The sequence below is a fragment of the Comamonas sp. wu1-DMT genome (genome assembly GCF_040187805.1).
Taxonomy (GTDB): Bacteria; Pseudomonadota; Gammaproteobacteria; order Burkholderiales; family Burkholderiaceae_C; genus Comamonas; species Comamonas thiooxydans.
Map to the genome: position 1 here is coordinate 1 of NZ_JBANEM010000007.1, position 225,061 is coordinate 225,061.

At 60.2% G+C, this 225,061-nt stretch carries 209 protein-coding genes, 2 tRNA genes and 8 pseudogenes (1 of these 219 cut by a window edge); 102 read left to right on the forward strand and 117 right to left on the reverse strand.

Annotated elements, in window-relative coordinates:
• The 4 genes from V8Z78_RS11545 to V8Z78_RS11560 form a co-directional block, all read left to right on the forward strand.
• Nucleotides 1–3,703 (forward strand): DUF5801 repeats-in-toxin domain-containing protein (locus V8Z78_RS11545; protein WP_349731399.1); only part of this gene is annotated, 3,703 nt, incomplete at its 5' end.
• A gap of 94 nt (nt 3,704–3,797) precedes the next feature.
• Nucleotides 3,798–4,712 carry a calcium-binding protein gene (locus V8Z78_RS11550; protein ID WP_349731400.1) on the forward strand — a complete coding sequence of 305 codons (915 nt, stop codon included), beginning with the start codon at nt 3,798–3,800 and terminating at the stop codon, nt 4,710–4,712.
• A gap of 277 nt (nt 4,713–4,989) precedes the next feature.
• Nucleotides 4,990–5,673, forward strand: coding sequence for a transglutaminase-like cysteine peptidase (locus V8Z78_RS11555; RefSeq protein WP_057092622.1), 684 nt, complete (start codon nt 4,990–4,992; stop codon nt 5,671–5,673).
• Between the two features lie 65 nt (nt 5,674–5,738).
• Nucleotides 5,739–7,715: a bifunctional diguanylate cyclase/phosphodiesterase gene (locus V8Z78_RS11560; protein ID WP_034361216.1), complete on the forward strand. Its 1,977-nt coding sequence runs from the start codon at nt 5,739–5,741 to the stop codon at nt 7,713–7,715.
• A gap of 67 nt (nt 7,716–7,782) precedes the next feature.
• Here the strand turns inward: V8Z78_RS11560 and V8Z78_RS11565 are convergent, their stop codons facing one another.
• Nucleotides 7,783–8,772 (reverse strand): bile acid:sodium symporter family protein, encoded by a 990-nt coding sequence (locus V8Z78_RS11565; protein ID WP_179626477.1) that lies wholly within the window; start codon nt 8,770–8,772, stop codon nt 7,783–7,785.
• 119 nt (nt 8,773–8,891) lie between these two features.
• On the opposite strand from V8Z78_RS11565, the gene V8Z78_RS11570 reads away from it, so the two are divergent.
• The gene (locus V8Z78_RS11570; RefSeq protein ID WP_046460800.1) at nt 8,892–9,824 is read left to right on the forward strand and encodes a LysR family transcriptional regulator; all 933 of its coding nucleotides are present in this window, start codon (nt 8,892–8,894) and stop codon (nt 9,822–9,824) included.
• Nucleotides 9,825–9,828: 4 nt separating this feature from the next.
• On the opposite strand, the gene V8Z78_RS11575 is transcribed toward V8Z78_RS11570, so the two are convergent.
• Entirely contained in the window at nt 9,829–10,143 is a 315-nt protein-coding gene (locus tag V8Z78_RS11575) for a hypothetical protein (RefSeq protein ID WP_003061444.1), read from the reverse strand.
• A gap of 949 nt (nt 10,144–11,092) precedes the next feature.
• Here V8Z78_RS11575 and V8Z78_RS11580 point away from each other — a divergent pair.
• Nucleotides 11,093–12,662: pseudogene (locus V8Z78_RS11580) on the forward strand (sensor domain-containing diguanylate cyclase).
• A 687-nt stretch (nt 12,663–13,349) separates the two neighbouring features.
• On the opposite strand, the gene infA reads toward V8Z78_RS11580, so the two are convergent.
• From infA to prfB, 8 genes are all read right to left on the reverse strand, one after another.
• Nucleotides 13,350–13,613, reverse strand: coding sequence for a translation initiation factor IF-1 (gene infA, locus V8Z78_RS11585; RefSeq protein WP_003061434.1), 264 nt, complete (start codon nt 13,611–13,613; stop codon nt 13,350–13,352).
• A gap of 23 nt (nt 13,614–13,636) precedes the next feature.
• Nucleotides 13,637–13,855, reverse strand: coding sequence for a hypothetical protein (locus V8Z78_RS11590; protein ID WP_003053604.1), 219 nt, complete (start codon nt 13,853–13,855; stop codon nt 13,637–13,639).
• A 316-nt stretch (nt 13,856–14,171) separates the two neighbouring features.
• Nucleotides 14,172–14,247, reverse strand: a tRNA-Thr gene (locus V8Z78_RS11595).
• A gap of 13 nt (nt 14,248–14,260) precedes the next feature.
• Complete coding sequence (locus V8Z78_RS11600) at nt 14,261–15,283, reverse strand: class 1 fructose-bisphosphatase (RefSeq protein WP_003061245.1); 1,023 nt, start codon at nt 15,281–15,283, stop codon at nt 14,261–14,263.
• A 58-nt stretch (nt 15,284–15,341) separates the two neighbouring features.
• Nucleotides 15,342–15,854: a hypothetical protein gene (locus tag V8Z78_RS11605; RefSeq protein WP_349731401.1), complete on the reverse strand. Its 513-nt coding sequence runs from the start codon at nt 15,852–15,854 to the stop codon at nt 15,342–15,344.
• Between the two features lie 58 nt (nt 15,855–15,912).
• Nucleotides 15,913–16,299 carry a hypothetical protein gene (locus V8Z78_RS11610; protein WP_349731402.1) on the reverse strand — a complete coding sequence of 129 codons (387 nt, stop codon included), beginning with the start codon at nt 16,297–16,299 and terminating at the stop codon, nt 15,913–15,915.
• A 38-nt stretch (nt 16,300–16,337) separates the two neighbouring features.
• Nucleotides 16,338–19,040 (reverse strand): aminopeptidase N, encoded by a 2,703-nt coding sequence (pepN, locus tag V8Z78_RS11615; RefSeq protein ID WP_046460806.1) that lies wholly within the window; start codon nt 19,038–19,040, stop codon nt 16,338–16,340.
• Between the two features lie 18 nt (nt 19,041–19,058).
• Nucleotides 19,059–20,163 (reverse strand): peptide chain release factor 2 gene (gene prfB, locus V8Z78_RS11620; protein ID WP_100086375.1). Its coding sequence is split into 2 segments (ribosomal slippage): nt 19,059–20,081 and nt 20,083–20,163, totalling 1,104 coding nucleotides; the frame shifts between segments, so codons are not numbered across the junction.
• Nucleotides 20,164–20,458: 295 nt separating this feature from the next.
• On the opposite strand from prfB, the gene V8Z78_RS11625 reads away from it, so the two are divergent.
• Entirely contained in the window at nt 20,459–22,237 is a 1,779-nt protein-coding gene (locus V8Z78_RS11625; RefSeq protein WP_046460807.1) for a methyl-accepting chemotaxis protein, read from the forward strand.
• A 258-nt stretch (nt 22,238–22,495) separates the two neighbouring features.
• On the opposite strand, the gene V8Z78_RS11630 is transcribed toward V8Z78_RS11625, so the two are convergent.
• The 7 genes from V8Z78_RS11630 to V8Z78_RS11660 form a co-directional block, all read right to left on the reverse strand.
• On the reverse strand, nt 22,496–23,770 hold the full coding sequence (locus V8Z78_RS11630; RefSeq protein ID WP_034358531.1) for an acyl-CoA dehydrogenase family protein: 1,275 nt from the start codon (nt 23,768–23,770) through the stop codon (nt 22,496–22,498).
• Between the two features lie 52 nt (nt 23,771–23,822).
• Nucleotides 23,823–24,908: a phosphotransferase gene (locus tag V8Z78_RS11635; RefSeq protein ID WP_349731403.1), complete on the reverse strand. Its 1,086-nt coding sequence runs from the start codon at nt 24,906–24,908 to the stop codon at nt 23,823–23,825.
• A 279-nt stretch (nt 24,909–25,187) separates the two neighbouring features.
• On the reverse strand, nt 25,188–25,907 hold the full coding sequence (locus V8Z78_RS11640; RefSeq protein ID WP_034349335.1) for a Crp/Fnr family transcriptional regulator: 720 nt from the start codon (nt 25,905–25,907) through the stop codon (nt 25,188–25,190).
• A gap of 327 nt (nt 25,908–26,234) precedes the next feature.
• Complete coding sequence (thiE, locus tag V8Z78_RS11645; RefSeq protein ID WP_046460809.1) at nt 26,235–27,176, reverse strand: thiamine phosphate synthase; 942 nt, start codon at nt 27,174–27,176, stop codon at nt 26,235–26,237.
• 10 nt (nt 27,177–27,186) lie between these two features.
• The gene (locus tag V8Z78_RS11650) at nt 27,187–27,990 is read right to left on the reverse strand and encodes a thiazole synthase (RefSeq protein ID WP_003061258.1); all 804 of its coding nucleotides are present in this window, start codon (nt 27,988–27,990) and stop codon (nt 27,187–27,189) included.
• 158 nt (nt 27,991–28,148) lie between these two features.
• Nucleotides 28,149–28,346, reverse strand: coding sequence for a sulfur carrier protein ThiS (thiS, locus tag V8Z78_RS11655; protein ID WP_003061260.1), 198 nt, complete (start codon nt 28,344–28,346; stop codon nt 28,149–28,151).
• Nucleotides 28,347–28,451: 105 nt separating this feature from the next.
• A complete protein-coding gene (locus V8Z78_RS11660; RefSeq protein ID WP_080944408.1) occupies nt 28,452–29,546 on the reverse strand; it encodes an FAD-dependent oxidoreductase in 1,095 nt (364 codons plus the stop codon).
• Between the two features lie 290 nt (nt 29,547–29,836).
• On the opposite strand from V8Z78_RS11660, the gene thiD reads away from it, so the two are divergent.
• Nucleotides 29,837–30,709 (forward strand): bifunctional hydroxymethylpyrimidine kinase/phosphomethylpyrimidine kinase, encoded by an 873-nt coding sequence (gene thiD / locus V8Z78_RS11665; RefSeq protein ID WP_349731404.1) that lies wholly within the window; start codon nt 29,837–29,839, stop codon nt 30,707–30,709.
• A 67-nt stretch (nt 30,710–30,776) separates the two neighbouring features.
• On the opposite strand, the gene V8Z78_RS11670 is transcribed toward thiD, so the two are convergent.
• A complete protein-coding gene (locus V8Z78_RS11670; RefSeq protein WP_167003067.1) occupies nt 30,777–31,250 on the reverse strand; it encodes an SH3 domain-containing protein in 474 nt (157 codons plus the stop codon).
• A 124-nt stretch (nt 31,251–31,374) separates the two neighbouring features.
• On the opposite strand from V8Z78_RS11670, the gene V8Z78_RS11675 reads away from it, so the two are divergent.
• Nucleotides 31,375–32,142 carry an ankyrin repeat domain-containing protein gene (locus tag V8Z78_RS11675; protein ID WP_349731405.1) on the forward strand — a complete coding sequence of 256 codons (768 nt, stop codon included), beginning with the start codon at nt 31,375–31,377 and terminating at the stop codon, nt 32,140–32,142.
• A gap of 65 nt (nt 32,143–32,207) precedes the next feature.
• Here the strand turns inward: V8Z78_RS11675 and V8Z78_RS11680 are convergent, their stop codons facing one another.
• Nucleotides 32,208–33,500 (reverse strand): purine-cytosine permease family protein, encoded by a 1,293-nt coding sequence (locus V8Z78_RS11680; RefSeq protein WP_349731406.1) that lies wholly within the window; start codon nt 33,498–33,500, stop codon nt 32,208–32,210.
• Nucleotides 33,501–33,903: 403 nt separating this feature from the next.
• Here V8Z78_RS11680 and V8Z78_RS11685 point away from each other — a divergent pair, with 403 nt between their 5' ends.
• Genes V8Z78_RS11685 through V8Z78_RS11695 form a run of 3 tightly spaced genes read left to right on the forward strand, consistent with a single transcriptional unit; the run spans nt 33,904 to nt 36,287 of the window.
• Nucleotides 33,904–34,800, forward strand: coding sequence for a hypothetical protein (locus V8Z78_RS11685; RefSeq protein WP_256630863.1), 897 nt, complete (start codon nt 33,904–33,906; stop codon nt 34,798–34,800).
• Between the two features lie 39 nt (nt 34,801–34,839).
• Nucleotides 34,840–35,427 (forward strand): sigma-70 family RNA polymerase sigma factor, encoded by a 588-nt coding sequence (locus V8Z78_RS11690; protein ID WP_003061273.1) that lies wholly within the window; start codon nt 34,840–34,842, stop codon nt 35,425–35,427.
• Nucleotides 35,424–36,287, forward strand: a complete 864-nt coding sequence (locus V8Z78_RS11695) for a hypothetical protein (protein WP_349731407.1) — start codon at nt 35,424–35,426, stop codon at nt 36,285–36,287. Before V8Z78_RS11690 ends, V8Z78_RS11695 begins: the two co-directional genes overlap by 4 nt.
• A gap of 76 nt (nt 36,288–36,363) precedes the next feature.
• Here the strand turns inward: V8Z78_RS11695 and V8Z78_RS11700 are convergent, their stop codons facing one another.
• The 5 genes from V8Z78_RS11700 to V8Z78_RS11720 all read right to left on the reverse strand — a co-directional run bounded on the left by V8Z78_RS11700 (nt 36,364) and on the right by V8Z78_RS11720 (nt 40,241).
• Complete coding sequence (locus tag V8Z78_RS11700; RefSeq protein WP_034358635.1) at nt 36,364–37,149, reverse strand: peptidylprolyl isomerase; 786 nt, start codon at nt 37,147–37,149, stop codon at nt 36,364–36,366.
• Between the two features lie 93 nt (nt 37,150–37,242).
• Nucleotides 37,243–37,509: a BolA family protein gene (locus V8Z78_RS11705; RefSeq protein WP_003061279.1), complete on the reverse strand. Its 267-nt coding sequence runs from the start codon at nt 37,507–37,509 to the stop codon at nt 37,243–37,245.
• Nucleotides 37,506–38,075, reverse strand: a complete 570-nt coding sequence (locus V8Z78_RS11710) for a septation protein A (protein WP_349731408.1) — start codon at nt 38,073–38,075, stop codon at nt 37,506–37,508. Before V8Z78_RS11710 ends, V8Z78_RS11705 begins: the two co-directional genes overlap by 4 nt.
• Nucleotides 38,076–38,292: 217 nt before the next feature.
• On the reverse strand, nt 38,293–38,709 hold the full coding sequence (msrB, locus tag V8Z78_RS11715; RefSeq protein ID WP_003061283.1) for a peptide-methionine (R)-S-oxide reductase MsrB: 417 nt from the start codon (nt 38,707–38,709) through the stop codon (nt 38,293–38,295).
• Complete coding sequence (locus V8Z78_RS11720) at nt 38,706–40,241, reverse strand: protein adenylyltransferase SelO (RefSeq protein WP_003061285.1); 1,536 nt, start codon at nt 40,239–40,241, stop codon at nt 38,706–38,708. Before V8Z78_RS11720 ends, msrB begins: the two co-directional genes overlap by 4 nt.
• Nucleotides 40,242–40,445: 204 nt before the next feature.
• Between V8Z78_RS11720 and V8Z78_RS11725 the strand changes: the two genes are divergently transcribed.
• From V8Z78_RS11725 to V8Z78_RS11780, 12 genes are all read left to right on the forward strand, one after another.
• Nucleotides 40,446–42,089: a 3-(methylthio)propionyl-CoA ligase gene (locus V8Z78_RS11725; protein ID WP_046460814.1), complete on the forward strand. Its 1,644-nt coding sequence runs from the start codon at nt 40,446–40,448 to the stop codon at nt 42,087–42,089.
• A gap of 89 nt (nt 42,090–42,178) precedes the next feature.
• On the forward strand, nt 42,179–42,427 hold the full coding sequence (locus V8Z78_RS11730; RefSeq protein ID WP_123975007.1) for a hypothetical protein: 249 nt from the start codon (nt 42,179–42,181) through the stop codon (nt 42,425–42,427).
• Entirely contained in the window at nt 42,424–43,446 is a 1,023-nt protein-coding gene (locus V8Z78_RS11735; RefSeq protein ID WP_349731409.1) for a DUF4123 domain-containing protein, read from the forward strand. The genes V8Z78_RS11730 and V8Z78_RS11735 overlap by 4 nt, the downstream gene beginning before the upstream one ends.
• A gap of 186 nt (nt 43,447–43,632) precedes the next feature.
• Nucleotides 43,633–44,868, forward strand: a complete 1,236-nt coding sequence (locus V8Z78_RS11740) for a branched-chain amino acid ABC transporter substrate-binding protein (protein WP_012838919.1) — start codon at nt 43,633–43,635, stop codon at nt 44,866–44,868.
• A gap of 230 nt (nt 44,869–45,098) precedes the next feature.
• Nucleotides 45,099–46,334, forward strand: a complete 1,236-nt coding sequence (locus V8Z78_RS11745; RefSeq protein ID WP_012838917.1) for a branched-chain amino acid ABC transporter substrate-binding protein — start codon at nt 45,099–45,101, stop codon at nt 46,332–46,334.
• 103 nt (nt 46,335–46,437) lie between these two features.
• A complete protein-coding gene (locus tag V8Z78_RS11750) occupies nt 46,438–47,391 on the forward strand; it encodes a branched-chain amino acid ABC transporter permease (RefSeq protein ID WP_349731410.1) in 954 nt (317 codons plus the stop codon).
• 3 nt (nt 47,392–47,394) lie between these two features.
• The gene (locus V8Z78_RS11755; RefSeq protein WP_279085882.1) at nt 47,395–48,735 is read left to right on the forward strand and encodes a branched-chain amino acid ABC transporter permease; all 1,341 of its coding nucleotides are present in this window, start codon (nt 47,395–47,397) and stop codon (nt 48,733–48,735) included.
• A gap of 3 nt (nt 48,736–48,738) precedes the next feature.
• Nucleotides 48,739–49,557, forward strand: a complete 819-nt coding sequence (locus tag V8Z78_RS11760; RefSeq protein ID WP_046460817.1) for an ABC transporter ATP-binding protein — start codon at nt 48,739–48,741, stop codon at nt 49,555–49,557.
• 1 nt (nt 49,558) lies between these two features.
• Nucleotides 49,559–50,254, forward strand: a complete 696-nt coding sequence (locus V8Z78_RS11765; RefSeq protein WP_003069489.1) for an ABC transporter ATP-binding protein — start codon at nt 49,559–49,561, stop codon at nt 50,252–50,254.
• 242 nt (nt 50,255–50,496) lie between these two features.
• Nucleotides 50,497–52,596 carry a 3-hydroxyacyl-CoA dehydrogenase NAD-binding domain-containing protein gene (locus V8Z78_RS11770; RefSeq protein WP_179626426.1) on the forward strand — a complete coding sequence of 700 codons (2,100 nt, stop codon included), beginning with the start codon at nt 50,497–50,499 and terminating at the stop codon, nt 52,594–52,596.
• A 45-nt stretch (nt 52,597–52,641) separates the two neighbouring features.
• Entirely contained in the window at nt 52,642–53,817 is a 1,176-nt protein-coding gene (locus V8Z78_RS11775) for an acetyl-CoA C-acyltransferase (protein WP_003069486.1), read from the forward strand.
• Between the two features lie 138 nt (nt 53,818–53,955).
• A complete protein-coding gene (locus tag V8Z78_RS11780) occupies nt 53,956–55,815 on the forward strand; it encodes an acyl-CoA dehydrogenase (RefSeq protein WP_349731411.1) in 1,860 nt (619 codons plus the stop codon).
• 60 nt (nt 55,816–55,875) lie between these two features.
• Here V8Z78_RS11780 and V8Z78_RS11785 read toward each other — a convergent pair.
• Nucleotides 55,876–56,930, reverse strand: a pseudogene (locus V8Z78_RS11785) (patatin-like phospholipase family protein).
• Between the two features lie 254 nt (nt 56,931–57,184).
• Between V8Z78_RS11785 and V8Z78_RS11790 the strand changes: the two are divergent.
• The 5 genes from V8Z78_RS11790 (at nt 57,185) to V8Z78_RS11810 (ending at nt 61,706) form a co-directional block, all read left to right on the forward strand.
• Nucleotides 57,185–58,450 (forward strand): MFS transporter, encoded by a 1,266-nt coding sequence (locus V8Z78_RS11790; RefSeq protein ID WP_349731412.1) that lies wholly within the window; start codon nt 57,185–57,187, stop codon nt 58,448–58,450.
• Between the two features lie 176 nt (nt 58,451–58,626).
• Nucleotides 58,627–59,136: a BON domain-containing protein gene (locus V8Z78_RS11795; RefSeq protein ID WP_003077826.1), complete on the forward strand. Its 510-nt coding sequence runs from the start codon at nt 58,627–58,629 to the stop codon at nt 59,134–59,136.
• Between the two features lie 84 nt (nt 59,137–59,220).
• Nucleotides 59,221–60,444, forward strand: coding sequence for a PLP-dependent transferase (locus V8Z78_RS11800; protein ID WP_349731413.1), 1,224 nt, complete (start codon nt 59,221–59,223; stop codon nt 60,442–60,444).
• A 223-nt stretch (nt 60,445–60,667) separates the two neighbouring features.
• Nucleotides 60,668–61,465 (forward strand): DUF2189 domain-containing protein, encoded by a 798-nt coding sequence (locus V8Z78_RS11805; protein WP_003069476.1) that lies wholly within the window; start codon nt 60,668–60,670, stop codon nt 61,463–61,465.
• A gap of 70 nt (nt 61,466–61,535) precedes the next feature.
• Nucleotides 61,536–61,706 (forward strand): hypothetical protein, encoded by a 171-nt coding sequence (locus V8Z78_RS11810; RefSeq protein WP_349731414.1) that lies wholly within the window; start codon nt 61,536–61,538, stop codon nt 61,704–61,706.
• A 17-nt stretch (nt 61,707–61,723) separates the two neighbouring features.
• On the opposite strand, the gene V8Z78_RS11815 is transcribed toward V8Z78_RS11810, so the two are convergent.
• Nucleotides 61,724–62,455 carry an arylesterase gene (locus V8Z78_RS11815; protein ID WP_046460821.1) on the reverse strand — a complete coding sequence of 244 codons (732 nt, stop codon included), beginning with the start codon at nt 62,453–62,455 and terminating at the stop codon, nt 61,724–61,726.
• On the opposite strand from V8Z78_RS11815, the gene V8Z78_RS11820 reads away from it, so the two are divergent.
• A complete protein-coding gene (locus V8Z78_RS11820; protein ID WP_003069470.1) occupies nt 62,454–63,134 on the forward strand; it encodes an ABC transporter ATP-binding protein in 681 nt (226 codons plus the stop codon). The genes V8Z78_RS11815 and V8Z78_RS11820 overlap by 2 nt on opposite strands.
• Before the next feature lie 100 nt (nt 63,135–63,234).
• Here V8Z78_RS11820 and sstT read toward each other — a convergent pair whose 3' ends face one another.
• Nucleotides 63,235–64,467 (reverse strand): serine/threonine transporter SstT, encoded by a 1,233-nt coding sequence (sstT, locus tag V8Z78_RS11825; RefSeq protein WP_003069469.1) that lies wholly within the window; start codon nt 64,465–64,467, stop codon nt 63,235–63,237.
• 305 nt (nt 64,468–64,772) lie between these two features.
• Here sstT and rlmB point away from each other — a divergent pair, with 305 nt between their 5' ends.
• Entirely contained in the window at nt 64,773–65,543 is a 771-nt protein-coding gene (rlmB, locus tag V8Z78_RS11830; RefSeq protein WP_057092598.1) for a 23S rRNA (guanosine(2251)-2'-O)-methyltransferase RlmB, read from the forward strand.
• A 79-nt stretch (nt 65,544–65,622) separates the two neighbouring features.
• On the opposite strand, the gene V8Z78_RS11835 is transcribed toward rlmB, so the two are convergent.
• A complete protein-coding gene (locus tag V8Z78_RS11835; RefSeq protein ID WP_349731415.1) occupies nt 65,623–67,563 on the reverse strand; it encodes a hybrid sensor histidine kinase/response regulator in 1,941 nt (646 codons plus the stop codon).
• A 91-nt stretch (nt 67,564–67,654) separates the two neighbouring features.
• Between V8Z78_RS11835 and V8Z78_RS11840 the strand changes: the two genes are divergently transcribed.
• Nucleotides 67,655–68,428, forward strand: a complete 774-nt coding sequence (locus V8Z78_RS11840; protein WP_012838903.1) for an SIR2 family NAD-dependent protein deacylase — start codon at nt 67,655–67,657, stop codon at nt 68,426–68,428.
• 89 nt (nt 68,429–68,517) lie between these two features.
• Here V8Z78_RS11840 and V8Z78_RS11845 read toward each other — a convergent pair whose 3' ends face one another.
• From V8Z78_RS11845 to V8Z78_RS11875, 7 genes are all read right to left on the reverse strand, one after another.
• Nucleotides 68,518–69,117, reverse strand: coding sequence for a chromate transporter (locus V8Z78_RS11845; protein ID WP_012838902.1), 600 nt, complete (start codon nt 69,115–69,117; stop codon nt 68,518–68,520).
• Complete coding sequence (locus V8Z78_RS11850; protein WP_003062711.1) at nt 69,114–69,701, reverse strand: chromate transporter; 588 nt, start codon at nt 69,699–69,701, stop codon at nt 69,114–69,116. The genes V8Z78_RS11845 and V8Z78_RS11850 overlap by 4 nt, the downstream gene beginning before the upstream one ends.
• Nucleotides 69,702–69,859: 158 nt before the next feature.
• Nucleotides 69,860–70,507 (reverse strand): GntR family transcriptional regulator, encoded by a 648-nt coding sequence (locus V8Z78_RS11855; protein WP_003062712.1) that lies wholly within the window; start codon nt 70,505–70,507, stop codon nt 69,860–69,862.
• 142 nt (nt 70,508–70,649) lie between these two features.
• Complete coding sequence (locus V8Z78_RS11860; RefSeq protein WP_349731416.1) at nt 70,650–71,396, reverse strand: aspartate/glutamate racemase family protein; 747 nt, start codon at nt 71,394–71,396, stop codon at nt 70,650–70,652.
• A gap of 20 nt (nt 71,397–71,416) precedes the next feature.
• Nucleotides 71,417–72,850 carry a dihydropyrimidinase gene (hydA, locus tag V8Z78_RS11865; protein WP_003062715.1) on the reverse strand — a complete coding sequence of 478 codons (1,434 nt, stop codon included), beginning with the start codon at nt 72,848–72,850 and terminating at the stop codon, nt 71,417–71,419.
• An 8-nt stretch (nt 72,851–72,858) separates the two neighbouring features.
• Nucleotides 72,859–74,085 carry a serine hydrolase domain-containing protein gene (locus V8Z78_RS11870; RefSeq protein ID WP_502878840.1) on the reverse strand — a complete coding sequence of 409 codons (1,227 nt, stop codon included), beginning with the start codon at nt 74,083–74,085 and terminating at the stop codon, nt 72,859–72,861.
• A gap of 29 nt (nt 74,086–74,114) precedes the next feature.
• On the reverse strand, nt 74,115–75,422 hold the full coding sequence (locus V8Z78_RS11875) for an MFS transporter (protein ID WP_003062719.1): 1,308 nt from the start codon (nt 75,420–75,422) through the stop codon (nt 74,115–74,117).
• 280 nt (nt 75,423–75,702) lie between these two features.
• Here V8Z78_RS11875 and V8Z78_RS11880 point away from each other — a divergent pair, with 280 nt between their 5' ends.
• The gene (locus V8Z78_RS11880) at nt 75,703–76,434 is read left to right on the forward strand and encodes a maleate cis-trans isomerase family protein (RefSeq protein ID WP_003062722.1); all 732 of its coding nucleotides are present in this window, start codon (nt 75,703–75,705) and stop codon (nt 76,432–76,434) included.
• A gap of 49 nt (nt 76,435–76,483) precedes the next feature.
• A complete protein-coding gene (locus V8Z78_RS11885) occupies nt 76,484–77,332 on the forward strand; it encodes a fumarylacetoacetate hydrolase family protein (RefSeq protein ID WP_003062724.1) in 849 nt (282 codons plus the stop codon).
• Between the two features lie 27 nt (nt 77,333–77,359).
• Here the strand turns inward: V8Z78_RS11885 and V8Z78_RS11890 are convergent, their stop codons facing one another.
• Complete coding sequence (locus V8Z78_RS11890; RefSeq protein WP_349731418.1) at nt 77,360–77,947, reverse strand: GAF domain-containing protein; 588 nt, start codon at nt 77,945–77,947, stop codon at nt 77,360–77,362.
• Nucleotides 77,948–78,034: 87 nt separating this feature from the next.
• Nucleotides 78,035–78,331: a helix-turn-helix transcriptional regulator gene (locus V8Z78_RS11895; RefSeq protein ID WP_003062729.1), complete on the reverse strand. Its 297-nt coding sequence runs from the start codon at nt 78,329–78,331 to the stop codon at nt 78,035–78,037.
• 168 nt (nt 78,332–78,499) lie between these two features.
• On the opposite strand from V8Z78_RS11895, the gene cls reads away from it, so the two are divergent.
• Together cls and V8Z78_RS11905 are read left to right on the forward strand one after the other, a co-directional pair.
• Nucleotides 78,500–79,939 (forward strand): cardiolipin synthase, encoded by a 1,440-nt coding sequence (gene cls, locus V8Z78_RS11900; protein ID WP_003062731.1) that lies wholly within the window; start codon nt 78,500–78,502, stop codon nt 79,937–79,939.
• Complete coding sequence (locus tag V8Z78_RS11905) at nt 79,939–80,790, forward strand: NAD-dependent protein deacetylase (protein ID WP_051517679.1); 852 nt, start codon at nt 79,939–79,941, stop codon at nt 80,788–80,790. Before cls ends, V8Z78_RS11905 begins: the two co-directional genes overlap by 1 nt.
• Nucleotides 80,791–81,241: 451 nt before the next feature.
• Here V8Z78_RS11905 and V8Z78_RS11910 read toward each other — a convergent pair whose 3' ends face one another.
• From V8Z78_RS11910 to V8Z78_RS11920, 3 genes are read right to left on the reverse strand one after another with little or no spacing between them, the layout of a single operon-like run.
• Nucleotides 81,242–81,658, reverse strand: a complete 417-nt coding sequence (locus tag V8Z78_RS11910; protein WP_039050580.1) for a PaaI family thioesterase — start codon at nt 81,656–81,658, stop codon at nt 81,242–81,244.
• A gap of 46 nt (nt 81,659–81,704) precedes the next feature.
• Complete coding sequence (locus tag V8Z78_RS11915) at nt 81,705–82,838, reverse strand: thiolase family protein (protein ID WP_349731419.1); 1,134 nt, start codon at nt 82,836–82,838, stop codon at nt 81,705–81,707.
• Nucleotides 82,839–82,859: 21 nt separating this feature from the next.
• The gene (locus V8Z78_RS11920) at nt 82,860–83,660 is read right to left on the reverse strand and encodes an SDR family NAD(P)-dependent oxidoreductase (RefSeq protein WP_179626413.1); all 801 of its coding nucleotides are present in this window, start codon (nt 83,658–83,660) and stop codon (nt 82,860–82,862) included.
• 116 nt (nt 83,661–83,776) lie between these two features.
• Here V8Z78_RS11920 and V8Z78_RS11925 point away from each other — a divergent pair, with 116 nt between their 5' ends.
• Nucleotides 83,777–84,721, forward strand: a complete 945-nt coding sequence (locus V8Z78_RS11925; RefSeq protein ID WP_003062738.1) for a GlxA family transcriptional regulator — start codon at nt 83,777–83,779, stop codon at nt 84,719–84,721.
• Between the two features lie 425 nt (nt 84,722–85,146).
• Here the strand turns inward: V8Z78_RS11925 and V8Z78_RS11930 are convergent, their stop codons facing one another.
• Both V8Z78_RS11930 and V8Z78_RS11935 read right to left on the reverse strand, forming a co-directional pair.
• The gene (locus tag V8Z78_RS11930) at nt 85,147–86,880 is read right to left on the reverse strand and encodes a methyl-accepting chemotaxis protein (protein ID WP_343483898.1); all 1,734 of its coding nucleotides are present in this window, start codon (nt 86,878–86,880) and stop codon (nt 85,147–85,149) included.
• A 413-nt stretch (nt 86,881–87,293) separates the two neighbouring features.
• Entirely contained in the window at nt 87,294–88,250 is a 957-nt protein-coding gene (locus V8Z78_RS11935) for an AEC family transporter (RefSeq protein WP_349731420.1), read from the reverse strand.
• 642 nt (nt 88,251–88,892) lie between these two features.
• Here V8Z78_RS11935 and sbcB point away from each other — a divergent pair.
• Nucleotides 88,893–90,332: an exodeoxyribonuclease I gene (sbcB, locus tag V8Z78_RS11940; RefSeq protein WP_349731421.1), complete on the forward strand. Its 1,440-nt coding sequence runs from the start codon at nt 88,893–88,895 to the stop codon at nt 90,330–90,332.
• 24 nt (nt 90,333–90,356) lie between these two features.
• Here the strand turns inward: sbcB and V8Z78_RS11945 are convergent, their stop codons facing one another.
• Nucleotides 90,357–91,244, reverse strand: coding sequence for a LysR family transcriptional regulator (locus V8Z78_RS11945; RefSeq protein ID WP_057092590.1), 888 nt, complete (start codon nt 91,242–91,244; stop codon nt 90,357–90,359).
• A gap of 197 nt (nt 91,245–91,441) precedes the next feature.
• On the opposite strand from V8Z78_RS11945, the gene V8Z78_RS11950 reads away from it, so the two are divergent.
• Both V8Z78_RS11950 and V8Z78_RS11955 read left to right on the forward strand, forming a co-directional pair.
• Nucleotides 91,442–91,867 (forward strand): VOC family protein, encoded by a 426-nt coding sequence (locus V8Z78_RS11950; protein WP_057092589.1) that lies wholly within the window; start codon nt 91,442–91,444, stop codon nt 91,865–91,867.
• Between the two features lie 82 nt (nt 91,868–91,949).
• The gene (locus V8Z78_RS11955) at nt 91,950–92,873 is read left to right on the forward strand and encodes an amino acid ABC transporter substrate-binding protein (protein WP_280008450.1); all 924 of its coding nucleotides are present in this window, start codon (nt 91,950–91,952) and stop codon (nt 92,871–92,873) included.
• A gap of 37 nt (nt 92,874–92,910) precedes the next feature.
• On the opposite strand, the gene V8Z78_RS11960 is transcribed toward V8Z78_RS11955, so the two are convergent.
• Nucleotides 92,911–93,531: an HD domain-containing protein gene (locus V8Z78_RS11960; protein ID WP_003062747.1), complete on the reverse strand. Its 621-nt coding sequence runs from the start codon at nt 93,529–93,531 to the stop codon at nt 92,911–92,913.
• A gap of 15 nt (nt 93,532–93,546) precedes the next feature.
• Entirely contained in the window at nt 93,547–94,776 is a 1,230-nt protein-coding gene (locus tag V8Z78_RS11965) for a spore maturation protein (RefSeq protein ID WP_003062748.1), read from the reverse strand.
• Nucleotides 94,777–94,910: 134 nt separating this feature from the next.
• On the opposite strand from V8Z78_RS11965, the gene V8Z78_RS11970 reads away from it, so the two are divergent.
• Nucleotides 94,911–95,336, forward strand: a complete 426-nt coding sequence (locus V8Z78_RS11970) for a virulence factor MviN (RefSeq protein WP_349731422.1) — start codon at nt 94,911–94,913, stop codon at nt 95,334–95,336.
• A 7-nt stretch (nt 95,337–95,343) separates the two neighbouring features.
• On the opposite strand, the gene V8Z78_RS11975 is transcribed toward V8Z78_RS11970, so the two are convergent.
• Entirely contained in the window at nt 95,344–96,486 is a 1,143-nt protein-coding gene (locus tag V8Z78_RS11975) for a PQQ-dependent sugar dehydrogenase (protein WP_349731423.1), read from the reverse strand.
• A gap of 187 nt (nt 96,487–96,673) precedes the next feature.
• Between V8Z78_RS11975 and V8Z78_RS11980 the strand changes: the two are divergent.
• Both V8Z78_RS11980 and V8Z78_RS11985 read left to right on the forward strand, forming a co-directional pair.
• Nucleotides 96,674–97,379: pseudogene (locus V8Z78_RS11980) on the forward strand (YebC/PmpR family DNA-binding transcriptional regulator).
• A 126-nt stretch (nt 97,380–97,505) separates the two neighbouring features.
• A complete protein-coding gene (locus tag V8Z78_RS11985; protein WP_349731424.1) occupies nt 97,506–99,380 on the forward strand; it encodes a hypothetical protein in 1,875 nt (624 codons plus the stop codon).
• Nucleotides 99,381–99,398: 18 nt separating this feature from the next.
• Here V8Z78_RS11985 and V8Z78_RS11990 read toward each other — a convergent pair.
• From V8Z78_RS11990 to V8Z78_RS12025, 8 genes and pseudogenes are all read right to left on the reverse strand, one after another.
• A pseudogene (locus V8Z78_RS11990) lies at nt 99,399–100,067 on the reverse strand (Rossmann-fold NAD(P)-binding domain-containing protein); the annotation flags it as partial.
• Between the two features lie 85 nt (nt 100,068–100,152).
• The gene (locus V8Z78_RS11995) at nt 100,153–101,328 is read right to left on the reverse strand and encodes a TolC family protein (RefSeq protein WP_349731425.1); all 1,176 of its coding nucleotides are present in this window, start codon (nt 101,326–101,328) and stop codon (nt 100,153–100,155) included.
• Nucleotides 101,329–101,444: 116 nt separating this feature from the next.
• Nucleotides 101,445–103,517 carry a peptidase domain-containing ABC transporter gene (locus tag V8Z78_RS12000; protein WP_349731426.1) on the reverse strand — a complete coding sequence of 691 codons (2,073 nt, stop codon included), beginning with the start codon at nt 103,515–103,517 and terminating at the stop codon, nt 101,445–101,447.
• Between the two features lie 123 nt (nt 103,518–103,640).
• Nucleotides 103,641–103,943: a hypothetical protein gene (locus tag V8Z78_RS12005; protein ID WP_349731427.1), complete on the reverse strand. Its 303-nt coding sequence runs from the start codon at nt 103,941–103,943 to the stop codon at nt 103,641–103,643.
• A 265-nt stretch (nt 103,944–104,208) separates the two neighbouring features.
• Nucleotides 104,209–105,336 carry a JmjC domain-containing protein gene (locus V8Z78_RS12010; protein ID WP_349731428.1) on the reverse strand — a complete coding sequence of 376 codons (1,128 nt, stop codon included), beginning with the start codon at nt 105,334–105,336 and terminating at the stop codon, nt 104,209–104,211.
• Nucleotides 105,337–106,095, reverse strand: a complete 759-nt coding sequence (locus tag V8Z78_RS12015; RefSeq protein WP_349731429.1) for a beta-barrel domain-containing protein — start codon at nt 106,093–106,095, stop codon at nt 105,337–105,339.
• Nucleotides 106,096–106,105: 10 nt separating this feature from the next.
• Entirely contained in the window at nt 106,106–106,597 is a 492-nt protein-coding gene (locus V8Z78_RS12020) for an HlyD family secretion protein (protein WP_349731430.1), read from the reverse strand.
• Between the two features lie 813 nt (nt 106,598–107,410).
• Complete coding sequence (locus V8Z78_RS12025) at nt 107,411–107,740, reverse strand: helix-turn-helix domain-containing protein (RefSeq protein WP_349731431.1); 330 nt, start codon at nt 107,738–107,740, stop codon at nt 107,411–107,413.
• 399 nt (nt 107,741–108,139) lie between these two features.
• Between V8Z78_RS12025 and V8Z78_RS12030 the strand changes: the two genes are divergently transcribed.
• Nucleotides 108,140–108,574: an SEL1-like repeat protein gene (locus V8Z78_RS12030; RefSeq protein ID WP_349731499.1), complete on the forward strand. Its 435-nt coding sequence runs from the start codon at nt 108,140–108,142 to the stop codon at nt 108,572–108,574.
• Nucleotides 108,575–108,793: 219 nt separating this feature from the next.
• On the opposite strand, the gene V8Z78_RS12035 is transcribed toward V8Z78_RS12030, so the two are convergent.
• Both V8Z78_RS12035 and V8Z78_RS12040 read right to left on the reverse strand, forming a co-directional pair.
• Complete coding sequence (locus tag V8Z78_RS12035; protein WP_349731432.1) at nt 108,794–109,894, reverse strand: catalase family peroxidase; 1,101 nt, start codon at nt 109,892–109,894, stop codon at nt 108,794–108,796.
• Nucleotides 109,827–110,216: a COG4315 family predicted lipoprotein gene (locus tag V8Z78_RS12040; protein ID WP_003062763.1), complete on the reverse strand. Its 390-nt coding sequence runs from the start codon at nt 110,214–110,216 to the stop codon at nt 109,827–109,829. Before V8Z78_RS12040 ends, V8Z78_RS12035 begins: the two co-directional genes overlap by 68 nt.
• A 265-nt stretch (nt 110,217–110,481) precedes the next feature.
• On the opposite strand from V8Z78_RS12040, the gene V8Z78_RS12045 reads away from it, so the two are divergent.
• Entirely contained in the window at nt 110,482–110,931 is a 450-nt protein-coding gene (locus V8Z78_RS12045) for a MerR family transcriptional regulator (protein ID WP_279085783.1), read from the forward strand.
• Here V8Z78_RS12045 and V8Z78_RS12050 read toward each other — a convergent pair.
• Entirely contained in the window at nt 110,916–111,602 is a 687-nt protein-coding gene (locus V8Z78_RS12050; protein WP_349731433.1) for a type 1 glutamine amidotransferase domain-containing protein, read from the reverse strand. The genes V8Z78_RS12045 and V8Z78_RS12050 overlap by 16 nt on opposite strands.
• A gap of 293 nt (nt 111,603–111,895) precedes the next feature.
• Between V8Z78_RS12050 and V8Z78_RS12055 the strand changes: the two genes are divergently transcribed.
• Together V8Z78_RS12055 and V8Z78_RS12060 are read left to right on the forward strand one after the other, a co-directional pair.
• A complete protein-coding gene (locus V8Z78_RS12055) occupies nt 111,896–112,696 on the forward strand; it encodes a MetQ/NlpA family ABC transporter substrate-binding protein (RefSeq protein ID WP_279085777.1) in 801 nt (266 codons plus the stop codon).
• Nucleotides 112,697–112,700: 4 nt separating this feature from the next.
• Complete coding sequence (locus tag V8Z78_RS12060; protein ID WP_349731434.1) at nt 112,701–113,798, forward strand: DUF6817 domain-containing protein; 1,098 nt, start codon at nt 112,701–112,703, stop codon at nt 113,796–113,798.
• 120 nt (nt 113,799–113,918) lie between these two features.
• On the opposite strand, the gene upp is transcribed toward V8Z78_RS12060, so the two are convergent.
• The 5 genes from upp to V8Z78_RS12085 form a co-directional block, all read right to left on the reverse strand.
• Nucleotides 113,919–114,551: a uracil phosphoribosyltransferase gene (gene upp, locus V8Z78_RS12065; RefSeq protein ID WP_003062768.1), complete on the reverse strand. Its 633-nt coding sequence runs from the start codon at nt 114,549–114,551 to the stop codon at nt 113,919–113,921.
• A gap of 112 nt (nt 114,552–114,663) precedes the next feature.
• Nucleotides 114,664–115,596: a threo-3-hydroxy-L-aspartate ammonia-lyase gene (locus tag V8Z78_RS12070; protein ID WP_349731435.1), complete on the reverse strand. Its 933-nt coding sequence runs from the start codon at nt 115,594–115,596 to the stop codon at nt 114,664–114,666.
• 224 nt (nt 115,597–115,820) lie between these two features.
• Nucleotides 115,821–116,717, reverse strand: a complete 897-nt coding sequence (locus V8Z78_RS12075; protein WP_046460842.1) for an enoyl-CoA hydratase-related protein — start codon at nt 116,715–116,717, stop codon at nt 115,821–115,823.
• 173 nt (nt 116,718–116,890) lie between these two features.
• The gene (locus tag V8Z78_RS12080; protein ID WP_003062771.1) at nt 116,891–118,465 is read right to left on the reverse strand and encodes a methyl-accepting chemotaxis protein; all 1,575 of its coding nucleotides are present in this window, start codon (nt 118,463–118,465) and stop codon (nt 116,891–116,893) included.
• A gap of 259 nt (nt 118,466–118,724) precedes the next feature.
• Nucleotides 118,725–120,260, reverse strand: coding sequence for a helicase HerA-like C-terminal domain-containing protein (locus V8Z78_RS12085; RefSeq protein WP_046460843.1), 1,536 nt, complete (start codon nt 120,258–120,260; stop codon nt 118,725–118,727).
• 80 nt (nt 120,261–120,340) lie between these two features.
• Here V8Z78_RS12085 and V8Z78_RS12090 point away from each other — a divergent pair, with 80 nt between their 5' ends.
• The 7 genes from V8Z78_RS12090 (at nt 120,341) to rng (ending at nt 127,029) form a co-directional block, all read left to right on the forward strand.
• Nucleotides 120,341–121,060, forward strand: coding sequence for a YebC/PmpR family DNA-binding transcriptional regulator (locus V8Z78_RS12090; protein WP_003053891.1), 720 nt, complete (start codon nt 120,341–120,343; stop codon nt 121,058–121,060).
• Nucleotides 121,057–122,349: a phosphoribosylamine--glycine ligase gene (gene purD, locus V8Z78_RS12095; protein WP_046460844.1), complete on the forward strand. Its 1,293-nt coding sequence runs from the start codon at nt 121,057–121,059 to the stop codon at nt 122,347–122,349. Before V8Z78_RS12090 ends, purD begins: the two co-directional genes overlap by 4 nt.
• Entirely contained in the window at nt 122,349–123,302 is a 954-nt protein-coding gene (gene hemF, locus V8Z78_RS12100) for an oxygen-dependent coproporphyrinogen oxidase (protein WP_148748022.1), read from the forward strand. Before purD ends, hemF begins: the two co-directional genes overlap by 1 nt.
• A 229-nt stretch (nt 123,303–123,531) precedes the next feature.
• Nucleotides 123,532–124,209 (forward strand): ribosome silencing factor, encoded by a 678-nt coding sequence (rsfS, locus tag V8Z78_RS12105; RefSeq protein WP_003062774.1) that lies wholly within the window; start codon nt 123,532–123,534, stop codon nt 124,207–124,209.
• On the forward strand, nt 124,210–124,677 hold the full coding sequence (gene rlmH / locus V8Z78_RS12110) for a 23S rRNA (pseudouridine(1915)-N(3))-methyltransferase RlmH (protein WP_003053899.1): 468 nt from the start codon (nt 124,210–124,212) through the stop codon (nt 124,675–124,677). It begins immediately after the preceding gene.
• A gap of 110 nt (nt 124,678–124,787) precedes the next feature.
• The gene (locus V8Z78_RS12115; protein ID WP_003062775.1) at nt 124,788–125,402 is read left to right on the forward strand and encodes a Maf family protein; all 615 of its coding nucleotides are present in this window, start codon (nt 124,788–124,790) and stop codon (nt 125,400–125,402) included.
• A gap of 139 nt (nt 125,403–125,541) precedes the next feature.
• A complete protein-coding gene (rng, locus tag V8Z78_RS12120) occupies nt 125,542–127,029 on the forward strand; it encodes a ribonuclease G (protein ID WP_003062776.1) in 1,488 nt (495 codons plus the stop codon).
• Between the two features lie 331 nt (nt 127,030–127,360).
• Here rng and V8Z78_RS12125 read toward each other — a convergent pair whose 3' ends face one another.
• Entirely contained in the window at nt 127,361–129,151 is a 1,791-nt protein-coding gene (locus tag V8Z78_RS12125) for an acyl-CoA dehydrogenase (protein WP_046460847.1), read from the reverse strand.
• A 485-nt stretch (nt 129,152–129,636) separates the two neighbouring features.
• Between V8Z78_RS12125 and V8Z78_RS12130 the strand changes: the two genes are divergently transcribed.
• From V8Z78_RS12130 to V8Z78_RS12140, 3 genes are all read left to right on the forward strand, one after another.
• Nucleotides 129,637–130,617: a quinone oxidoreductase family protein gene (locus V8Z78_RS12130; protein ID WP_003062779.1), complete on the forward strand. Its 981-nt coding sequence runs from the start codon at nt 129,637–129,639 to the stop codon at nt 130,615–130,617.
• Between the two features lie 92 nt (nt 130,618–130,709).
• A complete protein-coding gene (locus V8Z78_RS12135; protein ID WP_349731436.1) occupies nt 130,710–131,366 on the forward strand; it encodes a DsbA family protein in 657 nt (218 codons plus the stop codon).
• On the forward strand, nt 131,335–131,685 hold the full coding sequence (locus V8Z78_RS12140) for a Rieske (2Fe-2S) protein (RefSeq protein ID WP_050788931.1): 351 nt from the start codon (nt 131,335–131,337) through the stop codon (nt 131,683–131,685). The genes V8Z78_RS12135 and V8Z78_RS12140 overlap by 32 nt, the downstream gene beginning before the upstream one ends.
• A 127-nt stretch (nt 131,686–131,812) precedes the next feature.
• Here V8Z78_RS12140 and V8Z78_RS12145 read toward each other — a convergent pair whose 3' ends face one another.
• The 4 genes and pseudogenes from V8Z78_RS12145 to V8Z78_RS12160 all read right to left on the reverse strand — a co-directional run bounded on the left by V8Z78_RS12145 (nt 131,813) and on the right by V8Z78_RS12160 (nt 135,846).
• Nucleotides 131,813–132,910, reverse strand: coding sequence for a porin (locus V8Z78_RS12145; protein ID WP_349731437.1), 1,098 nt, complete (start codon nt 132,908–132,910; stop codon nt 131,813–131,815).
• 253 nt (nt 132,911–133,163) lie between these two features.
• Nucleotides 133,164–134,216, reverse strand: coding sequence for a Bug family tripartite tricarboxylate transporter substrate binding protein (locus V8Z78_RS12150; protein WP_349731438.1), 1,053 nt, complete (start codon nt 134,214–134,216; stop codon nt 133,164–133,166).
• A 99-nt stretch (nt 134,217–134,315) separates the two neighbouring features.
• Nucleotides 134,316–134,919: pseudogene (locus tag V8Z78_RS12155) on the reverse strand (RBBP9/YdeN family alpha/beta hydrolase).
• 15 nt (nt 134,920–134,934) lie between these two features.
• Nucleotides 134,935–135,846: a TauD/TfdA dioxygenase family protein gene (locus V8Z78_RS12160; RefSeq protein WP_349731439.1), complete on the reverse strand. Its 912-nt coding sequence runs from the start codon at nt 135,844–135,846 to the stop codon at nt 134,935–134,937.
• Nucleotides 135,847–135,956: 110 nt separating this feature from the next.
• Here V8Z78_RS12160 and V8Z78_RS12165 point away from each other — a divergent pair, with 110 nt between their 5' ends.
• Nucleotides 135,957–136,979 carry an AraC family transcriptional regulator gene (locus V8Z78_RS12165; RefSeq protein WP_349731440.1) on the forward strand — a complete coding sequence of 341 codons (1,023 nt, stop codon included), beginning with the start codon at nt 135,957–135,959 and terminating at the stop codon, nt 136,977–136,979.
• A gap of 77 nt (nt 136,980–137,056) precedes the next feature.
• Here V8Z78_RS12165 and V8Z78_RS12170 read toward each other — a convergent pair whose 3' ends face one another.
• Complete coding sequence (locus tag V8Z78_RS12170; protein ID WP_349731441.1) at nt 137,057–138,055, reverse strand: Bug family tripartite tricarboxylate transporter substrate binding protein; 999 nt, start codon at nt 138,053–138,055, stop codon at nt 137,057–137,059.
• 769 nt (nt 138,056–138,824) lie between these two features.
• On the opposite strand from V8Z78_RS12170, the gene V8Z78_RS12175 reads away from it, so the two are divergent.
• The gene (locus V8Z78_RS12175) at nt 138,825–139,895 is read left to right on the forward strand and encodes a beta-keto acid cleavage family enzyme (protein ID WP_012838850.1); all 1,071 of its coding nucleotides are present in this window, start codon (nt 138,825–138,827) and stop codon (nt 139,893–139,895) included.
• A 133-nt stretch (nt 139,896–140,028) separates the two neighbouring features.
• Here V8Z78_RS12175 and V8Z78_RS12180 read toward each other — a convergent pair whose 3' ends face one another.
• Entirely contained in the window at nt 140,029–140,967 is a 939-nt protein-coding gene (locus V8Z78_RS12180; protein WP_003062796.1) for an MBL fold metallo-hydrolase, read from the reverse strand.
• Nucleotides 140,968–141,063: 96 nt separating this feature from the next.
• Here V8Z78_RS12180 and V8Z78_RS12185 point away from each other — a divergent pair, with 96 nt between their 5' ends.
• Together V8Z78_RS12185 and V8Z78_RS12190 are read left to right on the forward strand one after the other, a co-directional pair.
• Nucleotides 141,064–141,657 carry an NUDIX domain-containing protein gene (locus tag V8Z78_RS12185; RefSeq protein WP_046460158.1) on the forward strand — a complete coding sequence of 198 codons (594 nt, stop codon included), beginning with the start codon at nt 141,064–141,066 and terminating at the stop codon, nt 141,655–141,657.
• A gap of 233 nt (nt 141,658–141,890) precedes the next feature.
• Nucleotides 141,891–142,200: pseudogene (locus tag V8Z78_RS12190) on the forward strand (ArsR/SmtB family transcription factor).
• A 61-nt stretch (nt 142,201–142,261) separates the two neighbouring features.
• Here V8Z78_RS12190 and V8Z78_RS12195 read toward each other — a convergent pair.
• A complete protein-coding gene (locus V8Z78_RS12195; RefSeq protein ID WP_046460159.1) occupies nt 142,262–142,675 on the reverse strand; it encodes a DsrE family protein in 414 nt (137 codons plus the stop codon).
• 159 nt (nt 142,676–142,834) lie between these two features.
• Between V8Z78_RS12195 and V8Z78_RS12200 the strand changes: the two genes are divergently transcribed.
• The 11 genes from V8Z78_RS12200 (at nt 142,835) to V8Z78_RS12250 (ending at nt 152,770) form a co-directional block, all read left to right on the forward strand.
• Complete coding sequence (locus tag V8Z78_RS12200) at nt 142,835–143,827, forward strand: MBL fold metallo-hydrolase (protein ID WP_087863735.1); 993 nt, start codon at nt 142,835–142,837, stop codon at nt 143,825–143,827.
• A complete protein-coding gene (locus V8Z78_RS12205; protein ID WP_349731442.1) occupies nt 143,827–144,318 on the forward strand; it encodes a thioredoxin domain-containing protein in 492 nt (163 codons plus the stop codon). The genes V8Z78_RS12200 and V8Z78_RS12205 overlap by 1 nt, the downstream gene beginning before the upstream one ends.
• 126 nt (nt 144,319–144,444) lie before the next feature.
• Nucleotides 144,445–144,765: a c-type cytochrome gene (locus V8Z78_RS12210; protein WP_012838844.1), complete on the forward strand. Its 321-nt coding sequence runs from the start codon at nt 144,445–144,447 to the stop codon at nt 144,763–144,765.
• A gap of 55 nt (nt 144,766–144,820) precedes the next feature.
• Nucleotides 144,821–146,173, forward strand: a complete 1,353-nt coding sequence (soxC, locus tag V8Z78_RS12215; protein ID WP_179626394.1) for a sulfite dehydrogenase — start codon at nt 144,821–144,823, stop codon at nt 146,171–146,173.
• Nucleotides 146,157–147,227 (forward strand): c-type cytochrome, encoded by a 1,071-nt coding sequence (locus tag V8Z78_RS12220; RefSeq protein ID WP_349731443.1) that lies wholly within the window; start codon nt 146,157–146,159, stop codon nt 147,225–147,227. The genes soxC and V8Z78_RS12220 overlap by 17 nt, the downstream gene beginning before the upstream one ends.
• A 47-nt stretch (nt 147,228–147,274) precedes the next feature.
• Nucleotides 147,275–147,730 carry a thiosulfate oxidation carrier protein SoxY gene (gene soxY / locus V8Z78_RS12225; protein WP_034361536.1) on the forward strand — a complete coding sequence of 152 codons (456 nt, stop codon included), beginning with the start codon at nt 147,275–147,277 and terminating at the stop codon, nt 147,728–147,730.
• Between the two features lie 32 nt (nt 147,731–147,762).
• Nucleotides 147,763–148,074 (forward strand): thiosulfate oxidation carrier complex protein SoxZ, encoded by a 312-nt coding sequence (gene soxZ / locus V8Z78_RS12230; protein WP_003053938.1) that lies wholly within the window; start codon nt 147,763–147,765, stop codon nt 148,072–148,074.
• A gap of 77 nt (nt 148,075–148,151) precedes the next feature.
• Nucleotides 148,152–148,961 carry a sulfur oxidation c-type cytochrome SoxA gene (gene soxA, locus V8Z78_RS12235; RefSeq protein WP_046460163.1) on the forward strand — a complete coding sequence of 270 codons (810 nt, stop codon included), beginning with the start codon at nt 148,152–148,154 and terminating at the stop codon, nt 148,959–148,961.
• A gap of 9 nt (nt 148,962–148,970) precedes the next feature.
• Nucleotides 148,971–149,624, forward strand: coding sequence for a sulfur oxidation c-type cytochrome SoxX (gene soxX, locus V8Z78_RS12240; protein ID WP_003062816.1), 654 nt, complete (start codon nt 148,971–148,973; stop codon nt 149,622–149,624).
• Nucleotides 149,625–149,830: 206 nt separating this feature from the next.
• Nucleotides 149,831–151,564 (forward strand): thiosulfohydrolase SoxB, encoded by a 1,734-nt coding sequence (gene soxB / locus V8Z78_RS12245; RefSeq protein ID WP_179626391.1) that lies wholly within the window; start codon nt 149,831–149,833, stop codon nt 151,562–151,564.
• A 96-nt stretch (nt 151,565–151,660) separates the two neighbouring features.
• Nucleotides 151,661–152,770 carry a YeeE/YedE family protein gene (locus V8Z78_RS12250; RefSeq protein ID WP_349731444.1) on the forward strand — a complete coding sequence of 370 codons (1,110 nt, stop codon included), beginning with the start codon at nt 151,661–151,663 and terminating at the stop codon, nt 152,768–152,770.
• A 116-nt stretch (nt 152,771–152,886) separates the two neighbouring features.
• On the opposite strand, the gene V8Z78_RS12255 is transcribed toward V8Z78_RS12250, so the two are convergent.
• The 5 genes from V8Z78_RS12255 to lptF are packed head-to-tail and all read right to left on the reverse strand — an operon-like array spanning nt 152,887 to nt 157,735.
• Nucleotides 152,887–154,053, reverse strand: a complete 1,167-nt coding sequence (locus V8Z78_RS12255; protein WP_349731445.1) for a pyridoxal phosphate-dependent aminotransferase — start codon at nt 154,051–154,053, stop codon at nt 152,887–152,889.
• 40 nt (nt 154,054–154,093) lie between these two features.
• Nucleotides 154,094–155,035, reverse strand: coding sequence for a CysB family HTH-type transcriptional regulator (locus V8Z78_RS12260; protein ID WP_349731446.1), 942 nt, complete (start codon nt 155,033–155,035; stop codon nt 154,094–154,096).
• A 58-nt stretch (nt 155,036–155,093) separates the two neighbouring features.
• Nucleotides 155,094–155,522 carry a sirohydrochlorin chelatase gene (locus tag V8Z78_RS12265; protein WP_046460166.1) on the reverse strand — a complete coding sequence of 143 codons (429 nt, stop codon included), beginning with the start codon at nt 155,520–155,522 and terminating at the stop codon, nt 155,094–155,096.
• A 3-nt stretch (nt 155,523–155,525) separates the two neighbouring features.
• Nucleotides 155,526–156,629, reverse strand: coding sequence for an LPS export ABC transporter permease LptG (gene lptG / locus V8Z78_RS12270; RefSeq protein ID WP_046460167.1), 1,104 nt, complete (start codon nt 156,627–156,629; stop codon nt 155,526–155,528).
• Nucleotides 156,626–157,735, reverse strand: a complete 1,110-nt coding sequence (gene lptF, locus V8Z78_RS12275) for an LPS export ABC transporter permease LptF (protein WP_012838835.1) — start codon at nt 157,733–157,735, stop codon at nt 156,626–156,628. Before lptF ends, lptG begins: the two co-directional genes overlap by 4 nt.
• Before the next feature lie 23 nt (nt 157,736–157,758).
• Between lptF and V8Z78_RS12280 the strand changes: the two genes are divergently transcribed.
• From V8Z78_RS12280 to V8Z78_RS12290, 3 genes are read left to right on the forward strand one after another with little or no spacing between them, the layout of a single operon-like run.
• Nucleotides 157,759–159,318, forward strand: a complete 1,560-nt coding sequence (locus tag V8Z78_RS12280) for a leucyl aminopeptidase (protein ID WP_349731447.1) — start codon at nt 157,759–157,761, stop codon at nt 159,316–159,318.
• A 52-nt stretch (nt 159,319–159,370) separates the two neighbouring features.
• Nucleotides 159,371–159,802, forward strand: coding sequence for a DNA polymerase III subunit chi (locus V8Z78_RS12285; RefSeq protein WP_034361514.1), 432 nt, complete (start codon nt 159,371–159,373; stop codon nt 159,800–159,802).
• A gap of 3 nt (nt 159,803–159,805) precedes the next feature.
• Nucleotides 159,806–160,612, forward strand: coding sequence for a hypothetical protein (locus V8Z78_RS12290; protein ID WP_046460169.1), 807 nt, complete (start codon nt 159,806–159,808; stop codon nt 160,610–160,612).
• A gap of 29 nt (nt 160,613–160,641) precedes the next feature.
• Here the strand turns inward: V8Z78_RS12290 and V8Z78_RS12295 are convergent, their stop codons facing one another.
• Complete coding sequence (locus V8Z78_RS12295; protein WP_349731448.1) at nt 160,642–161,661, reverse strand: D-2-hydroxyacid dehydrogenase family protein; 1,020 nt, start codon at nt 161,659–161,661, stop codon at nt 160,642–160,644.
• Between the two features lie 628 nt (nt 161,662–162,289).
• Here V8Z78_RS12295 and V8Z78_RS12300 point away from each other — a divergent pair.
• From V8Z78_RS12300 to V8Z78_RS12315, 4 genes are all read left to right on the forward strand, one after another.
• Complete coding sequence (locus V8Z78_RS12300; RefSeq protein ID WP_349731449.1) at nt 162,290–162,685, forward strand: PAS domain-containing protein; 396 nt, start codon at nt 162,290–162,292, stop codon at nt 162,683–162,685.
• Nucleotides 162,657–163,766: a GGDEF domain-containing protein gene (locus V8Z78_RS12305; RefSeq protein ID WP_349731450.1), complete on the forward strand. Its 1,110-nt coding sequence runs from the start codon at nt 162,657–162,659 to the stop codon at nt 163,764–163,766. Before V8Z78_RS12300 ends, V8Z78_RS12305 begins: the two co-directional genes overlap by 29 nt.
• Before the next feature lie 159 nt (nt 163,767–163,925).
• Nucleotides 163,926–164,366: a hypothetical protein gene (locus V8Z78_RS12310; RefSeq protein WP_349731451.1), complete on the forward strand. Its 441-nt coding sequence runs from the start codon at nt 163,926–163,928 to the stop codon at nt 164,364–164,366.
• A gap of 67 nt (nt 164,367–164,433) precedes the next feature.
• On the forward strand, nt 164,434–165,093 hold the full coding sequence (locus V8Z78_RS12315; RefSeq protein WP_349731452.1) for a GGDEF domain-containing protein: 660 nt from the start codon (nt 164,434–164,436) through the stop codon (nt 165,091–165,093).
• Between the two features lie 14 nt (nt 165,094–165,107).
• Here the strand turns inward: V8Z78_RS12315 and V8Z78_RS12320 are convergent, their stop codons facing one another.
• Nucleotides 165,108–165,887, reverse strand: a complete 780-nt coding sequence (locus tag V8Z78_RS12320) for a YoaK family protein (RefSeq protein WP_012838828.1) — start codon at nt 165,885–165,887, stop codon at nt 165,108–165,110.
• Between the two features lie 150 nt (nt 165,888–166,037).
• Nucleotides 166,038–167,255 carry a GGDEF domain-containing protein gene (locus V8Z78_RS12325; RefSeq protein WP_349731453.1) on the reverse strand — a complete coding sequence of 406 codons (1,218 nt, stop codon included), beginning with the start codon at nt 167,253–167,255 and terminating at the stop codon, nt 166,038–166,040.
• Between the two features lie 320 nt (nt 167,256–167,575).
• Here V8Z78_RS12325 and V8Z78_RS12330 point away from each other — a divergent pair, with 320 nt between their 5' ends.
• Nucleotides 167,576–167,821: a putative hemolysin gene (locus tag V8Z78_RS12330; protein ID WP_034377602.1), complete on the forward strand. Its 246-nt coding sequence runs from the start codon at nt 167,576–167,578 to the stop codon at nt 167,819–167,821.
• A gap of 573 nt (nt 167,822–168,394) precedes the next feature.
• On the forward strand, nt 168,395–168,775 hold the full coding sequence (locus tag V8Z78_RS12335; protein WP_034361542.1) for a cupin domain-containing protein: 381 nt from the start codon (nt 168,395–168,397) through the stop codon (nt 168,773–168,775).
• Between the two features lie 340 nt (nt 168,776–169,115).
• Here V8Z78_RS12335 and V8Z78_RS12340 read toward each other — a convergent pair whose 3' ends face one another.
• The 12 genes from V8Z78_RS12340 to V8Z78_RS12390 form a co-directional block, all read right to left on the reverse strand.
• Nucleotides 169,116–169,310: a hypothetical protein gene (locus tag V8Z78_RS12340; RefSeq protein WP_003053971.1), complete on the reverse strand. Its 195-nt coding sequence runs from the start codon at nt 169,308–169,310 to the stop codon at nt 169,116–169,118.
• Nucleotides 169,311–170,336: 1,026 nt separating this feature from the next.
• Nucleotides 170,337–170,684: a PRC-barrel domain-containing protein gene (locus V8Z78_RS12345; RefSeq protein WP_003062855.1), complete on the reverse strand. Its 348-nt coding sequence runs from the start codon at nt 170,682–170,684 to the stop codon at nt 170,337–170,339.
• Nucleotides 170,685–170,752: 68 nt separating this feature from the next.
• Complete coding sequence (locus tag V8Z78_RS12350; RefSeq protein ID WP_349731454.1) at nt 170,753–171,190, reverse strand: hypothetical protein; 438 nt, start codon at nt 171,188–171,190, stop codon at nt 170,753–170,755.
• A gap of 281 nt (nt 171,191–171,471) precedes the next feature.
• Complete coding sequence (locus tag V8Z78_RS12355) at nt 171,472–172,332, reverse strand: hypothetical protein (RefSeq protein WP_349731455.1); 861 nt, start codon at nt 172,330–172,332, stop codon at nt 171,472–171,474.
• A 358-nt stretch (nt 172,333–172,690) separates the two neighbouring features.
• On the reverse strand, nt 172,691–173,452 hold the full coding sequence (locus V8Z78_RS12360) for a porin family protein (RefSeq protein WP_179626384.1): 762 nt from the start codon (nt 173,450–173,452) through the stop codon (nt 172,691–172,693).
• Between the two features lie 9 nt (nt 173,453–173,461).
• Complete coding sequence (locus tag V8Z78_RS12365; protein WP_349731456.1) at nt 173,462–174,940, reverse strand: metal-dependent hydrolase family protein; 1,479 nt, start codon at nt 174,938–174,940, stop codon at nt 173,462–173,464.
• Nucleotides 174,941–175,135: 195 nt separating this feature from the next.
• Nucleotides 175,136–175,582 (reverse strand): universal stress protein, encoded by a 447-nt coding sequence (locus V8Z78_RS12370; protein WP_003062865.1) that lies wholly within the window; start codon nt 175,580–175,582, stop codon nt 175,136–175,138.
• A 165-nt stretch (nt 175,583–175,747) separates the two neighbouring features.
• A complete protein-coding gene (locus tag V8Z78_RS12375) occupies nt 175,748–176,098 on the reverse strand; it encodes a hypothetical protein (protein ID WP_349731457.1) in 351 nt (116 codons plus the stop codon).
• A 79-nt stretch (nt 176,099–176,177) separates the two neighbouring features.
• Nucleotides 176,178–176,354, reverse strand: a complete 177-nt coding sequence (locus V8Z78_RS27130) for a Rha family transcriptional regulator (protein WP_080944364.1) — start codon at nt 176,352–176,354, stop codon at nt 176,178–176,180.
• 39 nt (nt 176,355–176,393) lie between these two features.
• A complete protein-coding gene (locus tag V8Z78_RS12380) occupies nt 176,394–177,035 on the reverse strand; it encodes an FABP family protein (RefSeq protein ID WP_003062870.1) in 642 nt (213 codons plus the stop codon).
• An 84-nt stretch (nt 177,036–177,119) separates the two neighbouring features.
• Complete coding sequence (locus V8Z78_RS12385) at nt 177,120–177,524, reverse strand: hypothetical protein (RefSeq protein WP_003062872.1); 405 nt, start codon at nt 177,522–177,524, stop codon at nt 177,120–177,122.
• 95 nt (nt 177,525–177,619) lie between these two features.
• Entirely contained in the window at nt 177,620–177,928 is a 309-nt protein-coding gene (locus V8Z78_RS12390; RefSeq protein ID WP_003053988.1) for a hypothetical protein, read from the reverse strand.
• 771 nt (nt 177,929–178,699) lie between these two features.
• Here V8Z78_RS12390 and V8Z78_RS12395 point away from each other — a divergent pair.
• Nucleotides 178,700–179,026: a hypothetical protein gene (locus V8Z78_RS12395; RefSeq protein ID WP_003075735.1), complete on the forward strand. Its 327-nt coding sequence runs from the start codon at nt 178,700–178,702 to the stop codon at nt 179,024–179,026.
• Nucleotides 179,027–179,331: 305 nt separating this feature from the next.
• Here the strand turns inward: V8Z78_RS12395 and V8Z78_RS12400 are convergent, their stop codons facing one another.
• The 4 genes from V8Z78_RS12400 to lexA form a co-directional block, all read right to left on the reverse strand.
• Nucleotides 179,332–179,793: a universal stress protein gene (locus V8Z78_RS12400; RefSeq protein ID WP_003062875.1), complete on the reverse strand. Its 462-nt coding sequence runs from the start codon at nt 179,791–179,793 to the stop codon at nt 179,332–179,334.
• A 143-nt stretch (nt 179,794–179,936) separates the two neighbouring features.
• On the reverse strand, nt 179,937–180,182 hold the full coding sequence (locus V8Z78_RS12405) for a hypothetical protein (RefSeq protein ID WP_003062877.1): 246 nt from the start codon (nt 180,180–180,182) through the stop codon (nt 179,937–179,939).
• Nucleotides 180,183–180,599: 417 nt separating this feature from the next.
• The gene (locus V8Z78_RS12410; RefSeq protein ID WP_349731458.1) at nt 180,600–181,022 is read right to left on the reverse strand and encodes a hypothetical protein; all 423 of its coding nucleotides are present in this window, start codon (nt 181,020–181,022) and stop codon (nt 180,600–180,602) included.
• Nucleotides 181,023–181,191: 169 nt separating this feature from the next.
• A complete protein-coding gene (gene lexA, locus V8Z78_RS12415; protein WP_003062881.1) occupies nt 181,192–181,863 on the reverse strand; it encodes a transcriptional repressor LexA in 672 nt (223 codons plus the stop codon).
• Nucleotides 181,864–181,945: 82 nt separating this feature from the next.
• On the opposite strand from lexA, the gene V8Z78_RS12420 reads away from it, so the two are divergent.
• Nucleotides 181,946–182,926 (forward strand): asparaginase, encoded by a 981-nt coding sequence (locus tag V8Z78_RS12420; protein ID WP_349731459.1) that lies wholly within the window; start codon nt 181,946–181,948, stop codon nt 182,924–182,926.
• Nucleotides 182,927–183,201: 275 nt separating this feature from the next.
• Here V8Z78_RS12420 and adk read toward each other — a convergent pair whose 3' ends face one another.
• The 6 genes from adk to V8Z78_RS12450 all read right to left on the reverse strand — a co-directional run bounded on the left by adk (nt 183,202) and on the right by V8Z78_RS12450 (nt 188,932).
• On the reverse strand, nt 183,202–183,858 hold the full coding sequence (gene adk / locus V8Z78_RS12425; protein ID WP_003062884.1) for an adenylate kinase: 657 nt from the start codon (nt 183,856–183,858) through the stop codon (nt 183,202–183,204).
• 390 nt (nt 183,859–184,248) lie between these two features.
• Nucleotides 184,249–185,025 carry a 3-deoxy-manno-octulosonate cytidylyltransferase gene (kdsB, locus tag V8Z78_RS12430; RefSeq protein WP_349731460.1) on the reverse strand — a complete coding sequence of 259 codons (777 nt, stop codon included), beginning with the start codon at nt 185,023–185,025 and terminating at the stop codon, nt 184,249–184,251.
• A gap of 3 nt (nt 185,026–185,028) precedes the next feature.
• On the reverse strand, nt 185,029–185,220 hold the full coding sequence (locus tag V8Z78_RS12435) for a Trm112 family protein (RefSeq protein ID WP_003054006.1): 192 nt from the start codon (nt 185,218–185,220) through the stop codon (nt 185,029–185,031).
• A gap of 95 nt (nt 185,221–185,315) precedes the next feature.
• Nucleotides 185,316–186,359 carry a tetraacyldisaccharide 4'-kinase gene (lpxK, locus tag V8Z78_RS12440; protein ID WP_057092556.1) on the reverse strand — a complete coding sequence of 348 codons (1,044 nt, stop codon included), beginning with the start codon at nt 186,357–186,359 and terminating at the stop codon, nt 185,316–185,318.
• A 95-nt stretch (nt 186,360–186,454) separates the two neighbouring features.
• Nucleotides 186,455–187,864, reverse strand: a complete 1,410-nt coding sequence (locus tag V8Z78_RS12445) for a GntP family permease (RefSeq protein ID WP_349731461.1) — start codon at nt 187,862–187,864, stop codon at nt 186,455–186,457.
• A gap of 165 nt (nt 187,865–188,029) precedes the next feature.
• Entirely contained in the window at nt 188,030–188,932 is a 903-nt protein-coding gene (locus V8Z78_RS12450) for a LysR family transcriptional regulator (protein ID WP_003062896.1), read from the reverse strand.
• Nucleotides 188,933–189,076: 144 nt separating this feature from the next.
• Here V8Z78_RS12450 and V8Z78_RS12455 point away from each other — a divergent pair, with 144 nt between their 5' ends.
• Both V8Z78_RS12455 and dkgB read left to right on the forward strand, forming a co-directional pair.
• Complete coding sequence (locus tag V8Z78_RS12455) at nt 189,077–189,211, forward strand: hypothetical protein (RefSeq protein ID WP_349731462.1); 135 nt, start codon at nt 189,077–189,079, stop codon at nt 189,209–189,211.
• Between the two features lie 147 nt (nt 189,212–189,358).
• On the forward strand, nt 189,359–190,165 hold the full coding sequence (dkgB, locus tag V8Z78_RS12460) for a 2,5-didehydrogluconate reductase DkgB (protein ID WP_349731463.1): 807 nt from the start codon (nt 189,359–189,361) through the stop codon (nt 190,163–190,165).
• A 21-nt stretch (nt 190,166–190,186) separates the two neighbouring features.
• On the opposite strand, the gene V8Z78_RS12465 is transcribed toward dkgB, so the two are convergent.
• Together V8Z78_RS12465 and V8Z78_RS12470 are read right to left on the reverse strand one after the other, a co-directional pair.
• On the reverse strand, nt 190,187–191,029 hold the full coding sequence (locus tag V8Z78_RS12465; protein WP_349731464.1) for a CHAD domain-containing protein: 843 nt from the start codon (nt 191,027–191,029) through the stop codon (nt 190,187–190,189).
• A 205-nt stretch (nt 191,030–191,234) separates the two neighbouring features.
• Nucleotides 191,235–191,768 (reverse strand): hypothetical protein, encoded by a 534-nt coding sequence (locus V8Z78_RS12470; protein WP_349731465.1) that lies wholly within the window; start codon nt 191,766–191,768, stop codon nt 191,235–191,237.
• 69 nt (nt 191,769–191,837) lie between these two features.
• Between V8Z78_RS12470 and V8Z78_RS12475 the strand changes: the two genes are divergently transcribed.
• Nucleotides 191,838–192,287 (forward strand): SRPBCC family protein, encoded by a 450-nt coding sequence (locus V8Z78_RS12475; RefSeq protein ID WP_003062911.1) that lies wholly within the window; start codon nt 191,838–191,840, stop codon nt 192,285–192,287.
• 150 nt (nt 192,288–192,437) lie between these two features.
• Here the strand turns inward: V8Z78_RS12475 and V8Z78_RS12480 are convergent.
• A tRNA-Val gene (locus tag V8Z78_RS12480) sits at nt 192,438–192,514 on the reverse strand.
• Nucleotides 192,515–192,690: 176 nt separating this feature from the next.
• On the opposite strand from V8Z78_RS12480, the gene V8Z78_RS12485 reads away from it, so the two are divergent.
• Nucleotides 192,691–193,611 carry a Dyp-type peroxidase gene (locus V8Z78_RS12485; protein ID WP_349731466.1) on the forward strand — a complete coding sequence of 307 codons (921 nt, stop codon included), beginning with the start codon at nt 192,691–192,693 and terminating at the stop codon, nt 193,609–193,611.
• 75 nt (nt 193,612–193,686) lie between these two features.
• On the opposite strand, the gene V8Z78_RS12490 is transcribed toward V8Z78_RS12485, so the two are convergent.
• Nucleotides 193,687–194,118 (reverse strand): ExbD/TolR family protein, encoded by a 432-nt coding sequence (locus tag V8Z78_RS12490; RefSeq protein WP_349731467.1) that lies wholly within the window; start codon nt 194,116–194,118, stop codon nt 193,687–193,689.
• A 19-nt stretch (nt 194,119–194,137) separates the two neighbouring features.
• A complete protein-coding gene (locus V8Z78_RS12495) occupies nt 194,138–194,770 on the reverse strand; it encodes a MotA/TolQ/ExbB proton channel family protein (RefSeq protein WP_003062918.1) in 633 nt (210 codons plus the stop codon).
• Nucleotides 194,771–195,220: 450 nt separating this feature from the next.
• Here V8Z78_RS12495 and xseA (V8Z78_RS27135) point away from each other — a divergent pair, with 450 nt between their 5' ends.
• The 4 genes and pseudogenes from xseA (V8Z78_RS27135) (at nt 195,221) to V8Z78_RS12510 (ending at nt 198,508) form a co-directional block, all read left to right on the forward strand.
• A complete protein-coding gene (gene xseA, locus V8Z78_RS27135) occupies nt 195,221–195,877 on the forward strand; it encodes an exodeoxyribonuclease VII large subunit (protein WP_502878841.1) in 657 nt (218 codons plus the stop codon).
• A 17-nt stretch (nt 195,878–195,894) separates the two neighbouring features.
• Nucleotides 195,895–196,557, forward strand: coding sequence for an exodeoxyribonuclease VII large subunit (gene xseA / locus V8Z78_RS27140; RefSeq protein ID WP_502878843.1), 663 nt, complete (start codon nt 195,895–195,897; stop codon nt 196,555–196,557).
• Between the two features lie 316 nt (nt 196,558–196,873).
• A pseudogene (locus V8Z78_RS12505) lies at nt 196,874–197,462 on the forward strand (superoxide dismutase).
• A 185-nt stretch (nt 197,463–197,647) separates the two neighbouring features.
• Nucleotides 197,648–198,508, forward strand: a complete 861-nt coding sequence (locus tag V8Z78_RS12510) for a DODA-type extradiol aromatic ring-opening family dioxygenase (protein WP_349731468.1) — start codon at nt 197,648–197,650, stop codon at nt 198,506–198,508.
• Between the two features lie 13 nt (nt 198,509–198,521).
• Here the strand turns inward: V8Z78_RS12510 and V8Z78_RS12515 are convergent, their stop codons facing one another.
• From V8Z78_RS12515 to V8Z78_RS12530, 4 genes are all read right to left on the reverse strand, one after another.
• Nucleotides 198,522–199,091, reverse strand: a complete 570-nt coding sequence (locus V8Z78_RS12515) for an SMI1/KNR4 family protein (protein WP_349731469.1) — start codon at nt 199,089–199,091, stop codon at nt 198,522–198,524.
• Between the two features lie 650 nt (nt 199,092–199,741).
• Entirely contained in the window at nt 199,742–203,119 is a 3,378-nt protein-coding gene (locus V8Z78_RS12520; protein ID WP_349731470.1) for an EAL domain-containing protein, read from the reverse strand.
• A gap of 1,130 nt (nt 203,120–204,249) precedes the next feature.
• A complete protein-coding gene (locus tag V8Z78_RS12525) occupies nt 204,250–204,543 on the reverse strand; it encodes an H-NS histone family protein (protein WP_003067427.1) in 294 nt (97 codons plus the stop codon).
• Nucleotides 204,544–204,906: 363 nt separating this feature from the next.
• The gene (locus V8Z78_RS12530; protein WP_349731471.1) at nt 204,907–205,245 is read right to left on the reverse strand and encodes a hypothetical protein; all 339 of its coding nucleotides are present in this window, start codon (nt 205,243–205,245) and stop codon (nt 204,907–204,909) included.
• A 204-nt stretch (nt 205,246–205,449) separates the two neighbouring features.
• On the opposite strand from V8Z78_RS12530, the gene V8Z78_RS12535 reads away from it, so the two are divergent.
• Both V8Z78_RS12535 and V8Z78_RS12540 read left to right on the forward strand, forming a co-directional pair.
• Complete coding sequence (locus V8Z78_RS12535) at nt 205,450–207,681, forward strand: NADP-dependent isocitrate dehydrogenase (RefSeq protein ID WP_003067431.1); 2,232 nt, start codon at nt 205,450–205,452, stop codon at nt 207,679–207,681.
• Between the two features lie 190 nt (nt 207,682–207,871).
• The gene (locus V8Z78_RS12540; protein WP_046460190.1) at nt 207,872–208,162 is read left to right on the forward strand and encodes a CPCC family cysteine-rich protein; all 291 of its coding nucleotides are present in this window, start codon (nt 207,872–207,874) and stop codon (nt 208,160–208,162) included.
• Here V8Z78_RS12540 and V8Z78_RS12545 read toward each other — a convergent pair.
• The 3 genes from V8Z78_RS12545 to V8Z78_RS12555 all read right to left on the reverse strand — a co-directional run bounded on the left by V8Z78_RS12545 (nt 208,142) and on the right by V8Z78_RS12555 (nt 209,696).
• Entirely contained in the window at nt 208,142–208,702 is a 561-nt protein-coding gene (locus V8Z78_RS12545; RefSeq protein ID WP_349731472.1) for a hypothetical protein, read from the reverse strand. The two genes, V8Z78_RS12540 and V8Z78_RS12545, sit on opposite strands and share 21 nt — an antisense overlap.
• 24 nt (nt 208,703–208,726) lie before the next feature.
• Complete coding sequence (locus V8Z78_RS12550) at nt 208,727–209,227, reverse strand: DUF192 domain-containing protein (protein ID WP_046460192.1); 501 nt, start codon at nt 209,225–209,227, stop codon at nt 208,727–208,729.
• Nucleotides 209,228–209,441: 214 nt separating this feature from the next.
• Nucleotides 209,442–209,696, reverse strand: a complete 255-nt coding sequence (locus tag V8Z78_RS12555; protein WP_502878842.1) for a hypothetical protein — start codon at nt 209,694–209,696, stop codon at nt 209,442–209,444.
• A gap of 165 nt (nt 209,697–209,861) precedes the next feature.
• Between V8Z78_RS12555 and icd the strand changes: the two genes are divergently transcribed.
• Both icd and V8Z78_RS12565 read left to right on the forward strand, forming a co-directional pair.
• A complete protein-coding gene (gene icd / locus V8Z78_RS12560; protein ID WP_003067439.1) occupies nt 209,862–211,124 on the forward strand; it encodes an NADP-dependent isocitrate dehydrogenase in 1,263 nt (420 codons plus the stop codon).
• Nucleotides 211,125–211,328: 204 nt separating this feature from the next.
• Complete coding sequence (locus tag V8Z78_RS12565; RefSeq protein ID WP_349731473.1) at nt 211,329–213,716, forward strand: membrane-bound PQQ-dependent dehydrogenase, glucose/quinate/shikimate family; 2,388 nt, start codon at nt 211,329–211,331, stop codon at nt 213,714–213,716.
• 181 nt (nt 213,717–213,897) lie between these two features.
• Here the strand turns inward: V8Z78_RS12565 and V8Z78_RS12570 are convergent, their stop codons facing one another.
• Nucleotides 213,898–214,668 carry a DsbA family protein gene (locus V8Z78_RS12570; RefSeq protein WP_046460194.1) on the reverse strand — a complete coding sequence of 257 codons (771 nt, stop codon included), beginning with the start codon at nt 214,666–214,668 and terminating at the stop codon, nt 213,898–213,900.
• A gap of 144 nt (nt 214,669–214,812) precedes the next feature.
• On the opposite strand from V8Z78_RS12570, the gene V8Z78_RS12575 reads away from it, so the two are divergent.
• The 3 genes from V8Z78_RS12575 (at nt 214,813) to mnmH (ending at nt 218,403) form a co-directional block, all read left to right on the forward strand.
• Complete coding sequence (locus V8Z78_RS12575) at nt 214,813–215,355, forward strand: retropepsin-like aspartic protease family protein (protein ID WP_046460195.1); 543 nt, start codon at nt 214,813–214,815, stop codon at nt 215,353–215,355.
• Nucleotides 215,356–215,608: 253 nt separating this feature from the next.
• Entirely contained in the window at nt 215,609–216,964 is a 1,356-nt protein-coding gene (locus V8Z78_RS12580; RefSeq protein WP_046460196.1) for an alanine/glycine:cation symporter family protein, read from the forward strand.
• A gap of 383 nt (nt 216,965–217,347) precedes the next feature.
• Nucleotides 217,348–218,403, forward strand: coding sequence for a tRNA 2-selenouridine(34) synthase MnmH (gene mnmH / locus V8Z78_RS12585; RefSeq protein WP_349731474.1), 1,056 nt, complete (start codon nt 217,348–217,350; stop codon nt 218,401–218,403).
• A 52-nt stretch (nt 218,404–218,455) separates the two neighbouring features.
• Here the strand turns inward: mnmH and V8Z78_RS12590 are convergent, their stop codons facing one another.
• On the reverse strand, nt 218,456–218,965 hold the full coding sequence (locus tag V8Z78_RS12590; RefSeq protein ID WP_012838791.1) for a GNAT family N-acetyltransferase: 510 nt from the start codon (nt 218,963–218,965) through the stop codon (nt 218,456–218,458).
• A gap of 9 nt (nt 218,966–218,974) precedes the next feature.
• The gene (locus V8Z78_RS12595) at nt 218,975–219,592 is read right to left on the reverse strand and encodes a LysE family translocator (protein ID WP_003067454.1); all 618 of its coding nucleotides are present in this window, start codon (nt 219,590–219,592) and stop codon (nt 218,975–218,977) included.
• 134 nt (nt 219,593–219,726) lie between these two features.
• Between V8Z78_RS12595 and V8Z78_RS12600 the strand changes: the two are divergent.
• Together V8Z78_RS12600 and V8Z78_RS12605 are read left to right on the forward strand one after the other, a co-directional pair.
• Nucleotides 219,727–221,215, forward strand: a pseudogene (locus tag V8Z78_RS12600) (aminotransferase-like domain-containing protein).
• A gap of 101 nt (nt 221,216–221,316) precedes the next feature.
• Nucleotides 221,317–222,108, forward strand: a complete 792-nt coding sequence (locus V8Z78_RS12605) for a hypothetical protein (protein WP_349731475.1) — start codon at nt 221,317–221,319, stop codon at nt 222,106–222,108.
• A gap of 7 nt (nt 222,109–222,115) precedes the next feature.
• Here V8Z78_RS12605 and V8Z78_RS12610 read toward each other — a convergent pair whose 3' ends face one another.
• Both V8Z78_RS12610 and V8Z78_RS12615 read right to left on the reverse strand, forming a co-directional pair.
• A complete protein-coding gene (locus tag V8Z78_RS12610) occupies nt 222,116–222,451 on the reverse strand; it encodes a cupin domain-containing protein (protein ID WP_029158280.1) in 336 nt (111 codons plus the stop codon).
• Between the two features lie 169 nt (nt 222,452–222,620).
• Nucleotides 222,621–223,067 carry a hypothetical protein gene (locus V8Z78_RS12615; protein ID WP_349731476.1) on the reverse strand — a complete coding sequence of 149 codons (447 nt, stop codon included), beginning with the start codon at nt 223,065–223,067 and terminating at the stop codon, nt 222,621–222,623.
• Nucleotides 223,068–223,538: 471 nt separating this feature from the next.
• On the opposite strand from V8Z78_RS12615, the gene V8Z78_RS12625 reads away from it, so the two are divergent.
• Both V8Z78_RS12625 and V8Z78_RS12630 read left to right on the forward strand, forming a co-directional pair.
• Entirely contained in the window at nt 223,539–224,525 is a 987-nt protein-coding gene (locus V8Z78_RS12625; protein WP_280009471.1) for a Bug family tripartite tricarboxylate transporter substrate binding protein, read from the forward strand.
• A gap of 1 nt (nt 224,526) precedes the next feature.
• On the forward strand, nt 224,527–225,061 hold the start of the coding sequence (locus V8Z78_RS12630; RefSeq protein ID WP_349731477.1) for a CaiB/BaiF CoA transferase family protein. It continues 788 nt past the right edge of the window; only the first 535 of its 1,323 coding nucleotides appear in the window; it begins with the start codon at nt 224,527–224,529; the stop codon falls past the right edge of the window.

A 225,061-nucleotide genomic window follows, 5' to 3' on the forward strand; every position in this document is an offset into this window, starting at 1 on the left:
CATCACGCTGGGCAAGGCCGTCGACGCCGCCACCACCATCACCTTCAAGCTGGGTGGTGACATCGAATCCGACGACATCGGCACGCCCGTGGTCACCATCGGTGGCACCACGGTCACCCTGGTGAACAACGGCGACGGCACCTACAGCTTCCAGGTCCCGGCCGGCACCACCGGCGGCATCGTGGTCACCGTTCCGACCACCGACGACGCCGTCTTCGAAGGCAGCGAGAAGCTGACCCTCGAAGCCACGCTGAGCGGCAAGACCGCCAGCGGCGTGGATCTGCCCGCCGGCATCACCGACACCGGCAACGCCGCCATCGTCGACAGCCAAGGTCCGGGCGCTGACGTGCCCAAGCTGGATGTCAAGGATGCGGGCGATGTCATCGAAGGCAACGCAGCGAACTTCAACGTCAGCCTGGACAAGGCAGTTGATGCCGAAACCACGCTGACCTTCAAGCTCGGCGGCGAGATCACCGCGGCTGACCATGGTGTTCCCACTGTCAGCATCGGCGGCCAGTCCGTCACCGTCACTGCCAACGCCGACGGCACCTACAGCTTCAAGGTGCCCGCGGGCACCACCGGCGGCATCGTGGTCACGGTTCCGACCACGCCCGACGGCATTTACGAAGGCCGTGAGAGCATGACCTTGACGGCGACGCTGACCGGTGCCACCGCCAGCGGCACCGCGCTGCCCTCGGGCATCACCGATAGCGGCAACGCCGCAATCGTCGACATCAACAAGCCGCCTGTCGTTGGAGGTGGAAACACGGCCGTCTCCGAAGAAGGCCTGGCTGGTGGCATCAAAGACAGCAACGGCACATCGGATACGACCGATTCGCCCCAGGCGAACGGCCAACTGTCGATCACCGACGACAACAACACCACCTACAGCATTACGCTGGTTGCGCCCGCCAATGGCGCCCTGACGTCCCACGGCACGCCCATAGTCTGGACGCTGTCCGACAATGGACACACGCTGACGGGCCGCGCGGGCGGCACGGACGCCATCGTCATCAAGATCGACGATAACGGCGCCTACAACGTGAAGCTGCTGGCTCCGGTCGACCACCCCGACACCTCGCGTGAAGACACGCTGGGCCTGTCGGTCGGCGTCAAGGTGTCGGATGGCGTCAATCCGGCGGTGTCCACCAACATCAACATCACGATCGAGGACGACTCGCCGGTGGTGCAACCGAACGACCCCGTCTCGGTGCAAACCACCAACATCCCTGATGTCTACACGGGCAAGGTGAGCTTCGCTGGTTCCCAGACCAGCACCAACCAGATGAAGATGACCTTCGGCAATGGCGCGATCGAAGTCACGGCCAAGGGCTTCACGTCCAAGTCTGACTTGACGCTGATCGACGCCAATGTCAACCAAAGCAAGACCGGCCTGGGTGTCGCAAGCAAGGATGCGCCGTATCACAACATCGCCAACGAAATCGACTACCGCGTTGGACCGGATGGCAAGGGCGCGTCCGAAGAGCTGACCATACGCCTGACTGGTGGCAAGGTTGCCTATGGCGCCACTATCGATTTCGGCGCCATGTACGGCGGCGAGGTGGAAAGCGGCGTCGCGAAGTTCTACCGCAATGGCGTGTTGATCGCCGAACGCACCTTCACCTCCGACCAGAACGGCGGCGACTACGCAGCCAACTTCCGCGTCGAAGAAGGCGGTTTCGACACGATCGTGATCTCGGCCACGGACAACCACAAGGATTCGTCCAGCGACAACAGCGACTTCACCGTCACGGGCATTACCTTCCTGGGTAGCAATACCGTCCAGGCTATCGCCTACGGCGAAGGCACTCTGAACTACGGCTACGGGGCCGACGGCGCAGGCCGTCTGGAGCTGACGGGCGCGGAAGGCGGCCTGAAGACGCGCGACGGCGCGAACATCACGACGACGCTGAGCAACGGCAATCTGATCGAAGGCCGCGACCCGTCGGGCAATCTCATCTTCGAGATGCGCTTGACGCCAGCCACCGGCAAGTGGGAGTTCTATCAATACCAGCCGATGCAAGGCACCGCGGACGGCAAGCTCGATTTCACCTACAAGGTGACGGATGCCGACGGTGACTCCACCGCTGGCCATTTCGAAGTGGCGGGTGTGGAACCTCCTGCTCCCAGCCTCAACATCGAGGATTACAACCTCGCTGCGCCGGGCGCCATCAGCGTGTCGGAAGCTCTGGCCTCCGGCAGCGGCACGTTCACGATCACCGCGAGCGCAGGCCTGAAGTCGCTGACGCTCGATGGCCCGGACAACGCCGACGCGTCCCTGACGCTGGACCGTCTGGCCGACCTGGTGAACAATCCGGTCACGCTGACGACCAGCAAAGGCACGCTGACGCTGACTGGATACGACGCCACGACCGGCAAGGTCAGCTACACCTACCAGACCAGCGGCCAGCAGGCGCACACCGGTGACGACACCAACGTGCAGGACCACTTCCAGATTACGGTGGAAGACAAGTTCGGCGGCAAGGCAACGGGCGACCTGGGCGTGCTGATCACCGACACGGCCCCCAGCCTCAAACCGATCGCGGAAAGCTCGGCGCTGTCTTCGCACGGCACCAACATCATGCTGACGCTGGATACGTCCGGCAGCATGAATTACGCCAGCGGCGTGTACAACGGTTCGACACAATTGTCCCGCTTGGCCGTGCTGAAGTCCTCGGTCAACAGCCTGCTCGACAAGTACGGAGAGGCCGGCGACGTGCGCGTTCTGGTTCTGGAATTCAACAGCAGTGCCACGCAAAAGGGCAGCGGCTGGATGTCTCTGGCGGAAGCCAAGGCGTTCGTTAACGCCCTCGTGTCTGGTGGTGGCACCAACTACCAAGACGCGTTGAACAAGGCCATGGCCGCCTGGAACAGCTCTGCCACCGGCAAGCTTGAAGGAAACAACGTCCAGAACATCTCCTACTTCTTCACTGACGGGGAACCTGACAGCAATCGCTCGGTTGGTTCGACCCAGCAAGCGGCCTGGGAGACGTTCCTCACCGACAACCATATCAATTCCTATGGCATCGGCTTGGGCACTGGTGCGACTGGCGGCTACATTGATCCGGTCTCCTACAATCCCGACCGTCCCGGCGACAGCAACACCATCCTGGTGACGAACCTGAACGGTCTGGACGCTGCGATCGACGGCACCATCGCACCACCCATCAACGGCGACATCGCCGCGGGCGGCACGTTGGGCGCCGACCTGAGCGGCGCGCGCATCACGCAGCTGGTCATCGAAGGCAAGACCTACAACTACGATGCCGCAACCAACAAGGTGACCGCCACCTCGGGCGCCACGTATAGCTTCGACGCAGCCACGTCCGAACTGACCGTGACCACCGCGCATGGCAAGTTCACGCTGGACCTGGCGGGCGACAATCTGGGCAACTACCGCTACGTGCCGAAGACGGCCGGCACCGACACCATCCAGTTCACGGTGCAGGACGGCGACGGCGACACGGCTAGCTCCAGCATCACGGTCAACGTGACGCCGCCGGTGTACCAGACCCCGGATGCGGTGAATGACAAGATCATCACCAACATCTTGGGCACGCAGCTCACGGTTCAGTCCGGCGCACTGCTGGCCAACGACGTGCGCGGTACGGGTGCGCTGACTATGGGGCCGCTGACGGTGAACACCGGGTGGAAGGACAAGGGCGCCGACTTCACTGCGGGCTCAGTGTCCCCCCCCAGTTGACTTCGACGGGACGAACAACAACACCTCGAATAAGTTCCTCACGGTAAATCGGGGTAGTTTTGCTCAAATTGGCCAGAACCAGGCGCAACTCAAGGTGGATGGATATCTGGCCTCCGTCGGAGCAAATAACGGCAACGATCAGGACACCATCACCATCTCCCTGATGGCCGGTGAAACTCTGACGCTGAGCCACGATATGCAGGCCAACTGGGCCCGCATGGAGTACCGTGTGGCAGGCAGTTCGGATAATTACACGGTTTTGCAAAGCGGCGGCTTTATTACCGCTTCAGCGAACACCACCTATGAAATTCACCTCGTCAACATCGATGACAATGGCTCGAGTTCGGGTGGCACCGGGGCGGAAGACTATCTGCTCACGATGACGGTCGACTACTCGAACGCCTCGGCCTCGGCGAGCAATGTCGCCAACGGCTCGTACACAATCCAGACGGCGGACGGCCACAGCGACAGCGCTAATGTCTCCGTGAGCTACCAGTCGGGGAACCACCTGATAGGCACCAACGACGGCGAAATCCTGTTGGCGGGCAATGGCAACGACACGCTGAGTGGCGGCAAGGGCAATGACGTGCTGGTCGGCGGCAAGGGCGATGACACGCTGATTGGTGGTGAAGGAGATGATATTTTCCTGTGGCTCAAGGGCGATCAGGGAACCACTGCGGCTCCTGCCAAGGATGTGATCAACGACTTTGGCAAGGGCGGCTCCGACGTCAACGGCAATGATGTGCTGGACCTGCATGATCTGCTCCAAGGGGAGGAGAAGAGTTCGGATCTGTCCCAGTTCCTGAATTTCTCCAAGAGTGGTGCAGATACCGTGCTCAAGGTCTCCACCGACGGGAATCTGGGTGCTGCAGGCTCCAACTACGATCAACTGATCACGTTCAAGGGAGTGGATCTCACCGCTGGGCACCCGTTGACCACCACGGCGGATCAGAACGCCTTGATCAAGGAGCTGATCGATCAAGGCAAGCTCAAGATCGACCACAGCTGATAAGCCGCCCCCGGCGAGGTCAGGCAGAAATCTTGAAATATCAAGTCTTCTGCCTCTTCGCTCGGCGGTGATCGGCAGGTTGTTTCAAGAGCTTGCTTGATTGGTTACATTTGTGAGCATTGAATATTGACTGAGTTCTCGTCGACCTTTCAAGATTCATAGCGGTCATCACAATATTTACAGGCGTCTCAAGCAATTTATGTCTTGCACGCTTGCTCTTTTTGCAACTCGTTTGAGTACTTCGCCTAGCCTCCTGTTTCCACAGCCCGTGGAAAAAATGCAGCGTCTGTCGCGCAGAGGCATGCTTTTGTATGGCTCGGCGATTCTTGGTGCCTGGGCGCTGCAGAACGGGTTTGAAGCCGTTGCGCTGGATTTCGACGGCGAGCGGCTGCAGAGCAGCATGCAGTCCCGCTATGGCGCCGCAGGTGTCCAGAGACTGGGTCAGTGGCTGACGATGCTGCAAGCCCAGAAAGACAGGCCGCTGCAGCAGCTGCTGCCGGCCGTCAACACGTTCTGGAATCGCGCAGTGCTGCAGTCGGAGGACAGCGTCCTCTGGTCCCAGTCGGACTATTGGGCCACGCCTCTTGAAACCCTGGGCAGGGGGGCTGGAGACTGTGAGGATTACGTGATTGGCAAATATTTCTCGCTGCTGCGCCTGGGCGTGGCGGTAGAGAAACTGCGCCTGATATATGTGCGTGCCCGCCTGGGGGGCGTGGGTAGTACGCAGAGCATTGCGCATATGGTGCTGGGCTATTACGAGACACCTGCAGCCGAGCCGCTGGTGCTGGACAGTCTGCTGGACAACATCATGCCGGCAAGCCAGCGCAAGGACTTGACTCCAGTATTCAGCTTCAATGCACAGGGTGTATATGTCGCGGGTGCACAGCCTGCTTCGGTGGACAGGATCACGCGCTGGCGCGATCTGCTGGCACGCATGAAGCAGGAAGGTTTTTTGCCATGAATGCCATGTTTGGCGGTGCGGGCAGCGGAGCCATGTTGAATGGCCGACACAGATAAGGCAGCAAGATGTCGTTGTTAAAGCAACTTTTGATCAGCGTGACGGTGGCCATTGTGGCAATCTTGATCGGCACCCTGGCTTTCAGCATTGGTGCTGCGCGCCAGTATCTGGATGGGCAGTTGCAGTCCGAGAGTGAGAACGCTGCATCTTCGCTGGCCTTGTCGCTGTCGCAGCCGGCCAACCAGGATCCGGTCACGCAGGAGTTGCTGATGATGGCCTTGTTCGATGGCGGGCAGTTCAAGCTGATCCGCCTAGCGTCCCCCCAGGGCGAGACCTTGTTCGAGCGCAGACGCGACAACGGCATTACCGATAGTTCTGCCAAGCTCAAGGACGGTGCTGCTCCGCCGTGGTTTGTGGAGGTGCTGCCGCTGCGTTCGCCAAAGGCAGAGCGTGTGATCAGCGATGGCTGGAAGCAGGTTGGGCAATTGACGCTGGTTGTGGACGACAGCTATGCGAGCCAGGCACTGTGGGGCAGCAGCGTGCGCTTGACGGGGGTGGTGGTGCTGGCCGGGCTGGCCTGGGCTTTCTTTGTAGTCTTGCTGTTCAGATGGTTTCGCAAGGTCTTGCAGCAGGAAATCTCGGCGCAGGTTCAGGCGATTGGACGTCAGGCAGGAAGTGAGGCACCGGCGAAGCCCGTCAAGGCCGCGGTTGCCGAGCTGGTGCCCGTACTCAGCGCCATTGCAGACACCCGAGAGCGGGTGCAGGCTACGGCGCAGGAGCAAATGGAGCGTATCGAATCACTGGAGCTGGAGGTCAATCTTGATCCAGTTACTCAGCTGCCGAATCGCAAGTACTTTGTCAATGAGTTGCGTCGCGCGCTCAGTGAAACTGATGGCGTTGCGGCACATGGCCATGTGATGCTGTTCAGGCAGCGTGATCTGCTGGCTCTGAATGCGCAGATGTCCCGGGCCAGTGCCGATGCATGGTTGGCTGCGATGGGTGAACAGGTCAATCAGGTGTTGAAGAGTCATGCCGAGTGCAAGGCCCAACTGGCGCGCCTCAATGGCTCGGACTTTGTGGTTCTCATGCCGGCCCTGGCCGGGCCCCAGGCCATGTCGTTGGTGCAGCAGATCCGACAGGTGCTGCTGTCCATGCGTGTGACCTTGAGCAGCGGCCAATGGTGCCGCTGGAGCTTTGCCCTGACCGATTACTCGGCATCGAGTTCGGTAACAGGTGTGCTTGCGCGGCTGGACTACGGTCTGATGCGAGCCGAGAGTTCGGGCCAGGCCGAGGTGGAATATGTAGCCTACGGCGATGATGAGGTGGTTTCCGATCTGGCCGGAGAAACCTTGTGGCGTCAGATGCTGATTGCCGCCCTGGAGGCACAGGATGCGCTTTCCCTGTCCGTTCAACTACTGCAATTCAAGGGCCGAAACGGGATGCAGGAGCGCGGCGAAGCGTCGCTCTCGCTGCGCACTGCTTCCGGCGAGACCTTGATGGGGTCGCTGTTCCTGCCGGTCGCCGTGCGCCTGGGCTTGTCGGCAGAATTCGATTTGCGAGCGGTGGCCCTCGGGGCTGCATGGCTTGAGCAGAACGATTGCGAGCTGGTCATTCGAATCTCCTTGCCCTCGCTGGCCCAGCCCGACTTCCTGGGCCGGCTGCGTGAAGAGCTGAGTGCACAGAAGTGGGAGCATCGCCTGTCCCTGCTCTGTCTGGAGCTGGATGCGCATGGACTGACGGCTTATCCCGAGGAAGTGGCCGAGTTCTGTCGGGCCATGGCATTGGCCGGTGTCGGCGTGGGACTGCGCCGTCTGGATCAGCAGCCCATGGGCCTGACCAAGCTCCATACCTTGCCGCTGCGCTATGTGAAACTGGGTGGTGAATTCTCGGAGCAGGCTGCGCAAAGCCCTGGTGCCTTGCATCTGCTGCAGGCCATCGTCGAGACTGCGACCGGGCTTGGAATTCAAGTGGTGGTGACCGATGTCGTCAATACGGAGGCTGCGAAGCTGCTGCGTCAGCAAAACGCGCTGACGCTGCTTACTTGAAATGATGGATCTTCCGTGAAAAGAACAAGGGGCGCATGAAGCGCCCCTTTTTATGGGTCTTGTGCTCTTAATGAGCTTCGCTCTGATCGGCGATCTGCACACGCTTGGCATAGCGCTGCGCCAGTACGGCGCAGACCATGAGCTGGATCTGATGGAACAGCATCAGCGGCAGCACGATTGCACCCACGGAGGCGGCGGGAAAGAGCACATTGGCCATGGGAATACCACTGACCATGCTTTTCTTGGAGCCGCAGAACACGAGAGTGATCTCGTCCTCCTTGCTGAAGCCCAGGCGGCGTGCACCCCAGGTGGTGATGAGGAGCACGACGGCCAGCAAAATGCAGCACAACACGATCAAGCCCAGCAGCGAGGGCATGGGTGTCTGCTTCCACAGGCCGCTGATGACGGCCGCGCTGAAGGCGGCATAGACCACAAACAGAATGGAGCCCTGGTCCACCAGCTTGATGATGGAGGCACGACGCTGCAAAAAGCCGCCGATCACAGGGCGCATCAGATGACCGATGACAAAGGGCAGCAGCAGCGTCATGGCAATCTTGCCAATGGCATGCAGTGCATCGCCACCCTCTGCATTTTTGTGCAGTATCAGGCTCACCAGAATCGGCGTGACCAGAATGCCCAGCAGGGTAGAGGCGGACGCGCTGCACACGGCGGCGGGCACATTGCCGCGCGCCATGGAGGTGAAGGCAATCGCCGATTGCACCGTGGCGGGCAGGGTGCAGAGAAACAGCACGCCGATATACATCTCGGTGGTGACCATGGGCGAAAGCACCGGGCGCAGCGCCAGCCCCAGAACGGGGAACAGCACAAAGGTGGCGATGAAGATCCAGATATGCAGGCGCCAGTGACCTATGCCCGCCAGGATGGCCTGGCGCGAGAGCTTGGCGCCGTGCAGAAAGAACAGCAGGCTGACGATGCCGGTGGTGGTCAGTTCCACATATTTGGCGACCTGGCCCGAGGCGGGCAGAAAGCTGGCGAAGATGACGGTGGCAATCAGTGCCAGTGTGAAGTTATCGGGGACAAAGCGGGGGCGAGACATATTCTTGAACTGAAGCCATCCATGCAAAGCACCGGACCGGTGCGCGATGGCTGCGTATTGGACACGCAATCCATTTAAAAGAGAAATGGATTTATTCGATAGACCTATAATTTTTTGATATGAATATCAGTCTGCGTCAACTGCGTGCCTTTGTGGCAGTGGCCCAAAGCAGCAGTTTCAGTCGTGCTGCCGATGCCCTGGCATTGACCCAGCCTGCTGTCAGCCGCAATGTGACGGATCTGGAGCAGGCCTTGGGCTTGCTGCTGCTGCATCGCACTACGCGTGAGGTGGAGCTGACCGAGGCAGGCCGTCTGCTGCTGGGCAATCTCTCGCGCGTGCTTGAGGATCTCGATGCCTGCCTGCTCGAGGTGCAAGGCCTGGCGACTCAGCGCAAGGGCCGCGTGAAGGTGGCCAGCAGTCCCACGCTTTCCGCCAACCTGCTGCCGCAATGCATTGCGCGTGGCAGACAACAGTCACCGGGCGTCAATATCCAGCTGCTCGATCGTATTCAAAGCGATGTGCTGCTCAGCGTGCGCAGCGGGGAGGTGGATTTTGGGGTGGTGATCGACCCATCCGAGAAACAGGACCTGCATGCACAGACCATCCTGACCGAGCCTTTTTGTCTGGTCTGCCTTTCCTCGCATAGCCTGGCGCGCAAGAAAGAGGTGCACTGGGAACAGCTGGCTGGTGAATCGTTGGTGCTGCTCGATCATGCATCGGGCAGCCGACGCCTGATCGATGCCGCACTGCAGGCGCATGGCGCGGCTGCATCGGTGGTGCAGGAGGTGGGACATACGGCCACCATCTACAGCATGGTGCAGCAAGGCCTGGGTTTGAGCGTGGTGCCGCGTCTCGCCATTCCCTCGGCCTGGGCAGCTCAGACTGCTACGACTGCGGCAGCTGGCAGTGCCGCTTTGGTCAGCCGTCCCCTGGTGCCCCGGGTGCAGCGCAGCATCATGCTGGTCAAGCGGCAGCAGCGTGAGCTATCGCCCGTCGCGCACTTGGTCTGGGATCTGATTGCAGCGGAGGCTGTCGGCCTTCTGGGCGAATAGCGGCTCAGGGCCTGAGCACGATGCGTGAATCAATCACCAGCCCTTGCGGCTGCGGCGCGACATATACCGGCTGGGGCGGGGCTACATAAACCGGTTGTGGCGCATAGTAGGCGTCTGGACGGTTTCTGCACTTTCGCTTTTCCTTGTACTCGCCATTGTTCTTCCACTTGCGCTCCACTTTGCAGTGGCCGTCCCAGTACTCTTCCTTGTGCTCGCGCTTGTGGTGATGGTGATGACGATCATGTGCCTGGCTGCTCAGTGGCGTGGCAATCAGCACCACAGGCAGGCAGATGGAAACAAGAGCAAGGATTTTCTTCATTGTGGGTGGGGCAGTCCATGGCCCAAGCCATGGCCGCATCGGTTTTAAAACGCTGCGAGCATAAGCGCAATGCACCGAAGAGACTGTATCAATTCATGAGCGAGATTTGTGCTGTGGCTGTGCGCTGGACGTGCGTGAGGTGCTGGTACTTATGCAAAAGAGAGCGGCTTGTGCTTGAAATACATTAGCTTTGACATGATTTCTATCTGAAATCAAGTAAATTGAAGTGGAACAAGCTATTCAAAAGATAGCTTTTCAATGGATAACTGCTTTGATCTGGACCGTGGTAGTAGACACAGCTACTCGAATGTCATGGCTTCAGGAGACGGACATTGATTTCGCAAACCGGAGCCGGGATTGACTGAGCCTCGGAAGACCGCTTTGGGCCGGCTCGCTGGTTTCCTATCGAGGCATGTCTGCGCCCGAAGAGGCTTCGATTGCTGGATTGCATGTCTGGACCATGGCCGCTGCTTTCCGGGCAGACCTTTTCTGATGGTGTTGCCTTGGTCGATCGGCTGGCGCGTGCGGTCAAGAGATGGCTCGGCTCTGGCGCTGTCTATCGCCGGATCGATGGCGCCACAGAGGGGTGATCCCATGTCCTGCTCACTGGATGGATCACCCGTCTGCCAGCCGTTCCCATCGGCAAGCCGGGCAGGCGAACCAGAATGTCCTATGTCGATGGGTACCAGGCACAGTCTGCCAACTGCCGCCGCAGCCCTAGCAGCCCTGGGAGCTGTGCCGCATTGTTTCCTTGAGCAGGAATGATCGCTGCGGCCCCGTTGGCAGTGATTGAACCGTAGCTTCAGGTTCGGCCTCGTCTGCTGCTCTGCCCCGTGTCGTTTCACGAGATGGTGGAAAATCCGTCCGACCCTGTCCAATCTAAGCAGGGAAACTACAGGCAATGCAAAAGTGCCGCTCTTGCTAGGTTGACGATGAGAGGAGTGTTGAGGTGTGGTGTCGAAAAAAGAAGAGGGAGGCCAGCGTCACCAGTCGTGGTGGCGGGTGCAAAGTTCTGGCTGCCAAGCGCGATGCACAGCTGGCGACCAGTCTGCTGTTGGTAATCTGGGTCTCTGTACTGGTAGCCACCAGCTGGCAAATCTGGTCGGCGCATCAACGCACTCTGAGCGAGATTGATACCAACAATCGCAATCTTGCACAGACGCTGAACACCTATGCCGAGGGGGTCTTCACCCAGAGCTCCATGCTGCTGCTCGGCATGCTTGAGCGCCTGGAGGTGGAGGGCACCACGCCTGAGCATCTTGCGCGCATGCAGCAACTGGTCGGTCGCCAGGAACATCTGCTTTCCCAGCTCAATGAATTGCTTGTCATCGACGCGAGCGGTAAATGGCTTATGTCATCGAGAGGGAAATTTCTCGAGGGAAGCAACAGCGCTGACCGTCGCTTTTTTTTCATACCACCGCGATAACCCGTCGCACGAGATCTTCATCGGTGCGCCCATACGCAGTCGCTCTACGGGTGAATGGGTGCTTACCATCAGTCGGCGATTTGAGAACCAAGAGGGGGACTTTGCCGGGGTCATCGTTGTCGTGCTGGGGATAGAGAACTTTCTGCACTTGTTCGGCAAGATTGATGTCGGCGAGCAAGGGTCTATTGGATTCGCAACGACCAGCGGACAGTTGTTGGTGCGTTATCCATTTCGTGAACAGGATCTGGGGCGTGATTTCTCTCGCTCCCCTAACTTTCGGCGCTACTACTCAAACCTGAAATCCGGCACGGCGTCCTTTGAGTCCGGCATAGATGGAACGGAAAGGCTATATGCCTTCAGGAGCAATGATCGTTATCCCGTTTTCACGGTGGTGGCCCGGGGGCGGTATGAGGCACTGCAAGCCTGGCGAAGCCAGGCGCTGCTGACGGCTGGTGTGGTGCTAGGCCTGCTGGCAGTTGTCACACTGATAGGCTGGCGTCTGATCCTGCTCATCCGGCAGCGTGCGCAGGCAGAGACATCCTTGATGGCAGTGCGTGAGAAGTTGCTGGATGCCAACCTCGAACTGGAGCGGCTGGCCACCCAGGATTCGCTGACAGGGCTGGCGAACCGGCGACGCTTCGACGAGGTACTGCAACTGGAGGTCCGGCGTGCCGCGCGTGACGGGACGGTGCTCTCGCTTTTGCTCATCGATCTGGACCATTTCAAGGGCTTCAATGACCGCTATGGTCATGTCGCCGGCGACGAATGCCTGAAAGCGGTGTCGCGGCAGCTGGAGCTGTCGGCCAAGCGCTCAGGGGATCTGGCAGCACGTTACGGCGGGGAGGAGCTTGCCATCATTCTTCCTAATACCGCGCTGGAGGGGGCCATGCGCGTTGCCGAGGAGTTGCTGAAGTGCATACGAGGACTCGACATTGCCCATGAGCTCAGCCAATTCGGCCATGTCACTGTGAGCATAGGAGCGGCATGCATGCAGGGCAGGCATGGATTGGCGAGTCCGCTGGATCTGGTTGAAGCGGCCGATCAAGCCCTGTATCGGGCCAAGGCGGCTGGGCGCAATCGTGCCGAGTGCTGAACTGTCGGAGCTGATCTCTCGGATCCTTGGACGACATTCAAGCAATCTGAGGGCGCGAGCCATCATTTCAAATCCGTAGTCTTGCCAAAGGGGAACGCTGCCTGGAGGTATTTGTCGATCCATGGCCAAGAGGTCGGCGCAGGACGCAGCAAAAGCACCGAAGTCGGTTAGCGTATTCCTGCGAATATCTGGCCTGAACACTGGTGCCCGCGAACGCAGGCAGGTTGGCCTATCGCATGATTTACGACAGGGCATCATGTTGATGCTGGCTCTGATAGTTATGACCTGCATCGAGGCCAGCGCTACGTGCAGGAAGGTCGCAGATCTACAAGGAAATTCAACACTTGCAGCGAGGGGCAGGAGCTGGGATGAGGCCGGCGATAGCAACGCCACCGATGACTGGTGGCGGACTTTGTGCATGCCTGATTCCCGGCTGGTCAGGCTGGATGTGCAGGCGGTGGGAATCTCAAACAAATGGCGTGAGAGTGCCTCAGCGATCCATATCGATACGCGCTGAAGGCAGTGCGAGCATCGAAGAGCCAGAGCTGACCTCTGCGATCTGCATCTGGAGCAGGCAGAGCTTGCAATTGAGCTGCAGGCCGGGTGCTTGCGCGGCCCCGTGATCCTGCAGCTGACACAAGCATGTCAGAGCTGGTGGCCGTAGCGCACCAGATCAACCGCCGAGGCTTAGTGGCGGCGCTGCTGCGGCGCAGGGTTGCTGTTGTTGGAACGCTCGATATGACGGAAGGTCAGGCGACCCTTGTTCAGATCATAGGGAGACATCTCCAGCGTTACTTTGTCGCCTGCCAGCACGCGAATACGGTGCTTGCGCATCTTGCCGCCGGAATAGGCAATCAGCTGGTGGCCGTTGTCCAGCGTCACACGAAAGCGGGCGTCCGGCAAAACCTCGTCCACTCTGCCTTGCATTTCAATCAATTCTTCTTTGGCCAAAATATTTCCTTTCTACAAAGAGGTCAGTTCAACTGGTTGTCCAGCACCATGCTGCGCCCCTCGGCGAGGGCATATTTGCTGGCCATATCCGGGGTGTCGAACTGGCGGATAAACCTGAAAATCCGGTCATAGGTTCCGCGTCGGATGGAAACCGCTGCAGCAACCTTGCCGGAGTGAGTCATTTGGGTGAGGGCAGTCACAATGTAGTTGCCGACACGCTCTGTGATTTGTTCTGTATGCATATCGAGTCAACGGGCGGCACAAACCCAGGGCAGGGCATGCCGACCAATGAAAAATGAAGGAGTCCAGCTCTGATGAGCTGGGATCAAATAAGCCAGCCGCTTGCGGGTGGCTTAAGCTTCTTGCCATGGAGTGCTATGACTGTATGGAGTCAAGCGTGGGCAACGTGAGAACTGCCTGAGAGATACTGCGCAGGGCAAGTGCCACGCAGCAATCCGCAAATTATAAAGCATTGTTCTTTTATGCGCAAATCGTGATGAAACCGAGGAGCAGCAAAAGAAAAAGCCCCAGGCTCTTGCGAACCTGGGGCTTTTATTCTGGTGCCGGAGAGATGAATCGAACACCCGACCTTCTCATTACGAATGAGCTGCTCTACCGACTGAGCTACACCGGCGATAAGCTATAGATTATAGCGCTTTTTCATCGGCTTCGAGGTGGTAGCTGGTCACGCGTTCCACTTCGTTCTTGGAGCCGAGGACGACGCTCACTCGCTCGTGCAACTGCGTTGGCTGGATGTCCAGGATGCGCTGGCGGCCGTTGGTGGCCATGCCACCGGCCTGCTCGACAAGCCAGCTCATGGGATTGGCTTCGTACATCAGGCGCAGCTTGCCGGCCTTTTGCGGCTCGCGCTTGTCCCAGGGGTACATGAAGATGCCGCCGCGGCAGAGAATGCGGTGGACGTCGGCCACCATGGCAGCAACCCAGCGCATGTTGAAGTTCTTGCCGCGCGGGCCGTCTGCACCTGCCAGGCATTCGTCCACGTAGCGCTTCACCGGGGCGTCCCAGTGGCGCATATTGGACATGTTGATGGCGAATTCCTTGGTGTCTTCGGGGATCTTGACGTTTTCCTCGATGAGTACGAACGAACCTTGCTCGCGGTCCAGCGTGAACATGGAGACACCGTCGCCCACGGTCAGCACCAGGGTGGTCTGGGGACCGTAGATGCAGTAGCCGGCAGCCACCTGCTGGGTGCCGGGCTGCATGAAGTCGCTGTCGTGCACGCCAGGGTGGCCTTCAGGCTTCTTGAGCACGCTGAAGATGGTGCCGATGGACATGTTGATGTCGATATTGGACGAACCGTCCAGGGGGTCGAACATCAGCAGGTATTCGCCCTGAGGGTAGCGGTTGGGCACCACATAGATGCCTTCCATTTCCTCCGATGCCATCGCGGCCAGGTGGCCGCCCCATTCATTGGCTTCAATCAGGGTCTCGTTGGCGATGATGTCCAGCTTTTTCTGCACTTCGCCCTGCACGTTTTCGCTGCCGGCCGTACCCATGACGTCGCCGAGCTCACCTTTGTTCACGGCAAAGCTGATGCGCTTGCAGGCGCGGGCCACCACTTCCAGCAGCAGGCGCAACTGGCCGGGGATGAGCCCGTCAACACGTTGTTGCTCGACCAGATAGCGGGTCAGGCTGATGTTTTTCTTCATGCTTCAACTCCTTGATATTCGATGCAAATCTGAAATGGACTGAGGGCAGGGGGCCCGATCACTTGCCTGGACGCCCTGCATTGCGCTGCTCCAGTTCTGCCAGCAGCTCCTTGACGCGGGTTTGCTGCTTGCTGTCTTTCTGGTTCAGCGCGTATTGTTCATAGCGGGCCAGCCATTGGCGGGCCTGCGGTTCTTGCTTTTGCTCATGGGCAAGGACCATGAGCTGGAAATAGCTGTCGTAGACGGTGGCATGGTCTTGCGCCGCCTGCGCAATCTGCAGACGCTCCTGAAGATAGATGGCAGCTTGATTCAGATCGCCCAGCTCATAGCAATTTTGCGCAATATTGGTGAGTACACCGCGTATTTGCTGCAGCTTGCCCATGGCTTTGAGTCGTTCACGTGCGACAGGAAGCAGTCGCTCGTTGGCTTGCCTGGCCGCGCGAAACTGCCCCAGTTCATGCAGCAGATATCCTTCGTCCTCATAGACGCCGAGAATCTGCATCTGGCTCGGAAAATCCAGAGCCCGTGCAGGCCTCACGCTCTCGTCCCAGCGCATTTCGGCGGGTAGCACGGCAATCTGCTGCAGCGGGTATTGAGCCTGAAAGGCTTTGACCCACTTGAGCGCCGCTTCATGCTGCCCGGCATCTGCCAGCCAGCGGATGCTTGAGTAGCGCAGAAAAAAAATGAGCGTATGAAAGCTCCGGGTCCTGAGTGCCGGACAAAGCCGTCAGTGCCGTCTGCGCTGCTCCGGCTGCCTCTTTGGGCATGCTTCGGCGGGCGTAGACGCTGGCCTGTGTGTAGTAGAGCCGGAAGATATCGCGTGCAGCGAACCCCGGCTTTTTCAACAGCGGCTCCAGCGCCTGCAGATCGGCACTCATGGCTCGTCCGCTGAAGCTGCCGCCTTCGCTGAAGACAGTGGCATAGAGGGGCGCAAAACGGGCTTCGAATCCCGCATCAGGCTTTGCTGCCTGAGTGCTCAGCGACATGCTCGCCGCAGCGACGGCAAGGGCCTTCATGCCCCGAGCCGCGTGTCGAGCAAGCATGTTCAGACCCATCAGTCCGCCAGGGCGCGGGTGATGACCTCGCGCACGTCGTTGGACAGATCGGGCTTGGCAGCCACACGGGCGATGGCTTCGCGGGCCGCAGAGCGGTAAGGCTCAGCCAGTTTCTTCCAGCGGTCCATCACCCGGGCCAGGCGGGAGGCCACCTGGGGGTTGATGCCGTCGATCTCGATCACGCGATCGGCCCAGAACACATAGCCCGCCGCATCGGCGCGGTGGAAGGCGCCGGCATTGTTGCAGTAGCTGAAGATCAGGCTGCGTGCGCGGTTGGGGTTCTTGATCTGGAAGTCGGCATGCTTCATCAGCGCCTTGACTGCCGGAAGCACATCGCCACTGCGGTCGCTGGCTGCACCTTGCAGCGCAAACCATTTGTCCAGCACCAGTGCGTCCTGCTTGAACAGGGCGTGAAAGCGCTGAAGCGCCTGCTCGGCCAGCGGGCTGGCACTGTAGACCAGGGCGGAGAGGGCCGCCATGCGGTCCGTCATATTGCCGGCATCCTTACAGCGCTGGTAGGCCTTGCCGGGCCAGACCGTGTCGCCGGTGCGGGCCGCCTGCAGGCACAGCATGGACAGGGCGCGGCCCGCCAGCGCACGGCGGCCGGCGCTGACATGGTCGGGGCGATAGGCGCCGGTGTCGCGGTTGGCCTCCCAGATGCTCTCCCACTCGGTCTGCAGGGCGGTCGCCAGCTGCAAGATCATGGCTTCGCGCACGGCATGAACGCGCTGCGGATCGACTTCGGCCAGTTGCTCGGCGATATAGCTCTCGGACGGCAGCGTGAGCACCAGGTCCTTGAACGCCGCGTCCAGCTTGTCGTCGCGCAGCACGCGGCGCATGGCTTCGATAAAGGCTTCAGGCAGGATCTCGGCACTGGCGTCGCCGCTGGCCGCGATGGCCTTGAGGGCATAGCGCAGGCCCAGGCGCTGGCTGGCTTCCCATTGGTTGAACGGGTCGCTGTCATGAGCCAGCAGGGTCAGCAGATCGGTATCGCTGAATTCATGCTCCAGCACCACGGGTGCGCTGAAGGTGCGCAGCAGCGAGGGCACGGGGGCTTCGCTCACATTGCTGAAGACAAAGCTCTGCTCGGCTTCGGTCAATACCAGCATGCGGCTGGTGACTGGCTGGGCCGCATCTTCGCCTTGCAGTTGCAGGGCGATGGGTTGGCCGCTGGCCGTGAGCAGACCCATTTGCACGGGAATGACGAACGGCAGTTTCTCGGCCTGACCCACGGTGGGCGCGCAGCTTTGCGACAGCGTCAGCGTATAGGTCCGGGCGTCGGCATTGTATTGGCCAACCGCCTTGAGCACAGGCGTGCCGGCCTGGCTGTACCAGCGGCGGAATTGCTGCAGATGTTGAGCCAGAGCAGAGTCCGGGTTGGCATCGGCAATGGCTTGCGAGAAGTCATCGCAGGTCACGGCCTGACCGTCATGACGCTCGAAGTACAGCTTCATGCCCTTGGCAAAGCCTTCGCGGCCGACCAGGTTGTGCTGCATGCGCACGACTTCCGCGCCTTTTTCGTAGATCGTGACCGTGTAGAAGTTGTTGATCTCGATATAGCTGTCGGGGCGCACGGGGTGGGCCATGGGGCCGGCATCCTCAGGAAACTGCACGGTGCGCAGCACGCGTACATCGTCGATGCGCTTGACGGCACGGGCCGAAGCCGTGCCCGCCATGTCCATGCTGAACTCCTGATCGCGGAATACCGTCAGGCCTTCCTTGAGGCTGAGCTGGAACCAGTCGCGGCAGGTGACGCGGTCACCCGTCCAGTTATGGAAGTATTCATGACCGACGACGGATTCGATATTGGCGTAATCGGTGTCGGTGGCCGTGGCCTGACTGGCCAGAACATACTTGGTGTTGAAGATGTTCAGGCCCTTGTTCTCCATGGCGCCCATGTTGAAGTCGCTGGTGGCGACGATCATGAAGCGGTCCAGGTCCAGGCTCAGGCCAAAGCGGGCCTCGTCCCATGCAACGGAGTGCATGAGGGAGTTCATGGCGTGCTCGGTCTTTTCCAGATCGCCAGGGCGCACAAAGACCTGCAGCAGGTGGTCGCGGCCGGCACGGCTCTTGATCTTCTGCTCGCGTGCTACCAGATTGCCGGCCACCAGCGCAAACAGATAGCTGGGCTTTTTGTGCGGATCGACCCACTTGGCAAAGTGGCGGCCGTCCTCCAGATCGCCGGACTTCACCAGATTGCCGTTGGACAGCAGCACCGGATACTGGACCTTGCTGGCGCGCAGCGTGACGGTGTACATGGCCATCACGTCGGGGCGGTCCAGGAAGTAGGTGATGCGGCGGAAGCCTTCTGCCTCGCACTGCGTGAAGAACGTGTCCTCGCTCACATACAAGCCCATGAGCTTGGTGTTCTTGATGGGGGCGCAGGTGGTGAAGATTTCCAGCTCCACGGGCTCGTTGCCCTCGGGCAGATTCTCCAGCACCAGCTGGTCGCCATCCATCTTGAAGGAGGTACCACCACCGTTGACCATCACACGTGCCAGATTCAGCTCGTCGCCGTCCAGGCGCAGTGCCTGTGCCGGCACCTCGGGGTTGCGGCGCACGCGCATCTTGCTGAGCACGCGCGTCTTGGCCGGGTCCAGGTCAAAAGTCAGGTCCACCGTGTCGATCCACCAGGCCGGGGCCTCGTAGTCGGCACGATAAATCGCGGTGGCCGGGGCTTGCCCGTCACGCAGTTGCAGCATATCGATTCCTTTCTAGGATCAGAGGCCTTGCTTGAGCGAGGCTTCGATAAACACGTCCAGGTCGCCGTCCAGCACCTTCTGGGTGGCCGAGACTTCGACGTTGGTGCGCAAGTCCTTGATGCGGCTGTTGTCCAGCACATAGGAGCGGATCTGGTGACCCCAGCCCACATCGGTCTTGGTGTCCTCGAGCTTTTGCTGCTCTTCCATGCGCTTGCGCATCTCGAAGTCGTACAGCCTGGAGCGCAGGCGCTGCCATGCCACGTCACGGTTGCTATGCTGCGAGCGGCCGTCCTGGCACTGCACCACGATGCCCGTGGGGATGTGGGTCAGGCGCACGGCCGAGTCGGTCTTGTTGATGTGCTGACCGCCGGCGCCGGAAGCACGGTAGGTGTCGGTACGCACGTCGGACGGATTGATGTTGATCTCGATGGAGTCATCGATCTCGGGGTAGACGAACAGCGAGGAAAAGCTGGTGTGACGGCCGCCCGAGCTGTCGAAGGGCGATTTGCGCACCAGGCGGTGCACACCGGTTTCGGTGCGCAGCAGGCCATAGGCATACTCGCCTTCGACCTTGATGGTGGCGCTCTTGATGCCGGCCACGTCGCCCGGAGTCTCTTCTTCCACCGTGGCCTTGAAGCCCTTGCGCTCGGCATACTTCAGGTACTGGCGCAGCAGCATGCTGGCCCAGTCGCAGGCTTCGGTGCCGCCGGCACCGGCCTGGATGTCGATGAAGCAGTTGAGCGGATCGGCTTCGCCGCCGAACATGCGGCGGAACTCGAGCTCCTCGATCAGCGGCTTGAGCTTGGCGGTTTCGGCTTCGATGGTTTCAAGGCCGGCATCATCGCCTTCTTCCTTGCTCATCTCGAACAGCTCGGAATTGTCGGCCAGTTCGGTGGTGAGCTTCTCCAGGGTCAGCACGACGGAGTCGAGCGACTTCTTTTCCTTGCCCAGCTCCTGTGCCTTCTTGGGGTCGTTCCAGACGGCAGGGTCTTCCAGCGAGGCGTTTACCGTGCGCAGGCGTTCGTACTTGGCATCGTAGTCAAAGATACCTCCGGAGATCTGCCGTGCGCTCGGCCAGATCTTGGAGGGTGTTGCCGATAGAGTTGACGCGTTCTGCTTCCATGGTGAATCCGTTGTTCTTGCTGATAAATAAGGGCTGATTTTCTCATGCCGGACGGCTGTAAGGATGCAATGGCCTTCGACAGGGTTTTTGAGTGCTTCATCGGGGTGTCTTTTTGAACCCAGCTATGCCCCTGATACCACCATCGGTTTTATTCATGGATGCCGTTACTCGAAGTAACAAATTCTGAATAGAATTCGCAGGCGCGCGCAGTGTGTACGCGCTTTCAGGCAGTTTTCCCTATATCCCATCTCGCAGGTGCCAGACCTTGCAGGTCGCCCAGGCGCCCAATTCCCCCATGAACTTCTTTCGCAACCTCAAGCTGGCCAACAAGCTGCTGGTGTCTTTTGTGCTGATCCTGCTGATCAGTGCGGTATCGGGTCTGTATGGCCTGGTCCAGATGGAGCGTGTCAATGCCACGGCCACCGATCTGGCGCGCCAGTGGCTGCCGGCGGCCCGCAACCTGCAGGACATGCGTTATCAGCTTCAGCGCTATCGCTCGCAGACCATGCAGCATGTGATGGCGCAGTCGTCCGAGGAAATGGCGGTCTATGACAAGAGCATGCCCAAGCTCTGGGACGAGCTGGTCCAGAACCAGCAGTCGTATGCCAAGTACGTGAGAACCGACAAGGAGCGAGCCCTGCTGGCCGAAATCGGCGAGGAGCTCAAGGCCTATGCCGTGCAGACGGCCAAGGTGGTGGATCTGTCGCACAAGCTGCTCAACGATGAGGCCAGCGAAATCTTGCGCGGCGAGTCGCTCAAGATCAGCCGCGGCATCAATACACGTCTGGATGCTCTCAGCGAGATCAACCATCAGGCGACCGAGGAAACCAATCAGGCCGGCGATGACCTGTATGCCGCTGCCCGCTGGTGGGTGATGGCGCTGCTGCTGGGCTCCATCGTCATCGGCGTGGCGCTGGCGGTGCTGATCGCACGCTCCATCTCGCGTCCTTTGCAGTCGGCCGTTCAACTGGCCCAGTCCGTGGCTGCGGGCGATCTGAGCGCCAGCATCACCGTGCAAAGCCAGGATGAGGTGGGCCAGCTGCTGCAGGCGCTCAAGGACATGAACACCAGCCTGCAGCGCATCGTGGGTCAGGTGCGCCAGGGCACGGACTCGATTGCCTCGGCCAGCAGCCAGATTGCCAGTGGCAACCAGGATCTGTCTTCACGCACCGAAGAGCAGGCCAGCTCGCTGGAGCAGACGGCGGCCTCGATGGAAGAGCTGACCGCCACCGTGCAGCAGAACGCCGGCAATGCCCAGCAGGCCAATCAGATGGCGTCTGCAGCGTCCCAGGTAGCCGTACGCGGTGGAGCCACCGTGGCCCAGGTGGTGCAGACCATGTCGGCCATCAACGATTCCTCGCGCAAGATCGTGGACATCATCGGCGTGATCGACTCCATCGCCTTCCAGACCAATATCCTGGCGCTGAACGCGGCGGTGGAAGCGGCCCGTGCGGGTGACCAGGGCCGTGGCTTTGCCGTGGTGGCCTCCGAAGTGCGCACCCTGGCCCAGCGCTCGGCAGAGGCGGCCAAGCAGATCAAGCAGCTGATCGACGACTCCGTGAGCAAGGTGCAGGAAGGCAGCACCCAGGTCGACGAGGCCGGCAGGACCATGGACGAGATCGTGATGAGCGTGCGCCGTGTCACCGACATCATGGGTGAGATCTCGGTGGCCAGCCACCAGCAGACCTCGGGCATCGAGCAGGTCACCCAGGCTGTGACGCAGATGGATCAGATGACCCAGCAGAACGCTGCCCTGGTGGAGGAGGCCGCAGCCGCGACCGACGCGCTGCGTAGCCAGGCCGCCGCGCTGGCCGAGACGGTGAGCTTCTTCAAGCTCGGCGCCCAGTCCGGTCTGCAAGCCACGCCAGCCCTGGCGCCTGCGGCGCTCAAGTCCGCGCCTGCCAGGGCTGCGATCAAGGTTTCGGCCCCGCTCAAGGCCCCGTCGGCTGCGCTCAAGCGCCCGGCGATGTCGGCGGGGAGCAAGCCGCCGGTCCTGAGCCCCGCGAAAAGCGCAGCAGCGCCCCAGCCGCAAAAGGTAGCAACGGCAGACGATGGCGAGTGGGAGAGCTTCTAAGTCCGGTACGGGCGTGCGGTGCCGGGCCTGGTGTTGTTAGCTATTTTGCTATTGATTAAGGAGCTTCTATCGTATTTATTCATTGAATTTCAATATGTTTTTCATCTGAAATCCTTTGATATAAGGCGGTATAAGCTTCTTTGTTGATAGCGAGTAACAAGCCTGCCTTCGAAACAAAAACACCCCGCAGCCGTGGCTGACGGGGTGTTTTTGTTTCCGGGGAGCAGGAGCGGCGTGATCCGCTCTTGCCGCCTCGCATCAGCCGCCGCGCGTGATGGGCACTTCGGCGTTCTTGCCGTAGCTGCCGTATTTGCCCAGCTCCCATTTGGCGATCGCGTTGCGGTGCACCTCGTCGGGGCCGTCGGCAAAGCGCAGCGTGCGTGCTGCGGCATAGGCATAGGCCAGCGGGAAGTCGTCGCACATGCCGCCTCCACCGTGGACCTGCATGGCCCAGTCTATAACCTGGCAGGCCATGCTGGGGGCGACGACCTTGATCATGGCGATCTCGGTCCTGGCCACCTTGTTGCCGGCCACGTCCATCAGCCAGGCGGCCTTGAGCGTGAGCAGGCGCGCCATGTCGATCTTGCAGCGCGCTTCTGCAATGCGCTCCTGCGTCACGGTCTGCTGGGCCACGCTCTTGCCGAAGGCCACGCGGCTGCTGGCGCGCTTGCACATCAGCTCCAGCGCGCGCTCGGCCAGGCCGATCAGTCGCATGCAGTGGTGAATGCGGCCCGGGCCCAGGCGGCCCTGGGCGATCTCGAAGCCGCGCCCTTCGCCCAGCAAAATATTGCCGACGGGAACGCGCACGTTCTCGAAATACATCTCCATATGGCCGTGGGGCGCATCGTCATAGCCCATCACGTTCAGCGGGCGCTCGATGCGGATGCCCTTGGCATCGGCCGGGATGATGATCATGCTCTGCTGCGAATGCTTGGCCGCTTCGGGGTCGGTCTTGCCCATGGTGATGAAGACCTGGCAGCGAGGGTCGCCGGCACCCGAGATCCACCACTTGTGGCCGTTGATCACGTATTCGTCGCCCTGGCGCTCGATGCGCGTGCAGATATTGGTGGCGTCGGAGGAGGCGACTTCGGGCTCGGTCATGGCGAAGGCCGAGCGGATCTTGCCTTCCAGCAAGGGCTTGAGCCAGCGCTCCTTGAGCTCGGCACTGCCGTAGCGGGCAATGGTCTCCATATTGCCGGTGTCCGGCGCGGAGCAGTTGAAGACTTCGGAAGCCCATGGCACGCGGCCCATGATTTCGGCCAGCGGTGCGTATTCCTGGTTGGTCAGGCCCGCGCCGTGGTAGCCCGAGGCTTCGGCGCTGTCCACGGGCAGGAACAGATTCCACAGGCCCGCGGCCTGGGCCTTGGGCTTGAGCTTTTCAATGGTTTGCAGCGGCGTCCAGCGCTTGCCGGCGGCCGTGTTGGCCTGCATCTCCTCGGCATACTCCTTTTCCGCCGGGTAGATGTGTTCGTCCATGAACTTGAGCAGGCGTTGCTGCAAGTCCTTGGTTTTGGGCGAGTAGTCGAAGTCCATGAGTGCTCCTTTTATTGTGGGACGGTCAAGTTGCGTGGTGGTGGATAAAAAGTCAGGCGCGCTGAGCAAAGGACCAGGCCAGCTCGGCCATGGGGCGGGCGGTGTCGCCCGAGGCCTTGGCCTGGGCGCTGGAGGCCGTTCCGGCCTCGACGCGCTTGGCAATGCCTTGCAGGATGGCCGCGATGCGGAACATGTTGTAGGCCAGGTAGAAGTTCCAGTCGCGCTGCAGCGTGGCCACATCGGCAATGCCGGTGCGCTGGCAGTAGCGCTGGATGTAATCGTGCTCGGCAGGGATGCCCAGGCCCGCGATGTCCAGCCCCGCGATGCCGCGGCCCAGCTCGGCCGGTATATGCCAGCTCATGCAGTGGTAGCTGAAGTCGGCCAGCGGATGACCCAGCGTGGACAGTTCCCAGTCCAGCACGGCGATCGCGCGCGGCTCGGTGGGGTGGAACATCAGGTTGTCCAGACGGTAGTCGCCATGCACGATGGAGACACGTCCCTCGTCGCGCGCGCTGGCCGGCATATGGGCGGGCAGCCACTCCATCAGCTTGTCCATCTCGGGAATCGGCTGGGTGACGGAGGCCACATACTGCTTGCTCCAGCGACCGATCTGGCGCTCGAAGTAATTGCCGCTCTTGCCGTAGTCGGCCAGGCCGCGCTCGGCAAACTTCACGCTGTGCAGGGCCGCGATCACGCGGTTCATCTCGTCGTAGATCTCGGCGCGTTGCGCAGGCGTCATGCCGGGCAGGGACTGGTCCCAGAGCACGCGGCCTTCCATGAACTCCATGATGTAGAAGGCGCGGCCGATGACGGATTCATCCTCGCACAGCGCATACATATGCGGCACGGGCACATCTGTGCCGGCCAGGCCCTTCATCACGCGGTATTCGCGCTCGATCGCATGGGCCGAAGGCAGCAGCTTGGCCACGGGACCGGGCTTGGCGCGCATCACATAGCTTTTGCCGGGCGTGATCAGCTTGTAGGTGGGGTTGGACTGGCCGCCCTTGAACATCTCCACCTGCAGTGGACCTCCAAAGCCTTGGACATGACGGCTCATCCAGTCGGTCATGGCATTGGTATCAAACGCATGCTGATCGGAAACCGCGCGGGTGCCGACGAAATGCTCATAAGTGCTCATGCTGTCTCAGTCCTTTGTTCGATTTGTGATGGGCAAGGCGCAGCCCGCCACGCCGCACAAAAGTGCAGCGAGCGAATGCGTGAAAGGGGGGGAGTTGCCGCAGAACGCGCGGCGAAGATGCAAGAAAGCGTGAACGCTGAGGACGGCCAAAGATAGCTGCCCCGAAAACAGGCGCAGCCCAAGAGTGAGACATCAAGCAAGGGCCGCCCCGCAGCGAAGATGTCGTCCCCCCTTGGGGGGAAGCGGCGGGGCCGCCCCCGGCAAAGCGGCTCAGGGGGGTCAGTGATCCGTGTCTGCAATACGCAGCAGCGTCACCCGGTCGCGCACGATGAGGCCACCCGGCTCGATGCGAATGACTTCCTCGCGTTCCATGGACTTGAGTTCCTGGTTCACGCGCTGACGCGAGGCACCCAGCAGCTGCGCCAGCTCTTCCTGCGCCAGATGCAGGCCGATGCGGATCTCGTTGCTGTCCGACAGGCTCATCACGCCATAGCTGCGTGTCAGGTGCAACAGCTGCTTGGCCAGGCGCGCGCGCAGCGGCAAGGTGTTGAGGTCTTCCACCAGGCCGTAGAGCTGACGCACGCGGCGCGCATTGAGGCGCAAGATCGCTTCGGAAAACTCCACATGCTCTGCCAGAATGCGCTTGAAGTCCGCCTTGGAGACGCACAGCAACGTGGTCTCGCCATGTGCATAGGCGTCGTGCGTGCGCTTGTCGCCATCCAGAATCGCCACATCCCCGAACCAGATGCCCGGCTCCACATAGGTCAGCGTGATCTGCTTGCCCGTGATGGAGGTGGAGCTGACCCGCACCGCTCCACGTGCACAGGCAATCCACTCCTCGGGCGGTTCGCCGCGAGCGCAGATGAGCATGCCATCTTTGTATCGTTTGACGTAAGCGCATCGAAGAATGTCGTGCCGCAAAGAGGGCGAAAGGGATGAAAACCAGCGACCAGAGTTGATCGCCTCACGTTCTTCCATACTAAGAATTGGCTCGTCCATGTTCTGTCTTATGCGTGACTGGTAACCGCCCCATTGTCGCGTGTGGGACCGGCTGTGCCGCAACTGCGGGACTCAGGGTTGTCACCTGTGCGTCCGCTTTTACCGCGAACAGGGCTTGCGCCGATCAAGAAAACCCAGCAGATATGCGGTCTGCACAGCGGCTGCCAGCAAAAATGCCCGCTGGCTGCGGGCATTCAATCTTGTCATTTCCGGAGTTTCGTGCACCAGGCATGTTCGGCACTGCTGCAGTCGTTGAGCATGCAGTAAAAAAAAGCTGCCGGCACCTATATCAAGCGCTGGCAGCTATTGAGTCGGAGGTAGATGCGCTCAGGCTGCGGCCTGCATGCGCTGCAGCAGATGTTGGGCGGCGGCTTCCGGATCGGGGGCGTTGACCAGGGCGCGCACCACGGCTACCGAGCCCACGCCCGTGGCACGCACGGCGGGGAACAGGTCCTCGGAAATGCCGCCAATCGCCACCAGCGGGTATTGCTGCATCAGTCGCACATAGGCCGCCAGACGCGCCAGACCTTGCGGGGCAGTCGCCATCTTCTTGAGCGTGGTTGGGAATACGGCGCCCAGGGCGATATAGCTGGGCTGGACCGCATGGGCGCGCACCATCTCGGCGTAGCCATGGGTGGAGACGCCCAAGCGTGTGCCCGAGTTGCGGATGGTCTGCAGATCGCGCTGGCCGATCACGTCCAGATCTTCCTGACCCACATGGATGCCGTAGGCGCCTGCGTCCAGCGCAGCCTGCCAGTGGTCGTTGATGAACAGGCGTGCCTGCGTGCCCTTGACGGCTTCGACAGCAGCCTTAACTTCACGGGCCACGGCGGCCTGGTCGCCGGATTTGAAGCGCAGCTGCACCGTGGGCACGCCCGCGCGGGCCATGCGGCCCACCCATTCGGCCGTGGGCAGCACGCCATACAGGCCCAGCTCGCGCGGGCAATGGGCAAAAGCCAGTGCCGGGTCGGCCTTGCCGAGACCGAAGTCGCGTGGGTCGTCGGGCCAGTGGGTGACATCGAAATGATTGTTGCGTTCGCTCTGGCACTGCCAGGCCTGGGCCAGTGTTTGTGCATCCACGGCGATAAAGCCCAGCTCGCTGCAGGCTTCCAGCGCAGCCAGATAGGCGGGCTCCTGGCGCAGCGCGGGCGGCACGGGCTGGGGCGTCAGCTCGACCGAGTTGGCATCGTGGTGCAACTGGGCGCCAAAATGGGCACAGTGCTGGTGGACGATGGCTTGCGCCAGGGCCTTGATTTCTGCGGAGTCCATGGGCCGGCCTTTATTCCTGATGCCAGAAAGGGGTGCCCAGCACGGGCGTGCTGGGCTGGGCGGCGTTCTGTTCGGCCATGGCGCCAGCGCGCCAGGCGGCGTGACCGGCATTGACGGCATCGGAGAATGCGCCGGCCATGGCTACGGGGTCTTCGGACAGGGCCACGGCGGTGTTCAGCAGCACGGCGTCATAACCCCATTCCATCACGGTGCAGGCATGGGAGGGACGGCCCAGGCCGGCATCGACGATCAGCGGCACCTTCAGGCGCTCGCGCAGCATCTGCATGGCATAGGGGTTGATGGGGCCGCGGCCGGTGCCTATGGGCGCAGCCCAGGGCATGACGGCCTGGCAACCCACGTCGACCAGTTTTTGGCACAGCACCAGGTCGTAGGTGGTGTAGGGCAGGACCTGGAAACCGTCCTTGATGAGGATAGAGGCAGCCTCCACCAGGTTGAGCGTGTCGGGCTGCAGCGTGTAGTCGTCGCCGATCAGCTCCAGCTTGATCCAGGGTGTGTCGAAGACTTCACGCGCCATCTGGGCCGTGGTCACGGCTTCCTGGATGGTCATGCAGCCTGCCGTGTTGGGCAGCACGGGCACGTTGAGCTTGCGCAGCAGTTCCCAGAAGCTGGCGCCGGTCTCGGCCGCATTGCTGCCCTGGCGGCGCAACGAGGCCGTGACCATGGCGGGCCTGGAACGCTCCACAGCCGCTTCGAGAATGGCGGGCGAGGGATAGCGCGAGGTGCCCAGCAGCAAGCGGCTTTCAAAACGTTGGCCGTAGAGAACCAGGGTGTCGTCGGTGGTTTTTGTATTCATGATTTATCTATATCTCTTGTCTTTGTACCGCAATGCGTGTGAAGCCCAGTGAGCCTCAAACAGACATGTGCCCAGTCAGTGACACCGAGCAAGAGCCGCCTCGCCGCGAGGGTGTCGCCCCCAGGGGGAAGGCGCGAAGCGACTCAGGGAGGTCATTCCTAGCCGCCTGTCACTGGAGAGATGACTTCCATCCTGTCGCCCTCGTTGAGCGCATGGTCGGCGTACTGCGTCTTGGGCACAAACACCGTGTTGACCGCCACGGCAAACGGGGGCTTGGCCTGCATCTGCGCCAGCGCATCGGCCACGGTGGCATGGGCTTGCAGCTCGGTGGCTTGCTGGTTGAGGGTGATCTTCATGGCATGAAACAGAAAATAAAGCGGGTGCTAAGTTAAACCTCTGCACGGCGGCGCTTGCGTGCGCAGGAGGTGCAAGTGCTGTGCGCCAAAGTTCGGGCTCGCGGCTCAGCCGCGATGCACGGCGACATCGAACTCGCGCGCCAGCGGCGAGTCGTTGCGGTCCACCAGCTCCAGCACCACGTCGAGCATGGCGGGCGAGATCATGAAGCCGTGGCGGTAGAGGCCGTTGACTTCCATGACGCGCGGCGTCAGCAGGCGCACGGCGGGCAGATTATCGGGCAGGGTGGGGCGGCACTGGGTGGCGATCTCCACAATCCGGCCTTCGGCAAAGCCCGAGTGCACGGTATAGGCCGCGCTCAGCAGCTCCAGCGTGGAGCGCACGCTGGCCGGCGACATATCGTCGGATTCGATCTCGGTCGCGCCAATCACGAACAGATGGTCTTCCTTGGGCGCGATATAGATGGGGTAGCGTGGATGGATCAGGCGTGTGGGGCGCTGCAGCGTGACTTCGGGCGCATGGATGCGCACCACCTCGCCGCGAATGCCGCGCAGCTGCTTCCATTGGCTGCGGGCACCCAGGCCCCGGCAGTCGAACACGAAGTCGGGCTGGCCGGCCTCGCCGGGACGTAAGTCGCCGACCTCGCGCGGGCTGTCCCAGTGCAGCTGCACGCCCAGGGCGCTGAGCTTGTCGACCAGCGCCGTCAGCAGCTGACGGTTGTCGAGCTGGCCTTCGCCGGGCAGATAGACGGCCTGGTTGAAGCGTCCCTGCAGCGCGGGCTCGCAGTCCTGCAGCGCCGCGCCGGTCTTCTCCTGCATGGCCGGCAGGCTGGGGTTGATGCGCCGGTTTTTCTCCAGCAGACCGAAAAAGCGCGCCGCATCGCCCTGATCCTGGCGGTGCCAGAGAATCAGCGTGCCGTTTTGCTGCAGAAACACATGCTGCTCGAGCTGAGCTATGAGCTCGGGCCAGCGCTTGAGCCCATGCTGGCCCATGCGCACCACGCCGGGCTCGGTAATGGCCGACTCGGCCAGCGGCGCCAGCATGGCAGCCGCCACGCGCGCCGCAGCACCATCGCCTTGCGGGCCATGGGCGTCATAGAGGTCGATGGCGTGACCGCGCTGGGCCAGGGCCAGAGCCAGCAGACGGCCCATGAGGCCGCCGCCGAGAATTGCGATCTTTGAAGAAGCTTGTAGCAATGACATGTGCAAATCGTTTTCCATCCGGACACAGGAACAGGGCCATGTGCAGGACAAAACGCGGCATGCCTTGCGGCTTGTGAAACTCCCCACGCCAGCATGACCTGGATCGGGTGCAGGGGGCACAGGGCACGGATGGTGCTCTGGTGCGCAGCCGGCAGCTGGCGCAGCCCCAGGGTGTTTCTCAGTCCGCACAGGCTGCTTGCCTGCGGGACACCCCTGTTTCGTCCGTTGGACATTACAGCACAACCGCAAACAGCACGCATTGACCATGCGCATGGGCGATAATTTTTGCCATGACAGTGATTGCTTCTTCCTCCATCTCCGGCGCCGCAAAAAAGCGCTATGCACGCGTGCTCTCCATCGCCGGCTCGGACAGCGGCGGTGGCGCCGGCATCCAGGCCGACCTTAAGACCTGTGCGGCTCTTGGCTGCTACGGCATGACGGCGATCACGGCCATCACCGTGCAGAACACGCTCGGCGTGACGGGCATTCACGGCATTCCGCTGGATACCGTGCGCGGCCAGATCGATGCCGTTGTGCAGGACATAGGCGTCGATGCCGTCAAGATCGGCATGCTGGCCACCCCCGATGTGGTGAGCGTCGTGGCGGATGCGATCCGTCGCCACCGGATCAGGAACGTGGTGCTGGACCCCGTGATGGTGGCCACCAGCGGCGACCGCCTGATCGTTCCCGAGACGGCCCAGGCGCTGGTGCAGGAGCTGTTCCCGCTGGCGACGGTGATTACCCCCAATCTGGATGAAGCAGCTTTGCTGCTGGGTCGCAACATCGACGGCATTGGAGCGCTGGATGCGGCCGTGGCCGATCTGCTGGCCATGGGCGCGCCTGCGGTATTGCTCAAGGGCGGGCATCTGAGCGGTGATCTGGTCATGGATGTGCTGGGCCGGCAAGGTCAGCAGGCCAGCGACTATCTGCGTCTGCAGTCGCAGCGCATCGTCACCCATAACGGCCATGGCACGGGCTGCACGCTTTCGTCGGCGATTGCCTCCTTCCTGGCCCAGGGGCTGGCGCTGGAGGTCGCGGTGACCGAGGCGCGGCGCTATATTCTGGGCGCCATCGAGGCGGGAGCCGAGGTCTACACCGGCCAGGGCCACGGCCCCCTCAACCACGGCTATGCGCCGCGCGCGCAGCTGATCGTCGAAGGCTGATTGCCGACACTCGCAAGAAAGGCCTGCAGCTGCAGGCCTTTGCCTTTTCGGGCGCCTGTTGCCGAGCTTACCAGCCCCAGACCAGATTCTTGGCGACCCAGCCGCTCTGGCCGTTGCTGCGCTGGACCTGGGCCCAGCTACCTTGCTTTTTCAGCGTCTGCAACACTTCATTTTGTTCCAGCTTGCCTACCCGGCTGTGCTTCTGGCCGGGGCCGGAGCGCAGATTGGCCGTGCGTGCCGTCACCACCATATGCGGGCTCTTGCTGGTCAGCGGGGCGTGGACCCAGCCCAGTGTGGACTCATAGTCCTTCACACGCAGCCACTGGCCTTTGCGCTGGGTCACTTGCAGCGGGTAGCCCTTGCTCAGTTCCCAGAGGGTGGCGGAGCGGGTGTTGGGCTGCTCGCGCACATTCACGGTCTTGCCCTTGATGCTGACGAATTCCTGGGCTTGTGCGAGGGCCGGCAGCAGGCCGGCGGTGAGCGCACCCAGCGCGATCAGGCTTGAAGTGGCGGCGGTGCGGATCCAGCGGTTGCAAGACACGGGGCAGATTCTCCTTTTATCGATTGAAAACATGCTGTAACCCTCATCGGACTTGCGTGGTTAGCTATAGTTCCTGTAGAAAGCTGACAGGGGCTGAACACCCAGCCAGCCATCAAGGAATGCCATGAACCAGCCAGTCCGCGCCCGTGGGAGCGCCTCGTTGACTACCCGATTGACGATTGCATTGACGGCTTCGGCCGCAGTGACGCTGCTCACGGCCTGCCAGAGCGGCTCGTCGGCGAATGCTGCCGCTGCAACACCTGCCGCTGCTGCGGCGGCAAAAGCCGGTGACCCGCAGATGCTAGGCCAGCAATTGCTGGCCGCTGCCGCGCAGGGCGATGCCGTTGCGGTGCGCAATCTGCTGGCTGGCAACGCGCCCGTCGACGTGCAGGACGCCCGAGGCAATACCCCGTTGCTGCTGGCCACGGCAGCCAACCATATCGAGGTGGCACGTTCGCTGCTGATGCATGGTGCCAGCCCCAATATCCAGAACCAGATGCAGGACAGCGCCTATCTGCTGGCCGGCGCGCAGGGCCGGCTGGAGATTGTGCGCATGACGATTTCCTATGGCGCTGATCTCAAGAGCACCAACCGCTATGGCGGCACGGCCCTGATTCCGGCCTGCGAGCGCGGCCATCTGGAAACGGCGCAGGCGCTGATCGCCGCTGGTGTGGATGTGAACCATGTCAACCGGCTGGGCTGGACCTGCCTGATGGAGGCCGTGGTGCTCAGCGACGGCGGGCCGCGCCATCAGGCCATCATCCAGGCCTTGATCGACGCGAAGGCGGATCTGAATCTGCCCGACAAGGATGGGGTGACGGCCCTGGCCCATGCACGCCAGCGCGGGCAGCAGGCCGTGGTGCAGCTGCTGCAGGCGGCGGGCGCCAGGTAAAAAGCAGAAAAATGGCTGAAGCGCTCTGTTAAAAGGCGCTTGTTGCTATTGAATTTGATTTTTTCTCAGGCGGCAACGGAGCGTGGCTGCAGCTGGCGTGTGGCGACTGCCATCGCAAAGGTCAGTGCCAGCGTGGGCAGGGCCGAGCCCAGGGCCGTGCTGACATAGGGCAGCAGGTGATAGAAGGCAATCCCCAGCACCCAGATGGACACGGCATCCCAGCGCACGGCGGGCGCTTTTTGCATCAGTTGTACGGCATCGGTGCCAAAGGCCAGGCGACCCAGCATCACGCCGAACAGCGGCACAAAGCAGGAGCTGAGCAACAGCAAAAACGGTTCCAGACTGTGCATGGGCAGTACCATGGCCAGCGCCGTGCACAGGGCCGCGATCAGCAGGCCCCAACGGCGAATGCTCCAGCGCGGTTGCAGGCTGTGGGCCGACATGGCGCCCGAGTAAGCATCGCCATAGGCGTTGTCCACCTCGTCGATCAGAATCAGCGACAGCGCAATCAGCCCGCCCTGGGCCAGCAGCAGGGCCGTGACCAGGTCTTCGCTGGGCAGGGTCAGGGCCACCAGCACGCCCAGGGAGTAGCACCAGATATTGGCCAGGGCAAAGCCGGTCCAGGCGCCCGTCAGCGCGGACTTTCCGCTTTTGCCGTGGCGCGCATAGTCGGCCACCAGCGGCAGCCAACTGATGGGCATGGCGATCACCAGATCGACGGCGCCGAGCATGCTCATGCCGCCTGCACCTTCGCGGGCCATCAAGTTGCCCAGGCCGGTGGCGCCGGCCATTTTGAGGAATTGCCAGCTCAGCCACAGCAGCGAGGCAATCACCAGCGGCAAGGCCACGCGCGAAATGATGCGGCGCACCAGGGTGGTCATGGAGCCGCTCATCAGCAGCAGGATCACGCCACCCCAGAGCAGCGTGGCCAGCCAGGGCCAATGGGCAGCGCCCATGATGCCGCTTTGTTTGCCCAGCGCCACGGTCGCGTCACGCATCACCACCAGCTCGAAACTGCCCCAGCCCAGCAGCTGGATGATGTTGAGCACGATAGGCAGTCGTGCGAAGCGGCGGCCGTAGACACTGTGCATCAGCCCGGCGCTGGACAGGCCGCTGTCGCAGCCCAGCTTGCCCACCCAGCCCAGCAGGCCGGCTCCGATCAGGGAGCCGATGGCTATCGCAATCAGCGCATGCAGCGGGCTGAGCGCAGGCAGCAGATAGGCGCCCATCTGCATGACCAGCAGGCCAACGCCCAGACTGAACCACAGCGAGGCATGGTCGCGCCAGGCAAAGACGCGCTCCTTAGCCGTCACCGGGGCCAGGGCCCGATTGGCCGATGTGGAAGAAGATGAATTCATGAATGCTCCGCCAGAAAAACGAAGCAGGGGCCGCATGGTTTGCGCGGTGAGCCAGCAAAGACATGGCCAGTCGCGGTCTGACACCTTGGACAGCTTCCCTGCGCGAGGATGATCTCGGGCAAGCGGTGGTCAAGACACCGCTTGCGCAATCAGGTTCAAAGGGACTCTCTCAGCCCTGACCGGTCATGGTCAGGACACCCCCAGCATTGCTGCCTGCCTTGGGCTGCAGCGAGCGCGATTGTGCCAGACATGCTGCGGCGGGGCAGAACTGCAGCGCAAAGCTGTGTTGCAAATGCTTGCAAATCAAAGTGCCTGTCTTGACCCCGTTGCGTCTGCTGCTGCGTTTCAGCCTCCGACAAGTTTGTTTCAGCCGCTGTGGCTGTATCTTGAGGAGGCCTTGTCCATGTTGTCTGTCCCTATCGAACCCCCGGTTCCTGGTTTCTTGCTGTCGCGCGGCCGTTTGCTGCGCGCTTCGCTGCTCTGCGCTGCCGCGATGGTGGCCGCCACGCCGGCTTCGGCCTGGATGCGCGGCAACCCAAAGCTGGCCCAGATCAGCATCGTCGAACGCGCCACGGGCCGGGTACTGCCCCAGTACAGCCACGAGGGCGAGCTGTGGGTGGTGGGCCGCCCCGGTGCCAATTACGCGGTGCGCATCCGCAACTTCGAGAGCCGCCGCATCATGGGCGTCATCAGCGTCGACGGGGTCAATGCCATCAACGGCCGCACGGCGAGCTCCCGCGCCGAAGGCGGCTATGTGCTGGATGCGGGCGACAGCTACGACGTGCGGGGCTGGCGCAAGAGCAATGACAACGTGGCTGCGTTTTATTTCTCCGAAAGCGATATGTCCTATGCCGCCAGAACCGGCAGGCCGCAGGATGTGGGCGTGATCGGAGTTGCGCTGTACCGCGAAAAGCTGCCCGAGCCTGCTGCCTACCAGGGGCCGCTCCATGAGCCGCAAGCGCAGGCCAGTGCCTCGGCGGCTGAATCTGCAGCGGCGGATGTCGCCGTGCCTCAGGCCGCCAGCAAGAGCCGCAGCGCCGAGCGCCGTGCGCCACAGGCCTCGCCGACCCCCTCGCTAGGCACGGGCCATGGCGCGGTGGAGCGCTCGCAAGTCACCCAGGTGGACTTCGAGGCCGATACAGACCAGCCCCGGCAGATGGTGCGCATCCGCTACGACAGCTATGCCAACCTGGTCGCCAGAGGCGTGATTCGCGAGCCCCGTCCACGGCCGTCCCAGCCGCGCGCGCCCAATCCTTTTCCCGGGGACAACGGCTTTGTGCCGGATCCACCCCGCAACTGAGTTGATTGCGCTGTCGTCGGAGTTTGCATAATCGCGGGCATGCTTGCACCGCCGCTTGCCCAAGCCCAACTCGCCGATGAAGCCCTGATGCGCAGCTATGCCGCAGGGCAGGCCACGGCGTTCGAGACGCTTTATGCCCGGCACAGCCTGCGCATATGGCGCTATTTCTATCGCAACACGGGCGATGCGGCGCTGGCCGACGATCTGGCGCAAGACCTCTGGCTTACCGTCGTGGACTGCGCCTGCCGCTATGAGGTGCGCAGCAGGTTCACGACCTGGCTGTTCACCATGGCGCACAACCGCCTGGTCGATCACTGGCGCAGGCAGCGGCCGGGCATCAGCCTGTCGGCAGACACGCAAGAGTCCATGCGGCTGGCCGAAAGCCTGTTTGCTGCCTCGGGCTTCGAGCCCGAGCAGCATCTCGATCGTCAACTCATGGCCCAGGCCATCCTGGCAGCGCTGGCCCGGCTCCCGGCCGAGCAGCGCGAGTGTTTTCTGCTGCAGGTCGAGGCTGATCTGACGCTGGCCGAAATTGCCCAGGCCACCGGCGTTGCCGAGGAAACGGCCAAAAGCCGCTTGCGCTATGCGCGTGCCAAACTACGCGCCGCGCTGGAGGAACTGGCATGAATATGCACCCCGAAAACCCGTCTGGCGACGACAAGCCCGATGCGATGCGCGAGCTCTACCACGAGGCCGTGGCAGAGGATCGTGGCCCCAGTGCGCAAAGCAGCGCAGCCATCCTCAAGCGCGCACGCCAGCGCGCGGCTGCTGTGGGGCAGGAGCCCACGGAGCCTATGGACAAGCCTGCCGCCAATGACCGCTTCTGGCTGCGTCATGCGCTGGGCGGACTGGCGGCCGTCGGACTGGTGGGCTGGCTGATGCTGCAGCACGCCGCCTGGTGGAGTGGGCCGGACAAGGAGGGCGAGCGAGATTCCAGGGCCGAAGCAGTGGCCCAGCCAGCTGAATCGCAGCCGGCTCCGGCAGTTGAGGGTGCGGATCGCGCCGCCCTGGTGGAATCGGCTCCGGGCGCGGCGGCGCTGGCGCAGAAATCCACGGAAAAAAAGACTCGAATCCAGGCTGGGAAAACACCAGAAGCTATGGATATGGAAGCATCTATAGCTGCATCAGCCCCTGTGCTGCGGCCAGAGGTTGCTCCGGCCCCGGGTGCGGCAGCCTCTGCCAGCCTGGCGCGCTCCGCAAAGCCGGCTGCCAAAGCGCCATCCCGCAGCGATGAGACCACAGAACCTGCTGCCACGGCGGAGGCCATGGCGCCGCAGATCTCCAGGTCAAGCGCGCAATTGCCGCTATGCCCCTTGACGGCCGAGGTGCATGGCAACACGCAAGCTGCAAAAGAGGGGGCGGACAAAGCCTCAGGCATCGCAGGCAAGCCGCTGGATTGCCGCCCGCGAAAGCATGGGGAAACGCAGCCGGATGATGCCAAGTCTGGGCAGGATGCTTCTAAATATATAGCATATCCGCCACAGTGAGACAAAAAAAAGCCCGCTTGACGCGGGCTTGGGTGATGGTCTGGCCAGTACTTTTGGGTACTGACGTTAGATCATGTTACTGGATTTTTGCGCTTTTGCGCAGCTGATCTTGGAACTGCTGCTCTTTTTGCTGCTGCAGCTGTTGCGTGATCTGGGGTTTGACATCTTCAAACTTGGGCATTTCGGCCTGGCGCTCGTCATCCATGCGGATGATGTGCCAGCCGAACTGGCTCTTGACGGGCGCGTCGGTCATCTCGCCCTTCTTGAGCTTGATCAGGGCTTCGGTGAACTCGGGTACGTAATTGTTGGGGTTGGCCCAGTCCAGATCACCGCCACGGGCACCCGATCCGGGATCCTTGGATTCCTTCTTGGCGATGTCTTCAAACTTCTTGCCGGCCTTCACCTCGGCAATGATGGCCTTGGCGCGGTCTTCGGACTCCACCAGGATGTGGCTGGCCTTGTATTCCTTGCCGCCATTGGCAGCGACGAATTTGTCGTACTCGGCCTTGGCTTCGGCATCGGTCACGGGGTTTTTCTTGCGGAAGTCGTCAAACAGCGCGCGGATCAGCACGGTCTGGCGTGCCATTTCCATCTGCTGCTTGTAGGCTTCGGAGCCGGCCAGACCGCGGCGGTTGGCTTCCTGCATGAAGATTTCACGCGCGATGACTTCATCCTTGATCATCTTTTCCATCTCGGGCACAACGGGCTGGCCGCTGGCTTCGATCTGGGTCTTCAAGGCATTGACGCGGGCCATGGGAACGGCCTTGCCATTGACGATGGCCACATTCTGGGCCGAGGCGGACAGGGCGGCTGCGCCCAGAACAGCGGCGGCCACGATGCGGGCCAGTTGCTTTTGTTTCATGCTCATTCGAGTTGTGATTGAGAAAAGTGAGTGAAGTTCAGTCCATACGCAACAGGCTCCCGTCAAGGAGCCTGTGGTCAGAACAGTGCGTTCTCAAAGTACTTCAATGGCGATGGCATGAACACCCTGGTCAATGAAGTCTTGCAGTGCATCATACACAAGGCGGTGGCGTGCCACGCGGGTTTTTCCATCAAAGGCAGGGCCGGCGATGCGCACGCGAAAATGCGTGCCCACACCGCTGTCGTTGGCGCCGGCATGACCGGCATGCTGATAGCTCTCGTCGATGACTTCGAGTCGGGTCGGGGCCAGACGCTGGCGCAGGGCGGCGTCCATGGCCTGGGCACTGATGGTCACGCTCATGGCTGCTTGTCCTTGGCTTCGGCTGCGTTTGGCACGTCGTCCTGGGGCAGGTAGCGGCTCATGTAGATGGCTTGTGCAATCACAAACACCACCATCAGTCCCATGCCGCCAAACAGCTTGAAGTTGACCCAGGTATCGGTGTCGAAGTTATAGGCTACCCAGATGTTGAGTCCGCCCATGGCGGCGAAGAAAGCAGTCCAGGCCCAGTTGAGTTTGAGCCAGATGGCGTCGGGCAGTTGCAGCTGCGCGCCCATGACGGAGCGCAGCAGGTTCTTTTTGAACACCAGCTGACCGATCAGCAGCGCGCCGCCCATGAGCCAGTAAAGCACCGTGGGCTTCCATTTGATGAAGTTGTCGTCATGGGCCAGCAAAGTGGCGCCGCCAAACAGCACGATGACGCCGAGGCTCATCCATTGCATGGGTTCGATCTTGCCGGTCTTGAAGCGCAGATAGGCGATCTGCGCCACGGTGGCGGCAATGGCCACGGCCGTGGCGGTGTAGATGCCCCAGACCTTGAAGGCCACGAAAAACAGGATGATGGGGAAGAAATCAATCAGCAGCTTCATGCGCGAAATGGTAGTCGTTCTGAAATTCAGACTGTGCAGTACCGACAAGGTTCCCGGTGCTGCGAGCAAAGTCGCATCATGCACCAAAGCGCGGGTCTTACCGTGGGCAAAGCCTTGTACGCCGGACGGATTCAGCTATCAAAGCTGATGTGCAAGGCCGGCGCAGTGAGCCCGGCCCGAAGCCGCGCGGCCCTTGCTGCTCAAGCCTTGCCAGCTCTTATTTTGGGGGCTCGTCCTGGAAATCCAGCGAGGCCGAGTTCATGCAGTAGCGCAGGCCGGTGTCGGTGGGGCCGTCGGGAAAGACATGGCCCAGATGGGCCCCGCAGTTGCTGCATACCGTCTCGGTGCGCACCATGCCATGGCTGCGGTCCACGATATTGGTGATGGCACCGGGCAGGGCCTGGTCAAAGCTGGGCCAGCCGCAGCCGGCGTCAAACTTGGTATGGGAGTCGAACAGCTTGTTGCCGCAGCAGATGCAGTGGTAGCTGCCATCGGCCCAGAACTGCTCGTATTTGCCGGTGAAAGGTCGCTCGGTGGCTGCGTGGCGTGTGACCTGGAAGGCCGCAGCTTCGGCGCCCTTGTCCTGCAACAGGGCTTGCCATTCTTGGTCGGATTTCTGGACAGGAAAGCTCATGATGAACAGCTGATTTCAATCGAGGAAGCCCAGTCGGGCGGGAAGCCGGCCCAGTCGGCGTGGTCCGGGTGCGAGTCATAAGGCGTCTGCAACACGGCCAGCATCTGCTGCACCGGGGCGAAGTCACCGGCCTGGGCGGCGCGAATCACGGTTTCGCCCAGATGGTTGCGCAGCACAAAGCGCGGATTGGATTTTTGCATCAAATCGACGGTCTGTGCTTTGTCCACTTGCGCCAGCTGCTCTGAATAAGTGAGTGACCAGGCATCAAAGCTGGCCCGGTCAAGAATGATGTCACGCAGTGGCTCAAAGTCGATTTTCGTTTCCTGCCTTTGTGCAACAGCATCGGTCAGGCGGCTGAAAAAGATGGTGTAGTCCACCTTGCTGTCGGCCAGGATCTGCAGCAGCGGGTTGACCAGCTGCGCAAAGCGGCCTTCGGTGGCAGGCGTGCCGGCCTCGTTTTCGGGCAGGCCCAGCTTGGCCAGCATCTGGCGCGCATAGGCGGCGGGGAAGACGGTCTTGTAGGACTCCAGCGCAGCAATCGTCAGCTCTTCGTCGCCGATCAGCGGCAGCAAGGCCTGGCCCAGGCAGTAGAGATTCCAGTAGGCCACCTGGGGCTGGCGGTTAAAGGCATAGCGGCCCTGGCTGTCGCTGTGGTTGCAGATATGGCCGGGGTCGAAGGCATCGAGAAACTGGAAGGGGCCGTAGTCGATGGTCAGGCCCAGAATGCTCATATTGTCGGTATTCATCACACCATGGCAAAAGCCCACGCCTTGCCACTGGGCCATCAGTCGGGCAGTGCGCTCGCTCACGGCCTGCAGAAAATTGGCATAGGGATTGCCTTTCAGTGCAACGGCCGTGCGGCATTCCGGGTAATGCTGGTCTATGACCAGATCGGCCAGGGTTTTAAGTTCGGTCTGCATGTCGCGCGCGGCGAAATGCTCGAAATGGCCGAAGCGGATGAAGCTTTCGGCCACACGGGTCACGACGGCGGCAGTTTCCATGGTCTCGCGCGCCACGGGCAGGGGCGAGCCCGTCAGCGCCAGCGCTCGCGTGGTGGGAATGCCCAGGGCTGCCATGGCTTCGCTGCAGAGAAATTCGCGAATCGACGAGCGCAGAACGGCCCGGCCGTCGCCCATGCGTGAATAGGGGGTGCGGCCAGCGCCCTTGAGCTGGACTTCAAAGCCCTGCTCAGTCTCGCCCAACAGGATGGCACGGCCATCGCCAAGCTGGCCGGCCCAGACGCCGAACTGGTGACCGCTATAGACAGTGGCCAGCGGCTTGCTGCCGCCTTTGCCATGGCCGGAGACGGCATTGCCGCTGAGGATTTGCAGCGCTTCGGCGCTGTGCAGCCACTCGGTGTTCAGACCCATCCAGCGGGCCGTGCTGACGCTGGCGGCAATCCAGTGCGGCTCTGGCACGGGCGTGGGTTGGAGATAGGTGAAAAAAGCCGGGCCCAGAGCTTCGAAGCGGCCGGGCTTGCGCCATTGCGGGGCAGGGGATTCGCTCATGCAATCATTGTGCTTGAGCAGCATCAAGGACAGGGTTTGCAGGGTTGTTGAGCCGGTTTCCGTTGGAGAGCAGCCTAGGTTTTTCCCTGAGTGCGCGCACATCGTTCAGAGGGAGGATGCAGACAAAGGTCGCCAAGGTTACGCATTGGTGACAGTCCTCAGATGACGGCCTGGAAGCCCGCGCTAGGATGCTTCCCGATCATCACAACGATATCCAGGAGACTGCCAATGTTGGGTCTGATGCAAAGCCAGCCGCTGTTGATTTCTTCCCTGATCGAGTTTGCCGCGCGCAACCATGCCGATGGAGAGATAGTCTCCCGCCGTGTGGAAGGCGATATCCACCGCTATACCTACAAGGATCTGGCGGCGCGCTCGCGTCAGCTTGCCAACAAGCTCGATGCCATGGGCCTGGTGCCGGGCGAGCGCGTGGCCAGCCTGGCCTGGAATGGCTATCGCCACATGGAGATGTATTTTGGCGTCAGCGGCTCGGGCCGGGTGTTGCACACCATCAACCCGCGCCTGCATCCCGAGCAGGTCGCATGGATCGTCAATCACGCCGAAGACAAGGTGCTGTGCTTTGACCTGACCTTTTTGCCCATCATCCAGGCCGTGCATGCCAAATGCCCGCAGGTGCAGCAATGGGTGGTGCTCTGCGATGCAGACCGGCTGCCGGCAGACAGCGGCATTCCAGGCCTCATCAGCTACGAGAGCTGGATTGCGGGCCAGTCCGATCAATACCGCTGGCCGCAGTTCGACGAGAACACCGCATCCAGCATGTGCTACACCAGCGGTACGACGGGCAACCCCAAGGCCGTGCTCTACAGCCACCGCTCCAGCACGCTGCACGCCTATGCCGCAGCGCTGCCCGATGTGATGTGCCTGTCGGCCCGTGATTCGGTGCTGCCCGTGGTCCCCATGTTCCACGTCAATGCCTGGGGCTTGCCATATTCGGCGGCGCTCACGGGCTGCAAGATGGTCTTTCCGGGCCCGGCGCTCGATGGGAAGTCGGTCTACGAGCTGATCGAGTCGGAAGGCGTGACCTTTGCTGCTGGCGTACCCACCGTCTGGCAGATGCTGCTCGGCTATATGAAGCCGGGCGGCCTGCGTTTTTCCAAGCTCAATCGCACGGTGATCGGCGGCTCCGCCTGCCCGCCCGCCATGATCACCGCCTTCCAGGACGACTACGGCGTGGAGGTGCTGCACGCATGGGGCATGACGGAGATGAGCCCGCTGGGCACGCTGTGCACGCTCAAGAACAAGCATCTGGAACTGCCCAAGGAAGAGCAGATGAAGATCCGGCAGAAGCAGGGGCGCGCGATCTATGGTGTGGAGATGAAGATCGTCAACGACGCCGGTGACGAACAGCCCTGGGATGGCAAGAGCTATGGCGACCTGCTGGTGCGCGGCCCCTGGATCATCGACAGCTATTACAAAGGCAGCGGCAACCCCCTGGTGCGCGGGGCTGACGGCCACGGTTGGTTCCCGACGGGGGATGTGGCGACGATAGACCCCGATGGCTATATGCAGATCACCGACCGCAGCAAGGATGTGATCAAGTCCGGCGGCGAATGGATCAGCTCCATCGATATTGAAAACATCGCCATGGCCAACCCGGCCGTGGCCATGGCGGCCTGCATAGGCATGCCGCATCCCAAGTGGGACGAGCGCCCCATCGTGGCCGTGGTCAAGAAGCCCGGCGCGGAAATCACGCGCGAGGAGTTGCTGAAGTTCTATGAGGGCAAGACAGCCAAGTGGCAGATTCCCGATGATGTGGTGTTTGTGGACGCTATTCCAATCGGTGCCACAGGCAAGATGCTCAAGACCCGTCTGCGCGAGGAACTCAAGGACTACCAGCTGCCCACGGCGGTCTGAACGTTCCCCGGCCTGGCCGGAGCAAAGCCATCATCGTGAGATGATGGCTTTTTTGCCTGTGCCTTTTCTGGCGCCATTGGTTGACATCCATGCCTTCAGCTCCCGGTTTTTGCGACTGCTCGCCACCCTTGATATCGGATGGTGGTCGTGCCCACGATTTGCCGCGACGCCAGCTTCTCGGAGCCGCCTTGCTGGGCGGGCTGGGTGCATGGAGTCTGCCTGCAGCAGCCTGCGGGCCAGAGACTGTCGCCCCGGCTGCGCCGCGCAATGTGTGTCTGGAATGTCTGGCACGCCGGGCACAGCAGCGCTCGGCCTTTGTGAACAAGGAGTTGCCATGAGCGCCGGGCCGCTGTGGCCGCAAACAAGGCCTGCACGCAAGAGCTGGCCTCTGCGCTGGTCGCAGCTCAATTCGACCGGCAAGCCAACAGGCAAGCCCTTGCAGCTGTATCTGTTGCTGGATGCGGCGCAGAACCGTGACTTGTTGGCACAGGTGCCGGAAAGTGGTGCCGAGGCCTTGTTTGCTTTCACGCGCGCGAGCAAGGAGGGCAAGCTCAGTCCCTGGTTGGTACACCTTGGCAGCACTGCTCAGGCCTTGAAAACGCCACAGCAGAATTTTCTCGATGCCGTGCTCGATGTGGTGCAGGCCAGCCCTTGTGCCAGCTTGCTGGCAAGCGAGTGCGAGATGCCGGTGCTGCTGGCCCATCTGCGCCTGGCCATGGATCCAAGATTGCCTGGCGGCGACGGCAGCTATCTTGCCTTCTGGGACCCTGCCGTGCTGGCGGCCTTGCTCGGGCAAAGCGATCCGGACACGCAAACCGGCATCGAACCCGTGCTGCGCCCCGCACAGTGCCTGGCCTTGCTGGGTCCGGTTGCACGCTGGTGGTGCTGGAGCCGATCGGGCCGGTTGCATGAATATGCGGTGGCTGATTTTGTCGGGCCTGCGGCGCCCCTGCCGCTTCAGCTCGGCACCGCTCAGGTCGATGCGTTGGTAAAGGGCAATGTGCCCGATCTGCTGATCTATTACCTGAATCTGAACCAGGTCCATCTGCGCGACAGATTGCCGCCGCTGGCAATGCATTGGTTTGCGCGTCAGCAACTGGAGTTTGCGCGCCGCCATGGGCTTGCTGGTACGCGCGACCTGCTCAACTATCTGTGTCTGGCGCTGATTGCAGGAGCACGCTTTGATCAATTGCCCGGAGTGGTCGAACTGCTGGCCAAGGTCAAGGCCGGCAGGCTGAGTTTCGACGAGTTGATGCGCGATATAGGTCCGCATCTGGAGGACAGGGAACTGCCGGAGCCGCAGGTGCTGACCAGCTCCAGCGGCCTGCCGCTGACGGAAAGCCAGTTGCCGCTCTAGGTCGCTGAATCAGATAAGTCTCTGCACTTTTATAGGCGGGCGCCAGCAGCTATTGTTTTGGGAGCTTCGGCCTGAGGTAAACCCTGCAGTCGCCAAAGTGATATGCGCTAGGGCAACCCCCAAGCCGCAGGCGCTGGCTTGCCCTTTAGTCTGGGCGTCGCTCATAACCACCAACGGAGACGCTCTATGAAGTTTGCAATCAAGGCTTTGACAGCATCGGTGATCCTGGCGTGCGCGGGGAGTGCGATGGCGCAGAAGGGTGAGACCGTCAAGGTCGCCTGGATTGACCCGCTCTCGGGCCTAATGGCAGCGCTGGGATCCAATCAGCTCAAAAGCCTGCAGTACGTGGCCGAGGAAATCAACAAGAGCAGTGCTTCGGGGGTGAAGTTCGAAATCATCGGCATCGATAACAAGCTCAGCCCGCAGGAGACTACGGCCGCGCTGCGCTCGGCCATGGACCAGGGCGTGCGCTATGTATTCCAGGGCAATGGCTCGGGTCCGGCGCTGGCCATCATGGATGCGCTGGAAAAGCACAATGCGCGCAACAAGGGCAAGGAGGTCGTGTTCCTCAACTATGCGGCGGTGGACCCGGACCTGACCAACAGCAAGTGCAGCTACTGGCATTTCCGCCTCGATGCCGATACCTCCATGAAGATGGAGGCCTTGACCACGTATATGAAGGACGTGCCAGAGGTCAAGAAGGTCTATCTGATCAACCAGAACTACTCGCATGGCCAGCAGGTGTCCAAGTTCGCCAAGGAGATGCTCAAGCGCAAGCGCCCCGATGTGGAAATCGTGGGTGATGACTTCTCTCCTCTGGCCCAGGTGCGAGACTTCGCGCCCTATGTGGCCAAGATCAAGCAGTCGGGCGCCGATACGGTGATCACCGGCAACTGGGGCTCGGACCTGGCGCTGCTCATCAAGGCCGCCAACGATGCAGGTCTGAACAACGTCAAGTTCTACACCTATTACGGCATTGCCACGGGCGCGCCCACGGCCATGGGGGCGGCGGCGGCGGGCAAGGTCTATATGGTGGGCTACGGCCACCTGAACATGCCCGGCACCATGGACAAGATCGTCAAGGGTTTCAAGGCCAAGGTCAACGAGGATATGTACACCGGTACCGTGTACACGGGGCTGAACATGCTCGACCAGGCTTTTGCAAAAGCCAAGACCACCGATCCGGTCAAGGTCGCCGCGACCATGGAGGGCATGAAGTTCCAGAACTACAACGGCGAGGTCGAGATGCGCAAGACCGATCACCAGCTGCAGCAGGGCCTGTACATCGCGCGATGGGAGAAGGCCGGCGGCAAATACCCCATGGACTCAGAGAACACGGGCTATACCTTTGCTCCCGTGAAGTACTTCGAGCCCTATGTGGCCAGCACCCCCACCAGTTGCCAGATGAAACGCCCCTCCTGAGCGGGGGAGGCGGGATCGATATTCGGGGCGCCCTGGTGGCGTCCTTTTTTATTCCCGGGTTTCATTCGCCTGCAAGTGCGAGCAGCTGTCGCACAAGTGTCGCCAACTGCCGCGAATCGGCCTTGGAAGTCGCATGCGTGATAGTTACTAAGGCTTTCCCCAGCGGGAAAAAGTCTACCGACCGGTAGATTGGCGGCAGTCGCTAGCAAAAACAATGAAAGGAGACAAGTATGAAATGGGTTATACGTGCGGTGGCCCTCTCGGCCATGGCAGTGAGTGCAGGTGGAGCCTGGGCTCAGAAGGGTGAAACCGTCAAGGTCGCCTGGATTGATCCCTTGTCGGGTCTGATGGCTGCCGTGGGAACGAATCAGCTCAAGACTTTTCAGCTGCTGGCGGAAGAGTTCAACAAGAAAAATGCCTCGGGCGTGAAGTTCGAGGTCGTGGCGCTGGACAACAAGCTCAGCCCGCAGGAGACCACGGCTGCGCTGCGCTCGGCCATGGATCAGGGCGTGCGCTATGTGACGCAGGGCAATGGCTCGGGACCGGCGCTGGCCATCATGGATGCGCTGGAAAAGCACAACAATCGCAACAAGGGCAAGGAGCTGCTCTATCTGAACTACGCTGCGGTGGATCCCGACCTCACCAACAGCAAGTGCAGCTACTGGCATTTCCGTCTCGATGCCGATACCTCCATGAAGATGGAGGCATTGACCACATTCATGAAGGACGATGCCGAGGTCAAGAAGGTCTATCTGATCAACCAGAACTACGGCCATGGTCAGCAGGTGTCCAAATACGCCAAGGACCTGCTCAAGAAAAAGCGCCCCGATGTGCAGATCGTGGGTGATGACTTCTCTCCTCTGGCTCAGGTGCGCGACTTCGCGCCCTATGTGGCCAAGATCAAGCAGTCGGGAGCCGATACGGTGATCACCGGCAACTGGGGAGCGGATCTGTCGCTGCTGCTCAAGGCCGCCAATGATGCAGGGATGAACAACGTCAAGTTCTATACCTACTATGCCTTCGGTCCTGGAGGGCCTACTGCCATGGGCGCAGCGTCCGAGGGTAAGGTCTATACCGTGACTTACGGGCACTACAACATGGGTGCGCCGATTCAGGCCAGCATGGAAAGCTTCAAGAAGAAGTTCAACGATGACCTGACGCAAAGCTCCATCTACCATGTGTTCGCCTTGCTGGATGCAGCTTTTGTCAAGACAGGCTCCACTGACCCGGTCAAGGTTGCGGCGGCACTCGAGGGCATGAAGCTCAAAAGCTTCAACGGCGATGTCGAGATGCGCAAGAGCGACCACCAGTTGCAGCAAGGCCTGTATATCTCCAAGTGGCAGAAGGCTGGCGGCAAGTTCCCTTATGACGCGGAAAACACAGGCTACACCTTCGCTCCCGTGAAGTACTACGAGCCCTATGTGGCCAGCACGCCCACCAGCTGCCAGATGAAGCGTCCGTCCTGAGTCAGGCTCACTCTCCCTCGTGCTGCAGCATCCGTACCCACAAGAACGCATAACAGGTGCAGTGCTGCAGCAGTCTTTTTGCTCATGAGAACAAGGCAAGTCGATGACGCCTGAATTTTTCACCATATCGATGCTCAACGGTGTGAGCTACGGGCTGCTGCTCTTCATGCTCAGCTCAGGCCTGACGCTGATCTTCAGCATGATGGGCGTGCTTAATTTCGCTCACACCAGTTTCTACATGCTGGGGGCGTACTTCGCATACACGCTCAGCGGCATCATCGGGTTCTGGCCCGCGCTCTTTTTCAGCCCGGTGCTGGTGGGCGTGCTGGGGGCGCTGTTCGAGCGCTACAGCCTGCGCCGCGTGCACAAATATGGCCATGTGCCCGAGTTGCTGGTGACTTTTGGTCTGTCCTATCTGATTCTCGAGGTGGTGCAGCTGGTATGGGGGCGGGGCACCGTGCCTTATGCGCTGCCATCGGCGCTGCAGGGGCCGCTGTTTACCCTGTATGGCACACAGTTCCCCAAGTCGCGCTCCTTTGTGATGCTGGTGGCGCTGCTGATGCTGGTGGCCGTCTGGCTGCTGCTGACGCGTACGCGCATCGGCCTGGTGATTCAGGCCGCGCTCAAGAACCCCGAAATGGTGGAGGCGCTGGGCCACAACGTGCCGCGTGTGTTCATGCTGGTGTTTGGCGGCGGCTGCGCGCTGGCCGGTCTGGCCGGCGTGATCGGCGGCAACACCTATGTGACCGAGCCCGCCATGGCGGCCTCCGTGGGCTCCATCATTTTCGTGGTGGTGGTGGTCGGTGGCATGGGCTCGCTGGCGGGGGCTTTCGTGGCTTCGCTGCTGATCGGCATGGTGCAGACCTTTGCCGTGGCGCTGGACTGGTCGCTGGCCGGCCTGTTCGCCTCCATGGGGCATCAGGTCAATGAATCCACCTTTGGCTGGCCCGTGCTGCGGCTGACGCTGTCGCAGGTTGCGCCCATCCTGCCTTACCTGTTCCTGGTGCTGATTCTGATCTTCCGCCCCAAGGGCTTGCTGGGTACCAGAGGGGATTGAGCCATGTCTTCGATTGCAAAAACATCCATGAATTCTTCTGCTGCCGACAAAGCTCGGGCTCAGGCGCATTACCGCTTCAAGCCCTTGAACATAGGGCGAATTCTGATCTGGGGCCTGTTTGCGCTGGCGCTGATCGTGGCACCGCTGATCTTCACCAGCTCGCTGGCGCTGACCATGCTCAGCCAGATCGGCTATCTGATCATCATCTGTCTGTCCTACAACATCCTGCTGGGGCAGGGCGGCATGCTGAGCTTCGGGCATGCGGTCTATACTGGCCTGGGCTCGTTTCTGGCCATTCATGCCATGAACAAGGCCGCTGCAGGCGAGATGGCCATTCCGCTGGTGCTGATTCCCATCGTGGGCGGCCTGGCGGGCATGTTCTTCGCGGCGCTCTTCGGCTATGTGACGACCAAGAAATCGGGCACCACCTTTGCCATGATCACCATGGGTCTAGGAGAGCTGGTGGCCTCCATGGCGCTGATGTTTCCCGAGTTCTTCGGCGGCGAGGGCGGTATCACCACGGACCGGGTCTACAGCAAGTTCTTCGGGCTGGATTTCGGCTCCGGCCTGCAGGTTTACTACCTGATTGCCGTGTATTGCTTTGTCTGCACTGCTGCCATGTTTGCCTTCACCGGCACGCCGCTGGGGCGCATGCTGAATGCCGTGCGCGACAACCCGGAGCGTGTCGAGTTCGTGGGCTACAACACCCAGCGCGTGCGCTACTTCGCCTTCATCATTGCAGGCTTTTTTGCGGGCATTGGTGGCGGGTTGACGGCCATCAATTTCGAGATCATCACGGCCATGGACAGTGTCAGCGTGGTGCGCTCGGGCGGCTATCTGCTGTTCACCTTCCTGGGCGGCGCCACCTTCTTCTTCGGCCCCATCATCGGTGCGGTGCTGCTGGTGCTGGCTTCGGTGCTGCTGTCCGAGCTGACCAAGGCCTGGCTGCTGTACCTGGGCCTGGTGTTCCTGCTCATGGTCATGTACGCGCCCGGCGGTGTGGCCAGCCTGATCATGATGAATCTGCGCGTAGCCAAGTTCGGTCATTTCAAGCGCCTGCTCATGCCCTATCTGGGCATTCTGGCGGCCGGCATCGTGACGGTGGTAGGTGCCGCGTCGCTGATCGAGATGATCTATCACATGCAGCTCAATGCGGCGCTGGGCCCCAAGGTGCCCTTCATGGGCGCCGAGCTGGACACTAGCGCAGCCTCCACCTGGACCGTGGCGATTGTGGTGTTCGTGGTGGGCCTGGGCCTGCTGGAGGGCGTGCGCCGCCTGACGGCCCGTCGCTGGGGTCGCATACAGGAAGCGATTGAAGAAAGCATCAAGAAAGGGGAGGGCTGAACCATGTCCAGCATCGCCATCCATCAACCGGCTGCGCAAGCGGCGCAGCAGTCAGGCCATGCACTGGAGCTGCGCGATCTGCGCAAGAGCTTCGGCAAGACCGAGATCATTCGCGGCGCCAACCTGGCAGTCAATGCCGGCGAACGTATTGCCATCATCGGCCCCAACGGTGCTGGCAAGAGCACTCTGTTCAATCTGATCAGCGGCCGTTTCGAGCCCAGCAGCGGCGAGGTGCTGTTGCACGGCCAGCGCATCAACGGCAAAAAGCCGTTCGAGATCAACCGCATGGGGCTGTCGCGCAGCTTTCAGATCACGAATATCTTCCCCAAGCTTTCGGTGTTTGAAAACCTGCGCTGCAGCGTGCTCTGGAGTCTGGGCTACCGCTATAGCTTCTGGCGTTTTCTCTCCAATCTGCACGATGCCAACGAACGCGCCAACGAGCTGATGGAGATGATCGGTCTGCACCGCAAGCGCGACACGCTCGCGGTGAACCTGACCTATGCCGAGCAGCGTGCGCTGGAGATCGGCATCACCATCGGCGGCGGTGCCAGCGTCATCTTGCTCGACGAACCCACGGCCGGCATGAGCAACAGCGAAACCGCGCATTTCATACAGCTGATCAAGAAGGTTACCGAAGGCAAGACGCTGCTGACCGTGGAGCACGATATGGGCGTGGTCTTCGGGCTGGCGGACAAGATTGCCGTGGTGGTCTACGGCGAGGTCATCGCCTATGACACGCCTGAAGCCGTGCGTGCCAACGCCAGAGTGCAAGAAGCATATCTGGGATCTTCCGTCGCAGACCAACAGGCAGGAGCGCATTGAGATGCTGAAGATCAACGATTTGCATGCCTACTACGGCAAAAGCCATGTGCTGCATGGCGTGGACTTCGAGGTCCATGCTGGCGAGATCGTGGCCTTGCTGGGGCGTAACGGCTCGGGCCGCTCCACCACAGCCAAGGCCATCATGGGACTGGTGCACTGGGAGGGGGCACTGGACTGGAAAGGCAAGAACCTGCATGGCAAGAAAGCCTATGAGGTGGCCCATCTGGGTATTGGCTATGTGCCGGAGAGCCGCGATGTGTTCCCCAATCTGACCGTACATCAGAACCTGATGCTGGGGCAGAAAGGCAAGGGCAAAGGCAGTCGCTGGGGTTTTGACGACATGTATGCCATGTTTCCCCGCCTCAAGGAGCGTCAGCACACCGAGGCCGGCGTGATGTCGGGCGGCGAGCAGCAGATGCTCACACTCTGCCGCACGCTGATGGGCGACCCGGATCTCATCATCATCGACGAACCCACGGAAGGGCTGGCACCCAAGATCGTGGAGCTGGTGGGCGAATACCTCAAGAAGATCAAGGATCGCGGCGTGTCCGTGCTGCTGATCGAGCAAAAGCTGACCATCGCCATGAATATCTCGGACCGGGCGCTGGTCATGGGCCATGGGCATATTGTTTTTGACGGAACTCCCGAAACCCTCAGAGCGAACGAAAAGGTTCGCAAGGAGTGGCTGGAGGTTTGAGCTGATACACCGCCTTGAGCGGCTTTGCCGCTTCCCCCTCTCTCGCTTTGCGAGAGGGGGACGACATCCTGGCTGCGGGGCGGCGGGGCCGCCCAGGCCCTTGCTTGATGTCTCTGATATGAGGTGTGCTCATTCTGTGAGCTGTCTCGCTCAGGACAAGCATCAGTTGCGCAACGCAGCAAAATTCGGAAAATAAAAACGCACGACCGTTCTTTTCTATTTATTGAACAGGGGACAACAGCATGACTGCTGAATACAAAGTGGACGGAGCCATCGCCGTCATTACCTTGAACAACCCGCCGGTCAACGGCCTGGGTCTGGCCACCAGACGAGGTGTGGTTGAGGGTTTGCGCCAGGCTCTGGCGGATGACGCCGTCAAGGCCATCGTCATTACCGGCGCCGGCAAGGCCTTCTCGGGCGGAGCCGATATCACAGAGTTCGGCAAGGAAGATGCCTACCGCGAGCCGCATCTGATTTCGGTCATCCAGCAACTGGACCTGTCGACCAAGCCTGTGATCGCCGCGATTCACAGCGTCTGCATGGGGGGCGGGCTGGAGCTGGCGCTGGGATGCCATTACCGCATTGCCGCCCCCGGCACGGCCGTGGCGCTGCCCGAGGTCAAGCTGGGCCTGCTGCCAGGCGCCGGCGGCACCCAGCGCCTGCCTCGCGTACTGGGTGTGGAAGCCGCACTCAATATGATTGTCAGCGGCGAGACCGTGATGAGCGAAATGCTGGCCATGCTGCCCGGCCAGAAGCTGTTCAACAAGATGTCTGCATCGGCCGAGACGCTGCTGGCCGAGGCCAAGGCCTTGGCGCTGGAGGTCGCCGATGTCCGCCCGCTGCCGCGTGTGCGCGACCTGTCCTGCAAGCATCCCCAGGGCGAGGCCTATTTCGAGTTCGCCGCCACCATGGTGCAGGGCATGTCCAAGAACTTCCCTGCGCCCCTGCGCTGTCTTGAGGCCGTCAAGAACGCCACGACCAAGAAGTTCGACGACGGCATGGTGGCCGAGCGTGAAGCCTTCATGCAGCTGATGATGACGCCCGAGTCGCGTTCGCTGCGCCATCTGTTCTTGGCCGAGCGTGCCGCCTCCAAGATCCCCGATGTGCCCGGCGATACACCGGTGCGCGAGATCCGCACCGTGGGCGTGATCGGCGCCGGCACTATGGGCGGCGGCATTTCCATGAACTTCCTCAATGCGGGCATTCCCGTCACGATTCTGGAGACCAAGCAGGAAGCCCTGGATCGCGGCGTTGCGACCATCCGCAAGAACTACGAAGCCCAGGTCAAGAAGGGCAAGCTCTCCGAGCAGAAGTACGAGCAGCGCATGAGCCTGCTGTCCACCACGCTTAACTATGGCGATCTGAAGAATGCCGACCTCATCATCGAGGCCGTGTTCGAGGAGCTGGGCGTGAAGGAGCAGGTCTTCAAGCAGCTCGATGAAGTGGCCAAGCCCGGCGCGATTCTGGCATCCAACACTTCGACCCTGGATGTGGACAAGATCGCCGCCTTCACCAAGCGTCCACAAGACGTGGTGGGCATGCATTTCTTCAGTCCCGCCAATGTGATGAAGCTGCTGGAAGTGGTGCGCGGCAAGGCCACAGCCAAGGATGTGCTGGCCACGGTGATGAAGGTGGGCAAGAAGATCAAGAAGACGGCCGTGGTCTCCGGCGTCTGCGACGGCTTCATCGGCAATCGCATGATCGAGCAGTACTCGCGCCAGGCCGGCTTCCTGCTGGACGAAGGTGCATCGCCACAGCAGGTGGACAAGGCCATCGAGAAGTTCGGCTTTGCCATGGGCCCGTTCCGCATGGGCGATCTGGCGGGCAACGACATCGGTTGGGCGATTCGCAAGCGCCGTTATGTCGAAAAACCCGATATGAAGTACAGCGCCAGTGCGGACCGTCTGTGCGAGCTGGGCCGCTTTGGCCAGAAGACCGGTGCGGGCTGGTATGACTATGTGCCTGGCAAGCGCGATGCCATCCCTTCGGAGGTGGTGGCCAAGATGATCGACGAGCACCGCAAGAGCCTGGGTATCACGCCGCGCAAGATCTCCGACGAGGAAATCGTGCAGCGCCTGGTCTATGCGCTGGCCAACGAAGGCGCGCACATTCTGGAGGACGGCATTGCCAGCAAGTCCGGCGACATCGACATGGTGTATCTGACCGGCTACGGCTTTCCGCTGTGGCGCGGCGGCCCCATGCACTATGCGGGCGAGGTCGGCCTGTTCAACGTGGTTCAGGCGATGGGTCGCTTTGCCAAGAACCCCAACGACGATGCCAAGTTCTGGCAGCCCGCACCGCTGCTGGCCAAGCTGGCCGCCGAAGGCAAGCAGTTCAGCTAGGCGCGGACGATTTGCCACGAAACACCCAGAATCAAAGGACAGAACATGACATCCGCAGTGATTGTTTCTACCGCGCGCACTCCGCTGGCCAAGAGCTGGAAGGGCGCTTTCAACATGACTTACGGTCCCACCCTGGGGGCCCACGCCGTCAAGGCCGCAGTGGAGCGCGCCGGCATTGAGGGTGCCGAGGTCGAGGACGTGATCATGGGCATGTCCCTGCCCGAAGGCACGACCGGCGGCAACGTCGCCCGTCTGATTGCCATGCGTGCAGGTCTGCCGGTCACCACATCGGGTCTGACCATCAACCGCTTCTGCTCTTCGGGTCTGCAGGCGATTGCGCTGGCTGCCCAGCGCATCATCGCGGGCGAGAACGATGTGCTGGTGGCGGGCGGTCTGGAGAGCATCTCCTGCGTGCAGCCCCACCTGAATCCGCACATGGCCTTCGATCCCGAGCTGACGGCCATGAAGCCCGAGATCTACTGGAGCATGCTGCAGACTGCCGAACAGGTGGCCAAGCGCTACAACATCAGTCGCGATGCCCAGGATGAGTACGGCGCCTCCAGCCAGCAGAAAGCGGCTGCGGCACAGGCGGCCGGCCTGTTCGAAGCGGAAATTGCTCCCATGAAGACCGTCATGGGCGTGGCCGACAAGGTGCGCGGCCTGATCACCAAGGAGGTGACCGTCAGCAAGGATGAGGGCATTCGCGAGGGCACGACCAAGGAAGGCATCAGCGGTCTGCGCAGCGCGCTGCCCGGCGGGGTGATCACGGCCGGCAATGCGAGCCAGTTCTCCGACGGGGCCGGCGCCTGCGCCGTGGTCAGCGAGGAATATGCCTCGCGCAAGGGCCTCAAGCCCCTGGGCCGTTTCCTGGGCTTTGCCGTGGCCGGCTGCGAGCCCGACGAAATGGGCATCGGCCCCATCTACGCCATTCCCAAGGTGCTCAAGAAGCTGGGTCTGTCGATCAACGATATCGACCTGTGGGAGCTCAACGAAGCCTTTGCCGTGCAGGTCATCTACTGCCGCGACAAGCTGGGCATTCCGGCCGACAGGCTCAACGTCAACGGCGGCGCGATTGCTGTGGGCCACCCCTATGGTGTCTCGGGCCAGCGCCTGACGGGGCATGCACTGATCGAAGGCAAGCGCCGCGGCGCCAAGCGTGTCTGCGTGACCATGTGCATTGGTGGCGGTATGGGCGCAGCGGGCGTGTTTGAAGTGCTGTAAGCAGGGCTTCAGCCAAGCCGCCTTCTGGTCACCTTGGGGTAGGGGCTGGAGGCGGCTTTTTTCTCCTCTGGATATATGAAATTGATAGCTTCAAGCGCTTTATCCATAAGCGATGAAGCCTGCTTTGATAGGTAATCTATGCGCCTGCGTTCCACCATTGACTTTCTGCTCTACGACTGGCTGCAGGCCGAAGGCCTGACCAGCCGCCACCGCTTTGCCGATCATTCGCGTGATACTTTCGATGCGGTGATGGATACCTGCGAGCGTATCGCGCGCGAGAAATACGCGCCCTTCAATCGCACGGTGGATCTGCAGGAGCCGCAGTTCGATGGCGAAAAAGTCATCCTGCCTCAATGCACCTATGAAGCCCGCGAGGCCTATGCCGAATCGGGCATGCTCAGCGCGGCTCAGGACTACGAGATGGGCGGCATGCAGCTGCCCTACACCGTGGAGGCGGCGGCCAACTGCTTTTTCGCGGCGGCCTCGATCAGCATAGGCTCGAACATGCTGACCTCGGGCAATGCCAATGCCATCATGGCCCATGGCAGCGAGCGGCAGAAAAAAGTCTTTGCCGCCAATGAGTTCAACGGCCGCTGGGCCGGCACCATGGCCTTGTCCGAGCCGCAGGCGGGCTCGTCGCTGTCGGACATCGCCACGCGCGCCGAGCCCGATGGCATCGAGCATGAGAGTGACGCGCTGGGGCCGCGCTATCGCCTCAAGGGCAACAAGATGTGGATCAGCTCGGGCGACCACGAAATGACCGAGAACATCGTGCATCTGGTGCTGGCCAAGATTCCGGGCGCCGATGGCAAGACCATTGCCGGCGTGAAGGGCATTTCGCTGTTCATCGTGCCCAAGAAGCTGGTCGATGCCGAGGGCCGGCTGACCGGCGAGCGCAACGATGTGGCCCTGGCAGGCCTCAACCACAAGCTGGGCTGGCGCGGCACGACCAATACCCTGCTCAATTTCGGCGAAGGCAAATACCCTGTGCGCGGTCAGCATGGTGGTGGTCTGGACGGCCGCGGCGCGGGTGCGATCGGCTATCTGGTCGGCAAGCCCGGCGAGGGCCTCAAATGCATGTTCCACATGATGAACGAGGCGCGCATTTCCATCGGCATGGCGGCCTCCATGCTGGGCATGGCCGGCTATCACGCCAGTCTCGAATATGCGCAAAGCCGTCCTCAGGGCAGGCCCATAGGCGAGGGCGGCAAGGATGCGAGCCGGCCGCAGTCGCGCATCATCGAACATGCCGACGTCAAGCGCATGCTGCTGGCGCAGAAGGCCTATTGCGAAGGTGCGCTGGCCTTGAACCTGCTGTGCGCCAGATTGGTGGACGAGCAGTACACGGGCGAAGCACAGCAGGCGGCAGAAGCCAGGCTGCTGCTGGAGGTGCTGACGCCGGTGGCCAAGAGCTGGCCCAGCGAGTTCTGCCTGGAGGCCAATTCGCTGGCCATCCAGATCCATGGCGGCTATGGCTATACGCGCGATTTCGCGGTCGAGCAGTACTGGCGCGACAACCGCCTGAACATGATTCACGAGGGCACGCACGGCATACAGGCCATGGATCTGCTGGGCCGCAAGGTCGTCATGGATGGCGGCAAGGGCCTGCAACTGCTGGCTGCACGCATCAATGCCACCATTCAGCGGGCCATGCAGCATGAGAAGCTGGGCAGCTATGCCAATCAACTGGCGCGTGCGCTGGCCGATGTTGGATCAACCACCAAGGCAGCCTGGGCCACGGGCAACCCGCAGGAGGCACTGGCCAATGCCGTGCCCTATATGCAGGCCTTCGGTCACCTGGTGCTGGCCTGGATCTGGCTGGATGTGGCGCTGGCCGTTCTGGCCATGGACAAGGATCTGGCAATTGCAGCTCATCGCGGCAGCATGGCGGCGCAGCGCTACTTCTTCCATTACGAGTTGCCGCGCATCGGCGCCTGGCTACAGGTGGTCAAGGCGCGCGACATGACCTGTGCAGGGATGGAGGAGGAGGCGTTCTGAGCCTCGCAGTGCAATAAAAAGGCCCGCATCAGCGGGCCTTTTTCATGGAGCAGGTTCAGCTCAGGGCTTTTCGCAGTTGCCGCTCATACCCACCATACCGGACAGCTTTTGAAGGCTGGAGCGCTGTTTCAGGCAGTCCTGATAGCTGGCTTCGGCGGCTTTCTGCTGCGCTATTTGAGTGGCTTTGGTGCGTTCGGCGCGCAGCTGGGCGATGCGTTCGCGAATCTGCGGCATCAGTGCAGTGGCGGCCTTCTCGCCTTCCACAATCGCGTGGCTGCGCTGTGCGAAGTCGGCCGGGCCGATGTCCAGCACCTTGGGACGAATGATGATGTCGGCACGCGCCAACTCGGCCTGGCCCAGCTTCTGACCCATGATGGCAATCGACTGATTGAGCGCTCCCAGCATATTGGCGGGGGTCTTGCCGCTGGCCTTGTTGGAGATGTCCACGGCGATCACGATGTCGGCCCCCAGATTGCGCACGGCATCCACCGGCACGGGGCTGACAATGCCGCCGTCCACATAGTGGTGCCTGCCGATGGTGACGGGCTGGAACACGCCCGGCACGCTGCTGGAGGCACGCACGGCCTGGCCTACATTGCCACGTGCGAACACGGTGCGTTCACCGTCTTCCAGGCGCGTGGAAACCGCAACAAAAGGCTTGGCCATCTGCTCCAGCGGCTTGCGGTGGACTTGTTCATTCACATAGTCCTCAAGCTTCTGGCCCAGCACCAGGCCGCCAGCGGACAGCTGCAGGTCGCGGATCTTGGCTTCGTCCAGCGCCACGGCTTTTTCCTGCAGCTCAAAGGCGTTCATGCCGCTTGCATAGAGCGCACCCACCACGCTGCCGGCGCTGGTGCCGGCCACGAACGAGGGCGTGAGGCCATTGGCCTCGAGCATCTTGATGACGCCGATATGGGCAAAGCCCTTGGCCGCACCGCCGCCCAGAGCCAGGCCGATCTTGATCGGGGGGGGCTGATGTGGTTGCGGTGGGCGGCTCGGGTGTCGCTGCGGGGCTGGGGGGATTGCTGCCGCAGGCGGCAAGGCCAAGCAGACTCAAACAGACCAAGGGGCGCAAAAAAAACGTTCAGGCGCATGCCGGGAAATCCTGCTGTCATTAGGGCGCAAAGTATAGCGACGGGTGTTTGATGCGTTGACGTACTGGTTTTGATCGTCAAAAAGCATAGCCCCCTGTGCTTGGCAGCAAATAGTTTGGGGCATGTATCCTTTGTTTGGCCTATGCGTGCCGATGCGGCTGTGCAGACAATGTTCTCATCACAAGCAGGTGGCTGGCCCGCTCTGACGGCGCGGCAGGACCAACGACTGTCCGCTCTGACCCTGTCGTAGGCCCGACCCGATCAAGAGGCAGCAAATGTCGCAAAGCAATACATGGCAGGCCGGCGCCACAACGGCACAGGCCTCGGTCTGGTGGGTGGGTTTCGGCCTGGTGGTGGGTGTGCTGGGGGCGGCGCTGATCAGTCCCCTGTATGCGCTCTATCAGCAAGCCTGGCAGTTGCGGCCCAGCGATATCTCGCTGATCTATGTGCTCTATATGTGCGGCGGCCTGTGCGCCCTGCTGTTTCTGGGGCGCCTGCCCGACCGCATCGGCTTTCAGCGCGTGATGCTGTGTTTCCTGTGCCTGACGCTGGCGGGCACCCTGATCTCCATGCTGGCCTGGAATCTGCCCAGCCTGATCGTCGGGCGCTTTGTGGTGGGGCTGTCCTCAAGCCTCATCACCATCAGCGCCACCACGGGGCTGACGCTGCTGGCTTCCAGCGCAAGCACCGGTCTGCAGCCGCAGCGCGTGGCCATGGTGGCCAGCTTTCTCAATGTGCTGGGCTTTGGTCTGGGGCCCTTGATCGGTGGCGTGGCGGGGCAGTGGCTGCCTCAGCCCTTGACGACGGCCTATCTGGTGCCGCTGGTGCTGGGCTGCATCGGTGTGGCGGGCGTTGTCATGCTCAAGCTGCCGGAGTCGGTGCAGCGGGATGCGGGCCAACTGGGACAGGCCCCCGAACGTCTGCACTGGCGGGACTGTCTGCCGCGGCTGACCTGGCCTGTGCGCGAGGATTCCCTGGCTTTTGCACTGACCTGCGGCTATCCGTTCGTGGCGTTCGGCGTATTCGGGCTGTATGCCTCCATGGCGCCGCTGTTTCTGCAGCAGATGATTCCCTGGAGCGGCCCTATGGTCAGTGGTACGGCCATTGCGGTGATTTTGCTCGTCTCTGCGGGCATTCAGCTGCTGGCTGCCAGCCTGCCGCTGCACCGCTGCGGTTTTGCCGGCATGGCGCTGCTGGTGCTGAGCAACGGCATGCTGTTGCTGAATCTGCAACTGCAATCAACGCTGCTGTTCATCTTGGGCGTGGGCTTGACGGCACTGGGGCATGGCATGTGCATGCTGGCCGGCATGACCATGGTGGGCCGTCTTGCCAGGCCCGATAACCGGGCGGGCATGTTGTCTACCTATCAGACCATCGGTTTGCTGGGCTCCATGCTGCCCATGATGGCAGTGGGCTGGATTGCCGACCACTGGAGCGTGAAGCTGGCCGTGAGCCTGTTTGCCTGCTTTGTCATGCTGTTGGCTACCCTGCTGGGCTTGGCATTTGCGCGCCATCCGCGCATGCAAGGGGTTGCGGATTAGTGCATGGCTTGCATAGAGTTTCTGTAAATCACAGAAGAAAACATTTATTAATCAAATGTCACAAATTCGGACAAATTTGTCCTACAGGGATGCGGGAAAAGTTCGTATCCGAGCCAAAATGGTGGTTCGTTACAGTTGACCGTCATGTTTTTGCAAGCATTAAGGGAGAAATCGATATGACCACTATGTTCAAGCGTTCCGCTCAAGTTCTGGCCATTACCGCCTTGGCCTTTGGCTTGGCTGCCTGCGGCAAGTCCGACGACAACAAGACCGCTGGCCAGAAGCTCGATTCCGCCATTTCCCAGACCGAGAAGGCTGCGGAAAATGCTGGCAGCAAGATTGAAGAAGGTACGGCCAAGGCCGGCGATGCAGCTGCCGATGCATTGGCAAAGGCTGGTGAAGCTACTGGTGCCGCCATGGAAAAGGCTGGCAACAAGATGGAGGAAGGCGCTGCCAAGGCGGGTGCTGCCCTCGATGACGCTGGCATCACCGCTGCCGTCAAGACCGATTTGATCAAGGCCCCGGAAATCAGCGCTCTGCAGATCAATGTGGACACCAAGGGCGGCGCAGTGACCTTGACCGGCACCGTGCCCAGCGAAGCTGTCAAGACCCAGGCCGGCGATATCGCCAAGGCAGCCAAGGGCGTGACCTCGGTCAACAACAATCTGACCGTGAAGGCTGGCTGAGACCTTTCAGCCTGCATCTCGCATGAAGCCAGAGCGCGCAAGCCCTCTGGCTTTTTTGTGGCTGCATGGCACTAAGATCAGGGCATGACCCAAGCCGACCACAAGCTTTCCACCCATCTGATCCACCATCCCTACAAGCCACCCACGGACTTCGAAGGCCCGCAGCCGGCCGTGCACAAGGCCTCGACCGTGTACTTCGAGAACGTGCAGGCCATGCGCGAACGCCGCTGGCTGGACAAGAGCAGCTACACCTACGGCCTGCATGGCACGCCCACGACCTACGCCCTGGAAGAGCGTCTGGCCTCGCTGGAGGGCGGTCTGCAATGTCTGCTGGTGCCCAGCGGCCTGGCCGCGATTGCTATGGTGTCGCTGGCGCTGCTCAGGACGGGTGACGAGGTGCTGGTGCCCGATAACGCATACGGTCCCAACAAGACGCTGACCGAGGGCGAGCTGGCCCATTTCGGCATTCGCCATCAGTACTACGACCCCATGAGTGTCGAGGATCTGGCGGCCAAGATCACGCCGGCCACCAAGCTGGTCTGGCTGGAGGCTCCGGGCTCGGTAACCATGGAGTTCCCGAATCTCGTCGAGCAGGTGCGCCTGTGCCGGGCCAGGGGGGTGACCATGGTGCTGGACAACACCTGGGGCGCGGGCCTGGCTTTTCGCCCCTTCGACCTGCTGGGCGATGGCAGCCTGGGCGTCGATGTCACGGCCCATGCCCTGACCAAATACCCCAGCGGCGGCGGTGATGTGCTGATGGGCAGCATCATCACGCGCAACCAGCCCCTGCATATGCGCATCAAGCTCGCGCACATGCGCCTGGGCCTGGGCGTGAGCGGCAACGACGCCGAAGCCGTGCTGCGCAGCCTGCCCAGCATCGGCCTGCGCTATCACGCGCAGGATCGCTCGGCACGCCAGCTGGCGCAGTGGCTGGCTGCCCAGAGTGCCGTGGCGCAGGTGCTGCACCCCGCCATGCCTGATGCCCCGGGCCATGCTTGCTGGAAGCAGCTGTGCGGACAAGGGCAGGGCCAGGATGGCGTGGCCGCCGGTCTGTTCAGCGTGGTCATCGACGAGCGCTTCGACCAGGCGGCCGTCGATCGCTTCTGCGACAGCCTGCGCCTGTTCAAGCTGGGCTACAGCTGGGGCGGGCCCGTGAGTTTGGTCGTGCCCTATGAGCTGCCCGAGATGCGCAGCCGTGCCACACCCCACATCAAGGCGGGCACTGTGGTGCGCTTTGCCATCGGCCTTGAGGATACTAGCGATCTGCAGGCCGACCTGGCCCAGGCCCTGCTCAGGGCCTTTGGTTGAAGCTATTTAAATAGGAGCTGACAGCGCTTGTCGAGAAGCGATTTCAATGCTTTTATTGACTGAAGTCAATAAAGAATGGGCGCTATAAGCTCTTGTTTTCATAGTGAAAACGCGGAGGCCGGCATGCGGGCTTTCCGCAATGCAGATTCGAGGTTGAGCGGGTAACTTGTTCCTGTCAGCTGCCGCCACCGAGGCGCGGTACGGGCGACAAGGAGGGTCTCGCATGCAAGCTTCCCCTGTTTCCGAGGTCAAGGCCGAGTCCGGCAATCTGCAGATTCTGCAACTGCGCTGGAGCGAGCCCTGGCAATGGCTGCTGCTCGGCCTTAGCGATGTGCGGCGCGCACCAATGATTGCGCTGTTCTATGGCCTGTGTTTCTGGGGCATGGCACGTCTGATGGCCTGGGTGTTTCGCTCCAGCCCTGAATATCTGATGTCCATGGCCAGCGGCTGTCTGCTGGTAGGCCCCTTCCTGGCCATGGGCCTGTACTACGTCAGCAAGCAACTGGAGCAGGGCAAGCCCGTGCTGCTGTCGGAGTCGTTGACCTGCTGGGACAAGCATCTGGCCAGCATGGGCATGCTGGTCATGGTGCTGATGGTGCTGGAGATGCTCTGGGGGCGCGCCGCCATGGTGGTGTTCGCCATTTCGTTCGATACCGGCATGCCCAGTACGGCAACCCTGCTGCAGACCCTGCTGCGGCCCGAGAACTGGGAGTTCCTGCTGGGCTACACCGCGGTTGGCGGGATATTTGCTGCCTTGGTGTTTGCCAGCATGGTGGTTTCACTGCCCGCCATTCTTGATCTGGATACCGATGCCTTGACGGCCTGCATCACCAGCATGCGCGTGGTGGGTGCCAACACGGGTGTGATGCTGCTGTGGGGGCTGATCATCACCGTGTTGATCGCGGTCTCGCTGCTCTTCTACAGTGCAGGTCTGATCGTCATCGGGCCGCTGCTGGGTTGCACCAGCTGGCATGCTTATAAAGCCAGCGTCCGCGCCGAAAGCAAGGAGAACCCTGCTTAAGGTGCAATGAGGGGGGATGTCATGGAGTTCTGGAACTGGTTGAAAAAAAATCTTCTCGCCTCAGTCCGGCGTGCCGGGGCGCAGCGCTGATTCGCAGCTGGCCTGGACTTCGGCAAGCAGTCGTGAAGACGGCAGCGACGTCTTCAACGACAGCTATTTTTGTGGCTCGGGCAGCGGCGAAGGTGTCTGTAGCTCGGACGGCGGCGACTCCGGCGGTGATGGCGGAGGCAGCGGCGACTGAGGCCGCGCGGCCGTCACTTATTTCAGCAATGGCCTGAGCTTGGGCCAGACATTGGCCAGCATCTGTGGCTGAGCCTGGGCATTGGGGTGAATGCGGTCGCTCTGAAACCATCGCTCGGCGTCCGCAGCATCGCCGATGCCCGACAGCAGAAACGGCACCAGCGGCAGCTTTTGCGCGTCGGCAATGCTCCTGAACATCTCGGCAAATTGCTCGGTATAGGCCGCACCATAGTTGGGCGGTACCTGCATGCCCACCAGCAGCACCTGGGCCCCGGCCTCCCTGGCGGCCTTGATCATGACTTCCAGATTCTGCTGAGTGCTCTGCAGCGCCAGGCCGCGCAATGCGTCGTTGCCGCCCAGCTCCAGAATCAGGATGCCCGGCTCATGCTGCCTGAGCAGCGATGCCAGGCGCGCTCTGCCGCCGGCCGTAGTCTCGCCGCTGATGCTGGCATTGACCACCTTGCGCGGATTCTTTTCGTCATTCATGCGCTGCTGCAGCAACTGCACCCAGCCCTTGCCGCGCGTCAGGCCGTATTCGGCGCTCAGAGAATCGCCAAGTACCAGCACCGGGCCGGGTTTCGCGCCGGGAGCGGCCTTGGCCGGCTCCTTGTTCCTGGCGGGCGATGAGGCCACTGCCGCACCGCAAGCCCCTGAAATGGCGAGCGACAGAGCAACAGCGATACAGTGACGGCGCTGCAGTGCAAAGTGCTGGTTGCGACTCTTGACGTTTTTGCTATCCAATTGATTCATGTCCACAACTCTTGCCATTCCTTTGATTGCCGTTGAGCAACTGTCCAAATCGGTGAGCGATTCCACAGGCGTGCTGGATATTTTGCGGGATATCAATCTGAGTTTCACGGCCGGCGAAACCGTTGCCATTGTGGGTGCCTCCGGCTCGGGTAAAAGCACTTTGCTGTCGATTCTGGCCGGCCTCGATACCCCCAGTCGCGGCACGGTCCGCTTGCTGGGCCAGGATCTGTTTGCACTCAGCGAGGACGACAGGGCAGCGGTGCGGGCACAGAAGATGGGCTTTGTCTTCCAGAGCTTTCAGTTGCTGGGCAATCTCACGGCGCTGGAAAACGTCATGCTGCCGCTGGAGCTGGCGGGTCAGCGCGATGCGAGAGCACGAGCTTCGCAGATGCTGGAGCGCGTGGGCCTGGGCCAGCGTCTCAATCACTATCCCAGGCTGATGTCGGGCGGCGAGCAGCAGCGCGTGGCCCTGGCGCGTGCTTTTGTGGTGGAGCCGGCCGTGCTGCTGGCCGACGAGCCCACCGGCAGTCTGGACTTCGCCACGGGCCAGACCATCATGGAGTTGATGTTTGCGCTCAACCGCGAGCGCGGCACGACTCTGATTCTGGTGACGCATGACCGCGAGATTGCGGCGCAATGTGATCGAAGCATCACCATAGAAGCCGGGCGCTCTGTCTGAAAAACCAAAAGGCCTGTGTGATCACAGGCCTTTTTGGGGATCTGGCGCTTATCAAATAAGCGCTTGCAGCTATCAAATCAGTAGATTCTGAGTTCAAGCCTCAGATGCGCGCGACTTCCAGCCCGGCCCTGCGCTCTGCGGCGCGGCAGGCGGCCGCGGTAAACAGCACGTCGGTCGAGGAATTGAGGGCTGTCTCGGTCGAATCCTGAATCACGCCGATCACATAGCCGACACCGACCACCTGCATGGCCACATCGTTGGGAATGTTGAACAGGCTGCAGGCCAGCGGAATCAGCAGCAGCGAGCCACCGGGTACGCCCGAGGCACCGCAGGCACAGACCGCAGAGACCACGCACAGCAGTATGGCCGTGGGAATGTCCACCGAGATATTGAGCGTATGGGCAGCGGCCAGTGTCAGCACGCTGATGGTGACGGCAGCGCCGGCCATATTGATGGTGGCGCCCAGCGGGATGGAGATGCTGTAGGTGTTCTCGTCGAGCCTGAGCTTCTGGGCCAAGGCCAGATTGACGGGAATGTTGGCTCCCGAGCTGCGCGTGAAGAAGGCGGTCACTGCGCTTTCGCGCAGGCAGGTCAGCACCAGCGGGTAGGGGTTGCGGCGAGTCTGTGTCCAGACAATGACTGGGTTGATCACCAATGCCACAAACACCATGCAGCCGACCAGCACGGCCAGCAGATGGGCGTAGTCCTTGAGTGCTTCCAGCCCGCCGGAGGAGAAGGTGGCGACCACCAGGCCGAAGATGCCGAAGGGGGCCAGGCGAATCACGCCTTGAATCACGCGGGTGATGGCATGGCCAAAGTCCTCCACCATGGTGCGGGTGGTGGGCGTGGCGTGGCGTAGTGCCAAGCCCAGCGCGATAGCCCAGGCCAGAATGCCGATGTAGTTGGCGTTCAGCAATGCATTGACGGGGTTGTCGAACAGGCTTTGGACGACGGTGCTCAGCACCTGGCTGATCTCGCCGGGCACGCTCTGGACTTTGGGCGCTTCACGAAAGTGAATCACCGAGGGAAAGAGCGCGCTGGCTGCAACGGCCACGCAGGCCGCCGCCAGCGTGCCGATGACGTACAGCCAGAGCACGGGCTTGATTTGCGTTTCCTGGCCGGGGCGGTGGCTGCTGACGGCAGCCATGACCAGCAGCAGCACCAGAACCGGAGCGACAGCCTTGAGCGCGGCAATGAACAAGCTGCCCAACAGGGAAACCGACTGGGCGGCGGCCGGCCATAGCCAGGCCACCAGGCCGCCCAGAATCAGGGCAATCAGAATCTGCAGCACCAGGCTGCTGCGGTTGAACCAATCGAGCAAGGCGTTGAGCATGCTGGGTATTCGTTATGGGATGGGAGGGAGATACAAACACGTAAGCCTCCTCATGCCGGACATGAAGAGGCTATATGCGTGAATGCCGGGGCAGCAGGCTCAAGCCTGTTGCCAGTCGTTCTGGGCGGCAGTGGAGCTTCATGTGAAGACTCGCACTCGGAAAAAACCATGCTGGTACTGCTTGATGAACCGGTGCCTTGCCCGTTGGGGGCGCAGTGTAGCGGCAATGGAAAACCTCAGCTGTCAGCCCAGACATGGCCCTGCGAGTCTCAGGTCTGCCGTAAACGCCGGGATAATGTGGCCCCATGTCGTCCCCCAAAGTTCTTTTCGGCTTTCACGCCGTAGGCGTGCGTCTGAAGACCGCCCCCCAATCCATCATCGAAGTCTATTTCGAGGCTTCGCGCCGCGATGCGCGCATGCGCCAGTTTCTGGAACGTGCCAAGGAAGCCGGGGTGCGTCTGATCGAGGCCGATGCCCTGCGCCTTGCCAAGCTCGCCGGCTCTCACGGCCATCAGGGCGTGGCTGCACGCGTGGAAGAAGTCAAGGACACGCGCACGCTCGACGAGCTGCTCGACGACCTGGAGGAGGAGGGGGTGAAGGCCCCGCTGCTGCTGGTGCTCGATGGTGTGACCGATCCGCACAACCTGGGGGCCTGCCTGCGTGTAGCCGACGGCGCCGGTGTGCATGCCGTGATCGCTCCCAAGGACCACGCGGCCGGCATCAACGCCACCGTGGCCAAGGTGGCCAGCGGCGCGGCCGAGACCGTGCCTTACTTCATGGTCACCAATCTGGCGCGCACGCTCAAGGAACTCAAGGAGCGCGGCATCTGGATCATCGGCACCAGCGGCGATGCCGACAAACATCTCTACCAGATGGATCTGACCGGACCGACGGCACTGGTGCTGGGGGCCGAGGGCGATGGCATGCGCCAGCTGACCCGCAAGACCTGCGATGCGCTGGTCAGTATTCCCATGCAGGGCGCGGTGGAGAGTCTGAATGTGTCCGTGGCCAGCGGTGTGTGTCTTTATGAGGCTTTGCGCCAGCGCCTGGCCGAAGCCGTGGCGATCAAGGCCTGAGCCGGCTTTCCCTGTATCTGAGGCAAGGCGTGGCTGCGAGAGCAGCCACGCCTTTTTTGAAGGTCCGGCCGAGCCGTTCTCAGACGGCCGGCAGATCGGCTGGCGTCGTGAAGTCCGGATGCAGCATGCGCTGCACGGTGCGTGCCAGCTCGCCAATCTCCATGGGCTTGCTCAGCACCACGTAGCGGCATTCCTGGGCATGCGGCACTTCGGCCTCTTCGCTGCTGGTCATGAGGATGAGCGGAATGAGAACATGCTCCCGGGCCAGCTTTTCCTGCATTTTTGCGATGCTCAAGGCACCGGAAAACTCATCGGCGGCAATGATGAGATCCACCTTCATGCCGCTGTTGATATAGCGCAGCGCGACTTCGGGTAAATATGCGGTCACGACCTGATAACCAAGTCCGTAGAGCACCTGGGCCATGGCATTGCGCGTGGCCAGATCAGGCTCGATGAGCAAAATCGTTTCCTGCCGGCCCGCAGGGGCCGAGGCTTGCGGGCTCTGCGGCACGACCGGTTGTGCACGCGGAAAGTACAGGCTCACGATGGTGCCCAGGCCTGGAGTGCTTTCCACTTCGATCAGGCCCTGGACATGGTCCATGAAGTTCTTGACCATGGGCAGGCCCAGGCCCGCGCCCTTGCCTTCGGGCTTGGTGGTGAAGAACATGTCGAAGATGCGGGCCTTGATCTCCTCACTCATGCCCATGCCGTTGTCGGCCACGCTGATCATCACGTAGTCGCCCGCATGGCTGGCGCGCTTTAGCAGCACGTTCTCCGCTGTCAGCGTGATCTGGCCCTGCTCTTCGGTGGCATCACGCGCATTGATGCAGAGATTGATCAGCGAGTTTTCGAAATACAGCTTGTCCACGCTGATGGGCCAGATGCTGGACGCCATATGCAGCTGCAGTTCAGCGTTCTGGCCTACGGCCTTGCTCAGCAGAGGCTCCAGATCCTGCACCAGTGCACGGGGGTCGGCGGCAGCCAGCTGCATGGATTTGCGACTGCTGAATCCCGTCAGATGCGATGCCAGGCTGCCTGCTTTCTGAATGGTGTTGAGTATCACATCCACATGTTCGAGCTGCTCGGGCTCGCCCAGCTGCTTCTCCAGCATGCCGGCATGCAGGCCGGTGATGAAAAGCAGGTTCTTCATGTCATGCGCGACACCGGCAGACAACTGGTTCACCATGCCCATTTTCTGGGCTTGGGCGAGGTAGGTTTCGGCCTGATCCAGCGCCTGCTGCTTGAGTCTCAGCTGGTGGCTCAGCGTGGTGATCTGGTCGCGCAGCTGATTCTCGGATTGCCGGACGCTGTCTATGCCCAGGTTGGCGCCGACCCAGTAGAGAATTCTGCCCTGCGCATTCTTGACGGGAGACAGCGACGAGAAAAACCAGTGGAACTGTCCGTCATGGCGCTTGATGCGCAGCCGGTATCCCGTCGGCTTTTCGGTGATCAGGGCGCGTGACAGCCCGGTGTTGACGGTCGCCAGATCGTCTGGATGCACGATATCAATCCATATGCCTTCGCGCAGGCTCAGGGGGCGTACTTCCCGGTAGGCGTATTCATGCAGGGCCCGGTTGAGCCAGGTCACCTCTCCATGGGGTGTTGCAATCCAGACCTGGTAGGGCAGGTGGTCCAGAAAGTCCTCAAAGCGGTTGACATGCCCCAGCCCGAGCTCGTCATCGGGTTCACGAAACGAGGTTTCGGTCGGCAATACATAGCATTGCACCGCTTCTGCCGCGCCATTGCCCTGAATCGGCGAAAAATGCCAGAGTCCGGGGTGATCGGGCAAGTTTGCAGTCGCTTCCAGGCCTGTCTCCACGCACTGCCTGATAGCCAGCCTGGCTGTTTCCAGAATCTCGCGCGCGGGAATGCCGGGTGCCTGGTGACTGGGCTGCAGAAGGCGCTGCAATGCAGGATTGGCAAAGCGCAGTTCCAATGTCTGGACATCAACAAGACCCCATGCCAATGCTGCAGGCGTCATGGCTTGCTGAAGTGCGAACAATTGGCCCGATTCGTTCATATGCTGGTGTGGTGCAATATCAGGCAAAGAAGAAGCTCCGCAGGGAAATTCAAGTATTCCACGTTGCAACTCGATTTTTGAGGTTATAGCCTTGGTTCAAGCACTTATTGACAATTCTTCGACGTCCTTGGGTGCGATTGCCTGCGTACGTCGCTGGCTGGGCGAGGCGCAGCGACTGGCCGTGCTGACCGGGGCAGGTGTCAGCGCCGAGTCGGGAGTGCCCACTTTCAGAGAGGATGCAAACGGGTATTGGTCCCAGTTCAAGCCCGAGGAAATGGCCAGCGAGTTGGGGTATCGCCGCGATCCGGCTCATGTCTGGCGCTGGTACGAGCACCGACGTGCGCTGGTTGCCAAGGTGACTCCCAATGAGGGGCACCTGGCGCTGGCGCGTTGGGCAAGGCAGCATCCCGGTCGAATGACACTCATCACGCAGAATGTGGATGGTCTGCACCAGCAGGCGGGCAGTGAAGGTGTGCTGAGCCTGCATGGGGAGCTGAGCAGGAATCGCTGGCTGAATCGCCGTTGTGCGTCCTGCGACATGGAGCAGGCTGTCCCGGGCGAGCCGCCTCATTGCGCCGCCTGCGGCAATTTGCTGCGGCCTGCCGTCGTGTGGTTTGGCGAGTCTCTGCCGAGCCAGACCTGGGCCAGGGCAGAGCAGGCGGCAGAGCAATGTCAGCTGATGCTGGTGATCGGCACGTCGGGCGCAGTCTACCCGGCAGCAGGTCTGGCCAAGATCGCACGGCGCAACCGGGCGCGCGTGGTCATCATCAACCCCCATGCCAGCGAGCTGGACTCGGTGGCCGACCAGATGATCGCCATGCCATCGGCACAGGTGCTGCCCTTGCTGCTGGCAAGTCCCGAGTAGGCCAGGATGGGATTGCTAGCGGCTGTCTCGGTGAGGAGACTGCTTTGGCAGTTGACGTCGATCTTCCGACCCCGGGGGCGGTACTGCGTTTACACCCAGCCCAGCGCACCCAGCGCCGCGCCGGCAGCCAGCAGCCACAGCAGATGAATGCGTGTGCGCCATACCAGCAATGTGCATGCAAGGCTCAGCAGCCATAGCTTCCAGTCCCTGCCAGGGTTGCCGTTGGCGCTGCCCAGCAGCCAGCCTGTCGCCAGCAGCAGACCAATCACCAGCGGAGCCATGCCTTGCTTGAAGGCGCGCACGCCGCGTTTGTCCCGGTTGCGCTGACCCCAGCGCGAGGCCTGCCAGGTCAGCAGCGAGCTGGGCAGCAAAATGCCCACCATGCATACGGCAACTCCGAGTGCTCCCAGTCCCCAGGCCGCCGGGCCGGTGCCGCCTCCTGCATTCAGACCCACGTTCCAACCCAGCAGGGCGATGAACAACACATTGGGGCCGGGGGCGGCCTGGGCAATGGCGATGGAACTGGTGAACTGGGTTTCCGACAGCCAGCGATTGCCGTCGACCAGATAGCGGTGCATATCGGGCGCAGCGGTGATGGCTCCACCCACGGCCATCAGCGACAGCGTCAGGAAATAGGCAAACAGATGCAGCCAGTCCACGGTCTGCAGCTCGATCGTCAGCGTGCTCATGCCAGCCTCCGGTAGGTCAGCACGCAGCCTGTTGCGCCCACCAGCAGCAAGGCCCAGAACAGCGGCAGGCGCAGCACGGCCACCAGCACAAAGGCGGCGATGGCCAGCCCTGCGCAATACCACTTGCCCAGCGGGTGCTTGCGCAGCGTGCCAGCCAGCTTCAGGCCCATGCCCGCCACCAGCCCTGCCGCCACGGCGCCCATGCCGCGCAGGGCTCCGGCCACGGCCGGGTTGGCCGCAAACTGGGTATAGATCAGGGTGAGGCTGATGACCACCAGCATGGGAAACGTCAGCATTCCGCACAACCCCACGATGGCGCCGCGCCAGCCGAAGTAGCGTTCGCCCAGCATGATGGAAAGATTCACCACATTGGGGCCGGGCATGATCTGTGCCACGGCCCAATCCTCCATGAACTCCTCATTGCTCAGCCATTGGCGTTTTTCGACCAGTTCGCGCTGCACCACGGCCAGCACACCGCCAAAGCCCTGCAAGGCCAGAAAGGTCAGCGACCAGAACAGTTCGCTCAGATGGCGCGGGCGTGGCCGCTCGGCTTGCGGCAGTGAGGAAGGGGCGGGTGAGCTCATTGAAAGGGCCTCTGGGCCTCTGGAGAAAGTGATGGCGATCAGCCGTGGATGCTAATGCGGACGCCCCTGCCCGGATAGCTGCCAGCCATCTTCAGTAGAGAAGGGCGTATCGATCACTTTGATGGCTCCCGTTGCCGGATCGCGACGCCTGGCGCAGGTCAGAGGTCGCCCAGTATCTGTTCCAGATCTGCGTCGTCGGCATCGGCCTCCAGGCGCAGGCTGCCCTGTATGTGATCCAGATGGCTGAGCATCAGCTGTTCTGCCAGCTCGCCATTGCCCGCGACAATGGCATCGACCACGGCCTCGTGCTCGTCCACCAGACAGCAGGTGTTGACCGCCGATTCATACAGCGAAATCGTCAGGCAGGTCAGCGTGGACAGTTCACGCATGCTGCGCAGCAGCGCGGAGTTGCCGGCCAGTTCGGCAAGCAGTACATGAAATTCGCCGGACAGGCGAACCGTGGCTCGCTTGTCGGAATTGGCGCGAGCATCGCGCTCCTGCTTCAGATGAGCCTGCAGGCGACGGATCTTGCTGTTGTCCATGTTCAGAACGAGGCGACGCACAATGCCTGGCTCTATCAGCCGGCGCGCTTCGAAGACGTCCAGCGCCTGCTCGATGCTGGGCTTGGCAACAAAGGCTCCGCGCTGCGGGAACAGCTCCACCATCTGGTCGCGGGCCATGCGGGCAAGGACCTCGCGCACGCGAGCCCGGCTGGTGTTGAAGATATTGGCCAGCCTGTCTTCGCCGAGCTTGGTTCCCGGCAGCAGGCGGTGCTCATGGATGGCTGTGGCAATGCGGGCTGCCATTTCATCCACGGTAATTTCAGATCGAGATGTGTTGCTTCGATTGTTCACTTTTGTAGTGTGTTTTGTCGACATGCCGGTGAATTCTAGTGTCACGCGGCATGTCGGATTCGAACATCCCGATTGAGGTTATCCCGCAGCCTGTTCAGGGCAGCTGGCTCAATAGCTGGGTGAGCCCCGGGGGGAGGTTCTTGAAGTCCTTGCGCGGTGGTTTGGCAAAACTGCCTGCGCGTGCCGCAGCGGGAGCCAGCGAGACCAGGCTCTGCGCATGATTGACGGCGCTGGAGACGCCATCGACGGCTGGCACCGGCAAACTCTGCTTGATGGAGCGTGCCAGGCCCGCCAGCGGGGCGCCGGCAATGATCAGTACATCGGCGCCATCTTCGCTGACCGCTGCTTCGCACAAGGCCTGCAGGAGTGCTGCATGGTCATCCTGCACACTTCCGATATCTCGCAGAGGCTCGTCCAGGCAGCGAATGCTGGCCAGCCGGTCTATGAGTCCGTTGCGCTCGACCATATCTCGGTACCAGGCGGTAATGCGCCTGGAGATGGCAATGATCGAGAAGCGTTTGCCCAGCATGCAGGCGCTCATGAGTGCGGACTCGGTCATGCCCAGCACGGGAATGTCCAGAGCCTCGCGCAGGCCTTCGAGGCCCGGATCGCCAAAGGCCGCCAGGATGACGGCGTCATGTTGGTGCGCATGTTCGGCGGCCAGCTCGGCCACGGCGTAGGCGGCAATCATGGCCTCGAAGCGCGTCTCGATATAGGCCACCCCCATGGGAGCGGTCAGCATGGTGATTTCCGTGTCTGGCGCGGCGGCCAGCCTGGCCTCTTTCTCGATGAGCGCGGTGACGCTCTCGGAGATATTGGGGTTGATGATGAGCAGTTTCATGGTGTGTTCGTGCTGAAGTTTCAGAAGCGGGCCTGGTGGCGCTTGGGCAGCAGTGTGGGCGCGCCGCGCTGCAGGAAGCGGCCGCTGCCGGCGCGGGCGTGGAATTGCTCGCCGTCCCAGACTACCTGTCCCGCAGACAGGGTGAGGCAGGGCCAGGCCTTGAGCTGCTGGCCTTCATAGGGCGTGTAGTCCACGTTGTGGTGCAGATCGCGGTTGCTGATGGCGCGTTCGCCTTCCTGCCAGACCACGAGGTCGGCATCGGCGCCGATGGCAATGCTGCCCTTGCGCGGATGCAGGCCGTAGACCTTGGCCGGGTTGGTGGAGGTCAGCTCCACGAAGCGGTTGAGTGTCATGCGGCCCGTCAGCACACCATGCGTGTAGAGCAGCGACAGGCGGGTTTCGATGCCAGGAATACCGTTGGGAATGTGACCAAAGGACACCTCCTCGCCATTGGGCTTCTTGCCTTCGGGGGAATCGTAGTTGAACGGCGCATGGTCCGAGGAGAACACGGTGAACAGGCCGTCGTTCAGCCCGTTCCAGATCACTTCCTGGTTGGCCTGATCGCGCGGCGGTGGGCTGCACACGCACTTGGCGCCCTGATAACTGTCATCTATGCCCAGATCCTCGGCGCTGAGGAACAGGTATTGCGGGCAGGTCTCGGCCATGATGTTCATGCCGTGGGAGCGGGCCCAGCGGATCTGCTCGACGGCCTCGCGGCCCGAGACATGGACGATGAGAATTGGCACATCGGCAAGCTCCGAGAGCGCGATGGCGCGGTGGGTGGCTTCGCGCTCCACCAGCATGGGACGAGAGACCGCGTGGTAGCGCGGAGCGGAGCGGCCGCTGGCTTCCAGGCGCTTGGTCAGCCACTGGATGCAGTCGGCGTTCTCGGCATGGATCATGGCGGTGGCGTCGTACTTGCGCGCCACGTCCAGCACGTCGAGGATCTGGCCGTCGTTGAGCTTCAGATCGTCATAGGTCATGTAGATCTTGAAGGAGGTATAGCCTTCGCGGATCAACTGGGGCAGTTCCTTCTCCAGAACTTCGGGGGTGGGGTCGCTGACGATCATGTGGAAACCGTAGTCCACGTGGGCTTTGCCGTCGGCGCGGCGGTGGTAGTCCTCCACGGCCGCGCGCAGCGACTGGCCCTTGGCCTGGGCCGCGAACGGAATCACGGTGGTGGTGCCGCCGCAGGCTGCGGCGCGCGTGCCGCTGTCGAAGTTGTCGGCCATGCGCACCGGCGGTTCCATGGGTTGGTCCAGGTGGCAGTGGGCGTCGATGCCGCCGGGCGTGACCACGCGGCCGGCAGCGTCATATTCGCGGGCGCCGGCGGGCAGGTTGGCGCCCAGCTGGACTATCTTGCCGTCGCGAATGGCTATATCGGATTCAAAGATGTCGCTGGCGGTGGCAACGCGCGCATTGCGCACTACGAGATCAAATTCGCTGGATTTCATGCTGAATATCAGAGTTTCGGGGTGTCGGTCGGGTCTGCCGGTGCTCCGGACTTGCCCTGGTGTTGTGATGCGAGTTCGAGTTCGCGCGCCAACGCCTTGTGGCGGGCGGGCGTGGGTTTGGCATGGGCCTGGTTGCTCAGTGCGGGCAGCACGTAGTCATTGACCATGCGGCGGATGGCCAGCACGTTCCGGGATTCGCGCAGGCCGCCTTCGATGGGCAGCATGCTGGTCATGACCACCACGGCATTGCGCTCGGGCAATACCACAATGAACTGGCCCTTGAAGCCTATGGCGTGGGTTTCGGGCTCGGTGGCGACGATGTCGTTGATCCACCAGTAATAGCCATACCATGGCGCCGAGGCGGGCGCGGTCATGGTCCGGACCCAGGCCTGGGAGACGATCTGCTTGCCGTCCCAGCGGCCGCCGGTCAGCACCAACTGGCCTAGCTTGGCCATGTCCACGGCGCGCAGGCGCAGTCCCCAGCCGGAGGAGACCAGGCCTTTGTCGTCAGCCCGCTCCCAGGTGTAATGGCTCATGCCCATGGGCTTGAAGAGTCTCTCCTTCGCAAAGTCCTGCAGTGGCATACCGGCGTCGGCCCCCAGCGTGGCGCTGGCCAGGATGGGGTTGACGTCGGTGTAGTCGAAGGTCGTGCCGGGCGCTACCTTGGGCGTAGTTTCGGCCGCCAGCTTGAGACGGTCGGGGGCGCCGTAGTAGATGGGGTCGTCGGTGGGCTTGAAGTTATAGACCAGGCCCGTGGACATGGACAGCACATGCCGCAGTTCGATGGATTGCTTGTCGGAGAAGGCATCCTGGAGGTCGGGGCGGGCCTTGGTCAGGATGGGCGCCACTTTCTCGTCGAGCTTGCTGCGGCCCTCGTCCACCAGAACGCCGGCGGCCAGGGCCGTCACGTTCTTGGTGATGGAGTACAGCTCGTAGTTGTGGTTGCGCGTCAGGCCCTGGCTGTAGCGCTCATAGATCAGCTTGCCGTCCTTGACGACGAGAAAGCTGCGCACGTCGAGGTTTTCCTTGCGGATCATCTCGGACAACTGCACCAGAGGGCGCGAATCCACGCCTACGGACTCGGGGGCGGCAGCAGGGAAATCGGGACTCGCCTGGACGGCGACGGAGTTGCGGCTGGCTGGCGTGGCGGCATATGCGCTCAGGGTAGAGGCGATGGCCGTGGCGCAGGTCAGGGCCACGGCTCGGCGTGTGGGCAAGGGCATGGGGTTCTCCATCAAAGTGTCCAGGCGAGGCAGGGCGGTACTTAGACCGGGATCTTCTTGCTGTAGTCGATCATGATCGACGAGCAGACGAAGAGGCCTGCGCCCGCAGCAGCGAAGAGCATCATGGCCATGTCGTAGGAGCCGGTGGCCTGCACGATCAAGCCCACCAGAATGGGTACGCCGATGCCGGCGAAGTTGCCGCCCAGGTTCATGACGCCACCCAGGAAGCCGACGCGCTTGCGGGTGCCCAGAATGGAAGGAACGCACCAGAACAGACCGCACCAGCGCAGGAAGAACAGCGTTACCGACAGCAGGATCACGATGGTCACGGGGTCCTTGAAGCGGGCCACGTTGTAGATGGCGATGGTGGCGATGATCGAGGCGATACCGAACAGCGTGCGCAGCACCTTGGCTTGCGAAGCGCCCGCAGCCTTCCATTTGTCGGCAATCCAGCCGCCGACCATCTCACCGACGAAGCCGGAGAAGAACATGATGAACACGGCGCCACCCATCTGCTTGATGTCCATGCCATGCACCTTGGACAGGTAGGTGGGCATCCAGGTCAGCAGGCCGTAGAACAGCGCGTTGAAGCACATCCAGCCGAAGAACATGCCCCATACCGAGCGGTACTTGAAGAAGTCCATCACCTTGCCGCTGGCATGGGCGGGCTCGGCGGCGAGGTCGGCGGCATGTGCTTCCTCGATGAAGGCAGCTTCGGCTTCATTGACGCCGGCGTGCTCACGGGGATGGTTGCGGATATACCACCAGGCAAAGACACCCGCGATCATGGTGCCAACGCCCGCGACGACGAAGGACACGCGCCAGGAGTCGAAATGGGTCAGCAGGCCGGCGATGATCAGCGCACCCAGGGCGGCACCCAGAGGTGCGCCACCGTCCAGCAGTGTGGCGCCGCGGCCGCGTTCGTTCTGGGTCATCCAGATGCCGTTGAGCTTGCCGCCTGCAGGGTAGATGGGGGCCTCGGAAGCGCCCAGACCCAGACGGGTGATCAGCAGCGACACCCAGCCGGTGCAAGCTGCGGCGATGGCCTGGAAGAAGCCCCAACCCAGGGTGGAGCAGACGATGACCACGCGTGGGCCGAAACGGTCGGCCAGCATGCCGCCGGGAATCTGCATGAAGGCATAGGTCCAGAAGAAGGAACTCATCAGCAGGCCCTGAACGGCAGGGCTGAGATCGAACTCCTTGGCGATCATGGGCATGGCCACGGACAGCGATGCGCGGTCAATGTAATTGACCGCGATCAGGAAAAGCATCATCAGGAAGATCTTCCAGCGCACCTTGGTCGGCGCTGCCGCCGCCTGTGGCGCGGCAAGTGTGGTTGGGTTTTGCATCTCGGGTCTCGCTCCATCGGTTGGTTGATTGTTCGATGTGAGGTCGAAATCTAAATGTCGACAATATTGTCAACAATATCGTAAACACCTATTTGGGAATTTTTCTCTGAAATATGTTGTGAGGCGAAAGGCGGTGACGAAGTGAAGATTTTCTTGTCGGATAACTTTGAGAGATTGGATTTTGATTTATTGTCAACAATATTGTTGACGTTTGTTTGGGTGAGGTGAACAATGCCGGCCAACCGGTTTGCCGGTTGGCCATACAACGGAGACAAGCAAGATGACTGCAACTACGACATGCCTGGGCGTGCTCACGCCTTCTTCCAACACCGCGCTGGAGCCTCTGACCAGCGCGCTGGCTGCCAGTGCCGGCAACTGCTCGGCCCATTTTTCGCGCTTCACGGTGACTGAGATTTCGCTGGCCGAGGGGGCACTGAACCAGTTTGACGACAGCAAGATCCTGGCCGCAGCCGAGCTGCTGGCCGATGCCAAGGTGGACGTGATCGGCTGGAGCGGCACGGCCGCAGGATGGCGCGGCTTTGAGACCGATATGCGGCTGTGCGAGCGTATTACCGAGCGCACCGGCATCAAGGCCACGACGGCCATCCTGGCACTCAATGAGCTGATGGGAAAGCTCTCCGTGAAGAAGCTGGCCATCGTCAGCCCGTACACGGCGGACGTGCAGCAATGCATCGTCAACAACTACCGCGCCGCAGGCGTCGAGACCACGGCAGAGCGCCATCTGGACATCTCGGTCAACCACAGCTTTGCGCTGGTGGAGCCCGAGCAACTGCTGCAACTCATCGGCAACGTGATCGAAGAAGGCAAACCTGACGCCGTCGTGACTTACTGCACCAATTTGCGCGCTGCGCACCTGGCCGAAGAGGTGGAGCGCCGTTGGGGCGTGCCGCTGCTCGATACCGTGAGTACCACGGTCTGGGGCATGCTGCGCGCGGCCGGGCGTGATCCTTCCGCCGTCAAAGGCTGGGGCCGCCTGTTCGATATTGCATGATGAAGGCCTTAGAGGGCGACACTGACCGATTCATAAGGAGACAACCATCGTGAAACTGCTTCGCTATGGCAGCGCGGGTGCGGAGCGCCCGGGCGTGCTGGACGCCGACGGCGTGCTGCGTGATGCATCGGCCCTGGTGCCCGATTGGGGCCCGGGCCAGCTAGGTCCCGATGCGCTGGAGCGCATACGGCATACGGACTGGAGCCGTTTGCCCAGGGTTGACGGAACGCCACGCCTGGGTTGCCCCGTGGCACAGGTGGGCAAGCTGGTCTGTGCGGGTCTCAACTATGCTGACCACGCGGCCGAGGCCGGACTGCCAGCGCCGGCCGAACCCGTGCTGTTCATGAAGGCCGTGACGGCGATCTGCGGTCCGGGCGATGCGGTGCAGATTCCGCAGGGCGCGGACAAGGTCGACTGGGAGGTGGAGCTGGGCGTTGTCATCGGCAGCCGCGCGCGGCGCGTGACCGAGGCGCAGGCTCTGTCCCATGTGGCCGGTTATCTGTTGGCCAACGATGTGTCCGAGCGCGGCTGGCAATTGGAGCGTGGCGGCACCTGGACCAAGGGCAAGAGCCATGACACCTTTGCGCCGCTGGGCCCCTGGCTGGTGACGGCCGACGAAATTACCGATCCGCATCGCGTGGGCCTGTGGCTGGAAGTCAACGGCAAGCGCATGCAGAACGGCAGTACGGCAAACTTCATTTTCAGCCTGCCCACGCTCATTTCGTATATCAGCCAGTTCATGACGCTGGAGGCCGGCGATGTGATTCTCACCGGAACGCCTGCGGGCGTGGGTCTGGGGCAAAAGCCGCAGCCCGTCTTTCTCAAGCCCGGCGATGTGGTGCGGCTGGGTGCCGATGGGCTGGGCGAGCAGCGCCAGGTCTGCGTGGCAGTGAACTGACGCAGCTTTTTCCCGGAGAGCTGGTTTTTAGAGCTTTCCGGGAGAAGCCGGGCCGGAAGGCGTGCGCTTTTCTTCGGCTGGCTGGAGCTGCTGGGCCTGCTTGATATCGATTCGCCTGGCCGTGATCCTGGCCACGCATTCGAGTTTTTGCAGGTCCTTGGCCGTCAGGCTTTCATCGGCCGCCTGGCTGAAGCAGCACAGCGTGCCGTAGACCTTGCCGCTGGCCAGCACGATGGGCGTGCTCAGATGGGCGCCCACGCGAAAAGGAGTTGCAGGCAGCTTGGCAAAGGCTGGGTGGCTGGTCGCATCCTGGACCAGGCCGGGCAGAATGCCGTCGAGCACGCACTGGCAAAACGACTCTTCAAGGGGACCGCCGCCGCCAGTGGCAATCAATTCCTGGCCGGGGGTGGTATCGACATGCTGGAACATGCGCTGGCCGTTGCGGATCTCGGAGACAAAAATCACCTCCATATTGAGGTGCTGGCGCAGCTCCTGCAGGACCAGGCGCACGTTTTCATCGACCAGTTCGTCACTTCGATCTGCCGTGGCCAGCAACAATTCGCTGACCTGTACCTCCAGTGCCTCCGGTGCGTAATCCCAGTTGTGAATCGCCATCTCTCAAACCTCTGAATGTCGCGCAAACAAACCTCGGGCCATTGTGGCCGAGCAAACAGGGTTCTCAAGTTAACAATACGTAAGACCTCATAGCGAATCCTGGTCGGTCACAGGACTGGCGATGTGGTCGGCTGCAGCCGTCTGGCCGGTCTGGGGCTGAATCAGTGCCAGCACCTGGGCGTGCAGCTCGGCCGGCACGGCGATCAGCTCCATATTCAGCACACGGGCCATTTCCTGCAGAGTGGAAAAGCGCGGGTCTACATCGCCGGTTTCAGTGCGTTGTACGGCCATGCGTGACAGGCCGGCACGTTCGGCCAGATCGGCCTGGGTGATGCGGGCGGCCTTGCGGGCCTGGGCCAGAGTCGTGATGAGTTCGGAAATCATGCGTATCAATATACTCTTTGTAGCGCGGTACAAAAGCATGGCGCCTGCTGGAGGGTGTTTCCCCCGGGCAGGCGGGTCGCCGCAGTCTGCCATGCCGCTGCCATACTGCGAGGGCATGGTGGCGATGGTTCATCGAACAACAGGAGTGTGCAATTGGACTGGATAGCAATGCAGCTGAGCCACGAGAGCGTCAAGCTCTGGCTGTCCGTGGGCTGGTCGCTGTATGTCGTCGTGGTAGGCATCTGGATTCTGCTGCAGCGCAGCCAGCCGATTGCCACACTGAGCTGGCTGTTGTCCATGGCTGCGTTACCTGTGGTGGGTCTGCTGGTCTATTACTACTTCGGTCCGCAACGCATGAAGCGCCAGCGTATCAAGCGGCTGCGCTCGCGCAAGCGTTCGCGTGTGCGCAACAGCATGCAAAAACTCAGGGAACGCATTCCGGCCCAGCAGGAGCGCCTGCGTCAGGTGGCACGGCTGGTTGGCATGACCAGCGATTTCCCGGTCAGCACGGCCACTTCCATGCAGTTGCTGGTGGGGGGTGCGGCGACCTTTGATGCGATTGCCGAGGCCGTGAGCGCAGCACGCCACCACGTGCATCTGGAGTACTACATCTACGAGCCCGATCAGACCGGAACGGCCTTGCGTGATCTGCTGATCGAGAAGGCACGTGCAGGCGTGCAGGTGCGTTTGCTGGTGGATGCTCTGGGCTCCAAGAAGCTGGGGCGAAAGTTTCTGGAGCCGCTGCAGCAGGCCGGGGCCGAGGTGCTGCGCTTTCACGATGCCAAGATAGGGCGGCGGCTGCGACCCGTGGTCAATTTCCGTACCCACCGCAAGATTCTGGTCTGTGATGGAAAAGTGGGCTTTACGGGCGGTGTGAACGTCACCGATGAAGAGAACGAGCGCATTTGTGACGATGCTTATCATGACGTGCATATCCGGGTCGAAGGCTCCGTCGTCAACTGGCTGCAGACAGTGTTTCTCGAGGACTGGGCCTACACCCGCAGCGACGATCCGCACCGGCTGCCCAACGATCTTGATGATCTGCTGCCAGATTGCGAAGACGGCCCCATCCCCATGCAGGTCGTGACCTCCGGGCCTGACGACCAGCTGGACGCCATCTATCGCTCCTATCTGGCGGCCATCAACGCGGCACAGCAACGCATCTTGCTGACCACGCCTTACTTTGTGCCGACCGAAGGCGCGCTGACGGCTCTCACCAATGCTGCACTGCGCGGTGTGGAGGTCCGCATTCTGGTGCCGAAGAAGTCTGATTCGCTGTTGGTGACGGCCGCTGCGCGCTCCTATTTTGACGAGCTGATTCGCTGCGGAGTGCATATCTATGAATATGCGGCCAGCATGCTGCACTCCAAGACCTTGGTGGTCGATGACAATATGGCGATGATCGGCACGGCCAATTTTGACTATCGCAGCTTTTTCCTCAACTACGAGGTCTGTGTGATTGGCTACGGGCCAGAGCTGAATCAGGCCATCGCTGCGCAGTTCGAGGCTGACCTGGGCCAGGCTCGAATGGTGCAATATCGCAGCGAAAAAGGTCTGCGGCGACGGCTGGTCGGTTCCGTGGCCCGATTGACATCGCCGCTGCTGTAGTGAGTGAAACCTTGAACCATTGTGTGGATGCTCTGGCGCTGTGGCGCCTGCAAGACTGGCTGCATGCGCACCCGCGTGTGGTAGTCATTGGTGGCGCCGGCTGCAGCACCGAAGTCGGCATCCCTGACTATCGGGACCGCAACGGACAGTGGAAGCGCCCCCAGCCCGTGACCTATCAGGCCTTCATGGGCGATGTGCTGGTGCGTCAGCGCTACTGGGCGCGTTCCATGCTGGGCTGGCGCGTGATGGGTCAGGCGCGGCCCGGTTCCGCCCATCAGGCACTGGCGCGACTGGAGCAGCAAGGCCGGCTGGAGTTGCTGATCACCCAGAATGTCGATGGCCTGCATGATGCGGCCGGCAGCCTGAACATCGTGGACCTGCACGGGCGCATCGACACCGTGCGCTGCATGGACTGCGACAAGCGCTCTGCCCGCGCCGATCTGCAGCAGCGGCTGCTGGAGCTGAACCCGGCCTGGGTTGAACTGTATGCAGCACCGGCGCCCGATGGCGACGCCGATCTGGAAAACCAGGACTTCAGCCGCTTTGTCGTGCCGGCCTGCCCACATTGCGGAACAGGCCTGATCAAGCCCGATGTGGTGTTCTTTGGCGAGACCGTGCCGCGTGAACGCGTGCAGACCTGCATGGCGGCAGTGGCCAGGGCCGACGCCGTGCTGATCGCAGGCTCTTCATTGATGGTCTATTCGGGTTACCGTTTTGCGCTGGCAGCGCATGAGCAGGGCAAGTCCATCGTGGCCATCAATCAAGGCGTGACAAGGGCCGATGCATTGCTGGCTTTCAAGGTGGAGGCCGATGTGGGTCAGGTCCTGATGGGCCTGATCGAGGCAAGCTAGCTCATTCCCTCCGCGCAACGGATGAGGGCAGGGGGGAACAGTCTGCATGCTCCTCGGGTTCGTCGCCATCGGTCGGGTGGAAATCGCGGCGCAGCAGCGGTGCATGGTTGCGCTCCATAAAGTGGCGGGGAGTGCCAAGGGATTTGTGTGCCGCCCTTGAGCGGCTCGTGTTCTGCATAGGTGTGGGCCATGCAGCCAAAGCTCCAGCCTGAAACTCCTGGTGGAGCTCAGGCCGTCGGAATGTACGGCGCAGGTATTCCGGTTCCTGCAAACTCGGGGAAGTGTCTTGGCCGTCGACTCGGCTCACCTGCGCACAGAGGTTGGCAGTTCGTGCGGATCGCAGGTCACCGCAAAAGCCTGACCTACGTGCTGCGCTCCGTCTTCACCCTGGGGACCATCGATTTCTGTCGGATGTTTTTAGGCTGCCGACTCAAGCGCGGCAACGAGCCAGTCACCAGAGCACGATCTGCGAACAGCGGAATAGCGATAGCCTACGCCCCTTGTCATCGAACAAGGTGGCCGACCACACCTGCGTTGTCCTCCCCAGATGTTCGGCCACGGCCTCCACGTGCAAGATTCCTTGCTTCGCAGTACCAAGGAAGTTGGATTTCAGCTCCAGTGTCGTGAATCCTTTCGCGCCCTCCGGTAGATGCGCCAGGGTCGCATAGCCGGCGCAGGTGTCGGCCAGCATCACCTGCGTGGCGGCATGTAGAAAGCCATTGGGAGCCATCATCCACGGCGCAATAGTCAGCTCCATGGTCATGCGGCCTTCTGCAAGTGCCAGCGGTCGCGCGCCAAAGGTATCGGGCAGTGTGCCGCGCTGGCGTTCAAGCAGACTGTCCAGGGTTTCGGTGCTACGGAGCATCATGGTTTCCTTGAGTGGAGTTGAAGTCTTGGTCTCTGTCGATATGAGCTCACGGTCTCTCCAGCACCGTAGCAATACCTTGCCCACCGCCGATGCATTGGGTGGCCAGGGCATATCGTCCCTGCCGTCGTGAAAGCAAGGCCGCTGCCTTGCCTGTGATACGCGCACCAGTGGCGCCAAGTGGATGACCGATGGCCAGTCCGCCGCCGTCAATATTCACGGTCGCCATGTCCAGGCCGAGGTCTCGGATGCAGGCCAGCGCCTGCGACGAAAAAGCTTCGTTGATCTCAACCACGTCCAGATCGGCCACAGTGAGACCTGCGCGGGCCAGCGCCTTGCGTGCGGCAGGTATCGGGCCTATGCCCATGATCGCGGGGGCCACTCCCACGGTCGCGAAGCTGCGGATGCGCGCCAGTGCCTGCAGACCATGGCGTTCGGCAAAATCGTCGCGGGTGACCAGCACGGCCGCCGCGCCATCGGTCAACGGCGACGATGTGCCCGCCGTGACCAAGCCATCTGGCCTGAAGGCGGGCTTGAGTCCGGCCAGGGCCTCCAGTGTGGTGGCTGGGCGTATGCAGCCGTCGGCATCCAGCAGCTCCCCGTCCGGTAAAAGAATGGGCACGATTTCATCGACCAGTAGACCCTGGTCGCGGGCAGCGGCGGCTTTTAGATGGGATTGCAGTGCCAGCAACTCCTGGTCGGCGCGGGTCACCTCCCATCTCTGCGCCACGTTTTCCGCCGTTTCGCCCATTGAAATATAGGCGTCGGTATTTGCCTGTAACTGGGGGTTCGGCGAGAAGTTGAAACCGCCCTGCGGAACCATCGTCATGGACTCCACGCCCACACAGAGGAAGGCGTCGCCCATGCCGGCCTCGATCTGCGCTGCGGCAATATGCACGGCCTGCATCGACGAGCCGCAAAAGCGGTTCACGGTCATGCCGCCCACGGTTTCGGGCAGGCCGGCCAGCAGACCGACGATGCGCGCCAGATTGTTGCCTTGTGCGGCCTCGGGGTAGGCACAGCCGAGGATCACATCCTCCAATAGTGCAGGATCCAGGTCGGAGCGCTTCAGCAAAGCCTGCACAACCTGGGCGGCCAGCGTGTCCGGCCGGACCTCGGCGAGGCGGCCTTTGCGGGCGAATTGGAATGGCGAGCGTGCATAAGCTGCAATAACGGCTTTCATGACTTGGGCTCCTTGCGATGGTCAGTGCGCGGCGGCGTAGCGCTGGGCGACGATGTTGCTGGACAACTGGCCAGCCATAGCTCGGCGTGCGGCCTCATAGGCATCCCACTTCTCGCCAGCATGCAGCGAGGGGATGGAGACCTTTTCTCCTCGCTCAAACCCCAGCAGTGCTGCATCGACGAGGTCTTCGGCGCTCATCACGATGCTTGCATCCAGGTTCTCTACCGGCAATCCACCGATGGCCCAGAAGTCCGTGGCCGTAGCACCAGGCAACACTGCCTGCACCCGAACACCTTTGTCGGTCAACTCATGCTGAAGTGACTGACTGAAGGCCAGCACAAAAGCCTTGCTGGCACCGTAGACGCCATTCAGGGTCTCAGGGGAGATGGCGACGATGGACGCAATGTTGATGATCGCTCCGCGTCCACGAGCCACGAAGCCAGGAGCCGCCGCATAGGCCAGCCGCATGGGCACCGTGGCATTCAGATCGACCATGCGGGTCATCTTTTCAACGTCGCTGTGCAGCAAGGGGGTATGTGTGCCCATGCCCGCGTTGTTGACCAGCAAGGTGATGCTGGCGTCCGTGCGCAATTGCTCTTCCACGCGTGCCAGTTCATTGCGGTCGTTCAGGTCGGTCGGCAGGACTTCTACCGCACGGCCGGTGCGAGTGCTGATGCTGCTCGCCAGCGCGTTCAGCTGTTCGCGGTTGCGGGCGACCAGGATCAGGTCATAGCCACGCTGAGCGAGCTTTTCTGCATATAGCGCACCGATGCCGCTGGATGCCCCGGTAATGAGGGCGGTACCGAGATGGGTTTGTGCCATGGTGAAACTCCTTGAGGTTGATGGATGTTGTCCATGGCCTGAATGGTGCGATGTGCGTGGTTTGTCGTAAATGACGTATATAGTCATGAAAAAGGACATTGGAAAGGGCGTTTCTTATGCACCGCATCGGTTACATGCTGCCGGAAGGCTTCCAAGTCATGGCGCTGGCCACCCAGGCTGTGTTCGAACTCGCCAACCTGATGGTGGAGAAGCCCTTTTATGAGGTGGAGACCTATGCGATGAGCGGTACGGCCCGAGCTTCGGCAGGACTTGCATTGCAGGCAAAGCCCCTCACCGCACACAGCAGGGCAGACACCTGGCTGGTTGCGGGCAACCTCACTCCAAGGGACGTCGCTACGGCACCGGAACTGATCCGGCTGCTGAGCAAGGTGGCGGTATCCGCGCGGCGCGTGGCCGGTCTGTGCACGGGCGCTTTCCTGCTGGGCGACGCGGGCCTGCTTGACGGGCGCCGCGCCACCACGCACTGGTATTGGGCCGAGGCCTTGCAGCAGCGCCACCCACAGGCGCAGATTGAGGCCGACCGCATATACATCGCCGACGGACCGATCTGGACCTCTGCCGGTATGACAGCGGAGATCGACCTGGCGTTAGCGCTGGTGGAAAAAGATCTGGGCGCGAAGGTTGCACGGTCGGTTGCACATCGCCTGGTCATGCACCAGCGCCGCTCGGGAGGACAGTCACAGCATTCGGAGATGCTCAAGCTGGCACCCAAGTCAGACCGTATCCAGCAGGCGTTGGAGCATGCACGGCGCAATCTTTCTCAAGCACTGAGTGTGGAAGAGCTGGCCGAGGCTGCCAGCTTGAGTCCGCGCCAGTTCAGCCGGGTGTTCACGGCCGAGACGGGCCAGTCCCCCGCCAAAGCCGTGGAGGGCCTTCGGCTAGAAGCCGCGCGGCTGATGATTGAGGGCAGTCGGCATCCGCTGGAGGTGATTGCTCGGGAGACAGGTTTTCGTGACCGGCGCCATATGCGCGAAGCCTTCCTACGTGGCTTCGGCATGCCGCCACAGGCCGTACGGCGCGAAGCTCGGGTGGAACTGTAAAACGTCTGTGCACGCTCCGTGAAACGCGTAACTTGCACCTTGCGTGGAGCGACCAGCCGGACCCCGAGCCAACTGGCCATGATGGCAATTTGTGAACTGCGAAGTACCGCCGCAGCCGGTGGGATATGCGAGTACTTGGATGTCTGCTCTAGTGCGGGGAGGCGGTTCCCCCAGAATCCCGATCTATCATCGTCTCGAATAAAAACAGAGTTGCTGTCAGAGGTGATGGCTGGCGGGCATCACGCAGGGCTGGCCGTTGTAATGTTCCCAAGGAGCCACTGGCAGCAGGTCCTGGTGTGTGGAGTTGCTCATCGTCTACGCTATCTGTTGCCAAGCACTGAGTTATGCAACGACACCGATAGGTTCAAAAAGCGGCAGGCTTGACGCCTCACCGCCTTTGCTCACGGATCCGCTCGGAAGCTCCTTCAAAAAGTTTCCCAGTCATCGCCATTCTTATTCGTGGCCTGCTGTGTTCCAGCGATAGCAACCGGGCGACGCAGCACAGGGGATTTGGTGGCCATGAGGGGCTTTGGAGGCGACTCCGATACCTTAGCCACTGTCACCGGTTTTGTCGGGTTGACCGACGCTGCCTGCATTGCGGCAGAGGCATGTTGCTCGTGCTCTGACAACTTGAAGACTGCCACCGCTTCGACCAGCGACTGTGCTTGGTTGTGCAAGCTGCTGGCTGCAGCGGCCATTTCCTCGACCAAGGCTGCGTTCTGCTGCGTGGTTTGATCCATTTGGGTGACGGCTTCCCCAATCTGGGCCATGCCCGAGCTTTGCTCATGGCTGGCAGCGCTGATTTCACCCATGATATCGGTGACGCGCCGAATGGCCGTGACCACACCGGTCATGGTCTCGCCAGCTTTGTCCACGAGCAAGGAACCCTGTTCCACGCGCTGGACACTGGTGGTAATGAGCTGCTTGATCTCCTTGGCGGCCTCAGCCGAGCGTCCAGCCAGAGCCCGTACTTCGCTTGCCACCACTGCAAAGCCTCGTCCTTGCTCGCCGGCGCGGGCAGCTTCGACGGCGGCATTCAAAGCCAGAATATTGGTCTGGAAAGCGATGCCATCAATGACAGCGATGATGTCGGAAATCTTGTGGCTGCTTTCATTGATGCTCTTCATGGTCTCCACTACCTCTGCGACCACTTCACCGCCCTGTGTAGCCACAGAGGATGCATTCACGGCCATCTGATTGGCCTGGCGTGCGTTGTCGGCATTCTGTTTGACCGTCGCACTCAACTGCTCCATGGACGCAGCAGTTTGTTCAAGGGCACTTGCTTGCTCTTCCGTGCGGCTGGATAGGTCGTTATTGCCCATGGCGATCTGAGCACTGCCCGACGCAACTCCCTGAGCATTGCCACGCACCGCCGACACCGTGCTCACGAGGCTGTGTTGCATGCGTTGCAGCGCGCTCAGCAGTTGACCGGTTTCATCCTGAGATTTCACCGTGATCTGGCCGCTGAGATCGCCTCTGGCCACACGGTCGGCTGCTGCCATGGCCAGGGACAGGGGGCGGGTGATGGAGCGAGTGATCGTGATGGCAAGAGTCACCGCTAGAAGAATGGCGATTGCACTTGTCGCCAACACTTCCCGGAACAGATTGTCGGCAGCAGCTTCTGCTTTCTGGCTGGCCACGTCGGAGCTTTGGGTCTGGTGATCCAGCATGCTGCGGATGACCCGCTGATATTCGAGCTGGTTGGGGCGCAGCTGGGTTTCCAGCAATCTCAGCGCTTCATCTCTTTGGCCCTGATCGATCAGTCCAAGAAATTCATCACCGGATTTGAGGAAGGCAACGCGCCGCTGCTTCAGATCCTCCAGCAGCGATTGCCCCAGGCCGGAGTGAGTGTGCTTGCCCAGCGAATCCATTTCTGCAGCCAGCTCGGTGCGGGTCTTCTGAATCATGGCACGTGCCGAGGCCTGGAGCGTCTCCGTGGAAAAGATCGCGAGGTTGCGGAACTGAATTGCCTGTTCATTGGCGCCATCCGTGATGGTGTTCAGCGTGCGAATGATCGGGATTTGCTTCTGGGTGATGTCGGTGAGGGCTGAGCGCTGAGTCGACGACCCCCAAAGTGCCACCCCTCCCAGCACTAGTATCAGCACCATCAATGTCATGAACGAGAAAGTCAGCCGAGTGGAAATTTTCAAACGATCCATTTCGCGCGCCTCCTTTAGCAGCCAATGTTTTCGGTTTGAGAGCTCGTGTCAATTTGTGTCCATGCATTTAAAGTGTAACTTTTTGAAAATTCCAGGGGCACCTTTTTATGGGTAATTGCAGCTTCTAAGCGACAGAGCCCAAGTCCTCGCCTTCTTCCACTTTGCCGAACTGGATGAGCGCTGTTCCCTGTCTACTGATCTGCGTCATCCCGTCCTGCACTTGGAGCAGCTGCCTGGACGCCAAAGCCCAGCTTTTCTTCAGGACAGGTCGAGATCTGCTCCAACTTTCGCTGGCCGGCTCCTGACCGGTTCACTGCAATGTTTCAGCCGATGCCGGAGTGCCATGCGTCGGCAGGGCAAGACCGAACTCCGATTGAATCAGGGTGGATATACGCGAAGGACTACCTTGATGACTATGTCCCATGCAGGACGTGCAGCAGCATCAGCAGCAGCGGCATGGTCACCAGGGCCAGCAGTGTGGAGAGGGCAATGCTGGCCACCACCTCATCCTCGGCAACCCGGTAGCGCTGGGTGAAGAGCAGTGCGTTGGCACCCACAGGCAAGGCCGAGCAGATCAGCATCACGCCCATGGCCGGGCCGCGCAGTTGAAGTGTCCAGGCGCAGACGAGAAACACAAGTGGGTGCACCAGTGACTTGACCAGCGTGATGCGCATCGCGGGTCGCCAGTAAGCTCCAATCCTGGTGTAGGCCAGCGTGATGCCGACGAGCAGCAACGCCATGGGACCCATGGCCGAGCCCAGCATCTTGAGTGAGGTATCAAGAACGTCAGGCAGAGGCCAGCCTGTCAATGACCAGAGCAGGCCGGCCAGAATCGGCAAAGGCACAGGGTGGATGATGCTATTGCTCACTGCCTGCCAGACAGTGCGCCCCATGGACCGTTTGTTGTGGGTGTCGTCCGCATGTTGTTCACGGGAGGATGCCAGCTCGAACACCATGGTCGCGGCCGTCAGCAATACCAGGGCATGCACCGAGATCAGGGTGAACAGCGTCACCAGTCCCTGCTCGCCAAAGGCCAGGCCCACGAGCGGTACGCCGATCATGGCTGCATTGCTGAACATGCTGGCCAATCCGCGCGCCGCAGCCAGCGTGTTGAAGCCGTAGACCAGCATCGTTGTCACGAACACGATGATGGCCGATAGGAAATACACGCCAATCGGACGGTAATCCAATTCGCCGACATGGACCTGAGCCATGGTGCGAAACAGCAGTGAAGGCAGAAGCAATAGGAACACAAGGTTGGACATGTCCTTGACTGCTGCCTGCCGCACCAGCCCGACACGCGCCAAGCCAAACCCCGTACCGATCAACGCAATCACCGGTAGTAGTGCCGCTATTGCGGAACCATTCATTCAACTCTCCAACAAAACCGAATCGCTGCTTGCACCTTGCTCCAAGCTTGAGCATACGCACTTCTCGGGCGATGAGCTTAACGCCTCCGCACACCCGTTTTCGGAACCTGCTTCACCTGTGCGCTATCGCACAACCTGCTAAATGAGCAAGTCTTGGTTGCTATCGGGCGAGGTGAAGCCTCTGCCATGCTTGCCCGATTCACGGGGAAGCAGCACCGTCATATCGTGCTTCTGTTTGCGGTGTGGTGGCGCGCCTGACATTCAGTCGCAGGTATGCACCCGGAATGGCTTTCTGCTCAATGGTTTGCACGATGGATCTCCTTTCTGGCAATGAGGTGTGAGTCCATGTTCCCGCCTCATTCAACCCTTGACGCAGATCACCTGCTTGAGGGGATGGAGCACTTCCACCAGGTCCGTCTGGGCGGCCATGACGGCATCGATGTCCTTGACCAGTCGCGCCAGCAAAAGGCCGTGGTCAACGCTGCAGACCGGCTGCACAAATTTGGTTTGAATTGGGAATAGCTCAAACAATCATATTGATAGCTGCTTTCGCTTTATCCAAAGGCGCTGAAGGCCAGAAAGGCTTTAAGTTGATGGGACTGAGCCGCAAGCCGTGCCGGTTCGCAGGCATACTTCGGGCCCATGGCTCATACCTTCTTCTGGCACGACTACGAAACCTTTGGCGCCCAGCCGCGCTACGACCGTCCCGCGCAGTTTGCGGGCATACGCACGGATGACCAGCTCAACGAAATCGGCGAGCCCGTGATGTGGTACTGCCAGCCGGCCAATGACTATCTGCCAGACCCGCAATCCTGTCTGATCACGGGGATCACGCCCCAGCGGGCGCTGGAGGAAGGGGTTGCCGAGCATGAGTTTGCAGCGCTGATCGAGGCCGAGCTGGCGCAGGCCGGCACGGTGGGCGTGGGCTACAACACCATTCGTTTCGACGACGAGATCACGCGCTTCATGTTCTGGCGCAATCTCATCGACCCTTATGCGCGCGAATGGCAGAACGGCTGCGGCCGCTGGGATTTGCTCGACGTGGTGCGCATGGTCTATGCGCTGCGTCCCGAAGGCATTCAGTGGCCGACCAAGGAAGACGGTACGCCCAGCTTCAGGTTGGAAGACCTGGCCCGCGCCAATGGACTGCTGCACGAGCAGGCCCACGATGCGCTGAGTGATGTGCGCGCCACGATTGCTCTGGCCCGACTGATTCGCGAAAAGCAGCCGCGCCTGTTTGACTTTGCCTTTGGACTGCATAAAAAGGACGGCGCTCTGCGCGAGATGGGCCTGCCCGCCACACAGGAGCACGCGCGCCCGTTTCTGCATGTGACCGGCATGATCAGCCCCGCGCGTGGCTGTCTGGGCGTGATGTGGCCGCTGGCCACCCATCCCACCAACAAGAACGAAGTCATCTGCTGGGATCTGGCGGCCGACCCGGCCGAGCTTTCGGGCATCAGCATCGAAGAGCTGCGCCTGCGCCTGTTCACGCGTCAGGCCGAGCTGCCCGAGGGCGTGACCCGCCTGCCCATCAAGAGCATCCACGTCAACAAGTCGCCCATGGTGGTGGGAAGCCTCAAGACCCTGAGCCCCGCGATGGCCGAAAAATGGGGCGTGGACATGGAGCTGGCGATGCAGCATGCGGCGATTGCCCGCGACCTGCCCGACATGAGCGCGCAATGGAAGGCCGTGTTCACGCGCGAGGCAGGTGAGCCGTTGGATGCCGACCAGGATCTGTATGGCGGCTTTGTAGGCAACGAGGACCGCCGCCGTCTGGAGCGCATCAAGAGACTCTCGCCCCAGGAGCTGGCGCTGGACAAGACCGGTTTTGATGACGCACGCCTGACCGAGCTGGTCTGGCGCTACCGTGCGCGCAATTTCCCGCAGACGCTGGATGCCAGCGAGCAGCAGCGCTGGGAGCAACACCGCGCTGCCTGCCTGATCGAAGGCCAGGGCGGGGCACGCACGGCGGAGCAGATGTTCACCATGATCGATGCGCTGTCGGAATCCGTGGACGAGCGCGGCGAGGAGATTCTGGGCGATCTCTACGACTACGGCAGCAATCTGGTTCCCGAAGGCTGAGCACCGCCGGTCAACTGAGCCGCATTAGTGCTCCTGCGGCAGGGCGCGCCGGGCAAGCTTGGTGAGCAGGGTGATAAGCACCCGCGCCGGCTCGCTCAGGTGCCGCTCTGCGCGATGTACAAGGCCCACGTCGCGGTGGAAGGTGTGCGCCCCCAGGTCGATGGCACGCACGGCCGCGGGCCAGCGGCGCTGCGCCGTGGTCTGGGGCGCCAGGGCCACGCCCACGCCGTTGGCCACCAGCTTGACGATGGCTTCCAGCTCGTCGGCTTCGCACACTTCCTTCAGCGTGAAGTGCATGCCGCGCAGGAAACGGTCCACCTGCCGGCCGCCGAACGAGGTCCGGTCATAGCGTATGAAGGGCTGGCTGGCCAGCAGCTCGGCCCAGTCGTCGCCCCGGGTTGCGCGCGGCACCAGCAGCCGGAAGGGCTCGTGCGCCAGCGCCGTCCAGCGCAGATCGCTTTGCAGCGCAAAGGGCGGGCGTATCAGCGCGGCCATGTCCAGCTCGCCCGCATCCACCAGATTCATCAGCTGCAGCGATACGCCGGGAATGATGCGTGTGCGGCATTGGGGGAACTGCTGGTGGAGTCTGGCCAGCGCATCGGGTAGCAGGGAGCGCTGCAGAGATGCGATGGAGCCCAGTTGCACTGAAATGCTGGCGGGCTGCCCTTGTGCCGAAGAGCCCAGGTTGGCGTACAGACGCAGCAGTTCCTGCGCCTGCAGCAGCACCTGCTGCCCCATCTTGTTCAGACGGGCCGTGCGGCCTATGCGGTCGAACAAGGCGAACCCCAATTCACTTTCCAGGCGCTGCATCTGTGCGCTGACGGCAGCCTGGGTCAAGCCTATCCGGTCGCCCGCCGCGGCGAAGGTGCCTTCGCGGGCCACGGCGATGAAGGTGTTCAGCTCTTTCAACATTAATAAATTTTATTTGTGTATTTGGAAAAAATATATTGATTTTGTTTTTTATCAAGGTTTTTTACGATGGCTGCAGTCTCAGGCATGCGCCGGGGCCCGCAGCGACGCCGGGCATCGAGGTCCAACGCAACCAGGCCTTGCCTGCAGGCTTTTCCCGACCCTTGACTCGACCCCATAACGATTTCCGGAGTTTCCCCATGAGCCTGTCTCCCTTTCATTTGGCCATTCCCGTGTATGACCTGTCCGCGGCACGCCGTTTCTATGGCGAAGTGTTCGGCCTGTCCGAAGGGCGCTCCAGCACGCAGTGGGTGGACTTCGACTTCTACGGCCACCAGTTGGTGATCCACGAGCATCCCAAGACCACCTCCCAGGACAGCGCCCACACCAATCCAGTCGACGGCCACGACGTTCCGGTGCCGCACTTCGGCATCGTGCTCGCATGGCCGCAATGGGAAGCCTTGGCCGAGCGCCTCAAGTCCTTTGGCACCGAATTCGTCATTGAGCCCTACATCCGATTCAAGGGCCAGGTGGGCGAGCAGGCCACCATGTTCCTGCTCGACCCCTGCGGCAATGCGCTGGAGTTCAAGGCTTTCAAGGACATGAGTCAGCTGTTCGCCAAGTAGGCGGTGAATTGCGTCCGGGCCTGTTCCCGCAGCGCCCGCAAAGCGGTGTTTTTCTCCAGGCAAGAACAAAAAGGATTGAACGATGAAAGTCATATTGAGCCATATCGTCATGGGTGCGGCAGCCTGCCTGGCCGGCGCAGCGCAGGCCGAGACGCTGGACAGGATCAGGGATACGGGCGTGGTGACCATGGGCGTGCGCGAGGCCTCGGGCACCATGTCCTACACCTTGGGCAACGGCAAGTACGCGGGCTTCCATGTGGAGCTGTGCGAGAAGGCGCTGGCACGCATGCAGCAGCAGTTGAAGCTGCCGCGGCTGGACATTCGCTACCAGATGGTGACGGCGCAAAACCGCGTGCCCCTGGTCGCCAACGGCACGGTGGATGTGGAATGCGGCACCACCACCAACAATGCGGCGCGCCAGAAGGAGGTGGCGTTCGCACCCACGGTCTACATGGAGGAGGTGCGCACGGCAGTGCGCAAGAACTCGGGCATCACCGAGGTGGCACAGCTCAAGGGGCGCAACGTGGCCGCGACCACGGGCGCCACGGCTGTGACCCTGCTCAGGCGCTTCAGCAAGGAAAAGGGCGTGGACTTCAATGTGCTGATGGCCAAGGACAATGCCGAATGCTTCATCCTGCTGGAGACGGGCCGCGCGGATGCCTGCGTGGCGGACGGCCAGATCCTGGCGTCGGGACTGTCGCGGCTGCGTGATGCGGGCCAGTACGCCATCGTGGGCGAGCCCTTCAGCGTGGAGCCCATTGCCATCATGCTGGACAGGAAGTCGCCCGAATTCAAGAAGCTGTTCGACGCCCAGATCCGCGAGATGGCATCCAGCGGCGAAGTGGCCGCGCTCTACGACAAGTGGTTCATGAAGCCCGTGCCGCCGACGGGAGTAGCCATCAATCTGCCCGCATCGGAGGCGACGCGCGCTGCCTGGGCCGCTCCCAGCGACAAGCCGCTGGAGGACTATGCGGCGGTGCGCCTCGTGGTGGGCCGCACGCAATAGCGTCAGGCCATGGCGCGAATGACGACGCCCGCCCGTCCTAGGCCACGGCCCGCTGCAGATTGCTGCGGGCCTGCTGCTCCAGCAGGGCGTGGAAGTGCGAGGTGGCGTAGATGGTCTTGCGCTGAAGAAAGCCTTTGAGCACCTGCCTGCGCTTGAGCGCATAGATGGGGCGCGGCACCCAGGCGTATTCGGCACGCACCTGGGAGTCGTACTCGGCAAACCGGTCGGGGGCGGCACCGAGGATGGCCAGGTCGATGTCCACGAGCAACCGGGCTTCATCGTCTTCGGGCGTGGATTCATGACAGGTGGCCATGATCAGGGCCTGCACGCGCCTGCAAGCGGCCTCGTCCACGCCGCTGTTGCCCAGGACTTGGGCCGCCCAGCGTGCGCTGCGAAGCTCGTTGTCTTTGCCCTTGACGTCGTAGACGGCGTCATGGAACCAGAGCGCGATCTCTACTTCGCCAGGGTGCCGGGCCTGGTACGCCACGGTTTCGAAATGCGCCAGGCATTCGCTCAGATGCTGCAGCGTGTGATAGTGGCGCTGCGGCTCGGCATAGGCGGCCAGCAGGGCCTGCTTCAGGCCTTGGGGCGGTGTGGCGTGAAGCGTCTGCCAGGCACGCAGCCAGGAGCGCTCGAAGAGATGATCTGAAGCGGTCATGCTGCTTCCAGGATATCAACCAAAAAAGTGGTAGCAAACCACGATGGCGGCGACCACGCCGGCCAGCTCGGCCACCAGTGCGCAGGGTACGGCATGGCGCGCGCGCTGAATGCCCACGGCACCAAAGTACACGGCCAGCACATAGAAGGTGGTTTCGGTGCTGCCCTGAATCGTGGCTGCAGCCAGAGCCGCAAAACTGTCCACGCCCTGGCTTTGCATGGTCTCGATCAGCATGGCGCGCGCCGCGCTACCGGAAAAGGGCTTGACCAGCGCCGTGGGCAGGGCATCGACAAAGCGGGCATCCATGCCCAAAACGTCCACCGTCCAGCGGATAGCCGACAGCGCATATTCCAGTGCCCCCGAGGCGCGAAACACGCCCACGGCGCAGAGCATGGCGACCAGATAGGGCAGAAGGTTCCTGGCCACATCGAAGCCCTCCTTGGCCCCCTCGATAAAGCTGTCGTACACGGCCACCTTGCGCAGCGCGCCCAGGCCCACAAACAGCACGATCAGCGCAAACAGCGTGAGGTTACCCATGAGCGAGGAAAGCTGGGCCAGCGCCGCCGCGCTGAGCGTGGCCAGAAATGCCATGAAGGCTGCCAGCGCCAGCCCCACGGGCACCAGATAGGCCAGCACAACGGGACTGAACAGGGGCAGCCGCTGCACGAGTGCGACGCTGAACAGGCCCACCAGCGTAGAGGCGGAAGTGGCCAGCAGAATCGGCAGAAAGACCAGCGTCGGATCGGCCGCACCCTGCTGCATGCGGTACATGAAGATGGTGACCGGCAGCAGCGTCAGTGACGAGGCATTGAGCACGAGAAACAGGATCTGCGCATTGGTTGCGGTGTCGGGCTTCGGGTTCAGCTCCTGCAGAGCGCGCATGGCCTTGAGGCCCATGGGCGTGGCCGCGTTGTCCAGCCCCAACCCGTTGGCGGCAAAGTTCAGCGTGATCAGGCCCAGTGCGGGGTGACCGCGCGGCACCTCGGGCATGAGCTTGGCAAACAGCGGGCCCAGCATTTTTGCCAGCCATTCGACCACGCCCGCTTTTTCTGCAATGCGCAGAAAGCCCAGCCACAACGTGAGCGTGCCAAACAGCAGCACCATCACTTCGACGGACAGCCTGGCCATGGCAAACAGAGCCTGCACCATGGACGAGAACACATCTGCCTGACCGCCCAGCAGCCACTGCGCGAGCGCAGCTGCCGCTGCCACGAGAAAAAAACCGAGCCACAAGGCATTGAGCATATAAGCGCCTGTTCTGTACTGCAGCCGATTGTGGCGCGAAACCGGGGCAGCAATGGCACACTGTGGCTCCTTGGTTGCCCGGGAGAGCATGGCGGGCCCTCAGATGTTTTGAATCAGACAGGGACAGTGGACGGATGACAGCAAAGCAAGTTCTCTGGGAGCAGCCCTATGGCAAGGGGCTGGCCCTGTTGATGTGTCTGTTCGGTTTTCTTGGCCTGATGAGCGGATGGATGTTGCTGGAGGCCGATTTTTCGGACGGCTGGCGTACTGGTGCCAGGATCCAGTGGGCTCTGGTGCTGCAGGCCATGCTGGCGCTGAATTCGGCCATGTGCTTCACGCTGGTGTGGCTGCTGTGGACGCGCAATGGTGCGGCTCTGCTGCTGGGCGTTCTCTACGTGGTGCTCGGCGTGGTCAGTCAGGCTGGCATGTTCTGGTATGTCAGCAGGCTCGGCAGCCAGGTCGATATGCTGTCGCTGGGCTTGTGGTTGGGAGAGGCCATCTTCTGGTTCTGCATTGTGGGCTATTTCTACTGGCTCAAAAGCCGCGGCGTGCTGCGCTGATCCGAACTCAAGGCTTTGCCAGCACACGCAGCAATTGTCCATTGGATGAATCGGTGAGCAGGTACAGCAGACCGTCCGGTCCCTGGCGCACATCACGTACGCGCTGGCTCAGGCGCGGCAGCAGCACTTCGGTGGCGGTGACCTTGCCATCGGCAATCTGCAGGCGCTGCAGCTGCATGGCCTTGAGTGCACCCGTGATGAAGGAGCCTTTCCAGGCCATGCCATAGCGCTCGCTGCTCAGATAGGCGAGCCCCGAGGTGGCAATCGACGGTACCCAGTAATGCCGGGGTTGCTCCATGCCCGTCTTTTCGGTGATGCCGGCACCGATCTTGCCGCCTCCATAGTTTTCGCCATAGGTGATGACGGGCCAGCCGTAATTCTTGCCCGGCTCGATGCGGTTGAGTTCATCGCCGCCCTGCGGGCCATGCTCTGTCATCCAGAGTTCGTCATCCGGCCCCAGTGCGGCGCCCTGGCTGTTGCGGTGGCCATAGCTCCAGATCTCGGCCAGCGCATCGGGCCTGCCCGCAAAGGGGTTGTCGCGAGGCTCGCTGCCATCCTTGTTGACGCGCACGATCTTGCCCAGATGGGTCTGCAGATTCTGTGCCTCCTGCATGGCCTTGTAGCGCTCTCCGAGCGTCAGAAACAGCGAGCCGTCGGGTTTGCCGTTGACTTTGCGTTCCACGATGCGGCAGCCGAAGTGCAGGGCCGAATCGATCTTGGGACGCTGGCTGAACAGAATCTGCACGTTTTCCAGGGCGCTGGCGTCGGCCGAGAGCCGGGCTTTGGCCAGGGCCGTGCTGTTCTTGCCCCTGTCCGCACCTTGCCCCGGCTCCGAGAAGCAGAAATAGAGCTGGCGGTTGCTGGCGAAGTCGCTGTCCAGCACCAAGTCCAGCAGGCCGCCTTGCCCGGCGGCGGCGATGGCGGGAAGGCCTTTGAGAGGTGCGTTGAGCCTGCCACCAGTCTCCACAATGCGCATGCGGCCGGGGCGCTCCGTGACCAGATAGCGTCCGTCCGGCAAAAAGGCCAGTGCCCAGGGGTGCTCCAGTCCTGTTGCCATCGTTTGCGTGCTCAGCTCGGCGGCAGCCAGGGCCTGCGAGCCGAGCAGGGCCAGCACACTGCAAGCGAGGGCGTGAATGGTGATGCGGTGCATTTTTTCCTCCTGGGTGGACGGTCAATCGCTTGCTGTTTGCCTGTATTTATGACCCGGACTTGATGCAGTTTGCCGACAAAAGATTGCGTGCAGGTGTATAAATCCGGCTTTTGCTCGCCGATGTTTTGGCGGGCGGCTTGCGTGTGCATAGCGCGGGTTTTGACAACATTCAACAAGGAACGCAGCCATGGGCGCGCAATGGAAAGCAAAGGGCAAGGCGCTGGTCGCCGATGCCAAGGGTAAGCTGTTTGGCAAGCTGGTCAAGGAAATCATGGTTGCAGCACGTCTGGGCGGCGGCGACCCTGCTGCCAATTCGCGCCTGCGCATGGCGGTGGAAGCGGCCCGCAAGGCTTCCATGCCCAAGGACACGCTGGATCGTGCCATCAAGAAGGGGGCCGGCGTTGGCGCCGACGCCGTGAACTACTCCAGCGTGCTGTTTGAAGGCTATGCCCCCCCATCGCGTGCCCGTGATGGTGGAGTGCCTGACCGACAATCCCAATCGCACGGCTCCCAATATGCGTGTCTGCTTCCGCAAGGGCCAGATGAGCGCCGTGGCCTGGGATTTTGACCATGTGGGCATGATCGAAGGCGAGCCTGAAAACGGCGCCGACGTCGAAATGGCCGCCATCGAAGCTGGCGCCCAGGACTTCGAGCCCGGTGAAGAAGAAGGCACGACGCTGTTCATTACCGATATTGCCGATCTGGACGCCGTGAGCAAGGCTCTGCCCGCGCAAGGCATCAAGGTGCTGTCGGTCAAGCTGGGCTACAAGGCCAAGAACCCCATCAGCATGAGCAGCCTGTCTGCCGAGCAGCAGGAAGAAGTGCAGGAATTCCTGGCCGGTCTGGAAAACGACGACGACGTGCAGCATGTCTACGCCGGTCTGGTGGACTGAAGTCATTGCCGTCTGGCAAAGAGAGCGGCCCTGGGCCGCTCTTTTTTTTTGACTTTCCCCTGGCCTGCGGGCAGGCAGCGGTTTTCTATACTGCAAGGCTGCTGAACTGCCTTGTGGATTGCCTTCATGTATTTTTTGCCTCGCATCCCCGCGCCTGTTTCTCTGACTGCCATGGCGGTGGTCTTGCTGCTGTCGGGCCCCGCGCCGCAGGCGGCCGAGCCTGAAAGGCAGACGGGGGTTGCGCGACAGGCGGATTCGCCTGCCGAACAGGATTCGCCTTTTTTCAAGCAGCGCCGTGCCGTGGTCGAGGCCGCGCAGGGCAAGCGTTGGGACGATGCCGTTGCCCAGGCGCGCAAGCTGCTGGACATGACGCTGCCACGCGGCAATCCTTACGAACAGCTCGATGCATCGGGTTTGCTCTACGCCTTGCTCTATCAGCAGGGACAGTATGCGCAGGCCGTGTTGCAGACCGACCGGATGATGGCTCTGGCCGCGGCCGAGGGCTACGACCCGGTCAGCGGTCAGATGCAGGCGCTGATACAGCGCGGTCTGACGGCCGCCATGATGGCCGGCGATCAAGGCGCACTGACTCGCTATCTGCAGGCGCTCAAGCAGGAGTCCAAGGCTTTTGGGCCGCTGTGGCAGTGGAATACGGCAGACCAGCAGCTGCACTACCAGGCCGCACAGCTCAGCGTGCCGCTGGTGCAGGGGCGCTGGGTGCTGGTCCAGCTGGAGCCGACCAAGGATCGCAAGGATGTCGCGAGCCTGGAGTACGTCTATCTGAAACCCGATGGCAGGCGCCTGCGGGTCCGCATGCGGCTCGGTTATGACGATGGTCTGAAAGACATGGACGCTGCAGCCAAGCAGAAGTCGTTGCAGCAGGAGCGTGGCATTTTTGCAAGCGAGCAGACGCCAGAGCCTGGGCTGAGGCTACCGGCCCTGCCGTTCGGCGACGCTGTGCAAAGCCAGCAGGCCAGCCGCGAGAAAAGAGAAGAGGGGAGGCCCGACATCCTGCATCTGGACTGGGGGCTGGTGCGCGGCAACTGGAAACTGAGCCTGCACGCCGAGCAAATGGACAGCGAGCGTGACAGCGCACTGCAGCAACTGCCCCAGCTGTGGCAGGCCATGCAATGGCCCAAAGCGCCCGAGCTGCCGCCAGAGCTACCGCGCCAGGAGCGCGAGGTGAGTCATGCCTGGCGGGTCGATGAAGACTGGCCCAGGGCCGGTCAACTGGCCCGCGCGGCCTTGGCCGATGCCCAGTTCCCTGCCGAGCTGGCGCGCCTGAGTACAGTGGCTGGGATCTCGGCCTTCAAGGCCGGTCAGCAAGCCGAGGCTGGCCGCTATCTGGATCAGGCACTGAAGGCCTGGCCCTATGTCAGCCTGTTCAGGCTGGAGTCCGAGCTGGTGGACCTGGCCCAGCAATATGGGGCCGAGCTGGCGGCGCGGCAGGGCCGCGACGCCGATGCCGCGCGACTGATGCGCCAGTACCTGCGCAATGCTGGCGGGCTGCAGAACATCTGGGTGCAGGCCAGTGACCCGCAGGTGGCCGACCTGGAAAACCGGCACACCGGCATGGTGCTGCCCATGCGTGCGGCGGGCTTTCATCTGCAAGAGCCTAAGGATTCGCAGCGCGTGATGTACCGCGATCTGATGACCGGGCAGCAACTGGGTCTGACCACGGAGCTGAAGATCCCCGAGTCCGACGAAGCGCAGGAAAAGCTGCTGCGTGCAGCGCTGGAAAAGCAGTTCCGCTTGAAGGCCGGGAGCTTGAAAAAGCGCAGCTTCACTGCGCCGACGCGCTCCAGGGACCGCCGGCCTGAAGGCCGCCAATGGACATTTGAAGTGAGCCCGCAGGAGAGCAGGTCGGGCGCAACCCCCATCAAGCACGTCGTCTTCTGGATCGTTGACCAGGGTGCAAGCCGTGCCATCCTGCGCGCCTCGGTGGGAAGCCCGCGCGAGCAAACCCGGGCCGAGCAGCTGGCCCAGGCGCTGAGCTGGTAGCTTTTTAACTATCGATGCTTATTTGATAGCTGCTTCTGAAGGCTGGGCAAAGGATTGCTGCTGATTTCTATGAAATTCATCGGCAATCAGCGCCAGCCCCTGCCGGTAGCTGGTAACGACAAACCCCGGAAATGCCTGCTTGAACTTGCCGGAGTCAAACAGATTGTCGTGGGCATAGCGGGGCAGCAGCTCTCGCAGCTCTGCCACGGGCTTGGAGATCAGGCCGGCTGCGCTCAGTACCCAGCGGGGCAGCAGGTGATGGCGGGAAGACCGGGAAGAGCGGCCAAAGCTCTGGCTGGCCCAGTCGATCAGCTGCTTGTAGTTGGGGCGAGTATCGTCGCATGGCAGATGCCAGGTCTGGCCATAAGCATCGGGCGTGTTGCCCAGCAAGGCCAGAGCCCTACTGGCATCGGGGGTCCAGATCAGGGTGCGCAGGCGGTCGTCTCGCACCGGGGCCAGTGGTGTCTTGCCGGCCTTGAGCCTGTCAATCACCAAGGTGTTGGTAATGCTCTGCGTCTGGGCCGGGCCGTAGAACTCGGGCGCCCGTGCGATCAGCACGGGGATCTCCCCGCGTGCCATCTCGGACAGCACCATCTCGGCCATGGCGGCGCGCACCCGGCCTTTGCGCCCCACGGGAGCGAATGCGGTCTGCTCGGTCTGCAGCTGCGCGTTCTGCGGATACCAGTATCACTCAAGGCGTTGAGAGTGGCTTGTGTAGTCAGGCAAAAGGAATTAATAATTCTTCCATATTAAAAATATATTCATATACTAATTAACTTGAAGAAAATATACTGTTCAAACTACCTTTTGCAAATAGAATATAAGCTACGCTCATAGCGATTACTTGCTTGGCAAGTATTTTCTGGTGTTGAGCTTTAAACAACTGCTCCTGCGACATCAATACATCTGTTAATAATCGCACTCCATTTGAGTAACCGAGTTTATTAGCAGTCAATGCATCGTACCCAAGTTTTTCAGCTTTTTCTGCCTCTAGAAGATCTAATTGTGCAGAGTGAAGTTTTTCAAAATTTGATCGAAGCATTGATTCTATTTCATCGCGCTTCTTATGGTAGTTTCTTGTAATTTTATCTGATAGCGCCATACCTTCCTGAATTTTCAAACTAGTAGAATCTCCAGAGTATAGGGGAATTGAAAGTTGCACGCCAATTGTTGCTTGCCGAACCCCTTTGCTACTGTCATATATGTCATTCGAGCCGTTAGGGTAATTTTTCCATTGATATGATGCAATACCATTTATTGTCGGGTAATATTCACTTTCAGCTTTTTTTACATCTAAGAGCGAATAATTTACTTCCTCGTTTAACTTTAATAAATCAGGATTATTTTTCTCAACATCAATTAATGCATCTTCCACCGAAAATTTTACTAAATCAGAATTAATTGTAATGTAAATAGATTCATCAGTAGAAATTTCCTTTTGACATATAGTCTTAATATCGTTATTTGTGACGCTAATGTTAGAGCTGGCTTTATTAGCTGCTATTTTAGCCAAGCTGTATCGCAATTTGGCGGAAAGCAGGTCAGCCGAAGTAGATACTCCCTCTTTATACTTGAACTCGACTTCTTTTAGTTGTTTAAAGGATAAGTCCACATCGTGAAGAAGAATATTTAATTCTTCTTTTGCTGTAAGGTTATCTATATATGTTTTTATTGTCTTTAGAATGAAGTTTTGCTTGGCAGAGTGAAACTCATATTCACTAATTTTTTGCTGTATTGGAGATTGCTTATAAGCAATTAGTGCACTTGAATTGTATATTGGAACTGTAAGTCGGACACCAGCTGTATATGTTGATGAGTCTCTATCAACATTTATATTTGAGATGTCTATTTTTGAGTTAGACCTCTCAGCCGCGGATGAGAAGTCAATTTTAGGGAAAACTTGTTTTTTTAACTGCTGAGAATTTTTTTTCTCGAGCAATAGATGCATATTTTTCCGACAAGAATTCATTATTTTCTTGAAATCCACAAATGATAATATCCCCAAGAGTTGATGCTTGGGTTAGCTTTGTGAAAAAAGCGCAGAACAATAATACTAATATTATTTTAATTTTCATTAGCCAGCTCATTAAACGGGATATTTATATCAGAAGATGCAATTGTCTCTTTTCTATGAGCTATAGTGATTCTTGTTATATTAAGTGATTTGATGGTACTACTAATGCGCTCCTCTGTCTTTACATCTAGATGACTAGTTGCCTCATCAAGAACCAAAACTAACGGGTTTTTACAAAATGCTCTCGCTAGCATTATTCTTTGTCTCTGGCCTCCAGACAAATTACTTCCCATCTCTCCAATAAAAGTATTAATTCCCATTGGCATTAATGAAAGATCATCTTTCATTTCTGCATTTCTCAGTGCTTTTGTTATTTTCTCAACCCTAATCTCACTAGAAAAGCACGAGACATTATCTTTTATTGATGCTGACAACAACTGGTCGTCTTGCATAACTGCTGAAACCATCTCCCTCCATCGATGAATGCCAAAAGAGAGTATTGGAGTATCCTCTATCAGCACCTCTCCTTCTGTGGGCTCTAAAAGGCCTAATATTACTTTGGCAAGAGTAGTTTTCCCACACCCAGTAACCCCATGAAAGCATATATGCTTTCCTGGTTCTATTACTAAATTAATATTTCTAAAAACCCAAGGCAAATCATCCGAATACCTGAATCCAACATTTTTCAGAGTTATCTTAGGCGGGATATTATCTATAGAATCGGAGTCGTAATTCAATGCCGAAATATCTCCGGTATTTTCTGGGGTAGTTAATGCTATGTCAGCAACACGATCTACGTGCAACCTAAGCATTCTAACTGACATGATATTGTCAGTTAGTCTTTGCATTCTGCCGGAAAAATCTGATTTATAGGCTAGATATGCCATTAACATACCAACCGTAATTTCTCCGTCCATCGCCATCAATGCACCAAAGCCCAAAATTATCGTACTCTCGATAAGAAAGACTGTGCTGTAGCCGGAGGAGAAAAACAGAGACATTAACTGTGAATAAATCTTCTTGTTAGAGGAATCTATAATACTGTTTTGCCATATTTCCCCTCTCAATTGCTCAATGTTATTTAGCTTGATGGTTTGAATTCCACGAATATTCTCTATGAAGTAAGTTTGGGCTTTTGCATCAAGAGAGACTATTTCATCATTTATTTTGTGATAAAATTTATGAGGAAATATTCTTAACAAAGAATAGATTACTGCAGAAACCAATGCGACTATTGTCAGCTTCCATGAGTAAACAGTCATTAATGCAAGTGTAATTATTGAGAATAATCCATCAAAAATAACATCTATGAACTTACCAGTAACGGTGTTCTGTATTGACTGTATTGATTGAAATTTAGCGTTAATATCTCCAATATGCCTCACCTCAAACCATTTAAGTGGTAATTTCAGAAGATGATTTTTCATCCTCATTGCCCACTGAACAGAAAACTGAGTTGAAAGAGATATTGCAAACCATCCACGTGCGGATTCCATGAATATCTTGGATATCCCCATCAATATAGCACCAAGCGCTAAAACTATAAGTAATTCTTTATCATTTGATATTATCGCACCATCAACGACCCATTGTGTAAACATGGGAGATAGCATTGCTAATAGTTGAATACTGGCACCTAATAGCAGCAGCCGGCCAAGGCTCGATTTTAAACCTTTAACTTTTCCTGTAAGTTGATGCCATTTCAACGGAGCCGGAGGTTTATTGGCTTCAAAAGTAATATTGGGAGTTAGCTCTAGTGCAATTCCTGTAAATGAGTCAGAAAGCTCGGACTTTGAAATTGTTCTCATTCCTAAGGCTGGATCAAATATTTCGACTCTATTTTTCTTTACTGAAACTAAAGTGACAAAATGAACCATCTCCCAATGGATTATGCATGGTAATGATAGATGACTTATTTCATCTATCTCCAAACGTAACGCTCTGGTGGAGAATCCAAATAAGCCTGCCAGCTTAGAAAGGCCAGCCAATGTAAGGCCTCGAGTTGATAACGCATACTTTGACCGTAACTCGGCCATCGTATATGCCTTGCCATATGTTGATGATATGTAGCCAAGGCATGCCAATCCGCACTCAGATGCAGCCGATTGGAGATATGAATGCATGTTGTATTTCTTTTTCTATTAAACTCAAATGCCTCAGTACAGAGGCATTTGAAGAAAATGTAACCCGGAAAATATAGGATCTATTAATCTCTAAAGAATTTCTGGATTAATTTGGCTAAAATATTAGCCATCGCTATCAGTTCCATTCATTGAGTCGAGCATACTCCCAATGAAGCTTTGGATCCCTGTATGTTGATTAAGTCCACTCCCGATAGCCCAACCAACAATACCTGAAACAGACAGAGCAGCCCCCATTGCAGAGCCAATACCGATGAGTGCAGCTACTTCAGTAGCACTTGCAATACCTAGAGACTGCGCTACTCCGGCAGCAATTCCACCTCCGATTGCTGCGCCTGATGCTACTGCATCCCCATAAGAAAAACCGCCGGAGACAAGCTCCATATCTATAACATCTAATTCTCGCACTTTTGGATCCTTTATTTTTTGCCAAAGACTAGAGTTTTTATAATTTCAGTTAATGAAACTGATTCAGATTTATTTGATATTTTTGATAAAGCCTCCTTATTTGAAACCAAATAAAAGTAGCTTAATACTATGACAAGTATTAACGCACCCATTAATATTACCAATGAAACTGGATCACCTCCTAATGAGGATTTTTGAAGTATTTGATATGCAATAAACAATATTACTGATATTGCTGCTATGAAAACTATATAAACTGACCTCATTAATAATCTTTCCTCAACTGGAGAACATCACATTTAATTAAATTGGCAGCTAGCTTTCTTTCCTTTTCATTGTTGAATTTCCCTGTCTTTACTATCTCGGAAAGAGATGACATGCTCTTTTCATCAACATTCAGAGATATGCCATTTGCAATTATCTTGCTTGCCCCTGAATCTGGAATGTCTTGATAGCTGTTAAGAGCAATTTGTTCTGAGTCATGAATGTTTAGTTCATTACCTTTGCTTAATACAAGCTTTTCCAAATTAAACGAAGTATTAACCCTGAGGGCAGATTGATGTATCAAATTAAATTGATCAAGATTGTCTTGGTTTGAAATTAGCTTCACTAGCTCATTATTTATTTCATCTAAGTTTTCAATATTTTTTTGATTACTTTTTATGGATTTTCTGAAAATCACATTGTCATCTAGTAAAGTATTGCACACCCAGTTTATATAATCTTTTATTTTAGGGTAATGAATTCCTACCGCTATATGGAAAGTTGGCTCGCCATTAATCGGTGAAACTTCATGCCACCATCCTCTCGGTATATAAATAACGTCACCCTCATTCAATACAACTTCAAATACAGGTGAATCGGGGCACTCTGGAATATGAGAAATACTCTTTTGATGAACCAGTGGATACTCAAATGTAGGGCTGTAGATCTTCCAGAGCTTTCTCCCTTTAATTTGCACAGCAAAAACATCGTGAGTATCCCAATGCTTTTTAAACGCAGGATCGTCCCTGAAGGATATATATCCATTGCATATGGCCTTCTCTCCATAGAAGCGGCCTATATCAAATGTTATATTGTTAATTTTTTCATTCTTTATATCCAGTCTATCGAGCAGGAGTGTGGCACCGTTCGATAGTTCTTCATATAAGATTTCTTTTATAATTCTTGTTCTTACACGACCAATATCTTGATATGTCTCCAAAACCTTGGACGTAAGATTTTCGCTACCTTTGACCAACTTAAAGTGCTTATCCGATACGTCCCACGAGTAGAGTGTTTGATCAATTTCAGACCAATCCATTTTTAGATTGTGAGCTTTTTCGAAAAAAGCATATTTCTTCCCAAGATAATCTTGTTCAAATTTTTTAATAGATATTGGAAAATTAATCATTTAGATACTTTCGGAAATATTCTTTAACGGGTCTATAATCCATTTATATATTTTTCGTTTTTCCTGAAAAATGCTTGCCTCAACAACCATGCCAGCAGTTAATTTTTTTGATTCATTATCAATAGTTATCTCTTGCTGCATCGGATTTATTGTTATCTTATACTGATCCTCACGATTTACCTGATGCTCTGTTGGCAGGTCGTTTGATTCAATCGGTGCTAGTGATACATATTCGACAACACCATCAAATTGACCATACTTTTGATGAGAATATGCGTGATAGCGTAGCTTTACTCGCTGTCCTTTTTTTAGAAACCCTATTGCTCGAGAATTGGCATATAGGTTGATTTTCATTCCTACCGATGCAGGAACTAGCATCGCGATTGGTTTATTTGTAATTGACTGACCTTTAAGTGAATTTGTTATGTTTACATAACCATCATCAGAGGCGACAATTTTGTAATCCAAGCTAAGCTTATTTTGAAGAACTTCCTTATTTAAGGTCTCTAGTTGAATATTTGAGTCATTTATTTCCTTTTTTATTCTTAGAAATGAGTCGTCGTATTCTTTTCTATTTGAAACCTCTAGTCGTTTTAGTTCATTAATTTGTTTTTTGTTTTCAACTGACTGACTGCGAAGTAATTGAAGAGAGTCAACTTGATCTTTAACAGCAGATTCTGTTACATAGCCTGCGCTCTCCAGTCTTTTGTACTTCTCTATATCGGAGTTGGCTTTGTTAATCCTCTGATCAATTATCAATATTTGTTCATTAGTTAAGTTTATTTGGTGCTGAATGTTTGCTTTTTTTTTCTGCGTAATCCTTATTAATTTTATTTAAATGAGACTCATTCAATGAAATATTTTCAATAATAGATGATCTTTTATTTTCGATATTATTTTTTAGAATGCTATCTACTGACAATGAGGTTGAGTTTTCAACACGTCGTTCATCTCTTATCGCGAATAGGTCCTGTCCTTTTTTTACGTAATCCCCATCGTTAACAAATATTTCAGCGATAGTTCCTGGTTGGCTAGGTATTATTTTTACAATTCCCCCATCCGGTACGACATATCCAGAAATGTTAGTTCTCTTTGTGTATTCTCCGAATATTAAAAATAAAACTACTGGGAAAATAATTGTTAGAGAAATAAATATCAATTGCGGTGTATATCTAGCTTGGCTAAGCTGAATACTACCTTCTCTGTTTTTGGAGTACTTTTTTACAGCCTCTGAACGGAATAGAGCACTTCTCTCTGTCATACAAATATATTGTTATGTTTTATATTTAAATTTGATTGCTTTTTTTATAATCTCACACGCACCATTTTTTTGGTGCTAGGGAAATCCCTTAAATCAATGCTGCATAAGAGTATTATTTTTCTTAGAAGTAAGGGATAGCTTGAACTAAGATTCGGATAAATCCTAAATTATTGAGAGCATAATTGCGCTAGATGAATACAGTAGAATGTGTACAACATCTTCTCAACGTTAAGAATTTCCTTACGCAACAACTCAGCAGTCGCTTTTCTCAAGCAAATGTTAGGAAGTCCATACTTCCGGATTTTCGATTAGCCAAGTTTCATTGGTGCTGAGGGGGCAGAATCTGGTGTAAACGAACAGCCCAACACGGGTGTGAGCCCGCATGTCCGTACGCACTATGGCCAAGAAGATACAAAGTACCTGAAGCTCTTTTCCTTTTTGTCCAGCCTTCTTGCCAATTATCAGAAGCCCAATGACATCGTGGGCGAGAACGGCTTGCTCACGCATCTCACCATACCGTTGATCGAGAAGGTCCGGATACATAACTGACCAAGCACGGCGTTGTTGTAGAAATTGACTTGAGAACGAAAGCTTTAGTCTGGTTGCGGTCTTCGTGCAGACATGCTTAGCTTGACTACAACGCTCCTCGGGGCTTATTTACGACACCGACGAACTAAGAAATACAGGCTAAGGGTCATAGGCTCAGGTCAGCTCCCACACCGACTTTCCAATTAACCAGCCTCCAAGCGGATCATCCGGTTGCGTGCGATCTACCCGACTGACTCTGGTCACCAGTAGGCTTCGCAATCTCGCTCATCGCTTTGATCTTTGACGGACTCTTTTTGGTAGGTTTGACTCCACTAGAGAAAACTCAGTTTCGTTGATGCCAACCTTCCCCAACTGGTTGATGAAGTCGTCAACGAGCTCTAAAGCCCATAGTGCCTTTAAGTAAAACCCAAATTGCACCCCTGGGTGGCCGGCCTCCATCTTTACGACGGTGTTCAAAGACATCTGAGTGGCATCGGCGAGGTGTTGCTGGGTCATCTCGCGAATACGGCGAGCCATTCTTATCTTTTTTCCCATAAGCAATGCGGCATCTTCTGACTCAAGGGGCAGCATCGCGGTGTCGGAGGACTTTTTCATAAGCTACGTGGTCAAAATTACCTTTTAAATAGTAATTAAGTTGAATTTTTACTATTTAAAGAAAAATATACTGTTTCGGTATAGACAGAAACCTGCCTTAAGCTCGTATCCTGGCTGGAATGGAGGCCGCACCAAATTTCCCTTTAAATGATATGCAAGCCATATAAATAACAATTAAAGGCAAATTTATATACACGGTAAGCGTTACAAGCGTCTCCGGGGTCTGGCTTAAACCAAACAGCCTCTGCGAAACCCGGTGCGATTCAGGTTTTTTCGCTGGGTCGATACATCAGTTCGAATCAGCCTCTGGGTGGCCCTGAGGGCGTCTTCGAAAATTCCCAATTTTCAGCGAGCGTGATTATTACGACGATGGGTCCACTCAGTTCAAGTGGAGACAAAATGCGACTCGAATTCTGTTCAATTGCCACACCGGCCCGACATGCAGTGCATGCCTTGTTGATCGTAGCGACCCTGTCTGGCGCGCTGGCGCAGGCGGCCCCCTTGCCTTTTGACATGGCAACCAGCCCAGAGCAGCGATTTCAACTGGCCTTGGAAGCCCAGACTGCAGGTGACTACGCCCCTATGCTCGCGTTGCTGCGCCAGGCGGCCCGCGATGGCGAGGCACAAGCGCAGGAAACACTGGCATGGGTGCTTCTGGCCGGCCCAACCTTGTACGGCGCTGCGGTAAAGGCAGATCGCTGCGAGGCAGCTCACTGGCTGCGGCAAGCTGCCGTAAAGGGGAGTCAAACGGCCAGAAGCCAGTTGAATTTTCTGAACCGCCTGCGAAATGCACCGAGTGGCCAGACGGCCTGCGCATTCGAGTGGAAGGGGTGACATGCGCAAGATCCCTTTTCAGATCACAGCGTCATCTTCAAGCATGTGCCACATGCCCAACGTGACTGGGACACGGCACTGTGTGGCCGCTACTGGCTGCTACCGGCCGATTAACGACAGTCGAAGATCGGCCGGTAGCTTGCCTTCCAGGTTCACCCTTGCTTGACTTTGGCCTTGCTGGAACCTAAGGAGGAATGCACTGAGCTTGATCCTCGGAGTTCATTGACCACTCAAGCGCTTGCCAAATGACACCGCATAGGCCTGGGAGCGAAAGCGGAGCACCGGATCATTGGTGGGCGCAATGCCGTCGGCCATCACCATCGGATCAAAGTTGATCGGCTCGCACAAGCCTCCTTTCTGAGTCGAAGCACTCGTGATCGTCAAGGTGCCGGCCTTGAACTCAGGTCGCTGTGCGGGCCATGATTGCGTGGGGTCGTCCTGGGGATCACCCGGCTGCCCGACCGTCACCAGCATGTCCCAGCGAGCCGGTTTATTTGATGTGCTGCGGATCAAGGCGGTTTCCAGAAAGTCCGTTCCAGCCGTCTTCAGCGCCTCGTTGCTTAGCGGCTTCTCCCCTTCCTGCGGTACTAAGCGCCAGCGCACCAGAGTCACCTTGTCTTGAGCATTGATGAACTTGAAGGTGTGAATGCCAAAGAATGCGCTGCGGGTGTAGCTGTCGGGAGGGTTGTGGCTGGCCAGGTATTGCGCCTGAGCCAGGCTGTCAGGATGGGAGGCCCTGAATGCTTTGAGCTTTTCCGGGTCCGGCTTGCCGGTGGCTGGATCGGGGCGCTGAGCCTCGGTCAGGTCCAGAAACGTTCCGGGGTGGGCGGCGCCGAACATGGGGGTGTTCAGCATGGACATCTGGTGCAACTGCCCTTTGGGGAGCTTGAATTGCAGGGCCATTCCACGCGCGCTTTGGGCAACATCTGGAACCTTGGGGTTTCCTCCTGCCAGCGAGAAGCGCGCAATCACCGGAACGGCTTGGCCGGAAAACAGTGCAGAGCGCGAGTAGCTGGCGGCCTCGGCGGTAGCGGTGAATTCGCCCACCGCGCAGGTTCCCTTGATGTGATTGCGGCGCTCTCCCTGATGAACGCCAAAGGTCGCTTCCAGAGCCTGGACCACCCGCGGTGCCGTCACCTCCTGCTCGGCTGCCAGGGTGAAAGCCGGCGGCACCACCATGACACAGCTCAGCGCGAGCTTCATTTTTCGGAGCTTCATTGTTTCTTCCTCTTGATGATCCAGGCTTGAGTTCTCAGGGCTTGGCGATGTGCCAGCTGTTGTTGAGCAATCCATCTCCCGTTCTGTCTCCGGGCTTGGCATCCTTGGCCCAGTAATAGAGAGGACGGCCCTTGTAGGCCCATTGCTGATCACCGTTGTCGCGGACAACCAAGCTCCAGTCACCGGTAGCCGTCGCACCCGGGGCCACCGTCAGAGGTGGCCAGTTCGTGGCGCAGCCACCGTTGCATACGCTCTTGCCGGATCCGGTGGCATCTTTGTCAAAGATATAAAGCGTCATCTGGTTGGGGCCCACGAGCACGCCATTCATGGCAGAAGCGGGCGTCTGCGCCTGGGCGGCAGCTGTCACAGCACAGGCCGCTAGGAACACCGAGGTGAGGGTGGTGAGGGAAGCGAGTCGGGTCATGGAGATCTCCTTGAGGTTGACCTGCTGTAAACAGTTCAATGACGCTGTTTATTCCATTGAAATCTCTGGCCGCTCATCCTCCGAGACTGCCCAGGCAGAAATCGTCGTACTTCGCGCAAGGCGATCTGACCATTGGTGCCCGAATGGATCTGCGATTCCACTCCTTGAAGCACAGGCTTTGCCGGCCTCAACGACCGGGAGTGATGCAAGCGTGAGCTTGAAGTCAGGTTCAAGGTCAAGCGCGGATTGCGCGAGAATGGCGCACATGAAAATCGGAGAACTCGCCCAGCGCACAGGTCTTGCCGCATCGCGCATTCGTTTTTACGAGCGCATCGGCCTGCTGAGCGTTGCCCAGCGTCAGGCCAACGGCTATCGCAGCTATCCCGAAGAGGCGGTGCTGGCGCTCAGGCTGATTGCCACGGCGCAGCGGGCCGGCTTCAGTCTGCAGGAGCTGCGCCAGCTGCTGCCCGAGGATCTGGAGCAGTGGCAGCATGACGAGTTGCTGGCCACGCTGCATCGCAAGCTGCAAAGCATCGATCTGATGCTGGTACAGCTGACGCAAAATCGCGCCGAACTGGGCGAGCTGATTGCCCAGATCGAGGCCAGACCCGAAGACATGGACTGCGCCGGCAACGCACGGCGTGTGCTGTCGCAAATGCGCTTGCTGGGGCCGGACGAGGAGGCGACAGGCCGGCCCGCTCAGCCCAGCAACTGAGCAACCTGCAGGGCAGTGGCCCGGGCCGACTGCGGGTTTTGCCCCGTCACCAGCCTGCCGTCCGTCACCACCTTGGAGGCAAAGGGCAGCCGGGCCTTCTCATATTGGGCACCGCGTTGGCGCATCAGCGCTTCGGCGTTGTACGGAACTTTGCCAGCCACGCCGGCCAGCCTTTCCTCTAGCCAGGAAAAGCCTGTCAGCCTGCGTCCGGCGACCAGCAGCGAGCCATCGGACAGACGGGTTTCGAGCAGACCGCAATAGCCGTGGCAGACCGAGGCAACGACGCCACCGCGCTCATGGAGGTCACGCGTGATGCGCTGCAGCCCCAGCGAGGATGGAAAGTCCCACATCACGGCATGGCCGCCGGTGAAATAAATGGCATCAAAGTCTTGCGCGTCCACGGCATCAGGGGCGGCAGTGTTGGAGAGCAGGGCCATGCGCGCTGCATCCGCCAGCCATACCCTGGCCGTAGCATCCCGGTTCGGCCATTTCAGCGAGCGCGGCTCCAGCGGCGAGTGGCCGCCCAGCGGGCTGACCAGGTGCTGTGCGTAACCCCGCTGGGCAAAGACTTCCCAGGCATGGCTGAGCTCTGACAGCCACAGGCCGGTGGGCTCGGCAGGGTCATCGTAATGGGCGACGTTGCTGACGACGTGAAGAATGCGACGGGGCATGGGGAGTCTCCTGTGGCTCCCAACTTAAGCTTGAAGTGCAGTTCAATGTCAAGCATGCAGTGTGCTTGAGGTATTCCTGTTTTGATAGCTTTAATCGCTTTATAGGTAAGGGATTGGGTCGGTTTCTATTGATATTTTCCGAGCCGCGCTGCCAGCCATTCCGCTTTGTGATGGGGGCGGGCCCCAGCCTGGCTGCTGAGGTTTGCTTTATGCGTTAAGTTTCAAGCTGCTGTCCCTGAGCGTGTACATGCTTGGCGGACCTGAGTTTCCCGGATTTGTCTTGAAAGGTGCCCATGGTGCACAAGCGTTCTCTCGTAAAAGCCCTGGCAGTTGCCGCCCTGGCACCTGCCGCATTGCTGGCCCAGGCCCAGGATCTGGCCGTGACCGTCGGCGTGACGGCCGGCCCCCACGCCCAGATTGCCGAAGTGGCCAAGCAGGTTGCAGCCAGGCAGGGCCTGAAGGTCAGGCTGGTGGAGTTTGGCGACTTCATCCAGCCCAATGCGGCGCTGTCCACCGGCGATCTCGACGCCAACATCTATCAGCACCAGCCCTTTCTTGATGCCCAGAACAAGGACCGTGGCTACAAGCTGGTGCCCGTGGCCAAGGCCGTGAACCAGCAAATGGGTGTGTACTCCAGAAAGGTCAGGAAGCTGGCTGATCTCAAGAGCGGCGCGCGCGTGGGCATTCCCAACGACCCCACCAATGGCTCGCGTGCTCTGATGGTGCTGGCCAAGCAGGGATTGATCACGCTCAAGGCCGATGCCGGTGCGCGCGCTTCGGTGCTGGACATCACGGCCAACCCCAGAAAGTTCAGGTTTGTCGAGCTCGAAGCCGCCCAGCTGGCCCGCGCCCTCGATGATCTGGACGCCGCGGCCGTCAACAGCAGCTACGCCGTGGCAGCCGGCCTGTCCCCCCAGGGCGACTCGCTGGCGCTGGAAGATGTGAACACGCCTTATGTGACCGTGCTCATCGTCACGCGCGCTGGCCATGAGAACAGCAAAGGCCTGCAGGCGTTTGTGAAGGCCTACCAGTCACCCGAGGTCAAGGCCTTTGTGGAAAAGACCTTCAAGGGTGCCTACACAACTGCATGGTGAGCGCATGAATCAGCCCTGGAATCAACTGGATGAGGCGCTGTTCGAGCGCGCCAAGACTTTGCTGGACGAGGAATGGCTGAGCCGAGACGTCGATCTGGCGCCGCTGCTGCCTGTGGTGCTGGAGCGCGGTGTGGGCCAGGATTGGCACAAGGCCGGCACTTTTCGCCACCATCTGGCAGGCGTGGCGCGCTCTTTGGCGCTGTGGCAGCAACCCAGGGACGTGCGCCTGCTGGGTCTGCTGCACAGCGTCTACGGCAATGCCTTTGTCGATCTGGTCAAGTTCGATGCCGGCAATGAGCGCGATCAGCTCAAGCGCCTGATCGGCGTGCAGGCCGAGCATCTGGTCTATCTGTTCTGCACCATGAGCCGCACCCAGTTCGTGCAAAAGCTGCTGGCCGGCGATATCGCGGCGGACGGCAGCATGCAGCTGGAGCGCAACGGCCCCGAGCCGCGCGAGACCATCAGGCTCACAGCCTATGAAGTGGCTGTGTTCGCCATCGTCAGCATGGCCGACAGCATGGAGCAGTGGTTCAGCTGGCAGGAAGACATCTACTCGCGCTTCCCGGCTGTGGACCACAGTCGCCAGCAGGCCGTGCACTGGGCGGCGTCGTTGTGGCCCGGCCCCATGCGCCCGAGCAGCCGCATGCTCAGCCAGATCAGCGGCCTGGGCCGGGCGTTGCAGCATCCTGCGCTCAAGACCCAGCTGCCGCTGCCGCCCGTTTTTGCGAACTGCAGCCAGCTACTGAGCGCTGGCAACGAGGCTGCGGCCGTAGCGCTGTACTGGTCGGTGATTCAGCTCGATCAGCCGCTGGTCGATCTGGACGCTGCCACCGCCACGCTGGAGCAGGCTGTCGCGCTCAACCCCTGGGTGGGCGAGCCGCAGATGGTGCTGGCCCAGCTATACCTGAGCGCGTGCCGCAACACCGATGCCGCCCGGGCCGCCGATAGCGCGCTGCAGTGCTTTTGCGCCTGGGGCAATGCCTGGGACAAGCGCGTGCAGTGGGATGCCTGGATTGCCTGGACGCGTATCCTGCTGCAGTCGGCCCGGGAGGACAGCTGGCCTGCACGGCTGGACAAGCTCAACAATATGGCACTGCGCTAGCCTGGGCCAGCACAGGCTCAGGCTGAGCAAGCACTGCCGCCTGGGGCGGACATCAGGCAATATGAAAAAACCCCGGCAGTCGGGCAACTGCCGGGGCTCATCGACTGAGTCAGAGCTCGCTTACTTGGTGCCGAAGATACGGTCGCCCGCATCGCCCAGGCCGGGCAGGATGTAGCCATGGCTGTCCAGCTCGCGGTCCACGGCGGCGGTGTAGATGTCCACATCGGGGTGGGCGGCCTGCATGGTCTTCACGCCTTCGGGGGCGGCCAGCAGGCACATGAACTTGATGGACTTGGGCGCGCTCTTGTCCTTGAGCTGCTGCACGGCAGCCACAGCCGAGTTGCCGGTGGCCAGCATGGGGTCGACGACGATCACGTCGCGCTCGCCCATGTTTTCGGGCATCTTGTAGTAGTACTCGACGGGCTTGAGGGTTTCGGGGTCGCGGAACAGGCCGATGTGACCGATGCGCGCGCCGGGCACCACGTTGAGCATGCCGTCCAGGAAACCGTTGCCGGCACGCAGAATGGAAACCAGGGCCAGCTTCTTGCCGTCAATGACCTTGCCCATGGTCTTTTCCATGGGGGTTTCGATCTCGACATCCTGCAGCGGGAAGTCGCGCGTCAGCTCATAGGCCATCAGTGTGGACAGCTCGCCCAGCATGCGGCGAAAGCTGTTGGTCGATGCTTCCTTGCGGCGCATCAGTGTCAGTTTGTGCTGGACCAGAGGGTGGTCGATCAAATGCAGAGTGCTCATGTTCTTGGTCTTTGTGGTGAAGGCAGGCAGGCCCGCTTGTGGCGGACTTGTGCTTGCAAAAAATGGGATCAGGCGGATGCGGGCCGGGCCGCAACGGACGCTATTTTCGCTGTCACTCGGACAGCAGGCTGGCAAAACGCTCTAAATCCACATTGCCGCCGCTGATCACAATGCCCACGCGCTTGCCCTTGAGCGGCAAACCGCCGTGTATGGCAGCTGCCAGAGACAGCGATCCCGTGGGTTCGACCACGATTTTCATGCGCTCGGCATAAAAGCGCATGGCCTGGACCAATTGCTCGTCGTTAACGGTAAGAACTTCGTTCACTCGCTGCTGGATGATGGCAAAGGTCAGATCGCCCGCTGCCTGGGTCTGGGCACCGTCGGCAATGGTGCGCGGCGTATCGATCTTGACGATATGGCCGGCGCGCAGCGACTGCTGCACATCATTGCCCGCTTCGGGCTCGACGCCGATTACCTTGCATTGCGGAGCCAGGGCGTTTGCGGCCAGCAGACTGCCGGAGAGCAGACCGCCGCCGCCCAGGCAGACAAACAGATAGTCCAGATCCGGCACTTCCTCCAGCAATTCCTTGACCGCCGTGCCCTGACCGGCGATCACGTCGCGGTGGTTGTAAGGCGGGATCAGTGTCATGCCACGCTCGGTCGCCAGCTTGTGGGCGATGGCTTCGCGGTCTTCGGTGAAGCGGTTGTAGGTGACGACCTGGGCGCCATAGCCGCGCGTGGCGGCCATCTTGGAAGCCGGTGCATCCTCGGGCATGACAATCAGGGCCGGCATGTCCAGCAACTGGGCTGCCTGGGCAATGGCCTGGGCATGGTTGCCGGAGGAAAAGGCCAGGGCGCCGCCCTTGCGCTGCTCGGGTGTGAACTGCGCCAGAGCGTTGTAAGCGCCGCGAAACTTGAAAGCGCCTATGCGCTGCAGGTTCTCGCATTTGAAGAACAGGCGCGCGCCCAGCTGTTCGTCCATGGTGCGGCTGGTCAGCACCGGCGTGCGGTGGGCTACGCCCTGCAGGCGCTGGGCAGCGGCCACGACATCGTCATAAGTGGGCAGGGGGGGCGGTGTTTGTGCTCATGGCAAGACAGGCTGGGGTGGTACTGAATCCATGATAACGGCGCCTCGCCCACTTCAAGCCGATTTGCTGCGTTGCGGCTCGGCTACCTGTCGATGGCGCCCAGCGGGCCATCGAGAAGATAGAGAAATACGAGCGGAAAAGGCATGCAGGCCTTTATTGGTAAGTGCTGATAGCTATTCAATCAGGAGCGATCGCCCGCTTGAGGTAGTGCTGGTGCAAACGCCTGCAGCGGCTCCAGCGGGGGGAAGTCGCCGGCGCGCTTGGCCTGCATGGCACTCACGGCCTCCATGACATGGCGGTTGCTCCAGATGCCGCTCTGCACCCAGCCCATTTGCTGCAGCGAGTCGCTCACGCTGTGGTCGCGCGCGTAGTTGATCACCTGCTTGCTGCCCCAGATGGCCACGGGCGGCTTGGCCGTAATTTCGCGCGCGCAGGCGAGAGCTGCTGTGACGGTGGCTTCGGGCGTGTCGTAGACGGCGTTGACCAGACCGTGACTGGCGGCCTCCTGCGCTGTCATGCGGCGGCCGGTGTAGGCCAGCTCCTTGACGATGCCTAGCGGCATCAGCTTGGGCAGGCGCTGCAGGCTGCCCAGGTCGGCGGTCATGCCGATATTGATCTCCTGCACGCAGAAAAAGGACTCGGCGCTGGCGTAGCGTATGCAGGCAGTGGCCACCAGATCCAGCCCTCCACCCACGCAGGCGCCCTGAATGGCGCAGATCACGGGCATGCGCAGGGCTTCGATCTTGTTGAAGGTGGACTGCAACTGGGCCAGGGTGTCGATGATGGCGGCGCGGCCCTCGGGCGTGCGGTCATTGGGCGCAAAGGCGGGGTCGGCAAAGGTCTCGAGTGCCATGCCGGCGCAAAAATGCTTGCCCGTGCTGCTGATGACCAGTGCGCGCGACTGGCCGCTGCGCTGCAGTGTGTCCAGCACCAGGTCCAGCTCCTGCCAGAACCTGGGATTCAGAGTGTTGAAGGCATCGGGGCGGTTGAGCACCAGATGGGCAATATGGTCGACCAGGTCCAGGCGAAAGCTGCTCAGACCGGCGGTCAGCAAGGTGTCGTCAGAGGTATGGGGCATGCCGGCATGGTGTCTTGCTGCGTAGGCCGCGCCAGTCACACTTGCGACTGCAGACAGAAAAGCCGGTCTGGGTCAAACCTGCGGTGCCAGCCGTTCCCTCCTGGGTGCATGGAGCGGCTGGCAGAGAAGCTGGTGAAGAGATGGATGCTGTGTTCCAGCAACTTCAACCAGAATCAGGCAGTCAGGGCTGGCGCTCTGTCTGCGGTATGGACCTTGAACACGGCCACCATGCCGGTCAGGCGCTGGGCCTGGTCGCTCAGCGAGACAGCGGCAGCCGTGGATTCCTCGACCAGGGCTGCATTTTGCTGCGTCATCTGGTCCAGGTTGGTCACGGCCTGGTTGACCTGGCTGATACCGTCATGCTGTTCCGTGGCCGAGGCACTGATCTCGCCAATCATGTCCGAGACCTTGCCGACGCTGCTGACGATTTCTTCCATCACGCGGCCTGCCTGGGAGACCTGGTCTGCGCCTTCCTGGGCGGCGTCCACGGAGGTGGTGATGAGCGCCTTGATCTCCTTGGCGGCCTCGGCACTGCGGTGGGCCAGGGCGCGCACTTCGCCGGCAACCACGGCAAAGCCTCGGCCCTGTTCGCCGGCGCGCGCGGCCTCGACCGCAGCGTTGAGTGCCAGGATATTGGTCTGGAAGGCGATGGAGTCGATCACGCCGATGATGTCGGAGATGCGGTGTGCGCTGTCGCTGATGCGTCCCATGCTGCTGACCACGGACTGCACCACATGGCCGCCGCGCTGAGCGACCTGTGCGGCATTGCCTGCCAGATGGTTGGCCTGGCGGGCGGTGTCCGAGGCCTGGGCGACGGTGGCGGTCAGCTGCTCCATGCTGGCTGCGGTTTCCTCGAGATTGGCGGCGGTCTGCTCGGTGCGTGCGGACAGGTCGTGGTTACCTGTAGCGATTTCGGCCGAGGCGGTGCTGATGGAGTGCACGCTGGTACGTACATCGCTCACCAGGCTACGTAGCTGGGCTGCCATGGTCGAGACGGAGCTCAGCAGGCGGCCGAACTCGTCATGGCGGTCGTTGCCGGCGGTTACCGTGAGATCGCCCTGTGCAATGGCCTGGGTCAGCTCCACGGCTTCATTCAGAGGCTGGGTGATGGAACGGGTGAGGGCCAGCGCCAGGCCCAGGGCGGCGGTCAGCACCAGGGCCTGCACCACCCAGGACAGCCAGATCGCTCTTTGCTGGTCTTGCTGCAGCTGAAGGCTGGCGGCGTCGCGCTGCTGCTCCTGCAGCTTCACAAAGTCCTGCAGCGAATCGACATAGCGGCCGATGGCGCCCAGATATTGCAGGCGGATGAAGTCGCGCATGGCTTCGATATCGCCGCTCAGCTTGATCTCCCTTGCCTGCTTGTTCAGCGCCAGAACTTCGGCGCGCACGGCGGCGATCTTCTGCAGGGCAGCCTTGTCAGCATCGCTTTGAGCCAGTTTGATGACCTGCGCCTGCAGCGCCCCGTTGACGGCCACGCCTTCGCTGACGCGCTCGTCCATGCGCTGGGTCAGCGCTTCGTCGGTGGTCATATTGCTGGTGAGCACGCGTTCGCCCGTGGTCTCGGTCGCACCTTTCCATTGAAGGGCGAGATTGATGCGATTGTCATAGTCGGTCAGGGTCTGCATGCCGGCCTGCAGGGCCTGGGTGGATGAGTGCTGGTTCCATAGCGAGACGGCCAGCATCATGGTCAGAAGCCCGCCCAAAGTGCACCACAGCTTGGTGGATACACGCCATTGATTGAATTGCATTGGCAGAAAATTTGCAAAAGCACTGCCCGGCCCGAGCGAACTGGTGGTCTGCGGCAAGACTGGGCAGCGTGGTTAGCGTAGAGGAAAGAAGCGGCTGTGCCTGCAGGCAGCAGCACATGTCCAAGAGACTGGCGGCTGGCACCAGGGGATGGATTTATTATGTATCGACATAATGACTGCCGCCTTGAGCGCTTTCTGTGCGGCGGCCGCAAAAAAGGCCTGCTGACGCAGGCCCTTGGAGCGAGTGAGCGCGTTGGGATCAGCGCTTCTTGTTGCCCAGAATGCCGCCCAGCACGCCGCGCAGAATCTCCTTGCCCAGACTGTTGCCCACGGTGCGTACCGTGGACTTGGCCATGGTCTGCACCAGACCGTCGTGCTGGCCGCCGCGCGGGCCGGTACGGCCGAACAGCAGCTCCTTGAGTCCGTCCATCATGGAGTCCGTGGCGCTGCCTTGCGGGGACGTTCCGGCCGCTCCGGCAGCAGCCGGGGCATCGCCGGGCTTGGCGGGCGTGGCGCTCGCAGTGCGGTCGCGCAATATCTCGAAGGCCGATTCGCGGTCCACGGCTTTCTCATAGACGCCGGCGACCAGGGAACCATCGATCAGCGCCTTGCGCTGCTCGGCCGTGATGGGGCCGAGCTGGCTGCCGGGCGGAATCACGAACACGCGCTCGGTCACGCTGGGGCGGCCTTTTTCGTCGAGGAAGCTGATCAGGGCCTCACCCACGGCCAGCTCGGTGATGGCTGCGGCAATGTCCAGACCGGGATTGGGGCGCATGGTGGAGGCTGCCGAGGCCACGGCCTTTTGGTCGCGTGGGGTGAAGGCGCGCAGGGCGTGCTGCACGCGGTTGCCCAGCTGTCCGAGCACGCTGTCGGGAACGTCCAGCGGGTTCTGGGTGACGAAGTACACGCCCACGCCCTTGGAGCGCACCAGGCGCACGACCAGCTCGATGCGTTCGATCAGCACCTTGGGCGCATCGTTGAACAGCAGGTGGGCCTCGTCAAAGAAAAACACCAGCTTGGGCTTCTCGGGGTCGCCGATTTCCGGCAGCTGCTCGAACAGCTCGGACAGAAGCCAGAGCAAAAAGGTCGAGTACAGGCGCGGCGCATTCATCAGCTTGTCGGCCGCCAGCACGTTGATCACGCCCATGCCATTGGCATCGGTCTGCATCAGGTCGTTGATGTCGAGCATGGGCTCGCCAAAGAACTTGTCGCCGCCCTGGCTTTCAATGGTCAGCAGCCCGCGCTGTATGGCTCCCACGCTGGCCGAGCTGATGTTGCCGTACTGGGTGGTGAACTGCTTGGCGTTGTCGCCCACAAAGTTCAGCATGGCGCGCAGATCCTTGAGATCCAGCAGCAGCATGCCGTTGTCGTCCGCAATCTTGAACACCAGATTGAGCACGCCCATCTGGGTCTCGTTCAGATTCAGCATGCGGCCGATGAGCAGCGGGCCCATGTCCGAGATGGTGGCGCGCACCGGGTGGCCCTGCTCGCCGAACACATCCCACAGCGTGGCAGGGCAGGCCAGGGGCTGTGGCAGGTCCAGGCCGCGATCCTTGAGCGAGGCCGCCAGCTTGCCTTCGATCTTGCCGGCCTGGCTGATGCCGCTCAGGTCTCCTTTGACGTCGGCCATGAAAACCGGCACGCCGATCTGCGAGAAGCTTTCGGCCAGTTTCTGCAGTGTGACAGTCTTGCCGGTGCCTGTTGCGCCGGTGATCAGGCCATGCCGATTGGCCAGTCCGGGCAGCAGGGTACATTCTGTGGCAGAGTGCTGGGCAATCAAAAGGGGTGAAGCCATTTCGGGTTTCCTCTGGGGGGGCATGCAGTCAAAAGTAAAATCGCTCCCGCTAGGTTAAATCAAATATCAAAGGATTCCCTGTGGCAGGACACAGCAAATGGGCCAACATCCAGCACCGCAAGGGTCGCCAGGATGAAAAACGTGGCCGCATCTGGACGCGCATCATTCGTGAAATCATGGTCGCAGCCCGCCAAGGCGGCGGCGACCTGAGCGCCAACCCGCGTCTGCGTCTGGCGGTGGACAAGGCCAAGGCCGCCAATATGCCGGCCGACAATATCAAGCGCAATATCGACAAGGCCACGGGTAACCTCGACGGCGTGACCTACGAGGAAATCCGTTACGAAGGCTATGGCATCGGCGGCGCGGCCATCATTGTGGACACAATGACGGACAATCGCGTACGTACGGTGGCCGATGTTCGCCATGCATTCAGCAAGTACGGTGGCAATATGGGCACCGAAGGCTCGGTGGCCTTCCAGTTCAAGCATGTGGGGCAGATCATGTTCGCCCCCGGCACGGACGAAGAAAAAGTCATGGAGATCGCGCTGGAAGCCGGTGCCGACGATGTGATCACCGATGACGAAGGTGGCATCGAGGTGCTGACGGCCCCCGGCGACTTTGAAGCCGTGCGTGACGCACTGCAGGCCGCCGGCTTTACCGCCGACATGGCCGAGGTGACCATGCGCCCCGAAAATACAATCGCCCTCGAAGGCGATGATGCAGCTCGCATGCAGAAGCTGCTGGACATGATTGAAGACTTGGATGACGTTCAGGACGTCTACCACAACGCAGAACTATGAAAATTCTTGTGATTGGCGGCGGTGGCCGTGAGCACGCTCTGGCGTGGAAGTTGGCCGAATCGCCCAAGGCGACCAAGGTCTATGTGGCTCCCGGTAACGGTGGCACTGCCCTGGCTGGCGGCAAGCTGGAGAACCTCGACATCACCGATGTGAAGGCTCTGCGCGAATGGGCCCAGGCCGAAAAGATTGCCGTGACCGTCGTGGGGCCCGAGGCTCCGCTGGCGGCTGGCGTGGTCGATGAGTTCCGTGCCCACGGACTCAAGGTCTTCGGCCCGACCAAGACTGCAGCCCAGCTGGAGTCGTCCAAGGCTTTCTCCAAGGACTTCATGGCGCGCCACAGCATCCCCACGGCGCAATATGAAACCTTCACCGACCCGGTTGCGGCCCATGCCTATGTGGATCGCCTCGGTGCGCCCATTGTCATCAAGGCCGACGGCCTGGCGGCCGGCAAGGGCGTGGTGGTTGCCATGTCGCTGCAGGAAGCCCACGACGCCGTGGACTTCATGCTGGTGGACAACAAGTACGGTGTGCAGCACAACGAAGGCGGTGCACGTGTCGTGATCGAGGAATTCCTCGATGGCGAGGAAGCCAGCTTCATCGTGCTGTGCGACGGCAAGAACGTGCTGGCACTGGCGACCAGCCAGGACCACAAGCGTCTCAAGGACGGCGACCAGGGCCCCAACACCGGCGGCATGGGCGCTTATTCGCCGGCACCTGTGGTGACCGCCGATGTGCATGCCCGCGCCATGCGCGAAATCATTCTGCCCACCATCCGTGGCATGGAAAAAGACGGTGTGCCCTATACCGGCTTCCTGTACGCAGGTCTGATGATCGACAAGGCAGGCCACCCCAAGACGCTGGAGTTCAACTGCCGCATGGGCGATCCGGAAACCCAGCCCATCATGATGCGTCTCAAGAGCGACCTGGTGGATGTGATGCTGGCAGCCTGCGAAGGCAAGCTCGACCAGCTGGAGCTGCAGTGGGACCGCCGTACCGCATTGGGCGTGGTCATGGCTGCTGCCGGCTACCCCGAAGACCCGCGCAAGGGCGATGTCATCACCGGTCTGCCCGCCGCAGCCGACGATGCCATGGTCTTCCATGCCGGCACCCAGCTGGGCGCTGACGGCCAGCCTGTGACCAGCGGTGGTCGTGTGCTCTGCGTGACCGTGTTGGCCGACAGTGTCAAGCAGGCGCAGCAGAAGGTGTATGACGTGGCACGTGGCATCCACTTCGATGGTGCCCAGTATCGTCGTGACATCGGCTTCCGTGCCGTCAAGAAGGCCGACTGATGAACCAGACATCCTCATCTTCTGTGGCTGATCAGCTGCCTGTGGCCGAGGTGCGTGAGTACCTCATGGGTCTTCAGACCCGCATCACCGAGGCGCTGGAAGCCATCGAAGGCGAGGGTGGTGCGCGTTTCCTGGCCGACGCCTGGCACAAGGAGCCGGGCGAAAAGCTGCAAGGCAACGGTGTCACCAAGATCATGGAGGGCGGGCGCGTGTTCGAGCGCGCAGGCTGCGGTTTCTCGCATGTGCGCGGGTCGCAACTGCCGCCCTCGGCCACACAGCATCGGCCCGAGCTGGCAGGAGCGCCGTTCGAGGCCATGGGCGTGTCGCTGGTATTTCATCCGCGCAGTCCCTTGGTGCCAACGGTGCACATGAATGTGCGCATGATTTCGGCTGGCCATGAGGGGCAGCCCAAGACCTGCTGGTTTGGCGGCGGCATGGATTTGACGCCGGTATATGGCTTTGAAGAAGACGCCGTGCATTTCCATCAGACCTGCCGCGATGCGCTGGCGCCATTTGGCGATCAGCTCTATCCGCGTTTCAAGCAATGGTGCGACGAGTACTTCTTCCTCAAGCATCGCAACGAGCAGCGCGGCATTGGCGGCATCTTCTTCGATGATTTCAGCGAACTGGGCCAGCAGCAGAGCTTTGCCATGCTGCGCTCGGTTGGCGATGCCTTTCTGAAGGCCTATCTGCCCATCGTGGAACGCCGCCGGAATGCGCAGTACACGCAGCAGCAGGTGGATTTCCAGCGCTACCGCCGTGGCCGCTATGTGGAATTCAACCTGGTCTGGGACCGCGGCACGCATTTCGGCCTGCAGTCCGGCGGCCGTACCGAATCCATTTTGCTGTCCATGCCGCCTCATGCGGACTGGAGCTATCAGCGCGAGGATGCACCGGGTACCCCTGAGCGTGATTTGCTGGATAAATTCCTGATTCGCCGCGACTGGCTGTAATCAGTCTGTTTCCTTGCAGGCAGCGCATAAAGCCCTGTCAGCAAGGAAATTTTTAGAAAACTATAATTTCCATAGCTGGATGCGCGCTATCGACTGGCGCGTCAACCTTTTTCAATGCGTGAAGAGCGCAGGTCTTAGGGGCCTGAACGCAGACGCTAACCCAGCCCTGATACGGGTGTGGCGCAGCACACGCTATATTGATCCCATCATTTACTGATTCCATCGCCTGATGACCACCTCCACCAAATCGGATTCCGCAGCCAAGCGCGACGTCACCAAACTCCAGCGAGCCATTGTTGACGGCCTCGAAGACGTCAAGGCCCACGACATCCAGGTGTTCAACACCGAAGCACTGTCGCCGCTGTTCGAGCGCGTGATCGTGGCCTCGGGTACTTCCAACCGCCAGACCAAGGCACTTGCCTCCAGCGTGCGCGAAGCCGTCAAGGAAGCTGGGTTTCCCGTGCCCCGCCAGGAAGGTGAGCAGAACGGCGAATGGATCATCGTGGACTGCGGCTCGGTGGTCTGCCACATCATGCAGCCGGCCATCCGCCAGTACTACCGCCTGGAAGAAATCTGGGGCGAGACACCGGTGCGCATGAAGATCGGTGCCGCCAAGCCCAAGCCCGCCGAAGTGGCCGCCAAGAAGCTGGCTGCCAAGCTGGCAGTGGAAAAGGCAGCTGCGGAAAACACCGTGGTCGAGAAAAAGCCTGCCGCCAAGAAGGCTGCGGCCAAGAAGCCCGCCACCAAGACGGCTGCCGGTGCCAAGCCTGCGGCAAAGAAGCCTGCTGCCAAGTCCGCCGCTGCCAAGACGGTCAAGACCGTGGTCGTCAAGCCCAGCACGCCCCGTACTGCCAAGCCGGTTGCGGCCAAACCCGCAGCCAAGCGTGCTCCCCGCGCCAAGGCCTAAATGAAGCTGACCATCGTGGCTGTAGGCCTGCATGTGCCCGACTGGGCGCAGACGGCCTACGACGATTACGCCAAGCGCTTTCCGCCCGAACTCAAGGTCGAACTCAAGGCCGTCAAGACCGAGCCGCGCGGCTCCAAGACGCTGGAGACCCTGTATGCGGCAGAGCGCAAGCGTATCGAAGCCGCCATCCCCAGGGGCACTCGCATCGTGGTGCTCGACGAGCGCGGCACCAATCTGACCACCAAGGCGTTGGCCCAGCGTCTCAAGGGCTGGCAGCTCGAGAGCGATGATGTGGCCCTGGTCATCGGCGGACCCGACGGACTGGACCCCGAGTTCAAGGCCGCGGCACACGAGCGCATCCGTCTGTCCGACCTGACCCTGCCGCATGCCATGGTGCGCGTGCTGCTGATCGAGCAGCTGTACCGCGCCTGGTCGGTCAATGCCGGCCATCCCTACCATCGCGAATAAGCGCTTGTGAGCGGACTCTGCGTGCAATTTCGCGCAGTGCGTGATACTATGATTTTGATAGCCTTTTGCGCTTTATATATGGGCGCTAGAGGCCATTTTTAATAAAAATCATGGCGCCATTTCTCTATCTTGCATCCCAAAGTCCCCGCCGTCGTCAGCTGCTGGAGCAGCTGGGCGTGGCGCATGAATTGCTGCTGCCCAATGCAGCCGGCGACATCGCCGAGGATGCCGAGGCCATAGAGGCCGAGCTGGTTGGGGAAGATCCTCATGACTATGTGCAGCGCGTGACGGCCGGCAAGCTCGATGCTGCCGTGGCCCGCCATGCGCGGCGCGGTTTGCCGCAGGCGCCCATTCTGTGCTCCGACACCACCGTGGCCCTGGGAAAGCAGATTCTGGGCAAGCCCGCCGATGCCGAAGACGCGCGACGCATCCTGCATCTGCTCTCCGGGGCCGAACATGAGGTGCTGACCGCCGTGGCGCTGCAAAGCGGCGTGCGGCGTCTGCAGGCCCTGTCGGTGTCCACCGTGCGCTTTGCGTCCATGACCGAGGCGCAGATCGATGCCTATGTGCTCACGGGCGAGCCCATGGGCAAGGCCGGTGCCTATGGCATACAGGGCAGGGCGGCCGCACATATTGCAGAGATTCGTGGCAGCTATTCGGCCATCATGGGCCTGCCGGTTTATGAAACTGCCGAGCTTTTGCGCCAGCTGGGCTGGTCGCTCTGAACCTTTGGCGCAATCGGCACTCTGTTCTTGAGTTTTCCCTGCGGGAAGGTCTGCATGGCAGCTGTCTTGCGCCAGCCATGCGCGCGTCGCACACTGGGCGCAGCAAAAGCCAGGACATATAAAGAAAGAACGACAGTCAATGCAGCAAGATATTTTGATCAACTGGTCGCCGCAGGAAACGCGGGTGGCGATTGTCGAAAACGGCGCCGTGCAGGAGCTGCACATGGAGCGCCCGCTGGAGCGGGGACTCGTCGGCAACATCTATCTGGGCAAGGTCTCGCGTGTGCTTCCAGGCATGCAGTCCGCCTTTATCGATATCGGTCTGGAGCGTGCGGCCTTTTTGCATGTGGCCGATGTCTGGCAGCGTCAGGAAAATGGCGAAGCCCCGATGTTCGCGCGCAAGGACCAGCCGCTGACGCCCATCGAAAAGCAGGTGTTCGAAGGGCAGTCCATCATGGTGCAGGTCATCAAGGACCCCATAGGTACCAAGGGTGCGCGCCTGTCAACGCAGATCAGCATTGCGGGGCGTCTGCTGGTGTTTCTGCCACAGGACGACCACATCGGCATCTCCCAGAAAATTCCCCAGAACGAGCGCGATGCCTTGCGGGCTCGTCTGCAGGAGCTGGTCGGCACCAAGGAGGGGGGCGGTGGCGGCGGGTTCATTCTGCGCACCAATGGCGAGGAATCCAGCGATGCCGAGCTGGCCGATGACATCCGCTATCTGCGCAAGACCTGGGCGCGCATCAAGGATGCGGCGCAGAAGCTGCCCGTCATGTCGGTGCTGCATCAGGATCTAAACCTGCTGCAACGTGTGCTGCGGGATCTGGTCGGCGAGAACACCCAGAGCATTCGCATCGATTCGCGCGAGCAGTTTGCGCTGCTCAAGAGCTTTGGCCAGGAATACATGCCGGCGGCTGTGCCCAAGCTGGCGCTTTACAAGGGCGAGAGGCCGATTTTCGACCTCTACAACATCGACGAGGAAATCGCGCGTGCGCTGGGGCGGCGTGTGGATCTGAAGTCGGGCGGCTATCTGATCGTCGATCAGACTGAAGCCCTGACCACCATCGATGTGAATACCGGCGGCTATGTAGGTGCGCGCAATTTTGACGACACCATCTTCAAGACCAACCTGGAAGCGGCGCACGCCATTGCACGTCAGCTGCGGCTGCGCAATCTGGGCGGCATCGTCATCGTGGACTTCATCGACATGGTGCGCGAGGAGCACCAGGGCGAGGTGCTCTCCGAATTCCGCCGCCAGCTGGCACGCGACCGCGTCAAGACCATGGCTGGCGGCTTCTCTCAGCTGGGCCTGGTGGAGATGACGCGCAAGCGTACGCGCGAGTCGCTGGCCCATATGCTGTGCGAGCCCTGTGAAGCCTGCTCCGGCAAGGGCAATGTCAAGACCGCGCGCAGCATCTGCTACGAGGTGCTGCGCGAAATCCTGCGCGAAGCCCGCCAGTTCAATCCGCATGAGTTCCGCGTTGTGGCATCCCCCAAGGTGGTGGAGATGTTCCTCGACGAGGAAAGCCAGCATCTGGCCAGTCTCTCCGACTTCATCGGCAAGCCCATTTCGCTGCAGGCCGAGACTGCTATGGCGCAGGAGCAATACGATATCGTGCTGCTGTGAGTGAGAGTGCATTCAGCGTCATTTGCTCCAGTAGATCCGCTACGACAGCTGCATCGATTACCTCGTTGCTTGTTACGCAAATCGCACGTATCTGCATTGCGCAGCCGTAGCCCATGGCTTCACTTCCTGGGTTGCACAGATCGCTTATTCCACCCGAGGCGCGTGTTTGCTCGCGTGAGCGATGGCCCCGGAGTCTGCCTGGCAACTGGCCCAGGTGCGTTGTAGAGATTCAAAAAAATAGCGGTCAGCGCTTTATCCATAAGCACCAGCCGCTATTTCCATGCATTTCCTGATGGGGCGGGGCATTGCCGCCCCGCCGTCAGGTGCAGGATCAGAACAGATCCATGGGCAATGCCATTACGCTGGCCGCGCCGTTGATCACAGCATCGGCCTGACCGGACACTCGGGTCAGGATATGTTCGGCATAAAACTGTGCCGTGGCCAGCTTGGCCTGCATGAAGGCCGTGTCCTGGCTCTTGGCCAGCAGCTCCTGCGCAGCCAGCACCGAGCGGCCCAGCTGCCAGCCGGCGATCAGATTGCCGGTGAGCATCAGATAAGGAACGCTGCCGGCATAGGCTGCATTGGGGTCGGCCTTGGCCTTGGCCACGATGAAGTCCACCACCTGCACAAAGGCCTGACGGGCCTGGGCCAGATTCCTCGCGACTGCCTTGGCCGTATCGGTACCGCTGGCGATGAGAGCCGCTTCGGTCTTCTCGATCTGGGCGGCAATGGCCTTGGCGGTCCGGCCGCCATCACGCGCGGTCTTGCGGCCGACCAGGTCATTGGCCTGGATGGCGGTCGTGCCCTCGTAGATGGTCAGGATCTTGGCGTCGCGGTAGTACTGGGCGGCGCCGGTTTCCTCGATAAAGCCCATGCCGCCATGCACCTGTACGCCCAGGCTGGTGACTTCCAGGCTCATTTCGGTGCTGTAGCCCTTGACCAGGGGCACCATGAATTCATAGAAGGTCTGGTTGGCCTGACGCACTTCGGCGTCCGGGTGGTGGTGGGCGGCATCGTAGGCGGCAGCGGCGGTGGTTGCCATGGCGCGGCAGCCCTCGTTGCTGGCACGCATGGTCATCAGCATGCGGCGCACATCGGGGTGGTGGATGATGGTGGCGCTGGCCTTGACCGAGCCGTCGACGGGGCGGCTTTGCACGCGTTCCTTGGCGTAGGCCACGGCGTGCTGGTAGGCACGCTCGGCGACGGCCAGGCCCTGCAGGCCCACGGCATAGCGCGCTGCGTTCATCATGATGAACATGTATTCGAGGCCGCGGTTTTCCTCGCCCACGAGGTAGCCGATGGCTCCCCCGTTGTCGCCAAATTGCAGCACGGCCGTGGGCGAGGCCTTGATGCCCATCTTGTGCTCGATGCTGACGCAGTGCACATCGTTGCGTTTGCCCAAGGAGCCGTCCTGGTTCACGAGGAACTTGGGCACGACAAACAGGCTGATGCCCTTGACGCCCTCGGGCGCCCCCGCCACGCGGGCCAGCACCAGGTGGACGATGTTGTCCGCCATATCGTGCTCACCATAGGTGATGAAGATCTTGGTGCCGAAGACCTTGTAGCTGCCGTCGCCCTGAGGCTCGGCCCTGGTGCGCACCAGGGCCAGGTCGGAGCCGGCCTGGGGCTCGGTCAGGTTCATGGTGCCGGTCCATTCGCCAGTCACGAGCTTTTCCAGGTAGGTGGCCTTGAGCTCGTCGCTGCCCGCTGTCAGCAGCGCCTCGATGGCACCGTCGGTCAGCAGCGGGCACAGCGCAAAGCTCAGGTTGGCGCTGTTGAGCATCTCGATGCAGGCCGCGCCAATGGTCTTGGGCAGGCCCTGGCCGCCAAAGTCGGCAGGATGTTGCAGACCCTGCCAGCCGCCTTCGGCGTACTGCTTGAAGGCATCGGCAAAGCCGGGCGTGGTAGTGACCACACCATCCTTGAAGGAAGAGGGATTGAGGTCGCCGGGAACATTCAGGGGGGCGACCACGCCTTCGCAGAGCTTGGCGCATTCTTCGAGAACGGCCTGCGCGGTCTCCAGCCCCGCATCTTCAAAGCCGGGAATCTGGGCGACCTGCTCGATCTGGGCCAGATGCTCCATGTCGAACAGCATGTCTTTGATGGGCGCTTTGTAGGTCATCGTCTCTGTTTCCTTGAATGCTGGCCCGGCTGGCTGCCAGACCTGGGTTGTGCCTTGGATTGTTGGGGATGTTGCCTGCCACGGATGGCAGGGGCTTCCCTCGACTTCATGTCTGGCGCCTGGCAAGAATGTCAGGACCTCGCATTGGTTTGACGTTTACGTAAACGGAATGATTTTAGAGGCTGTGACGGGCTTGCCGCAGTCGCAGACGCGCAATATGGTGGCCAACGCTTGCGGCAAGCTTTCAATCAAATAGAAACTTTGAAGTAAATTTTTTTTGACTCGGTATTTACCCGTGGTGTCGCGTAAAGACAAGAGAGCGGCGCTCTCGGGAAATGTCCTGGAGCCGAATTCCCATAAATTCAGTCCAGTCTGAATGGAGGAATACCGGGGATATGGCCTAAGTCATTGATTCGTATTGCTTCTGTTCGAGGTGAGGCGGTGTGCCGTATCACCTTTTGATTGGTATCTGACTGGGAGTTTGTATGGCTAAAGTAATCCGTTATCACGAAGTTGGCGGCCCCGAGGTGTTGCGACAGGAAGACATTGAAGTCGGCCAACCCGGTCCAGGTCAGGTCCGTCTCAAGCAGGGCGCTGTGGCCTTGAACTTTGCCGATACCTATTTCCGCTCCGGTCTGTATCCCGCTCCTTTGCCCGCGGGCGTGGGCAGCGAGGCTTGCGGCACGATCACGGCCGTGGGCGACGGCGTGACGGATTTCAAGGTTGGCGACCGCGTGACCTATACCGGCGCGCTGAACACCATCGGCGCTTACGCCACGGAGCGCCTGATTTCTGCTGCCCCCCTGATCCGTCTGCCTGACAACATCAGCTTTGAAACCGCAGCAGCCATCACCATGCGTGGACTGACGGCGGCTTACCTGATGCGCCGCATCTGGGACTTCAAGAAGGGCGACACCATCTTGCTGCATGCTGCAGCCGGTGGCGTGGGCCTGCTGGTGTCGCAGTGGGCAAAGCTGGAAGGCCTGAACGTGATCGGCACAGTCTCCAGCGATGCCAAGGCCGAAGTGGCCAAGGCCAACGGCTGCGTTCACACCATCAACTACAGCCACGAAGACGTGGCCAAGCGCGTGCGTGAGTTGACAGACGGCGTGGGCGTGAATGCCGTCTTCGACAGCGTGGGCAAGGACACTTTCGAGGGCTCGCTCAACAGCCTGAAGGTGCGCGGGCTGATGGTCTGTCTGGGTACGGCTTCGGGCTCCATTGCGCCATTCAACCCGCAGATTCTGGCCGGCAAAGGCTCGCTCTTCCTGACGCGTCCTGCATCGGCGCATTACATCGCCGACCCCGCGGAGCGTGCAGAGCTGGCCAACGAACTGTTCGCCCATGTGGCCGAAGGCCGTATCAAGGTGGACATCAGCAAGCGCTATGCGCTGGAAGACGCCGTTCAGGCTCACCGCGATCTGGAAGCCCGCAAGATTGTGGGATCGGCCATCTTCACGCTCTGAGATACCAAAGGCAGCACTTCTGTATGAAAAGGGCTGAGCCATTCAGCCCTTTTTTGCATCAACCCCGGTGATTGCCCAAAGAAATAAATGCCATGACTCAAAGCTCTGCTGCAACGACATTGCAGGTCGACTTTTCGCTGGACCTGATCTGCCCCTGGTGCTGGATCGGTCAGCGCAATCTGCTGGCCGCCCGTGAGATGCTGCTGGCCAGATATCCCGACCAGCAGCTTGCAATCCATTGGCATGCAGACACTCTGCTGCCCCATATCCCGGAGCATGGAGTGCCTTACCAGGCCTTCTACGAAGCCAGGCTGGGCGGTCCCAGGGCCGTGGAGGTTCGCCGTGCCCAGGTGCGCTCGGCGGCCCATGCGGCGGGCCTGCAGATCAATCATGCGCTGATTGAAACCTTCCCCAGCACGCGCCTGGTTTGTGCGTTGGTCAACTACGCCCAGACTCTGCTCGATGGTGAATCCATGATCCGTTTTGTGGAGTCCATCTTTGCCGCTTACTTTGTGCAGGGCCGCGATATAGGCTCGGTCATGGTGCTGCAGCAGCTGGCGCACTCGGCAGCACTGGACTGGAGTCCTTCCCGCTTTGATGCGCTGCGCTACCAAAGCGAGGCCGGCCATACCGGCGGCGTGCCGCATATGGTGTTCAACCAGCGTCTGCAGGTGACGGGCGCGGTGGCGCCCGCGGAGCTGCTGCGCGCCATGGAGCATGCCCGTGTTGCCGACAGCATCTTCGCCTGATACCGCATTGCTGGCCGCCGGTGCCGTGCGGGATTTGCCGCCTGGCGGGCGAAAGTTGGTCTTCACGCCTGGTGGCCAGAGCATCTTGCTGCTGAATGTCGAAGGCGAGTTCTATGCCTTGGAGAACAGCTGCCCGCATGCGGGTGCCTCCATGGCCGGCGGCAATTGCGATGCCCATGTGCTGAGCTGCCCCGCGCATGGACTCAAGTTCGATATCCGCAGCGGCAAGTGCACGGCATCGCCGCAGATGACGATTCCTCTCTACGAAGTTCTTGTCAGAGAGGGACTGCTCTGGCTCAAACCGCCTGACAACTGCTGATAAACCATCGAGCGCTGATGTGCATAGAAGAAGGCCCGCAGATTTTCTCTGCGGGCCTTCTTCTATGGTTTCAGGATTGATGTCCTCTGGCCGGCAACCGGCAGGCGCCGGTTGCCATGGATTGGACTCAGAACGTGTGGCGAATGCCGATGTCAAAGCCCGAGGCATTGCCGCCAGCGACTGGAATCGGGCCTTGCAGCGCGCCCGTGGCCACCGGCAGGTTGATGCTGCCGCGGTTGTCTACATAGGCATAGGTGCCGTAGAGTGCGGTGCGCTTGGAGAGGTTGTGCACATAACCCACTGCGTACTTGTTGGAGCTGCTGCCGCTGTTGTCATTGCGGTTCAGGCGCATGAAGCTCATGGGGATATTGCCGTTACCGACCTTCCAGATGGCACCCAGCTGCCAGTAGCGTACATGGTCGGCATTGTCCAGACCTGCCAGGCGGTTGCCAGTGCGGTGATCGGCAGCCAGAACCATGAGGCGGTGGCCCTCCCAGAGGTAGGATGCGGCGGCATTGATCTGTCTGTAATCGTCGGCCGTACGGTTCTTGGTGGACGTGATGGCGACGGCTGCATCCCAGTTGTCGCCTCCATAGCCCAGGCGTGCACCATAGACGCGGCCGTCCTGGCGGTTGGGGCCGGCATCGTTTTCACCGAATGCAGTCATCAACTGATAGAACAGGCCTTTGCAACTGGAGCTGGAGCAGCCGGGCGAGAAGTAGCCAATGCTGTTCGATGCCCGAAAGCCCGTCACAGTGGTGCCGTGCAGCACATGCAGGCTCATGCCCACGCCCAGGCGAAAGGGGTCGTAGTTGAACATGTTCCAGAAGGCGGGCACATAGTCGCGGCCCAGGCGTACCTCGCCCCATTGCTTGCTCTGCAGATAGACCAGGGCCTTGCGGTTGAAGCTCAGACCGTTGCTGCTGCCTGCCCCCGAAGGCTGGTTGTTGGTGTTGGAGGCCTGGCCGGTGCCGTTGTCGGTATTGAGACCCGCTTCCAGATCAAAGCCGGCGGCCAGACCGCTGCCGAGATCTTCACGGCCCTTGAAGCCCAGGCGGCTGGCCTGATTGCCGCTGGAGGTCAGCATCTGACGCGAGCCTGCGCCAGCGCCGCGGTAATTGGATACGGCCATATCCACCACGCCATAGACCTGCACAGAGGATTGTGCCGAGGCTGCCAGCGGCGCCAGCGTGCATGCGAGAGCGCTCAGCGCATTGAAAGCCATTTTTTTTTGTAGTCATTCATGTCTCCTTGAACCGTTGAAAAAAGATGCCTGGTGGCAAACCGACGAAAAACACAGCAGGGCAAGGCCGGGCCTGGGGATGGGTTAGGGCGCAGGCAAGCCCCCAGCTCTAATCCCGCCAAAGGACTGGAGCCGGGTGCGGCCGCCCACGGTGCCAAGGGTGGGCACCGGGCAGAGGTCTTGAATCAGATAAGTAATGGAGCAGCTTGAGGGCAACTGCTCAAGGACCCGGGCCTCAGTTTTCGGGCTTGTAGCCTATGGACTTGAGCAGGGCTGCCTGCTTGCGGCTGGCCTCTTTGAGGTCGGCCGTCATTTCTGCCGTGGTAAGAGGCTGGCCGGGCTCCATGCCCACCGTGGCGAGCTGTTTGAGCACGGCCTCCTTGCGGAAATGTGCCAGCGCCACGTCCCGCAGCTTCTGCTGGATGGCTGCCGGGGTTTGCGGGTGGGACCACAGGGCAAACCAGCCTGGTTTGGAAAGCTGGGGGTAGCCCAGCTCCGTGAAGGTCGGCACCTCTGGCAAAGTCTGCAGGCGGCTCGGGTAGACGACTGCCAGCGCCTTGATCTTGCCGCTGCGAATCAGGGGTAGCGAAGTGGTGACGCCATCGAACATCACCGGGATATGACCTCCCATGAGGTCCACCAGCGCAGGGGGCGAGCCCTTGTAGCCCACATGGCGCATATTGATCTTGGCCAACTGGCCCAGCAGCATGCCCGAGGTGTGACCTTTCAGGCCCGTGGCGTAGGAGGCAAAGTCCACGCCGTCGCGTTGCTGTCTGGCGTAGCTGATGAATTCGGGCAGGGTCTGGAACGGCAAATCCTTGTTGGCGACCATGACCAGTCCGGTGCGTGTGAGCTGGGCCAGCGGCGTCAGGTCCTTGAACGGGTCGAAACTGACTTTCTGGGCCAGGGGCGCCTCGCTCAGTGCTCCGTCCTGAATTACCAGAAAGGTGTAGCCGTTTTTGCCATGGGACTTGAGGTCCTGGATGCCGATGGCCCCCGAGGCACCGGGCTTGGACTCCACGATCACGGGCTGCTTGAGCTCTTGCTGCATGCCCTCTGCCAGCAGGCGGGCCAGGGTGTCAGCCGTGCCGCCGGCAGGCCCGGTGACGATCAGGCGTATGGGCTTGGTCGGCCAGTCCACGGTCTGCTCGGCCTGTGCGGGCAAGGCCAGGCTGGCGGCCACGGCCATGACGGCCAGGCCTAATTTCCGGCGCAGTGCGCAGGCTGTCGCGGTGCGAGAACCTGCGGTGTCCACTGAATTGCGTGAGGCGGGTGTCGTTGCCTTCATTGCTTGTCTCCTTCAATGGGGAGATCTGGCTCCCCATCTGCGCGCACCTTTTATATATTGTGGGTGGCTGCGCATTCATCGTGATGGTCTTCGGGCGGTTCAGGCCGTTGGCTCGGGCTGTCGGGCTTCGATCCGAGCCTGCAAATCCTCGATCAGCTGTTTTGCCTGCGGCCAGGGGCCATGGCCCGAGGCCGGGTTCAGGTGGCCCTGGGAGCCCAGCTCCACCAGCTCGCTCCCCCAGTCGCGCGCAAAGCCGCGCGCGCGCTCCAACGCGGTCAGCGGGTCATTGCTGCTGGCTGCCAGCAGTGTGGGAAACGGCAGGCGCTGGCGCGGGATGGGCGTCCAGCCGTGGGCTGCCAGCACATCCTTGGGGGGGGTAGCCGGCAGGCATCTGGGTTTCCACATCGGCGGGGGCGGCCAGCAAGGCTCCTAGAATGGGACGGGCTCGGCGCAGCGCCCAGTGCGCGACCATCATGCAGCCGGCGCTGTGCGCCACGATGATGACGGGGCCGTCGATGCTGTCCAGTGCACGGTCGATCGCGTCCAGGCGGGCATGGCAGCTGAGCTTGTCCTGCTCCAGCGGTGGAACGGTGACGCAGGGGACGGACTGCGCAGTCAGCTCCTTTGCCAGCAGCGTCTGCCAGTGCTCTTCCACATGGTCGCGCAGGCCGGGGATGATGAGAATCGTGTGCTTCAAGGTCATCTTCTGTCTCCTGGCTCAGTCCGTGGGGCCGCCGATGATGGCGGTGCGTTCCATCTTGCGGTGGCAGGGCTGGTAGTCCATCACTGCGTAGTGCTGGGTGGAGCGGTTGTCCCAGAAGGCTACGCTGTTTTTGCTCCATTTGAAGCGCACCTGGTACTCGGGAATCATGGCCTGGCTGGTCAGGTAATTGAGCAGTTGCGAGGAACCGGGCGATTTGTCCAGGCCGAAGCGCACATTGGCGGGTGTGTTGTAGTTGGTGAAATGGGTGGTGAAGCTGCTGTTGACGAACAGAATCTTCTCGCCGGTTTCGGGGTGGATGCGGACCACGGGGTGCTCGGCGTCGGGGTATTGGGCCTTGAGTGTCAGACGCTTTTCGATAGGCATGACGGCACCAAAGCTCGCTTCGATGCTATGGCGGGCACGCAGATGCTCGATCTTGACCTTGATGTCGTCTGGCAGGTTCTCATAGGCCATCACCATGTTCACCCACATGGTGTCGCCGCCCACTGGCGGGCATTCAACGCAGCGCAGCACGCAGCCCATGGGGGGCTGCTCGCGCCAGGTGGCATCGGTGTGCCATGAGTTTTCGTTGCGGTCCAGAGGGTTGTCGGGGGTCTTGTAGATCTGCACCAGGCCTGGGTGCTCGGGGTGGCTTCCCACCACCGGGTGGTCTTCCAGCTCGCCAAATTTGCGGGCAAACGCCACATGCTCGGCGCGTGTGATGTCCTGGTCGCGGAAAAAGATCACGCGGTGCTTGAGCAGTGCCTGGCGGATCTCGGCCATCAAGCCTTCGTCCTCGGCGGCCGCTCCCAGGTGAACGTTGGACAGCTCCGCACCGATGGAGCAGGTCAGAGGATTGACTTCCAGCGAGCGGGTCAAAGAGCTGGAGCGGATAAGGGCGGGTGCTGCGCCAACCTCGTTTTTCATTGGGAAGTCTCCTTATAGAATCAATGTCGCCAGTGTGAAAACTCCCCTCGATCGGCGCTTGTCATTACATGACTGGTGCTTTGCAATTAGTGCCAAGTTAGTGAAACCCCATGGCCTCTCTCGTTCGCGCCGCCTGCTTGACCAATTACGCCGAAGTCGCCCAGGCTTCGGGACTGAATGGCGCGCGCATGCTGCTCGATGCCGGCCTGAGCCCCGGTGTGCTCGACGAGCCGGATCTGATGATTCCGGTGGACAAGGTGGGGCGTTTGCTGCAGGCCTCGGCCACGCAGTCGGGCAATGAAAGCTTTGGTCTGTGCATGGCGCGCTCGCGCCTGCTGTCCAATATGGGGCCGGTGGGCCTGCTGATTCGCGATCAGGCTACGCTGCGCGATTCGCTGAACCTGCTGGTGCGTCATCTGGCCCTGCTCAACGGCGCCATGACGCTGGAGCTGGACGAGCAGGCCGACACGGTGCTGATCCGTGAGCTGTTGCTGGCCGGCCGTGCCCATGAGCCTACGCGCCAGCGCGTGGAGCTGGCGCTGGGCGTGATGGTGCGCGCCATTCGGCAGCTGATAGGTCGCGACTGGCAGCCTCGCATGGTGTGTTTCGAGCACGCCGCGCCCAAGGACCTGAGCATGCATCACCTGATGTTCGGCCCGCGCGTGGAGTTCAATCAAGAGTTCAACTGCATTGTTTGCGTCAAGGCCGATCTCGATACGCGCAACGAATTTGCCGACCCTGCCATGGTGCGCTATGCCCAGAAGCTGCTGGAGTCCGTGGCTCCCATGAGCGAGGAAGCAGTGCTGGACGATGTGCGCCGCACCATCTTGCTGCTGTTGCCCAGCGGGCGCTGCAGCATTGAGAAAGTCAGCGAGCACCTGGGTGTGGTGCCACGCACCATTCAGCGCCGGCTGACGGAAAAGGGGCAGAGCTTTTCCTCGCTGATGAACGATATCCGCAAGGAGCTGGCCGTGCGCTATGTGTTCGAGAGCAACCGCTCTCTGACCGAAGTGGCCGAGCTGCTGGGCTTTACGGCCCCCAGCAGTTTTTCACGCTGGTATCAGAGCCAGTTCGGCAGCAGTGCCAAGGACAGCCGTGCCAAGGCGCAGACCGAAGGCACGGGCGGCGCATAAAAAAGCGGGCCGTAAGGGCCCGCCAAACACACTACCAAAGTGCCACCCCAGGGAGAGGGCGGCTACGCCAGCGTCCTTCAGTTGCTGGCGATTCGGAGCTTGCTCAGAATTTTGCGGTTCTGCTCCACCGTGTTCAGCATTTTTTGTTGCAGCTCCGTCATCGTGCTGGGCTGGGGGGCGTCAAAGCCCTGGGTTTTGAGCTGCGCCTGAAACTTGGCGGATTGAGTCACCTTGTCCATTTCCTGGCGCACCTTCTGGATCAGGGCCGGGGGCGTGCTGCTCAGCACGAACAGTCCCACACTGGCATCGGGCAGTACAAAGTCGGGCATGTTCTGCTCGGCAAAGCTGGGCACGTCGGGCAAAAGGCGCGAGCGGTTGGGCGAGACCACGCCCAGGGCCTTGACCTTGCCGGCCTTGACCAGCGGGGCTGCATTGGTCACCACTTCAAAGGTCAGCTGCACCTGATTGCCGATCAGATCGACGATGGCAGGGGCCGAGCCTTTGTAGGGCACGGCAGTGATATTGCCGCCGCTTTTCTTGCTCAGCAGCTCACCGAGCATGTCGGAGCGGGTGCCGGGGCTCAGGTTGGCGATATTGATCGGGCTGCTGCTCTTTTGCGCATAGTCCAGCACCTCCTGAATCCTGTTGGGCGGGAAGCTGTTGTTGGCCACCAGCATATGCACCATGGACGCCACATCCGAGACATAGGTGAAGGTCTTGTGCACATCGAAGGGCGTCTTCACGGTGAGCGGAAAGTCGGTCCAGATGCTGGAGGGCGCAATCATCAGCGTATGCCAGTCGGCAGGTGCATTCATCACGGCGCGCTCGGCAATCACGGCCGATCCGCCGGGTTTGTTGTCGACGACCACGGGCTGGCCCAGATTGGTCTGCAGATGATCGGCCACCAGGCGCGCCACACCATCGGTGATGCCACCAGGAGGCGCAGGAACGACGAGGCGGATGGGTTTGACGGGCCAGGCGGATGCGGGGGTCTGAGCCTGTACGGCGGTGCTGGCCATTACGCCGACGCAAAGAATTGCGGCGCAGGAACGCAGGGTTCGAGGAATGTTTCGCATGTGTTGCTCCCTAAATGGAGTTGCTCAGATGGTGCTGGCGGGAGAGTCTGTGACCCGCCCATCTTCAAGAACGCAAGCATTCAGCGCTTGTCTTGCTGCGGCGCTATCGGCCCTGGCTCGCAAGACGCGAATCACGGGCATCACTTGCGGGCCGGGTGGTCCAGCAAAATTCACAGCGGTTGTCATTGATGTCTCCTGTCGTTTTTCATGGGGGCAGACATTCGGCATGACGCCGATCTCTGTCTCGCAGGGGGCAGACCCAACGAATAGGTGATCCGCTGAATCTGCCAGCATGTCCCTGCGCTCTTGTGCTTGGGGTGTAGGAATGCACCAATTCATGATGGAGGTCCGCAAGTCCGGTGACTTGGCGTTTCATGCCTGCGACTTCGCATTTGATGACTGCAGTACTCCGCACTTACCCGATGTAGGGCTGCAGCCTGCATGGCTTCGATGCGTGCTTGAGGCGCGGTATGGGCGCCTTGCAATCGGAGCCGCTAGGAGGGGGAGGTCGCAGGTTGCCGATGGTGCGCGGCAGTCGCCTGGACTTTTGCAGTGCATGAGCCGATGTCGTCTCTCTGTTGCCTGAGCCAATCACCTTCAGGCATGGTTTGCTGGTCTTGTCGCGTTTGAGAAAGCGCGTGTCTTGAAATGCAAAGTGGCATCTCGTACGGCATTTGATACTGGCTTCACGCATCGGCAATGGCCTGAAATCGGCTGATGCAGTTTGTCCAGACACTGATTTCTCGCACTCAAACCGGAGACAACAACCATGAACTTTCTTGACGGTCACCTGTATCCCGAAAACCAGCAACCGCTGATCATCACTGCTGCTCCCTACGCTCCGGGCTGGATTCCCTCGGACTTCCCCGAGGACATCCCCATCACCATGGAAGAGCAGATTCAGAAGGCCGTGGACTGCTATGAGGCCGGCGCCACCGTGCTGCATCTGCATGTGCGTGAAGACGACGGCAAGGGCAGCAAGCGTCTGTCCAAGTTCAACGAGCTTATTGCCGGTGTGCGTGAGCGTGTGCCCGAGATGATCATCCAGGTCGGCGGCTCCATCAGCTTTGCGCCCGAAGGCCCGGACGGCGAAGCCAAGTGGCTCTCCGACGATACCCGCCATATGCTGGCCGAGCTGACACCCGTGCCCGACCAGGTGACGGTGACCGTGAACACCACGCAGATGAACGTGACCGAGCATGCCGGCGAAGACGACTTCCGCGGTGTCTCGCGCGGCTTCCCGCATCTGCACAAGACCTACAAGGACATGATTGTTCCCTCGAACCCCAGCTTCGTCGAAGAACATATCCGTCGCCTGTCCGAAAAGGGCATCCAGAGTGCCTTCCAGGTCTACAACATCAACAGTTTCGAAACCATAGAGCGCATGATCCGCCGTGGCGTTTACAAGGGGCCGCTGGTCATGAACTGGGTCGCCATCAGCGGCGGCATGGACCAGGCCAATATCTACAACCTGGCCAATATGCTGCGCGCCGTGCCCGACAACGCCATCGTGACGGTGGAAAGCTCGGTGCTGAACGTGCTGCCCATCAATATGATCGGCATGGCCCTGGGTCTGCATGTGCGCTGCGGTATCGAAGACGTGCTGTGGAATCAGACCCGCACCGGCAAGATGAGCACCGTGGAGCAGATCAAGCAGCTGGTGCGCATTGCGGGCGAGTTCGGTCGCCCGATTGCCACGGCCCAGCAGGCCCGCGAGATCAAGCAGATCGGCGTGTTCTACGAAACCGCCGACGAAACCCTGGCCAAGAACGGCTTCGCACCCAACCGCAAAGGGGCCAACCAGGGCTTTCTGCGCAAGCCCATGGATGCTGTGGCCTGAGTCTCAAAGCCCGGGTGACCGGGCCCGGCTGATCTAGCCGCTGTGCTTTTGTCACGCTTGCCTGGTGGATGCGTGGCCAAGCGCCTGCCACCGCCGACTTCCTTGAGAAGTCGGCTTTTTTATTTCTCTGGATTCAAGCCCGCAGATAAAGGTCTTCGCCGCGCACGTTGCGCTCCTGCAGGATTTCTCCGACCGCCAGCAGCTCATCCAGATGCTGGGAAATGCTGCGCGTCTCGGCCCCCTGTACCCAGGGCGCATCAAAGCCTTGCGGGTAGAGCAGGCGCTGCTCCACCATCTGCGAGAGCGTCATGGGCCGCTGCGCCAGCCATTCGAGAATGCGCGCACCGCGCTCGTCAATGACCGCAGCAAAGCGCTTGAGGTCTCGAATAAACGCCTCGCGTTCCGTGTAAATGCCCTTGTGGTGCGAGGTCACCCAGACCCGGGCATCGATCTCGGGCAGCCGCGCCAGGCTGCGGCGAAAGTCCGTCAGACAGGAGCAGGCATCGCCGTAATAAGGGCCGAATCCTGTCAGGTCGATATCGCCGATAAAGGCAACACCTTCGGGCTCGATCAGCAGCACGGTATGGCCTGCCGTATGGCCAGGCATATGAATGGCGCGAATCTGCGACTGACCCAGCTCCCAGACGGCTCCATCCTCGTAGCCCCTGGCATCGGGTCTGGGGGCGTAGAAGAATTCGCTCTCCAGCTTGCTGCGCATGATGCCGGCCTGAGCCGAATCAGCCCAGCCAAAGGTGGCAACCAGGCCCTCCCAGCTTTGCAAGGCCGCCAGATCGCCCGCGTGAGCAAAGACCTGCGCGTCTGGTAGGCGGTGCAGGCCGGCCATATGGTCCTCATGCACATGACCCATCACCACCAGCTCGGTGGCATCGAACTCGGCCCCGATATGGTTGGCAACGATAGGCGTATCCAGCGCTGCCAGCGTATCGCTGCCGCGAGTCATGACCTGGTTGCCGTCCGGATACTTGCCACCCTTGGCGCCGCGAAACACCGTCACGCGGCCAAACTGGTGGCGCTGTATGTCTGTCTGGGCTGTGTCGATGGGATGCATCATGGTCTGAGTGGAGGAAAGTGAAGCCGGCTTCTGCGAAGATTAAAACCTTGGATGTATTTGCGCTGTCACCACAGCGCTTTGAAAGACGAGTCGGAGATGACCCAACAAGACAAACAGGCTCAGGAAGCCCATCTGATCGAGCACCCCATCAAAAGCGAGCTGGTGCACCAGGGCAGTTTTCTGCAGGTGAGGCTCGATACCGTGCGTCTGCCTCATGGCGGGCAGGCCACGCGCGAGTATGTGGTGCACCCCGGCGCCGTGGTGGTGATAGGCCTGCTCGACGATGGCCGCGTGCTGCTGGAGCGGCAGTTTCGCTACCCCGTGGGCCGGGTCATGACGGAGTTTCCTGCAGGCAAGCTCGATGCAGGCGAGCAGCCGCTGATCTGCGCTCAGCGCGAGCTGCTGGAGGAAACCGGCTACAGCGCGCGGGAATGGGCCTATGCCGGCCCCATGCATCTGGCGATCGGCTACTCCGACGAAGTCATTCACATCTTCTTCGCGCGCGGCCTGACTGCGGGCGAGCGCCAGCTCGATGCCGACGAGTTTCTCGATGTCTGCAGCATGACGGCTGATGAGCTGCTGGACGGCGTGCGTAGCGGCCAGGTCACCGACGCCAAGACCCTGAGCTGCTGCCTGTGGCTGCAGAACGTGCAAAGCGGTGCCTGGCCTCTGGAGTGGAAGCCAGCTTGATTTTTTGATAGCTGCTTGCGTATATTGGCAATGGGTTTCAGCTATGAAAGTTCCTGAAATTCATAGCAGTCAGGCGCTGGCTGCTTCTTTTTCGGGATTGCCTGATGCCTATCAGTGTTTGTCGTCGGGTGATGACAGGCGCTGCATGACCTTCCTATAAACTGGTGCCATGCACCATGGCGTACCACCTCTATTTGAGGGTTGCCGTCTGAAGCGGTGTTCAGGAGTGTTTCATGGAATCGTCAGAGCTTGAGGATGACAGCGTTTTCGAGAGTGCGGCCGAGCTGTTCAAAGCCATGGCTGCGCCCATGCGGCTGAAGATCATCAGCGCGTTGTGCAACGGAGAAAAAAAACGTCTCCGAGCTGCTGGCTTCCATAGACACGACTCAGCCCAATATGTCTCAGCATCTGAACACGTTGTACCAGTCCGGCATTCTGGGCCGCAGGCGCGAAGGGGTCAGCATCTACTACTTCATCGCCAACGAGAAGGTCGTCCATATGTGCCGCACCATCTGCGTGCAGATTGCCATCGAACAGAACTGACGGCTTGAGCCCAAAAGAAGAAAAGGCGCACCAGGCGCCTTTTTTCATGGCCGTATGTGGTTCAGGGCTTGAGATAGACAAAGCCTTCTTTGGCCTGCAGGCGTGCGACTTCGGCCACACCGGAGGGGACGACCGAGGCCTCCATCAGCAGGCTTGAGGCATCGAGCTTGCGCGTTTGCAGCGTGTTGTTGCAGACCTTGAACTCCACGCCGCGCCCCACCAGTGCGCTGACCTGGCCGCTGAACTCGCGGCCCTTGCTGTCCTTGGCATTGTTCAGCAGAAAGTCTATGCCTGGGCCATGGGTGACCACCACGATCTTGTCCGTGGGCGAGGCATTGAGTTCGTTATTGATATTGGCGAGTATGGCGGCCGCTGTCTCCACGCCGGTGTTGACGTGATAGACCACTTTCACATCCTGAGCGGCGGCAATCGCCGTACACAGGGCAAAGCTCAGGGCAATGAACTGGCGCTTCATGGAATGTCTCCTGTGGTGTCTATGGGAATCAGGGAAGATGCCCTTGGTTAAATATTGCCACTTGCTTATATTAACGATGACGCAAACATTCAAAAATAGGGCAAGCGCTAGTGGCGACATGCAAGCATGACGCGCTGCCCATGCAAGGGAGACAAAGCCATGACAAGCTGGGCAGGAGCTGCGCTGAGGAGCTTTGTGTGGGCAGCGATTGCAGCGACAGGTACAGCGGCCGCGCATGATGCAGCCCCCAGGTCGCTCATTCCGCAAGCGGTCAGCGCGCCCGTGATGGAGTTGCAACAGGTGGCTGCCAATGTATTTTTTGTGCAGGGCGTATCGGCGCTGGGCAGCCCGGCCAATCGTAACTTCATCTCCAATGCGGGCTTTGTCATCACCCATGACAGCGTGGTCGTGATCGATGCGCTGGGTTCGCCCGCACTGGCCGAGGAGCTGGTGCAGAAAATCCGTACGCTGACGCCCAAGCCCATCAGCCATGTGCTGCTGACCCACTATCACGCCGACCACATCTATGGCCTGCAGGTGTTCGAGGCCCTGGGCGCAAAAATCGTGGCCCATGCCCAGGCGCGTGAATACATCAACTCAGAAACCGCGCATCTGCGGCTTGAGGCTTCGCGCAAGGACCTGGCGCCCTGGGTCGACCGGAGCACGCGCCTGGTGCCCGCGAATCAATGGGTGTCGGGTGATAGCTCCACGCTGAAGGTGGGGGGCGTGGACTTTGTGCTGCAGCATATGGGGCCCTCGCATACGCCGGAGGATACGGCCATCTTCCTGCCGCAAAGCGGCGTGCTCTTCATCGGCGATGTGGTGTTTCGCAACCGCATTCCCTATGTGGGCCAGGCCGACAGCCGCCACTGGATTGCCGCGCTGGATGAGTTGCTCAAGCTCCCCGTCAAGGTCATGGTGCCGGGCCACGGCCCGGCCTCCGAGCAGCCGCGCCAGGACATGCAGCTGACGCGAGACTATCTGCACTATCTGCGCGAGGCCATGGGCAAGGCCGCAGCCAACCTCGACCCGTTTGACGAGGCCTATCAGGCGACGGACTGGTCCAGGTTCTCGGCTTACCCGCTGTTCAAGGAAGCCAATCGCATGAATGCCTACAACACCTTTTTGCTGATGGAGCAGGAAAAGCCGTGATGGAAACAGCCAGCTCCTTTCGTGCCCGCAGAAGACTGTGCTTGCAGCTGCTGCTGGCGGGGGTGGCCCCGGCGTGGGCGGCGCTCGATGCCTCTGAGCGCCTGCTGCCCACCAGCCAGAGTCTGCAGCACGACCTGGCCTTGGCGCTGGCCCGCAAGCAGCCGTTGGTGGTGATGGCAAGCCTGCATGGCTGCCCGTTCTGCAAGATCGTGCGCGAACATTACTTGCTGCCGTTGCAACAGTCCGGGGCTTTGGTGACTCAGATTCATTTTCTGTCACGTGAGCCTTTGCAGAGCTGGGATGGCACGGCGACCACGCATGACGACATGGTCAGGCAACTGGAGATCGAGGTTGCTCCCACCGTGCTTTTTCATGGAGCAGGACGACGGGAAGTGGCTGATCGCCTGATTGGCAGCTCCATCCCCGATTTTTATGGCGCTTATCTGGATGAGCGCATGAAGACTGCCCGGGCAGCGGTGCAGGGGCGTTGAGCCGGGTATGGGTATCGCTGTTCCTGTTCGGGAATAACGAGGGTTAGCGCGGGATCTCAAATCTGACGAGCTGTTGGATACTTTAAATAACAACATGCTTATATATAAATATAAGGAGACCAAGCGATGAAGACTGCATCCTGGCTGGGTGGCTTGACAGTGTTGCTGGGGCTGGCTGTTCCTGCACTGGCGCAGGCGGATCAGGCGCTGGCGCAGAAGAACGCCTGCATGGCCTGCCATGCGGCGGACAAGAAACTGGTAGGCCCGGCGTTCCAGGATGTGGCCAGGAAATATGCGGCCCAGGCCGATGCACAGGCCTATCTGGTCAAAAGCATCAAGGCCGGTGGCTCCGGCAAATGGGGGCCGGTGCCCATGCCCGCCCAGCCAGCACTCAGCGATGCGGACACCCAGACGCTGGCGGCCTGGATTCTCAAGGGTTCCAAATGAAACAGGCGTGTCGTGCTTTCCCGGTAAGCGCCACCAACGATCAAAGAGAGAGCTTATGCAAAGCCAGTTGATGGGCAAGGTGCGCAAGGCACCCGAAAACTTTGTGCGGGCGGACGATGTAGGTACGGTGTTTGCCGAAGCCAGGGCAGGTCGGCGTGACTTCATTCGCGGGGCTTTCGCGGCCGCGGCAGCCAGCGCTGCAGCTGTCCATGCGCAGGAGCGGCAGGCCGTGAGCGGCGATGGGGACCCGAATATTCTGGAGCTGCCCGCACACAGCAAGGGCCTGGGCCAGCCGGTGGTCACCGACGGCTACGGCAAGCCTTCCAGGTACGAGGCCAATGTGCAGCGTCGCCAGAGCCCGGGTCTGACCCAGACCAAGCAGGCCTCGGTATCGTTTGCGCCGCTGCAGTCGCTGTTCGGCATCGTCACGCCCAGCGGTCTGCATTTCGAGCGCCACCACCAGGGCTGGTGGGATATCGACCCTTCCAAGCACAGGCTGATGATCAACGGCTTGGTGAAGAATCCCAAGGTCTTCACCATGGACGAGATCATGCGTCTGCCTTCGGTGTCGCGCTTTCATTTCATAGAATGCGGCGCCAACACCGGCATGGAGTGGGGCAATGTGGCCGTGCCCACGGTGCAGTACACACACGGCATGCTGTCGTGCAGCGAGTTCACGGGCGTGCCCCTGATCACCCTGCTGGAGATGGCCGGTGCCGATCTGAAGAAGGGCAAGTTCATTCTGGCCGAGGGGGCGGATGGCTCGTCCATGACGCGAACCATCCCCGTAGAGCTGATTACCTCGGGCGAAGTGTTGGTGGCCTACGGCCAGAACGGCGAGATGCTGCGGCCCGAGCAGGGCTATCCGCTGCGTCTGGTGGTGCCGGGCGTGCAGGGCGTGAGCTGGGTGAAATACCTGCGCCGCATCGAGGTGGGCGACATGCCTTATGCAGCCAAGGACGAGGCGATCCACTATGTGGACCTGATGCCCGATGGACAGCACCGTCAGTACTCGAGCATTCAGGAGTGCAAGAGTGTGGTCACCACGCCGTCCGGCGGCCAGATGCTGCTGGACAAGGGTTTCTACAACATCACGGGCCTGGCCTGGTCGGGGCGCGGCAAGGTCAAGCGCGTGGATGTGAGTGTGGATGGCGGTCGCAACTGGCGCACGGCCCGGCTCGAAGGGCCGGTGATGGGCAAATGCCTGACGCGCTTCAACCTGGACTGGGTCTGGAATGGCGAGGAATGCATCATCCAGAGCCGCGCCATGGATGAGACCGGCTATGTGCAGCCCAGCTACCAGCAACTGCGTGCCGCGCGCGGCACGCGCTCCATCTATCACAACAATTCCATCCAGTCCTGGGCGGTACGTGCCAACGGGGAGGTCGCGAATGTTCAGCTTGCATAAACCTCTGCTCCTGCTGACGCTGCTTGCCATGGGCGTGGCCGCCGGGCCCGCTGCAGCGCAGAGCAAGTCTGCCGAAGACCGCTATCCCGGCGTGGGCCGCAATGCCACGGGCAAGGAGGTTCTGGCCTGGGATATCGATGTGCGCCCTGACTTCAAGGGGCTGCCCGCAGGCTCGGGCTCGGTGCAAAAAGGCATGGATGTGTGGGAGGCCAAATGCGCGTCCTGCCATGGGGTGTTCGGCGAATCCAACGAGGTGTTCAGCCCGCTGGTCGGCGGCACCACGGCCGAGGACATCAAGACCGGGCATGTGGCGCGGCTCAAGGATCCGGCCTTTCCGGGCCGCACGACCCTGATGAAGGTGGCCACGGTGTCCACGCTGTGGGATTACATCAATCGTGCCATGCCCTGGAATGCGCCCAAGTCGCTGTCCACCGAAGAGGTGTATGCCGTCACGGCCTATCTGCTCAACCTCGGTGGCGTGGTGCCCGAGAGCTTCACGCTCAGCGATACGAACATTGCCGAGGTGCAGCGGAAGCTGCCCAACCGCAACGGCATGACGACCCGGCATGCTCTGTGGCCCGGCAATGAGTTCGGCAAGAGCACCAGGCCCGATGTGCTGGCCACTGCCTGCATGAGCAACTGCGGCCCCGAGCCCAGGCTGCGCTCGGCCTTGCCCGAGCATGCCAGCAACAACCACGGCAATCTGGCCCAGCAGAACCGGCTGGTCGGTGCCCAGCGCGGCATCGAGACCGATGGCGGTGCAAGCAAGGCGGTCAAGCCTGCGGTTGACAGGAAATCGGGCAGTGCGGCACCGACGGCCTTGCTGGAGAAGAACGCCTGCATGGCTTGCCACGGCATGGTGCAGAAACTCGTCGGCCCGGCCTTCAGCGAAATTGCCAGCAAGCACGGTGGCCAGCTGGACTATCTGGCAAACAAGATCAGGGTCGGAGGCTCCGGCGTCTGGGGATCAACACCCATGCCACCCCAGCCCAATCTCAGCGATGCTGATGCCAAGGTGATTGCCCAGTGGCTGGCGGCGGGCGCCAAGCCCTGATGCAGCTTGTGTCGTGCGACTGTGAAATGAATGAAAAGGAGACAAAGATGAAACGTAGAGACGCCCTCAGGAACAGTGCGGCCGTGCTCGGCATGCTGGTGGCCGCCGGCCTGCTGCCGCAAGCAGCGCAGGCTGCCTATAACAAGACCGCTTTCGATGCCAAGACCGTGGCCGATGTGCTCAAGGCCATGGGAGCTGCTGCGCCTGCCGAGAGCAAGGACGTGACGCTGACGGCGCCCGACATCGCCGAAAACGGGGCCGTCGTGCCCCTGGGCGCAGCGACCAGCCTGCCCAATGTGAAGCAGATGCTGGTGCTGGTGGAAAAGAACCCCAACACGCTGGTTGCGGCCTTCACCGTCAACGAGGCGCTGGAAGCCAACTTCCTGACCCGCGCCAAGCTGGGGCAGTCCTCCGATGTGTATGCCGTGGCCATCACCAATGACGGCAAGGCTTTCTATGCCAAGAAGGAAGTCAAGGTCACCCTCGGTGGCTGCGGCGGTTGATTGCAAAAAGTCATCTGAAACAGGAGAAGAACATGGCTGATCCAATGCGTATTCGTGCCCAGGCTGCAGGTGACAAGACCACCGTGCGCGTGCTGATGTCCCATGAAATGGAGACCGGCCAGCGCAAGGATGCGGAAGGCAAGACCGTGCCCGCCTGGTTTATTCAGGAGGTGACGGCCGCGCACAACGGCAAGCAGGTGCTGCAGGCTGAGTGGGGGCCCGCGGTTTCCAAGAACCCGTTTCTGCAGTTCGTGGTCAAGGGTGCCAAGGCTGGCGACAAGATTTCGGTGAGCTGGAAGGACAACAAGGGCGAGACCCGAACCGATGAAGCGACCGTGAGCTGAGCACGGCAGAGACAGCGGCTGGCCGCCGGCCAGCCTTCACCCAAGTCCAGAATCAATCAAAAACAGAGAGGTGCCCCATGAGACATTCCTCCCCGGGCCAGGCGGCTGCCGCCGTGCTGGCCTTGTGCATGGCCGCGCCGGTGCTGGCGCAAAAGTCCACGGCCGACGGCATTGCCGAGTACCGCGAGATGCTGCAGGACGGCAACCCTGCCGAGCTGTTCGAGATGAAGGGCGAGGAGCTGTGGAAGCAAAAGCGCGGCCCCCGCAAGGCGTCCATGGAGCAGTGCGATCTGGGCAAGGGGCCGGGCGTGGTCAGGGGTGCCTTTGTGGAGCTGCCGCGCTATTTTGCCGACACGGGCAGGGTGCAGGATCTGGAGTCGCGCCTGCTGACCTGCATGGAAAGGCTGCAGGGGCTGGACGCGCAAAAGATTGCGGCAACAGCGTTCGGCAAGGACGAGCAAAAGAACATGGAAGGGCTGGTGGCCTGGATTTCATCGCAGTCCAAAGGCATGAAGTTCAACCTGCCCCAAGGCCATGCGCAGGAAAGGCAGATGTACGAGGCGGGCAAGCGCATGTTCTATATGCGCGGCGGCCCGCATGACTTTGCCTGTGCCTCCTGCCATGGTGCGGATGGCAAGCGAATCCGCATGCAGGATCTGCCCAATCTGACCAGGAACCCCGGGGCTGCGGAAGGCTTTGGCGCCTGGCCCGCCTATCGGGTTTCATCAGGCGAGCTCTGGAGCATGCAGCGCCGCCTCAACGACTGCTTCCGTCAGCAGCGCTTTCCCTATCCAGGTTACGCCAGCGACGTGACGGTGGCGCTGGGGGTGTTCATGGGCGTCAACGGCAAGGGCGGGACGTCAACCGCACCGGCCATCAAGCGATAAGGAGGCCCTATGCGCAAGCAAAAACACATGCCGTACCTGGCCGTGGCCGCATCGTTGCTGGTGCTGGGCTGTGCCTCCGTCGACGGGGCGGCGGACATCGATGCCTTGACGGCCAGGATGGTGCAGACCTCTTTCCGCGACCAGGGCATCGCCAAGGTCGATCGCCTGCAGCAGGACGAATCGAATGCGGCCTGCAGCGCTGCCGATGCATCCGGCAAGCCGTTGGCACCTGCACGTGCGCAAGCCATCGAAGCTGCCAATCTCAAGACCGTCAAATGGCCTCAGGATGGCAAGCTGCTCGGCGACTGGAAGGAGGGCGAAAAGATCGCCCAGAACGGTAGAGGCATGACCTGGAGCGACAAGGCAGGCAGCGCCAATGGCGGCAACTGCTACAACTGCCACCAGATCAGCAAGGAAGAAATCTCCTTTGGCACGCTGGGCCCCAGTCTCTACAACTATGGAAAGATTCGCGGCATCAAGGATCCGTCTAGCCCCGAATCCAGAGCCATCGTCGAGTACACCTGGGGCAAGATCTGGAACGCCAAGGCCTACAACGCCTGCTCGGGCATGCCCCGCTTCGGTCACTCCGGCATCCTCACCGAAGCGCAGACACGAGATCTTGTCGCCTTGCTTGTCGATCCTGCCTCTCCCGTCAACAAATAGCTCCCTCTGAGCGGCTATGCCGCTTGCCCCTCTCTCGCATTGCTTCGCAATTCGAGAGGGGATGACCCTTCGCACCCCTTGCCTGGCGTCTGCCAAGCAGTTGCGGCGCGCAGCATTACGCACACAACTTATGCAAATTCGGATCGGGCAGGGTAGAAATGCCCGTGCTTGCCTCCTTGTTTGCATAGGTACCAACGGATATCAGCATGAGTCTTTCCAAACGCGAATTTCTGCAAGTGCTGGCAGCAGCCAGTGTCTCGGGCATGGGATTGCAGCGCTATGCCTACGCCGATCAGTCGCTGGCCGACAAGGCCTTGTATGAGGTGGCGCCGTTCGGCAATGTGTCCCTGTTGCATATGACGGACTGCCATGCTCAGCTCAACCCGATTCACTTTCGCGAACCCAGTGTCAATCTCGGTATTGCTGCGATGAAGAACCAGCGCCCGCATCTGGTGGGCGAGCATCTGCTGCGCTCCGTGGGCATCAAGCCAGGCACGGCGTCGGCCCATGCCTTCAGCTATCTGGACTTCGAGGCGGCGGCCAGGCGCTACGGCAAGGTGGGCGGATTTGCCCATCTGTCCACGCTGGTCAAGCGCATGCGCGCCTCGCGTCCTGGCGCACTGCTGCTGGACGGCGGCGATACCTGGCAGGGCTCGGCCACTTCGCTTTGGACCAATGCCCAGGACATGGTGGATGCCTGCAAGCTGCTGGGCGTGGACGTGATGACGGGCCACTGGGAATTCACCTACGGCATGCAGCGCGTGCAGGAGATCATCGACAAGGATTTCGGCACGCAGCTCGACTTTGTGGCACAAAACGTCAAGACCGCCGATTTCGGCGATCCGGTGTTCAAGCCCTATGTGATCCGCGAGATCAACGGCGTGCCCGTGGCCATCATCGGCCAGGCCTTTCCGTACACGCCGATCGCCAACCCGCGCTACATGGTGGCGGACTGGAGCTTCGGCATCCAGGACGACAATCTGCAGAAGATGGTGGACGAGGTTCGCGCCAAGGGCGCCAAGGTGGTGGTCGTGCTCTCGCACAACGGCATGGACGTGGACCTCAAGATGGCTAGCCGCGTGCGCGGCATAGATGCCATCCTGGGCGGCCACACGCATGACGGCATGCCAGTGCCCACGCTGGTGCAGAACGCAGGCGGCAAGACCATAGTCACCAACGCGGGCTCGAACGGCAAGTTTCTCGGTGTGCTGGACTTTGATGTGAGGGACGGCAAGGTGCGTGGCTTCCAGTACCGCCTGCTGCCGGTGTTCGCCAACATCCTGCCTGCCGATGCCCAGATGCAGGCACTGATCACCCGGGTGCGTGCGCCCTATGAAAGCCGGCTGGGCGAAGTGCTGGCGCGCACCGACGGCACGCTGTACCGCCGTGGCAACTTCAACGGCACGGGCGACCAGTTGCTGCTGGACGCCATGATGGAGGTGCAGAATGCGCCGATTGCCTTCTCGCCGGGCTTTCGCTGGGGGACATCGTTGCTGGCCGGGCAGGACATCACGCGCGAATGGCTGATGGACATGACGGCCACCACCTATTCCTATGCCACGGTGACCGAGATGACGGGCGCCACGATCAAGACCGTGCTCGAAGACGTGGCCGACAATCTCTTCAACCCCGACCCCTACTACCAGCAGGGCGGCGACATGGTGCGCGTGGGCGGCCTGCATTACCAGTGCGACCCGGCGGCCGGCGCGGGCCGGCGCATCAGCGACATGCGCCTGAACGGTCAGCTGCTGGAGGCCGACAAGAAATACAAGGTGGCCGGCTGGGCGCCCGTGGCCGAGGAAGCCAGGACGGCCGGCAACAAGCCGATCTGGGAGCTGGTCGAGCCCTGGCTCAAGGACCGCAAGACGCTCGGGCCGCGCAGGCTTGACGAGCCGAGACTGATCAATGTCGGCGGCAACCAGGGGCTGGCCAAGGCCTGATGAAAGCCGATTGGAAAGCCGATTAAGACAGTGTTATCGCGCGGGCTGGGGTATATGCCATTGCCTTGAAACCGGGCCGCGCCGTCCAATGCCCGCATGAGTCCTGCCGAGTTTGATTCCCTGACGGCCACCGTTCTGGTGGCCATTTTGTTGCTGGCCGCTGTGCTGGGCTTTGTGATGCGCGAGACCCGCTTTTGCACCGTGGGCGCCATCAGCGATGTGGTGTATTTGCAGGACTGGGGACGGGCGCGCCAGTGGTGCATGGCCATCGCCGTGAGCATGCTGGGCTTCACGGCGCTGGCGCTGTGGGGCCAGTTGCAGGTGGGTGATGCCCTTTATGCCAGCCGTCGCCTGCTGTGGCTGTCGGCCCTGGCGGGAGGGCTGTTGTTTGGCGGCGGCATGGTGCTGGCATCGGGTTGCGGGGCCAGGAATCTGACCCGGCTGGGCAGCGGCAGCCTCAAGGCGCTGGTGGTGCTGCTGGTCATGGGCGTGGCCGCCTTTGCCACGCTCAAGGGCATTACCGCCGTGGCGCGGGTGCGCTGGCTGGACAGCGTGCATCTTGAATTCGCGGGCCCGGCCCTGCTACCTGAGTGGCTGGCCGGTCATGTCGCCTGGCCCTTGACGCTGCTGCGCGGCGTGCTGGGCCTGGGCCTGGGGGCGCTCTTGCTGCTGCTGGCCCTCGATCCCCGGCCCGGCGCCGAGCGCAGCCGGGTCGTGCTGCTGGGCGGGCTGCTGGTGGGCCTGTGCGTGACGGCGGCCTGGTGGCTAGGCGGCCATCTGGCACTGGTGGCTGAGCACCCCGAGACGCTGGAGCAGGTCTATGCCGCGACCTATAGCGGCCGCATCGAGGCCTTCAGCTTTGTCACGCCGGTGGCGCACACGCTGGACTGGCTGATGTTCTTCAGTGATCGCAACAAGGTGCTGACCTGGGGCATTGCCTCGGTGGCTGGCGTGGTCCTGGGCAGCTTTGTCCATGCGCTGTGGCGCAGGGACTTCCAGTGGCAGGGCTTTGCCGACCGCCGGGACCTGGCCCGTCACTTGCTGGGCGGGCTGCTGATGGGCGTGGGCGGTGTGACGGCCATGGGCTGCACCGTGGGCCAGGGCATCAGCGCGATCTCCATGCTCAGTCTGGGCAGCTTTGTGGCGCTGGCCGGCATTGTGCTGGGGGCGGTGCTGATGCTGCGCCATCTGGCAAAGACGGCATGAAGAAAAGAAAATTCGATAGCTGCTTGCGCTTTCTGATGAACAGATTCAATATGAAAACCTGCTGAAAACGAGAAAAGGAGCGCGGTAGGCGCTCCTTTTTTATGGGTCTCAGCGTTTCAGAGCTGGCGCAGGCGCGCTGCAGCCTCGATCAGGGTTTCGTCTTTCTTGGCAAAGCAAAAGCGCACCACGCGCTGGTCGAAACCGTCGCCGTAGAAGGCCGACAGCGGAATTGCGGCCACGCCGATTTCCTTGACCAGCCACTGGCAGAACTCGGCCTCGTTGAGATCCGAGACCGAGGAGATGTCGGCACAGAGGAAATAAGTGCCGGCCGTGGGCAGCAGCTTCAGGCGCGAGCCCTGCAGGCCGCCGAGGAACAGATCGCGCTTGGCCTGGTAGAAGGCCGACAGCTCCAGATAGGGCGCCGGGTCCTGCATGTACTGCGCGAGACCCGCCTGCATGGGCGTGTTCACGGTGAACACATTGAACTGGTGCACCTTGCGGAACTCGGCGCTGAGGGCGGCGGGTGCGGCCACGGTGCCGACCTTCCAGCCCGTGACATGGTAGGTCTTGCCAAAGCTGGAGACGATGAAGGCGCGCTCGGCCAGGCCCGGGTAGCGGGCGCTGCTCAGATGCTGGGCGCCGTCGAAGACCATGTGCTCGTAGACCTCGTCGCTGATCAGCAGCACATTGGTGGGCGCCAGCAGGGCCTCTAGCTGGCGCATTTCCGCATCGCTCCAGATGGTGGCGCTGGGATTGTGCGGGCTGTTGATGATCAGCAGGCGCGTGCGTGGCGTGATGGCGGCCGCGATCCTGGCAAAGTCGGGGCGGAAGCTGCCTGGCGTCAGCGGCACCCGCACGGCCACGCCGCCGGCCATCTCGATATTGGGCACATAGCTGTCGTAGCAGGGGTCGAGCACGATGACTTCGTCGCCCGCATGCACGGTGGCCAGGATGGCAGTGAGAATGGCCTGGGTGGCGCCGGCGGTAATGGTGATTTCGCTGCCCGCGTCATAGCGGCGACCGTGCAGCGTTTCGATCTTGGCAGCCACGGCCTCGCGCAGCGCGGGCCAGCCCGTCATGGGCGGGTACTGGTTGTGACCGACGCGCATGGCGTCGTTGACAGCGTCGAGCAGCCTGGGGTCGCAACCGAAGTCGGGGAAGCCCTGGCCCAGATTGACGGCCTGGTGTTCGGCGGCCAGCGCCGACATGACGGTGAAAATGGTGGTGCCCACATTGGGCAGCTTGCTGGGGAAGTTGGGAGTCACGATAGTCTTGCAATGCATGGGCCGGGCGCACAGGCACCGGCCCTTGAGGCGGGCAGGATCAGAGCCCGAAGTCGTCCACGCTGCCGTTCATGGCGCGCATGATGAGGTCGCGCGAGAGACGGTCGCTGAGCAGCTCGGCAAACCGGTAGACGAAGTTGCGCAAGTATGCGCCGCGCTTGATGGCCACACGGGCCACGCTGGTGCCGAACAGATGGCCGACGGGGCGCACCACCAGGTCGTTGATGGGATCGTCGCGCATGGCCATCTCGGCCACGATGCCGATGCCCAGGCCCAGACGCACATAGGTCTTGATCACGTCGGCATCGATGGCTTCCAGCACGATATGCGGATGCAGGCGGCGCATCTCGAAGGCCTGGTCGATCTTGCCGCGTCCGGTAAACGACGGGTGGTAGGTGATCAGGGCTTCCTGGGCGATGTCCTCGAGCGTGATGCGCTCTTTCTGCGCCAGCGGGTGGCCCGTGGGGATGACCAGCACATGCTGCCATTCGTAGCAGGGCAGGGTCACCAGATCGGGGTAGTCGGCCAGCGATTCGGTGGCCATGCCGATCTCGGCGACTTCGTCGATCACCATGCGCGCGACTTCGGCGGGCGTGGCCTGGTGCAGGCTGATGGTGACCTTGGGATAGAGCTCGCGCAGGCGTGCCACGGCGGGCGGCAGCACATAGCGGGCCTGGGTGTGGGTGGTGGCGATGCTCAGCGTGCCGCTGTCCTGGGCGCTGTATTGCTCGCCGATGCGCTTGAGGTTGCCCACCTCGCGCATGATCAGCTCTATGCTCTTGAGGACTTCCTGTCCCGGCTCGGTGATGCGCTTGAGGCGCTTGCCGTGGCGCGCAAAGATATCGATGCCCAGCTCTTCTTCAAGCTCGATGATGGCTTTGGAGACTCCGGGCTGGGAGGTGTGCAAGGCCTTGGCCGCCTCGGTGAGGTTGAGATTGCGGCGGGCGGCTTCCTGAACGAAGCGGAATTGATGCAGGTTCATGACGGCATGGACTAAGAACTTGCATCATTATGCTTCAAATATCTAAAGAAGCTATTTTTTATTTGAAATCTGTATGTTTGAGCGCTTCGGTGCCGGCTGCCGCCTCTATTGCCAGCTGCGCCAGCAGGGACGTGACGCGCGGATTCTCGCCCGCCGCGGTCTGCAGATCGAACCGACAGGCGGGATGCTGCCGGCGCAATTCGTCCAGAAGGCGCGGAATGTCTTCTCGTGCATGTTTGCCAGTGCCGAGAAACAGCGGGAGCACGATCAGATGTCTGACACCTTGCGCAATCAGGGTCTGAGTGGCTGCAGGCAGATCCGGGGCGCAGGCGTCCAGATAGGCGCAGATGCAGGGCAGGTCGGGCCGCATTGCCTGTACCAGCTGGTGCACGGCCTCTATGGGTTGGCGCCAGAGAGCATCCCTGGAGCCATGGGCCAGCAGGATCAGACCGGTTTGATCTGGAGAAGGGGGTTGCTCGTCGTTCATGGCCTAGCGCCTCAGTACCAGCCAGCCAAAGGCCGAGAGCGATAGCGCGGTGTAGAGCAGGCCCGGCGCCGCGGCGGCCAGCCAGGGCCACCAGGATTGCAGGGTGCCTATATAGCCGAACACGTTGTTGAGCAGGAAGAAGCTGATGCCGGCCATCACCCCGCCAAACACATAGGCCGTGATGCCGCCCGAGCGGAAATGCAGATAGGCAAAAGGCAGGGCGAGAACCACCATCACCAGGCAGCTCAGCGGGTAGAAGACCTTGCGCCAGAACTCGATTTCGTACTTTTGCGCGGCCTGGCCGTTGTCCTGCAGATGGCGTATGAACTGGAACAGCGCAATCGTGGTCATGCGATCAGGCTTGAGCAGCGCGCCCGAGACCATGGCCGCAGTGACCTTGGTGGGCCAGTTCATGCTGGCTTCGCTGATTGGACTTAGCTTGGTGACATCGCCATCCTGGGCCACCTTGCTGCCTTGCACGCCCTGCAGCGTCCACTGCTCCCTGTCTTCATCGACCTGGGCCGACTGGGCGTTGATCTGCGCGGCGATACGGCCCTTGCTGTCGAACTCGAAGATGCGCACATTGACGAAGTCGCCAGGGCTCTTGACGGCGCCGACGTTGATGGCGACCGAGTGATCGCCTTGCTTTTCCTTGAGCCAGGCGCCTGTCGCGCCCCGGGAGATCTGGCCTTTGCTGACCACACGCAGTTTCTGGCTGAAGTTGTCGGCAGCGGGGGCAATATAGTCGCCCACCAGCACCGTGAGCAGCACAAAGCTCATGCCCAGAATCAGCAGCGTGCGCAGTGCCAGCCAGGGGCCCATGCCGCTGGTGCGCATGATGGTGAACTCCGAGCTCTGGGCGAACTTGGCCATCACGAAGATGGCGCCGATCAGCACGGCAATCGGCATCAGCTCGTAGAGGTGGCCCGGAATGGACAGGGCCACGAACAGCAGGGCGCGCGTGGCGGTGTAGCCGGCGTTGCCGCTGCCTACCCAGCGCATTTCATCGACCAGGTCGAAGAAGAAGAACAGCGCCAGAAAGGCCAGCGAGACATACAGGACGGCCTGTACGACCTCGCGATAGATCAGGTTGCGCAGGACTTTCATCGTGCCACCTCCTTGCGGGTGCCCGAGCGCTGCAGCAGATCGCGCGGCGACCAGCGGAAATGGCGCGCCAGCAGTACCAGCACGCTGACGATCAGGATGCTGCCGTGCAGCAGGCCCAGAATGCCCCACATGCCTATCTTGTTGGCGCTGACCCAGCTCTCGCCCAGTGTCATGAGGTTGTAGTAAACGATAAAGGCGAAGAGGGCGATCATCAGGCTGCTGCTATTGCCCGCACGCGGGTTCACGCTGGAGATGGCCAGGCCCAGAATGACAAAGTTGAGCGCGGCAAACGGCAGGCCCAGACGCCATGCGAGCACGGAGCGGGCAATCGGCTCGTCCTTGCCGATCAAGTCCTTGGTGGGCATGCTGCGCGCCGCCATCTCCTCAATGGCGACGGGGTTGTCGTTGTCGACCTGCACGCCGTATTCCTTGAATTCGGTGATGCGCACCGAGCCGTCGTCGCTGCGTGTCTCCATGCGCTGGCCGTCTTCGAGAATCACCATGCGCTGGCCCTTGATGACGGCCAGATGCGCGCCCTTTGCCGAGGTCACGGACTCCTTGCCGGGGTCGCGCGAGACCACGAAGACATTGCTGGCCGCCATGTCCGAGGGAGAGTCCTTGTCCACGAAGAACACGCGTGTGCCGCCGGCCGATTCCTGGAACTCGCCGGGTGCGATGCGATCCAAGTCGCTGCGCTGCTGGAACTGGGTCTTGATCTGCTCGATTTGCTGATAGGACCAGGGCAGCACGCCGAGGGCCAGGACGGCCGTGATGAGAATCACCGGCCAGGCAAAGCGCAGCAAGGGTTTGAGCAGGCTGGCCAGACCCTGGCCGGCGGCAAACCAGATGACCATCTCGCTGTCGCGGTACATGCGGGAAAGAGATCCCACAATGGCGACAAACAGACTCAGGCCCAAAATGGTCGGGAGTTGTCCGAGCACGGTGAAACCCATGACCAGCATCACGTCGGAAGGGCTGACACTGCCCTTGTAAGCCTGACCCAGGGTGCGGATCAGCATCATGGTCATCACCACAGTGATCAGAACCACGGCCGTCGCACCAAAGCTGCGGGCCAGCTCTTTGCGTATGGATGAATCGAATAACATTGGCTAAAAGGAAAACACCGATTATGAACTTTGAACTGAAGGCTCTGACCGCTGCCGCTGCAGCGCGCGAAAAATGTGATTTGCTGTTGGTGCTTGTTTCTGAACAGGCAGCATCGGGCACATTCGGCAGCGACGCCATCGGAGCCATGGTGGCTCATGCGGTGAAGCAGGGTGATTTTGCCCTGTCTTGCGGCAAGCAATTGCCTTTGTACCAAGTGCCCGCCATTGCCGCACGTCGTGTGGTGCTGCTGGGCGTGGGAGCTGGTACCCCCAAGGACGTGCGCAATGCCTTGGCCGGTTGCGGTGCGGTGCTCAAGACCGAAGGCATTGCCAAGGCTGTTGTGAGCTTTGCCTTTGATGCCGATGCCCAGGCTGTGGCGGCTGCCGTGCAGGCGGTTGCCGATGCGACCTACCTCTATACCCACACCAAATCCCAGGCCAAGCCCGTTGCGCTGACCAAGCTCGTGCTGGGCGTATCGTCCAAGACGGCTGCTGTTACCGCTGCTTTCAATACCGCAGTGGCGCAGCAGGAGGGCGTTGCCATGGCCCGCGAATGGGCCAACCGCCCGGCCAACCATGCAACGCCCACCTTGCTGGCCAATGCTGCCAAGAGCATTGCCAAGGCAGCACGCATGAGCTGCAAGATTCACGGCCCTGCCGATGTGGCCAAGCTGGGCATGGGTGCTTTCATGGCGGTGGCCCAGGGCTCGCGCGAACCCCTGCGCTTCATCGAATTGCACTACAACGGTGCGGCCAAGAACGTGGCCCCCATCGTGCTGGTGGGCAAGGGCATCACTTTTGACACCGGCGGCATATCGCTCAAGCCTGCAGCCGAGATGGACGAGATGAAGTTCGACATGGGCGGTGCTGCCAGCGTGCTGGGCGTGTTCCAGGCGCTGGCCAAGCTGCAGCCGGCCATCAATGTCGTGGGCCTGATTCCTGCATGCGAGAACATGCCCGACGGTGCAGCCGTCAAGCCTGGCGATGTGGTGACCAGCATGAGCGGTCAGACCATCGAGATCCTCAACACGGACGCAGAAGGTCGCCTGGTGCTGTGCGATGTGCTGCATTACGCAGCGCGTTTCAAGCCCTCTGCGCTGGTCGATATGGCCACGCTGACTGGCGCTTGCGTGATCGCCCTGGGCGGTTTGCGCAGCGGCCTGTTCTCGACCAGCGACGAGCTGGCAGCCGCGTTGCAGGCCGCTGGCGATGTTGCGCTTGATCCTTGCTGGCGCATGCCTCTGGACGAGGAGTACGCCGATGGTCTCAAGAGCAATTTTGCGGACATGGGCAACGTGGCAGGGCGCGCCGCAGGTGCGGTGACGGCCGCCAAGTTCCTGCAGAAATTTGTGGGCGATATTCCCTGGGCGCATCTGGATATCGCCGGTACTGCCTGGAAGAGCGGTGCTGCCAAGGGAGCTACGGGTCGCCCCGTAGGCCTGCTGGTGCAATATCTGCTGGGTCAGGAAGGCCGGGTTGCCGCTGCAGCAGCGACTGCTGCCAGGACCCCGGTGGCTCGCAAGAGTGCTGCCAAACCTGCGGCTTCGCGCCGCACGCCTGTGACTGCCAAGGCTTCGGCTTAAGAAAAGTCGGCAGATGCGGCCTGGTTTCAGGCCGCATCTGCCGCCAAGAGTTGTGACAGAAATTGCCTTTCATTTCAATGCACCAGACAAGCTGGGCTATGTGTGCCGATTCGCACGCAAGGCTCTGCGTCATGGTGCGCGTATCGTGGTTCTGGGGGATGGAGCTGCGCTGAGCCGGCTTTCGCCCCGTTTGTGGAGCGTGTCGGCCACGGATTTTCTCGCGCATGCTTGCGAGTCGGATGGAGCGCGGATGCTTGCTGCTTCTCCCGTCATCCTGGCCGAACACCTGCAGGACTTGCCTCATTACGATGTCCTGGTCAATCTCACGCCGCAGGTGCCGTCGGGGTTTGAGCGCTTCGCGCGCGTGGTGGAAATCGTTTCTTCCGGCGATGAGATGGATCGCCAGGATGCGCGTGCCCGCTGGCGCGACTATGCAGCGCGTGGTTTTTCCATCGTCCGGCACGATCTGAATCTCAAGGGCTAGGTCATGAACTCCTCATCCAAAGTTCCGCCACGCTTCGTCCCCACCCTGACCGAGGTGGTTCAGCCCGAAGCTGCCGCGCTTGAAGACACTGCGGACAGCGCTCAGTCGGCGCCACCGGAGCAGTCTCAGGGAGCTGCGCAGCAGGTGCTAGGCCCGCGGACGCTGGGAGACAGCGTTGTCCCTCTGGCGAGGCCGTCGTTTCACACCTCATGGCTGGCGGACGGTCTCTACGGCCGCGGCCGGCCTGCAGGTATTCCGCATCAACTGCCCCCTTTGCCGGAATCCTTGCCGCCGCAGCAGTCATTTGCGCAGAGCATGGCTGGGGAGGTGGTAGAAGCAATATCGGCCAGGCAGGTGGAGCCTGAGACTGAGTTGGTAACTGCCGAACTCGTGGAGGCATGTCCGCTCGCAGACCAGGCGGAGCAGCCATCCGTTACGGACGCAGGCCAACCCCAGGATGAAGAACTTCAACCCGGGTCTGAGGCACTCGATGAGGAAGCGGCCGAGCCACTCGTCCAGGCGCAAGATGTGGAGCAGGCTGTTGAACCCGCCCCGGTCTTTGGTGCAGCCGGCCTGCAGCAGGCACTGGATGCGCACGGTGCCGTGGTGACCGAAGAGTATCTGGTCCACAGACTCATGCAGCGGGTGGATCTGGTTCTGGAGCAGAAGCTCAAGGAAGCGATAGCGCAGGTTGTGGAAGCACAGACCCGATCCATGGTGCTGCGCCTGCGTGAAGAAGTGGAGACCGTGGTGCGTCAATCGGTCTACGAAGCCGTGGAGGCCGAGCTTGCACAGCAGACCCGGCAATAGCCGATAGCCGCTGGCCGCGGCATCCCAGCCTAGCGGTTCAGTCGCAGCGGACCGTTGAAAACCTCGGGGTTCAGAATATTGCTGGGCTGGCCGTTGGCAAAGTTCACCACGTTCTCGAACGCCGCGCGGAAATACAGCTCATAGCTGTCCTGTTCCACATAGCCGATATGGGGTGTGCATATGCAGTTCTCCAGCCTCAGCAAGGCATGGCCTTGCAGTATCGGCTCGCTTTCGAAGACATCGATGGCGGCCAGGCCGGGGCGGCCGCGGTTCAGGGCGCAGAGCAAGGCTTCGGGCTCCACCAGCTCGGCGCGCGAGGTGTTGACGAACAGGGCGGTCGGTTTCATCCGCGCCAGATCCTGTGCCGTCACGATGCCCCGCGTCGCGTCGTGCAGGCGCAGATGCAGCGACAACACATCGCATTGCTCGAAAAAGGCTTCCTTGGAGGGGGCGCTCAGATAGCCGTCGGCCTCGGCCTTGCGGCGCGAGGCTTCGCTGCCCCAGACGCAGACCTGCATGCCGAAAGCCTTGCCGTAGCCCGCCAGCAGCTGCCCGATGCGGCCATAACCCCAGATGCCCAGCATGCGTCCGCGCAGCACGCTGCCCAGCCCGAAGTTGGGCGGCATGGATGCCGCCTTGAGTCCCGACTGTTGCCAGGCACCATGTTTGAGATTGGCGATGTACTGCGGCAGGCGACGCATGGCCGACATGATCAGCGACCAGGTCAGCTCTGCCGGCGCAATCGGAGAGCCCACGCCTTCCGCGATCGCCACGCCACGCTCGCTGCAGGCCTGCACATCGATATGCGCGCCCGCCTTGCCCGTCTGGGCAATCAGCTTGAGCCGGGGCAGTTTATCGAGCAGCTGGCGCGAGATCTGGGTGCGCTCGCGAATCAGGACGATGACATCCGCATCGCGCAGCCGGACTGATAGCTGTCCCACACCCTTGATGGTGTTGGTGTAGACCTTGGCGTTGAAGGTATCGAGCAGCTTGGCGCAATCGAGCTTGCGAACCGCGTCTTGGTAATCGTCCAGGATAACGATGTTCACCACTGGCATCCTTAAGTAAGTGGCTGAGTTTATTGAATGAAATTCAATGCGATCAAAGGCTTAGGATTGCTCTCGTGAAAACTTACGCCAAATCGACGCCACCAGATTCCCTGCGTGCACACCCTACACACACCAGAGCTTAGCTCAGGTTTGGCACCGGTTTTGAAAGCCAGGCTGACGCATGGCATTTGCAGGCGCTTGATGACCATGCCCCAAGAAGCTCTGGGTTGCGAATGCCATTGTGATCCAGGCCGGAGACGGTCAGTGGCTTGCAGTGGCTGTGACCGGCAAAACTGGGGTTTACCGGTATGTCCGAGCTGGTACGCAGACGACCGGTGCGTCAGCGCATCGAGGCGACACGATCCGCAAATGCCGGGCTGCCGGGCACTCGTGGCATCTGCGGCTTGGCTGCTTCAGCACCGACCGTTCGAGCCTGTCCGATGTGCAGTAGCTTTGTAATATCTTCTGCCTGATTCAGAGGCCAAAGGTTTGCGCCTCCGGTCTGTTGACCAGGCGGTCATTTTCGGTGCGCTGCCAAATGCAAACCGGTTCGCAAACCGGTCCATATGGGTAAAAAGTTTGTCAAGCATTTCATATATGTCCAATCATTAACATCTCTGCCGGCCGCTTGCTCAATACCGGCGCGGATATCGATGACTGTGCGGGTGTCAGGGGCGGTCAGAAAATAATGTGTCGCAGCGTTCCCAATCAAGGTGAGAATGTGGCGATGGAGAAGAATAGTTATATTTCGTCACTTTCTGATTCTCGCCTGGATACCCAACCGCAACTGCTTGAGGTGGCTGTGGCCCAGGCATTTAATGCCGTGGTGATAACCGATGCCGAAATGGCTGGCGGTGGCCCGTTCATTAGCTATTGCAACAAGGCATTTACCAGCATGACCGGTTACGCCACAGAGGAGCTGCTGGGCCGGTCTCCGCGTATATTGCAGGGCCCCGAGACGGATCAGCAGGCGATTGAGCAATTGCGCCAATGCCTTGCCGAGGGTCGTTTTTTTTCAAGGTAGCGCAGTCAACTACCGCAAGGATGGAACGCCATACCATGTGTCCTGGAATATCTCTGCCGTGCGGGATGTAGACGGGAAGATCACGCATTTTGTATCCGTGCAGCAGGATGTGACGCGGCAGGTGGAAAGCGAAAGGCAGCGGGATTTGATGATCCAGGCGTTGAACTCGGCCAATGCGCCGGTATTCATTACCGATCGCAATGGCTATCTCGTGTTTGTCAATCATGCTTTTGAGCATCAGACGGGTTATTGCGCCGCAGAAGTAATGGGTCGCACGCCGGCCATGCTGCACTCCGGCTCACATACGGCACAGTTTTATGCCGAGTTGCGCGACGCCTTGGTGCGCGGAGAAAACTTCAGCCGGACTTTCATCAATCGGCGCAAGGATGGCGAGCTCTACCATGCCGCCCAGAGCATTTCGGCGCTGCGCGATGCCAGGCACCGGATAACGCACTATGTGAGCATTTCCAAAGACATCAGCGACCTGGTTCAGCGTGAACAGGAACTGCTGGTACGGGCCTACCGGGATGATCTGACCGGCTTGCCCAACCGCAGTGCCGGAAGTTATGAGCTGGAAAATTGCCAGCGAATTGCCGAGCGTCAAGGCGTTCCCTATGCACTGATCATGTGCGACGTCGATCTGTTCAAGCAGGTCAACGATCAGTTCGGCCATGAGGCCGGCGACCAGGTTCTGCAGCAGATCGCAAAAGTCCTCAGGAGCACCGTACGGTCTTCGGAGCATGTTGCGCGCTGGGGTGGAGAGGAGTTCCTGATCATCGTACCGGGCGTCGGCCTGCAGGCGGCCCTGGAGCTGGCCGAGCGGCTGCGCCGCAGCATCGCATCGCACAGCTACGCGGCGGCAGGAACCATCACCATGTCGTTCGGCGTGGGCAGCTGGCAGGCCGGTGAAGCCTCTGCGCAACTGCTGCGCCGCACCGACATGGCCTTGTACCGGGCCAAGAGTTCGGGCCGCAATCAGGTCCGGATGGCTCGCTATCCGGGCCGGAGCGACGAACTCGAGCGCAGCAGGGATGGCTCTCGTGACGCCTGGCCCGTCCCGCGCACCGGAGCCGGTAACTGATATTTGTCGGGAAATCGATTTCTCGGCTTTTGGACACTTGCTAACATCGCCCCGAATTCAACAGTCCACTGATCAAACGGACTCCTTCTTCCTAACCTCAGAGCATGGGTAGCCACCAATGTGTAGCCGCGCGAATGAGCTTTACTGATCGGCTGATTCATGCCTAGCAATTTGCAGCTGTACTTGTTGGTCGCGCCGGTATGCATAACGGCACTGGGCGCACTCATGGCTTTTTGCTGGCTTGCACAGCGCCGCTCAGTGTTTCTGCTCTCGACGGCTTGTGGGTTGACACTTACGGGGCTTGCCTTGGGTTGGCAGTGCTTGACACCTCACGGACAACTGGTTCGGTGGGCTGTTTACACCGGGCCCATTTATCTGCTTGGTGCCTGGCTCTGTACCTGGGGCGTCGCTCAAAAGTTTTCCGTCTCCTCATATCCCAAGATCTCGGCCCTGGTATCGATCATCGTGGTTGCTGCTCTTTACGAGTACAGCATCGTGCAGGACAACATTGCTGCGCGCGTGCTCTGGCTGAACACAGGGCTTGGCATCATTCACTTCATACCGTTTCCTGCCATTGCGCTAAAAAAAAGTCAGACGTGACGGGCTGGAAAAGCTGCTTTACCGGTCCTATGGGGCCTTTGCGATCTATACAGTGCTCAGGCCCATCATGGTGCTGTTTCTGGGATTCACTGAGCTCCAGGACATGCTCAGCTCCATTTACTGGTTGGTCACCATGCTGGGCTCGCTATTGTTCAGCCTGGTGTTCTCGGGCCTCATGCTCATCGTTTCGATGAGGGATGCAATGGCCACACTCAGAGACGAGCGCAATCACGACATGCTGACTCGCGTGTTGAATCGTCGCGGCTTCTGGGAGCTTGCAGACCCGCTGGCCCGGGATCGAAAAGCGCAACCGCTTTCCATCGTGGTGGCGGATCTGGATCACTTCAAGCGGGTCAACGACAACTGGGGGCACGAATATGGAGACGGAGTACTCAAGGCCGTCGCGGAAGTCATACAGGCAAGTGTCCGTGGAACCGACCTGGTGGCTCGCTTTGGAGGCGAAGAATTTGTGCTGCTGTTGACCCATGCCGACATTGAGACTGCACAACGTGTGGCGCAGCGTATTCGTGCCGGAGCGGTCGAGATCATTGCGCCATTGCCCGATGGTCAGCGCGTGACCTTGAGCATGGGTGTCGTTGTCAGTCCATTCGGCAGCGATCTGCGCGAAGCCCTAATGAGGGCTGACCAGCAACTCTACAAGGCCAAGGAGCTTGGGCGCGATCAGGTCGTCGTGCATGGACCCGGGGACGTCGCGGCAGCGGCGTGAGATACCGGATGCACTCAGCTCTTCTTGCTGAAGAGTGACGGCCGCTCGGCGGACTGCGCTGCATCGCGCATAAATGGCGGCACGGACAGTACAAGCAAAAGAGCGGCCAGCGGAACCACGCAGATGAAGCCGATATGCTTGAAGCCCAGTGCACCGGTAATGCCGCCCAGCACAAACATCAAGATCAGCCCTGCGGACACCTTCATACGGCGCCAGTCATGCCGAACCAGGGGCGACAGTTGAAGGCCGGCGTTGGCGTGGCGCTTCCAGAAGAACATCTTGCCCAGTTCCATGCCCAGATCCGTGAAATTGCCGGTCATGTGCGTGGTGCGAGTGCTGCCGCCGGATGTCTTGGAACCCACGGCATTCTGCAAACCCATCATGAAGGACAGCAGCAGAACGGTCAGCGGCACTGCGAAGGGAGTGTTCCAGGTCAAGGTGACTGTGCCCATCAGGCCGAAGGCAATCAGCATGACGGCCTCCAGCATCAGCGGCAGGGCATAGACGCTGTACAGATGGCGTTTGCGCCCCCAGTTCACCAGCAACGCGCAGACGGCCGCGCCTGTTGTAAAGGCGATGATGGCACCAAGCGCATTCAGCAGCAGCTTGGCGTTCTCAAGCACCAGGCCGTCAGCCAGTTGAGAGGCAAAGCCCGTCATGTGCGAGGTATACATCCGCAGCACAAGAAAGCCGCCAGCGTTGACCGCGCCTGCGTTAAAGGCCAGCAGCAGACCCAGGGCGACATTGGTGGACGGCGTGCGATGCCGGTTGGTGAGATGGCGAAGTCTGCGCATCAAGGATTCCACTGACAAAAGTGCACCCATGACGGGGTGCATCAATGCTGGCAAATTGGTTTGCCAGCGACCATGCAGGAATCATTGTGGGCCAACTTGGATACGTGAGCTGCCTGGTGCGTGATGGCATTGGTCAGCGAATTCACCGGCTTACATCAGCAATGCCATGGGGTGGTCTGCCGGTAAGGTGTGTTCAAAGCTGATGTCTGGGTAAGTGCGGCCTTCCACATGAACGCGGTCTCGGCCAGCATTTTTGGCGCTGTACAGCAACTGGTCGGCTTGCCTCAGTGCACCTTCAAGCTGGTCGGCATTGCTGATTGAAGTGATGCCAAAGCTCAGCGTCAGGGCTGGCCCTTTCGGCAATAGCTCCTGGTCATTTCTCAACTCCAGGCCAATGCGCTTGGCGACTTGCTCGGCACCTTGCAAATCGATCTTTGTCAGCAGAACCATAAACTCTTCACCGCCGAAGCGTGCAACCAGATCATTGCTGCGCACATTGTGCTGCATCGCTCTGGCGACAAGCTGCAAGACCTCGTCACCTTTGTCATGCCCCCAGTTGTCGTTGATGCGTTTGAAATGATCAATATCGCTGGCCAGAAGCGCCATGGGATATAGGCGTTGGTCGGCCAGGCGATGCTGTGCGGCTTCACTGAATGCGCGGCGATTCAGTATCTGGGTCAGAGCATCCAGGTCGCGTTCAGTGCGCAGTTGACGGACTGTGTCCCTGATGGTGACTGCACAGACTAAAACCGTGAAGAGCAATGCAAAAAGCAAAATACTCATCAGCGTTGTCAGCCAATAGGTTGAGTTGGCATCCATGGCATCGCCGAGACCGTTATGCGCGAAAGTCGCGACCAGCGTCGGGCGCAGCATGGTAAAGACGGCATAAAACACATAGGACCACAGCAAAATCCTATCCAGCCAGTCGTTGGTGAGGCCTCGTTTGAGGACTGCCGGCACTGGCAGCAAGAGCATCAGAGCTACGCCTATACCGAATGTGTGCAGTCTACCCACCTGGTTCTGTGCCACGTTGGCGAAATAGTAGAGCGAGGCCAGCGTCGCGGCACACAAGACAAGGGCTGCAAGCGGATATGTGGGTACGCACCGACGCTCTGAAAAGCTCTTGGAAAAACACCAAGCTCCCGCCAGAAACAGTGCGTTGACGAGAACCACATAGTGATTGAGGACTTCAAACTTCAGCACGCTGCGAATGCTGATGGACATTGCGGTTAGCAGGAAAGAGGCGCACAGCCAGAGTAGAAAGCGTTGCTTGGGCTGGGTCGCCCAGCACACTCCCAGCAGGCCGGCCAGGAAGAGCAGGGATAGAGATGGCATCAACACAAAGATGTGGTCGTTGCTCGTATGCATACACACAGCCCTTCTGCTAGTGATCACCAACAGACAGGCCAGACTGGCCATATCTCTAGTCAAATCTAAATGCCAAGGCGGCCATTAATGTGTCAGCCGCTCATCTTCCGGATCACAAATTAACAACTTCTTGCGATTTCTGACAGTTCACTTTTCCTCTTTTGGAGGTGAAATAACTAAAAGTGACATTGGCTGACAGAGTGCCGCCAACTTCGTCGGTGCCAACCCTTGGCCCATATGTATGAAGGAGATGAGAGATTGATGTGAGTCAGGATTTTTTGCGGCTCAATGAAAAAGGCGGCATTTGCTACATTGAGCCCATGAAAAAAGCACTTGGAACCACCAGCGCAGTACTTTCTGCACTGGCCATCAGCGGTTGTGCCCAGCCTCAGTCCGCTGCGCCTGTGATCGGCATGGCCAACCCCGCATCGGTGTACTGCGCCAAGCTGGGCGGCAAGACCCGCATCGAGAAGACCACTGCCGGAGAGCGCGGCATCTGCGTGCTGCCCAACGGCACGGAAATCGACGAGTGGGAGCTGTTCCGCCGCGACCACCCTGCAAAGTAACCGAGCCGTAGTCCTAACATCAGCGGGCTCAAGTGCTAGTAGGTTCTTGGTGCACGGCGGATGACTCGGGCATTTACCTCGCTGAGGCCAAGGGGGCGGCGCGACCCATCGTGTCTCCGTGAATGGCAGACAAAAAAGCCCATACGGCGCAGGCTGGGTGGGCGGGGTCTGGACAGTTCAGCCAGCTTTATCAATGGCTAAGGCATTGGCTGTGCCCAAAATAGTCAGCACCGCGCCGTCTTGGGGCTGCGCAAAGAAGTCATACCGTTCTTGCTGCAGCTGCATTCGATCTGCTTGCTGTATGCAAATCTGAAAAATCTGTGCGAACTTGTGGCGCTTTAGATGGGCCGCGTAGGCACCACGTATGTCAAAGCATGCTTTTTGCTGTCAGCCGTGAATTGGGCGGCGCAGACAGTGCCGTGCCGCATGCAGCAATTGGTAACTGATAAGTGCTCCTGGCAATGCCATGCGAATGACGTAGTGATAAGTTTTTTCATCTGTCCTTCGGCTCACCAGCTATACCTGAAGAATTCCTTGGGGGCTCGAGGTGCAGCTCTTATGAAGGAGAAAATCATGGCCACTCCAGTCAGCGTTGAGAAGCTAGAAGTCAGGTCACACAGCGAGCCTGATGAACTTCGCACACCTAGCAAAACTCGCGTGGAGCTCGTAAAGCTTCAGGGCTACACGATTGGACGGTTCAACTTTGAGCCCGGATGGCGCTGGTCCGAATGCATCAAGCCCGTGGTGAAGACCGACTACTGCCAGCTCTCGCATGTGGGGCACGTTGTTTCGGGAAAGCTCACCGTTCAAATGCAGGACGGCTCTCAGAAAATGCTCAGCGCAGGGGAGTCCTACGCCATCCCACCCGGTCACGATGCCTGGGTCGAAGGGACTGAACCCTTTGTCGGCCTTGAGGTGCTGAGTGCAGAGGTCTACGCAAAACCTTCCGAGTAACGCTCGCGCAAGTGCTTGCGGGCTTGCCATAGCAGATTGAGGTAGCGGTAGTACATGCCAACCACTTGGCAAAAAAGCCTGCTAGGTCTGGAACCTTGCGGGCTTTTGTCTGCTTGGCGGGCGTTTCCGAGCTTCTGAATTGGCGATTGCGTTGCGCCCGCCCTATCTGCATTTGAAGGTGTGCTGCAGCTGATGGCATCGTCTGGATTGAACTAGCAGTCTTGCTTTCCATAGCAGGCAGCAGCCGGCTGTGTTGGCTGTCGTGGTGCTGGAGCTGTTGCCGTTGCCGTACGGTGTCGATGGGGCATGGGCTGTTCGCGGGGGGCAGCGGGACGGTAGATCAGGGCTTTTCACGCAGGCACTGGACGGTGTGGGCGTCCAGCCATTCGGCGTGCATGCCCGGGCAGGCGAACTCGTCGCGCACGGATTTGGTGAGGGTGGTGGGTTCGTCTGCCTGGGCGTTGGGGGTGGCAAGCCACAGTACGCCCATGAAGATGGCGGCGACGAGGATCAGGGATTCGATGATCTTTTCCATGATATTTCTCCGGTCTGGCGCTTGTCAGGAAAACGCCTGTGGTTATCAAAATCGATGAGGTCGACCGTTCACAGCGGCCAGGCTTCCGGGGTGGTGGCAATGACGACCGCCACGCCGATGAGGCAAAAGATCCCCAGGAGGCTGAGGCCCCATTGCACGGCGGTCAGTAGCCTTGTTCCAAGGCCGGGGCGATCAAGAGCAGGACTGTCAGGAGCAGCGCGAGCAGGGCGGTGGGGATGTGTGGCCATTTCACAGGCCTCCCTTCTCGCGCAGGCGCTGCACGAGGTCTTCATCAACGGGTTGAGGAACGGTGCTGTACAGCATGGAGTCTCCTTTTGGCGAGAAGCAGGCCCGCTGGATGGGCGGTGTCGGATAAAAAAAGACCAGCGCTCTTGAGAGCAGGTGAAACCAACAAAGGTATGGTGGAGTGAATGCGCTTCGCGCTCTGGCGCAGCAAGCTGTTGCCTTGAATTTTACTGTTATTTTTATCAGTGCTGTTCATTTGTACAGTAGTTTAAATTTCCCCTGTACAGCGCGTCAACAGACATCGACCTCATGTGTTGCGTGGCTGCACTGAGCGTCTACCGGCAAAGAAAAAGCCCACCGGCGTTGGCTGGTGGGCTTGCGTGTAAAGGCCGATGCCTTGCGGCGTGCCTGGGGAAGCAGAGGGAGGGTAGAGAACCTCAGGCTCGGCAGAAAGCAATGGATATCATCACCATCTGGTGTGACCGCTCAGACCGCAGCTCACGGCTTGTGCACCACGGTATTGGTAAAGCGTATTTCAGGCCTCGATTTTGAGCAATACCTTGTACCGGGAACCATCACACCAGATGGCCCCGCTTGACCCTGCGGGGAGAGGTCGCGCTTAAGGCCCGCGGGGCCAGGAGGCTACATTTGAAAATCTCCGCGCAAAAAAAAAGCCGACCGTGAGGTGGGCTGAACTCCAACTGGTTGGTGGCCGGCGCCGACCGGCCTGCGGTTCTTCTTGAGTTTGGGCACTAGCGCATGTGTGGTTGCGTGCCGGGGTTAGACAAAGGGCACACCGTAGTGGTCATAAACACGGCGGCCGTAGTCGTCGGTGTATTCAGGCAATGTGCCTCCCTCGTAGCGAGGGGCGTTTTCAAGCCGTTCCTTGGTGACGGAAACCACGTACCCGCCTTGGCTGGGTTCGTATTTGAGGCTATCCCACGGCAGTGGGTAGAGATCTGAGCCGATGCCCAGGAAACCGCCAAACTGCATCACTGCATATCGAATCTTGCCGGTGAGCTTGTCGATCATCAGTGAGTCGATAGCCCCCAGTTTGTCGCCGTTGGGGTTGTAGACGCTGGTGCCGTTGACACGATCGGATGAGATGACAGGTGAGGCTGGTTGCATTCCTGCTCCTTTCTTTGCGTGGTACAGAACAACGCTGGCAAGGTGGGCCAGCGCTGAGGCGCTCACATTCACTGCTGGGGCGTTTTGTGCTGTTGCCCAGGCTGCTGTTGCTGAGCAGGGGTCTTCTGCTGTCCAGGGGTTTGCTGTTGCTGCTGGCCGGGTTGGCTGGTGTTCTGGCCTGGTTGGCGTTGCCCAGGGTTTTGCTGCTGCTGTTGCTGCTGTTGCTGCTTGTCCTGTTGGCTGGGGTTGTGCTGCTGGTTCGCTTGTTGCGTCATGTCCTTCACTCCTTCAGGTTGGTGACCAGCAAACCGGGTTGGCTTGCTGTGGGTGCATGGTCGCCGAGTCATGGAAAACCCTTTTGTAGGAGAACGTGGCGCAACGCTGAATTTTGTGAATTCACAGCCATTACGTAGCATTTGGTTTACGTTTGAGGCGGAACTCTCGATATTCCTCACAGTATTCATCCAGATGCACAGCAGGATGTGCTGGGTTCTGGGCTCACTCATGGTTGCGATTGCTGCCTCCCCGATGCAAGTCGCTCCAACCGCAGTACCCTGAAGCGTGTACACCGGCCGGCCTTATGCCTTGGTGAAGGGCGTTGCCGTGATTCCGCCAGTCTTGCCGTTTTGCCCATGTCCGCATTCGACAGGCCCATTGGCTTTTTTCAGAGCTAGCCGTTTTGATAGCTTCCGGCGTTTGATGGATAAGCGCTGGAGGCCTATCTGACCTAAATGCCTGGATGCGGAGAAAAGCCCCTGCAACGACTGGTTGGCAGGGGCTGTTTTGTTCAGGCCAGGCAGTTCAGGTCGTAGCCCACCATGAAGAGTGAAGCTTCCATGGCCCGCATGCGATCAGGCTGGCCTGAAAACAGGCTGGGGGTCTTGCGCAGGGTTTCGGCCATTACCCAGGCCAGCCGTACCTTGGCGCCAGCCCAGCGCTGGGGCGTGCTTTGGCTGGTGTAGAGCAGGGTGCCCGGCGACGGTGGCTGGTCAAACAGGCAAGCCAGTTTGTGCTGGGGCTTCTGGCTGCCGCCGGCCAGAGGGAAGCTCAGCGTATCGGGCAGGTGGCGCGTGCCGCTACTGCGGCGCCAAAACTCCACCAGTGCAGCCGCTGCAGCACTGACCCGCGAGTCATAGATGGGCAAGCCTTCGGCTGAATAAAAGGCGTGCACCTTGGTGAGCATGGAGTTCATGAGCCGCACTGTCGGAAAGCCGGTACGCAGGCTGGCCGAGCCAAGCGCCATTTCCTGGTGGGTCTGGGCAATGTAGTGGCTGATGTTAGTGCCAAGGCCCACAAGAAAGGGCCGCGCGCCTTCTTCGGGGTTGCGCTCGCCGCCCCAGTCCAGCACGTCGCTACAGGCGGCCAGGGTGGCTGTCGCATCGTTGGCCTGCACGGCAGCGCGCAGCTTGGCAGAAAGAGCGCTTGTCTTGATGCACGACTCGGCCCAGTCGCCCGTTGCCAGGCCAGTCCCCCGCCAGCGGTAGTGGTGAGGTACCAGATCGGCAAAACGGGTGGTGGCCATCAAGCCCTTGGGTACGTAGCTGGAAGAGCGAATGTTCAACTGAATCTGTCGCTGGGGGAGTGTGGCTGCAAGCCAGTCGGTAAAGCCAATGACTTCGGGCTGTTGCAGAAATTCGGTGCGGTTCATTGATGCCTTGTGGCCTGTCGGATTTCTGGTTTTGGTCAGTTGGTGCTGCTTTGACATTGTCGTCTGGCGCGGGCGGCTGATGGAGCAAGGAAAGGCAGGCTGCAGCAATGAGTGCGCACGTCCCTGGTTTGTCCTGTGGTGGTGCTTCGAGCGCGTTTTCAGGCTCTGACTCCCCGGTGGTTGAGGAGACTCCATGCGCTGAAACCGAGCGAGATCACGCACCAGGTAATCCAGTGCTATAGAGGGCCTGGCGCAGCCTGGTTCGCCCGCAGCGATTGCCATCGCCTATGCCATTGCTGCATGCGGCGTTGCAGCCGCAGGTCTGACGGGCTGGGTGTTGGCTATCCGCTGGTGGTGATCAAAACCTGAACGTCGCTCCGACGATCGGGCCGCTCTGGCTGAAGTCCAGTCGCTTGCCGTCGTCACGGTAGTCCACGCTCAGGTGGCGGTAGCCCACGGACACAAAGATGTTTTCCTTGACTTGGTAGTTCACCGAGCCGTGCACCTGCCAGGTGAACTTCGAGCCCACATCCAGCCCACCCATATCGGCATACACCAAGGTGGACCAGCGCGGCGCAATATCGTAGCGCCAGCGTGCGGCGACCACTGGGTCGACGAACGAGGTGTTGGACTGCGCCGAACCCACTCCTGGCACACTTACTTCGGCCTTGATCTGCCATAGGCGCAGGCCCGCCATCAGGTCAACGCTCGACCGCGGACTCAGCATCCAGTTGTGCCCGCCGGTCATCGTCAGCGAGGTCTGGCGAATCTTGGCATTTGCGCTCAGGCCTAAGGGTAAGGCAGCCTTGTCCGATGTAGCGGCGTAGCTGAAATCTCCCTGCAGCACATATTGTCCCTTGCGTGCCGTGCCGTTCACAAAGGCTGCAGCGTCCAGGTCCTCCAGAATGTCCGAGAACGATTTGTTCACGCTCACCGTTGGCGCTCCTCTGAACGGGCGGACGCTGCCGTCCAGCCCCGTCATCCATACATAGGGCGTGAGCTGAAAGCGCCATGCATCGGCTGCCGTCTTGTCCTGTGCCCAGGCCGGCGTGCCTGCCAGCAGGCTCACGGCCAGCGCCGCCGCTGCCATACCCGGAGTGGTGTTGATGTGCTGGGTCATTTGTCTCTCTTACAGCGTGTTCTTGTAAACCTTGCCATCCTTCATGATCAGGCGCAGGTTCTGTTCCGGGTTACTCAGGAAGTCCAGATTCACCGTCGGGTCGCCATCGGCCACCAGAAGATCGGCAAATGCGCCAGGGGCTATGCGGCCCAGCGGCTGGGGATAGGGGTTGCGCTCGCCCGACAGGGCCAGCAGTTCACCGTTGGTGCCCGTGGCCTGCTTCAGCAGCGTCATGGGGTCGTAAAAGCGCGTCAGTTTGGCCAGTTGCTTGCCCTGTGTGACCGTGCCCTTGGGACTGAACAGAATGTCCGTGCCCCAGCCCGTCTTGATGCCGTACTTCTGCGCCATCTCATAGGCGCGCACCGTGCCCTGGGCCACGCGCGACTGGCTCTCGCGGCGCACTGCATCGGTGTAGGGGTTGGCGTCCTCGTCCTGCAGAAACGGCTGCAGGCTCCACCACACGCCCTCGTCGCGCATCATGCGCGCGCTTTCCTCGTCGGCCAACTGGCCGTGTTCGATGCTTTTTACGCCCGCCTTGATGGCCCGCTTGATGCCTTTGGGGGTGTAAACATGCGACATCACATAGGTGTTCCAGTCTGCGGCGGCCTCCACGCCGGCACGCAACTCCTTCTCGGTGAACTGGGTGCTGTCCAGCGGGTCGTACAGCGATGCCACGCCGCCGCCTGCCAGCATCTTGATTTGCGATGCCCCCAGCATCAACTGCTCGCGCACGCGGCGCAGAACCTCGGTCTCGCCATCCGCAATCATGGCCACGCCGGTTTGCTCCACCATGCTCAGCGGCTCGTTCGCTGCACGCGGAATATCACTGCGAAGGCGGAAGTCGCCATGGCCCGAGGTCTGAGAAATCATCGCCCCGCTTGGATAGATGCGCGGGCCCGGGATCATGCCCTCGTCGATCGCGCGCTTGAGCGCAAAGGCGGGGCCGCCCGCGTCGCGCACCGAGGTAAAGCCGCGCATCAGCGTGCGCTGTGCCTCCTGCGCGGCGGAGATATACAGATAGCCCAGATCTGCCGTCATGGCCGTCATCTGCGGAATGGCTGCCAGCATGGTGTGCCAGTGCGTATCGATCATGCCCGGCATCACCAGCTTGCCCTGGCAGTCGATCACTTGCGCACCTTCCACCTTTTCGCCGGCAGAGGGCAGGGCGGCAATCAGCTTGCCCTGGATCAGCACCTGGACGCCTTGGCGCACCGACTTGCCCGTGCCGTCAAACAGGCGCAGATTGGTCAGCAACACGGGGCGGTCGGCCGGCCTGGCCGCCCCGCCCTCGCCTGTCTCGGCAGCATGCAGGGTCACAAATGGCGCCATCATGGCCGCCACCCCGCCCACAAACATGCGGCGCGACATATCGCTCATCACCCGCTCATGCAGCAACTGGCACACCACGCTGCCGCAGGTGCAGGCTCTCGGGCGAATCGGGCCGGTCTGCCACGCCAGGCCGGCAGCGGTTGCGATTGCGTGACTCATCTGCTTTTCCCTTTTTTCAAAATGAACAAGAGACGCCGCTGCCGGCGTGACAAATGGAACCAAAGGCTCACAATTTGATGCACCGATGCTACACGACGATCGGCCATGAAAAAGCGCCCCACCGCACGAGGGCGATGGGGCGTTGCTTGCATTATGAGAGCGGCCGGGAAGTGGCTGCGCTGCAGTCGAGCATGCTTAAACCGGGCGGTGCACCAGAACCGGAATGCTGCTGTTGACCAGTACGCGCTGGGTCTCGCTGCCCAGCAAAATGCCGGCAATGCCCTTGCGGCCGTGTGATGCCATGCAGATCAGATCGCAGTTACCCTCCTGCGCCTGCTTGATGATGGCCTGATTGATGGAGATATTCGTGACCCGCACCGTCTGGCAGGCCACGCCCTCGGTCTTGGCAATGTCCAGGGCAGCTTGCAACACCTGATCTGCTTCCTTCTGGGCGCTCTTGTCGAACTCTGCAGAGTTGTAGGCGATCAGCGCCTCGGCTCCGTAAATCATGGCTGCGTAATCCGGCATCACATAAAGCGCCGTCACCTGTGCGCCTTGTTCCTTAGCCAGTTGTATGCCCGCGCGCAGCGCGGCCTCAGAGAGCTTAGAGCCGTCCGTAGGAATCAAAATGTGCTTGAACATATCCAGCCTCCTTGCGCATAGGTGCGCGTCTTGTTGCCAAATCAATTCGATCGATCACCGAACTCATACTCACACTCCAGGGCTGCTAATGCAACACCTTGAAATGAGTATTCAGACGGTTTCTTGATGGAAATCAAATTCATGAGGTTGCAAGTAAAAACCGCCTCAAGCCCTTATCCATAAAGCGTTGAAAGCTATCAAAAGTAGATTTTCCGAAGGTCTTGCGCAGCCTGCTCTGCGGCTGTTGCCGGTCGGCAGGCTGGACTGCCTCTCGCGGTGCTGGGAGTAGGCTGTTGCCAGTTTGGCCAGTTTGGCCAGTTTGGCCAGTTTGGCCAGTTTGGCCAGTTTGGCAAGTTTGGCCAGTTGGGCGTCGGTCGAGCCGATGATCTCGCCGTCGGCAATGCGCCATGGCAGGCTGTCGAAGGAGGCCTGCCTCAGCTCGATCACAATCGGCTGTATATGGCGCAGGGTGGGCGACCGTAATTCAGGTTCGGCAGGTGGCTGCTGTGCGCTCATCTATCGGCATCGCCCCGTATCAAGGTCTTGAACGCAGTGCGGTGCACTTGCGCCTCAGTCTTCGCGACCAGATTGAAGGTCAGCTCCATGCGCCGAATGCCGGCAGCCTGTTGCGAACGGCCTCCATGCGCTGAAAGGCATCTATATAAGCCGGTTTGAAGGCAAGCGCCTTCTTGCCTGTAAGGGCCATGGCCAGCAGCGTAAGGTCATCACGGACGATGCGGTAATCGGGGGAGTGTGCGCCCTGCGGATCCAGTGAATTCGGCCGGGGCGTGGAGTCCTTTGAGAGTGCTAATCAGATTTCAACTGCGGCCCTTGCCGTTGGGTTGGGCGTGGGCTCGCCAATCTTGTGCAAGGTGTTGCGGTCGGTATGGGCAAAAGGCTCGCTCTGGCCGGGGATGGTCAGCGTGGTTTCCTGCTCGTACGACCAGGTGCCGTCCGAGTGCTTGGTGATGGTGATGGTATAGGCGTCGGTTCTGAAGGCGTGCTCCAGAAACGGGTTGCTGGAGATGCCGTTGACGGTGGAGCCGCGCTCGGCCCTGAGGGTGAAGCTGGTGGCGTCAGCCGTGGTCTTGCCCGTGGCCATGGCGGTCTGTCCGCGCGGGATGGTCAGAGTCTGGATGATGTTGCCGGTGGCAGGCTCCCACAGCCAGTAACCGACCTGGTCGTGAAAGGTTTCCACATCGTCGGGCTTGACGATGCGTGTGTGGTAGCGCAGGCCATAGAAGAGCTGTGGCCCGTTGGTTTGCGCATCGATGGGCTGGCACTCCATGTGCTCGATAAAGGCCTGCTTTTCGGGGCCGTCAGCCTTTGGGTTGATGTCCAGGCCGCGCTTGCCGATCCAGATACCGGCCATGCCGGTGAGGGGGCCGAGGTTGGCCAGGGTATTCACATCGGGCGTGGGCTCGGTGTAGATGTCTTTGGGAAAGTTTTCCATATTGTGTAACGGGCTTTCACTTTGAATCTGTTGAAGCCAGTTTACAAGCCATGGACTGAGGGGTTCTTGACGGCAGTCAAGCTGTCAGGTGCTTTCTTCGGTGGTGAGCGTAAAGCGTGCACTTTCGCCGCGCTGGGCGGCTTCACGCGTGAGGAAGATCAGCACGCGATAGCTGGCACCACGTTCGATGCGAAAGGTGCAGATGTTGTTGTTGGCCGAGCCTTGGCATAGAGGCTGGGCAGAGCCGTCCTTGAAGACGTTCATCTGACTGGACGGATTGTTGGTGTTGAGCGTGACGGTCATGCGCTGGAAGGGCCGCGTTTCGAGCCCGTATTGCACGATGCCGTTGCCCGTGATCTGGCCGCTGTAGGAGTTGGTGTAGCCGCCCGGGGTTGTAAAGGCGGCCTGCGCCATGGAGCTGCTGCTGAGATGTAGCGTCATGAGACTGAGCAGGGCAGCAGTTGCAAGCATCGGTTGGAAGCGGGTCATGCAACTCTCCTGAATGTGTTGGACAGGATGGCGCTCCTGGCGCAGCGACGGGTGTCTATGCCGACAGCCAATTCACCATCCTCCACCGCTGCGCCCTAGCGGCAGGAGACATTGCGCCAACTGAATTTGCCGTCGTTAAAGAACTCTGTCCATACCGACATGATGGGAGCCTGACGGTAAGAGAACGTAATCTGGTTAGGGATCTTTGGCCCTAGTGCGGCAGGCTGTCCATCCTTGTCGAAGACCTTGACGATGTAGAGCGTGACGCCTCCATCCTCGTCAGTGTGCAGGACTACCCGGTAGTCCTTGGTGAAGAGATCCCAGTCGAATTGCTTGGTCACATACGTGTGCAGACGGACAAAAGCGCGGTTCGCGTTCTTGGCGGCAGGATTAACTTTTCTCATGACGACACTCCCTGTTGCTCAACGACTTGCCGCAGGACCTGCGAGCTGACATTTCATTGCATTTGACTGATGTTGTATCAAGAGGATGTAAGGAAGTATGTAGGCACTTACAGATCGCGCTAATGGACAGAGCAGATCTGCTGTGTGAGCTTCTCTGAAGCGCTGGGGAGGTGCTTTGCCGGTGCCGCTGTCATCTTTTCTTGATGAAGTGGCCGTGCTAAGTAACTGAGTGAAAAGATAGATTTTTTTAATGAAATCTATTCTGAGCCGGCATGGGTTTGAACGTAAAAATTGCCTGATGATGACAATTTTGAGAGAGGCGCATTGAATTTCAGGATGACGATGCTCTGGCCTGAGTCAACGAAAGCAGGGCTGAATCGCCTTGCCTGAATTCCAACAGGCAAGTCATCGGTAGGTGCTCCCGAAATACTAGGCAATGCGGTGGCTGAGCAGCTGGCAAGCGTCCAAAAGCCAGCTTATCCAATCCTTGAGATATGTCACCGTGCAGGCTCAGAGTTCACCGTGGCTCTGGCAAGTCTCGCTCTGCCAGTTGTCTCTCAGGCCGGTCGTCAAGCAGTGTTAAACCCTGAACCTATTGGTGATGTAGATTTTGTTTCTGCTGCACTTTTCGGTAAATTGGGCGTAGGAAAATTCTGATTTTTGATGCGCAAGTGGCGATCTAGCCCTGTGCCCTACTGAATTCAAAAAAAGCCCATGTCCCACCACCTGCAATACACTTTTGCCTCCCGTCTAGATGCCTGGATCAGGCATATGAAGCTGGCCAAGCCTTGCCATACGCAGCAGATGGCTTATGAGTTGGTGATCGACAGCTGGGTGCAAACCAATGCAGAGCTTGGTGCTTCGCAGGAATTTTTGAAGGCCTTGCGCCGGCGTCGGCTGTGCGAGGAGCATGGCTGGCGGGGGGTGAATACGAGCGTTGCGCACTGGGATCTGGATGATGCACACACTGTGCGGATCTATCTGCACGAAGACGGCTCCATCGTGGTGCAGCAAATGGACTCGCAGAATCTCCAGATTCTGTTCACCTTGCCTGGGCATCGTGAGCGATTGGGAGAAGTATCGGAGCGATGTGCCTAGCAGCCAAAAAAAATGCCCGCGCAAGGCGGGCAAGTTTTGGGGTCCTCTCGATCCGGTTCTGCAGCTCACACAGTCAATGCATTTGAATAGTTGGCAGAGGCGTTACTTTGGCCTCAATCGCCGTTTATCGCTCTTGCACTGTTGCTGACGCGTTTGAACGGTTGACAGGTTGCCCCATCGGGTGCGGCCAGCAGCTCCTGACTGGCTGGCCTGCATTTTGCAGCCATGACTTGCAAGTCGCTTGCCCATCTTGTACCGAGGCAAGCGTGCAAGATGCAGGACTGCTATTCGATATTTTTGGCTCCTTAATGTTTGCCGGTGGAGGCGGGCCGGTGTACCAGCACCGGGACATGGCTGTGCGTCAGGACGCGCTGGGTTTCGCTGCCCAGCAAAATTCCGCCAATACCTTTGCGACCGTGTGAGGCCATGCAAATCAGATCGCACTGCAATTCCTGCGCCTGGTGAACAATGGCTTGGTAAACAGAGGCGTGGGTGACTCGCACAAAGTTGCAGGGTACGCCTTCAGGTCTGGCAATCTGGTCAACGAACTGCAAAGCCGCATCTGCATCGCTGTTGGCACTTCGCTCGAACTCTGTGCTGTTGTAAGTCAGCAGTGCGTCTGCGCCGTAGATGATGGCGCGGTAATCGGGCATGACATAAAGGCCGGTCACCTTGGCGCCTTGTTCACGCGCAAGCAGAACGCCAGCACGCACGGCAGCCTCTGACAGTTTGGTGCCATCGGTGGGAATGAGCAGGTGCTTGAACATGTTCAGCCTCCTGATGCCGGAAGATGTGCCTGAGAATCAATTTATTCCAATATTTCGAGCTGCGCAATGCCTAGTTCTTGAATGCAGCAGAGTTGTAGACAGGAGGTAAGACTCTGTAACGGGGTCGATCGCGTCGAGTTGTCTCATTCCTCGGGCGAAGGAGGAACGCGATTGAGGATTTCGCCAGTGGCCTCTATCTCGAACTGCTGTGGATTGAGCCAGTTGACCTCCTGATGATCGGCAGTTTCAAAGTAAATGGCAGACGGTCGTATGGAGACGCCATGCGGCATGTCGACCTCATCAAAACTCTGATAGACCAGAATCAGGCGCAGGTCTCCATTGGCGTCTTTGGCCTGTATGTGCTGCAAGAGCTTGCGGTAGGCACTCATAAGACGCCCTCATTGACATGTGTATATGAATGTTTCCACTGTCGAAGAGGTGCTGCAATACCCTGATCCGGGTATCCGTTCTGACGCATATTCGCGCCTGACAAGGAGTTTAGAAGGCTGCGAGGCTTGTGCGAAATGCGTTCTGGCGGACAGGCACAGGCAGAACATCAGCAAATAATTTACATGGCGATCCAGATCGTTCGGCGCCAATATAGAGGGCCTGCTCTGGCGACATCGAGTTTTTGCCTATGCACTGCTGGCAGAGTTGTCTGGCGCCATATCTGCCGGCCGATGGGCCAAGAGCGTTGAGGTGGCTTCCTGTTGGATGCAATGGAAGCTTTGTTGCATCGCCTGCAGGCCTATCGCGGGTCGGGCTCAGAGCTGCACGAGTGCAGGCAGTCAAACCTCACTGAGCTTTCAGACTTGCGGGGCTGCTTGCTCATGGAGTGCCATACGCTCCAGCGCGGCACAGACATCGGCCATGCGTCCGCAGATCAGCAGGCATTCGGGCTGACTGCGCGGCTCACGCTGCACGATCTTGAGAAGTCGTGGAGAAGCTGCTTGCCTAGACTCGTCGGTTATTGGCGATTGCAGCTCTGGTGTCGCTGCAAAGGTCTGAGGACAAAGCGTATTGCTGCCTAGACGACTGCGGCCGCGGTTGGCGCGTATGACAGGAATGCTGATCTGCTTCGCCTTTGGGCGATTGGTAGTGAAGGATACAGGTTCTGCAGCGGCTTCGCTTGCATCATCAGAGCAGAAGTTCGGGTTGAGCGACAGCGTGGCAGGCTGCCCTTTAAGGGTCAGGCGTGTCAAAGCCTGCAGTGATGTGGCGAATCCCATTTGGCAACTCCTCTTGATGACCTTGCGGCATGGATAAGGGCAGGATTGCGTTCTTCAGGCAAAGCTCCGCCCAGGGCGAAGCTCAACGGCTTCGCGCCTACCACCTGGGCTTGAGAGGGAAAGAGGCTCAGTGCCTCCGCTGCATAGGCGGAGGGACGCCGTCTGCCCGTTACATGAACATGCTGTTGCGGATAAGGCCTACGGCCAGGCCTTCGATGGCGAATGGCTCTTCAGGATCGACGTGAATGATCTTGTAGTCGGGGTTCTCGGGCAGCAGCTCGATGCCCTGAGGCGTGCGCTTGAAGCGTTTGACGGTCACGTCGTCACCGAGGCGGGCCACCACAATCTGGCCGTTGCGCGCTTCATGCGTAGCCTGTACCGCCAGCAGGTCGCCGTCCATGATGCCCGCGTCACGCATGGACATGCCGCGGACCTTGAGCAGGTAATCGGGCTTGGCGGCAAACAGGCTGGGCTCGACCGAATAGCTCTGATCGATATGTTCCTGGGCCAGAATAGGCGAGCCGGCAGCGACGCGGCCGACCAGGGGAAGCACCAGCGGAGCCAGTGCCGTGAGCGGCAGCGCAAAGCTGGCACCGCGTGCAGCATTGATGGTGCGCACGGTATCGGCGCGCAGGCGAATGCCGCGCGATGTGCCGCTGACCAGATCTATGACGCCCTTGCGGGCCAGTGCCTGCAAATGCTCTTCTGCAGCATTGGCCGACTTGAAGCCAAAGGTGCTGGCAATCTCGGCCCGGGTAGGGGGCGCACCCGTGCGAGCGATGCTGGACTGGATGAGGTCCAGAATCTGCTGCTGGCGGGGAGTGAGCTTGGGGTGGTCCATGGGCATTCCTTGATCGATCGATGATGAATACTGTGTGTTCATCCAGTACCTGTATTTTTAATCAGTTTGAAGAGGACTGCAAGTGGAACCTGACAAAAATATCGTCATCCTGGGCACGGGCGGCACGATTGCCGGTGTCGCCGAGCAGGCGGGCACCAGTGTGGGCTACCGTGCGGCCCAACTGGGCGTGGCTCAGCTGCTGCAGGCCGTGCCGGACCTGGAGCGCGTTGCTTCTGCATCGCTGCAGGTGGAGCAGCTAGCGCAGCTGGACAGCAAGGATATGGATCACGCGACCTGGCATGCACTCGCGCTGCGATGTGCCGAGCTGCTCGCTCGTGATGACGTGAGCGGCATCGTGATCACCCATGGCACCGACACGCTGGAGGAAACCGCCTGGTTTCTGCAATGTGTTCTGCACCCGGCAAAGCCCGTGGTGCTGACCTGCGCCATGCGCCCGGCCACAGCCATTTCGGCTGACGGCCCCGGCAATCTGCGCGATGCCGTGGCCTGTGCGGCCGACATGCAGGCTGCTGGCCGCGGTGTGCTTGCCGTGGTGGCGGGCCGGGTGTTCAGTGCACGCCAGGTGCGCAAGGTGCATCCTTATCGTGTGGATGCCTTCGATGGCAGTGGTGCCGGCCCGCAGGGCTGGGTGGAAGAGGGGCGGCTGCGCTGGGCAACAGGCGGGCTGCCGGTCGTTGCGGCCAGCTCCACTGCAATCGCTTTACCGCCCGCAGATCACTGGCCCCTGGTGGAGCTGCTGCACAGTCATGCGGGCTGCAACAGTGCCGTAGCTCTGGCGGTGATGCAGGCCTGGTATGCGGCAGGCGTGCGTGCCGTGGTGGTGGTGGGCACGGGCAATGGCACACTCCATCAGGCATTGGGGTCAGCCCTGGACTGGGCGCAGGCGCAGGGCATGGCTTTGCGCATCACGACCCGGTGCGAGGAGGGGCAGGTGGTGCAGGCCGAGGGAGCGGGGGATAGCCGTGTGAGCAGCCTGCCGGCGGCCAAGACCAGAATCAGCCTGATGCTGGAGCTGATGGGCTGGCCTCACGCATTGGATTGATGCTCTTGTTATGAGAGCTTCTAGCCCTCATTGATAAAGAGTATTCATAGTGTTTTGCTCTGAAATCCAATGAATGTAGGCGCGGGCAGCTATGAATATTGATGGCTCCAGCGCCATTCCTGGTACAGCTTTTCCGCACCGGACTGATGTCGGCCGGAAGGCCGGGAGCGCGAGCTTCAAAAACAAAAAAGGCCGGTGATGACTCCAGCCTTTTTTGCCCAGAGATGCCTGGCCGCTAAAGTCGGCAAGGCTCCATGAGCGAGTGATCAGGACGATCAGGAAGCCAGAGCGGCCAGAGCGCGTTCGGTGATTTCTTCCACGCTGCCTGTGCCGCTGATGGCGCGGTACTTGGGGGCCGCTGCTGCATCGGCCTTGGCCCAGTTGCTGTAGTAGTCCACCAGAGGACGTGTCTGGCTGCTGTAGACGTCCAGGCGCTTCTTGACGGTTTCTTCCTTGTCGTCTTCGCGCTGAACCAGGTCTTCACCGGTCACGTCGTCCTTGCCTTCCACCTTGGGAGGGTTGAACTTGACATGGTAGGTGCGGCCCGAGGCGGGGTGGCTGCGGCGGCCGCTCATGCGTTCGATGATGGCGTCGAAGGGCACGTCGATTTCCAGCACATAGTCCAGCTTCACGCCGGCGGCCTTCATGGCGTCGGCCTGGGGGATGGTGCGGGGGAAGCCGTCAAACAGGAAACCCTTGGCGCAGTCGGGCTGAGCAATGCGTTCCTTGACCAGGTTGATGATCAGATCGTCGCTGACCAGCTGGCCGGCGTCCATCACGGCCTTGGCTTGCAGACCCAGAGGGGTGCCAGCCTTGACGGCGGCGCGCAGCATGTCGCCCGTGGAGATTTGAGGGATACCGTACTTTTGGCAAATGAAGGCCGCCTGAGTGCCTTTGCCGGCGCCGGGTGCACCCAACAAAATCAGTTTCATGGAAATCCTTGAGGAGAGTAGAAATTCTTGCTGGCCCAGGCAGACGGGTGGTCGTCCGTAGTCCCCGGGCCGTATTTTTTCGCGGGCAAGGATAGCACGCACAAGACCAACACAGGCTTACACAATTCAGTCAAGGCTGTCACAAGTGCGGCCAATTGAAGGCATGTATCCGCTGCAAACGCGATTGCTGTAGTTGTAATCCAGGTGCCGAAGCCGTTACATATGCTATTCGGACTATGCGGAAAGTATAGCGATCAGCGCTTTCCTGGACTGGCCCAGGGCCCTTTGGGGCTGTGTGCGCCGACGGGGCTGCTGCCGGCTTGATGCCTGAGCAGCCCTGGAAGAAGACGGCCTGCGGACCGGTGTCGCCAAAGTGCGCAGGTCTTTTTCTCAAACAGCAAAAACAGCGCGCACGTGCTCCAGGTCTTCGGGCGTGTCGACGCCGGCACCCGGTGCATCGGGCGTAATATGCACGGCAATGCGGTGGCCGTGCCAGAGGGCGCGCAACTGCTCAAGCTGCTCCATGGCTTCGGTCGGTGCAGGTGCCAGTTGTGGGAATTCGCGCAGAAAACCGGCCTTGTAGCTATAGATGCCAATATGGCGCAGCGGTGTGAAACCTGTGTGACCGGCCCTGGGGGCAGCCGTCTGCCACCAGGCCTCATCGCCGTGGTCGCGCGAGAAAGGGATGGGCGCGCGGCTGAAATAGCTGGCCAGACCCTTGACGTCACAGACCACCTTCACCACATTCGGGTTGCGGTAATCCGTCAGGCTATCAATAGGATGGGCGGCCGTGCCCATGCTGGCTTCGGGGCGGGCCAGCAGCAGTTGCGCCACGGCCTCGATGAGCTTGGGGTCGATCAGCGGCTCGTCGCCTTGCACATTGACGACCACATCGTCGCCGGACAGGCCCAGCTGCGCACAGGCTTCAGCCAGACGGTCGCTGCCGCTGGGATGATCCTTGCGCGTCAGGATGGCCTGGATGCCATGCTCGGCGCAGGCCGCCACAATGCTCTCGTCGTCGGCCGCCACCACGCAACGGGCTGCGCCGGCCAGAGCCGCGCGCTGGGCCACGCGTACCACCATCGGCAAGCCGGCAATATCGGCCAGGGGTTTGCCGGGCAGACGGGTCGAGGACAGTCGGGCCGGGATCAGTACCGTATAGCTCATGGCTTATTGCTTTTCTTCTTCCAGCTCGTCGTCGGACAGGGTGCGGGCTTCGTTTTCCAGCAGCACAGGGATGCCGTCGCGCACGGGATAGGCCAGGCGCGCGCTGTGGCTGATCAGCTCCTGATGCTCGCGGTCAAAGCGCAGCGGGCCCTTGGTAACGGGGCAGACCAGCAGTTCGAGAAGTTTGGCGTCCATGGAGTATTCCTGCAAAACGGGATGAGGGCGCCAGCAGGGGGCTGGCGCTGCAAAAAGGGGGATCAGCCGAGGCCGATCCATAGGCTCAATGATAGTCAGGCTGGCTTGCCATCGCGGCGAATATTGGCGTTGGCCTTGGCCAACTGCGCGTCCAGCAGCTCCCAGAAGGCCTGCGGCAGCTGCAGCTCAAGGGGAACGGCCCAGGCTTCAGGATGGCTGCGCCAGAGCTTGACGGCATCTTTCTCGGTGCAAATCAAGGGCTTGTCGTTTTCCAGCGTGCGAGAGAAGCTCTCGAAATCATAGTGATCGGGCAGGGCCTGGGTTGCTGCCGGAGTGATGCCCTGGGCAGCCAGCATGGCAAAAAAGGATTCGGGGCGTGCCACGGCGGCCACGGCCTCCGGGCTCCGAGCGGCCAGACTGCGCAGCGGGATGCTCTGGCCATGGCCGTTGTGGGCGGTGTCGGCCAGGCTGCGCTGCAGCGCGAAAGCCGGGGAACTGCCCAGTGGCCGGGGCGGCTGGCCGGCATGCAGTGTGGCCGTTACCGGGCGAGGCCAGGGCTCGCGCAACGGGCCTGCGGGCAGCAGAAAGCCGTTTCCGACTCCTTCATCATTGAAGACGCACAGCTCCACATCGCGTGCCAGGGCAAGATGTTGCAGGCCGTCGTCGCTCACGATCACGTCGACCTGCGGGTACCGCTGGCGCAGCTCTTGCGCCGCCTCCAGACGCCTGGAGGCGACAAAGACAGGCACGCCGGTGCTGCGCGCCAGCAGGGCGGGCTCGTCGCCGACCTCGCTGGCGGGGCTGTCCGGCAGTGCCTCACGGCAATCCTGTCCGTTCTCGATCCTGCGGCCATAGCCGCGCGAGATGATGGCCGGCTGCCAGCCCCTGGCCTTGAGGTGGGCCACCACGGCTTGAGTCACAGGGGTCTTGCCCGCGCCGCCCGCAATCACATTGCCGACGACGATGACTGGCAGACCCGTGCTTTGCTGGCGGCTGCGCATGCGCCTGGCGTTCCAGGCCTGCAGCACCCCATAGAGTAGCGATAGCGGCCACAGCAGCCAGGCACCCGCTCCACGCCGGCGCCAGAGGGCGCGCAAGCCATGTTGCGAGGAGGATGCTTGGACGGTGTTTTGAGGCATAGGGGTTGGGATCATACGGGCGCGGCCGGAGTTCCCGCAGTCAATCGGCCTGCGTGATGCGCAAATACCTGGGCCCTGATTCCGCGAGCTCGGGATCAAAAACTGCCAAACAGGCTGCCCAGCGCCACGATGACGGCAAGGGCAGCGACGGCCGGGACGATAGCCACCATGGCAATGTCCAGATAGGACTGGCGATGCGTGAGCCCACAGATGCCCAGCAGGGTGATGACGGCGCCGTTGTGCGGCAAGGTGTCCAGTCCGCCCGTGGCGACGGCCGTGACGCGGTGCAGCAACTGGGGCGACAGGCCGGCGGCCTCAACCATCTGCTGCCAGGTGCTGCCCAGGGTCTGCAGTGCAATACTCATGCCGCCCGAGGCCGAGCCGGTGATGCCGGCCAGAATATTGATGGCGATCGACATCGAGATCAGCGGGTTGTCCGGGTAGATGTTCAGCACCGCATCGCGTATCAGCGTGAAGCCTGCCAGCGAGGCGATGACAGCACCATAACCGACCTGGGAGGCCGTGTTCAGCAGCGGCAGGGCCGAGGCGCTGGCACCTTCGTCGAGCAGTTGCTTGAGCTGTGGCAGGCGGCCCCACCACAGGGCAACCAGCAGGCAGATTGCCGCGGTCAGGGCCGCAATCACGGCCCAGATGCCGCGCAGCGCCTCGATGCTGGTGGCGCCGAAACGGGCTTCGGCCAGATAGCGCGTGTCCAGACCTGCAAGCACATGCACCGATAAAAGATAGTTCAGAGCGATCACCACGGCAACAGGCAGCAAGGCCTTGCCCAGCTCCAGATGGCTGGGGGCGGCCTCTGCTGCTGGAGCAAGTTCGTCCGCCGGCTGCTGGGCTTCATCCTCGGCGGTAAAGCCTTCGCCTCTGGAGCGCGCCTGCGCGCTGCGCCAGTGCAGCCACCACAGGCCGAGCATCAGCATCACGGCTGCGGCGATCAGGCCCAGTCCCGGCGCGGCAAACGGCGTGGTGCCGAAATAGGGCATGGGGATCGCGTTCTGGATGGCCGGCGTGCCGGGCAGCGCCGTCATGGTGAAGGTAAAGGCTCCCAGCGCAATCGTGGCCGGCATGAGGCGGCGCGGGATGTCGGCACGCCGGAAAAGCGCCTGGGCGATGGGGTACACCGCAAAGGCCACGACAAACAAGGAAACACCGCCGTAGGTGAGAACGGTGCAGGCCAGCACCACGGCGAGTATGGCGCGCCGCTCGCCCAGTGCTGCCGCAATGCCTTGGGCAATGATGTGAGCCGCACCCGAAGCTTCCATCAGCTTGCCGAAGACCGCGCCCAGCAAGAACAGCGGAAAGTAGGCGATGACAAAGCCGCCAAGGCTGACCATGAAGATCTGGGTGTAGCTGGCCAGCATCAGCTCCGGTGCACCGAAGGCCACGGCCAGCAGGGCTGTCAGTGGTGCCAGCAGCAGCACACTGACGCCGCGATAGGCCAAAGTGATGAGCAGACCGAGTGAAAGAACGATGCCCAAAATGCTGATCACATGCACCTCTCTAAGCAAACCGTGCAGTCACGGCGTTCAATTCAAAAGCAGCGCAGCCTGTGCCAGGGCTGAGGCGGTACAGCCTCGTGGCAAGCCCATTGCGCCGCGTCATCGCGACACAGGTATGACAGCCGCCATCGTCTTTGATTCGCCGGCTTGCGTCGCTCAGGTCCCGAAGGGACGGCTGCCCAGCGTTTCCACCACATGGTCCACAAAGCAGGTGATGCGCGCCGCCAGTGCGGTGTTTCGATAGTAGACCGCATTGACGGGCTGGCAGATGTCCAGTGTCTGCTTGCCGAACAGCTGCACCAGATTTCCTTGCTCGCGGTCTGCGCGGGTCATGAAGTCCGACAGGCAGACGATGCCCAGGCCGGCCAGCGCCATTTGCCGGAGTGTCTCGCCGCTGGAGGAGGCAATGTCCGGGCGAATGCGCACGGCGTTGCCGTCGGCGTCGCGCAGCGGCCAGTCGTTGAGCGACTCGGGCTGGGTAAAGCCCAGCAGGCTGTGCTGGGCGAGCTGTGTCGGACTGGCGGGCATGCCATGGCGCTTGAGATAGGCCGGGCTGGCCAGCACGCGAATGCGACTGATGCCCACAGGACGGGCGTGCAGCGTGGAGTCCTTGAGCACGCCGATGCGAAATGCCACGTCGGTGCGCCTTTCGAGCAGGTCGATGATGCCTTCGTTGGAGTTCAGCTCCAGTTCCACCTCGGGGTAGCGCGCACGAAATCCTGCAATCAGCGGCACCAGCACATGCAGCATGAAGGGGGTGGCCGCATCGACACGCAATCTTCCCGCCGGCCGCATGCGCCGCGCCGCCATCAGCTCCTCCGCTTCGTCCACCGATGCCAGTATGGCGCGGGCATGCTGCAAGAAGGTGGCGCCTTCCTCGGTCAGCTCCAGGCGTCTGGTGGTGCGGCGCAGCAGCGTGGTCTGCAGCTTTTCTTCCAGGCGCCCCAGCGTGCGGCTGGTAGCCGAAATTGTGAGGCCCAGCAGCTCCGAAGCGGCCGTGATGGACCCCGTGTCCACGACGGCCACAAAGGCCTGCAATTCATCGAGCGTGGTCTTCATTGTTGAATTCAGTTCAAGAAAATTGAGGGGGTGCCAGGCTTGATCTGCAAATATCAACTGTGTGCACCGCCTTGGGAACTCGTCTGTGGCTCTGTTCGCCCCGGTCACCGGCGCATTGCCGAATTCACCTCTGTGGAACGACTGTTGGTGATTGCCGATGGCTCCCAAGCCTGCATGCCCGCAGCGGGCATGGCAGTTATGTCTGCTGGGGCACGTGTTGCCATCAAAGATGATGAAGACTGGTCACTGCTGGCGCAAGAATCGAGTTTTTATATTTGATTTTATTTCAAAAGAATTTGTGAAATACAGGGCTTAATCTACAAATATGGGTTGGGCAAACTTCAGGCATCGGAAAAGCCTGGCCTGATAGCAGACATGCAAGCTCAGGACTGGCTGCCGTCTTCAATCTCATTCAGGAGTTATTTCATGAACCATATTCCTTCCTTCGGGGTCGGCACCTTCCGCCTCTCCGGTCAGACCGTGATCGATTCCGTGCGCAATGCACTCGATGTGGGTTATCGCGCTGTCGACACGGCTCAGATCTATGGCAACGAGGCTGAAGTCGGCCAGGCCATCGCCGAGAGCGACGTGGCACGTGGCGATCTGTTTGTCACCACCAAGATCTGGGTCGAGAACTACAGCAAAGCCAAGCTGATCTCCAGCCTTCAGGACAGCCTGAAAAAGCTGCGTACGGACTATGTGGACCTGACCCTGATCCACTGGCCTGCACCTGGCAACGGCGTGGAGCTGTCCGAGTACATGGAGGCGCTGGCTGAGGCCAAGGCCCAGGGACTGACCCGCCAGATCGGTATCTCCAACTTCAATATCGAACTGACCAAGCAGGCCATCGCGGCCGTGGGCCAGGGCGAGATTGCCACCAATCAGATTGAGCTGAGCCCCTATCTGCAAGGCCGCAAGCTGACGGCCTTCCTCAAGGAGCAGGGCATTCAGGTCACTTCCTACATGACCCTGGCCTATGGCAAGGTGCTCAAGGACCCGGTGCTGGCGCAGATCGCGGCCAAGCACAACGCCACGGTGGCGCAGGTAGCCCTGGCCTGGGCGCTGCAGCTGGGCTATGCGGTGATTCCCTCGTCGACCAAGCGCGAGAATCTGGCCAGCAACCTGCTGGCGCGCGACTTGAAGCTGGATGCCGAAGACATGGCGCTGATCGCTGCGCTGGAGCGCAACGGCCGTGAAGTCAGCCCCGATGGCCTGGCTCCTGTGTGGGACTGATACTGGTGCCGTATTAGGCGCTTAACCGGGCGGCTTGAGCCGCCAATCCTGCCGCAGCGAGCAGGCCAGAGTACTCTGGCGACGTTTGCGTTTTCTCTTGAGCCAGCGTTCTAGCTTTTTCGCTTGATCCGGTGTGGAGATCAGGCGCAGGTTCTGGCGTAGCAGGCTTTCGCTGGCGGCAAGATCATTCAGCTCTCCGAGAGGTTGCTGGATTTTCTTGAGGCGTTTGAGCAGACGGTGATGATCTTTGGGCAGCAGAGGTCCGAATAGCTCCAGCAGATAACGAGTTTTCTTGCCAGCTTTTCTGACATCGTGAAATGCTTCGATATCTGGCTTGTTCGCTGTTATCGCCCGCTTGATGCGTTGGTGCAACTGCCGCCTGGACTTTGCGATCCGTGCTTCGGCAAGTGCTCCCAATCGCCGCTGGCGAGGCTTGGCGCGCAAGCTTGCCTCTGTTTGTGTCAGCGTTTTCAGCAGGCATGTCTGTATATGCGGAGGTGACAGGATTTCTCTGCCAGCCTGCAAGGCCGCCTCGCGAGCGACGTATATTGCGGCAATGTCGGCTGCACTGCATTTGTCATGACGGCTCAGCAGCTCGATCAGAATGTCGTAATCGCGGGCCTTGCCTGCTGCGCCGGCAATCGATTTCAGATAGCCGCGCTGCCGTGCATATTCCTCGGCGCCCATCAGGGGGCGGTAGAGCCACCATAGTGTCAGCAGATTGCGCAGCGCAACGCGCAATTGATGAATCCCCTCGGCGGCGGGCTCTCGGGCTATGTGCCGGGCCTGTTCGACTGCCGAGTCGACAAGCGGGGATGCGATAGCTGAAAACGCCACTGCGGCGTCTGGTTTGCCTTTGCCCATACGAGCTCCCGGGGCAGTTTTCATGAGGCTGAGACAAGCTTGCGACTAGCAAAGCGATGCTCCGGTCCGCATTGCTCTCGCTGCTGTTTGCCACAGTGTGCCATGTTCCCTGCCCTATGTCCGTGGGCAGCTTCTGAATTGCGGCGGGAGCGTTCAGGCCGGTGACTGGCCTGGGCAGTGATGAGTCTGAGGCCGGGCTTGGCTGCTACAGGTTGGCAACGAACACGGGCAGGCTCAAGACTGTTTTTGCACCAGGGCCGTTCGGCCCAGTCTTGCCCCAGTCGGCATTGAACCAGTCCTTCTTGACGATATGTTCTGCGACGGCGGCGAGCTCTGCAGAGGGGTTAATGGCGCAGCCGAAAGGCAGCCGGCCATGTGTGCTGGAGACAAGACTGAAGCGTAGCTGCCTCGTCTGTGCGTCATGCCAGCAATAGAAAAGCATGGATGAATTTCCGCTCAATTTCTCTCGCCTGGCTGTCATGACCTGGTTGATGAAATCGACAAGAGCTGCAGCACTGAGACCCTGGGACTCGTCATCGCACGGAGAAAAGCACCACAGATTGGACGATGCCTCATGGTTGATGTCGGCGGCGTCGATGACGACCTCGTCATCGCGTGCCATGGACAGCCATCTGCCTAAAGCCGGCGAATCCTTCATCGGGTTCTGTGAATGTCGAGGATGGGTCAATGGAGTTTGCTGTAGTGGTGCTTGTTTTGGCGCAGCGGCTGATGAGCGCATTCTCGAGAAGCTGGTAGCCAGTCATTGTGATGAGAGCTAAGCTTGCGGCCTATACCTCAGGAGTCTCGCATGCCACAGACCATTCGACTGCACCGTGTGATCAAAGCTCCGCCCGAACGCGTCTATCGGGCCTTCACGACCCCCGAAGCCATGGTCAAGTGGTTGCCGCCCCATGGTTTCGCGGCGCAGGTGCATGAATTTGACGCCCGTGTGGGTGGCCGCTATCGCATGAGCTTCATCAATTTTTCCGCCAACAGTCAAAACAGCTTTGGCGGCGAGTTTCTGGAGCTGGTGCCAGGCCAGCGCATACGCCATACCGACCGCTTCGAGGACCCGAATCTGCCGGGTGAAATGATCACCACCGTGAACTTGAAAGCCGTGTTTTGTGGCACCGAGCTGCATGTGGTGCAGGAGGGCGTTCCCGACGTGATTCCCGAGCAGGCCTGCTATCTGGGCTGGCAGGAGTCGCTGCAGCTGCTTGCCCTCCTGGTGGAGCCGACCATCCCTGACGGAGCGTGAAAACGACGCAAAGCGCGACACTGACGGCCCGAGCTCAATGCATGCATGGTGTGGTCCATGCGTCGGCGCTCCAAGAGAGGGGCAGAAACAAAAAAGCCCGCTTTTCAGCGGGCTGTCTTGCTTGCAAGCTCTGGTTTTGCTTGCGATGTTTGGTAGGCGCGATTGGACTCGAACCAACGACCCCCACCATGTCAAGGTGGTGCTCTAACCAGCTGAGCTACGCGCCTGTCGTCGATGGGATGAATTCTAGCAGCGGAAAAATGGTGGTTTGAGCAAAGTCGCGACTTTTTTGCGCCTGAGGCAAAATTTTTTCAAATCCGGCAAGCGGCTCAAGGCTTGCCGGGGCGCTGTTGATTCGCTACTAAACTTTGATGTGTTTTCCATCAATTAAATCGGCAACCCCATGACAAAAGCACAAGCAGGCATTCTGGCGTCTCTTCCTGAACAGGGGCGCTATGTTTTCTTCACCCTGGTCGGTGCAGGTGCAGATTTGCAGAACAGTCTGAAGAACTTGCAGACCAGTGTTGACGGTCAGCAGGTAGTGGCGGGTCTGGGCCTGCAGGTGCTGCAGCAACTGGACAAGAAACTACCGCTGATGCGCGAGTTCCCGCACCTCAAGGGCCCGCAGTTCGAAGCACCCAGCACACCTTATGCGCTGTGCCTGTGGCTGCGCGGCGATCAACGCGGTGAGCTGATCGCTCTGACGGCCAAGCTGACCAACTTGCTGGCGCCGGTCTTCAAGCTTGATCACATCGTGGATGCCTTTGTGCACCAGCGTTCGGACAACGGTCACGGCCGTGATCTGACCGGTTATGAAGACGGCACTGAGAACCCCGAGGACGATGAGGCCGTGGCAGCCGGCATTGCGGCAGAGCAGGGGGCAGGCATGAACGGCTGCAGCTACTGGGCCTTGCAGCAGTGGCAACATGACTACTCTGCCTTTGGCTGCATGAGCACCATGGAGCAGGACCATGCCGTGGGTCGTCGCCGCAGCGACAACGAGGAACTGGACGATGCCCCTGAATCGGCCCATGTCAAGCGCACGGCGCAGGAGAGCTTTGAGCCGGAAGCCTTTGTGGTGCGACGCTCAATGCCCTGGTGGAGCGTCAGCCCGCAGGGCAGTGATCGCAGCGGCTTGATGTTCTCCGCCTTTGGTTGCAGCTTTGACGCTTTCGAGGCTCAGATGCGCCGCATGCTGGGCATGGATGACGGCATCAGCGATGGACTGTTCCGCTTTTCCAGGCCGCTGACGGGCTGCTATTTCTGGTGTCCGCCGGTTTCTGGTGGCAAGCTGGATCTGACGGTGCTGGGACTCCAGGCCTGAGAAATGGCATGGGTGCAAAGAAAAACGGGCCATCTGGCCCGTTTTTTCATGTGCTGCCCATTCCCCGAGAGGCTCCTACTTGGCCTTGCCTGCGCTGGCCGAGGTCTGGGTGGCAAACGTGATCTGCGACAGTCCCGCGTGGCGGGCCGCTTCCATGACGGTCACCACCGACTGGTGCGGGGAGTTGGCATCGGCACTGATGATGACCACGCTGTCATTGCCCGCTGTTGCCGCACCGGACAGGGCGGCGGCAACAGAGGAGACGCTGCGGTCATCCACGCCTTGCTTGTTGACGGAGTAGCGGCCATCAGCAGAGACGCCGACGATGATTTCCTTGGGGCGATCGCGTTGCTGCTCGGTGTCGGCCACGGGCAAGGTCAGTTGCAGCTCGGTGAACTTGCTGTAAGTGGTGGAGAGCATCAAAAAGATCAGCACCACCAGCAGCACGTCGATGAAGGCGATCAGATTGATCTCGGGCTCATCGCGGTGACGAGGACGGAAGTTCATGATGGATGCGTTCCGCTTCTTACTTGGCAGGCTTGATGCGGCCCAGATGGCGCACGAACTGCTCGGACGCCAGTTCCATGCCCAGCAGATAGCCGTCCACACGGGCGCGGAAATAGCGCCAGAAGATCAACGACGGAATGGCCACCATCAGGCCGAACGCCGTGTTGTAGAGCGCAATCGAGATGCCATGGGCGAGCTGGGCGGGGTTGCCGGCGCCGGAGCTGGCTCCGGGCTGGGAGCCGAAAATTTCGATCATGCCGATCACCGTGCCCAACAGGCCCAGCAGCGGCGCGGCCGAGGCAATGGTGGCCAGGGCGCTCAAATACTTTTCCAGCTTGTGGGCGGCAGCGCGGCCCGCGCCCTCCATGGCCGAGCGCAGCTCTTCCTCGCTGCTTTCGGGATGTGCCTGGCGGGTACGCAGACCAGTGGCCAGAACCTCACCCAATACCGAGCTTTGGGCCAGTTGCTGGGTGGTTTCAGCGCTGGGCAGGTGCTTGGTGGAGACCGAAATCGCTTCATTGAGCAGATTGGTCGGCGCGACCTTGCTGGCTTTCAGCGAGGCAAAGCGCTCAAAAATCAGGGCCAGGGCCAGAATCGAGCAGGCAATCAAAGGCCAGATAGGCCATCCTGCGGCTTGTATGATCGACAGCAACGTTGCTCTCCCTCGTCGTTCAGAAATTGCAGCCGACGATTATGACCCACTGCCGTGCCGCTGCGACCCGTTTTTACAGGCCTCATACGGCAGGCTTGAGCCAGCGCAGCAAGATCGTGCGGCAGCGCTTGAAGCGCAAGGAGCTTGGAGCGGCAGAGCAGGCACAAAGTGCTTGCGATTCTTTGCGAATGCTTTCGCGTATATCACAGAAATCTGTGGATAACTTTGTGATCTAGTTGCTATGCCGGGCAGTTATCTGCTTCGCTTTAAAGGCTTGTTACGAGTTTGACACCTGTATGAAGCCTTATAAGTTGTTTTAAATCAATAGGATGGATGATTTTCCTCATGTGTTGTTTAGGATTTTTCTGGCTTTGTCGCCGACAAGGCTGGACGCCGACATCTGTGGAGAATCAGGCCCGCGTAAGACCTCGCTGACACCGCATGAATTCAATGTTTGAACGTCCAAACTCAGCAACCACGCCGCATGTGTGGGAAGTTGGCGCGCTATGCCACGCCATTGGCGATGCCTTGCAGGCTCGCTTCAATCCGGTCGCGGTGCGCGGCGAGCTCAGTGGCTTTTCGCGCGCTGCCAGCGGGCATTGCTATTTCAACCTCAAGGACGCGAGCGGGCAGATTCGCTGTGCCATGTTCCGTCGTGCGGCCGAGCAGGTCGGTTTCTCGCCACGTGATGGCGAGCTGGTCGAAGTCAGAGGGCGTCTAGGCGTCTACGAGCAGCGTGGCGATCTGCAACTGGTGGTGGAGAGCATGCAGCGAGCCGGGCAGGGGGCCTTGTTCGAGCAGTTTCTGCGCCTCAAGGCTCAGCTGGAGTCCGAGGGCCTGTTCGACCCTGCGCGCAAGCGATCGCTGCCGCCCTTGCCGCGCGGCATTGGCCTGGTCACGTCCCTGGGGGCGGCCGCCTTGCACGATGTGGTGACGGCGCTGCGCCGCCGCGTGCCACATATCCCGGTGGTAATTGTTCCGGCCCTGGTGCAGGGGCTCCAGGCGCCGCAATCGCTTGTGCAGGCGCTATCAAAACTGTATCTCCTGACGCAAGAGGGACAAGATGCAAGCGGCGACTTGCGTGTTGATTCCGCGCGCAGCCGGTGATCGACACCATCTTGCTGGTGCGCGGTGGCGGCTCGCTGGAAGACCTGTGGGCCTTCAACGACGAGCAGCTGGCGCGCACCATTGTGCAAAGCCCGGTGCCGCTGATCAGCGGCGTGGGTCACGAAACCGACTTCACCATTGCCGATTTTTGCGCCGACCTGCGCGCGCCCACGCCAACGGCTGCGGCCGAGCTGGTAGCCCAGCCGCGCGAGGTCTGGCTGGGGACTCTGGGTCTGATGCAGGACCGGCTGGACAATGCCGTGCAGCGTGTGCTGGATCGCCAAGCCCAACGCCTGGATATCGCTGCACAGCGTTTGGGGCGGCCCAGCGAGCAGTTGGCGCGCAATCAGCTCCAGCTCAGTCGTCAGGCGCAGCGCCTGCGCCACTCCATGCTATTGAAATTGCAGCGGCTTGCGCAGAACCAGCAAGCGATACAGGTCAATTTTCCCAATATCTTCCAGCGCAGTCTGGAGCAGCAAAGGCAAACGCTGGATCGTATCGACCTGCGCTTGCAACTGCTGGACCCGCGCCTGGTGTTGCAGCGCGGCTATGCCTTGCTGACGGATCAGCAGGGCAGGCCTGTGACCCAGGTCAGGCAGGCCGTTCCGGGAACGGCACTGAAGGCTCAGCTGTCGGACGGAGCGGTGGATGTGGTGGTCACTCAGCCGCGTCTGCTTTGATGCTCGCCAGCCACAAGCTGGCTGCAAAACACCTGCACGCTAACCGGGTTCTTCATCAGAACTCTTTTGCAATCGGCGCAGGCAATGCAACAGGGGCCAGCGTTCATGCGCTGTAAGCCGTGAGCGCATGCTTTTGGCTGCGTGCGCAATAGTCCTGATGAGTGGCGCGCAGCCTCTCAGTTCTTTCTACAATGGTTCGGTTAGTGCAATACTTGACGTCTGTAGTACAGCAATGTGCCGGCCGGCACAGCGGTCACCGCTCAGGCGCCTTGGCACTGGACGGCCCCCAAAAATTTCAACCACGAGGAAAACCATCATGGAACGCACTCTGCCCCCCCTGCCATACGCTATCGATGCACTGGCTCCGTTCGGTTACAGCCAGGAAACCCTGGAATTCCACCATGGCAAGCACCATAACGCCTATGTGGTGAACCTGAACAACCTGCAAAAGGGCACCGAATTCGAAAACATGGATCTGGAAGAAGTCGTCAAGAAGTCTTCCGGCGGCATCTACAACAACGCTGCCCAGATCTGGAACCACACTTTCTTCTGGAACTGCATGACCCCCAACGGCGGAGCAGAGCCTACAGGCGCTCTGGCTGATGCCATCAACAAGAAGTGGGGCTCCTACGCCGAGTTCAAGAAGGCTTTTGTGGCTTCCGCTGCCGGCAACTTCGGTTCCGGCTGGACCTGGCTGGTGAAGAAGGCCGACGGTTCCGTGGACATCGTCAACATGGGCGCTGCCGGTACCCCCCCTGACCACCGCCGACAAGGCGCTGCTGACCGTGGACGTGTGGGAACACGCTTACTACATCGACTACCGCAACCTGCGTCCCAAGTTTGTCGAAACCTTCCTGGAAAAGCTGGTGAACTGGAAGTTCGCCGAAGCTAACTTCGCTGCCTGATCACGGCAATACGGTATCAGGTCTGCGGCTGCACGGCTCGGACCTGATCGTTGGCAAAAACCTCCGCAAGGAGGTTTTTTTATGCCTGTCTGCTAAGAATGAGGAGTTTTAGGTCTCCAGTTTTGATGGGGAAAGTGCAGGCAGCTATGTTTTTGATGACCTATTGATGCATGGGAGAGACTGGCATGGAGGAGCGTGAAGGCCTGGGCAGTCAGGCGGTTTCCGGGCTAATGGTGGCAGGCGCTCGCATGCCCGTGTACTTTCTCTGCCATGGCGCAGGCCCCTGGCCCTGGGTGCCGGAGATGTACGACTGGCATGCGCTGATGGCCGAGGGCTTGCGCAATATTCCGCGCCAACTGGCGCGCAGGCCCCGGGCCGTGTTGCTGATCTCCGCCCATTGGGAGGAGCCGGTTTTCACCGTGCAGAGTGCCGCCCATCCTGGCATGCTGTATGACTATGGCGGCTTTCCGCCGCAAACCTATAACCTGCATTACCGTGCACCCGGCTCGTCTGAGCTGGCAGGCAGGGTGCAGCAGTTGCTGGCGCAGGCTGGAGAGGACGTGCGGGCTGACGACCAGCGCGGCTACGACCATGGCATGTTTGTGCCCATGACTGTGATCTATCCGCAGGCCGATGTGCCCGTGCTTCAGCTCAGCCTGCGCAGCAATCTGAACGCTGCAGAACACCTGGCCGTGGGCCGTGCGCTGGCCCCGTTGCGTGACGAGGGAGTTCTCATCATTGGCAGCGGCTCCAGCTATCACAATATGCGTAGCTTCGGCCCCGTGGGGCGGGCGCCTTCCAAGCTGTTTGACGATTGGTTGGCCGAGACGCTGATGCAGATGACACCTGCCGCGCGCAGCCAGCGGCTGGCCGAGTGGGATCGGGCCCCCGGCGCGCGTATGGCCCATCCGCGGGAGGAGCATCTGCTGCCGCTGATGGTGGTGGTGGGGGCGGCGGAGCAGGACCTGGCCTGCCGTGTTTACTTTGAAGAGGCCTTCATGGACTCGGCCACGCTGTCCAGTTACTGCCTTCAGGCCGGGGCGTAGCTCAGAGCTCCGCTTATTCCTGCTCGTCCAGTGGTCCATTCAAAAATTCTTCTCTGTCATCGTCAATCGAGTCGGCGGACGCTTGAAGATAGGCTGAGAAGCTGGGGGCAATCCAGCAGACCTGGTCGGGGTCGTGCACATAGGCAATGATCTGGCCGCGCTGTCCTTCAGGACCGGGATGATGATCGGCCATTAACACGATGTCGCCGTAGAAGCTGGCAAACGGCTGCCAGCCGGCGTGCCACCAGCGCCCGCTCAGGCGAGGGTCCTGGGATGCGGGGCCGGCCAGATCCCACATGCGCTGGGCTCGACTTTCCATGCGGAGTGCCAGGGCTATGGCCTGAGGTGGCGTGAGAAGGTCCAGTGCATCTACAAAGCTCGGCCGCTGAAACAGGGGCTGGGTGCTGTCGGCGCTGCTGCCTGCAGTCAGGCGCCAGAATGCGGCCAGATCGGTATCCAGAGGCCCCAGCGCGGCGGCCAAAGCGGCCAGATCCTGTTCGCTGGCTGGCGGCAAGGGGTGAAAGCGCAGCTGGAATGCGGCATACACAGCCTGCAAATGCGCAAGATATTGGTCAGGTGTCATGGCGGCAGGCGCAGTACTCCGAGGTAAGTGAATTGGACAGCCAAGTCGGGCTGACAGAGGGTGTTGGGAAGTGACTGTTTTGGTACAAAGTGTGGCTCTTTGGATTCTCAGTGTAGTAAATCCGCGCTCTTTGCCTCATGCCAACACTCCTTGCGCCAGAGGCAGTCATTGTGTTGCGCTAACCAGTTGAATCCATAGACGATAGCGATCAGCATAGTGCCACTGGCGTACTTGCTTTTTTGCGTGGTGTGCATTTGAAGCGCTTCTTATGTGCTTGGAACTCAGTCTGAGGCCGGAAACTATAAGGTCGGCAGTTGCTTTTGGGTTTCGACCTTTGAGTGTCATCTAAACAAAATGGATGCCCGACTCGACGCTTTAAAATTGGAGAACTTGCAATCTCATATGAGGTCGGAAGTGAGAATGTAATAAGCTATGATGCACACGAAGTGCAGATTCAAAGTAGCTAGGCTTGCAAACGCCAAATTACTTTGCTCGCTATAGATTATTAGTTGTCGTCAGTCATCATTGAATTTGTCAGAATAAATTTTCAGGCGTATCTATGCGTCGCATGATTATGCTGTCTTGAAAATCCATTGATGTTAAAAATACCTTTTTCTTTGCTATTGGGTGCGTAATTTCAATTTAATGGATTATCTTGAAAAGAATGAACTATCCCGTGACTGAGATGTTCTGAAATCTTCGGCCCATTTCTGGAAATCGCTGGAAGGCATAGGTTTGGCGATGTAGTAGCCTTGTGCAATATCACAGCCAAGATCCTTGAGCAGATCCCAGTGCTCTTTGGTCTCCACACCTTCGGCAACTGTCTTCCGCCCGAGATCATGTACGAGATCAATGGTGGAGCGCACAATCGTGGCAGAATCCCGATCGCGATGCATTGCAGAAACGAATGATTGGTCGATCTTGATGTAATCTACTGGTAGTTTTTGTAGATAGCTCAATGAGGAGTACCCCGTTCCAAAATCATCCACATAAAGAGGAATCCCAGCATCGCTCATCTCGCTCAGTGCTCGTAGAGCATATTCAGCATGCTCCATTACGGTGCTTTCCGTAATTTCGATTTCCAATAGTCCGGTTGACACAGAGCGCTCTGAATGCCATTGGCGATACTTGGCGAAAAGCTGTTCATCTCTGAAGTTTCGCGCGGAGAGATTGATTGCAATAGGAACAGCACAGCTTTTTGCCTGCCAGCTCTGCAGCAGATCAAGGGCTGCGACAATAACCCATTCCGTCAAAGGCTTGATCAAGCCTGTTTGCTCAGCCAGGTCGATAAACAATCCGGGAGGAATTAGTCCTTTAATCGGATGCATCCAGCGTACCAAGGCCTCTGCTCCACAGATTTGCCCGGAGGAAAAATCAACTTTTGGCTGTAAAAATAGTCGCAGCTGATTGCCAGCAATGGCTCGCCGAAGTTCTCCTGCCATGGTCAATCGTCCCGCTTGATTTTTCTGATGTGACGGGTCGAATACGCACTGGCTCAGTCCGCGGGCCTTGGCTTGATGGGTGGCCTTTCCCATTTGACGCAATAGTTCATCGGCAGTTGTGCCGTGTTCGGGAAACAAAGCTATGCCAGCTCTTGCACTGACATCCAATTCAATATCTGCGATCGGGAAAGGGCGGGAGATGGTTTTTTCCAACTCTTCGGCCAAGGCTACGGCGGAACCTCTATCCAGAGTGGGCGCTAATACTGCGAATTCGTCTCCGCGTAAACGAGCAATATGTGCAGAATCGGGAATGCTTTGCCTTAGGCGCTCTCCGAAGTCTCTAAGAATCTGGTCCCCATTAGAGAAACCTAGCACCTCGTTTATTTCTCGAAGGCGTTCAATATTGAATTGCAAAGCCGCGATTGGCTCTGGATGTGAAGAGCTTCCCTCAATTTTCGCAGTCAGAACTTCCCTGAATTCAATCGAATTGGGTAGTCCAGTCAAGGGATCATGGCGCAGCATATGATTCATCTCTGCTTGTACACGTAGTTGTTCTGAGCGTGTACGCAGAATGGAAATACCAAAAGCTAGATCGTCCGCTGACTCGGTCAGCAATGCGATTTCATCTTCGCCGAACGCGTCTGGTTCGGTGTCATAAATGGATAGTGCACCAATGACTTCGCCCTCAACCAATAAAGGGCAAGATACACCTGATTTCAGTTCACCAAGCTTGTCGCTCCATCGAACATGGTTGGAATCTACACGCATGTCTCGGACAAATTGAACCTTGCCGCTGCGAATTGCGCTAGATGTCAGGCTTTGGCCTAGCTCCGTATCGGCTGCTATGAGTCCTAGACTGCGAAGTGCTTCTATACCGCCTGGATAATTGCACTCGGCCATCGGACGTAGTTGTTGATCTGGCTCGTCACCCGAATACCAGACTGCAGCCATGCCATAGCCTCCTGCAGCCACGATGGCTCGGCACATGTTTTCAAGCAGACTCTGTTCTTCGCTGGCTCGTAGCATGGTGCGATTACCGGCGCTCAAGGTTCGCAGTCCGCGGCCAATATGCTCTAACTCATGCACTCGTTGTTCAAGTTCCCCATTGAGCGTCTGGATACGTTCTTCATAGTGCTTGCGCTCAGTAATATCGGTGCCCAATACGTAATAGCCAGCAACCGTTCCATCGGCTTGGTGTTTGGGAACATACTGAATAGTCTGCCAAACTCCTGGAAAGGGCTGCCAATCATATGTTTGCGGCTCTCCTGCGAGGACCTTGCCGATCAAGTCATTGGCAACAACATAGCGTTCCTCTCCGAGGATTTGTCTTACCGACTCACCCGTGATGTCTTCGCGGTCAGGTGCAAAGCACTCCCGGTACTGAGTGTTGACGTACTCGTAGTGCTGTTGTGCATTAACGTAGGCAATCAGCGCCGGAACGGCGCTGATGACGTTGTGCAAATGGCTTTGAATCTCATGCCATTGCAAAGTGCGTTGGTGCACGTCAGCTTCAAGTGACGCGTTTTGCTCACGGATGATCCGTTGTGCCTTTCGCTCCAAAGTAACGTCCCTAAAGACTAGTACAGCACCTCGTAGTTGGCCTTTGGAGTCGCGGATGGGGGCGGCGCTATCAGAGATTGGACGTTCGGTGCCATCTCTGGCAATGATTGAGGTGTAGTCGGCAAGTACCTGCACTTCCCCGGTGGCTAACACCGTTGCTACAGGAATATGAGCAGGCTCGCGGGTCTGCTCATGAATGATATTGAATACTTCCTCGATAGAACGGCCTTGAGCCTCATTGATACTCCAGCCTGTGAGCTGTTCGGCCACTGAATTCATGCGAGTGATTCGCCCTTCAGTGTCTGTTGCGAGTACTGCATCGCCGATCGAGTGCAAGGTAGTCACAAGGCTTTCTTCATTGTCAGCCAGAGCACGCTGACTGGCTTCTGTTTCGCGCAATTGACGTCTTATCAGAAGATAGGAGGAACCCAACAGCAAGATAAGTGCCACAGCGACCAATGCTCCAGCCATCACCAGCTTATGACGCGCTTGCTTGTGCTCGGCCTCTTCCAGAGCGAGTCGCAGGCGCGCCTCGGTATCCATCTCGCTCAGCAATTCATAGGTGCGCAAACGCGTGGATGCAAGCGTAGTTGCGGCAGCAAATGCATTTGCTGCCTTCTGACCTTGGGTATTGCGCAATTTTTCAATTTGGCGTGCAGCTGCCATGCGCTGGTCAATGACTTTACGCAGCTCTGTCCAGCGACGTTGTTGATCTGGATTATCGATCGTTAGTTGCCGTATTTTTTCCAGCGAAAGCTCTCGCTCAGCCATCGCTGCATTTCGCTCGGCAATATGCTCGGCATTACCTGTCAGGCGGAAATTTTGAGTGGTTAGTTCAGATTGGAGAGAATAGCCTCTGACGCGATCTATATTGTTGAGCAACTGGTGTGCATGTGTCACCATTTGGGCGGCTTTGGCTGCATCATTTGCAACTTCCCACGTCGATAGTGCCATTGCGATCACTACCAGCGCAGCTGTTCCAAATGCTGTGACAACCTTGGACTCGAAACTAGACCTCCGCACCATAGAACGCGCTCCTACGCTAGATGCAGGCCGCACAAGCCATTTTCACTTGCCGCGGGCCTAGGCTGACATCACCATCCATGCAAGGGATCCAGACACTCCGGATAGGAGGAGTGTGCAGGGTCCATCAACATGCAAACTGAGGGATACAAGCTCAAATATACAAACAATATGCGATTTGTTTCATTTGTTGTCATTGGTTCACATTGCAGAGGAGTCGAAATTTGCGAAATTCTGTGTGTTGCTTGGCCTTGAAGCGTCCGTTTGCTAGTTCGGCAGAGCAATCTGATATTCAGTAGCCAGCAGATAAATAGCGTTCTTTTTCAGCGTTGTTGATACGATCAAGACGCATTACAAAGATGCTGAATTCAAGTAGCTGAGAATTTTTACGGCCGATCTCTCAACAAGAGATCGCTTTTTTCTTTTAATTCTTGAGTCATATCAATTTGGAGAACCTTATAAAAACACCCGGCCTTGAATGAAGATTGAGCAGTTTTCAGGAGTGGTGTTCGACTAGGGTTCGGCATACGAAAGCGAGCGAGGTGGCGAGGCTATCGCTGCATCCGGCGTCCTCCTGAGCGACTTGATCTTCTCAGGCGGCTCAAATGGCTTGAAGTTGCTGGACTTGGGCCGGAAGCCCGGCTGGGGCATGTGGGCAAGCCCTTGTCGCAGCCCGCTGAATGTGGCCTTGCTCACGGCGTGGCTGACCCTATCAGCGGCATATCTGTGAATGACAGGCGACGCTTACATCGAGCAGCTTGCTTGGGCACAGATGGATCGATACGGTAGGGCACAGCCGCTGGGAGACCGAAGACTATGATGTGTCGCTCGAGTGGGAGCAGTACGAGCTGACGGCTGAAAAGCCCAAGGAAATCAAAGGCAAGGCCGCCATCAGCATCAACGACCGGATTCTGCAATCCAGGCATGCTTCAAGGACTTTGAGATGGAAGCCCGGCGGCAGGAGTGCGCGGTTGGCGGCGATGCGAATCAGCGCGAACGTGGCGAATCGGCGACTTACAGCTGGGCCAAGAGTGAGGAACCTCCGGGGCAGTGTTGAAAGAATCGCCAGTGGGCGAGCAAGAACGGTCGCCGCGGCAGTCGGGAGAAATAAAAAGTGGCCGCTAGGGCCACTTTCAAATCTCAAACTGAGAACGATCTTGATCTTTGATCCAATTCGGAGGCTTTCCTCGACCGGACCAGGTCTGGCCTGTGGTTGGGTCACGATATTTTGGAGCCACAGAGCCAGCCTCGCGTTTTTGTTTTTGCTTGGCGGCAGGGAAGACATCATCCTGTGTCAGCCCGAAAGCCTCGATCAAGCCTTTGATTTTTTGCACCGCGTCTGCGACTTCAGTCTTGCGGGCGGCAGCAATCTGCTGCTCAAGAGCCTCGCGTTGCGCCAACAAATCCTTATAAGAATGTGTACTCATCTAAAAGAGGTCCTATGTAAAGTTATGAACCAGCACTAAAGGGATGCACCCATACATGAGATACGTCGTTTATGCAGTTGGTTCACTTTCAATCGAAAGTGACCGCGTACATTGTGTCTTGATTTGAGGTGCGTCAACTCCAAAAGCTGAGGCGCACACAAAAAATAAGATGAGCTTTAGAGACAAGCAGGTACTGAAGCGTCTCGTATTGCACGACGTCTTATTCAAAGATACGGAGGGATTGGCTAGGTGTGACCAGAAGCCATCTATTGAGTGCCCACAAAGCATTCGTTCGGCGCTCGCGGCCAGCCGACTTGAGCCGCTCGGTCAGAAGTGACCCATATGGCTTTGCAGGACTCCTTTTCAGCAAAAACCTACAGGGCAGCTAAAGGCCTGTTCTTGCCAGTGCTCCCGGTTGGAGGTCAACTGGTCAACGCATCCATCCAACGCCCCCATCGTCAACGGAGACTGGTCGATGGGTGATAAAACAACACATTCGAGGACGTGATCGCTTGCCAATTTGTCAGCCTTGGTGCCAAAGCCTGTGCTACTTTGTGCCAAAGATGGCGCAAATTTGTGCCAAAGGCCGCGCAACGCAACTCTCTTCAACGCAACTTGCACGGCTGTGATGGCCGCTAAATGAATGCGGCAGTGCGACTTTTTTACATGGAAGAAAACCGGGGAAAAAAGCCTGTTTCCCAATGAAAACGCCTTTTGAAAGTTGAGCTAAATCCTTGAGTCTTGTACAAGACTTAAAAAAACCGGCCCGGTTGCGCGTAGAATTTTGTATTGTGGGAACGCATTGCATCAAGAAAGTGTCGTCCCGCTGTGTCAGGCCCCATTGCGCAAGCCCGGGATGCAGGCCCAAGGCACCTTTCCCCCTTTTTTCACAACCTGAGACAAGAGATGAGTACGCAGCAACCCACCATCATCTACACCTTGACTGACGAGGCTCCCCGCCTGGCCACCAGCGCATTCCTGCCCGTGATCCGTGCTTTCGCAGCACCGGCTGGCATCAATGTGGAGACCAGCGATATCTCGCTGGCAGGCCGTATCTTGGGCGAGTTCCCCGACTTTTTGACCGAAGCCCAACGCGCTCCGAACAACCTGGCTGAACTGGGCAAGCTGACGCTGACGCCTGAAGCCAACATCATCAAGCTGCCCAATATCTCCGCATCCGTGGGCCAGCTGCAAGAAGCGATCAAGGAATTGCAGGGCAAGGGCTACGCCATCCCCGACTATCCTGAAACCGCCACGACCGATGCCGAAAAGGACATCAAGGCACGCTACAACAAGTGCATCGGCTCTGCCGTGAACCCCGTGCTGCGCGAAGGCAACTCGGATCGCCGCGCGCCTGCAGCGGTCAAGAACTACGCCAAGAAGCACCCCCATTCCATGGGTGAGTGGAAGCAGTGGTCGCAAACCCATGTGTCGCACATGGAAGAGGGCGACTTCTACCACGGCGAAAAGTCCATGACGCTGGACAAGGCCCGCGAAGTGAAGATGGTGCTGGAGACCAAGTCAGGCAACAGCATCGTTCTGAAGGACAAGGTCAAGCTGCAGGCAGCAGAAGTGATCGATTCCATGTTCATGAGCAAGAAGGCCTTGTGCGCCTTCTATGAAAAGGAAATCGAAGACTGCCGCGAGTCGGGCATCCTGTTCTCGCTGCACGTGAAGGCCACCATGATGAAGGTATCCCACCCCATCGTGTTCGGTCACTGCGTGAAGATTTTCTACAAGGAAGCCTTCGAAAAGCATGGCAAGCTGTTCGATCAGCTGGGCGTGAACGTGAACAACGGCATGGCCAATCTGTACGAGAAGATCGAGACCCTGCCTGCTTCGCAGCGCGAAGAAATCATCCGTGACCTGCACAAGTGCCAGGAGCACCGTCCGCGCCTGGCCATGGTCGATTCCGCCAAGGGCATCACCAACTTCCATTCGCCCAACGACGTGATCGTGGATGCTTCCATGCCCGCCATGATCCGCGTGGGCGGCAAGATGTGGGCCGCTGACGGCAAGCCTTACGACTGCAAGGCCGTGATGCCTGAGTCCACCTTTGCCCGTATCTACCAGGAAGTGATCAACTTCTGCAAGTGGCACGGCAACTTCGACCCCAAGACCATGGGCACCGTGCCCAACGTGGGTCTGATGGCGCAAAAGGCTGAAGAGTACGGCTCGCACGACAAGACGTTTGAGATCGCCGAAGACGGCGTGGCCAACATCGTGGACATCGCCACCGGCGAAGTGCTGCTGAGCCAGAACGTGGAAGCTGGCGACATCTGGCGCATGTGCCAGGTCAAGGATGCTCCTATCCGCGACTGGGTGAAGCTGGCGGTGACCCGTGCCCGCAACTCCGGCATGCCTGCCGTGTTCTGGCTGGACCCCTATCGTCCCCACGAAGCCGAGCTGATCAAGAAGGTGCAGACCTACTTGAAGGAATATGACACCAACGGCCTGGAAATCCACATCCTCTCGCAAGTGCGCGCCATGCGCTACACGCTGGAGCGCGTGGCCCGCGGTCTGGACACCATCTCGGTGACCGGCAACATTCTGCGTGACTACCTGACCGACCTGTTCCCGATTCTGGAACTGGGCACTTCGGCCAAGATGCTGTCCATCGTGCCTCTGATGGCCGGTGGCGGCATGTACGAAACCGGTGCTGGCGGCTCCGCTCCCAAGCATGTGCAGCAGCTGGTGGAGGAAAACCACCTGCGCTGGGACTCGCTGGGTGAATTCCTGGCTCTAGCCGTCTCGTTTGAAGACCTGGGCATCAAGGAAAACAATGCCCGCGCCAAGCTGCTGGCCAAGACTCTGGACGAAGCCACCGGCAAGCTGCTGGACGAAGACAAGTCGCCTTCGCGCCGCACCGGCGAGCTGGACAACCGTGGTTCGCAGTTCTACATCGCTCTGTACTGGGCCCAGGCGCTGGCTGCTCAGACCGAAGATGCAGCACTGGCGGCCAAGTTCGCACCTCTGGCCAAGAGCCTGACCGAGAACGAAGCCAAGATCGTGGCCGAGATGAAGGAAGTGCAAGGCAAGGCTGCCGATATCGGCGGCTACTACATGCCCGACGTGGCCAAGCTGGACGCCGTGATGCGCCCCAGCGCCACCTTCAACGCCGCCATCGCGTCGGTGTAAGCCAGCTTGCCTCGCAGAGCGGGTTGCCCCGTCTGCGTGCAGGCAATGCCTCATAAAAAGCCGGTGGACCTGAAAAGGTCTCCGGCTTTTTTGTGTCCGGCCTCAGTAGTTGCTATATAAATAGAAGCTGTATGTGTATGATGAATAAGCGCTGTAGCTTGATTTCATTCGAATTTATGAAAGGTGCTCCATGTCGCTGTATCAGTGCCCGTGCTGCGACTACTTCTCGCTGGATGAGCGTGGCGAGTACAGCATCTGCAGCGTCTGCTTCTGGGAAGACAGTGGCTGGGATGTGGACTGCCCGGATGAATACTCAGGCCCTAACCACATGACGCTGCGCGAAGGTCGGCGCAACTTTCAGTACTTTGGTGCCTGCGATTACCGAATGCTCAAGAGCGTGCTCCCACCGGCAGCGCGCAGCCGCTATCGACATAGTCCGCGTGTTCTGCGCAGAGTGGCATCAATCGGCGTGGGGCAGTGACCGTCTGGCCTCGTCAACCCAGCGCAGGAATCGTATGCCTGGGTGCTGACGCAGCAGCGGATAGCGTTGGCGGTGGTGGCAGTCCCAGTAACTGGCGGCCTGCTGCTTGCAGGTAATCACAAATTCGGGGTTTTCGGCAGCAAAATGCCCGTAGCTGTTTGGCAAAAGTCTATGAGTCTGGGCTGCCAGATGCTCGGCAATTTCCAGTACATACTCGCCAGCCGCGCGGACCAAAAACGGCAGTACCCAGTCGCAGTCATACGACAGCAACTGGCGCAGACAGGCTTCGCGCACTTTACCGTTGGCGTGGCGGCTGCCCAGGCACAGGGCCAGTTGCTGTGTGGGGCCGCTGCTTTCTTGAATGCATTGCTGCAGCTCACGTTCGTCGTAGTACACGCGGTAGGGTGCATGCAGCAATTCGCCATTGATGCTTACCGTGAAGCCGGGGCAGGACTCAAGCGCTTGCGATTTGTCCAATCTCCGCAGCAGTGCAACAGCGATATCGCTCAGTGCCTGTGGAAACTGCGGCTGGTAGAGCATGACGGATGCTGATTCCGGCGGTGCTTAGCGATTGAAGGGCGCGCCGCCCAGCTTGGTGCCAGCCTTGATGCCGCGCTTGGCAAACCAGCCCTGGTTCATCTCCAGCACATAGCGCACGGGCTTGGCCGAGCAGTGGGAGTCTTCGCTCATGGGTTTCATGTCGGCCAGATTGACGATGGTGCCGTCATCGGCCACAAAGGCCGCTGTCAGCGGCAAGATGGTGTTGCGCATCCAGAAGCACTGCACGCCGGGTACTTCGAAGACGAAGAGCATGCCTTCCTGTTGCGGCATCTCCTTGCGGAACATGAGACCGATTTCGCGCTGCTGCGGCGTGATGGCCAGTTGGGTGTCGATGCGGTACATGCCGGCCGTCAGATCGATGCGGCGCAGATTCGTCTGCGGCTGACCTTCGTCGCGGGCCATGGCCGGGTTGCCGAACAGGCCCAGCAGGGCGCTGCAGGCCAGGGCCAGCAGCGGGGCGCGCCAGCCGGATTTGGGGATTGTCTTGGTGGGGAGGTTCTTCATGAGCCTTGCATGCCAAACAGGAAGTCGGAAGTCACAAGCCTATAGCAATCCGCGTGGGTTGCGGTGCAAATCGCTGTCGCAAATAGGCGGCCGGAGCCGGTCTGCAAAATGCAAAGCCTGCAGAACTTTCCGTTCGGCAGGCTTTGGCGTGAGTCAGGTCCGGCGTACAGAAGCATGGCGTGCCGGTATCGCCAGACCGGCTTTCAGCGCGCGATCAGGCTGGCTTGTGCATCTTTTTGCTGCTGTGCTGCATATGATGCTTTTTGGCAGGTTTGGCCTTCATATGCTTGACGGTGGGCGCCGCTGCTGTTGCGGCAGGTGTGGCAGGCTGCGCCGGCGCGGCGGCTTGAGCAAAAGCGCCAGCAGCGAACGAACCAGCAATCAGGACAGCGAGTAGTTTTTTCATATATGCCAATTTCCTAAAGATGCGGCAATGCCAGGTTTCAGGTTGAAGTGAGGAGCAGCCCATCTGTCCCCCACACCCTCTCAACGGCAGCTCTGTGCCGCCGTTGACAGGTTTTTATGCTGTATTTCTTAAAATTTGCTTAGAGCAAGGTGCCAAAATCGGGGGCAACAAAATAGCACCAAAAAGGTGCGCCACCGCGCAGTATTCAAGACTAGGAGATTCCACAACATGAGCACGTCCCAGCACATCCAGGTTCCGCCGCAAGGGGAGAAGATCAGCGTCAACGCGGACAAGACACTGAATGTTCCGAGCCAACCCATCATTCCCTTCATCGAGGGCGATGGTGTCGGTGTTGATGTGACGCCGGTGATGCGCAAGGTGGCAGACGCAGCCGTTGCCAAGGTCTATGGCGGGCAGCGCAAGATTGCCTGGATGGAGGTGTATGCGGGTGAGAAGGCCACGCGCATCTACGGCCCCGATGTCTGGCTGCCCGAGGAAACCGTGGCCGCGGTGCGCGACTATGCCGTGTCCATCAAGGGCCCGCTGACCACGCCAGTGGGCGGCGGCATCCGCTCGCTGAACGTGGCGCTGCGCCAGGAACTGGATCTTTATGTCTGCCTGCGCCCCGTGCAGTACTTCAAGGGCGTGCCTTCGCCGCTCAAGGAGCCCGAGAAGACGAATATGGTGATCTTCCGCGAGAACTCGGAGGACATCTACGCGGGCATCGAATACGCGGCCGGCAGCGAGAAGGCGAAAAAGCTCATCGACTTCCTGGCCAAGGAAATGGGCGCCAACAAGATCCGCTTTCCCGAAACCTCGGGCATCGGCATCAAGCCCGTCTCGCGCGAGGGTACGGAGCGCCTGGTGCGCAAGGCCATCCAGTACGCCATCGACAACAACAAGCCCAGTGTGACCTTGGTTCACAAGGGCAACATCATGAAGTACACGGAAGGCGCTTTCCGTGACTGGGGCTATGCCCTGGCGCAGCGCGAGTTCGGTGCCGAGCTGATCGACGGCGGCCCCTGGTGCCGCATCAAGCACCCGAAGACGGGCAAGGACATCGTCATCAAGGACTCGATCACCGACGCCTTCTTGCAGCAGATTCTGATGCGTCCGGCCGAATATTCGGTGGTGGCCACGCTCAACCTCAACGGCGACTACATCTCGGATGCGCTGGCCGCGCAGGTGGGCGGGATCGGCATTGCGCCCGGTGCCAACCTGTCGGAGAGCATTGCCTGCTTCGAAGCCACCCATGGCACGGCGCCGCGCTATGCGGGCAAGGATTATGTGAACCCCGGCTCCATGATTCTCTGCGCCGAGATGATGCTGCGCCATATGGGCTGGCGCGAGGCTGCGGATCTGATCGTCGAGTCGCTGGAAAAAGCCATCCAGAGCAAGCATGTGACCTATGACTTCGCCCGTCTGATGGACGGTGCGACCCAGGTGTCCTGCTCGGGCTTCGGGGATGTGGTGATCTCGATGATGGACTGAGCTGAGCCGCCTGCCTGGCAGCTTTGAAGATCTGCCGGCACTGCCATCTCAGCGGCCGCACCGTTTCAACGGTGCGGTTTTTTTATACCTTCTTACCTGGCGCTTGTAGTCCTGAGGCTGGCGTGCAAAGCCTCGAAAGTATGTCGATGTGTATCGGCGTTAAGGCGTGCAATACACAAATGGCAATTAATTTCAGGTGAGGCTATGGCTCCTTCATCCAATGACGGGCGCTGGTACTGGCTTGCAGTGGGGTTGCTGATGCTGCTCATGGGTCTGTACCTGACCATAGGCGGCGGCATTCTGCTCGGCAAGGGAGGTAGCTGGTACTTTGTGCTGATGGGGCTGGCGATGCTGGCATCGGCCACACTGCTGCTGGCGCGGCGCAGGGCCGGCGCCCATCTCTATGCGCTGGCCTTTGTGCTGACCCTGGTCTGGGCCTGGTGGGATGCGGGCTGGGAGTTCTGGCCGCTGGTTTCGCGTCTGATGGTGTTTGCCGTGCTGGGCCTGCTGGTGGCCCTGGGCTATGCGCAGCTTGAGGCGGGCAAGCTGGTCATGAACGATTATGGCCGCCTGGGAGCCGCAGTGTCGGTGGTGGTGCTGGGCCTGGGCATCGTCGCGACGGCCGTCAGTGCCTTCTCGCCCAAGGGCGTGATTGCCCCCGAGGTCACCGAGGTGCCGTCGGTCGGCTCCATGGAGATCAAGGCCTCGGACTGGACGGACTGGGGGCAGGGCCCCGCAGGACAGCGCTTTGCTGCTGTCGAGCAGATCAGCCGGGACAATGTCGACAAGCTGGCCGTGGCCTGGACGGCACGCACCGGCGATGTGCCACAGAGCACGGGCTCGGGTGCCGAAGACCAGAACACGCCGCAGCAGATCGGGGACCGCCTGTATGTCTGCACGGCCTACGGCAAGGTGCTGGCGCTGGATGTGGACACGGGCGAGGAGAAGTGGAAATTCGACCCCGAGGCCAAGTCACCCAACTGGCAGCGCTGCAGAGGTCTGGGTTACTTCGATGGCAATGAGGCCGCAATCAAGGCCTCGGGTGCCCTCGGCAAGCCCGGAGATGTTGCGCCAGGCTGCAGGCGTCGTCTGTTTCTGCCCACCATCGATGCGCGATTGATCGCGCTCGATCCCGATTCGGGCAAGCCATGCACCGACTTCGGCAAGGACGGCGTGCTGGATCTGACCCAGGGCATGGGCGAGGTCAAGCAGGGCTGGTATCAGCAGACCTCGGCGCCGCTGGTGGCCGAGAACCTGGTGATCGTGGGTGGGCGCGTGGCTGACAATTTCTCGACCGACGAGCCCTCGGGCGTGGTGCGAGCCTTCGATGTGCACAGCGGCAGGCTGGTCTGGGCCTGGGACCCGGGCAATCCCGACATCACCGGGCCGCCGCCGCAGGGACAGACCTATACGCGCAACTCGCCCAATGTCTGGGGCGGCATGTCCTATGACGCCAGGCTGGGCCTGGCCTATCTGGGCACGGGCAATGCGACGCCGGACTTCTATGCGGCCCAGCGCACAGCGGAGATGGAGAAGAACAGCTCCGCCATCGTGGCCATGGACATCAGGACCGGCAAGCCGCGCTGGCTCTACCAGACCGTGCACCACGATCTGTGGGACTTCGACATTCCGTCCCAGCCCGCTCTGGTCGATGTGAGCAATGCCCAGGGCGGGGTGGACCCCGCGCTGCTGCAGGTGACCAAGCAGGGCATGATCTTCATGCTCAACCGCGAGACCGGCGAGCCTCTGGCAGAGGTGCAGGAGCTGCCCGTGCCGCAAGGCCATGTACCCGGCGAGCGCTATGCGCCGACCCAGCCGCATTCCACGGGCATGCCCAATATCGGCAACCAGACTCTCAAGGAGTCCGATATGTGGGGCGCCACGCCTTTCGACCAACTGCTGTGTCGGATTGCCTTCAAGGACATGCAGCATCAAGGCGTGTTCACGCCGCCGGGCATGGGGCCGACGCTGCAGTTTCCCGGTTCCTTGGGCGGCATGAACTGGGGCAGCGTCTCCATAGACCCGATCAGCCAGACTATGTTCGTCAACGATATGCGCCTGGGTCTGGCGAACTACATGATCGCGCGCGCCGATATGAAGCCCGGCGCCAGCGGCATCGAGATGGGGGCCGTGCCCCAGGAGGGCACGCCGTTTGGTGCCATGCGCCAGCGCTTTCTGTCGCCGCTGGGCATTCCCTGTCAGAAGCCGCCCTTTGGCACCATGACGGCCGTGGATCTGAAATCGCGGCAGATCAAATGGCAGGTGCCCGTGGGCACGGTGCGTGACACCGGTCCTCTGGGCATTCCCATGTGGCTGCCAATTCCCATCGGCATGCCCACGCTGGGTCCCTCCATGGTCACCAAGTCAGGGCTGGTGTTCTTCGCTGGCACACAGGACTTTTATCTGCGCGCCTTCGACAGCGCCAACGGCAAGGAGATCTGGCGCTCGCGCCTGCCCGTGGGTAGCCAGGGCGGGCCGATGAGTTATGTCTCGCCCAGAACCGGCAGGCAGTATGTGGTGATCACCGCCGGTGGCGCACGCCAGTCGCCCAAGCGCGGTGACTATGTGATCGCCTATGCCCTGCCGCAATAGCGAAGGCAATAGCGTCAGGGTGCGGAGTCGTCGGCAGAAGGATTAAAAAAGATAGCTGCTTGCACTTAATAGATAAGGAATTTAGATTGAATAATGCCTGAAATCTTTAAATATCAAGCGCTGCAAGCTATGAATAAAAGAGTATCTGCCGCGCAGGCGTGTGCCGCGCAGGCTACGCCGCTCAGCGCGGTGGCAGCTCGCAGCCGTCGGGGCCGCAACTGGGGTCGCCACTGGTGTCGGTGTCGCCGGCCTGCTGCTGATTGAGCTCGGCAATCTGCTCGGCCCAGGCGGCCAGTTGCTGCTTCCAGCCGTCGACATCGCCCAGCCATTCGCCGATTTCGATGCGCTGCACGGCGCGTTGGCCGGCCTGCTCGGGGTGGTCGAACTCCAGGGCCAGGGTGGGAAAGCCCTGGCCCTGCACCATGCCCAGCCATTCGCGGCTTTCGGCGATATGCTTTTGCGTGGCCGCGCCGCTTTGCTCGGCGTAGGCTGCGTCATAGGCCGCGCTGTCCAGATCGATGCCGGCTGCCAGCTCGCGCAGCACGGCGGGCTCGCTGATGCGGCGGCCTTCCACATAGTGGGCTTTCTGCTCGGCAGCCAGCATCTCCAGGCCCTTGCCTGCCAGCGCTTCGGCGGCCAGCAGGGCCGTGGTTGGGGGCTCGGAGTCCAGCGGCGCGCCAATGTCATTGAGCAGGCCGTTGAGATAGGCATCGCCAAAAGGCTGGCCCGTCATCTCGGCAATGCGCTGGTCGCTGGGCATGACTTTGTCACGCCAGTCTGCGGTGATGGTGCGCGTGTGGGCGCCAGTCAGCATGCCGCCGGCATGCCATTGAACCTCGATGCCGGGCACTTCGCGCGCGGCCTTGACCAGCGGGGCGGCGGCATAGCACCAGCCGCACAGAGGATCGAAAATATAGTGCAGCACCAGGGCGGGCAGCTTGGATGTGTTCATATTGGGCGACCTTGCAGGCCGGTAGATTTGCAAACAAGCTTCAATGTAAGCGCGGTAGCGGCGCTGGCGCCGTAATGGTTGGGTATGACCTTGGCGCCGGTCTTGGCAAAATGGCCGCATTGTCCTCAGCTTGTTTGCCTGCCCATGCGCCTGAATGTCACGCCGCCGCCCCAGTCCTCGCCAGAGTCCGAGCCTTCCCCGCAATCCGTGGCACGGCGCAGCACCATGCTGTTTCTGCTGTTCTGGCTGGTGGTCATGGCTGCGATGTATCTGGCCATGCAGCATTTCCTCAAGCCGGCCCAGGCCAAGGTCATGGCCGACGGCACGGTGCGCATAGAGCGCGGCATGGACGGGCATTTCCGTGTCAAGGGCTATGTCAACGATCAGCCCGTCACCTTTATGGTCGATACCGGTGCCACCTCGGTCAGCGTGACCGATGCGCTGGCCGAGCGTGCCGGTCTGGAGGGTGGCGAGAAGGTACGTTTTCGCACGGCCAACGGCGAACGCGACGGCCGCATCGTCACCGCCGACGAGGTCCGTATCGCCAGCCTGCGTGTGCGCGACGTGCGCGTGGGCACGGGCTATACGGGCGACGACAGCGAAGACGCCTTGCTGGGCCAGAACTTTCTGCGCTTCTTCGATGTGCAGATGAGCGGCGATGAAATGCTGCTGCGCCCGCGCAAGTGAGTGCCGTGAAGATACTGACCGTGATTTTGCGCACTTGTGCGAGTCATAGGCCGCGGCAGCCCAAAAGCGATCGCAGACTGGATTAAAGTAGGGCGCTTTGCCAACCGGCAAACAGGAATAGTGCGCTGTGCGTGGGCCTCACACGGGCCTCTTGCGGTTGCCGCACTCGCCGCTCATGGGTGAAAGACATGTTCCGGGACTGTTGCCATTCAATGGACCGCAGGCGAAAGCTGGCTGCGGCAGACGACACTCAATGGACTGGTTAACCCAACTCTTCAAAGCCCTCAACGATATTGTCTGGGGCGTTCCCATGATCGTGCTGATTCTCGGCACGGGTTTTTATCTGCAGATCCGCCTGGGCTTCATGCCGCTGCGCAACATCGTGCGCGGCTTTCGCATGATCTGGCGCAGCCGCCGTCCCGGCGACAAGGCAGATGGCGACATCACTCCCTATGCTGCGCTGATGACGGCACTGTCCGCCACCGTGGGCACGGGCAATATTGCCGGCGTGGCCACGGCCATTGCCGTGGGCGGCCCGGGCGCACTGTTCTGGATGTGGATGACGGCGCTGCTGGGCATGGCTACCAAGTATGGCGAGGTGGTGCTGGCGGTGAAGTACCGCGAGAAAAACGACCACGGCCAGTGGGTGGGCGGCCCGATGTACGCCATCAAGAACGGTCTGGGCAGCAAGTGGAAATGGCTGGGTACGCTGTTTGCCATCTTTGGCGGTCTGGCCGGTTTCGGCATCGGCTCCATGGTGCAGTCCAACGGTATTGCATCGGCCATGCACACGGCTTTCGGCCTGGAGAGCTGGATCACAGGCCTGGGCTTGGCCGTGCTTACCGGCGCCGTGGTGCTGGGTGGCATCACCCGCATCGGCGCGGTGGCCGAAAAGCTGGTGCCTGCCATGTGCGTGGCCTATGTGATCTGCGTGCTCTATGTGCTGGGCGTGTACTTCGACCGCATTCCGGCGGCGTTTGCACTGATCTTCGAGCAGGCCTTCAGCCCCACGGCGGCAACGGGCGGCTTTCTGGGATCGACGGTGCTGATGGCCATCCGCATGGGCGTGGCACGCGGCATCTTTTCCAACGAAGCGGGCCTGGGCACGGCCGGCATCGCCCAGGCTGCGGGTGCCACGCGAGACCCCGTTTTCTCGGGGCTGGTAGGCATGATGGGCACCTTCATCGACACCATCATCGTCTGCACCATGACCGGGCTGGCCATCGTGGTCAGCGGCGTCTGGAATTCCGGCGCAACCGGGGCCGTGCTGTCCACCCAGAGCTTCGAGGCCGCCATGCCCGGCGTGGGCAAATATGTGCTGGCCGTTTCGCTGTCGGTGTTTGCCTTCACCACGATTCTGGGCTGGGCCTATTACGGTGAAAAATGCTGGACCTATCTGGTCGGCACCATCTGTGAAAAGCCCTTCCGCATCCTCTGGACCATCAGCGCCTTTGTGGGTGCCGTGGCCACGCTGGACTTTGCCTGGCTGGTCGCCGATACGCTGAACGCGCTGATGGCGATTCCCAATCTGATCTCGCTGCTGCTGCTCTCACCCGTGATCGTGCAGCTCACGCGCGAATACTTTGCGCGCCAGGATAGCCAGGCCTGATCATTCTGATAGCTTTAGGCGCTTGACGCATAAGTGCTGGAGCTTGACTTGACCTCACACAGGGCGCAGTTGTGCAAGCAGCTGCGCCCTGTGCAGTTTTGGGGCCGTGGCTGAAGCAGCCCCGCATATCTGCGAAAATACCTCCTACACAGGGAATGACTGTTGCGGAAAATATTGCCGCAACCGTTGTGCGTATCGAGGCTCGATCCACGCCCTTGCTTCGTGGCCTGCCGGGCTTCATCTTGAGATGAGACTGCAGGTTTTTCATGTTGCCGAGCCTCAGGTCGAATCGCCGCATTGTCGCGATTCCCGCTTTGCGCCCGACCACACGCCATTGCCTGGCAGCCATGCAGGCCGTCAGGCGCAGCCATGGATAGTCTGCCGTGTCCCACCGCCAGCCCGTTCGCGTTCCCGAACGTCACCAGTTTGATGCCCTGATCGATGCTCGCTCGCCTGCCGAGTTTGAGCAGGACCATATCCCCGGCTCCATCAACTGTCCGGTACTGAGCAATGCCGAGCGTGCCGAGATCGGCACCATCTACAAGCAGGTCAGCCCTTTTGAGGCCAAGCGTCTGGGGGCGGCCTATGTGTCGGCCAATCTGGCGCGCCATCTGCGCGAAACCTTTGCCGACAAGCCTGCCAACTGGAAGCCCCTGGTCTATTGCTGGCGCGGCGGCCTGCGCAGCGGCTCCATGGTGACCTGGCTGCGTCTGGTCGGCTGGGATGCCCAGCAACTGGCCGGCGGCTACAAGGCGTTTCGCGGCCATGTGATTGCGCAGCTTGAAAGCCTGGTGCCTAAGCTGCAGATGCGCGTGCTCTGCGGTGCCACCGGCTCGGCCAAGACCCGCGTACTGCATGCGCTGGCCCAAAGCGGAGAGCAGGTGCTGGACCTGGAGGGCTATGCCAGCCACAAGGGCTCCTTGCTGGGCGGTCTGCCTGGTATCGAGCAGCCCAGCCAGAAGCGTTTCGAGACCCTGATTGCCGAGCAGTTGGAGACCTTCGATCTCTCGCGTCCCGTCTATCTGGAAGGCGAGAGCGCCAAGATCGGCCGCGTCGGCCTGCCGCTGGTGCTGGTGCAGCATCTGCACAAGGCTCCGGTCATCGAGGTGCGTGCGACGACCGCCGCACGCCTTTCCTATCTGCTGCGCGACTATGCCTACCTTGGGGACGATCCCGAAGTGCTGGCCACCAAGCTGGGCTGGCTCAAGGAGCTGCAGGGCAAGGAGACCGTGGGCCGCTGGCAGCAATGGGCTCGGGCCGGGGAGCTGCCTTCGCTGTTCGAGGAGCTGATGCTGCGCCACTACGACCCGCACTACGAGCGCTCCCAGTCGAATCACTTCGAGCAATGGCCCCGGCGCCAGGTTCTGGAGACAGACCAGCTCTCGGATGAGGCCATCGCCGGTCTGGCGCGGCAGATCATTGCGATGCAGGCGCGCTGAGCCAAGCCGCTTGTTCAAGCATGCCAGCTGGAACGGGCCGGTGCGGTGCGGACTAGTCCAGCTTCATCACCATCAGCACCTCGTCGAAATACTCGCCGTCCACATACAGGGCCGCAGGCTCCAGCCCATATTCGCTAAAACCTGCCTGCTCATACAAGCGTAGTGCGTTGCCGTTGCCGGCATTGCAGCCCAGCATCAGCTGTCGCAAGTTCAGCGCTCTGCCGTGCTCAACAGCCGTCTCCAGCAGGCGGCGGGCCAGGCCTTGGCCTCGGGCCGCCGCAGCCACGTACATGGCAAAGAGATTGCCCTTGTGCGCAGTCTTTTCTCCCTGCTCGCGATACATGCCCAGGGTGGCGCAGAGTCTGCCGTCTGCGTCAAAGCCTCCCCACATGGCTTGGCCTGGCGTGCTGCCGAAACGACTCAGTATCTGCGCATCGCCGAGTGCCCGTTCGCTGGCAGGTGTGGCACCGAAGGCGGTGGGGCATTCTGTCAGGGCTTGCAGGCGCAGGGCGCGATAACTGCAAAGGTCGGACTCGGTCAGTTGGCGTATGTCATATTGCATGGACCGAGTTTAGACATGCTCGGCAAAGATGGGCACCAGCGACAGCAGCAGCAGGCCGGCCATCACGCCGTTGAACATGCGCAGTGCCTGTGGAGTACGCAGTGCGCGCCCCACGGTGCTGCCGAACAGGGTCCAGACGCTGATGCTGGGGTAGTTGACCAGGCCCAGAACAAGGGCCGACAACATCAGATTGACGAAAAAGCCTTCGCGCGGTGTGTAAGTCGCCACCACGCCCACGGCCATGATCCAGGCCTTGGGATTGACCCACTGGAAGGCAGCTGCCTGCCAGAAGCTGAACGGGCGGCTGCCCGACTGGCCCTGGTCCACGCCGCCGGCACGGGCGATTTTCCATGCCAGCCAGATCAGATAGGCCGCGCCCACATATTTGAGCAGGGTGTAGATGCGGGGCTCGGCCTCGAACAACTTGCCCAGGCCCGCGCCGATCAGCAGCACCATGATGACCACGCCCAGACAGATGCCCAGCATATGCGGCACGCTGCGGCGATAGCCGAAAGTGGCCCCCGAGGCCGTCAGCATCACATTATTGGGGCCAGGCGTCACGGAGCTGACAAAGGCAAACATGGCCAATGGCAGGATGAAGGCAGAGGATTCAGGCAGAAATGACATGGTGAACCTTGGGGCTGCATAAGCGTTGTGCCTCTATACTAAGATCTGTAGTCGGTACACTATCAGTACACTTTTGCAGGCCAGTTGATGAGCTGGCCTGCTCTAATTGACCTGACACTTTGAGGAAGCACTTCATGCTGGATGCTCATATCGACGGCAGGGCAGCGACCCCGGCAGCCTTGCCTGTGGCCGCTACGGCATCCCTGGGCTGGCAGCCCATGCGCTCCAGTGCGGTGGGACTGGTGGAGCAGTTGGTCGAGCATTTCGGCGGGCTGATCCGCAACCACGGCCTGCGTGTGGGCGTGCGCCTGCCTTCGGTGCGGGCGTTGGCGGAAAGCGCAGGTGTCAGCCGCGACACCGTGGTCCAGGCCTACGACAAGCTGGCTGCCCAGGGCCTGGTGCAATCGCGGCGCGGCAGCGGTTTTTATGTAGCGGCCCAGCGCCGCGTGATGGAGCCTGCCGCCGTTGCTGCCGCCTCGGCGCAGCCGGCGGACTTCGACACCGCTTATCTGCTGCGCGGCATTTTTCGTGATGACAGCGCGGGCACCGGGGGGGGCGGGCTGTTTGCCTTCGAGCTGGATGGATCAAGGCCTGATCACGGGCGCCATGCGCGCCATCACCCGTAACAATGCGCGGGCCGAGCAGAGCTTTCTCAGCTATGGCCATCCACAGGGCTTTCTGCCATTGCGCCAGCAGATCGCCTCGAATCTGCAAGCCCAGGAGGTGCCGGCCCATCCCGAGGCCAATCTCATGACGGTGGGCGGGGTGACCCACGGGCTGGATCTGGTCGTGCGCTGCTTTCTCAAGCCCGGCGATACCGTGCTGGTCGAAGATCCGGCCTGGTTCCTGATCTTCGGGCGGCTCAAGTACATGGGTGTGAATGTGGTCGGCGTGCCGCGCCTGCCCGGCGGGCCCGATGTGGCTGCCCTGGCATCGCTGGCCCAGAGCCACAAGCCCAAGCTCTTCATCCTCAACACGGCGGTACACAATCCCACGGGGCTGAGCCTGTCTGCCGGCGTGGCCCACGAGGTGCTGCGCATTGCCGAGCGCCATGATTTCCTGCTGGTAGAGGACGACACCTATGCCGAATTCCTGGGCGCCATGCCGCTGAGGCTGGCGGCCATGGACAGATTGCAGCGCGTGATTCTGGTGGGGGGCTATTCCAAGACCTTGTCGGGCGGCCTGCGCGTGGGCTATATCGCGGCCAAACCCGAGTATGTGCACCGCCTGACCGACATGAAGCTGCTGGCAGGCCTGACCTCTTCGCTGCCGGCGGAGCAGATCGTGCACCATATTCTGGCCGACGGTTCGTTTCGCAAGCATGTGGACCGGCTGCGCGAGCGCGTGGACCGCGCGCGCGGGCGTTGCCTGCGCAAGCTCGAAGCGCTGGGCTGCCATGCGGAGTACGAACCCGTGGCCGGCACTTTTGCCTGGGTCGATTGCGGCGTGGACACCGAGGTTCTGGCGCGTCAGGCGGCGCTGAGCAATCTGCTGCTGGCACCGGGCCTGCTGTTTTCGCCGCAGCAGGCAACCAGCAGCAAGCTGCGCGTGCCCGTGGCGATGGCCGACCAGACCGAGCCATGGAAGGTGCTGGAGCAGATCCTCCGGCAGCTGCGCAAATAGCGTCCTGGCCGGTGAACGGGCCCGGGCTTTGTTCACGATTGATAACAATCGCGCGCCTCTGGCGTGATTGAACACGTTGCATCTGCTGTTATGTTTGTAGCATGACAGCCGCACGAGCTTTGCCCCATGCCGCCGCAGGCCACTGCACGCGCGATTTCCTGCGTGCTCGCCCGCTCATGGGGCGGTGGCTGCTGTCAGGGCTTGTGCTTTGCGCTTTGGCCGCTTGTTCCAGTGCCCCCACGAATCACGGCGAAGTGAAGGGCGAGGACTTTCACTCGCGCGAGCTGCTGCAGTCCGACAGCAACCGCATGGCAACGCTGGCCATGAAGGAAAATCTGGAGAGCCTGTTTCTCATCATGGACAAGCTCTATCGCCGCAACCCCGCCGAATGGAAAAAGACCGCCTCCAGCCGGGAGGCGGCCATGACTTATGTGCGCATTGCCGTCATGGAGCGCCAGCCCTGGCATGAACTGCAGGACAAGCGCGATGTGGCAGCGCTGTCCCTGGCCTTGCAGCCCGAGTTCGCAGGGGACCGGGTCGCGGCCTTCGTCCATGCAGCAGCCGACATGCTGATCACCGCGCATGGCGGGCGCACCAGCTTCACGCTGATCGACGGACTGGATCCGCAGCATGTCTTCAATGCAGCGCGCAATCTGGAAATTGCCAACTGGATTCTCAACTCGCGTAAAGCTCCCGGTGGAAAGCCCTTGCTGCTATCGAATCAGATAGCGGAAGAGGGGCGCAACCTGAGCTTCGAGCGCGAGATGGGAAAGATCATCGGCCGGCTGGATCTGGTGGCGGATTACACCACCGAGCGCTACCGGCGCTCCGTCATCGGCTATGCGCAGGGATTGCTTGCCGGCCCTTTCATGCAGTTTTTGCCTGTTCGATAGAAATTCTTCAGGCCTCACAGAGCACGATGGTGGCAATCGCAGACGAGTCTTCCATGGCGCGTACGGCATGGGGCATATTGGCTGGCAGATGCATGAGTTGCTTGGGGCCCAGCTCATGCACGGTCTGGCCGATGAGAACTTCGAGCCGACCTTCCAGGCATTGCAGACTGACGCTGCCAGGCACGCGATGCGGCGGCAGCGACTGGCCCGAGCGCAGCACGACGCGAATGACTTCCAGATCTTCCGCCTTGAAGAGCACGCTCGAGTGAGCGGCAGGAAGCCTGGCTCCGTAAGGAGCGACATCCAGAGCTTGGTGGGTGGGCGTGGAGTGGATATGGTCCATGACAGCACCTGAGCGAAAGCGGTAATAAGGCATTCTCCCCCGAGTGGGGCCCAAGTTCAATCACCGTTTTGTGACAGCGCTGTAGGGCATCAGGCCTTATCGCCTCGTTTCGTTGTTCATCAGCGCTGTTTGGCGCGTATCACTGAGGCCCGGGCGCGACTGGCAGCTGTCATGCCAGGTGTCGTAGATTCTCGGCAGGCATGGGGCTGAAGCCTGCTGCGGCGAATTCTGCAGCCCAGCGTTTCAGCAGGATCGAATAAGCGTTCAGGAAGAACTGTCGAGGAGCCTGAATCTGCCAGGTTGCGGGCAGGTAGAAGCAGTCGTCGTGGCTGTCTTCCAGTGGGGCTGCAAAGTCGTATTGCAGGCTTTGCAAGGCGGCTTGCAATGACCGGGTCAGCATCACTTTATGCGCAGTGCTCCATGAAGCCTGCTCACAGCAGGGAAAGAAATAGCGATCGAGCAACTGCAGCAATTGCTTGGGATCGTTGGGATCATAGGCAGCGAGTTCCTGACCCAGAGACTCTTCCCGATCATAGATATCGAAGGGCGCCAGCAAAAGAGACGGGTCGGCATGGAACTCGATGTCGATGCCGGGGTGCTTGAGAGGCTCGGCCATGGTCAGAGGAATACAGAAGAAACAAGGCGACAGTCTGCCATTGAGCGACGCTTCAACGCCGTATCCGCTCCAGCTATTTGCTCAAGCTGAATGCCTTGCGTCAGCGCCAGCTCGCGTGAATAGCTGATGGCGTTGCTAGTGCAGCATATGTATTGCTTCCAGGCGTCCGAGCCGCTCTCGCCGCCAAAAGCTCCGCCGATCTCGACGTCTCTGGGCCTGGCCAGAGCGGGCCGCTGCCGCCACCTCAAGGGCATAAGGGCTGGGGACGCAGGTACAAATCCGGCTCATTTTTTCGTGTAGAGGGGGAAGGCGAGGCGTCGTGCGCAGCGGCTGGGAATGTCCAGCTGGATTTAATGATTCGCAAATCAAATCATTCATGCGGTTTAAACAATTGGACTTGAATCATTGAACGCTTCAGCATGCAGTGCAGGCACCGGATACAGGTGCCGCAGCCTGAACAAGGAGACAAGCATGAACAAGCGATTCTTACTGCGCGCCTGTGCGAGCGCAGGCCTGGCAGCCACCATGAGCATGGGCTTTGGCGGGACGGTGCTGGCTCAGGAGAGCTATCCCGCAGCCCCCATCACGCTGGTGGTGCCGTTTGCCGCGGGCAGCGGCACCGATGCGGTGGCGCGCGTGGTGGCCAACAAGCTGGGCGAGCGACTCAAGCAGCCCGTGGTGGTGGACAACCGGGCCGGGGCCAATGCCCAGATTGCAGCCGCGCATGTGGTCAAGGCCAAGCCGGACGGCTATACGCTGTTCATGACCACCAACACCTCGCATTCGGCCAATCCCTGGCTGGTCAAGGGGCTCAAGTACGACCCCATCAAGGACTTCACGCCCGTGGCCCGCGTGGGCGAGCTGCCGTTCGCGCTGGTGGTCCATCCCTCGGTGCCGGCCAGGACCGTGGCCGAGCTGATTGCCTATGCCAGGTCGCATCCGGACAAGCTCTCCTACGGCACGCCCAACAGCACCTCGCTGGTGGCTTCGGAAACCTTCAAATACATCACGGGTACGCAGATCACCGGCGTGCCCTACAAGTCCAGCCCGCAGGCATTGACCGATGTGATGGGCAACCAGATCCAGATGTATGTGGCCGATCTGGGTTCGGCCTGGGGCACGCTCAAGACCGAGCGCGTGCGCACGCTGGGCGTGACGGCGGCCAAGGGGTCGCAGCTGCTGCCCAATGTGCCCGCCATCGGCAAGACGCTGCCGGGCTTCGACATCACCTCGTGGAACGGCATCTTCGGCCCGGCAGGCATGCCCAAGGCCATAGCCGAGCGCATTAACGGCGAGCTGCAGCTCATCCTCAAGGACAAGGCCGTGCAGGAGCAACTGGCCCAGGTCGGCTTCGAAGTCTGGCCCACGGCCACACCCGACGAGTTCGCGCTCTATGTGAAGGAGCAGCTCGCCAAATGGGGGCAACTGGTCAAGCAGGCCGGCATCGAGGCGCAGTGAGATGACGAGCATGCATAGCGATAGCCGTCAGGCTGCAGGCCGCACAGCGGGCCCGTCAGCGGGTCACACAGCGGGTACATCAGCCGGTCCCCTGGCCGGCGTCAGGATCGTGGACATGACCTCGGTGATCATGGGGCCGTTTGCCACGCAGATTCTGGCCGCCCTGGGTGCCAATGTGATCAAGGTGGAATCGCCCGAGGGCGACAACATGCGCCATGTAGGCCCCATGCGCAACCCCGGCATGGGCCCCATTTTTCTGCAGGCCAACCAGGGCAAGCGCTCCGTGGTGCTTGATCTCAAGCAGGCCGCAGCACGCCAGGCGCTGCTGCAGCTGCTGGCCGATGCCGATGTCTTCATCAGCAATGTGCGGCCCCAGGCCATGGCCAGACTCGGGCTGGACTGGCAGACGCTGGAGCAGAGCCATCCGCGCCTGATCCATGTGAGCTGCTGCGGCTTCGATCAGGCCGGCCCCTATGCGGCCAAGCCTGCCTACGACGATCTGATACAGGGGGCGACCGGCGTGCCCTGGCTGGCCC

Excerpts from the sequence above, each read along its gene's own strand:
- V8Z78_RS12340 (WP_003053971.1), bottom strand. The coding sequence starts at position 169,310 with ATGGAAAAGATCATCGAATCCCTGATCCTCGTCGCCGCCATCTTCATG.
- rlmH (WP_003053899.1), top strand. The coding sequence starts at position 124,210 with ATGAAGCTGACCATCGTGGCTGTAGGCCTGCATGTGCCCGACTGGGCG.
- V8Z78_RS12165 (WP_349731440.1), top strand. The coding sequence starts at position 135,957 with ATGGCCTCTCTCGTTCGCGCCGCCTGCTTGACCAATTACGCCGAAGTC.
- V8Z78_RS11700 (WP_034358635.1), bottom strand. The coding sequence starts at position 37,149 with ATGAAACAAAAGCAACTGGCCCGCATCGTGGCCGCCGCTGTTCTGGGC.
- V8Z78_RS12145 (WP_349731437.1), bottom strand. The coding sequence starts at position 132,910 with ATGGCTTTCAATGCGCTGAGCGCTCTCGCATGCACGCTGGCGCCGCTG.
- V8Z78_RS11960 (WP_003062747.1), bottom strand. The coding sequence starts at position 93,531 with ATGACCGCTTCAGATCATCTCTTCGAGCGCTCCTGGCTGCGTGCCTGG.
- V8Z78_RS11805 (WP_003069476.1), top strand. The coding sequence starts at position 60,668 with ATGCAAGCTTCCCCTGTTTCCGAGGTCAAGGCCGAGTCCGGCAATCTG.
- V8Z78_RS12490 (WP_349731467.1), bottom strand. The coding sequence starts at position 194,118 with ATGAACTTCCGTCCTCGTCACCGCGATGAGCCCGAGATCAATCTGATC.
- V8Z78_RS11695 (WP_349731407.1), top strand. The coding sequence starts at position 35,424 with ATGAATATGCACCCCGAAAACCCGTCTGGCGACGACAAGCCCGATGCG.
- dkgB (WP_349731463.1), top strand. The coding sequence starts at position 189,359 with ATGAACCATATTCCTTCCTTCGGGGTCGGCACCTTCCGCCTCTCCGGT.
- V8Z78_RS11975 (WP_349731423.1), bottom strand. The coding sequence starts at position 96,486 with ATGCACCGCATCACCATTCACGCCCTCGCTTGCAGTGTGCTGGCCCTG.
- lexA (WP_003062881.1), bottom strand. The coding sequence starts at position 181,863 with ATGGACCACCCCAAGCTCACTCCCCGCCAGCAGCAGATTCTGGACCTC.
- V8Z78_RS12360 (WP_179626384.1), bottom strand. The coding sequence starts at position 173,452 with ATGACCCAGCACATCAACACCACTCCGGGTATGGCAGCGGCGGCGCTG.
- V8Z78_RS12325 (WP_349731453.1), bottom strand. The coding sequence starts at position 167,255 with ATGCATACGAGCAACGACCACATCTTTGTGTTGATGCCATCTCTATCC.
- V8Z78_RS12055 (WP_279085777.1), top strand. The coding sequence starts at position 111,896 with ATGGTGCACAAGCGTTCTCTCGTAAAAGCCCTGGCAGTTGCCGCCCTG.
- V8Z78_RS11575 (WP_003061444.1), bottom strand. The coding sequence starts at position 10,143 with ATGAAGAAAATCCTTGCTCTTGTTTCCATCTGCCTGCCTGTGGTGCTG.
- V8Z78_RS11565 (WP_179626477.1), bottom strand. The coding sequence starts at position 8,772 with ATGTCTCGCCCCCGCTTTGTCCCCGATAACTTCACACTGGCACTGATT.
- V8Z78_RS11855 (WP_003062712.1), bottom strand. The coding sequence starts at position 70,507 with ATGGCAGCCCGCATTGCCACAGCCATCCATGAGCACCGCCTGCTGCCG.
- adk (WP_003062884.1), bottom strand. The coding sequence starts at position 183,858 with ATGAAACTGATTTTGTTGGGTGCACCCGGCGCCGGCAAAGGCACTCAG.
- V8Z78_RS11560 (WP_034361216.1), top strand. The coding sequence starts at position 5,739 with ATGTCGTTGTTAAAGCAACTTTTGATCAGCGTGACGGTGGCCATTGTG.
- V8Z78_RS11680 (WP_349731406.1), bottom strand. The coding sequence starts at position 33,500 with ATGAATTCATCTTCTTCCACATCGGCCAATCGGGCCCTGGCCCCGGTG.
- V8Z78_RS11755 (WP_279085882.1), top strand. The coding sequence starts at position 47,395 with ATGTCTTCGATTGCAAAAACATCCATGAATTCTTCTGCTGCCGACAAA.
- V8Z78_RS12050 (WP_349731433.1), bottom strand. The coding sequence starts at position 111,602 with ATGCCCCGTCGCATTCTTCACGTCGTCAGCAACGTCGCCCATTACGAT.
- thiE (WP_046460809.1), bottom strand. The coding sequence starts at position 27,176 with ATGGACTCCGCAGAAATCAAGGCCCTGGCGCAAGCCATCGTCCACCAG.
- soxC (WP_179626394.1), top strand. The coding sequence starts at position 144,821 with ATGCAAAGCCAGTTGATGGGCAAGGTGCGCAAGGCACCCGAAAACTTT.
- V8Z78_RS11610 (WP_349731402.1), bottom strand. The coding sequence starts at position 16,299 with ATGAAGGCCCTTGCCGTCGCTGCGGCGAGCATGTCGCTGAGCACTCAG.
- V8Z78_RS11880 (WP_003062722.1), top strand. The coding sequence starts at position 75,703 with ATGACTGCAACTACGACATGCCTGGGCGTGCTCACGCCTTCTTCCAAC.
- V8Z78_RS11635 (WP_349731403.1), bottom strand. The coding sequence starts at position 24,908 with ATGAGCACTTATGAGCATTTCGTCGGCACCCGCGCGGTTTCCGATCAG.
- V8Z78_RS12625 (WP_280009471.1), top strand. The coding sequence starts at position 223,539 with ATGAACAAGCGATTCTTACTGCGCGCCTGTGCGAGCGCAGGCCTGGCA.
- V8Z78_RS12170 (WP_349731441.1), bottom strand. The coding sequence starts at position 138,055 with ATGCGAAACATTCCTCGAACCCTGCGTTCCTGCGCCGCAATTCTTTGC.
- V8Z78_RS11965 (WP_003062748.1), bottom strand. The coding sequence starts at position 94,776 with ATGCTCAATGCCTTGTGGCTCGGTTTTTTTCTCGTGGCAGCGGCAGCT.
- V8Z78_RS12400 (WP_003062875.1), bottom strand. The coding sequence starts at position 179,793 with ATGTTCAAGCACCTGCTCATTCCCACCGATGGCACCAAACTGTCAGAG.
- lpxK (WP_057092556.1), bottom strand. The coding sequence starts at position 186,359 with ATGCCTCAAAACACCGTCCAAGCATCCTCCTCGCAACATGGCTTGCGC.
- V8Z78_RS11795 (WP_003077826.1), top strand. The coding sequence starts at position 58,627 with ATGACCACTATGTTCAAGCGTTCCGCTCAAGTTCTGGCCATTACCGCC.
- thiS (WP_003061260.1), bottom strand. The coding sequence starts at position 28,346 with ATGAAGATCACCCTCAACCAGCAAGCCACCGAGCTGCAAGCCCATGCC.
- V8Z78_RS12315 (WP_349731452.1), top strand. The coding sequence starts at position 164,434 with ATGGTGCTGTTTCTGGGATTCACTGAGCTCCAGGACATGCTCAGCTCC.
- V8Z78_RS11800 (WP_349731413.1), top strand. The coding sequence starts at position 59,221 with ATGACCCAAGCCGACCACAAGCTTTCCACCCATCTGATCCACCATCCC.
- V8Z78_RS11650 (WP_003061258.1), bottom strand. The coding sequence starts at position 27,990 with ATGAATACAAAAACCACCGACGACACCCTGGTTCTCTACGGCCAACGT.
- V8Z78_RS12125 (WP_046460847.1), bottom strand. The coding sequence starts at position 129,151 with ATGACCTACAAAGCGCCCATCAAAGACATGCTGTTCGACATGGAGCAT.
- V8Z78_RS11875 (WP_003062719.1), bottom strand. The coding sequence starts at position 75,422 with ATGCAAAACCCAACCACACTTGCCGCGCCACAGGCGGCGGCAGCGCCG.
- V8Z78_RS12045 (WP_279085783.1), top strand. The coding sequence starts at position 110,482 with ATGAAAATCGGAGAACTCGCCCAGCGCACAGGTCTTGCCGCATCGCGC.
- V8Z78_RS12335 (WP_034361542.1), top strand. The coding sequence starts at position 168,395 with ATGGCCACTCCAGTCAGCGTTGAGAAGCTAGAAGTCAGGTCACACAGC.
- V8Z78_RS12080 (WP_003062771.1), bottom strand. The coding sequence starts at position 118,465 with ATGCAATTCAATCAATGGCGTGTATCCACCAAGCTGTGGTGCACTTTG.
- V8Z78_RS11640 (WP_034349335.1), bottom strand. The coding sequence starts at position 25,907 with ATGGACGAGCCAATTCTTAGTATGGAAGAACGTGAGGCGATCAACTCT.
- V8Z78_RS11930 (WP_343483898.1), bottom strand. The coding sequence starts at position 86,880 with ATGGATCGTTTGAAAATTTCCACTCGGCTGACTTTCTCGTTCATGACA.
- V8Z78_RS11850 (WP_003062711.1), bottom strand. The coding sequence starts at position 69,701 with ATGAGCTCACCCGCCCCTTCCTCACTGCCGCAAGCCGAGCGGCCACGC.
- V8Z78_RS12385 (WP_003062872.1), bottom strand. The coding sequence starts at position 177,524 with ATGACCCGCTTCCAACCGATGCTTGCAACTGCTGCCCTGCTCAGTCTC.
- V8Z78_RS12035 (WP_349731432.1), bottom strand. The coding sequence starts at position 109,894 with ATGCCAAGCCCGGAGACAGAACGGGAGATGGATTGCTCAACAACAGCT.
- icd (WP_003067439.1), top strand. The coding sequence starts at position 209,862 with ATGAGCACGTCCCAGCACATCCAGGTTCCGCCGCAAGGGGAGAAGATC.
- V8Z78_RS11860 (WP_349731416.1), bottom strand. The coding sequence starts at position 71,396 with ATGAAACTGCTCATCATCAACCCCAATATCTCCGAGAGCGTCACCGCG.
- V8Z78_RS12535 (WP_003067431.1), top strand. The coding sequence starts at position 205,450 with ATGAGTACGCAGCAACCCACCATCATCTACACCTTGACTGACGAGGCT.
- V8Z78_RS12290 (WP_046460169.1), top strand. The coding sequence starts at position 159,806 with ATGAACTCCTCATCCAAAGTTCCGCCACGCTTCGTCCCCACCCTGACC.
- V8Z78_RS12330 (WP_034377602.1), top strand. The coding sequence starts at position 167,576 with ATGAAAAAAGCACTTGGAACCACCAGCGCAGTACTTTCTGCACTGGCC.
- V8Z78_RS11690 (WP_003061273.1), top strand. The coding sequence starts at position 34,840 with ATGCTTGCACCGCCGCTTGCCCAAGCCCAACTCGCCGATGAAGCCCTG.
- V8Z78_RS11950 (WP_057092589.1), top strand. The coding sequence starts at position 91,442 with ATGAGCCTGTCTCCCTTTCATTTGGCCATTCCCGTGTATGACCTGTCC.
- upp (WP_003062768.1), bottom strand. The coding sequence starts at position 114,551 with ATGAGCACTCTGCATTTGATCGACCACCCTCTGGTCCAGCACAAACTG.
- V8Z78_RS12020 (WP_349731430.1), bottom strand. The coding sequence starts at position 106,597 with ATGACAGAGAGAAGTGCTCTATTCCGTTCAGAGGCTGTAAAAAAGTAC.
- msrB (WP_003061283.1), bottom strand. The coding sequence starts at position 38,709 with ATGAGCTTTCCTGTCCAGAAATCCGACCAAGAATGGCAAGCCCTGTTG.
- V8Z78_RS12520 (WP_349731470.1), bottom strand. The coding sequence starts at position 203,119 with ATGGTGCGGAGGTCTAGTTTCGAGTCCAAGGTTGTCACAGCATTTGGA.
- V8Z78_RS11745 (WP_012838917.1), top strand. The coding sequence starts at position 45,099 with ATGAAATGGGTTATACGTGCGGTGGCCCTCTCGGCCATGGCAGTGAGT.
- V8Z78_RS11835 (WP_349731415.1), bottom strand. The coding sequence starts at position 67,563 with ATGAACGAATCGGGCCAATTGTTCGCACTTCAGCAAGCCATGACGCCT.
- V8Z78_RS11600 (WP_003061245.1), bottom strand. The coding sequence starts at position 15,283 with ATGAAGAAAAACATCAGCCTGACCCGCTATCTGGTCGAGCAACAACGT.
- V8Z78_RS11770 (WP_179626426.1), top strand. The coding sequence starts at position 50,497 with ATGACTGCTGAATACAAAGTGGACGGAGCCATCGCCGTCATTACCTTG.
- V8Z78_RS12465 (WP_349731464.1), bottom strand. The coding sequence starts at position 191,029 with ATGGGCAAAGGCAAACCAGACGCCGCAGTGGCGTTTTCAGCTATCGCA.
- V8Z78_RS12470 (WP_349731465.1), bottom strand. The coding sequence starts at position 191,768 with ATGCGCTCATCAGCCGCTGCGCCAAAACAAGCACCACTACAGCAAACT.
- V8Z78_RS12555 (WP_502878842.1), bottom strand. The coding sequence starts at position 209,696 with ATGGGCTGCTCCTCACTTCAACCTGAAACCTGGCATTGCCGCATCTTT.
- V8Z78_RS12380 (WP_003062870.1), bottom strand. The coding sequence starts at position 177,035 with ATGGAAAACTTTCCCAAAGACATCTACACCGAGCCCACGCCCGATGTG.
- V8Z78_RS12185 (WP_046460158.1), top strand. The coding sequence starts at position 141,064 with ATGACCCAACAAGACAAACAGGCTCAGGAAGCCCATCTGATCGAGCAC.
- rsfS (WP_003062774.1), top strand. The coding sequence starts at position 123,532 with ATGACCACCTCCACCAAATCGGATTCCGCAGCCAAGCGCGACGTCACC.
- V8Z78_RS11765 (WP_003069489.1), top strand. The coding sequence starts at position 49,559 with ATGCTGAAGATCAACGATTTGCATGCCTACTACGGCAAAAGCCATGTG.
- V8Z78_RS12565 (WP_349731473.1), top strand. The coding sequence starts at position 211,329 with ATGGCTCCTTCATCCAATGACGGGCGCTGGTACTGGCTTGCAGTGGGG.
- V8Z78_RS11630 (WP_034358531.1), bottom strand. The coding sequence starts at position 23,770 with ATGGACTTCGACTACTCGCCCAAAACCAAGGACTTGCAGCAACGCCTG.
- V8Z78_RS12060 (WP_349731434.1), top strand. The coding sequence starts at position 112,701 with ATGAATCAGCCCTGGAATCAACTGGATGAGGCGCTGTTCGAGCGCGCC.
- V8Z78_RS11730 (WP_123975007.1), top strand. The coding sequence starts at position 42,179 with ATGCCTTCAGCTCCCGGTTTTTGCGACTGCTCGCCACCCTTGATATCG.
- V8Z78_RS12025 (WP_349731431.1), bottom strand. The coding sequence starts at position 107,740 with ATGAAAAAGTCCTCCGACACCGCGATGCTGCCCCTTGAGTCAGAAGAT.
- V8Z78_RS11555 (WP_057092622.1), top strand. The coding sequence starts at position 4,990 with ATGCAGCGTCTGTCGCGCAGAGGCATGCTTTTGTATGGCTCGGCGATT.
- V8Z78_RS12615 (WP_349731476.1), bottom strand. The coding sequence starts at position 223,067 with ATGGCCGAGCCTCTCAAGCACCCCGGCATCGACATCGAGTTCCATGCC.
- soxZ (WP_003053938.1), top strand. The coding sequence starts at position 147,763 with ATGGCTGATCCAATGCGTATTCGTGCCCAGGCTGCAGGTGACAAGACC.
- soxY (WP_034361536.1), top strand. The coding sequence starts at position 147,275 with ATGAAACGTAGAGACGCCCTCAGGAACAGTGCGGCCGTGCTCGGCATG.
- V8Z78_RS11920 (WP_179626413.1), bottom strand. The coding sequence starts at position 83,660 with ATGGCACAAACCCATCTCGGTACCGCCCTCATTACCGGGGCATCCAGC.
- V8Z78_RS12075 (WP_046460842.1), bottom strand. The coding sequence starts at position 116,717 with ATGCCCCATACCTCTGACGACACCTTGCTGACCGCCGGTCTGAGCAGC.
- V8Z78_RS11675 (WP_349731405.1), top strand. The coding sequence starts at position 31,375 with ATGAACCAGCCAGTCCGCGCCCGTGGGAGCGCCTCGTTGACTACCCGA.
- V8Z78_RS12175 (WP_012838850.1), top strand. The coding sequence starts at position 138,825 with ATGAACTTTCTTGACGGTCACCTGTATCCCGAAAACCAGCAACCGCTG.
- V8Z78_RS11685 (WP_256630863.1), top strand. The coding sequence starts at position 33,904 with ATGTTGTCTGTCCCTATCGAACCCCCGGTTCCTGGTTTCTTGCTGTCG.
- V8Z78_RS12475 (WP_003062911.1), top strand. The coding sequence starts at position 191,838 with ATGCCACAGACCATTCGACTGCACCGTGTGATCAAAGCTCCGCCCGAA.
- V8Z78_RS12350 (WP_349731454.1), bottom strand. The coding sequence starts at position 171,190 with ATGAGTGAGCCCAGAACCCAGCACATCCTGCTGTGCATCTGGATGAAT.
- rng (WP_003062776.1), top strand. The coding sequence starts at position 125,542 with ATGCAGCAAGATATTTTGATCAACTGGTCGCCGCAGGAAACGCGGGTG.
- purD (WP_046460844.1), top strand. The coding sequence starts at position 121,057 with ATGAAAATTCTTGTGATTGGCGGCGGTGGCCGTGAGCACGCTCTGGCG.
- V8Z78_RS11725 (WP_046460814.1), top strand. The coding sequence starts at position 40,446 with ATGTTGGGTCTGATGCAAAGCCAGCCGCTGTTGATTTCTTCCCTGATC.
- V8Z78_RS11870 (WP_502878840.1), bottom strand. The coding sequence starts at position 74,085 with ATGGAGAACCCCATGCCCTTGCCCACACGCCGAGCCGTGGCCCTGACC.
- V8Z78_RS12040 (WP_003062763.1), bottom strand. The coding sequence starts at position 110,216 with ATGACCCGACTCGCTTCCCTCACCACCCTCACCTCGGTGTTCCTAGCG.
- V8Z78_RS12030 (WP_349731499.1), top strand. The coding sequence starts at position 108,140 with ATGCGACTCGAATTCTGTTCAATTGCCACACCGGCCCGACATGCAGTG.
- sbcB (WP_349731421.1), top strand. The coding sequence starts at position 88,893 with ATGGCTCATACCTTCTTCTGGCACGACTACGAAACCTTTGGCGCCCAG.
- V8Z78_RS12510 (WP_349731468.1), top strand. The coding sequence starts at position 197,648 with ATGGAGGAGCGTGAAGGCCTGGGCAGTCAGGCGGTTTCCGGGCTAATG.
- V8Z78_RS12605 (WP_349731475.1), top strand. The coding sequence starts at position 221,317 with ATGACAGCCGCACGAGCTTTGCCCCATGCCGCCGCAGGCCACTGCACG.
- V8Z78_RS11845 (WP_012838902.1), bottom strand. The coding sequence starts at position 69,117 with ATGAGCACGCTGACGATCGAGCTGCAGACCGTGGACTGGCTGCATCTG.
- V8Z78_RS11890 (WP_349731418.1), bottom strand. The coding sequence starts at position 77,947 with ATGGCGATTCACAACTGGGATTACGCACCGGAGGCACTGGAGGTACAG.
- V8Z78_RS11740 (WP_012838919.1), top strand. The coding sequence starts at position 43,633 with ATGAAGTTTGCAATCAAGGCTTTGACAGCATCGGTGATCCTGGCGTGC.
- V8Z78_RS11705 (WP_003061279.1), bottom strand. The coding sequence starts at position 37,509 with ATGAGCGTGACCATCAGTGCCCAGGCCATGGACGCCGCCCTGCGCCAG.
- V8Z78_RS11895 (WP_003062729.1), bottom strand. The coding sequence starts at position 78,331 with ATGATTTCCGAACTCATCACGACTCTGGCCCAGGCCCGCAAGGCCGCC.
- V8Z78_RS12010 (WP_349731428.1), bottom strand. The coding sequence starts at position 105,336 with ATGATTAATTTTCCAATATCTATTAAAAAATTTGAACAAGATTATCTT.
- V8Z78_RS12195 (WP_046460159.1), bottom strand. The coding sequence starts at position 142,675 with ATGAAGCGCCAGTTCATTGCCCTGAGCTTTGCCCTGTGTACGGCGATT.
- V8Z78_RS12610 (WP_029158280.1), bottom strand. The coding sequence starts at position 222,451 with ATGGACCATATCCACTCCACGCCCACCCACCAAGCTCTGGATGTCGCT.
- V8Z78_RS12525 (WP_003067427.1), bottom strand. The coding sequence starts at position 204,543 with ATGAGTACACATTCTTATAAGGATTTGTTGGCGCAACGCGAGGCTCTT.
- V8Z78_RS12200 (WP_087863735.1), top strand. The coding sequence starts at position 142,835 with ATGACAAGCTGGGCAGGAGCTGCGCTGAGGAGCTTTGTGTGGGCAGCG.
- V8Z78_RS11985 (WP_349731424.1), top strand. The coding sequence starts at position 97,506 with ATGTATTTTTTGCCTCGCATCCCCGCGCCTGTTTCTCTGACTGCCATG.
- V8Z78_RS12390 (WP_003053988.1), bottom strand. The coding sequence starts at position 177,928 with ATGAGAAAAGTTAATCCTGCCGCCAAGAACGCGAACCGCGCTTTTGTC.
- V8Z78_RS12265 (WP_046460166.1), bottom strand. The coding sequence starts at position 155,522 with ATGAACGACGAGCAACCCCCTTCTCCAGATCAAACCGGTCTGATCCTG.
- soxA (WP_046460163.1), top strand. The coding sequence starts at position 148,152 with ATGAGACATTCCTCCCCGGGCCAGGCGGCTGCCGCCGTGCTGGCCTTG.
- V8Z78_RS12435 (WP_003054006.1), bottom strand. The coding sequence starts at position 185,220 with ATGGACGCCAAACTTCTCGAACTGCTGGTCTGCCCCGTTACCAAGGGC.
- V8Z78_RS11775 (WP_003069486.1), top strand. The coding sequence starts at position 52,642 with ATGACATCCGCAGTGATTGTTTCTACCGCGCGCACTCCGCTGGCCAAG.
- V8Z78_RS12180 (WP_003062796.1), bottom strand. The coding sequence starts at position 140,967 with ATGATGCATCCCATCGACACAGCCCAGACAGACATACAGCGCCACCAG.
- V8Z78_RS12140 (WP_050788931.1), top strand. The coding sequence starts at position 131,335 with ATGCCCGTGTTGCCGACAGCATCTTCGCCTGATACCGCATTGCTGGCC.
- xseA (WP_502878841.1), top strand. The coding sequence starts at position 195,221 with ATGTTTGAACGTCCAAACTCAGCAACCACGCCGCATGTGTGGGAAGTT.
- V8Z78_RS12580 (WP_046460196.1), top strand. The coding sequence starts at position 215,609 with ATGGACTGGTTAACCCAACTCTTCAAAGCCCTCAACGATATTGTCTGG.
- V8Z78_RS11970 (WP_349731422.1), top strand. The coding sequence starts at position 94,911 with ATGACAGCAAAGCAAGTTCTCTGGGAGCAGCCCTATGGCAAGGGGCTG.
- V8Z78_RS11660 (WP_080944408.1), bottom strand. The coding sequence starts at position 29,546 with ATGTCATTGCTACAAGCTTCTTCAAAGATCGCAATTCTCGGCGGCGGC.
- thiD (WP_349731404.1), top strand. The coding sequence starts at position 29,837 with ATGACAGTGATTGCTTCTTCCTCCATCTCCGGCGCCGCAAAAAAGCGC.
- V8Z78_RS11935 (WP_349731420.1), bottom strand. The coding sequence starts at position 88,250 with ATGAATGGTTCCGCAATAGCGGCACTACTACCGGTGATTGCGTTGATC.
- V8Z78_RS12575 (WP_046460195.1), top strand. The coding sequence starts at position 214,813 with ATGCGCCTGAATGTCACGCCGCCGCCCCAGTCCTCGCCAGAGTCCGAG.
- pepN (WP_046460806.1), bottom strand. The coding sequence starts at position 19,040 with ATGCTGCAACTGCGTGACGGGCAAGCCCCGGCCACCGCGATTTATCGT.
- sstT (WP_003069469.1), bottom strand. The coding sequence starts at position 64,467 with ATGCTCAACGCCTTGCTCGATTGGTTCAACCGCAGCAGCCTGGTGCTG.
- V8Z78_RS11750 (WP_349731410.1), top strand. The coding sequence starts at position 46,438 with ATGACGCCTGAATTTTTCACCATATCGATGCTCAACGGTGTGAGCTAC.
- V8Z78_RS11925 (WP_003062738.1), top strand. The coding sequence starts at position 83,777 with ATGCACCGCATCGGTTACATGCTGCCGGAAGGCTTCCAAGTCATGGCG.
- V8Z78_RS12130 (WP_003062779.1), top strand. The coding sequence starts at position 129,637 with ATGGCTAAAGTAATCCGTTATCACGAAGTTGGCGGCCCCGAGGTGTTG.
- V8Z78_RS12250 (WP_349731444.1), top strand. The coding sequence starts at position 151,661 with ATGAGTCCTGCCGAGTTTGATTCCCTGACGGCCACCGTTCTGGTGGCC.
- V8Z78_RS11735 (WP_349731409.1), top strand. The coding sequence starts at position 42,424 with ATGAGCGCCGGGCCGCTGTGGCCGCAAACAAGGCCTGCACGCAAGAGC.
- V8Z78_RS12450 (WP_003062896.1), bottom strand. The coding sequence starts at position 188,932 with ATGAAGACCACGCTCGATGAATTGCAGGCCTTTGTGGCCGTCGTGGAC.
- V8Z78_RS11915 (WP_349731419.1), bottom strand. The coding sequence starts at position 82,838 with ATGAAAGCCGTTATTGCAGCTTATGCACGCTCGCCATTCCAATTCGCC.
- V8Z78_RS12355 (WP_349731455.1), bottom strand. The coding sequence starts at position 172,332 with ATGAACCGCACCGAATTTCTGCAACAGCCCGAAGTCATTGGCTTTACC.
- V8Z78_RS12410 (WP_349731458.1), bottom strand. The coding sequence starts at position 181,022 with ATGGGATTCGCCACATCACTGCAGGCTTTGACACGCCTGACCCTTAAA.
- V8Z78_RS12405 (WP_003062877.1), bottom strand. The coding sequence starts at position 180,182 with ATGAGTGCCTACCGCAAGCTCTTGCAGCACATACAGGCCAAAGACGCC.
- V8Z78_RS12220 (WP_349731443.1), top strand. The coding sequence starts at position 146,157 with ATGTTCAGCTTGCATAAACCTCTGCTCCTGCTGACGCTGCTTGCCATG.
- V8Z78_RS11590 (WP_003053604.1), bottom strand. The coding sequence starts at position 13,855 with ATGCATACAGAACAAATCACAGAGCGTGTCGGCAACTACATTGTGACT.
- V8Z78_RS11720 (WP_003061285.1), bottom strand. The coding sequence starts at position 40,241 with ATGCTGCTCAAGCACAATGATTGCATGAGCGAATCCCCTGCCCCGCAA.
- cls (WP_003062731.1), top strand. The coding sequence starts at position 78,500 with ATGCAGCTGAGCCACGAGAGCGTCAAGCTCTGGCTGTCCGTGGGCTGG.
- soxX (WP_003062816.1), top strand. The coding sequence starts at position 148,971 with ATGCGCAAGCAAAAACACATGCCGTACCTGGCCGTGGCCGCATCGTTG.
- V8Z78_RS12345 (WP_003062855.1), bottom strand. The coding sequence starts at position 170,684 with ATGCAACCAGCCTCACCTGTCATCTCATCCGATCGTGTCAACGGCACC.
- V8Z78_RS12370 (WP_003062865.1), bottom strand. The coding sequence starts at position 175,582 with ATGTTCAAGCACATTTTGATTCCTACGGACGGCTCTAAGCTCTCTGAG.
- hemF (WP_148748022.1), top strand. The coding sequence starts at position 122,349 with ATGAACCAGACATCCTCATCTTCTGTGGCTGATCAGCTGCCTGTGGCC.
- V8Z78_RS12280 (WP_349731447.1), top strand. The coding sequence starts at position 157,759 with ATGAACTTTGAACTGAAGGCTCTGACCGCTGCCGCTGCAGCGCGCGAA.
- V8Z78_RS11790 (WP_349731412.1), top strand. The coding sequence starts at position 57,185 with ATGTCGCAAAGCAATACATGGCAGGCCGGCGCCACAACGGCACAGGCC.
- V8Z78_RS12160 (WP_349731439.1), bottom strand. The coding sequence starts at position 135,846 with ATGAAAAACGAGGTTGGCGCAGCACCCGCCCTTATCCGCTCCAGCTCT.
- V8Z78_RS11945 (WP_057092590.1), bottom strand. The coding sequence starts at position 91,244 with ATGTTGAAAGAGCTGAACACCTTCATCGCCGTGGCCCGCGAAGGCACC.
- V8Z78_RS12540 (WP_046460190.1), top strand. The coding sequence starts at position 207,872 with ATGTCGCTGTATCAGTGCCCGTGCTGCGACTACTTCTCGCTGGATGAG.
- V8Z78_RS12000 (WP_349731426.1), bottom strand. The coding sequence starts at position 103,517 with ATGCATTCATATCTCCAATCGGCTGCATCTGAGTGCGGATTGGCATGC.
- rlmB (WP_057092598.1), top strand. The coding sequence starts at position 64,773 with ATGTCGTCCCCCAAAGTTCTTTTCGGCTTTCACGCCGTAGGCGTGCGT.
- V8Z78_RS11760 (WP_046460817.1), top strand. The coding sequence starts at position 48,739 with ATGTCCAGCATCGCCATCCATCAACCGGCTGCGCAAGCGGCGCAGCAG.
- V8Z78_RS12150 (WP_349731438.1), bottom strand. The coding sequence starts at position 134,216 with ATGAAGGCAACGACACCCGCCTCACGCAATTCAGTGGACACCGCAGGT.
- V8Z78_RS12115 (WP_003062775.1), top strand. The coding sequence starts at position 124,788 with ATGGCGCCATTTCTCTATCTTGCATCCCAAAGTCCCCGCCGTCGTCAG.
- V8Z78_RS12595 (WP_003067454.1), bottom strand. The coding sequence starts at position 219,592 with ATGTCATTTCTGCCTGAATCCTCTGCCTTCATCCTGCCATTGGCCATG.
- V8Z78_RS12590 (WP_012838791.1), bottom strand. The coding sequence starts at position 218,965 with ATGCAATATGACATACGCCAACTGACCGAGTCCGACCTTTGCAGTTAT.
- V8Z78_RS12485 (WP_349731466.1), top strand. The coding sequence starts at position 192,691 with ATGACAAAAGCACAAGCAGGCATTCTGGCGTCTCTTCCTGAACAGGGG.
- hydA (WP_003062715.1), bottom strand. The coding sequence starts at position 72,850 with ATGAAATCCAGCGAATTTGATCTCGTAGTGCGCAATGCGCGCGTTGCC.
- V8Z78_RS12260 (WP_349731446.1), bottom strand. The coding sequence starts at position 155,035 with ATGAACCTGCATCAATTCCGCTTCGTTCAGGAAGCCGCCCGCCGCAAT.
- V8Z78_RS11815 (WP_046460821.1), bottom strand. The coding sequence starts at position 62,455 with ATGAATCAATTGGATAGCAAAAACGTCAAGAGTCGCAACCAGCACTTT.
- V8Z78_RS11570 (WP_046460800.1), top strand. The coding sequence starts at position 8,892 with ATGAATATCAGTCTGCGTCAACTGCGTGCCTTTGTGGCAGTGGCCCAA.
- V8Z78_RS12135 (WP_349731436.1), top strand. The coding sequence starts at position 130,710 with ATGACTCAAAGCTCTGCTGCAACGACATTGCAGGTCGACTTTTCGCTG.
- V8Z78_RS11820 (WP_003069470.1), top strand. The coding sequence starts at position 62,454 with ATGTCCACAACTCTTGCCATTCCTTTGATTGCCGTTGAGCAACTGTCC.
- V8Z78_RS11625 (WP_046460807.1), top strand. The coding sequence starts at position 20,459 with ATGAACTTCTTTCGCAACCTCAAGCTGGCCAACAAGCTGCTGGTGTCT.
- V8Z78_RS12375 (WP_349731457.1), bottom strand. The coding sequence starts at position 176,098 with ATGAGCGCACAGCAGCCACCTGCCGAACCTGAATTACGGTCGCCCACC.
- V8Z78_RS11955 (WP_280008450.1), top strand. The coding sequence starts at position 91,950 with ATGAAAGTCATATTGAGCCATATCGTCATGGGTGCGGCAGCCTGCCTG.
- kdsB (WP_349731460.1), bottom strand. The coding sequence starts at position 185,025 with ATGAGCTATACGGTACTGATCCCGGCCCGACTGTCCTCGACCCGTCTG.
- V8Z78_RS11910 (WP_039050580.1), bottom strand. The coding sequence starts at position 81,658 with ATGATGCTCCGTAGCACCGAAACCCTGGACAGTCTGCTTGAACGCCAG.
- soxB (WP_179626391.1), top strand. The coding sequence starts at position 149,831 with ATGAGTCTTTCCAAACGCGAATTTCTGCAAGTGCTGGCAGCAGCCAGT.
- V8Z78_RS12550 (WP_046460192.1), bottom strand. The coding sequence starts at position 209,227 with ATGAAGAACCTCCCCACCAAGACAATCCCCAAATCCGGCTGGCGCGCC.
- V8Z78_RS11710 (WP_349731408.1), bottom strand. The coding sequence starts at position 38,075 with ATGAAGCTGCTGATTGATTTCTTCCCCATCATCCTGTTTTTCGTGGCC.
- lptF (WP_012838835.1), bottom strand. The coding sequence starts at position 157,735 with ATGTTATTCGATTCATCCATACGCAAAGAGCTGGCCCGCAGCTTTGGT.
- V8Z78_RS12545 (WP_349731472.1), bottom strand. The coding sequence starts at position 208,702 with ATGCTCTACCAGCCGCAGTTTCCACAGGCACTGAGCGATATCGCTGTT.
- lptG (WP_046460167.1), bottom strand. The coding sequence starts at position 156,629 with ATGAAAGTCCTGCGCAACCTGATCTATCGCGAGGTCGTACAGGCCGTC.
- V8Z78_RS11995 (WP_349731425.1), bottom strand. The coding sequence starts at position 101,328 with ATGCATCTATTGCTCGAGAAAAAAAATTCTCAGCAGTTAAAAAAACAA.
- V8Z78_RS12255 (WP_349731445.1), bottom strand. The coding sequence starts at position 154,053 with ATGCATTGCAAGACTATCGTGACTCCCAACTTCCCCAGCAAGCTGCCC.
- V8Z78_RS11780 (WP_349731411.1), top strand. The coding sequence starts at position 53,956 with ATGCGCCTGCGTTCCACCATTGACTTTCTGCTCTACGACTGGCTGCAG.
- V8Z78_RS12570 (WP_046460194.1), bottom strand. The coding sequence starts at position 214,668 with ATGAACACATCCAAGCTGCCCGCCCTGGTGCTGCACTATATTTTCGAT.
- V8Z78_RS12310 (WP_349731451.1), top strand. The coding sequence starts at position 163,926 with ATGCCTAGCAATTTGCAGCTGTACTTGTTGGTCGCGCCGGTATGCATA.
- V8Z78_RS12320 (WP_012838828.1), bottom strand. The coding sequence starts at position 165,887 with ATGCGCAGACTTCGCCATCTCACCAACCGGCATCGCACGCCGTCCACC.
- V8Z78_RS12365 (WP_349731456.1), bottom strand. The coding sequence starts at position 174,940 with ATGAGTCACGCAATCGCAACCGCTGCCGGCCTGGCGTGGCAGACCGGC.
- V8Z78_RS12085 (WP_046460843.1), bottom strand. The coding sequence starts at position 120,260 with ATGGCTTCACCCCTTTTGATTGCCCAGCACTCTGCCACAGAATGTACC.
- V8Z78_RS12210 (WP_012838844.1), top strand. The coding sequence starts at position 144,445 with ATGAAGACTGCATCCTGGCTGGGTGGCTTGACAGTGTTGCTGGGGCTG.
- V8Z78_RS12395 (WP_003075735.1), top strand. The coding sequence starts at position 178,700 with ATGAAGCTGGCCAAGCCTTGCCATACGCAGCAGATGGCTTATGAGTTG.
- V8Z78_RS12515 (WP_349731469.1), bottom strand. The coding sequence starts at position 199,091 with ATGACACCTGACCAATATCTTGCGCATTTGCAGGCTGTGTATGCCGCA.
- V8Z78_RS12205 (WP_349731442.1), top strand. The coding sequence starts at position 143,827 with ATGGAAACAGCCAGCTCCTTTCGTGCCCGCAGAAGACTGTGCTTGCAG.